The 226,268-nt window shown below is 72.9% G+C and carries 197 protein-coding genes, 3 tRNA genes, 2 pseudogenes and 1 riboswitch (1 of these 203 running past the window's edge); of the genes and pseudogenes, 88 read left to right on the forward strand and 114 right to left on the reverse strand.

Annotated elements, in window-relative coordinates:
• Positions 1–114 precede the first annotated feature (114 nt).
• The 10 genes from asnB to ACF07N_RS20630 all read right to left on the reverse strand — a co-directional run bounded on the left by asnB (position 115) and on the right by ACF07N_RS20630 (position 16,043).
• On the reverse strand, positions 115–1,968 hold the full coding sequence (gene asnB / locus ACF07N_RS20585; RefSeq protein WP_383339209.1) for an asparagine synthase (glutamine-hydrolyzing): 1,854 nt from the start codon (positions 1,966–1,968) through the stop codon (positions 115–117).
• A 56-nt stretch (positions 1,969–2,024) separates the two neighbouring features.
• Positions 2,025–3,590: a carboxylesterase/lipase family protein gene (locus tag ACF07N_RS20590; RefSeq protein ID WP_392114869.1), complete on the reverse strand. Its 1,566-nt coding sequence runs from the start codon at positions 3,588–3,590 to the stop codon at positions 2,025–2,027.
• A gap of 122 nt (positions 3,591–3,712) precedes the next feature.
• Complete coding sequence (locus ACF07N_RS20595; protein ID WP_392114872.1) at positions 3,713–4,972, reverse strand: FAD-dependent oxidoreductase; 1,260 nt, start codon at positions 4,970–4,972, stop codon at positions 3,713–3,715.
• Positions 4,969–6,360 carry an FAD-dependent oxidoreductase gene (locus ACF07N_RS20600; RefSeq protein ID WP_392114875.1) on the reverse strand — a complete coding sequence of 464 codons (1,392 nt, stop codon included), beginning with the start codon at positions 6,358–6,360 and terminating at the stop codon, positions 4,969–4,971. Before ACF07N_RS20600 ends, ACF07N_RS20595 begins: the two co-directional genes overlap by 4 nt.
• 8 nt (positions 6,361–6,368) lie before the next feature.
• Complete coding sequence (locus ACF07N_RS20605; RefSeq protein ID WP_392114878.1) at positions 6,369–8,465, reverse strand: molybdopterin oxidoreductase family protein; 2,097 nt, start codon at positions 8,463–8,465, stop codon at positions 6,369–6,371.
• Positions 8,458–9,861 carry a nitrate/nitrite transporter gene (locus ACF07N_RS20610; protein WP_392114881.1) on the reverse strand — a complete coding sequence of 468 codons (1,404 nt, stop codon included), beginning with the start codon at positions 9,859–9,861 and terminating at the stop codon, positions 8,458–8,460. The genes ACF07N_RS20605 and ACF07N_RS20610 overlap by 8 nt, the downstream gene beginning before the upstream one ends.
• A gap of 133 nt (positions 9,862–9,994) precedes the next feature.
• Positions 9,995–11,563: a class I adenylate-forming enzyme family protein gene (locus tag ACF07N_RS20615; protein ID WP_383336091.1), complete on the reverse strand. Its 1,569-nt coding sequence runs from the start codon at positions 11,561–11,563 to the stop codon at positions 9,995–9,997.
• Between the two features lie 89 nt (positions 11,564–11,652).
• Complete coding sequence (locus ACF07N_RS20620) at positions 11,653–12,195, reverse strand: SRPBCC family protein (protein ID WP_383336090.1); 543 nt, start codon at positions 12,193–12,195, stop codon at positions 11,653–11,655.
• 104 nt (positions 12,196–12,299) lie between these two features.
• Complete coding sequence (locus ACF07N_RS20625) at positions 12,300–13,283, reverse strand: NADPH:quinone reductase (RefSeq protein WP_392115826.1); 984 nt, start codon at positions 13,281–13,283, stop codon at positions 12,300–12,302.
• A 126-nt stretch (positions 13,284–13,409) separates the two neighbouring features.
• Positions 13,410–16,043 carry an ATP-binding protein gene (locus ACF07N_RS20630; RefSeq protein ID WP_392114886.1) on the reverse strand — a complete coding sequence of 878 codons (2,634 nt, stop codon included), beginning with the start codon at positions 16,041–16,043 and terminating at the stop codon, positions 13,410–13,412.
• 134 nt (positions 16,044–16,177) lie between these two features.
• On the opposite strand from ACF07N_RS20630, the gene ACF07N_RS20635 reads away from it, so the two are divergent.
• The 3 genes from ACF07N_RS20635 (at position 16,178) to ACF07N_RS20645 (ending at position 20,988) form a co-directional block, all read left to right on the forward strand.
• A complete protein-coding gene (locus ACF07N_RS20635; RefSeq protein WP_392114889.1) occupies positions 16,178–17,263 on the forward strand; it encodes an alkene reductase in 1,086 nt (361 codons plus the stop codon).
• Between the two features lie 172 nt (positions 17,264–17,435).
• Positions 17,436–18,686, forward strand: a complete 1,251-nt coding sequence (locus ACF07N_RS20640) for an MFS transporter (protein ID WP_383336087.1) — start codon at positions 17,436–17,438, stop codon at positions 18,684–18,686.
• Positions 18,687–19,026: 340 nt separating this feature from the next.
• Positions 19,027–20,988 (forward strand): helix-turn-helix domain-containing protein, encoded by a 1,962-nt coding sequence (locus ACF07N_RS20645; RefSeq protein WP_392114892.1) that lies wholly within the window; start codon positions 19,027–19,029, stop codon positions 20,986–20,988.
• On the opposite strand, the gene ACF07N_RS20650 is transcribed toward ACF07N_RS20645, so the two are convergent.
• Positions 20,976–22,190, reverse strand: a complete 1,215-nt coding sequence (locus ACF07N_RS20650; RefSeq protein ID WP_392114895.1) for an IS701 family transposase — start codon at positions 22,188–22,190, stop codon at positions 20,976–20,978. The two genes, ACF07N_RS20645 and ACF07N_RS20650, sit on opposite strands and share 13 nt — an antisense overlap.
• A gap of 355 nt (positions 22,191–22,545) precedes the next feature.
• On the opposite strand from ACF07N_RS20650, the gene ACF07N_RS20655 reads away from it, so the two are divergent.
• Entirely contained in the window at positions 22,546–23,253 is a 708-nt protein-coding gene (locus ACF07N_RS20655) for a DsbA family protein (protein WP_392114898.1), read from the forward strand.
• A gap of 280 nt (positions 23,254–23,533) precedes the next feature.
• Here the strand turns inward: ACF07N_RS20655 and ACF07N_RS20660 are convergent.
• The 3 genes from ACF07N_RS20660 to ACF07N_RS20670 all read right to left on the reverse strand — a co-directional run bounded on the left by ACF07N_RS20660 (position 23,534) and on the right by ACF07N_RS20670 (position 25,601).
• Positions 23,534–23,607 (reverse strand) — tRNA-Pro (locus ACF07N_RS20660).
• Positions 23,608–23,651: 44 nt separating this feature from the next.
• Positions 23,652–23,966 (reverse strand): hypothetical protein, encoded by a 315-nt coding sequence (locus tag ACF07N_RS20665; RefSeq protein ID WP_392114901.1) that lies wholly within the window; start codon positions 23,964–23,966, stop codon positions 23,652–23,654.
• A gap of 633 nt (positions 23,967–24,599) precedes the next feature.
• Entirely contained in the window at positions 24,600–25,601 is a 1,002-nt protein-coding gene (locus ACF07N_RS20670; RefSeq protein ID WP_392114904.1) for a LacI family DNA-binding transcriptional regulator, read from the reverse strand.
• A gap of 111 nt (positions 25,602–25,712) precedes the next feature.
• Here ACF07N_RS20670 and ACF07N_RS20675 point away from each other — a divergent pair, with 111 nt between their 5' ends.
• Positions 25,713–26,876 carry a Gfo/Idh/MocA family protein gene (locus tag ACF07N_RS20675; RefSeq protein WP_392114907.1) on the forward strand — a complete coding sequence of 388 codons (1,164 nt, stop codon included), beginning with the start codon at positions 25,713–25,715 and terminating at the stop codon, positions 26,874–26,876.
• A 253-nt stretch (positions 26,877–27,129) separates the two neighbouring features.
• On the opposite strand, the gene ACF07N_RS20680 is transcribed toward ACF07N_RS20675, so the two are convergent.
• On the reverse strand, positions 27,130–28,161 hold the full coding sequence (locus ACF07N_RS20680; protein ID WP_383336079.1) for a LacI family DNA-binding transcriptional regulator: 1,032 nt from the start codon (positions 28,159–28,161) through the stop codon (positions 27,130–27,132).
• Between the two features lie 110 nt (positions 28,162–28,271).
• Here ACF07N_RS20680 and ACF07N_RS20685 point away from each other — a divergent pair, with 110 nt between their 5' ends.
• Genes ACF07N_RS20685 through ACF07N_RS20700 form a run of 4 tightly spaced genes read left to right on the forward strand, consistent with a single transcriptional unit; the run spans position 28,272 to position 32,277 of the window.
• Positions 28,272–29,429: a phytanoyl-CoA dioxygenase family protein gene (locus ACF07N_RS20685; RefSeq protein WP_392114911.1), complete on the forward strand. Its 1,158-nt coding sequence runs from the start codon at positions 28,272–28,274 to the stop codon at positions 29,427–29,429.
• 7 nt (positions 29,430–29,436) lie between these two features.
• Entirely contained in the window at positions 29,437–30,213 is a 777-nt protein-coding gene (locus ACF07N_RS20690) for an SDR family oxidoreductase (RefSeq protein ID WP_392115829.1), read from the forward strand.
• 46 nt (positions 30,214–30,259) lie between these two features.
• Positions 30,260–31,264: a Gfo/Idh/MocA family oxidoreductase gene (locus ACF07N_RS20695; protein ID WP_392114914.1), complete on the forward strand. Its 1,005-nt coding sequence runs from the start codon at positions 30,260–30,262 to the stop codon at positions 31,262–31,264.
• Complete coding sequence (locus tag ACF07N_RS20700; protein WP_392114917.1) at positions 31,261–32,277, forward strand: Gfo/Idh/MocA family protein; 1,017 nt, start codon at positions 31,261–31,263, stop codon at positions 32,275–32,277. The genes ACF07N_RS20695 and ACF07N_RS20700 overlap by 4 nt, the downstream gene beginning before the upstream one ends.
• A gap of 46 nt (positions 32,278–32,323) precedes the next feature.
• On the opposite strand, the gene ACF07N_RS20705 is transcribed toward ACF07N_RS20700, so the two are convergent.
• The 5 genes from ACF07N_RS20705 to ACF07N_RS20725 are packed head-to-tail and all read right to left on the reverse strand — an operon-like array spanning position 32,324 to position 37,275.
• Entirely contained in the window at positions 32,324–33,343 is a 1,020-nt protein-coding gene (locus ACF07N_RS20705) for a Gfo/Idh/MocA family protein (RefSeq protein ID WP_392114920.1), read from the reverse strand.
• A gap of 18 nt (positions 33,344–33,361) precedes the next feature.
• Positions 33,362–34,264: a sugar phosphate isomerase/epimerase family protein gene (locus tag ACF07N_RS20710; protein WP_392114923.1), complete on the reverse strand. Its 903-nt coding sequence runs from the start codon at positions 34,262–34,264 to the stop codon at positions 33,362–33,364.
• A 1-nt stretch (position 34,265) separates the two neighbouring features.
• Positions 34,266–35,174: an ATP-binding cassette domain-containing protein gene (locus ACF07N_RS20715; protein ID WP_392114926.1), complete on the reverse strand. Its 909-nt coding sequence runs from the start codon at positions 35,172–35,174 to the stop codon at positions 34,266–34,268.
• Positions 35,175–35,179: 5 nt separating this feature from the next.
• Positions 35,180–36,256: an ABC transporter permease gene (locus tag ACF07N_RS20720; RefSeq protein ID WP_392114929.1), complete on the reverse strand. Its 1,077-nt coding sequence runs from the start codon at positions 36,254–36,256 to the stop codon at positions 35,180–35,182.
• Entirely contained in the window at positions 36,256–37,275 is a 1,020-nt protein-coding gene (locus ACF07N_RS20725) for a sugar ABC transporter substrate-binding protein (RefSeq protein WP_383336070.1), read from the reverse strand. The genes ACF07N_RS20720 and ACF07N_RS20725 overlap by 1 nt, the downstream gene beginning before the upstream one ends.
• A gap of 322 nt (positions 37,276–37,597) precedes the next feature.
• Here ACF07N_RS20725 and iolC point away from each other — a divergent pair, with 322 nt between their 5' ends.
• The 7 genes from iolC to galE (ACF07N_RS20760) all read left to right on the forward strand — a co-directional run bounded on the left by iolC (position 37,598) and on the right by galE (ACF07N_RS20760) (position 45,811).
• On the forward strand, positions 37,598–38,575 hold the full coding sequence (gene iolC, locus ACF07N_RS20730; RefSeq protein WP_392114932.1) for a 5-dehydro-2-deoxygluconokinase: 978 nt from the start codon (positions 37,598–37,600) through the stop codon (positions 38,573–38,575).
• Between the two features lie 13 nt (positions 38,576–38,588).
• Entirely contained in the window at positions 38,589–39,467 is an 879-nt protein-coding gene (locus ACF07N_RS20735) for a deoxyribose-phosphate aldolase (RefSeq protein ID WP_383339146.1), read from the forward strand.
• Positions 39,468–39,481: 14 nt separating this feature from the next.
• Entirely contained in the window at positions 39,482–40,375 is an 894-nt protein-coding gene (iolB, locus tag ACF07N_RS20740) for a 5-deoxy-glucuronate isomerase (RefSeq protein WP_392114935.1), read from the forward strand.
• A complete protein-coding gene (iolD, locus tag ACF07N_RS20745) occupies positions 40,372–42,243 on the forward strand; it encodes a 3D-(3,5/4)-trihydroxycyclohexane-1,2-dione acylhydrolase (decyclizing) (protein WP_392114938.1) in 1,872 nt (623 codons plus the stop codon). The genes iolB and iolD overlap by 4 nt, the downstream gene beginning before the upstream one ends.
• Before the next feature lie 58 nt (positions 42,244–42,301).
• Entirely contained in the window at positions 42,302–43,795 is a 1,494-nt protein-coding gene (locus ACF07N_RS20750) for a CoA-acylating methylmalonate-semialdehyde dehydrogenase (RefSeq protein ID WP_392114941.1), read from the forward strand.
• 21 nt (positions 43,796–43,816) lie between these two features.
• Positions 43,817–44,632 (forward strand): GntR family transcriptional regulator, encoded by an 816-nt coding sequence (locus ACF07N_RS20755; RefSeq protein ID WP_392114944.1) that lies wholly within the window; start codon positions 43,817–43,819, stop codon positions 44,630–44,632.
• A 78-nt stretch (positions 44,633–44,710) separates the two neighbouring features.
• A complete protein-coding gene (gene galE, locus ACF07N_RS20760; protein WP_392114947.1) occupies positions 44,711–45,811 on the forward strand; it encodes a UDP-glucose 4-epimerase GalE in 1,101 nt (366 codons plus the stop codon).
• Between the two features lie 85 nt (positions 45,812–45,896).
• On the opposite strand, the gene ACF07N_RS20765 is transcribed toward galE (ACF07N_RS20760), so the two are convergent.
• Positions 45,897–47,723 carry a glycoside hydrolase family 15 protein gene (locus ACF07N_RS20765; RefSeq protein ID WP_392114949.1) on the reverse strand — a complete coding sequence of 609 codons (1,827 nt, stop codon included), beginning with the start codon at positions 47,721–47,723 and terminating at the stop codon, positions 45,897–45,899.
• 408 nt (positions 47,724–48,131) lie between these two features.
• Here ACF07N_RS20765 and ACF07N_RS20770 point away from each other — a divergent pair, with 408 nt between their 5' ends.
• Genes ACF07N_RS20770 through ACF07N_RS20795 form a run of 6 tightly spaced genes read left to right on the forward strand, consistent with a single transcriptional unit; the run spans position 48,132 to position 54,107 of the window.
• Positions 48,132–48,824, forward strand: a complete 693-nt coding sequence (locus tag ACF07N_RS20770) for a glycosyltransferase family 2 protein (protein WP_392114952.1) — start codon at positions 48,132–48,134, stop codon at positions 48,822–48,824.
• Positions 48,821–50,074, forward strand: coding sequence for a glycosyltransferase (locus tag ACF07N_RS20775; protein WP_392114955.1), 1,254 nt, complete (start codon positions 48,821–48,823; stop codon positions 50,072–50,074). Before ACF07N_RS20770 ends, ACF07N_RS20775 begins: the two co-directional genes overlap by 4 nt.
• Positions 50,058–51,362: a lipopolysaccharide biosynthesis protein gene (locus ACF07N_RS20780; protein ID WP_392114958.1), complete on the forward strand. Its 1,305-nt coding sequence runs from the start codon at positions 50,058–50,060 to the stop codon at positions 51,360–51,362. The genes ACF07N_RS20775 and ACF07N_RS20780 overlap by 17 nt, the downstream gene beginning before the upstream one ends.
• Positions 51,359–52,489, forward strand: coding sequence for a glycosyltransferase family 2 protein (locus ACF07N_RS20785; RefSeq protein ID WP_392114961.1), 1,131 nt, complete (start codon positions 51,359–51,361; stop codon positions 52,487–52,489). Before ACF07N_RS20780 ends, ACF07N_RS20785 begins: the two co-directional genes overlap by 4 nt.
• Positions 52,467–53,252 carry a polysaccharide deacetylase family protein gene (locus tag ACF07N_RS20790; protein ID WP_392115832.1) on the forward strand — a complete coding sequence of 262 codons (786 nt, stop codon included), beginning with the start codon at positions 52,467–52,469 and terminating at the stop codon, positions 53,250–53,252. Before ACF07N_RS20785 ends, ACF07N_RS20790 begins: the two co-directional genes overlap by 23 nt.
• 36 nt (positions 53,253–53,288) lie before the next feature.
• On the forward strand, positions 53,289–54,107 hold the full coding sequence (locus tag ACF07N_RS20795; RefSeq protein WP_383582942.1) for a family 16 glycosylhydrolase: 819 nt from the start codon (positions 53,289–53,291) through the stop codon (positions 54,105–54,107).
• A gap of 377 nt (positions 54,108–54,484) precedes the next feature.
• Here ACF07N_RS20795 and ACF07N_RS20800 read toward each other — a convergent pair whose 3' ends face one another.
• From ACF07N_RS20800 to ACF07N_RS20810, 3 genes are all read right to left on the reverse strand, one after another.
• Positions 54,485–56,392, reverse strand: a complete 1,908-nt coding sequence (locus tag ACF07N_RS20800) for a glycosyltransferase (RefSeq protein WP_392114964.1) — start codon at positions 56,390–56,392, stop codon at positions 54,485–54,487.
• Between the two features lie 64 nt (positions 56,393–56,456).
• Positions 56,457–57,557, reverse strand: coding sequence for a GNAT family N-acetyltransferase (locus ACF07N_RS20805; protein ID WP_392114967.1), 1,101 nt, complete (start codon positions 57,555–57,557; stop codon positions 56,457–56,459).
• A complete protein-coding gene (locus ACF07N_RS20810) occupies positions 57,554–58,402 on the reverse strand; it encodes a polysaccharide deacetylase family protein (protein WP_392114970.1) in 849 nt (282 codons plus the stop codon). Before ACF07N_RS20810 ends, ACF07N_RS20805 begins: the two co-directional genes overlap by 4 nt.
• Positions 58,403–58,548: 146 nt before the next feature.
• Between ACF07N_RS20810 and ACF07N_RS20815 the strand changes: the two genes are divergently transcribed.
• A complete protein-coding gene (locus tag ACF07N_RS20815; protein ID WP_392114973.1) occupies positions 58,549–59,280 on the forward strand; it encodes a TetR/AcrR family transcriptional regulator in 732 nt (243 codons plus the stop codon).
• On the opposite strand, the gene ACF07N_RS20820 is transcribed toward ACF07N_RS20815, so the two are convergent.
• The 3 genes from ACF07N_RS20820 to ACF07N_RS20830 form a co-directional block, all read right to left on the reverse strand.
• Positions 59,243–60,070, reverse strand: a complete 828-nt coding sequence (locus ACF07N_RS20820) for a DUF427 domain-containing protein (protein ID WP_392114976.1) — start codon at positions 60,068–60,070, stop codon at positions 59,243–59,245. The genes ACF07N_RS20815 and ACF07N_RS20820 overlap by 38 nt on opposite strands.
• Before the next feature lie 122 nt (positions 60,071–60,192).
• On the reverse strand, positions 60,193–61,176 hold the full coding sequence (locus ACF07N_RS20825) for an aldo/keto reductase (protein WP_392114979.1): 984 nt from the start codon (positions 61,174–61,176) through the stop codon (positions 60,193–60,195).
• Between the two features lie 88 nt (positions 61,177–61,264).
• A complete protein-coding gene (locus ACF07N_RS20830) occupies positions 61,265–61,927 on the reverse strand; it encodes an NUDIX domain-containing protein (RefSeq protein ID WP_383339105.1) in 663 nt (220 codons plus the stop codon).
• A gap of 237 nt (positions 61,928–62,164) precedes the next feature.
• Here ACF07N_RS20830 and ACF07N_RS20835 point away from each other — a divergent pair, with 237 nt between their 5' ends.
• Positions 62,165–63,355: an FAD-dependent monooxygenase gene (locus ACF07N_RS20835; RefSeq protein ID WP_392114983.1), complete on the forward strand. Its 1,191-nt coding sequence runs from the start codon at positions 62,165–62,167 to the stop codon at positions 63,353–63,355.
• Positions 63,356–63,417: 62 nt separating this feature from the next.
• Here the strand turns inward: ACF07N_RS20835 and ACF07N_RS20840 are convergent.
• A tRNA-Pro gene (locus ACF07N_RS20840) sits at positions 63,418–63,491 on the reverse strand.
• A gap of 98 nt (positions 63,492–63,589) precedes the next feature.
• Between ACF07N_RS20840 and ACF07N_RS20845 the strand changes: the two genes are divergently transcribed.
• From ACF07N_RS20845 to ACF07N_RS20855, 3 genes are all read left to right on the forward strand, one after another.
• Positions 63,590–64,123, forward strand: a complete 534-nt coding sequence (locus ACF07N_RS20845; protein ID WP_392114986.1) for a DUF309 domain-containing protein — start codon at positions 63,590–63,592, stop codon at positions 64,121–64,123.
• Positions 64,124–64,276: 153 nt separating this feature from the next.
• Positions 64,277–65,047: a precorrin-6A synthase (deacetylating) gene (gene cobF, locus ACF07N_RS20850; RefSeq protein ID WP_392114989.1), complete on the forward strand. Its 771-nt coding sequence runs from the start codon at positions 64,277–64,279 to the stop codon at positions 65,045–65,047.
• 81 nt (positions 65,048–65,128) lie between these two features.
• Positions 65,129–67,204, forward strand: coding sequence for an MDR family MFS transporter (locus tag ACF07N_RS20855; RefSeq protein WP_392114992.1), 2,076 nt, complete (start codon positions 65,129–65,131; stop codon positions 67,202–67,204).
• Positions 67,205–67,274: 70 nt separating this feature from the next.
• On the opposite strand, the gene ACF07N_RS20860 is transcribed toward ACF07N_RS20855, so the two are convergent.
• On the reverse strand, positions 67,275–68,021 hold the full coding sequence (locus ACF07N_RS20860) for a cobalt-precorrin-6A reductase (RefSeq protein WP_392114995.1): 747 nt from the start codon (positions 68,019–68,021) through the stop codon (positions 67,275–67,277).
• 651 nt (positions 68,022–68,672) lie between these two features.
• On the opposite strand from ACF07N_RS20860, the gene ACF07N_RS20865 reads away from it, so the two are divergent.
• A complete protein-coding gene (locus tag ACF07N_RS20865; RefSeq protein WP_392114998.1) occupies positions 68,673–69,473 on the forward strand; it encodes an HAD-IIA family hydrolase in 801 nt (266 codons plus the stop codon).
• Here ACF07N_RS20865 and ACF07N_RS20870 read toward each other — a convergent pair.
• Together ACF07N_RS20870 and ACF07N_RS20875 are read right to left on the reverse strand one after the other, a co-directional pair.
• Entirely contained in the window at positions 69,459–70,232 is a 774-nt protein-coding gene (locus tag ACF07N_RS20870; RefSeq protein WP_383339091.1) for a sulfite exporter TauE/SafE family protein, read from the reverse strand. The genes ACF07N_RS20865 and ACF07N_RS20870 overlap by 15 nt on opposite strands.
• A 77-nt stretch (positions 70,233–70,309) precedes the next feature.
• Positions 70,310–71,497 (reverse strand): thiolase family protein, encoded by a 1,188-nt coding sequence (locus tag ACF07N_RS20875; protein ID WP_392115001.1) that lies wholly within the window; start codon positions 71,495–71,497, stop codon positions 70,310–70,312.
• A gap of 181 nt (positions 71,498–71,678) precedes the next feature.
• Between ACF07N_RS20875 and ACF07N_RS20880 the strand changes: the two genes are divergently transcribed.
• From ACF07N_RS20880 to ACF07N_RS20905, 6 genes are all read left to right on the forward strand, one after another.
• Entirely contained in the window at positions 71,679–71,936 is a 258-nt protein-coding gene (locus ACF07N_RS20880; RefSeq protein ID WP_383394512.1) for a WhiB family transcriptional regulator, read from the forward strand.
• Positions 71,933–72,415, forward strand: a complete 483-nt coding sequence (locus ACF07N_RS20885) for a Dps family protein (RefSeq protein WP_383336039.1) — start codon at positions 71,933–71,935, stop codon at positions 72,413–72,415. The genes ACF07N_RS20880 and ACF07N_RS20885 overlap by 4 nt, the downstream gene beginning before the upstream one ends.
• A gap of 53 nt (positions 72,416–72,468) precedes the next feature.
• Positions 72,469–72,813 carry a DUF3140 domain-containing protein gene (locus tag ACF07N_RS20890; protein ID WP_392115004.1) on the forward strand — a complete coding sequence of 115 codons (345 nt, stop codon included), beginning with the start codon at positions 72,469–72,471 and terminating at the stop codon, positions 72,811–72,813.
• Between the two features lie 145 nt (positions 72,814–72,958).
• Entirely contained in the window at positions 72,959–73,795 is an 837-nt protein-coding gene (locus tag ACF07N_RS20895) for a hypothetical protein (RefSeq protein ID WP_392115007.1), read from the forward strand.
• Positions 73,796–73,940: 145 nt separating this feature from the next.
• Positions 73,941–74,753: an SAM-dependent methyltransferase gene (locus ACF07N_RS20900; RefSeq protein ID WP_392115010.1), complete on the forward strand. Its 813-nt coding sequence runs from the start codon at positions 73,941–73,943 to the stop codon at positions 74,751–74,753.
• A gap of 104 nt (positions 74,754–74,857) precedes the next feature.
• Positions 74,858–75,394: an NUDIX hydrolase family protein gene (locus ACF07N_RS20905; RefSeq protein WP_365095499.1), complete on the forward strand. Its 537-nt coding sequence runs from the start codon at positions 74,858–74,860 to the stop codon at positions 75,392–75,394.
• A gap of 117 nt (positions 75,395–75,511) precedes the next feature.
• Here the strand turns inward: ACF07N_RS20905 and ACF07N_RS20910 are convergent.
• Positions 75,512–75,585 (reverse strand) — tRNA-Pro (locus ACF07N_RS20910).
• A gap of 136 nt (positions 75,586–75,721) precedes the next feature.
• Here ACF07N_RS20910 and ACF07N_RS20915 point away from each other — a divergent pair.
• Together ACF07N_RS20915 and ACF07N_RS20920 are read left to right on the forward strand one after the other, a co-directional pair.
• Entirely contained in the window at positions 75,722–76,420 is a 699-nt protein-coding gene (locus ACF07N_RS20915) for a transketolase (RefSeq protein WP_383339085.1), read from the forward strand.
• A 41-nt stretch (positions 76,421–76,461) separates the two neighbouring features.
• Entirely contained in the window at positions 76,462–77,373 is a 912-nt protein-coding gene (locus tag ACF07N_RS20920) for a transketolase family protein (RefSeq protein WP_392115013.1), read from the forward strand.
• A gap of 13 nt (positions 77,374–77,386) precedes the next feature.
• On the opposite strand, the gene ACF07N_RS20925 is transcribed toward ACF07N_RS20920, so the two are convergent.
• The 12 genes from ACF07N_RS20925 to ACF07N_RS20980 form a co-directional block, all read right to left on the reverse strand.
• A complete protein-coding gene (locus ACF07N_RS20925) occupies positions 77,387–77,743 on the reverse strand; it encodes an MmcQ/YjbR family DNA-binding protein (RefSeq protein WP_383336033.1) in 357 nt (118 codons plus the stop codon).
• Positions 77,744–77,773: 30 nt separating this feature from the next.
• Positions 77,774–78,301, reverse strand: coding sequence for a GNAT family N-acetyltransferase (locus ACF07N_RS20930; RefSeq protein ID WP_383339081.1), 528 nt, complete (start codon positions 78,299–78,301; stop codon positions 77,774–77,776).
• Entirely contained in the window at positions 78,298–78,870 is a 573-nt protein-coding gene (locus tag ACF07N_RS20935) for a helix-turn-helix domain-containing protein (protein ID WP_392115017.1), read from the reverse strand. Before ACF07N_RS20935 ends, ACF07N_RS20930 begins: the two co-directional genes overlap by 4 nt.
• A 46-nt stretch (positions 78,871–78,916) precedes the next feature.
• On the reverse strand, positions 78,917–79,819 hold the full coding sequence (locus tag ACF07N_RS20940) for a LysR family transcriptional regulator (protein ID WP_392115020.1): 903 nt from the start codon (positions 79,817–79,819) through the stop codon (positions 78,917–78,919).
• A gap of 31 nt (positions 79,820–79,850) precedes the next feature.
• The gene (locus tag ACF07N_RS20945; RefSeq protein WP_383587771.1) at positions 79,851–81,044 is read right to left on the reverse strand and encodes a glycine C-acetyltransferase; all 1,194 of its coding nucleotides are present in this window, start codon (positions 81,042–81,044) and stop codon (positions 79,851–79,853) included.
• Positions 81,045–81,079: 35 nt separating this feature from the next.
• Positions 81,080–82,108, reverse strand: coding sequence for an L-threonine 3-dehydrogenase (gene tdh / locus ACF07N_RS20950; RefSeq protein ID WP_383336028.1), 1,029 nt, complete (start codon positions 82,106–82,108; stop codon positions 81,080–81,082).
• 200 nt (positions 82,109–82,308) lie between these two features.
• Positions 82,309–82,881 carry a GAF domain-containing protein gene (locus tag ACF07N_RS20955; RefSeq protein ID WP_392115022.1) on the reverse strand — a complete coding sequence of 191 codons (573 nt, stop codon included), beginning with the start codon at positions 82,879–82,881 and terminating at the stop codon, positions 82,309–82,311.
• A 61-nt stretch (positions 82,882–82,942) separates the two neighbouring features.
• Positions 82,943–83,572, reverse strand: coding sequence for an ATP/GTP-binding protein (locus ACF07N_RS20960; protein WP_383336026.1), 630 nt, complete (start codon positions 83,570–83,572; stop codon positions 82,943–82,945).
• On the reverse strand, positions 83,550–83,921 hold the full coding sequence (locus tag ACF07N_RS20965) for a DUF742 domain-containing protein (RefSeq protein ID WP_309093447.1): 372 nt from the start codon (positions 83,919–83,921) through the stop codon (positions 83,550–83,552). The genes ACF07N_RS20960 and ACF07N_RS20965 overlap by 23 nt, the downstream gene beginning before the upstream one ends.
• Positions 83,922–83,923: 2 nt before the next feature.
• The gene (locus ACF07N_RS20970; RefSeq protein ID WP_383336025.1) at positions 83,924–84,358 is read right to left on the reverse strand and encodes a roadblock/LC7 domain-containing protein; all 435 of its coding nucleotides are present in this window, start codon (positions 84,356–84,358) and stop codon (positions 83,924–83,926) included.
• A 68-nt stretch (positions 84,359–84,426) separates the two neighbouring features.
• Entirely contained in the window at positions 84,427–86,586 is a 2,160-nt protein-coding gene (locus tag ACF07N_RS20975) for an ATP-binding protein (RefSeq protein WP_392115025.1), read from the reverse strand.
• A gap of 660 nt (positions 86,587–87,246) precedes the next feature.
• Positions 87,247–88,542 (reverse strand): MBL fold metallo-hydrolase, encoded by a 1,296-nt coding sequence (locus ACF07N_RS20980; protein WP_392115028.1) that lies wholly within the window; start codon positions 88,540–88,542, stop codon positions 87,247–87,249.
• Positions 88,543–88,679: 137 nt separating this feature from the next.
• On the opposite strand from ACF07N_RS20980, the gene ACF07N_RS20985 reads away from it, so the two are divergent.
• Together ACF07N_RS20985 and ACF07N_RS20990 are read left to right on the forward strand one after the other, a co-directional pair.
• Positions 88,680–89,858 (forward strand): Glu/Leu/Phe/Val dehydrogenase dimerization domain-containing protein, encoded by a 1,179-nt coding sequence (locus tag ACF07N_RS20985; RefSeq protein ID WP_392115030.1) that lies wholly within the window; start codon positions 88,680–88,682, stop codon positions 89,856–89,858.
• Positions 89,859–89,921: 63 nt separating this feature from the next.
• Positions 89,922–90,551 carry a TetR/AcrR family transcriptional regulator gene (locus tag ACF07N_RS20990; RefSeq protein ID WP_392115033.1) on the forward strand — a complete coding sequence of 210 codons (630 nt, stop codon included), beginning with the start codon at positions 89,922–89,924 and terminating at the stop codon, positions 90,549–90,551.
• A 70-nt stretch (positions 90,552–90,621) separates the two neighbouring features.
• Here ACF07N_RS20990 and ACF07N_RS20995 read toward each other — a convergent pair whose 3' ends face one another.
• The 3 genes from ACF07N_RS20995 to ACF07N_RS21005 all read right to left on the reverse strand — a co-directional run bounded on the left by ACF07N_RS20995 (position 90,622) and on the right by ACF07N_RS21005 (position 95,144).
• Entirely contained in the window at positions 90,622–91,407 is a 786-nt protein-coding gene (locus tag ACF07N_RS20995) for an SGNH/GDSL hydrolase family protein (protein WP_392115835.1), read from the reverse strand.
• 240 nt (positions 91,408–91,647) lie between these two features.
• Positions 91,648–92,589 carry a peptidoglycan DD-metalloendopeptidase family protein gene (locus ACF07N_RS21000; RefSeq protein ID WP_392115035.1) on the reverse strand — a complete coding sequence of 314 codons (942 nt, stop codon included), beginning with the start codon at positions 92,587–92,589 and terminating at the stop codon, positions 91,648–91,650.
• Positions 92,590–92,593: 4 nt separating this feature from the next.
• A riboswitch (cyclic di-AMP (ydaO/yuaA leader) is annotated at positions 92,594–92,751 on the reverse strand.
• Positions 92,752–93,068: 317 nt separating this feature from the next.
• Complete coding sequence (locus ACF07N_RS21005; RefSeq protein WP_392115038.1) at positions 93,069–95,144, reverse strand: alpha-galactosidase; 2,076 nt, start codon at positions 95,142–95,144, stop codon at positions 93,069–93,071.
• 180 nt (positions 95,145–95,324) lie between these two features.
• On the opposite strand from ACF07N_RS21005, the gene ACF07N_RS21010 reads away from it, so the two are divergent.
• Positions 95,325–96,122 carry a tyrosine-protein phosphatase gene (locus ACF07N_RS21010; protein ID WP_383320963.1) on the forward strand — a complete coding sequence of 266 codons (798 nt, stop codon included), beginning with the start codon at positions 95,325–95,327 and terminating at the stop codon, positions 96,120–96,122.
• Positions 96,123–96,137: 15 nt separating this feature from the next.
• Here the strand turns inward: ACF07N_RS21010 and ACF07N_RS21015 are convergent, their stop codons facing one another.
• From ACF07N_RS21015 to ACF07N_RS21110, 20 genes are all read right to left on the reverse strand, one after another.
• Positions 96,138–96,257, reverse strand: coding sequence for a DUF6126 family protein (locus ACF07N_RS21015; protein ID WP_383320966.1), 120 nt, complete (start codon positions 96,255–96,257; stop codon positions 96,138–96,140).
• Entirely contained in the window at positions 96,254–96,922 is a 669-nt protein-coding gene (locus ACF07N_RS21020) for a helix-turn-helix domain-containing protein (RefSeq protein WP_392115043.1), read from the reverse strand. Before ACF07N_RS21020 ends, ACF07N_RS21015 begins: the two co-directional genes overlap by 4 nt.
• 72 nt (positions 96,923–96,994) lie before the next feature.
• Complete coding sequence (locus ACF07N_RS21025) at positions 96,995–98,410, reverse strand: aspartate aminotransferase family protein (protein ID WP_392115046.1); 1,416 nt, start codon at positions 98,408–98,410, stop codon at positions 96,995–96,997.
• Positions 98,407–100,302 carry a 1-deoxy-D-xylulose-5-phosphate synthase gene (gene dxs / locus ACF07N_RS21030; RefSeq protein ID WP_392115049.1) on the reverse strand — a complete coding sequence of 632 codons (1,896 nt, stop codon included), beginning with the start codon at positions 100,300–100,302 and terminating at the stop codon, positions 98,407–98,409. Before dxs ends, ACF07N_RS21025 begins: the two co-directional genes overlap by 4 nt.
• 31 nt (positions 100,303–100,333) lie before the next feature.
• Entirely contained in the window at positions 100,334–101,491 is a 1,158-nt protein-coding gene (gene ispG / locus ACF07N_RS21035; RefSeq protein WP_392115052.1) for a flavodoxin-dependent (E)-4-hydroxy-3-methylbut-2-enyl-diphosphate synthase, read from the reverse strand.
• Positions 101,492–101,495: 4 nt separating this feature from the next.
• Positions 101,496–102,518, reverse strand: coding sequence for an adenosyl-hopene transferase HpnH (gene hpnH / locus ACF07N_RS21040; protein ID WP_383320981.1), 1,023 nt, complete (start codon positions 102,516–102,518; stop codon positions 101,496–101,498).
• A 5-nt stretch (positions 102,519–102,523) separates the two neighbouring features.
• Complete coding sequence (locus ACF07N_RS21045; protein WP_392115055.1) at positions 102,524–103,165, reverse strand: 1-hydroxy-2-methyl-2-butenyl 4-diphosphate reductase; 642 nt, start codon at positions 103,163–103,165, stop codon at positions 102,524–102,526.
• A complete protein-coding gene (gene shc, locus ACF07N_RS21050) occupies positions 103,165–105,156 on the reverse strand; it encodes a squalene--hopene cyclase (protein WP_392115058.1) in 1,992 nt (663 codons plus the stop codon). The genes ACF07N_RS21045 and shc overlap by 1 nt, the downstream gene beginning before the upstream one ends.
• A gap of 122 nt (positions 105,157–105,278) precedes the next feature.
• Positions 105,279–106,346, reverse strand: coding sequence for a polyprenyl synthetase family protein (locus ACF07N_RS21055; RefSeq protein WP_383320990.1), 1,068 nt, complete (start codon positions 106,344–106,346; stop codon positions 105,279–105,281).
• A gap of 65 nt (positions 106,347–106,411) precedes the next feature.
• On the reverse strand, positions 106,412–107,824 hold the full coding sequence (gene hpnE / locus ACF07N_RS21060; protein ID WP_392115061.1) for a hydroxysqualene dehydroxylase HpnE: 1,413 nt from the start codon (positions 107,822–107,824) through the stop codon (positions 106,412–106,414).
• Positions 107,821–107,955 carry a DUF6380 family protein gene (locus tag ACF07N_RS21065; protein ID WP_392115064.1) on the reverse strand — a complete coding sequence of 45 codons (135 nt, stop codon included), beginning with the start codon at positions 107,953–107,955 and terminating at the stop codon, positions 107,821–107,823. The genes hpnE and ACF07N_RS21065 overlap by 4 nt, the downstream gene beginning before the upstream one ends.
• Positions 107,952–108,902 carry a presqualene diphosphate synthase HpnD gene (hpnD, locus tag ACF07N_RS21070; protein ID WP_383339045.1) on the reverse strand — a complete coding sequence of 317 codons (951 nt, stop codon included), beginning with the start codon at positions 108,900–108,902 and terminating at the stop codon, positions 107,952–107,954. Before hpnD ends, ACF07N_RS21065 begins: the two co-directional genes overlap by 4 nt.
• Positions 108,899–109,801 carry a squalene synthase HpnC gene (gene hpnC / locus ACF07N_RS21075; RefSeq protein ID WP_383321002.1) on the reverse strand — a complete coding sequence of 301 codons (903 nt, stop codon included), beginning with the start codon at positions 109,799–109,801 and terminating at the stop codon, positions 108,899–108,901. The genes hpnD and hpnC overlap by 4 nt, the downstream gene beginning before the upstream one ends.
• A 359-nt stretch (positions 109,802–110,160) precedes the next feature.
• Positions 110,161–110,961 carry an ABC transporter ATP-binding protein gene (locus ACF07N_RS21080; RefSeq protein ID WP_383585104.1) on the reverse strand — a complete coding sequence of 267 codons (801 nt, stop codon included), beginning with the start codon at positions 110,959–110,961 and terminating at the stop codon, positions 110,161–110,163.
• Positions 110,954–111,883 (reverse strand): ABC transporter permease, encoded by a 930-nt coding sequence (locus ACF07N_RS21085; protein WP_383321008.1) that lies wholly within the window; start codon positions 111,881–111,883, stop codon positions 110,954–110,956. Before ACF07N_RS21085 ends, ACF07N_RS21080 begins: the two co-directional genes overlap by 8 nt.
• A 108-nt stretch (positions 111,884–111,991) precedes the next feature.
• Complete coding sequence (locus ACF07N_RS21090) at positions 111,992–112,864, reverse strand: glycosyltransferase family 2 protein (RefSeq protein WP_392115837.1); 873 nt, start codon at positions 112,862–112,864, stop codon at positions 111,992–111,994.
• A gap of 5 nt (positions 112,865–112,869) precedes the next feature.
• Positions 112,870–113,649, reverse strand: a complete 780-nt coding sequence (locus ACF07N_RS21095; RefSeq protein ID WP_365095410.1) for a CDP-alcohol phosphatidyltransferase family protein — start codon at positions 113,647–113,649, stop codon at positions 112,870–112,872.
• Entirely contained in the window at positions 113,627–114,688 is a 1,062-nt protein-coding gene (locus ACF07N_RS21100) for an iron-containing alcohol dehydrogenase family protein (RefSeq protein WP_094055255.1), read from the reverse strand. Before ACF07N_RS21100 ends, ACF07N_RS21095 begins: the two co-directional genes overlap by 23 nt.
• Positions 114,676–115,428 (reverse strand): sugar phosphate nucleotidyltransferase, encoded by a 753-nt coding sequence (locus ACF07N_RS21105; RefSeq protein WP_383321013.1) that lies wholly within the window; start codon positions 115,426–115,428, stop codon positions 114,676–114,678. The genes ACF07N_RS21100 and ACF07N_RS21105 overlap by 13 nt, the downstream gene beginning before the upstream one ends.
• On the reverse strand, positions 115,425–117,239 hold the full coding sequence (locus ACF07N_RS21110) for a DUF5941 domain-containing protein (protein ID WP_392115071.1): 1,815 nt from the start codon (positions 117,237–117,239) through the stop codon (positions 115,425–115,427). Before ACF07N_RS21110 ends, ACF07N_RS21105 begins: the two co-directional genes overlap by 4 nt.
• Before the next feature lie 276 nt (positions 117,240–117,515).
• Here ACF07N_RS21110 and galE (ACF07N_RS21115) point away from each other — a divergent pair, with 276 nt between their 5' ends.
• From galE (ACF07N_RS21115) to idi, 3 genes are all read left to right on the forward strand, one after another.
• On the forward strand, positions 117,516–118,514 hold the full coding sequence (gene galE, locus ACF07N_RS21115) for a UDP-glucose 4-epimerase GalE (RefSeq protein WP_392115074.1): 999 nt from the start codon (positions 117,516–117,518) through the stop codon (positions 118,512–118,514).
• 139 nt (positions 118,515–118,653) lie between these two features.
• The gene (locus tag ACF07N_RS21120; protein ID WP_383321021.1) at positions 118,654–119,592 is read left to right on the forward strand and encodes a cation diffusion facilitator family transporter; all 939 of its coding nucleotides are present in this window, start codon (positions 118,654–118,656) and stop codon (positions 119,590–119,592) included.
• A gap of 274 nt (positions 119,593–119,866) precedes the next feature.
• Complete coding sequence (idi, locus tag ACF07N_RS21125) at positions 119,867–120,460, forward strand: isopentenyl-diphosphate Delta-isomerase (RefSeq protein ID WP_383321024.1); 594 nt, start codon at positions 119,867–119,869, stop codon at positions 120,458–120,460.
• A 22-nt stretch (positions 120,461–120,482) separates the two neighbouring features.
• Here idi and ACF07N_RS21130 read toward each other — a convergent pair whose 3' ends face one another.
• Complete coding sequence (locus ACF07N_RS21130; RefSeq protein ID WP_392115840.1) at positions 120,483–120,989, reverse strand: ATP-binding protein; 507 nt, start codon at positions 120,987–120,989, stop codon at positions 120,483–120,485.
• Between the two features lie 218 nt (positions 120,990–121,207).
• Here ACF07N_RS21130 and ACF07N_RS21135 point away from each other — a divergent pair, with 218 nt between their 5' ends.
• Positions 121,208–121,963 carry an enoyl-CoA hydratase/isomerase family protein gene (locus ACF07N_RS21135; protein ID WP_392115078.1) on the forward strand — a complete coding sequence of 252 codons (756 nt, stop codon included), beginning with the start codon at positions 121,208–121,210 and terminating at the stop codon, positions 121,961–121,963.
• On the opposite strand, the gene ACF07N_RS21140 is transcribed toward ACF07N_RS21135, so the two are convergent.
• A complete protein-coding gene (locus tag ACF07N_RS21140) occupies positions 121,950–122,585 on the reverse strand; it encodes a DJ-1/PfpI family protein (protein WP_383321032.1) in 636 nt (211 codons plus the stop codon). The genes ACF07N_RS21135 and ACF07N_RS21140 overlap by 14 nt on opposite strands.
• A gap of 37 nt (positions 122,586–122,622) precedes the next feature.
• Positions 122,623–123,582, reverse strand: coding sequence for a GlxA family transcriptional regulator (locus ACF07N_RS21145; RefSeq protein ID WP_383321035.1), 960 nt, complete (start codon positions 123,580–123,582; stop codon positions 122,623–122,625).
• Between the two features lie 114 nt (positions 123,583–123,696).
• Between ACF07N_RS21145 and ACF07N_RS21150 the strand changes: the two genes are divergently transcribed.
• The 4 genes from ACF07N_RS21150 to ACF07N_RS21165 all read left to right on the forward strand — a co-directional run bounded on the left by ACF07N_RS21150 (position 123,697) and on the right by ACF07N_RS21165 (position 128,072).
• A complete protein-coding gene (locus tag ACF07N_RS21150; RefSeq protein WP_392115082.1) occupies positions 123,697–124,566 on the forward strand; it encodes a hypothetical protein in 870 nt (289 codons plus the stop codon).
• A 172-nt stretch (positions 124,567–124,738) separates the two neighbouring features.
• On the forward strand, positions 124,739–124,870 hold the full coding sequence (locus tag ACF07N_RS21155) for an LPFR motif small protein (RefSeq protein WP_252100478.1): 132 nt from the start codon (positions 124,739–124,741) through the stop codon (positions 124,868–124,870).
• 99 nt (positions 124,871–124,969) lie between these two features.
• On the forward strand, positions 124,970–127,396 hold the full coding sequence (locus tag ACF07N_RS21160; RefSeq protein WP_383321041.1) for a Tex family protein: 2,427 nt from the start codon (positions 124,970–124,972) through the stop codon (positions 127,394–127,396).
• A 118-nt stretch (positions 127,397–127,514) separates the two neighbouring features.
• Positions 127,515–128,072 (forward strand): putative glycolipid-binding domain-containing protein, encoded by a 558-nt coding sequence (locus ACF07N_RS21165; RefSeq protein WP_392115086.1) that lies wholly within the window; start codon positions 127,515–127,517, stop codon positions 128,070–128,072.
• On the opposite strand, the gene ACF07N_RS21170 is transcribed toward ACF07N_RS21165, so the two are convergent.
• Together ACF07N_RS21170 and ACF07N_RS21175 are read right to left on the reverse strand one after the other, a co-directional pair.
• Complete coding sequence (locus tag ACF07N_RS21170) at positions 128,069–129,709, reverse strand: ABC-F family ATP-binding cassette domain-containing protein (RefSeq protein WP_392115089.1); 1,641 nt, start codon at positions 129,707–129,709, stop codon at positions 128,069–128,071. The genes ACF07N_RS21165 and ACF07N_RS21170 overlap by 4 nt on opposite strands.
• Positions 129,710–129,722: 13 nt before the next feature.
• The gene (locus ACF07N_RS21175; RefSeq protein WP_392115092.1) at positions 129,723–130,754 is read right to left on the reverse strand and encodes an oxidoreductase; all 1,032 of its coding nucleotides are present in this window, start codon (positions 130,752–130,754) and stop codon (positions 129,723–129,725) included.
• 66 nt (positions 130,755–130,820) lie between these two features.
• Between ACF07N_RS21175 and ACF07N_RS21180 the strand changes: the two genes are divergently transcribed.
• Entirely contained in the window at positions 130,821–131,771 is a 951-nt protein-coding gene (locus ACF07N_RS21180; RefSeq protein WP_392115095.1) for an NAD(P)/FAD-dependent oxidoreductase, read from the forward strand.
• Positions 131,772–131,846: 75 nt separating this feature from the next.
• On the opposite strand, the gene ACF07N_RS21185 is transcribed toward ACF07N_RS21180, so the two are convergent.
• The 3 genes from ACF07N_RS21185 to ACF07N_RS21195 form a co-directional block, all read right to left on the reverse strand.
• Positions 131,847–133,571: a BCCT family transporter gene (locus tag ACF07N_RS21185; protein ID WP_392115097.1), complete on the reverse strand. Its 1,725-nt coding sequence runs from the start codon at positions 133,569–133,571 to the stop codon at positions 131,847–131,849.
• Positions 133,572–133,652: 81 nt separating this feature from the next.
• Positions 133,653–134,930 (reverse strand): M14 family metallocarboxypeptidase, encoded by a 1,278-nt coding sequence (locus ACF07N_RS21190; protein ID WP_392115100.1) that lies wholly within the window; start codon positions 134,928–134,930, stop codon positions 133,653–133,655.
• Positions 134,927–136,882 carry a Xaa-Pro dipeptidyl-peptidase gene (locus tag ACF07N_RS21195; protein ID WP_392115103.1) on the reverse strand — a complete coding sequence of 652 codons (1,956 nt, stop codon included), beginning with the start codon at positions 136,880–136,882 and terminating at the stop codon, positions 134,927–134,929. The genes ACF07N_RS21190 and ACF07N_RS21195 overlap by 4 nt, the downstream gene beginning before the upstream one ends.
• Before the next feature lie 200 nt (positions 136,883–137,082).
• Between ACF07N_RS21195 and ACF07N_RS21200 the strand changes: the two genes are divergently transcribed.
• Complete coding sequence (locus tag ACF07N_RS21200; RefSeq protein ID WP_392115106.1) at positions 137,083–138,609, forward strand: M1 family metallopeptidase; 1,527 nt, start codon at positions 137,083–137,085, stop codon at positions 138,607–138,609.
• A 98-nt stretch (positions 138,610–138,707) separates the two neighbouring features.
• On the forward strand, positions 138,708–139,595 hold the full coding sequence (locus tag ACF07N_RS21205) for an arginase family protein (RefSeq protein WP_392115108.1): 888 nt from the start codon (positions 138,708–138,710) through the stop codon (positions 139,593–139,595).
• A 31-nt stretch (positions 139,596–139,626) separates the two neighbouring features.
• Here the strand turns inward: ACF07N_RS21205 and ACF07N_RS21210 are convergent.
• Positions 139,627–139,788: pseudogene (locus ACF07N_RS21210) on the reverse strand (Appr-1-p processing protein); the annotation flags it as partial.
• Between the two features lie 56 nt (positions 139,789–139,844).
• Positions 139,845–141,311, reverse strand: coding sequence for an amino acid permease (locus tag ACF07N_RS21215; RefSeq protein WP_392115111.1), 1,467 nt, complete (start codon positions 141,309–141,311; stop codon positions 139,845–139,847).
• A gap of 218 nt (positions 141,312–141,529) precedes the next feature.
• On the opposite strand from ACF07N_RS21215, the gene ACF07N_RS21220 reads away from it, so the two are divergent.
• Entirely contained in the window at positions 141,530–142,246 is a 717-nt protein-coding gene (locus tag ACF07N_RS21220) for a MerR family transcriptional regulator (protein WP_383339009.1), read from the forward strand.
• Here the strand turns inward: ACF07N_RS21220 and ACF07N_RS21225 are convergent.
• The 3 genes from ACF07N_RS21225 to ACF07N_RS21235 are packed head-to-tail and all read right to left on the reverse strand — an operon-like array spanning position 142,243 to position 146,823.
• Positions 142,243–144,417, reverse strand: coding sequence for a 3-hydroxyacyl-CoA dehydrogenase NAD-binding domain-containing protein (locus tag ACF07N_RS21225; RefSeq protein WP_392115115.1), 2,175 nt, complete (start codon positions 144,415–144,417; stop codon positions 142,243–142,245). The genes ACF07N_RS21220 and ACF07N_RS21225 overlap by 4 nt on opposite strands.
• A gap of 34 nt (positions 144,418–144,451) precedes the next feature.
• Entirely contained in the window at positions 144,452–145,666 is a 1,215-nt protein-coding gene (locus ACF07N_RS21230; protein WP_392115117.1) for an acetyl-CoA C-acetyltransferase, read from the reverse strand.
• Positions 145,667–145,677: 11 nt separating this feature from the next.
• On the reverse strand, positions 145,678–146,823 hold the full coding sequence (locus tag ACF07N_RS21235; protein WP_392115119.1) for a CaiB/BaiF CoA transferase family protein: 1,146 nt from the start codon (positions 146,821–146,823) through the stop codon (positions 145,678–145,680).
• 233 nt (positions 146,824–147,056) lie between these two features.
• Between ACF07N_RS21235 and ACF07N_RS21240 the strand changes: the two genes are divergently transcribed.
• Entirely contained in the window at positions 147,057–148,229 is a 1,173-nt protein-coding gene (locus tag ACF07N_RS21240) for a saccharopine dehydrogenase family protein (protein WP_392115122.1), read from the forward strand.
• A 16-nt stretch (positions 148,230–148,245) separates the two neighbouring features.
• Here the strand turns inward: ACF07N_RS21240 and mmpA are convergent, their stop codons facing one another.
• The gene (gene mmpA / locus ACF07N_RS21245) at positions 148,246–148,392 is read right to left on the reverse strand and encodes a morphogenic membrane protein MmpA (RefSeq protein ID WP_392115125.1); all 147 of its coding nucleotides are present in this window, start codon (positions 148,390–148,392) and stop codon (positions 148,246–148,248) included.
• 211 nt (positions 148,393–148,603) lie between these two features.
• Between mmpA and ACF07N_RS21250 the strand changes: the two genes are divergently transcribed.
• A complete protein-coding gene (locus tag ACF07N_RS21250) occupies positions 148,604–148,798 on the forward strand; it encodes a hypothetical protein (RefSeq protein ID WP_383321091.1) in 195 nt (64 codons plus the stop codon).
• Here ACF07N_RS21250 and ACF07N_RS21255 read toward each other — a convergent pair.
• The 3 genes from ACF07N_RS21255 to ACF07N_RS21265 all read right to left on the reverse strand — a co-directional run bounded on the left by ACF07N_RS21255 (position 148,786) and on the right by ACF07N_RS21265 (position 151,044).
• Positions 148,786–149,478, reverse strand: a complete 693-nt coding sequence (locus ACF07N_RS21255; RefSeq protein WP_392115128.1) for an endonuclease V — start codon at positions 149,476–149,478, stop codon at positions 148,786–148,788. The two genes, ACF07N_RS21250 and ACF07N_RS21255, sit on opposite strands and share 13 nt — an antisense overlap.
• A 74-nt stretch (positions 149,479–149,552) precedes the next feature.
• Positions 149,553–149,876 carry a hypothetical protein gene (locus ACF07N_RS21260; RefSeq protein WP_062930312.1) on the reverse strand — a complete coding sequence of 108 codons (324 nt, stop codon included), beginning with the start codon at positions 149,874–149,876 and terminating at the stop codon, positions 149,553–149,555.
• 70 nt (positions 149,877–149,946) lie between these two features.
• On the reverse strand, positions 149,947–151,044 hold the full coding sequence (locus tag ACF07N_RS21265) for a WD40/YVTN/BNR-like repeat-containing protein (RefSeq protein WP_392115131.1): 1,098 nt from the start codon (positions 151,042–151,044) through the stop codon (positions 149,947–149,949).
• A gap of 257 nt (positions 151,045–151,301) precedes the next feature.
• On the opposite strand from ACF07N_RS21265, the gene ACF07N_RS21270 reads away from it, so the two are divergent.
• Positions 151,302–151,718 carry an SsgA family sporulation/cell division regulator gene (locus ACF07N_RS21270; RefSeq protein ID WP_383322306.1) on the forward strand — a complete coding sequence of 139 codons (417 nt, stop codon included), beginning with the start codon at positions 151,302–151,304 and terminating at the stop codon, positions 151,716–151,718.
• Between the two features lie 604 nt (positions 151,719–152,322).
• Here ACF07N_RS21270 and ACF07N_RS21275 read toward each other — a convergent pair.
• On the reverse strand, positions 152,323–152,967 hold the full coding sequence (locus ACF07N_RS21275; RefSeq protein ID WP_392115134.1) for a GPP34 family phosphoprotein: 645 nt from the start codon (positions 152,965–152,967) through the stop codon (positions 152,323–152,325).
• A 292-nt stretch (positions 152,968–153,259) separates the two neighbouring features.
• Between ACF07N_RS21275 and ACF07N_RS21280 the strand changes: the two genes are divergently transcribed.
• From ACF07N_RS21280 to ACF07N_RS21295, 4 genes are all read left to right on the forward strand, one after another.
• A complete protein-coding gene (locus ACF07N_RS21280) occupies positions 153,260–154,885 on the forward strand; it encodes an ABC-F family ATP-binding cassette domain-containing protein (RefSeq protein ID WP_392115139.1) in 1,626 nt (541 codons plus the stop codon).
• Positions 154,886–154,895: 10 nt separating this feature from the next.
• A complete protein-coding gene (locus ACF07N_RS21285; RefSeq protein WP_392115142.1) occupies positions 154,896–157,214 on the forward strand; it encodes an ATP-binding cassette domain-containing protein in 2,319 nt (772 codons plus the stop codon).
• Positions 157,215–157,567: 353 nt separating this feature from the next.
• Positions 157,568–158,344, forward strand: coding sequence for a dimethylargininase (gene ddaH, locus ACF07N_RS21290; protein ID WP_392115145.1), 777 nt, complete (start codon positions 157,568–157,570; stop codon positions 158,342–158,344).
• A 188-nt stretch (positions 158,345–158,532) separates the two neighbouring features.
• A complete protein-coding gene (locus ACF07N_RS21295; RefSeq protein ID WP_392115148.1) occupies positions 158,533–159,510 on the forward strand; it encodes an acyl-ACP desaturase in 978 nt (325 codons plus the stop codon).
• A 177-nt stretch (positions 159,511–159,687) separates the two neighbouring features.
• On the opposite strand, the gene ACF07N_RS21300 is transcribed toward ACF07N_RS21295, so the two are convergent.
• Positions 159,688–159,933, reverse strand: a complete 246-nt coding sequence (locus tag ACF07N_RS21300) for a WhiB family transcriptional regulator (protein ID WP_383321116.1) — start codon at positions 159,931–159,933, stop codon at positions 159,688–159,690.
• Between the two features lie 238 nt (positions 159,934–160,171).
• On the opposite strand from ACF07N_RS21300, the gene ACF07N_RS21305 reads away from it, so the two are divergent.
• Positions 160,172–160,987 carry a VOC family protein gene (locus ACF07N_RS21305; protein ID WP_392115152.1) on the forward strand — a complete coding sequence of 272 codons (816 nt, stop codon included), beginning with the start codon at positions 160,172–160,174 and terminating at the stop codon, positions 160,985–160,987.
• Between the two features lie 23 nt (positions 160,988–161,010).
• On the opposite strand, the gene ACF07N_RS21310 is transcribed toward ACF07N_RS21305, so the two are convergent.
• The gene (locus ACF07N_RS21310) at positions 161,011–162,048 is read right to left on the reverse strand and encodes a LacI family DNA-binding transcriptional regulator (RefSeq protein ID WP_392115155.1); all 1,038 of its coding nucleotides are present in this window, start codon (positions 162,046–162,048) and stop codon (positions 161,011–161,013) included.
• A gap of 98 nt (positions 162,049–162,146) precedes the next feature.
• Positions 162,147–163,142: a multicopper oxidase domain-containing protein gene (locus ACF07N_RS21315; RefSeq protein WP_392115158.1), complete on the reverse strand. Its 996-nt coding sequence runs from the start codon at positions 163,140–163,142 to the stop codon at positions 162,147–162,149.
• Positions 163,143–163,331: 189 nt separating this feature from the next.
• Here ACF07N_RS21315 and ACF07N_RS21320 point away from each other — a divergent pair, with 189 nt between their 5' ends.
• The gene (locus ACF07N_RS21320; protein WP_392115161.1) at positions 163,332–165,809 is read left to right on the forward strand and encodes a ThuA domain-containing protein; all 2,478 of its coding nucleotides are present in this window, start codon (positions 163,332–163,334) and stop codon (positions 165,807–165,809) included.
• Between the two features lie 56 nt (positions 165,810–165,865).
• Positions 165,866–168,007 carry an OmpL47-type beta-barrel domain-containing protein gene (locus tag ACF07N_RS21325; protein WP_392115843.1) on the forward strand — a complete coding sequence of 714 codons (2,142 nt, stop codon included), beginning with the start codon at positions 165,866–165,868 and terminating at the stop codon, positions 168,005–168,007.
• Here the strand turns inward: ACF07N_RS21325 and ligD are convergent.
• Positions 167,994–169,022, reverse strand: a complete 1,029-nt coding sequence (gene ligD, locus ACF07N_RS21330) for a non-homologous end-joining DNA ligase (protein WP_392115164.1) — start codon at positions 169,020–169,022, stop codon at positions 167,994–167,996. The two genes, ACF07N_RS21325 and ligD, sit on opposite strands and share 14 nt — an antisense overlap.
• 74 nt (positions 169,023–169,096) lie before the next feature.
• On the opposite strand from ligD, the gene ACF07N_RS21335 reads away from it, so the two are divergent.
• The gene (locus ACF07N_RS21335) at positions 169,097–170,161 is read left to right on the forward strand and encodes an ATP-dependent DNA ligase (RefSeq protein ID WP_392115167.1); all 1,065 of its coding nucleotides are present in this window, start codon (positions 169,097–169,099) and stop codon (positions 170,159–170,161) included.
• Positions 170,162–170,173: 12 nt separating this feature from the next.
• Here the strand turns inward: ACF07N_RS21335 and ACF07N_RS21340 are convergent, their stop codons facing one another.
• Complete coding sequence (locus ACF07N_RS21340) at positions 170,174–171,364, reverse strand: zinc-dependent alcohol dehydrogenase (protein ID WP_383321268.1); 1,191 nt, start codon at positions 171,362–171,364, stop codon at positions 170,174–170,176.
• 207 nt (positions 171,365–171,571) lie between these two features.
• Here ACF07N_RS21340 and ACF07N_RS21345 point away from each other — a divergent pair, with 207 nt between their 5' ends.
• Positions 171,572–172,549 (forward strand): DUF3048 domain-containing protein, encoded by a 978-nt coding sequence (locus ACF07N_RS21345; protein ID WP_392115170.1) that lies wholly within the window; start codon positions 171,572–171,574, stop codon positions 172,547–172,549.
• Positions 172,550–172,562: 13 nt separating this feature from the next.
• Here the strand turns inward: ACF07N_RS21345 and ACF07N_RS21350 are convergent, their stop codons facing one another.
• Positions 172,563–173,027: a MarR family winged helix-turn-helix transcriptional regulator gene (locus ACF07N_RS21350; RefSeq protein WP_383321273.1), complete on the reverse strand. Its 465-nt coding sequence runs from the start codon at positions 173,025–173,027 to the stop codon at positions 172,563–172,565.
• Between the two features lie 195 nt (positions 173,028–173,222).
• Here ACF07N_RS21350 and ACF07N_RS21355 point away from each other — a divergent pair, with 195 nt between their 5' ends.
• The 8 genes from ACF07N_RS21355 (at position 173,223) to ACF07N_RS21390 (ending at position 180,552) form a co-directional block, all read left to right on the forward strand.
• The gene (locus tag ACF07N_RS21355) at positions 173,223–173,978 is read left to right on the forward strand and encodes a CoA transferase subunit A (protein ID WP_383321276.1); all 756 of its coding nucleotides are present in this window, start codon (positions 173,223–173,225) and stop codon (positions 173,976–173,978) included.
• Positions 173,978–174,622 (forward strand): CoA transferase subunit B, encoded by a 645-nt coding sequence (locus ACF07N_RS21360; RefSeq protein WP_392115174.1) that lies wholly within the window; start codon positions 173,978–173,980, stop codon positions 174,620–174,622. Before ACF07N_RS21355 ends, ACF07N_RS21360 begins: the two co-directional genes overlap by 1 nt.
• Positions 174,619–175,821, forward strand: coding sequence for a thiolase family protein (locus tag ACF07N_RS21365; protein WP_392115177.1), 1,203 nt, complete (start codon positions 174,619–174,621; stop codon positions 175,819–175,821). Before ACF07N_RS21360 ends, ACF07N_RS21365 begins: the two co-directional genes overlap by 4 nt.
• A 79-nt stretch (positions 175,822–175,900) precedes the next feature.
• On the forward strand, positions 175,901–176,674 hold the full coding sequence (gene pcaH / locus ACF07N_RS21370; RefSeq protein WP_392115180.1) for a protocatechuate 3,4-dioxygenase subunit beta: 774 nt from the start codon (positions 175,901–175,903) through the stop codon (positions 176,672–176,674).
• 6 nt (positions 176,675–176,680) lie between these two features.
• Positions 176,681–177,286: a protocatechuate 3,4-dioxygenase subunit alpha gene (gene pcaG, locus ACF07N_RS21375; protein WP_392115182.1), complete on the forward strand. Its 606-nt coding sequence runs from the start codon at positions 176,681–176,683 to the stop codon at positions 177,284–177,286.
• Positions 177,283–178,578 (forward strand): 3-carboxy-cis,cis-muconate cycloisomerase, encoded by a 1,296-nt coding sequence (pcaB, locus tag ACF07N_RS21380; RefSeq protein ID WP_392115185.1) that lies wholly within the window; start codon positions 177,283–177,285, stop codon positions 178,576–178,578. Before pcaG ends, pcaB begins: the two co-directional genes overlap by 4 nt.
• The gene (gene pcaD / locus ACF07N_RS21385; RefSeq protein ID WP_392115188.1) at positions 178,575–179,696 is read left to right on the forward strand and encodes a 3-oxoadipate enol-lactonase; all 1,122 of its coding nucleotides are present in this window, start codon (positions 178,575–178,577) and stop codon (positions 179,694–179,696) included. Before pcaB ends, pcaD begins: the two co-directional genes overlap by 4 nt.
• Before the next feature lie 64 nt (positions 179,697–179,760).
• Complete coding sequence (locus tag ACF07N_RS21390) at positions 179,761–180,552, forward strand: SDR family NAD(P)-dependent oxidoreductase (RefSeq protein WP_392115191.1); 792 nt, start codon at positions 179,761–179,763, stop codon at positions 180,550–180,552.
• A gap of 17 nt (positions 180,553–180,569) precedes the next feature.
• Here ACF07N_RS21390 and ACF07N_RS21395 read toward each other — a convergent pair whose 3' ends face one another.
• Positions 180,570–183,254, reverse strand: coding sequence for an ATP-binding protein (locus ACF07N_RS21395; protein ID WP_392115193.1), 2,685 nt, complete (start codon positions 183,252–183,254; stop codon positions 180,570–180,572).
• A gap of 538 nt (positions 183,255–183,792) precedes the next feature.
• Here ACF07N_RS21395 and ACF07N_RS21400 point away from each other — a divergent pair.
• Together ACF07N_RS21400 and ACF07N_RS21405 are read left to right on the forward strand one after the other, a co-directional pair.
• A pseudogene (locus tag ACF07N_RS21400) lies at positions 183,793–183,870 on the forward strand (DUF2510 domain-containing protein); the annotation flags it as partial.
• A 678-nt stretch (positions 183,871–184,548) separates the two neighbouring features.
• Complete coding sequence (locus ACF07N_RS21405; RefSeq protein ID WP_392115846.1) at positions 184,549–185,646, forward strand: hypothetical protein; 1,098 nt, start codon at positions 184,549–184,551, stop codon at positions 185,644–185,646.
• Positions 185,647–185,805: 159 nt separating this feature from the next.
• On the opposite strand, the gene ACF07N_RS21410 is transcribed toward ACF07N_RS21405, so the two are convergent.
• Entirely contained in the window at positions 185,806–186,414 is a 609-nt protein-coding gene (locus ACF07N_RS21410) for a TetR/AcrR family transcriptional regulator (RefSeq protein ID WP_383339278.1), read from the reverse strand.
• 165 nt (positions 186,415–186,579) lie between these two features.
• On the opposite strand from ACF07N_RS21410, the gene ACF07N_RS21415 reads away from it, so the two are divergent.
• A complete protein-coding gene (locus ACF07N_RS21415) occupies positions 186,580–187,383 on the forward strand; it encodes a phosphatase PAP2 family protein (RefSeq protein WP_392115196.1) in 804 nt (267 codons plus the stop codon).
• A complete protein-coding gene (locus ACF07N_RS21420) occupies positions 187,380–188,327 on the forward strand; it encodes a hypothetical protein (protein ID WP_392115199.1) in 948 nt (315 codons plus the stop codon). The genes ACF07N_RS21415 and ACF07N_RS21420 overlap by 4 nt, the downstream gene beginning before the upstream one ends.
• Here ACF07N_RS21420 and ACF07N_RS21425 read toward each other — a convergent pair.
• A complete protein-coding gene (locus ACF07N_RS21425; protein WP_392115202.1) occupies positions 188,317–190,368 on the reverse strand; it encodes a phosphocholine-specific phospholipase C in 2,052 nt (683 codons plus the stop codon). The two genes, ACF07N_RS21420 and ACF07N_RS21425, sit on opposite strands and share 11 nt — an antisense overlap.
• 543 nt (positions 190,369–190,911) lie before the next feature.
• Positions 190,912–192,552, reverse strand: coding sequence for a glycoside hydrolase family 27 protein (locus tag ACF07N_RS21430; RefSeq protein ID WP_383321312.1), 1,641 nt, complete (start codon positions 192,550–192,552; stop codon positions 190,912–190,914).
• 241 nt (positions 192,553–192,793) lie between these two features.
• Here ACF07N_RS21430 and ACF07N_RS21435 point away from each other — a divergent pair, with 241 nt between their 5' ends.
• From ACF07N_RS21435 to ACF07N_RS21465, 7 genes are all read left to right on the forward strand, one after another.
• A complete protein-coding gene (locus ACF07N_RS21435) occupies positions 192,794–193,864 on the forward strand; it encodes a Rieske 2Fe-2S domain-containing protein (protein WP_383321315.1) in 1,071 nt (356 codons plus the stop codon).
• Entirely contained in the window at positions 193,861–194,040 is a 180-nt protein-coding gene (locus tag ACF07N_RS21440) for a hypothetical protein (RefSeq protein WP_383338965.1), read from the forward strand. The genes ACF07N_RS21435 and ACF07N_RS21440 overlap by 4 nt, the downstream gene beginning before the upstream one ends.
• Complete coding sequence (locus tag ACF07N_RS21445; protein ID WP_392115206.1) at positions 194,037–194,972, forward strand: PDR/VanB family oxidoreductase; 936 nt, start codon at positions 194,037–194,039, stop codon at positions 194,970–194,972. Before ACF07N_RS21440 ends, ACF07N_RS21445 begins: the two co-directional genes overlap by 4 nt.
• A 142-nt stretch (positions 194,973–195,114) precedes the next feature.
• Positions 195,115–196,080 carry an ABC transporter substrate-binding protein gene (locus tag ACF07N_RS21450; protein ID WP_392115209.1) on the forward strand — a complete coding sequence of 322 codons (966 nt, stop codon included), beginning with the start codon at positions 195,115–195,117 and terminating at the stop codon, positions 196,078–196,080.
• Positions 196,077–196,850 (forward strand): ABC transporter permease, encoded by a 774-nt coding sequence (locus tag ACF07N_RS21455; protein WP_383321328.1) that lies wholly within the window; start codon positions 196,077–196,079, stop codon positions 196,848–196,850. The genes ACF07N_RS21450 and ACF07N_RS21455 overlap by 4 nt, the downstream gene beginning before the upstream one ends.
• Before the next feature lie 14 nt (positions 196,851–196,864).
• Entirely contained in the window at positions 196,865–197,635 is a 771-nt protein-coding gene (locus ACF07N_RS21460; RefSeq protein ID WP_392115849.1) for an ABC transporter permease, read from the forward strand.
• A 19-nt stretch (positions 197,636–197,654) separates the two neighbouring features.
• Positions 197,655–198,461: an ABC transporter ATP-binding protein gene (locus tag ACF07N_RS21465; RefSeq protein ID WP_392115213.1), complete on the forward strand. Its 807-nt coding sequence runs from the start codon at positions 197,655–197,657 to the stop codon at positions 198,459–198,461.
• Here the strand turns inward: ACF07N_RS21465 and ACF07N_RS21470 are convergent.
• The 13 genes from ACF07N_RS21470 to ACF07N_RS21530 form a co-directional block, all read right to left on the reverse strand.
• Positions 198,433–200,577, reverse strand: coding sequence for a discoidin domain-containing protein (locus ACF07N_RS21470; protein ID WP_392115215.1), 2,145 nt, complete (start codon positions 200,575–200,577; stop codon positions 198,433–198,435). The genes ACF07N_RS21465 and ACF07N_RS21470 overlap by 29 nt on opposite strands.
• Before the next feature lie 72 nt (positions 200,578–200,649).
• Positions 200,650–202,248 (reverse strand): glycoside hydrolase family 13 protein, encoded by a 1,599-nt coding sequence (locus ACF07N_RS21475; RefSeq protein ID WP_392115218.1) that lies wholly within the window; start codon positions 202,246–202,248, stop codon positions 200,650–200,652.
• Positions 202,249–202,281: 33 nt separating this feature from the next.
• On the reverse strand, positions 202,282–203,145 hold the full coding sequence (locus ACF07N_RS21480) for a carbohydrate ABC transporter permease (RefSeq protein ID WP_392115221.1): 864 nt from the start codon (positions 203,143–203,145) through the stop codon (positions 202,282–202,284).
• Positions 203,142–204,119 (reverse strand): carbohydrate ABC transporter permease, encoded by a 978-nt coding sequence (locus ACF07N_RS21485; RefSeq protein WP_392115224.1) that lies wholly within the window; start codon positions 204,117–204,119, stop codon positions 203,142–203,144. The genes ACF07N_RS21480 and ACF07N_RS21485 overlap by 4 nt, the downstream gene beginning before the upstream one ends.
• Positions 204,120–204,124: 5 nt before the next feature.
• On the reverse strand, positions 204,125–205,468 hold the full coding sequence (locus ACF07N_RS21490) for an ABC transporter substrate-binding protein (protein ID WP_392115227.1): 1,344 nt from the start codon (positions 205,466–205,468) through the stop codon (positions 204,125–204,127).
• A 132-nt stretch (positions 205,469–205,600) separates the two neighbouring features.
• The gene (locus tag ACF07N_RS21495) at positions 205,601–206,596 is read right to left on the reverse strand and encodes a LacI family DNA-binding transcriptional regulator (RefSeq protein WP_392115230.1); all 996 of its coding nucleotides are present in this window, start codon (positions 206,594–206,596) and stop codon (positions 205,601–205,603) included.
• A 58-nt stretch (positions 206,597–206,654) separates the two neighbouring features.
• Positions 206,655–207,326: a GntR family transcriptional regulator gene (locus ACF07N_RS21500; protein ID WP_392115232.1), complete on the reverse strand. Its 672-nt coding sequence runs from the start codon at positions 207,324–207,326 to the stop codon at positions 206,655–206,657.
• 35 nt (positions 207,327–207,361) lie between these two features.
• A complete protein-coding gene (locus tag ACF07N_RS21505; protein ID WP_392115235.1) occupies positions 207,362–208,363 on the reverse strand; it encodes a proline racemase family protein in 1,002 nt (333 codons plus the stop codon).
• Between the two features lie 13 nt (positions 208,364–208,376).
• On the reverse strand, positions 208,377–209,267 hold the full coding sequence (locus tag ACF07N_RS21510; RefSeq protein ID WP_392115238.1) for a dihydrodipicolinate synthase family protein: 891 nt from the start codon (positions 209,265–209,267) through the stop codon (positions 208,377–208,379).
• Positions 209,264–210,628: an NAD(P)/FAD-dependent oxidoreductase gene (locus ACF07N_RS21515; RefSeq protein WP_392115241.1), complete on the reverse strand. Its 1,365-nt coding sequence runs from the start codon at positions 210,626–210,628 to the stop codon at positions 209,264–209,266. Before ACF07N_RS21515 ends, ACF07N_RS21510 begins: the two co-directional genes overlap by 4 nt.
• Positions 210,629–210,807: 179 nt before the next feature.
• A complete protein-coding gene (locus tag ACF07N_RS21520) occupies positions 210,808–211,122 on the reverse strand; it encodes a (2Fe-2S)-binding protein (protein ID WP_392115244.1) in 315 nt (104 codons plus the stop codon).
• Complete coding sequence (locus ACF07N_RS21525) at positions 211,119–212,273, reverse strand: NAD(P)/FAD-dependent oxidoreductase (RefSeq protein ID WP_392115247.1); 1,155 nt, start codon at positions 212,271–212,273, stop codon at positions 211,119–211,121. Before ACF07N_RS21525 ends, ACF07N_RS21520 begins: the two co-directional genes overlap by 4 nt.
• Before the next feature lie 72 nt (positions 212,274–212,345).
• Positions 212,346–213,005: a hypothetical protein gene (locus ACF07N_RS21530; protein WP_383321370.1), complete on the reverse strand. Its 660-nt coding sequence runs from the start codon at positions 213,003–213,005 to the stop codon at positions 212,346–212,348.
• A gap of 237 nt (positions 213,006–213,242) precedes the next feature.
• On the opposite strand from ACF07N_RS21530, the gene ACF07N_RS21535 reads away from it, so the two are divergent.
• From ACF07N_RS21535 to ACF07N_RS21545, 3 genes are all read left to right on the forward strand, one after another.
• Positions 213,243–213,902 (forward strand): helix-turn-helix domain-containing protein, encoded by a 660-nt coding sequence (locus tag ACF07N_RS21535; RefSeq protein ID WP_383321373.1) that lies wholly within the window; start codon positions 213,243–213,245, stop codon positions 213,900–213,902.
• Between the two features lie 32 nt (positions 213,903–213,934).
• A complete protein-coding gene (locus tag ACF07N_RS21540; protein WP_383322324.1) occupies positions 213,935–214,465 on the forward strand; it encodes a toxin-antitoxin system, toxin component in 531 nt (176 codons plus the stop codon).
• Positions 214,466–214,642: 177 nt separating this feature from the next.
• Positions 214,643–214,867, forward strand: coding sequence for a hypothetical protein (locus ACF07N_RS21545; RefSeq protein WP_392115250.1), 225 nt, complete (start codon positions 214,643–214,645; stop codon positions 214,865–214,867).
• 159 nt (positions 214,868–215,026) lie between these two features.
• Here ACF07N_RS21545 and ACF07N_RS21550 read toward each other — a convergent pair whose 3' ends face one another.
• Both ACF07N_RS21550 and ACF07N_RS21555 read right to left on the reverse strand, forming a co-directional pair.
• Positions 215,027–215,713: a 4'-phosphopantetheinyl transferase gene (locus ACF07N_RS21550; protein ID WP_392115253.1), complete on the reverse strand. Its 687-nt coding sequence runs from the start codon at positions 215,711–215,713 to the stop codon at positions 215,027–215,029.
• On the reverse strand, positions 215,710–216,570 hold the full coding sequence (locus ACF07N_RS21555) for a metallophosphoesterase family protein (RefSeq protein WP_383321382.1): 861 nt from the start codon (positions 216,568–216,570) through the stop codon (positions 215,710–215,712). The genes ACF07N_RS21550 and ACF07N_RS21555 overlap by 4 nt, the downstream gene beginning before the upstream one ends.
• A 256-nt stretch (positions 216,571–216,826) precedes the next feature.
• Between ACF07N_RS21555 and ACF07N_RS21560 the strand changes: the two genes are divergently transcribed.
• Complete coding sequence (locus ACF07N_RS21560; protein ID WP_392115258.1) at positions 216,827–217,978, forward strand: ATP-grasp domain-containing protein; 1,152 nt, start codon at positions 216,827–216,829, stop codon at positions 217,976–217,978.
• A 100-nt stretch (positions 217,979–218,078) separates the two neighbouring features.
• Here ACF07N_RS21560 and ACF07N_RS21565 read toward each other — a convergent pair whose 3' ends face one another.
• The 4 genes from ACF07N_RS21565 to ACF07N_RS21580 all read right to left on the reverse strand — a co-directional run bounded on the left by ACF07N_RS21565 (position 218,079) and on the right by ACF07N_RS21580 (position 224,719).
• Entirely contained in the window at positions 218,079–219,329 is a 1,251-nt protein-coding gene (locus tag ACF07N_RS21565) for an alpha-L-fucosidase (protein WP_392115261.1), read from the reverse strand.
• Between the two features lie 5 nt (positions 219,330–219,334).
• A complete protein-coding gene (locus ACF07N_RS21570; protein WP_392115264.1) occupies positions 219,335–222,376 on the reverse strand; it encodes an alpha-mannosidase in 3,042 nt (1,013 codons plus the stop codon).
• A 56-nt stretch (positions 222,377–222,432) separates the two neighbouring features.
• Positions 222,433–223,770: a 6-phospho-beta-glucosidase gene (locus tag ACF07N_RS21575; protein WP_392115267.1), complete on the reverse strand. Its 1,338-nt coding sequence runs from the start codon at positions 223,768–223,770 to the stop codon at positions 222,433–222,435.
• Positions 223,771–223,954: 184 nt separating this feature from the next.
• On the reverse strand, positions 223,955–224,719 hold the full coding sequence (locus ACF07N_RS21580; protein ID WP_383321397.1) for a DeoR/GlpR family DNA-binding transcription regulator: 765 nt from the start codon (positions 224,717–224,719) through the stop codon (positions 223,955–223,957).
• A gap of 98 nt (positions 224,720–224,817) precedes the next feature.
• Between ACF07N_RS21580 and ACF07N_RS21585 the strand changes: the two genes are divergently transcribed.
• Both ACF07N_RS21585 and ACF07N_RS21590 read left to right on the forward strand, forming a co-directional pair.
• Positions 224,818–225,891, forward strand: a complete 1,074-nt coding sequence (locus ACF07N_RS21585; RefSeq protein WP_383338932.1) for a carbohydrate kinase family protein — start codon at positions 224,818–224,820, stop codon at positions 225,889–225,891.
• 69 nt (positions 225,892–225,960) lie between these two features.
• Positions 225,961–226,268, forward strand: the beginning of a protein-coding gene (locus ACF07N_RS21590; protein ID WP_392115271.1) for an ABC transporter substrate-binding protein. The gene runs 979 nt beyond the window's last position; the window shows 308 of its 1,287 coding nt (coding positions 1–308); it begins with the start codon at positions 225,961–225,963; its stop codon lies off the right edge, out of view.

A 226,268-nucleotide genomic window follows, 5' to 3' on the forward strand; every position in this document is an offset into this window, starting at 1 on the left:
TGGGGTGTGTCCTTGTGCGCCGGGGGGGGGGGGCGGGGGGGGGGGGGGGGGGCGGGGGGGGGGGGCGGGGGCCGGGTGGGGCGCCGCGCCCCGCACGCCGCGCCGGTGGGCGTGTCACCACTCCACGCGGACGTCGTACTCCTTCACCCACGCGTCGAACTCGACCAGGCGCTCCATCACGGCCCGCATGCCCCACAGGCCGCCGAGGCCCGCGTAGGACTCGACGGGCTTGTCCAGCAGCTTGCGGATGCCCTCGGCCGGGACGAGGTCGAGGACGGGGGAACCGTCGAGCAGGGCCTCGACCTTGGCGCGCAGGGCCCGCACGTACTCCACGTCCTGGGTGGACGGGTAGGGGCTCTTCTTGCGCTCCAGCACCGACTCGGGCAGGACGTGGCTGGCGGCGGCCCGCAGCAGGCTCTTCTCCCGGCCGTCGAAGGTCTTCATGGCCCACGGCACGTTGAAGACGTACTCCACCAGCCGGTGGTCCGTGAACGGCACCCGGACCTCCAGGCTCGTGGCCATGCTGATGCGGTCCTTGCGGTCCAGCAGGAAGTTCTCCCAGCGGCTGATGTTCAGGTACGACAGCTCCCGCATACGTGCCTCGCCGGCGGACTCGCCCTCCAGGCGCGGCACTTCGGCGAGGGCCTCGGCGTACCGCTTGGCCACGTACTCGTCCAGGCCGAGCCGGTCCCAGAGGCCGATCTCCTTCATGGTGTCCAGGCCGCCGAGCCGGCGCCAGGCGTCGTACCAGGGGAAGGTGTCGCCCTCCACGGCCTCCTTGTCGAAGAACCAGTTGTAGCCGCCGAAGAGTTCGTCCGCCGTCTCGCCGGACAGGGCGACGGTCACCTGTTCCTTGAGGGCCTTGCACAGGTGGTAGAGGGAGTGCTCCATGTCGCCGGTGGAGATGGGCAGGTCCTGCGCGCGCAGCACCCGCGCGCGCACGTCCTCGTCCAGGACGTGGTGGTTCTCCAGCTCGACGATGACGTGCTCGGCGCCGGATTGCCGGGCGACGTCGACCGCGTACGGGGTGTCCGGGTCCATCCAGATGCCGTTGCCGCGGAAGTTCTCCTCGTTGTTCTTGAAGTCGACGGAGAAGGCCTTGATGCGTTCCTGCTTGCCCTGGTCGCGGAAGACCTTAGCGGCGAGCGCGGTGATGGCGCTGGAGTCGAGGCCGCCGGAGAGCAGGGTGCCGACCTTCACGTCGGCGATGAGCTGGCGTTCGACGATGTCCTCGAGGAGTTCGCGGATCCGCGTGACGGTGGTGTCGAGGTCGTCGGTGTGCGGGCGGGCCTCCAGCTGCCAGTAGGTGCGGGTGGTGTGGCCGCCGCGGTGGAAGCGCACGACGGTGCCGGGCACCACCTCGTGCATGCCCTTGAAGACAGCGTGGCCGGGGGTGTTGATGATGGCGAAGATCTCCGCCAGGCCCTCGCGGTCGACGACCGCCTCGGCGTCGGGGTGCGCCAGGATGGCCTTGGCCTCGGAGCCGAACAGGACGCCGTCGGGGGTCGGGTAGTAGAAGAGGGGCTTGACGCCCATGCGGTCGCGGACCAGGAGCAGTTCCTCGGTGCGCGGGTCCCACAGGGCGAGGGCGTACATGCCGTTGAGGCGTTCGGCGAAGTGCTCGCCCCACTCCAGGTAGGCGTGCAGCACGACCTCGGTGTCGCTGGAGGTGCGGAAGGCGTGGCCGAGGCCGGCGAGTTCCTCCTTCAGCTCGCGGTAGTTGTAGACCTCGCCGGTGTAGACGAGGACGGGGAGGCCGTCGCCCTCGCCGGTGACGTGCATGGGCTGGCGTCCGCCCTCCAGGTCGATGATGGAGAGCCGGCGGTGCCCGAGGATCGCGTGGGGCGAGATCCACACGCCGCGGTCGTCGGGTCCCCGGCACGCCAGCGTCTCGGTCATGGCCGACGCCGTCCCGCCGTGTGCCGACAGGTCGTGGTCGTAGGCGACCCAGCCTGCGAGTCCGCACATCGAAGTCCCAGTCCTTTCGTTGCTGTGGTGGTGGATGGCCGGGGAGGTAGGGGTGTTCAGGGCCGCGGCACCCAGCCGGCGCGGTCCCAGTACGCCAGGTGCGGCTGGGCGGACACCGTGCCGATCCGTGCCACCCGCTCGCCGCCGAGGACCATCACGGAGGGGCGGTCCGGGGTGAACACCGGCCATTCGGGGGTGTGTTCACTGCTCGGAGTCCCACCGCGGGCGAAGGACGCCACCAGGTCGATCAGCGCGTCGGAGATCCGCCGCTCCAGCGGCCCGTCCCCGTAGGCGGGCGCGTTGACCGGCAGCGTGAACGTGCCGAAGAGGAACTTCGCGACGGCCTCGTGCGGGGTGGTGCCCGCGTACGGCGGCCTGAGCGGGTGGGCGAACTCCATCAGGTACTGCGGCGAGGCGTCCGCGCCGCCCCGGCGGGCGTGCCGTTCGGCCAGCCGGACGATCTGGTAGCGGAACAGTCCGTCGCCCCAGACCTGCGTCCACACCGACACCGGGTCGACGGGCAGGCCCTCCGCCCCGGACGCCCGCCGGTAGTGGGCGATGCAGTCGTCCACCTGCTCGTCGGTGACCTTGGCCGCGCCCTTCTCGAGCACCTCCCGGACCGCCGCGCGCAGTCCGGCGTCGTCGGCCGGGTGGGGGCCCTGGTAGGGGTAGCCGGGGCCGGTGGTGAAGAAGGAGCCCTCGGTGCGGCAGTAGATCGGCATCATGGGGACGCGGGGTGTGGGCAGGGCGTGGTCGTAGCCGCGCATCCACCGCCCGTCGACGACCGGCCCCCGGTACTCCCGGCCGCCCTGGACGAAACGCTCGGTGGGGCTGCCCGCGTACACCTCGTCCCAGGCGTCCCGCAGTTCGGCGGCCGGTACGGCGCGCAGGCCGGGCACGGTCGTGCCGAAGCGGCGGGCGAGGTGCTCGTAGACCCGGCGGGACTCCTCGGGGGTGGTGGAACTGGCGGGCTCCCACACGTGCTTGACGCTGATGGGGACGATCCTGCGGATGGTGTCGCGCAGTTCGGGCAGCAGGGCCAGCTGCCAGGTGCTGGAGCCGCCAGCCGAGGTGCCGGCGACGGTGATGTTGCCCGGGTCGCCGCCGAACGCGGCGGCGTTGTCGCGGACCCAGCGCACGAGCGCGGCCTGGTCCTGCAGGCCCCAGTTGGCGCAGGAGCCGGTGCGCGGGTCGGCGAGCTCCTCGTGCAGCCCCCAGCCGAACGCGCCCAGACGGTAGTTGAAGGTGACGACGACCATCCGGCCGTGGACGGCGGTGCGGGCACCGTCGTAGTCGGGCTCGCTGCCCGCGCCGAGCAGCCAGCCGCCGCCGTGGATGTAGACGAGGACCGGCAGGCTGCCGTCCACGTCCGGGGTCCACACGTTGGCGTACAGGCTGTCCTCACTGCTGTCGGGCAGGTAGTCGCCCTGCAGGGAGGGGGCGGCGAAGGCGGTGGCGTCCCGCACGCCCTGCCACGGCTCGGGCGGCCGGGGTGAGGCGAACCGCAGCGGGCCGACGGGCGGAGCCGCGTAGGGCACGCCGCGGAAGACGGTGAGTCCGTCGGTCCGCTCCCCCGCCACTCGTCCCGCCGTCGTGCCGACGACCACTGTGCGACTGGGCATCTGGTGAACCTCACTTCCCGCCTCGGCGTTGTCGGAGGGCGGCGCGGCGCGCACCATGGAGCACAGTGATCGTCGCTCCGGTGCCGGGCCGGCCGCCAACCGCCGGTCACTACTCCGTCAAGTCAGGCCGCGTCCGCGCGAGGGCGGGGCGGCGCTCCGCCGGGGCCCGGCGCGGACAGCAACCGGTCGGGCGGGGCGGTCAGTTCCCGGCCGGTCAGGGCGCGCAGCGTGCGGTAGGCGGAGGTGTCGCCGGCGAGCACGCCGCCGCGCAGGATCCGCCCCTCCGGGTCGAGGACGAGCTTCGCGTACGTGCCGGCCGTGTCGTCGCGCAGGACGTACTCCAGGGCGCCCTCGGTCGCGGCGTGCGCGTCGCCGAAGCTGGCCACGTCGACGCCGAGGAGTTTGAGCTTGGTGGCGGTGTCGGGGTCGGCGAAGGGGGTCGTGGGGCGGCCCAGCAGCTGGTCGGCGACGAGTTCGGCCATCCGGTAGCCGGGGGCGACCAGACCGTAGGTGCGTCCCCTGACGGCCGCGCACTCGCCGACGGCCCACACGGCCGGGTCCGCGGTGCGGCACAGCTCGTCGACGAGGAAACCGCCGCGTTCCCCCGTCGCGAGCCCGGCGGGTCCGGCCAGTTCGTCACGGGGGCGCACGCCCGCCGAGAACACGACCAGCCGGGCGTCGAGCGCGCTGCCGTCGGTCAGGGTGACCCCGCCGACCCGGCCGTCGGCGGCGGCGCGGACCTCGCGGACGCCGGTGCCGCAGTGCACCCGCAGGCCCAGTCCGGTGACGAGCCGGGTGAGCACGCGTGCTCCCCCGTCGTCGAGCTGCACCGGCATCAGCCGGGGCGCGAGCTCCACGACGTGGGGGCGCACCCCGAGCAGCCGCAGCGCGTTGGCGGCCTCCAGGCCGAGCAGGCCGCCGCCCACCACGACACCGGGCCCTGTCTCGCGCGCCGCCTCGCGGAGCGCGTCGAGGTCGTCGAAGGTGCGGTAGACGAAGCAGCCGGGCAGGTCGTGGCCCGGGACGGGCGGCACGAACGGCCGTGACCCGGTGGCCAGCACCAGGGCGTCGTAGCGGGTGACGGTGCCGTCGGCCGTGGTGACCGCGCGGGCCCGGCGGTCGACGCCGGTCACCGGGGCGGCCGTGCGCAGTTCCACCAGGGGGTCGGTGAGGAAGGCGTGGCCGGCGAGGGTGAGGTCAGCGGCGGTCTTCCCCTCCAGGTAGGACGACAGGGCGACCCGGTTGTAGGCGGGGCGGGGTTCCTCGGCCAGGACGACGATCCGCCAGGTGCCGTGCCGGTCGTGGGCGCGCAGGTGCTCGATCAGGCGGTGGCCGGTCATGCCGTGTCCGACGACCACCAGGGTGCGCGGGGTGCGGGTCATGGGTCGCTGTTCCCTCCGGTCGCGGACGCGAGGACCAGGCGTACGTCGTCCGCGCAGCCGCCGCAGCCGGTGGTGGCCCGGGTCGCGGCGGCGATCCCCGTCAGGTCGCGGGCGCCGTCGTGCCAGGCGCGGAGCAGGTCGGCCTTGGTGACGTGGTTGCAGTGGCAGAGCACCGCCGCGTCCGGCAGTTCGACGCGGGCGGTGCCCTCCCCGGCCGCGCGGCCCAGCAGGAGCCCGAACCGGTCGGACGGCACCGGCAGGCCGCGGGCGTACAGCTGGGCGAGCGCGGCGGTGGCGCGCGGCAGGCCGATGAGGACCGCGCCCGCGACGCGCTCCCCGGACAGGGCGAGGGCGGCGTAGCGGCCCCGGGCGGGGTCGGACAGGGTGATGTGCCGGTCGGTGTGCGGCGGTCGGGGCGCGCCGAGGCAGGCCAGGCCGAGGCCGGGCGCCTTCAGCCGCAGCACGGGCCGGGCGGGGCGGTGGTGCGTGTCGTGGCCGGTGAGGATCCGGGCGAGGGTCTCGGCCTGTTCCCAGGCGGTCGTGACGAGTCCGGGGACCTCGCCGCCGAACTCGGCGCAGTCCCCGATGGCGTGGATGTGCGGGTCGCTGGTGCGCAGGTGCCGGTCGACGACCACCCCGGTGCGGACGGCCAGTCCGGCCCGCCGGGCGAGCGCGGTCTCGGGTGCGGCGCCGGTGCACAGCGCGAGCGCGTCGGCCCGCAGGACCTCGCCGTCGTCGAGGACCAGCTTGCCGGGCCGGTACTCCACGGCGGTGCGGCCCAGGAGCAGGCGGGCGCCGGCGGAGCGGAGGTGAGAGGCGAGCAGGGCGCCCGCCGTGCCGTCGAGCCGGTCGTCCATGGGGTGCGGCCCGCGGTGCACGAGCGTGACGTCGCGGCCGGCGCGCCGCAGCGCGAGGGTGGTCTCCGTGCCGAGGACACCGCCGCCGAGCACCACCACGGGCCCGTCCGCGAGCCGTTCGGCGTCGTCGGGGGTGCGCAGGGTGGTGGCGCCCTCGGTGCACCGGCCGTCCGCGGTGAGCAGGCCGGGCAGGCGCGGGACGCGGGGGCGGGCGCCGGTGGCCAGCACCAGCCGGTCGTAGCGGAACGTGGAGCCGGTGTCGGTGTGGACCAGGCGGCGGGCGCGGTCGACGGCGGTGGCGGTGACGCCGGTCCAGACGCGCACGCCGTCGGGCGGGTCGGGCAGGGTCAGGTCCCGGGCGGTGAGGGTGCCGTCGAGGACGGAGGTGAGCAGGACCCGGTGGTAGGCGGGCCGTGGCTCGGCGCCGAGGACGGTGACCGGGCCCGGGTGGCCGAGCCGGGACAGCCGTTCGGCGAACCGGTGGGCCGCGGGGCCGTGGCCGACGACGAGGACGTGGTGCGTGTCGGGCATGGCGGGCCTCACGTCGTGTCGGGGCCGGGTTCGATCCGCACGGCGCAGACCTTGAACTCGGGCATCCCGCTGCGGGGGTCGAGGGCGGTGCTGGTGATCAGGTTGGCCCGGCCGGGCCCGGGGTGGTGGAAGGGCAGGAACACCGTGTCGGTGCGCATGCTGCCGACCAGCCGCACCCGGGCGATCGTGGTGCCGCGGGCCGAGGTGACGCGGGCCGTGCCGCCCTCGCGCAGCCCGGCGCGCTCGGCGGTGTCGGGGTGGACCTCGACGAACGGCTCGGGGGCGGCGTCGTTGAGTGCGGGCACGCGGCGGGTCTGCGCGCCGGACTGGTAGTGGGCCAGCACGCGGCCGGTGGTGGCGTACAGGGGGTGGTCGTCGTCGGGTGTCTCGGCCGGGTCGCGGTGGTCGACCTCGGCGAACCGGGCGCGCCCGTCGGGGGTCGCGAAGCCGTCGAGGAAGAGGCGGGGCGTCCCGGGATGCGGTGGTCCGCCGGGGCGTTCGGGGCAGGGCCAGTGCAGGGCCTCCCCCGCGTCCAGGCGCGCGTAGCTGATGCCGGAGTAGTCGGCCTTGCCGCCCCGCGAGGCGCGGCGCAGTTCCTCGAAGACCTGGTGCGGCGCGGTCGGGTAGCGGTGGGCCGGTTCGCCGAGCCGGACCGCGAGGCCGTGCAGGACCTCCAGGTCGGTGCGCACGCCCGGCGGCGGATCCAGCAGCCGGCGGCGGCGCAGCACCCGGCCCTCCAGGTTGGTCAGGGTGCCCTCCTCCTCGGCCCACTGGGCGACGGGGAGGACCACGTCGGCCGTGCGCGCGGTCTCCGAGGGCACGAAGTCGGCCACCACCAGCAGGTCGAGGGCGGCCAGCCGGTCGGCGACGTGGGCCGAACGGGGCGCGGAGACGAGGGGATTGGAGCCGAAGAGCAGCAGGGCGCGGGGGCCGCCCTCGGTGCCGAGCGCGTCGAGCAGCTCGTAGGCGCTGCGGCCGGGGCCGGGCAGGGCGTCCGGGGTGGTGCCCCAGACCCGGGCGACGTGGGCGCGGGCCTCCGGGTCGGTGATCATGCGGTAGCCGGGGAGCTGGTCGGCCTTCTGCCCGTGTTCGCGGCCGCCCTGGCCGTTGCCCTGGCCGGTCAGGCAGCCGTAGCCGCTTCCGGCGACGCCGGGCAGGCCCAGGGCGAGGGCGAGGTTGATGAAGGCCGCGGCGGTGTCGGCGCCCTTGCTGTGCTGTTCGGCGCCCCGGCCGGTCAGCACGTAGGCCCGGCGCGCCTCGCCCAGCAGCTCGACGGCGGCGCGCTGTTCGGCGACGGGGACGCCGGTGACCTGTTCGACGCGCTCGGGCCACCAGGTGACCGCGCGCCGCCAGGCCGCGTCGAAGCCGGTGGTGCGCTCCTGGACGTACTCCTTGTCGCACCAGCCCTCGCTCACGGCGATGTGCAGCAGTCCCAGCGCCAGCGCGAGGTCGGTGCCGGGCACGGATTGCAGGTGCAGGGCGGCCCGTTCGGCGGTCTTGGTGCGGCGCGGGTCGATGACGATCAGGTCCGCGTCGCGCAGGTGCCGCATCAGCGGGGGCATGGTCTCGGCGGGGTTGGCGCCGGCGAGCAGGATCGTGTCCGCCGCGTCGAGGTCGGCGACGGGGAACGGCAGCCCGCGGTCCAGGCCGAAGGCGGCGTTGCCGGCCGCGGCGGCCGAGGACATGCAGAACCGGCCGTTGTAGTCGATCTGGCTGGTGCCGAGGGCGAGCCGGGCGAACTTGCCCAGCAGGTAGGCCTTTTCGTTGGTCAGGCCGCCCCCGCCGAACACCGCGAGGGCGTCCGGGCCGTGCTCGTCGCGGATCCGCCGCAGCCGCGCGGCGACCGTGTCCAGCGCGGTGTCCCAGCCGGCCGGGGCGAGGCGGCCGTCCGCGCCCCGCACCAGCGGCCGGCGCAGCCGGTCCGGGACGTCGAGCAGCGTGGGCGCGGTCCAGCCCTTCTGGCACAGGCTGCCGTCGTTGACGGGGAAGTCGGAGGGCTCCACCACGGTGGTGCCCCGGGCGTCGTGGCCGAGGCGGGTGCCGCACTGCAGGGCGCAGTACGGGCAGTGCGTGGCCACGCCGGCGGGCGGCGCGCTGTCAGGCACGGCTGACCTCCGACGGTTCGGCGGTCCCGCGCCCGGCCCGCCGCGCCTCCCGCCCGCCGTCCGGCGCGGTGCCGTGCGGGGAGCGCAGGTAGACCTGGCGGGTGACGGTCAGGCACACCGCGTAGAAGGCGAGGAAGAACCAGAAAGCGGGCTCACCCGTGCCCTGGCTGCCGTAGGACGCCCGGAAGGCCAGGTTGACGACGACGCCGCCGAGCGCGCCGACGGCTCCGGCGATGCCGATGACCGCGCCGGTCAGGCGCCGGGCGCGGGCGAAGGCCTCGGTCGCGTCGTGGCCGGCGGTGACGGCGGCCTCCGCCTGCCCGGCGAAGACCACCGGGATCAGCTTGTACGTGGACCCGTTGCCCAGGCCGCTGAGGACGAAGAGCACGGTGAACACGGCGACGAACAGGGCGAGGGAGTCGTGGGCCGAGGCCACCAGCAGCAGGAGGGTGCCGGCGCCCATGGCGAGGAAGTTCCAGCAGGTGACCCGCGCTCCGCCGAAGCGGTCGGCGAGCAGGCCGCCCAGCGGCCGGGACAGGGAGCCGAGCAGCGGCCCGAGGAAGGTGTAGCCGACGGCCTCCAGCGGTGTGGAGCCGAACTGGTTCTGCAGGACGAGCCCGAAGGCGAAGCCGTAGCCGATGAACGAGCCGAACGTGCCGAGGTACAGCAGTGAGATCCACCAGGTGTGCCGGTCGCCGACCGCCTCGCGCAGCACGCCGGACGTGGCCGGGCCGGTGTCGACGTTGTCCATGCCGAGCGCCGCGAGCAGCGCGGCCAGCGCGATCAGCGGCAGGTAGGCGGCGATCACGTAGGCGGGGTGGGTGTCGCCCGCGGTGGCGATGACCAGCAGCCCGACGAGCTGGATGACGGCGACGCCCAGGTTGCCGCCGCCGGCGTTGAGGCCGAGCGCCCAGCCCTGGTGCCGCCGCGGGAAGAAGTGGGCGATGTTGGTGGTCGAGGAGGCGAAGTTGCCGCCGCCGACGCCCGCGGTGGCGGCGATGAGCAGGAACACCCACAGGGGGGTGCCCGGCCGCTGGACGAAGTACAGCGCCAGCAGGGCCGGTACGAGCAGCAGGGCCGAGCTGAAGACGGTCCAGTCGCGCCCGCCGAACCGGGTCACGGCGTGGCTGTAGGGCAGGCGCAGCAGCGCGCCCACCAGGGTGGGGGTGACCACCAGCAGGAACTTCTCGCTCGGGGCGAAGCCCAGGCCGATGGCCGGGGACATGAACAGCACCAGGACCGACCACATGCTCCAGATCGAGAACCCGATGTGCTCGGAGAGGACGGACAGGACGAGGTTGCGTCGTGCGACGTGCTTGCCGGTGCGCTCCCAGAACTCCTCGTCCTCCGGATCCCAGTGCTCGATCCGGCGTCGGGAGGCGCGCAGTGCCGTCATCGGGGGCAACTCCTCGGCTGGGGACGGCGGCCCGGCGCATGACGCCGGGCCGCCGTGCGGGGGTGACGGGGGCGCGGGCCCACGGGGGGGATGAGCCCGCGCCCTGAAGGGCGGCGGCGCGGAGGCCGGGGCGTTACGCTCCCGCCCGCTCCGCCTTCAGCAGCCGGGCCAGCTCCAGCCGCTTGATCTTGGTGGTGGCGGTCTGCGGCAGGTCGTCGAGCTTCCACTGCACGGGCTCCGCCATCGCGGGCAGGCCGGCCACCGCGCGCTTCCAGGCCGCGAGGTCGAGCGGCTTGTCGTCGCGGGTGCACACCACGGGCAGGGGCTTGCCGTCCTCGTCGGGGACGATGATGACCTCGACGAGCTCCGGTATGCGGGCGAAGAGGGTGTCCTCGATCTCCAGGGTGCTGTCGATGCCCTCGATCTCGTCGACCTCACGGTCCAGCAGGTGCAGGCAGCCCCACTTGGTGCGGTAGCCCAGGTCGCCCATGCGCCACCACTCGCCGTCGGCCTGCTTCTCCCAGCGCGCGTGCTCGCCGAGATAGGTGACGATCCGCCCGTCGGAACGCACCTCGATGTAGCCGGGGTTGGACTTGGTGGGCCGCCTGCCGTCCCGGCTGACCACGCGGACGCCCGTCATGCCGGGGAACGGGGAGCCCACGCAGCGGCCGTCGGCGTCCGCGCCGCGCTTCTTCGAGTAGGTGCGCCCGGCGATCGGGCCGACCTCGCTCTGCCCGTACATCTGCACGAACTGCGGCGACTCGCGCCGTGACGCCTTGAGCATCAGGTGCACGGTGCGCGGGTGGATGGCGTCGAAGGTGCTGCTGAAGTACTTGACGTTGGCCAGCGGCCGGCGCGGATCGTCGACCAGCACCTCCCAGCGCAGGAACGTGTTCGGGTGCGCCTCGATCAGGCCCGGCGGGGCCTGCCGGAACACCTCGGCCACGACCTCCGGGTCGTCGTCCCGGAGGATGATCATGGGGTGTCCCTGGAGGATCGTGATGGGCATGGCCGTGAACATCCGCGAGTGCACGAACGACACGTGGATGGCCACCGGCTCGCTGCGGCCCACCAGCGAGGCCACCGTGCCCTGGGGGCGGTAACGCGCCTGGAAGGTGCGCCCGGTGTGCACCGCGAGCTTCGGCGTCCCGGTCGTGCCGGAGGTGTGGGTGACCAGCGTCGGGTGGTCCGGGGGCATGGTCACCGGCTCGACCCGGGCGGAGCCGGCCAGGGAGGCGAGTTCGACGGCCCCCTCGTGGCTGCCGGAGGCCAGGAGCACCTGCCGGGCCAGGCCGAAGATCTCGGCGGGCAGGTGGTGGTCCAGCTTGTCCTGGTCGGTCACCAGGTGCGGCCGGTCCACGCGGCGCACCAGCTCGCCCACGGTGGCACCGTCGAGCTTCGGGGACAGCAGGACCGGGACGGCGCCGATCCGCGCCGCCGAGCAGGCGAGCAGCGTGATGTCGAAGCCGTTGGTCTTGTGGACGACGACGCGCTCCCCGGGCCGGACGCCCGCCGCCCACAGCCGGGAGGCCAGGTCGTCGACGAGGTCGGCGACCTCCGTCAGCGTCATGCGGCGCCCGCGCTCCGGAGCCACGTCGAGATCATGGTCGAGTATCACGGAATTCGCCGGGTACCGGGCCGCTGCCCGGTCGAACAGCGTGCCCAGCCGAATTCCCTTGTTTCCGATGCGCTGGAGAAACATCTGCCCACCCTCTCATCCGCCGTGACTGTTCCTCAGCCGTGCGGCGGGCCGTGTGAATTCAGGCTCCCGTACGGATCACCGGGGAATTGTCACCGCTTTTCGATGACGTCCTTGATGCGCTTCAGCGTGGCGTCGAGGTCCTGCTCGAGCTTGGCCGTCCAGTCGGCGATGAACCGCTTGCGGTCGTCCTCGTCCAGGTCGGCGACGATCTTGTGGATGCCGGCGGTCGCCCGGCCCATGCGGAAGTGGTGGGTGAGCACGCTGCCGTCGTCCGCGGGCGCCATGTCGAAGCCCCAGATGCTCTCCTGGTCCTCGCGGGCGTGGCTGAGCATCATCCACCGGAAGGTGCGGCCGGGCTCGGCGGCGGTGATGCGGCACTCGGTGTGCCAGACGCCGCGCACCAGCGGGGCCCAGGCGACGACGTCCTCGCTGCGCAGGTTCTCGCCCCGGAAGACGGCGCCGACGGTGGAGGGTTCGCCGGAGATCCAGGTGCCGCCCCGGCATTCGGGGCTCCATTCGGCACTGCGCGGCAGATCACTGACGACGGAGTAGACCTCGAGCGGGGTCGCGGAAATGTGAATGTCGGCCCTGAGGTCGAACAGCGGCGAGGTGTCGATGATTGACTGAGTCATGTACAGAATTCTGTCGAGGGCGTCCGGCGCCGGTCAAAGAGCGGCTTTCTCATTTGTCAGGTCGGAATTCCCGCATTTCACCGGCGCCGTGCACCGCGGCGGGCTCAGCCCTCGTCGGCCACGCTCAGCACGAGTTTGCCGCGCACCTTGCCCTCCTCCAGCAGGCGGTGCGCCTCGGCGGCGTCGCTCAGGTGCATCCGCTCGATCGCCCGGGGCCGCAGCCTCCCGTCCGCGACCAGGCGGTTGATGGCGCTGGCTGCCTCGGCGAGCTCCCCGGCGGTGGCGTGCGAGATGGCGAAGCCGTGGATCGAACGGTCCCTCAGGTACAGCGGCCCCACCGGCAGTACGGGCCGGGAGCGCAGCCCGGCGAGCAGCACGATCCGTCCCCGTCCGGCGAGCAGGTCCACCGCCGTCTCCAGGTCGTTGGTGCCGGAGGCGTCGAGGTAGAGGTCGGCGCCGGCGGGGGCGGCGGCGCGGATGCGCCCGGGTACGTCGGGGTCCCGGTAGTCGATCACGTGGTCGGCGCCGAGGCCGCGGCAGTACTCGGCGTCCCGCGCGGAGGCCACGGCGACGACCCGGGCACCCGCGGCGGCGGCCATCACCACCAGGGCGCTGCCCACGTTCCCGCCCGCGCCGACCACGACGACGGTCTCGCCCGAGCGGAGCCGTCCGTGGGTGAACAGGCCGAGGTAGGCGGTCGCGGCCGGGTGGGCCAGCGCCACGGCCTCGTACGGGTCGGCGCCGTCCGGCAGGCGGTAGAGCCGGTCGACGGGCACCACCACGCGCTCGGCGGCGGCCCCTTGACGGCCGTCGTGGCCGAGGCTGTTGCACCACACCCGGTCTCCGGGCCGGAACCGGTGGACGCCGGCGCCGACCGCGGCGACGGTGCCGGTGAGGTCCCGGCCGATGACGAAGGGGAAGGTGAGCGGGGTCCGCCAGGCACCCGAGCGCACGAACGTGTCGACGTGGTTGACGGAGACGGCCGTGACGTCCACCAGGACGTCGGTGGGCCCCGGTTCCGGCGTGGGCTGATCACCGTAACGGATGACGTCCGGAGATCCGAGCTGTTCAATGTAGGCAGCACGCATCATGGTCACGGATTCTGGCAAATCGGCCCGGTGCGCGTCCGCGAGCCGCCCGTACGCCGTCGCGGATCTGTCAGATCGGATCGGGGTCTGTCAGATCGGATCGGGGTCTGTCGGATCCGCCCCGCTTCAGGCCAGGTCGAGACGGGCCAGCTCCCGCCGGGAGCCGACGCCCAGTTTGGGATAGGCCTTGTACAGGTGGTGCTCGACGGTCCTGCGGCTGAGGAACAGCTGCGCCGCGATCTCCCGGCTGCTGTTGCCGCCCGCCGCCAGCCGGACCACCTGCAGCTCCTGCGGGGTCAGCCGGTCGAGGACGTTCTCCGCGGTCGCCTTGGCGCCCGTCGTCGCGTCACCGGCCGCCCGGAGTTCCGCACGGGCCCGCTCCGCCCAGGGCGCGGCGCGGAGCCGTTCGAAGTCCTCCAGCGCCGAGCGCAGCGACGTACGGGCCTCGCTGCGCCGCCGGGCCCTGCGCAGCCACTCCCCGTACAGCAGCTCGGTGCGGGCCCGTTCGAAGGGACGCCGGGCCTGCGCGTGCAGCCGGACCGCCTCGCGGTAGTCCTCCTCGCGGCCGTCGACCAGGGCCCGGCAGCGGTGGGCCACCGCCCGCGCCCACGGCTGCCGGCCCGCCCGCGCCCAGGCCTCGAAGGCCCGCATCGGCGCCTCGGCCCGTTCCTGCTGCCCGAGCCTGACCGCGGCCTCCACCTGGTCGGCGACGGTGGCCATGGCCATGGCCGTGTGGCGCTGCGGCCCGGGGCCGACGGCACGCTCCAGCCGGCCGAGCGCGGCCTCGTGGTCGCCGCGCGCCAGGTCGAGCAGGCTCAGGGCGCTCTCGGCGGCCACCCGGCCGACGTCGGGCACGTCCCGCGTGAGGTCCCGGCAGCGCCGGTCGTCGCCCTCGATCGCCGCGATCCGCGCCGGGACGCCGTTGAGCCAGGCGACGCGCTCGCGCAGCCCGGTGTCCCGGGCGATCTCCACGGCCTCGGCCACCGACGCCTCCGCGTCCCGGTGCGCCCCGGCCAGCACCTGGCGTTCGGCCAGCAGGTGCAGGGCCTGCGGCAGGGCCCCGATGAGGCCCTGCGCGCGGCAGCGGGCCACCTCCGCGGCGGCCAGTTCCATGGCCGTGGCGTCGTCACCGAGCAGGATCGCGCTGTGCAGGGCGCGGGTCCGCGCCGCGTCCGAGCCGTCCCGGCCGGCGGCGACGGCCTCCTCCAGCAGGGGCAGCCCGCGGGCGTAGTCGTCGTCGACGAGGTACGCCATGCCCTCGACCATCGGGTCGGCCTCCCCGAGGGACGCCAGCCGGCGGGCGGCCTCGCGCACGGAGTCCGCGTCACCGGCGAACCAGCCGTAGGTGGCGCCGGTGCGCAGGAGGCCCGGACCCTGGCCGGCACCTGCCGCCCGGCTCCGTCCCAGCAGCAGGCCGGCGGCCTCCCGCCGGTCCCCCGACTCGAACATCACGGCGGCCCGCACGGGGGCCAGCCGGGCGAGGTCCTCCGGTTCACCGGCCGACTGCTCGGCCTGTTCGGCCAGCTCCCGCGCCTGGCCCGCGTGCCCGGCGTTCAGCGCGCAGGCCGCCGCGTCCGTGAGCCGGTGGACCTGGGTGCGGCGGTCGGGGGTGAGCCGGGCGGCCTGCTGGTGCAGGAGCGAGGCGGCGGCGTAGGCGCTGCGGTCGGCGGCCCGCTCGGCGGCGGCCACGAGTTCGGCCGCGACACCGTCGTCGGGTGACGTGGTGGCCAGCGGCAGGTGCCGGGCCCGGCAGTCGGGGTCCTCGGCGGCGTCGGCCAGCGCCTGGTGGACGGCGATCCGCCGGGCCAGCACGGCCCCCTGGTAGGCGGCGGTCCCGATCAGCGGGTGGCGGAAGACGACGGTGCTCTCGGTCACCTGGATCAGCCCGGCCCGCTCCGCGTCCTCCAGGTCCTCCAGGCCCACGCCCAGCGTCCGGGCCGCCTTCATCTGCAGCGGCAGGTCACCGCGTCCCTCGGCCGCCGCGAACAGCAGGGCGAGCCGCGTCCGCTCCGGGAGCCCGGCGATCTGGGCCCGGTACGACGACAGCACCCGGTCGGCGACCGTCACGGGCGTGAACCTGCCGGGGTCGTCGCGGCGAGCGGCCCCGAACTCGATGAGCGCCAGCGGGTTCCCCGCGGACTCGGCGATGACCTGGTCCCGCAGGGCGGGCGCCAGCCCCAGGTCGGCGAGGAGGCTCACCGCGTCGCCGGTGTCCAGCCGCGAGGGCCGCAGCTCGGTGAGCCCGGGCGCGGCGAACCCCTCGTCCCGGGTCGCGAAGACCATGGCCACCTGTTCGGCGGCGAGCCGGCGCGCGGCGAAGAGCAGCGCGTCGGCGGTGGCCTGGTCCAGCCACTGCGCGTCGTCCACCAGGCAGAGCAGCGGCCCCTGTTCGGCCAGGTCGGCCAGGAGGGTGAGCACGGCGAGCCCGGTCAGGAACCGGTCCTGTGTCCGGGTGCGGCCCGTGCCGAGCACCGCCCGTAACGCCTCCGCCTGCGGTTCGGGCAGGGCGTCCAGCCGGTCCTGCACCGGCCACAGCAGCTGCACCAGCCCGCCGAAGGCGAGGTCCGCCTCCGGCTCGACGCCGGTGACGCGCAGGACCCGCATGCCGGATCCCGACGCCGACTCGGCCGCCCGGTCGAGCAGGGCGGTCTTGCCGATGCCCGCCTCTCCCCGCAGCACCAGGGCACCGCTGCGTCCCGCGCGGGCTCCGGCGGCCAGCTCCTCAAGGGCGGCCAGCTCGGTGGACCTGCCGTACAGCACGTCGGTGCCCCCACTCCCCGTGACGCGGCCCACCGGTGGGCGGGCCGTGCCTAAGTACGTATCCGGTTTCAGAAATCTTACTGATTCGGTCCTGCCCTCCCCCTTCCTACGGTGGGGATCAAGCCGGTTCCCCGATGGAGGAGATCGTGAGCCACTTCTTCGAACCGCTGTCCCTGGGCAAGCTGACGCTGCCCAACCGGCTCGTCATGGCGCCGATGACGCGCAGCCGGGCCAGGGACGGCGTGCAGACCCCGCTGGCGGCGGAGTACTACGCACAGCGCGCCGGGGCGGGTCTCATCATCACCGAGGGCACGCAGCCCTGCGTGATCGGGCAGGGATACATCGACACCCCGGGCGTGCACACGCCCGAGCAGGTGGAGGCATGGCGCCGGGTCACCGACGCGGTGCACGAGAAGCAGGGCCGGATCTTCGTGCAGGTGATGCACTCCGGCCGCATCGGGCACCCCAGCCTCTACCCCGACGGCGCGCTGCCGCTGGCCCCCTCGGCGGTGGCCTCGGGCGGTTCGATGTACACGCCCGAGGGCATGCTGGAGCACCCGACGCCGCGGGCCATGGACCTGGAGGACATCGCCCGGGCGGTCGAGGACCACATCGCGGCCGCCAAGTACGCGATGGACGCCGGGTTCGACGGTGTCGAACTGCACGGCGCCAACGGTTACCTGATCCACCAGTTCCTCGCCGACAACACCAACCTGCGCACCGACGCCTACGGCGGCAGCATCGACAACCGCATCCGGTTCGCCGTCGAGGTCGCCCAGGCGGTCAGCGACGCGATCGGCCCCGAGCGGGTCGGCATCCGCCTCTCCCCCGCCAACACGACCAACGGCATCGAGGAGAGGGACCCGGCCGCTCTGTACGAGGCCCTGATCCGGGCCCTGGCGCCGCTCAACCTGGCCTACGTGCACCTGATGGAGTTCGGCGCCCGTGAGGTCACGCGGCTGATCCGCCGCGCGTGGCCGGGCGTGCTGATCCTGAACCCGCACGCCACCGGTGAGGAGGCCGCGGTGACGCCCGAGGCCGCCGAGGCGGTCCTGGAGGAGGGCCTGTGCGACGCGGTGAGCATCGGCTCGCTGTGGCTCGCCAACCCCGACCTGCCCGAACGGATCAAGGCCGGCGGCCCGTTCAACACGCCCGACCCGGAGACCTTCTACGGAGGCGACCACCGGGGCTACACCGACTACCCGACGCTGGACGGCTGACCGGCGGGCAGGTGGCGGCGGGGTGCGCGGTCGGCGCCCGGCCCGCCCGTCCCCGCCGTCTCCCGCCCCGATCCCCGACTCCCTGGCCCGGCCGGCGCCTTCTCCCCCGAAGGGCTGCACGCCGGACCGGGCCAGGGTGGTCCAGCCACGACCGACCGCTCAGGGAGCACAGATGAGCAACTCACTCGCCGAGTCCGGCGCCCCGGGTCCCGCCGCGCCGGGCAGGAATCCCCGACCTTCCGACGACCGCGGCCCGTTCCACGGACCCGCGGCCCTCTGGCTGGCCCTCATGGCCGGCCCGCTGTCCTTCGGCATCGCGGGCCCGGCCCTGGTCCTGGACGACGCCGCGCGGGACCTCGGCGTCTCGACCGGGGCCGCCACCTCGACGGTGACCGCGTTCGGCTGGGGCATAGCGGTCGGCACGCCCCTGCTGGCCGGGCTGCTGGACCGCCGGGGGGCGCGCGCCGCGCTCACCGCGTGCGGTCTGCTCGTCCTGCTGGGCGCGGGCCTGGTGGCCGGGATACCCGTCCTGCCGGTCCTCGTCCTGGGCACCGCGCTGATGGGCCTGGGCACGGCCGGCCTCACGGCGACGGCCATGAGCCTCGCCGGCTCGCCGCGTGCCATGGGACTGGTCACCGCCTCGCTCGCCGTGGTGGGTTCGACGGCCCCGCTGGCCGGTTCCCTCGTGAACGACGTGCTGTCCTGGCAGGCCACCCTCGCCCTGCCCGTGCTGAGCGCGGTGGCCGTGCCCTTCGCCGCGGCCCGGTGCGCACCCGGTGCCCCGGCCGCCCGCGAGCCCTTCGACCCGCTGGGGGCGGTGCTGTTGACCGCCCTGGTCACCGCCCTGGTCTTCGTGCCGCACCAGCCACTGCCGGCCGGGGTCTGCTCCGTCCTCGCGGCGGCGCTGCTGGCGGCCCGCGTGCGCGCCCGGCCGCGGGGTTTCGTCCCGGCCGTCCTGGTCCGCAACCCGGGCTTCCTGCTCTCGGCGGGCCTCGCGTTCTGCCTGGCAGTGGTCAACTTCGGCATGATGTACGCGATTCCGGAGCGGCTGGAGGACCACACCTCGTGGTCGGCCAGCGAGATCGGCGTCGCCATGGTGTGGCCGCTGCTGCTGGGCGGCACCCTGTCGTGGTTCGTCGTGGCCGTCTCGGCGCGGACGGGACGCCGGGTGGTGGTCACCGCGCTGACCGGTCTCGCGGTCCTGGGCGTCGTGCTGGCGGTCGCCGGCACCTCCGCCGCGGTGCTCCTGACCGCTCAGGCCCTCACGTCGATCGCGGCGGCGTCCGGCCAGGGAGCGTTCGCGGTGCACGCCACCTCGGCCGTACCCGACGACCAGCGCCCTCCGGCCATCGGCATGTTCAACCTGTCCTATCTCCTCGGAGCGGCCTTCGGGCCCGCCCTCGTCTCGCTCCTGGCGCTCTGACCCCGGTCGGCCGCGATCCCGGTGCGCCGTCACACCGCGTGCGTGTGACGGCGCACCCTGCGTTTTCCGGCCCTCTTGCCGCATACGTCAACTGGCATAATTGTCAGGGGGGTTAGTGAACGGGCTGTGCGCCTGCCCGGTACCGGGCCGGCACCGGTCCGGTCCGCAGGCCACCAGGTGACCATGTGGGGGAAGAGGCTGTGGCTCTCGGTTCGCGGGCACGGCTCGCGGTGTGCACACGGGGAGCCGCCCGTGGCGCCGGTGGAGCCGTGGTCCGTGCCACTCGGCCGTCGTGCACCGTCACTGCCGGCGGTTGGGGAACGAGACACCGGAGGGCCTCGTGTCGCAGAAGAAGGACGAAGCGGTGGCAGCCGTGCTGGCCCTGCTGGAGCTCCTGGCCGGCGAGGGGCCGGCGAGCCGCTTCGAAGCGGCGGTCGAGGAGGCCCGCAGACAGGGGGTGACCGGCGCCGATCTGCGCATGGTCGAGCAGATCAAGCGGCTGGCCCTGGGCATCCAGGCCCGGCTGGAGCGTCGTCAGCAGTGGAGCGCCGCGCTCGCCACGCTCGTCGACACGGCCTCCGACCTGGGCAGCCCGCACACCGTCGAGGACACCCTCAAGATCATCACCCGCCGGGCCCGGCTGCTGACCGGCACCGACGTCTCCTGGGTCACCCTGCCCGCCGAGGGTGACGACGGCTTCCGGCTGCACTCGCTGGACGGTCACGTGACGATGCTGAACGCGCGGCTGCGATTACCGGAGGGAGCCGGGCTCGCGGCCGCCGTGCTGGCGCACCGTGCGCCGCTGTGGACCCCCGACTATCTGACGGACGACAGCTTCCTGCACGCCGGCGAGCTGGACCAGTGGATCAGCGCCGAGGGCCTGCACGCCGTTCTCGCGGTGCCGTTGAGCCGGGCCGCCGGTACCGAGGGGACGCTGCACGTGGCGGACCGCAGCGTGCGCCACTTCTCCGCCGACGAGACGGCCCTGGTGAACATGCTCGCCGAGATCGGCGGTGTCGCCCTGGACCGGGCCCTGCACCTGGACGAGACCCGTGGCGAGATGTCGGAGCTGCGGGACCGGGTGCGGCTCGCGGAAGACGAACTGGCCGGCGCGCGCGGACTGTTCGCGGCGCAGGGGGCGCTGCTCGACCTGGCGCTCGGCGGCTGTGACCCGCAGCAGCTGGTGGAGGAGTGCCGTCTGAGACTGGATGCTCCCGTGTTGCTGTGCGGCCCGCACGGTGCGGTGATCGCCGCGGCCGGGGACCTGGCCGGGCGCAGCCGCGAGGAGTTCACGCGCGCGGCGAAGGAGGCCGGAACCCCCTGGGATCCCTCACCCGCCCTCCTCGGCGACGGCATCTGGGCCGTTCCGGTCCTCGCCGGCGGCCACCAGCTGGGCGCCCTGTACGTCCAGGCAGGTCACGTGCTCGGCGACGGCACGGCGGAACTGCTGCGGAGCGCCGCCCGGGCGGCCGCGGTGCTGCTGTCCGTCGAGGGCGGCGGAGCCACGGTCGTGGAGGGGCAGGTCCGCGACGAACTGCTCGCCGACCTGCTGATCAGCGTGCCCCGGCCCCGGGACCTGCTGGAGCGGCGCGCCCGCCGGCTGGGCATCGGCCTGGACCAGCCGCACGTCGTCGTGATCGCCCGCCCCGAGGGGGAGGCTCAGCCCCACGCGGTGACCCGGGCGTCGTCCTGCGCGCGCCGTATGAACGGACTCCAGACGACGCACGAGGGCGACATCGTGCTGCTGCTGCCGGGCACCGACCCGGGGGCCGCCGCCCGGACGGTGCACGACGAACTGTCGTCCCTGCCGGGCCGCCCGCCGACGGTCAGCGGCTCCGGACCCGTGTCGGACCCCGGTGCGGTCCTCCACGGGTACCGGGAGGCGGCCCGCTGCCTCGACGCGATGACCGCCCTGGGCGCCACCGGCACCTCGGCCTCGACCCACGACATGGGCTTCGTGGGGCTGCTGCTGTCGGACCAGGTGGACGCCGAAAGGTTCATTCAGAGCACCATCGGGGCCGTGCTGGACTACGACGAGCAGCGGCTGACGGAGCTGATCCGCACCCTGCACGCCTACTTCGACACCGGCGGGAGCCCCACCTACGCGGCCGAGAGACTCCACGTGCACCCCAACACCGTGGCCCGCCGGCTGGAACGGATCGGTGATCTGATCGGCTCCGACTGGCAGCGGCCCGAGCGTGCCCTGGAGATCCAGCTCGCGCTCCGGATGTCCCGGATACGGCGGGTCCTGCGGGAGCGCGAGGAGCCGGCGGGGGACACGGCCCGGGCTCAGGACGCGTAGTCGAGTTCCAGGTCGTCCGCGTCGCCCAGGGCCGCCAGGAGGTGCGCGGCCGAGGCGAGGGTGACGTGCCGGTGCCAGCCGCGGTAGGAGCGTCCGGCGAAGTCGCGGATCCCCACCCGGTCGGCGCCCCGGGCGAAATCCTCGTCGACTTGGCGGAGCATGCCGCGCAGCCGCATCAGGAAGGCGGGCGGCAACGATGTCAGGTCGGTCAGCCACACCTCCCGCGGCCTGCGCCGGTCGTGGTGGCCCACCCCGAACAGCAGCAGGTCGCACGGTCCGGTCCCCGTCGGCCGGCCCGGCGGTGCGGGCAGCGCCACCCGCACGGCGGTGACGAGCCCGGAGCGCCGGGCCGCCCCCGCGCCCTCGCCCGGCCACACCACCGGCCGCTGCAGGCCCCGGCTCGCGCCCATGATCTGGCGCACCGGCCGGGGGGTGGCGTCGAAGCCCCTCAACGCGGGGTCCGTCACCGACAACCGCAGGGAGTCGTCCACCCTGAGCATCATCGGCATGCCCCGGCCGAGGAGCCTCGGCACGGCCGAGGTCATGTCACCGCCACGGGCGTCCATCACCACCGGGCGGGACGGCAGCCGCCACGCGGCCGTCTCCAGGACGGCCTGGAGCGCGCATTCGCCGAGGGTCTCCGCCGACGCCTCGTCCGGTATCGACGCGCGGCGCCGGCGCTCCTCGGCGAGCCAGGAGGGCGAGAGCTGCAACCGCCAGTTGACCGGCACGCTCATCTCCTCGGCGACCGCCCAGACGCCCACCGCCTGCTGGGCGTTGAGCACCTGCCCGTGCTCCGGGAAGAAACGGCGCTCCACGCCGACGGAGTGCCGGCCCGCCTTGGGAATGACCATGGGCCGCACCACCCACGCCTGGGGCGGGGCGACACTCACCGCGTACCGGGCCAGGGCGCGGCGCACCGGTCCCCACTCCCAGCTGGAGTCGCTGATGAAGTGGTGCAGGCTCTGTTCCGTCGCCTGGCCCCCGACCAGTGCGGCGATGTTGCGTATCGATTTGCGTCCCCTCACCTCCAGTAGACCTCGTATGTACTCCATGCCCTTGCGGCGCTGGTCGCTGCGCGGCAGGGAGGCGAACAGCAGTGAGCACATCTCCGGCAGCGACACGGTGCCCGGAGGTGCGTACGGCGGCTCTTGCATGGTCGGGATCTGCGCTTGGTCAGGGCTCAGCGCGACCACACTCATGAACGGACCCTCCATCGGGAGTAGACGATGACGATCCGAAGGGCTGCCCGTCCACTGTGCGGCAGGCGCGGAACCGCTCCCAGGTACACGGAGCACAGGACTTGTGACGGGCTGCGGTGGCCGGGCCACCATCGCGTCCCTCCCGCCCCGCCGGCCCGTCCGGGAACGCGCTTTCACAACGGTGCCCGGACCACCGCCCGGCCCGCGGACCCCCCGTCCGGGGCCGCGCGGCGGGGACTTGACAGAGTGTCACCGGCGTCGGGCGCCGGGCCCCGCAGCCGCGTCACCATGGAGTTCCGCGCCGCGGCCGGGCCGACCTGGACCCCGGTGTGGTCCCGCTACCGAGGAGGACACCATGAGCGCTGCCCCGGACACACCGGCCGTCACCGTCTGGTCGGACCTGGGGTGTCCCTGGGCCACCCTCGCCCTGCACACACTGCGCACGACGGCCCGGGAGCGCGGGCAGGATCTCCTGATCGACCACCGGGCGTTCCCCCTGGAGCTGTTCAACCACCAGCCGACGCCCAAGTTCATCGTGGAGCCCGAGATCGTGGTGATCTCCGCCCACCGTCCCGATCTGGGCTGGCGCCTGTGGGCGGGGCGGGAGTACGACTATCCCTCGACGATGCTGCCCGCGATGGAGGCCGTCCAGGCCGCCAAGGATCCGTCCGTCGGCGGTCTGCGCGGCAGCGACGAACTGGACGCGGGCCTGCGGCACGCGTTCTATGTGGAGAGCCGGTGCGTCAGCATTCCCTCGGAGATCCTGGATGTCGCCGCGCGGTGCGAACACGTCGACGAACAGGCCCTGGCCCGCGCCCTGGAGCGCGGTGCCGGCCGCGCCGAGATCTACGAGCAGTTCCGCACCGCCCGGGGCCCCGGCGTCCAGGGCAGCCCGCACCTGTTCGCGCCCGGTGGGTACGCGGTGCACAACCCCGGCGCCCATGTCGCGTGGGCGAAGAGTCCCGACGAGGGCGGCGTGCCGCGCCTCGACCGCTACGACCCGTCGTGGGCCGGGGAACTGCTCGATCTCCTGGCGGAAGGAAGGCCGTCCACCGGTGACTGAGACCCGGCGGGTGGGCATCTCGGCTTCGGCCTACGACCGGTTGGCGGCGGCAGCCGCGGCCGAGGGGGTGTCCGTGCGCGTGTATCTGGAACGGATCGCGGAAGGGCTCGCGCCCGGGCGGGACGTCAGCGGCGCGCGACGGGCGCCGGCCGGAGCGGGACCTGACCCGCGGCTGGTGGCGCTGGGAGTCGCGGATCCGTGCGGGCCCGTGGACGGGACATAGCCGAAAGGCCGTGTCGGCGATCTCCGACACGGCCTTCGAACCTGCTGTCTCAGCAAGTCGGGACGACAGGATTTGAACCTGCGACCCCTTGACCCCCAGTCAAGTGCGCTACCAAGCTGCGCCACGTCCCGATGCGCCTCGCACGGGGTGAACCGCGTGATCGCGCAGGTCAACCCTACCGCATCCGGGACGGAGGCTTCAGCCGCTCGGGCCCGGGGACGGTGACGTGCTCCCAGGGGACGGTGCCGGACGCGGCGCGGCCGGGCTCACCGGGCGGCAGGGGTTCACTGCGGGGCCCGCGCCGGCCGCCCATCCGCGCGCCGGTCCAGCCGGCGAGCCCGGCCGTCGACACGGCGACCGCGAGGACGGCCCACCAGGGCAGTTCCGCCTTGGTGGCGTGTCCGGCACAGGCCGCCACGGCGAGCAGCGCCGTGACGGCACCCCCGGCCGCCTCGGCCCGCCGGACCCGCCGGTCCCCCACCTGGTCCACCCCGTGGCCCCCTTCGTGCTCGTCCGCCCGGGCAGCTGCTCCCCGGCATATGCCGCACACCTTAAGCGGGCTCCAGAGGCGCATCCGGCCAGGGCGTACGGCGGGTTGGGATACCGGCCGCGCGCTGTCACGCCGACCGGTGCCCATGCACGCCCCCTGCTGCGGCGCACACGATCAGTGCGCGCCGACGAGTGCGCGCTCCGCGCCGCCCGCGGTCGTCCGCCGCGCGCCGCGGACCGCGGCGAGGCCGACGAAGACCGCCGTCGGCCACGGCCTTGCTCATCGCGTGCCGACGGCGGTCGCTCCGATCGGTTGCCCGTCACTCGCCGCCACGGCCGCCTTCTCCACGCACGGCCCTTCGCGCACCACGCCCGGGGCCCTGGTCGAGCGGATCGGCAACCGCGGACCAGCCGCTGGGCCGGCGCCGTCCCGCCGTGCGGGATCGCCTGCCGCGGCTGGGGCGAGGTCCGACGGCAGTCCGGGCGGGGCGATGGTCATACGGGCCCTGCCGCCCGGCGCCTCGGGCATCCGCGCCGGGCCGCCCTGTCACACGTTGTGGTCAGGAAAGAGGATGGAAGAGGGCAGCGGCCGGCCGGGAAGCGCGAACGGGCGTTGCCCAGAAGCCGAGCCGGGTCACACCGGGGCCGGCCCCGTCGTCCCGCGGATCTCCAGCGTCGGCGGGGCCAGGTGGAGCCGCCCCTCTCCCCCGGGCCGTTCCAGGCGGTCGAGCAGGAACCGGGCGGCCCGGCGGCCGACCTCGTGCCCGGCGTTGTCGACGGTGGTGAGCCACAGGTGGCGCAGCCGGGACAGCCGCGTGTCGTCGTAGCCGACGAGGGAGAGGTCGCGCGGGACGCGCAGCCCGAGTTCCTCCGCCGCGGAGAGGGCGCCCACACAGGTGATGTCGTTGACGGCGAAGACGGCGGTGGGCCGGTCGGGGCGGCCGAGGAGCCGGACGGCCGCCCGGTAGCCGCCCTCCTCGGTCATGTCGCCTGCCTCGACGACGGCCCGGTCCGCCAGGCCGTGCGCCCGCATGGTCGCCTCGAAGCTGCGGCGGCGCAGTTCGCCGACGGCTCCGAAGCCGGCGATGTGGGCGATGCGGCGGTGGCCGAGCCCGATGAGGTGCTCGGTGGCCAGCCGGGCACCCCGCTCGTCGTCGCCGGCGGCCTGGTCCACGCCCGGCGGCACCGGCTCGCGGGCACCGGCCAGCACGACCGGCATGCGCTGGGCGACCCCGCCGAGGGCGGCCGGGTCCGGCAGGGTGCCGACCACGACCAGACCGTCCACGCGCAGGTCCAGCAGCGGATCGGCCGGATCCTGGCCGGTGCGGCGGTTCAGGCGGGCGTCGGCCAGCAGCATGTGCAGGCCGTGGGCGTGCAGGAGGGAGTTCAGGCCGTCGAGGAGCTCGACGAACCAGGGGTTGCGCAGGTCGTTCAGCAGGACGCCGACGGTGCGCGTGCGCCGTTCGCTGAGGCTACGCGCGGCGGCGTTGGGCCGGTAGCCGAGCTCGCGGGCGGCCAGGAGGACGGCTTCCCGCTTCTCCGGGCGCACCTGGTCGGAGCCGCGCAGCACCAGCGAGACCAGCGACTTGGAGACGCCGGCCCGCTCGGCGACGTCCCGGATGGTCGGTGGTCTCATGCCATGGACCGTTCCACGCGGGAGGCGGCCTTGTCAAAGGGTTGACACCGCCGGGAAACGGCGCCCAGGGTGGCCTCGACAGGTTCTGGAACGGTCCAAAGAGGGGCTCTCATGGTGGACACGCTCGGCGTCGCCGTCGTCGGATTCGGCTGGATGGGGCGGGTGCACACCCAGGCGTACGCGCGCGTGCGGCACCACTATCCGCACCTGCCCCTCGTCCCGGAGCTGGTGACGGTCGCCGAGGAGGTGCCGGGCCGGGCGGAGGAGGCCGCCGCGCAGTTCGGGTTCGCCTCCACCACCCGGGACTGGCGCGAGGTGGCCGCCGATCCCCGGGTGCGGGCGGTCAGCATCACCGCGCCGAACTTCCTGCACCGCGAGATCGGCGTCGCCATGGCCCGGGCGGGCAAGCACATCTGGATCGAGAAGCCGGTCGGTCTGACCGCCGAGGACGCCCGTGCGGTGGCGGACGCGGTGGCCGAGGCGGGCGTGCAGGGCGCGGTGGGCTTCAACTACCGCAACGCGCCCGCCGTCGAGACGGCCCGCGAGCTGATCGCCTCCGGGGAACTCGGCACGGTCACGCATGTCCGCTTCCGGCTGTTCAGCGACTACGCGGCCCATCCCGAGGGTGCGCTGACCTGGCGGTACGAGCGGGAGCGCGGCGGCAGCGGAGTGCTGGGCGACCTGGCCTCGCACGGGGCGGACCTGGCCCGGTTCCTGCTCGGAGACATCACGTCCCTCACGGCCGACACGGCGGTCTTCCTGCCGGAGCGGGCCCGTCCGGCAGGGGCGACGGCGGGCCACAGCCGCGCCGCGGGCGGTGAGCTGGGCCCGGTCGAGAACGAGGACTACGTCAGCTGCCTGCTGCGCTTCGCGTCCGGGGCGCGCGGGGTGCTGGAGGCGTGCCGGGTGTCGGTCGGCGAGCAGAACACCTATGGCTTCGAGGTGCACGGCACCAAGGGCGCGGTGTTCTGGGACTTCCGGCGCATGAACGAGCTGGGGGTCAGCCGCGGCACGACGTACCAGGACCAGCCCGTCAGCACGGTGTACGCCGGCCCGGGCGACGGCGAGTTCGCGGCGTTCCAGCCGGGCGCGGCGAACGCCATGGGGTACGACGACCTGAAGGTCATCGAGGCCTACCGCTTCCTGCGGTCGGTCGCCGAGGGCACCCCGCACGGGGCGACCCTGGAGGACGCGGTGCACAGTGCGGCCGCGCTGGACGCGATGGCGCGGTCGGCCGCGAGCGGCACCTGGGCGGAGGTGGGCGGTCCGGCGTGACACGGCGCCGGCCGTGGGCCCCGGGCCAGGAGCCGCCGTCCCCGGCTGGAAGCCATCAGCCCTCGGCCTGAGCCGTCAGGCCTGTCCCGGGCCCGACCGTCGGGCCCGGGACAGGAACCGCCGGCCCGGGTGGGCCCGCCGCGGGACGAGGATCAGCCGTTCCCAGGTCCGCCGTACGGTCGCGAGGTCCACATGGGCCCGACCGTAGGGGTCCGGGCGCCATAGCCCCGGACCCACGCCCGCCCCGGTCCGATCACACGGCCGCCTGGGGCGGCATGTTGTACGGCGTCACCACCTGGATCGCCGACGGCAGGGTGGGTCCGGCCGGGGGCAGGGCGCCGTGGGCCCGCATCACCGTGTGGCAGGCCTCGCGCACGTCCTGGCGCAGGTCGTGGTGGAGCACGGCCGACAGCCGGTGCTCGCGCAGCAGCCGGGTGTTGTCGTGGTCCAGGTCGTGCGCGACGAACACCGCGCAGTCGCGGCCCAGGTCGTCGAAGGCCCGCAGCGTGGCGATGTTGCCGCCGCCGATCGAGTACACGGCCCGGATGTCCGGATCGCGTTCCAGGGCGGCCCGGACCAGGTCGTACTGGGTGGCGTCCAGTCCCTGTCCCTCGGCGATCTCGACCAGCGTGCGCTCCGGGTGCCGGGCCCGCATGGCGCTGCGGAAGCCCATCTCGCGCTCCTCCTCGTTGCGGAAGAAGCCGCTGCTGAGACTGGTGAGGACGTTGCCGGGCCGCTCCCCCAGCCACTGCCCCATGAGGTACGCGGCCGTCGCTCCCGCCGCCCGGTCGTCGATGCCCACGTAGGCGAGGCGGGCACTGGACGGCAGGTCCGTGACCAGGGTGACGACCGGGATCCCGGCGGCGGCGAGCCGGCCGACCGCGGCGGTGACCTCGGGCACGTCCGGCGCCTTGAGGATCACGCCCTGCGAGCCGCGCCGGGCGATCCGGTCCAGGGTCCGCACCAGCTCCCCGACCGGGCCCGTCTCGCGGAAGTGGAAGCGGGAGCGCAGCACCGCCGGGTGCAGTGCCGGAAGCTCGGCCTCCAGGGCGGCGCGGATGGCGGTGGTGAACCGCTCGGGCGCCTGCATCACGAGGTCGACCATGAACGTCCGCCCGACCAGGCGGACCTGCGTGCGCTGCCGGTCCAGGTCGGCGATGGCCTGGTGGACCTCCCGCGCGGTGCTCTCGCGCACGCCGCCCCTGCCGTTCAGGACGCGGTCGACGGTGGCTTCGCTCAGACCCGCCTGACGTGCGATCTCCCGGATCGGGAAGGGATGTCCCACGCGTCGGCTCCTTGAGGGGTTTTTGATGGCTCGCTGCTGGTTGTTCGAGGGGTTTGTACTGACAAGAATGACAGGGCTGCGTCGCTCTGTGACCCCCGAAGGGGACGACGATGTCCTTCACCTCCGTACACCACCGCGCCTGGCTGTCCGAACAGGACTGCGACCTCGACGCGTTCCGCGCGCTGGTCGAGCAGGCGACCGATCCCGCCGACTACCCGCACGCCTCCGCCGTCGAGCGGAACGTGCCGGTCTACGACGCCGGCCTCCTCGAAGGCGACCGCGTGGTCCAGGCCGAGCTGGTGCGGGCCCTCGCCGACGGCCCGGGCATCGTCGTCTTCCGCGGCGCCTTCCCGGACCCGGGGGTCGTCGACCGGGCGACCGCCGTGTTCGAGGGGCTCATCGCCGAACAGCGTGCCTCCGGCGCGACGGCCGGCGACCACTTCGCCAAGCCGGGCGCCAACGACCGGGTGTGGAACGCGCTGGAGAAGGCGGCCCTCTACGACGCGGAGACGTTCGCCGACTACTACGCCAACGACCTCCTCGCCCTGGTCTGCACGGCCTGGCTGGGCCCCGGCTACCAGATCACCTCCCAGCTCAACGTGGTCAACCCGGGCGGCGCGGCGCAGACCGCGCACCGCGACTACCACCTGGGCTTCCTCTCGAACGAGACCGCGGCCGCCTACCCGGCGCACGTGCACCGCCTCTCCCCCGTGCTGACCCTCCAGGGCGCGGTCGCGCACTGCGACATGCCCGTGGAGTCGGGGCCGACGATGTACCTGCCGCACTCGCAGAAGTACCTGCCGGGCTACCTCGCCTGGCGGCTGCCGGAGTTCCGGGCGTACTTCGAGGCGCGGCACGTGCAGCTGCCGCTGGCCAAGGGCGACGCGGTGTTCTTCAACCCGGCGCTGTTCCACGCCGCCGGGACCAACCGCTCGGCGGACATCCGCCGCATGGCCAACCTGCTGCAGGTGTCGTCGGCGTTCGGGCGCGCGATGGAGACGGTGGACCGGCAGGCCGTGGCGAACGCCGTGTATCCCGTGCTGCTCAGGCGCAAGGCCGAGGGCGCCGACCGGGCGTGGCTGGACAACGTGGTCGCGGCGAGCGCGGAGGGCTACCCCTTCCCCACCAATCTGGACAGCGATCCGCCGGTCGACGGGCTGGCGCCGCCCTCGCAGGCGGACCTGATGCGGCGGGCGCTGCACGAGGAGTGGACGCCGGAGATGTTCCGGACGGAACTGCGAGCCGCCGCCGGGCGGCGGGAGAGCTGAGGACATGATGGGACTTCTCGACGACAAGGTCGTGCTGGTCAACGGCGGCAGCCAGGGCGTCGGCGCGGCCATCGCGCGGGCGGCGGTCCGCGAAGGGGCGGCCGTGGCCGTCACGGGACGGCGCCCCGAGCCGGGTGAGGCGCTGGTGGCGGAGCTGACCGCCGCGGGCGGCGAGGCCGTGTTCGTCCGGGCCGACCTGGCGGACGCGGACCAGGCCAAGGCCTCCGTGTCCCAGGCCGTGCGGACGTACGGCCGGGTCGACTGCCTGGTGAACTCGGCCGGGCTGACCTCCCGCGGGACGCTGCTCGACACCACGCCGGAGCTGTTCGACCAGCACATCGCGATCAATCTCAAGGCGCCGTTCTTCGCGATGCAGGCGGCCGTCGCGGACATGGTGGCGCGCGAGGCACCCGGCACGGTCGTCAACATCATCACGTCGTCGGCGCACGGGGGGCAGCCCTTCCTCGCGCCGTACGTCGCCGCCAAGGCGGGGCTGATCGGCCTGACGCGCAACGCCGCGCACGCCCACCGCTGGGACCGGGTCCGCATCAACGGCCTCAACATCGGCTGGACGGCGACCGAGGGCGAGGACGCCACCCAGAAGGCGTTCCACGGGGCCGGGGACGACTGGCGCGAGGAAGCCGCCGCGAAGCTGCCCATGGGCAAGCTGGGCCAGCCGGACGAGATCGCCGACTTCGTGGTCTTCCTGCTGTCGGACCGCTCCGGTGTGGTCACCGGGTCGGTGATCGACTGGGACCAGAACGTGCTCGGCGGACTCGACTGACCCCTCCCCCAGGAAACCCTCCCCCTCTTCTAGGAGCAACACCCTCATGCGTATCGGAATTCTCGGCCTCGGCCGCATCGGCGCCTTCCACGCCGAGACCCTCTCCGGCCTCGACGCGGTCGACTCCCTCGTGGTGACCGACCCGTTCGCGGAGGCCGCCAAGGCCGCCGCCGAGCGGTTCGGCGCCGAGGTCGTGGACTCGCCGGAGGCGCTGCTGGCCGCCGGGGTCGACGGGATCGTCGTCGCGGCCGCCACGGACGCCCACCCCGCGCTGATCCTGGCCGGCGTCGAGGCCGGGATCCCGGTCTTCTGCGAGAAGCCCGTGGCCCGGACCATGGCCGAGGGCGTCGAGGTGCTCAAGGCCGTCCGGGGCACGGACGTGCCCATCCAGATCGGCTACAACCGCCGCTTCGACACCGGCTTCGTCAACGCACGCGCCGCCGTGCGCAGCGGCGAACTGGGCACGCTGCACACGGTCCGCTCGACCACGCTGGACCCGGCGCCGCCGCCCGCCGCGTACATCGCCGCCTCCGGGGGCATCTTCCGCGACTGCTCGGTGCACGACTTCGACATCATCCGCTGGGTGACCGGCCGCGAGGTGACCGAGGTGTACGCCGTGGGCGGCAACCGCGGCGCCGCGTACATCAAGGAGGCGGGCGACGCCGACACCACCGGCGCGATCCTCACCCTCGACGACGGCACCCTCGCGGTGGTCTCCAACTCCCGCCACAACGCCCGCGGTTACGACGTCCGTATGGAGATCCACGGCTTCGAGGACTCCATCGCCGTCGGGCTGGAGGACAAGCTGCCGCTGCGCTCGGTCGAGCCGGGCGTGACCTTCCCGGCGGGCACCCCGCACGACTTCTTCATGGACCGCTTCACCGCGGCCTACCGTGCCGAACTGACCGCGTTCACCGAGGTCGTGGCCGGCACCCGCCCCTCCCCCTGCACGATCGAGGACGCCCTGGAGGCGGGCTGGATCGCCGACGCGTGCACCCTGTCCCTGCACGAGCACCGCCCCGTCACCATCGCGGAGGTACGGCAGGCATGAGCGAACAGGGCCGGGAACCGCTGCGCATCGGCGTGCTGGGCGCCGCCCGGATCACCGAGCGCTCCCTGATCGGCCCGGCCCGGGAGACCGGCCACCGCCTCGTCGCGGTGGCCGCCCGCGACCGCGCCCGGGCGGAGGCGTTCGCCGCCGCGCACGGCGTGGAGCGGGTGGTGGGCTCGTACGCCGAGCTGGTGGCCGACCCGGAGGTCGACGTCGTCTACAACCCGCTCGCCAACGGCCTGCACGGCCCGTGGAACCTCGCCGCCCTCGCGGCGGGCAAGCACGTGCTGTCGGAGAAGCCGTCGGCGAGCAACGCCGAGGAGGCGGCTGAGGTGCGGGCGGCCGCGGAGAGGGCCGGGACGGTCTTCATGGAGGCCTTCCACTACCTCTTCCACCCGGTCACCCGCCGTCTGCACGACCTGCTGGCCTCGGGCGAACTGGGCGAACTGCGGCACGTGGAGGCGAGGGTCGCGATCGCCGCGCCGCCGCAGAGCGACCCGCGCTGGTCGCTGCCGCTGGCCGGCGGCGCCCTGATGGACCTGGGCTGCTACGGCCTGCACGCCCTGCGCACGCTCGCGCCCTGGGCGGGCGGCGCGCCCCGCCCGGTGGCGGCCCGGGCCGGGGAACGGGCGGGCGCCCCCGGTGTCGACGAGTGGCTGGACGCCGAGCTGGAGTTCCCCGGCGGCGCGACCGGCACGGCCCGCTGCCACATGGCGTACGACGGACTCGACATGAGCATCCGGATCGTCGGCTCCCGGGGCGAGGCCACCGCCCCGAACTTCGTCCTGCCCCACCTCGACGACCGCGTCGTGGTCCGCACGGCCGCGGGCGAGCGCACCGGGCACCTGGGCACCCGCTCGTCGTACACGTACCAGCTGGAGGCGTTCGCCGCCCGGGTGCGCGACGGGGCGCCCCTGCCGCTGGACGCGGACGACGCGGTGGCGACGATGCGGCTCGTCGACGCCTGTTACCGGAAGGCCGGGCTGGAGCCCCGGCCGCGCACCGCCGTCTGAGACCGCGCACGTCACGGGGGCCCGGGGTCACGCCCCGGGCCCCCGTTCACGCGTACGGCGCCGGCCGGTCCACCAGGTCGATCTCCACCCGGCCGCCGTCCTGGAGCGCCCGCACCCCGGCCTCGCACACGGCCGCCGCCGCGTAGCCGTCCCAGACGCTCGGGCCGGTGACCTCGCCGCGGCGGGTGGCGTCGACCCAGGCCTGGACCTCGCGGTCGTAGGCCGCCTCGAAGCGTTCCGTCCAGTCCTGGGCGATGGTGCCGCCCCAGCGGCCGGCCATGTGGGTGACCAGGGCGTGGCCGTCGCCGATGCGGGCGGTGCCGCGTTCGCAGACCAGCTCGGCCTGCACCTGGTAGCCGAAGCCGCAGTTGACGAAGATCTCGACGTCGCTGAGGGCGCCGCCGCCGGTCTCGAAGACGACGAACTGCGGGTCCTGCAGACCGTCCGGGGCGTTGGCGGACGGGGCCGGGCGCAGCACCGTGACCGCCGTGATCTCGTGGCCCAGCAGCCAGCGCGTCACGTCGGCCTCGTGGGCGACGGAGTCGGTGACGAGCATGGAGCTGGTGAAGAAGGGCGGGCTGGCGACGTTGCGGTGCCGGTTGTGCAGCATCAGCGGACGGCCCAGCTGGCCGGTGGCCAGCAGGGCCTTCAGCTTGGCGTACTCGGGGTCGTAGCGGCGCATGAAGCCGACCTGGACGCGGCGGTGGCCGAGGCGCAGTTCGGCTTCGAGGACCCGCAGGGCGGAGGCCGCGTCGGGGGTGAGCGGCTTCTCGCACAGCACGGGCAGATCGCGCTCGAAGGCGGCGAGCAGGGTGGCCTCGTGGGCCGGGCCCGGGGAGGCGATCAGCACGGCGTCGACGCCGTCGGCCGCCAGGGCGGCGGCCGGGTCGGTGTGGGCGGTGCAGCCGTCGACGCGGGCGGCGACGGCCTTCGCGCGCTCCGCGTCGACGTCCGCGACGGCCACCACCCGGGCTCCGCTGGTGACTTCGTGGATGCGGCGCACATGGTCGGCGCCCATCCGTCCGGTACCGATGACCGCGACTCCCAGGGGGGCGCGCTCCGTCATGGCCGTCCTTTCGGGTCGTCAGGCGCCGCAGGACCTCAGGAACTTGCGGGTGCGGACCGCGATCGGCAGCGGCTTGTCCGGCTCGCAGGGGTACATGTCCTGCTCGACGATGGCGAACAGGTCCACGCCGAGCTTCTGCGCGGCCGTCAGGACCGGGCCCAGCTCGGGGACGCCGGCGGGCGGTTCGCACATCACGCCCCGCGCGACGGCCGGGCCGAACGGGATCTCGTTCTTGACGACGTCGGCGAGGATCTCCGGGTCGACCTGCTTCAGGTGCAGGTAGCCGATGCGCTCGCCGTAGGTCTCGATGAGCTTGACGCTGTCGCCGCCGCAGTAGGCGTAGTGCCCGGTGTCGAGGCAGAGGTTGACGTGTTCGGAGTCGGTCGAGTCGAGGAACCGCTCGACGTGCTCCTCGGTGTCGATGTGGGTGTCGGCGTGCGGGTGGACGACGATGTCCAGGCCGTAGCGGTCCTTCACCTCGCGGCCGAGGCGCTCCATGCCGGTGGTGAGGTGGCGCCACTGCTCGACGGTGAGCTCCGGCGGCTCCAGGATCTCGGCGGTCTTGTCGTCCCGCCAGAAGGACGGGATGACGACCAGGTGCCTGGCGTCCATGGCCTGGGTCAGGGCGGCGACCCGGCTGACCTGCTCCCAGGTGGAGTCCCACTCGGAGGGGCCGCGGTGCAGTCCGCAGAAGATCGTGCCGGCGGAGACCTTGAGGTTGCGCCGGGTCACCTCGTCGGTGAGCCGGGCCGGGTCGGTGGGCAGGTAGCCGTAGGGGCCGAGTTCTATCCAGGAGTAGCCGGCCTCGGCGACCTCGTCGAGGAAGCGTTCCCAGGGCACCTGCCGGGGGTCGTCGGGGAACCAGACGCCCCAGGAGTCGGGGGCGGAGCCGACCCGGATGCGGTCGAGCGCGAGGGCCATGTCAGGACTTTCCTTCCGAGGACGGTGCTACGGGAGCGGTGAGGTCCCCCTCCTCGGGGAGCTCTTCGACGTCGACGCCGCGGACCTGCGCCAACTCGTGCTTGAGGGAGGCGAGTTCGGCGCCGCCGGCCATGTGGTTGGTCAGCTCTTCGAGGGAGACGTCGCTGCGGGAGGCGGAGAGTTCCATGGTGCCGAGGCGCAGGACGCTGAAGTGGTCGCCGACCATGTAGGCGTGGTGCGGGTTGTGGGTGATGAAGATGACGCCGAGGCCCTTCTCGCGGGCGGCGGCGATGTACTTCAGCACCACACCGGACTGCTTGACGCCGAGGGCGGCGGTCGGCTCGTCCAGGATGAGCACGCGGGCGCCGAAGTAGACGGCGCGGGCGATCGCGACGCACTGGCGCTGGCCGCCGGAGAGCGTGCCGATGGGCTGCTCCAGGTCGTCCAGGACGATGCCCATGTTGCGCAGCTCCTCGTCGGCGGTCCTCTTCATCCGCTCGATGTCGAGACGGCGCACGGGCCAGGGGCCCTTGGTCATCTCGGAGCCGAGGAAGAAGTTGCGCCACACCGGCATCAGCGGGACGACCGCGAGGTCCTGGTAGACGGTGGCGATGCCCTTGTCGAGGGCCTCGCGCGGAGTGGAGAAGCGCACCGGTTCGCCGTCGACGAGGAACTCGCCCTCGGTGTGCTGGTGCAGCCCCGAGACGATCTTGATGAGGGTGGACTTGCCGGCGCCGTTGTCGCCGAGGACGCAGGTGACCTTGCCGGGGTACACCTCCAGGTCGACGCCGTGCAGGGCGCGGATGTTGCCGTAGGACTTGCCCGCGCCGCGCAGTTCGACGAGCGGGCGGCCGTCGGCCGGGGTGTCCTTCAGGACGGCACCGTGGGTGCCGGTTTCGTTGCTGGTCATCGCGGTCACCTCCGGGTCGCCGTGCGCTGGACCCACAGATTGATGAGGACGGCGCCGAGGAGCATCACGCCGAGGAAGGCCTTGAACCAGTCGGGGTTCCAGCCGGCGTAGACGATGCCCTGCTGCACCATGCCGAACATGAAGGCGCCGAAGACCGGGCCGATCGCGGAGCCGTAGCCACCGGTGAGCAGGCAGCCGCCGATGACGGCCGCGGCGATGTAGATGAGCTCCTGGCCCACGCCCTCGCCGGACTGCACGGTGTTGAAGGAGAACAGCTGGTGCATGCCGACGAACCAGGCGCCGAAGCCGACCAGCATGAACAGGGAGATCTTGGTGAAGGTCACCGGCACGCCGACGGCCCGCGCGGAGTCCTTGTTGCCGCCGACCGCGAAGATCCAGTTGCCGTACTTGGTGCGCAGCAGCACCCAGGTCGCCAGGGCCGCGAAGACCAGCCACCACACCACGGTGATCTTGACGTTGACGCCGCCGACCTCGAAGGTCGAGGCGAAGAGCTTCTGCGCCTGGGCGAAGCCGTCCATGTCGCTGATGTCGTCGGTGGCGACGTTGCCGGTGACCAGCTTGGTGATCGCCAGGTTGACGCCCTGGAGGATCAGGAAGGTGCCCAGGGTGACCAGGAAGCTCGGCAGTCCGGTCTTCACCAGCAGCCAGCCGTTGAAGGCGCCGATCGCCAGCGAGACGAGCAGGGCGACGATCACGCCGACCCAGACGTTCATGGTGAGCTGGTAGCTCAGCATCGACGCGGTCAGCGCCGAGGTGATGACGGCGACACCGGCCGACAGGTCGAACTCTCCGCCGATCATCAGCAGGGCCACGGGCAGCGCCATGATCCCGATGGTCGACGACTGGTACAGGATGTTCGCCATCGAGCTTCCGTCGCGCACCGGCGGCGCGGCGAACAGGAAGAACACGAGCACGGCGACGGCGCCGAGGAAGACGCCGACCTCGGGCCGGGCGAGCAGCCGCAGTGCCAGCGGGCGCTGCCGGGTCCGGCCGTCGGACTGCTTGGGGCCGGGGGCCGGCGGTGTGTCCACCGCCGGCGTGGCCTGCTGGGTCATGCTCATCACCGGGTGCCCTTCGCGGCGAACTCCCCGATCTTGTCGACGTTGGACTTGTCGACGAAGGCCGGGCCGGTCAGCACGGGCTGCTCGCCGCCGCCGCTGTAGTTGCCGTTGTTCTTGTAGAGCCACAGACCGTCGACGGCCAGGTAGCCCTGCAGGTAGGGCTGCTGGTCGACGGCGAACTGGATGTCGCCGGCCTTGATGGACTTGATCAGGTCCTTGTTGAGGTCGAAGGTGGCGATCTTCGCCTTGCTGCCGGCGTCGGCGACCGACTGCACCGCGGTCAGCGCGAAGGGGGCGCCGAGGGTGACGACGTAGTCGATCGACGGGTCCTGCTTGAGCTTGGCGGTGATCGTCGACTTCACGGACGGCATGTCGGTGCCGTTGACGTTCTGCGGGTCGACCTCGCCCTCGAAGGTCTTGGCCACGCCGTCGCAGCGCTGGGTCAGGCCGACGTTGCCCTGCTCCTGCATGACGCAGAGGACCTTCTTGGCGCCGACCTCGTTCAGCTTCTTGCCGAAGGCCTCGCCCGCGACGGACTCGTCCTGGCCGAAGAACTCCAGCAGGTTGAGGTCCTTCCAGTCGCTCAGGCCGGAGTTGAGGCCGACGACGGGTATGCCGGCCTTCTCGGCCTTGCCGACGACGCCCTTGAGCGCGTCCGGCTTGGCGAGCGTGACCGCGATGCCGTCGACCTTCTGGTCGATCGCGTTCTGGACCAGGTTGGCCTGGTTGCCCGCGTTCGGGTCGGCGGAGTAGATGAGCTTGATGTTGTCCTTGGCGGCCGCGGCCTCGGCGCCCTTGCGGACGGTGTCCCAGAAGGTGTCGCCGGGCGCCTGGTGGGTGACCAGGGCGACGGTCATGCGCGGCGTGGTGGCCTTGCCGGCCGAGGCGTTCGCGCCGCCTTCCTCGGACTTCTTGCCCCCGGAACTGCTGGAGCAGCCGGCGAGGGTCAGGGCCGCTGCCGCGGCGACGGCGACGACGGGCGCGAACCTGCGAGAGCGGGGGTGAGAAGAGCGGTCCATCTTTCCTGGCACCTCACTGTGCTACTGCGGGGGAAAGGAAGGGATCACGAAGGGATCCGTGGTCCCGGAGCCTTACGGAGTCCGGATCATGATGCCGCAAACCGACTGTTGCGATGGCACGGGATACAAGTCCCTGCCGCGCCCGCTGTCAATACTTTGTTAAGACATCATTTCACAAGCAGGTCCGAATGTAAGTACAAAGTATTGACAGCGCCGTCCTCCGGGACCTACACCTGGGAGGCGGCAGATCCCGTTCCGCCACGCCCCCACCGTGTCAGGGCGTCCCGGGACCCGCATCCCCAGCTTCCCCAGGAGGTCGTGCATGGCCGGGCCAGCCCAGTATTTCGATGTGATCACGATGGGCCGCATCGGGGTCGACCTGTATCCCCTGCAGACCGGCGTCCCCCTGGCCGACGTGGAGAGCTTCGGGAAGTTCCTGGGAGGTTCGGCGGCCAACGTCGCGGTCGCCGCCGCCCGGCTCGGACGCCGTACGGCGGTGATCACACGCACCGGCGACGACCCCTTCGGCACGTACCTGCACCAGGAGCTGAGGGCCTTCGGCGTCGACGACCGCTGGGTCACCCCGGTCGCCGCACACCCGACGCCCGTCACCTTCTGCGAGATCTTCCCGCCGGACGACTTCCCGCTGTACTTCTACCGCCGCCCCAAGGCCCCCGACCTGGAGATCCACACCGACGAGCTGGACTTCTTCGCCGTCCGCGGCGCCCGGATCTTCTGGATCACCGGCACCGGCCTGAGCGAGGAGCCCAGCCGCTCCGCCACGCTCGCCGCCCTCAAGGCCCGCGACAGGGCCGGCATCACCGTCTTCGACCTGGACTGGCGCCCCATGTTCTGGCGCGATCCCGAGCAGGCCCGCCCGTACTACCGCGAGGCCCTGCGCCACGCCACGGTCGCCGTCGGCAACCTCGACGAGTGCGAGATCGCCACCGGCGTGCGCGAGCCGCAGGCCTGCGCGGACGCCCTGCTGGAGGCGGGCGTGGAGCTGGCCGTGGTCAAGCAGGGCCCCAGGGGCGTGCTGGCCGTGCACCGGGACGGCACCCGGGCCGAGGTGCCGCCCGTGCCGGTCGAGGTGGTCAACGGCCTCGGGGCGGGCGACGCCTTCGGCGGCTCCCTGTGCCACGGCCTGCTCGCCGGCTGGGACCTGGAGCGCACCATGCGCCACGCCAACGCCGCCGGGGCCCTCGTCGCCTCCCGCCTCGCCTGCTCCTCGGCGATGCCCACCGCGTCCGAGGTCGAGCACCTCCTCGCCGGGGTGCCGTCGCCGAGCCCGAGCCACTGAAACGGAGCATTCCTTGAACATCGGCATCCCCGACCTCGCCACGGTGCGAGCCCGGCACCCCGAGGCCGTCGCCGAGGCGGCCGCCCGCCGGGCACGCCGCCCGCTGATCGGCGACAGCGGCCGGCTCATGATCGTGGCCGCCGACCACCCCGCGCGCGGCGCCCTGGGGGTCGGCGACCGGCGCCTGGCCATGGCCAACCGCGCGGACCTGCTGGAGCGCCTGTGCACCGCGCTGTCGCGGCCCGGTGTCGACGGGGTGCTCGCCACCGCCGACATTCTGGAGGACCTGCTCCTGCTCGGCGTGCTGGAGGACAAGGTCGTCATGGGCTCGATGAACCGCGGCGGCCTCGCCGGGGCGGCCTTCGAGATGGACGACCGCTTCACCGGCCACCGCGCCGAGGACATCGCCCGGCTCCGCTTCGACGCGGGCAAGCTGCTGCTCCGCATCGACTACGACGACCCCGGCTCGCTGACCACGCTGGAGTCCACCGCGCGGGCGATCGACGCCATGGCGGCCCTGCGCCTGCCGCTGTTCGTCGAGCCGTTCCTGTCCCGGCGCGTCGACGGCCGGGTCCGCAACGACCTGTCCGCCGAGGCCGTCACCAAGTCGATCGCGATCGCCTCGGGCCTGGGCGGCACCTCCGCCTACACCTGGCTGAAGCTCCCCGTCACCGAGGACCCGGACGACATGGCCGAGGTGCTGGAGACCTCCACGCTGCCCGTCGTCCTGCTCGGCGGCGAGGTCGGCGACGACCAGGAGGGCGCCTACGAACGCTGGCGCAAGGCCCTGCGCCTGCCCACCGTCCAGGGCATGGTCGTCGGACGGTCGCTGCTCTACCCGGCCGAGGGCAGCGTGGAGCAAGCGGTGGACACGGCCGTCGGCCTGCTGTGATCGCGGAGGACGCCATGAGGTACCACCTTCCCGCCGGCCAGGCGCTCGGCGGCCCCTACACCGTCGACGTCACGCCCGAGAAGGCCGGCTGGGGCCATTCCTCCCTGCGCGTGCTGGAGCTGCCGCCCGGCGGCTCCCACACCTTCGACACCGGCGACAGCGAATGGATCGTCGTCCCGCTCAGCGGCGCCTGCTCGGTCGCGTGCGCCGACGACTCCGGCCGGCAGACCTTCGACCTGCACGGCCGCCCGGACGTGTTCAGCGCGGTCAGTGACTTCGCCTACGTGCCGCGCGACGCCCGTGCCACCGTGACGTCCGCGGCCGGCGGCCGGTTCGCGCTCACCGGCGCCCGCTGCTCGCGCCGCCTGCCCGCCCGCTACGGCCCGGCCGCCGAGGTCCCCGTCGAGCTGCGCGGCACCGGCAACTGCTCGCGGCAGGTCAACAACTTCGGCGCCGCCGGGGTCTTCGAGTGCGACAAGCTCATCGCGGTCGAGGTGATCACCCCCGGCGGCAACTGGTCGTCGTTCCCGCCGCACAAGCACGACGAGCACCGGCCGGGCGAGGAGTCCGTGCTGGAGGAGATCTACTACTTCGAGTTCGCCGCCCACGACGGCGTCCCCGGCCTCGGCTACCAGCGCGTGACCCCCTCGGGCCCGGGCCGCGACACCGACGTGCTCGCCGAGGTCCGCGACGGCGACGTCGTCCTCATCCCGGACGGCTGGCACGGCCCGTCGATGGCCACGCCCGGCCACCACATGTACTACCTCAACGTCATGGCGGGCCCGGAGGACGAGCGCGCCTGGCTGATCTGCGACCACCCCGGCCACGCCTGGGTCCGCGACACCTGGCCGGACCAGCCGGCCGACCCCCGGCTCCCCCTCTACACCGCCCCGGAGGCCTCCGCATGAGCGCCCGCACCCGCCGCCTCACGACCGCCCAGGCCCTGGTGCGGTTCCTGTCCGTCCAGTACACCGAGCGGGACGGCGTGCGCCGCCGGCTGATCGCCGGGACCTGGGGCATCTTCGGCCACGGCAACGTCGCCGGGGTCGGCCAGGCGCTGGTCGAGTACGCCGACGTGATGCCGTTCCACCAGGGCCGCAACGAGCAGTCCATGGTGCACGCGGCGGTCGGCCACGCCCGCCAGCTCAACCGCCTGTCCGCGCAGGCGGTGACCACCTCCATCGGCCCCGGCGCCACCAACCTGGTCACCGGCGCCGCGCTCGCGACGATCAACCGCCTCCCGGTGCTGCTCCTGCCCGGCGACTACTTCGCCTCGCACGCGGCCGACCCGCTGCTGCAGCAGCTGGAGCACCCGGTCGAGGCTGACGTCTCGGTCAACGACACCCTCCGCCCGGTCTCCCGCTACTTCGACCGGATCACCCGCCCCGAGGCGCTGATCCCCTCCGCGCTCCAGGCGATGCGCGTCCTGGCCGACCCGGCCGAGACGGGAGCGGTGACGCTGGCCCTCCCCCAGGACGTGCAGGCGGAGGCGTACGACTGGCCTGAGGAGTTCTTCGCCGAGCGGGTATGGCACGTACGGCGTCCCGCGCCGGACCCGGTGGAACTGACCGCCGCCGTCGAGGCGATCCGGTCCGCCGCACGTCCCCTGATCGTGGCGGGCGGCGGCGTCCACCACAGCGAGGCGGAGGAGGCCCTGAGGGCGTTCGTGGAGACCACGGGGATCCCGGTCGCCTCCACCCAGGCGGGCAAGGGCGCGCTGCGTCACGACCACCCGGCCGACCTCGGCGGCATCGGCCACACCGGCACCGCCGTCAGCGACGAACTGGCCCGCACCGCCGACCTCGTGATCGGCGTCGGCACCCGCTACACCGACTTCACCACGGCCTCCGGCACCCTCTTCCGGAACCCGGACGTACGGTTCCTCAACCTCAACATCACCGGCTTCGACGCGCACAAGCTGGCGGCGCGCACGCTGGTCTGCGACGCGCGGACGGGCCTCGACCTGCTGCGGGAGGCGCTCGCCGACCACCGTGTGAGCGAGGAGTACGTCGCCGGGTACCGCGCGGGCAAGGCCCGCTGGGACGAAGTCGTCGAAGCCGCCTACCGCGCCGACGACGACAGCGCCGTCCCCACCCAGACGCAGGTGCTCGGCGCGCTGGACGCCGCCGTCGGCGACGACGACGTGGTGATCAACGCGGCCGGCTCGCTCCCCGGCGACCTGCACAAGCTGTGGCGCTCGCGCAGCCCGCGCCAGTACCACCTGGAGTACGGCTACTCCTGCATGGGCTACGAGATCCCGGCCGGAATCGGCGTCCAGCAGGCCGCACCGGGCACGCCGGTGTGGGCGCTGGTCGGCGACGGCACCTACCTGATGATGCCGACGGAGATCGTCACGGCCGTCCAGGAGGGCCTGCCGCTCAACGTCGTCCTCATCCAGAACCACGGCTACGCCTCCATCGGCGGCCTGTCGGAGGAGACCGGCGGTGAGCGCTTCGGCACCGCCTACCGCTTCCGGGCCGCCGACGGCACCTTCACCGGTGCCCCGCTCCCCGTCGACCTGGCCGCGAACGCCGCCAGCCTCGGCATGGACGTGCTGCGCGCCAAGACGGTGCGCGAGCTGCGCGAGGCCCTGGCGGCGGCCCGCGCCTCGGACCGTCCGACCTGCGTCTACGTCGAGACCGACCCCGCCCCGACCGCTCCCCCGGCCGAGGCCTGGTGGGACGTGCCGGTCGCCGAGACCGCCTCCCGCGAGGCAGCCGTCGCGGCGCGCGAGCGCTACGACCGCCAGGCGGCGGACCGCCGCCGCCACCTCTGACCCCCCTCCGTTCCTCCTCCCCGGCTCCCCCTGCCCCCCGGAAAGGCCCCTTCGCACCATGCAGACCATCACCCACTGGATCGACGGCAAGCCCGTCGAGTCCACCTCCGGCCGTTTCGGCCCCGTCTACAACCCGGCCACCGGCGCCCAGGAGAAGCAGGTCGCCTTCGCGACCGTCGAGGAGGTGGACGCCGCGGTCGCCTCCGCCAAGGCCGCCTTCGGCAGCTGGGGCCAGTCCTCGCTGGCCAGGCGCACGGCGATCCTGTTCAAGTACCGCGAGCTGCTGGACGCCCACCGCGACGAGATCGCCGCGCTGATCACCGCCGAGCACGGCAAGGTGCACTCCGACGCGCTCGGCGAGGTCGCGCGCGGCATGGAGATCGTGGAGCTGGCCTGCGGCATCTCGGTCCAGCTGAAGGGCGAGCTGTCCACCCAGGTGTCCTCCCGGGTCGACGTCGCCTCGATCCGCCAGCCGCTGGGCGTCGTCGCGGGCATCACGCCGTTCAACTTCCCGGCGATGGTGCCGATGTGGATGTTCCCGCTGGCGATCGCGTGCGGCAACACCTTCGTGCTGAAGCCGTCGGAGAAGGACCCGTCGGCCTCCTTCCGGCTCGCCGAACTGGCCACCGAGGCGGGCCTGCCCGAGGGCGTCCTGAACATCGTGCAGGGCGACAAGACGGCCGTGGACCGCATCCTGGAGCACCCGGACGTCGAGGCGGTCTCCTTCGTCGGCTCGACCCCGATCGCGAAGTACATCCAGCTCAAGGCCGTCGAGCACGGCAAGCGCGTCCAGGCGCTCGGCGGGGCCAAGAACCACATGCTGGTACTGCCCGACGCCGACCTCGACCTCGCGGCCGACCAGGCGATCAACGCGGCGTACGGCTCGGCGGGTGAGCGCTGCATGGCCGTGTCGGTGGTGGTGGCGGTCGGCGACACGGGTGACGAACTGGTGGCGAAGATCGCCGAACGGGCCAAGGCCCTGCGCATCGGCCCGGGCACCGACCCGGCCTCCGAGATGGGCCCGCTGATCACCCGGGAGCACCGCGACAAGGTGGCCTCGTACGTGGCGTCGGCCGCCGGGCAGGGCGCCGAGGTCGTCGTCGACGGCACGGGCCTGACGGTGGAGGGCCACGAGAACGGTTTCTTCCTCGGCGTCTCCCTGCTGGACCGGGTGCCGCTGACGTCGGACGCCTACCGGGACGAGATCTTCGGCCCGGTGCTGTGCGTGGTCCGCGCCGAGACCTACGACGAGGCGATCCGGCTGATCAACGCCTCCCGCTGGGGCAACGGCACGGCGATCTTCACCCGGGACGGCGGGGCGGCCCGCCGCTTCCAGCTGGAGGTCAAGGCCGGCATGGTCGGCGTCAACGTCCCGATCCCGGTCCCGGTCGGCTACCACTCCTTCGGCGGCTGGAAGGACTCCCTCTTCGGCGACCTGCACATCTACGGCAACGACGGCATCGCCTTCTACACCCAGGGCAAGGTCGTCACCACCCGCTGGCCGGACCCGTCCGACGGCGGCATCAACCTCGGTTTCCCGAGCAACTCCTGACGCCGGAAGAGGTCTGGTCCCATGGCGAAGACCGGTGACGGTGACCGTGACCACGAACGTGACGGGCCCCGGGCCCGCACGGCGCCCGCCCCGGCACTGACCGCACTGGACTTCGCCCTGGACCGGATCAGTCCTGTTCCGCTGTACCACCAGCTCGCCCAGCAGCTGGAGGCGGCGATCGAGGGCGGGGTCCTCACCCCCGGGAACCTCCTGGGCAACGAGGTCGACCTCTCCGTCCGCCTCGGCCTGTCCCGCCCGACCGTCCGCCAGGCCATCCAGTCCCTCGTCGACAAGGGGCTGCTGGTCCGGCGGCGCGGGGTGGGCACGCAGGTGGTGCACAGCAGGGTCCGGCGCCCCCTGGAACTGAGCAGCCTCTACGACGACCTGGAGGCGGCCGGGCAGGCACCGACCACGCAGCTCGTGCGCAACGAGGTCGTCCCGGCCCCCTGCGAGGTGGCGGCGGCGCTCGGCGTCCCCGAGGGCAGCGAGGTCGCCGCCGTGGAACGCCTGCGCCGCACGCACGGCCGCCCGGTGGCGCTGCTGCGCAACTACCTGCCCGTGTCCCTGCTGACCCTCGACGACGCCCGCCTGGAGTCGACGGGCCTGTACCGCATGCTGCGCACGGCGGGCATCACCCTGCACAGCGCCCGCCAGACGGTCGGCGCCCGCGCGGCGACGCGGGAGGAGGCGGCCCGCCTGGAGGAGACGGCGGGGGCGGCACTGCTCACGATGGAGCGGACGGCGTTCGACGACACGGGGCGGGCGGTGGAGTACGGGAGACACATCTACCCGGCCTCGCGGTACACGTTCGACTTCCAGTTGCTGGTGAGGGCTTGACCGCACCCCGACGGCGGTGCAAAGTCGTACATATACGCCGTAAACGTACGGTCCTCACCGCCCTTCGGGAGTCCTGGCATGGCGCGCAGGAACCAGTCGCCGACCGCTCGAGGAGCTGGATCCTCATGGGCGCCCTCGACCGTCCTCGTCACCGGCGGGGCCGGTTTCCTCGGCAGCCACACCTGCGTCGAACTGCTCGACCACGGCTACGAGGTGATCGTGGTCGACAACTACGCCAACAGCACCCCCCAGGTCTTCGCCCGGGTGGAACGGATCGCCGGCCGCTTCGTCGGCGCGGTGTACGAACTGGACATCCGTGATCGGCACGCCCTCTCCGCCGTCTTCGACCGACACTCCGTGGACGCCGTCGTGCACTTTGCCGCGCACAAGGCGGGGAGCAGGTCGACGCGGATGCCCGTCCCCTACTACGACACCAATGTCGGCGGTACCACCGCCCTGTTGCACACCATGCACGACCACGGGGTGCGCCGGCTGGTCTACGCCTCCTCGTGCTGGGTCTACGGCGACGCCGGCCGCGGCCCGCTGGACGAGACCACCCCCGCACGGCCGGGAACCCCTTACGCGTCCTCCAAGTGGATCTGCGAGCAGATCCTCGCGGACGTGTGCCACCGCGACCCGGCCTACGCGGTGGTGTGCCTGCGCTACCCGGTCCCGGCCGGGGCGCACCCCAGCGGGCTCCTCGGCGAGGATCCGCGCCACCCGCCCGAGAACCTGATGCCGCACCTCGCCCGGGTGGCCGTGGGACGGTCCGAGCGGCTCTCCGTGTTCGGCGACGACTATCCGACCGGTGACGGCACCGCGATCCGCGACTACCTGCACGTCATGGACGCCGTCGAGGCGCACCGCGCCGCGCTGGACCACCTGGGCGACGCGCCGGGCATGCACGTGTACAACCTGGGCGCGGGCGCGGGCAGTTCCGTCCTCGAGGTCGTGACCGCATTCTCCCGCGCCTGCGGCAGACCCATCCCTTACGACGTAGCGCCCCGCCGCCCCGGGGACGTGGCGGAACTGATCGCCGACGCCTCGGCCGTGGGACGCGCCTGGGGCTGGCGCCCGACCCGGGACCTCGCGGACGTGTGCCGGGACGCCTGGCGGTTCCAGCAGCTGAACCCGAGCGGATACGTGGACTCCGCGCGGCGGCCGGGAGGCAAGGAGTAGGCGGGCGCGCGGGGGCCCGAGCCTCACTCACGCGGCCGTGGACGGCCGGACCGGCTGGAGTGAGGGGCCACCTCCGGGCCGGCGGTCAGCAGCGGGCGCGGACCGCCGCACCACGGGAACGCCGCTCCGACGCAGCCGACAAGGCGAACGCCGTCTCGACCAACGCGATGTGGCTGAACGCCTTCGGTGCGTTGCCCAGTTGACGCCCCGCGTCCGGGTCCCACTGCTCGGCGAGCAGGCCCACGTCGTTACGGATGGCGAGAACCCGCTCGAAGGCCTGCCTGGCCTGCTGCAGATGCCCGGTCGCGGCGAGTGCGTCGGCGTACCAGAGCGAACAGGACACGAACGTACCCTCGGAACCCCGCAGACCGTCCACCCGGTGCACACCCTGTCCGCCTCGACCGTACCTGCGGACGAATCCGCCGTGTGTCAGCCGCCCCATGGCCTCCACCGTGCGACAGACCCGCTCGTCCTCGGCCGGCAGGAAGCCCAGTCTGGGAATCAGCAGTGCCGAGGCGTCCAGGGCCGATGAGCCGTAGGACTGTACGAAGCTCCCCTGCCGCGCGTCCCAGCCCTCTCGGCAGACTTCGCGGTGCACCTCGTCCCGCATGGCGCGCCACTTTCCCGAGGACCCGTTCCTGCCGAGCAGCCTCCCCATCCGCAGAGCACGGTCGGCAGCCACCCACGCCATGACCTTGGAGTGCACGAACTGCCGTCGCGGCCCTCGCACTTGCCACAAGCCCTGATCCGGCTGCCGCCAGTGCTGGTGAAGGTGCCCCATCAATGCCTCCGCCAGGCTCCACACGCGCGCAGGCAGGGGAATCCCCTCCTGCAACGACAGGCAGAGCGTGTCCAGGACTTCCCCGTACACGTCCAGCTGGAACTGGCTCACCGCCGAGTTCCCGAACCGGACCGGTCGTGAGGCTTCGTACCCCGGCAGCCACGGCGCCTCGGTCTCCGTCAGGAGCCGCTGGCCCCCGACTCCGTAGACCGTCTGGAGATCGGCGGGAGCTCCCGCGATGGCCCGCACCAGCCAGTCCAGCCACGCGATCGCCTCGTCGCGGTACCCGCTGCGCAGCAGACAGGACAGGGTCAGAGTGGAGTCCCGCAGCCAGCAGTAGCGATAGTCCCAGTTCCGCTCCCCTCCGATACTTCCCGGAAGCGAGGTGGTCGGCGCCGCGACGATGCCGCCGGTGGGGGCATAGGTGAGCGCCTTGAGCGTGATGAGGGAGCGCACCACGGCTTCCCTCCACTGCCCCCGGTAGCAGCACTGGGCGGTCCATCGCCGCCAGAAATCGCTGGTCTCCTTCAACGCCGTCTCCGCGGGAAGGAACAGCGGCGCGGGCGCCTCGGGCAGGTGCGATGGCGACCACACCAGCGTCAAGGCCAGCCGCTGCCCGGCCGAGACGGTCTGCTCGAGCACCGTGGAGCCCTGCCGGCCGGAGGTTCGGATCGGCCCGCAGGCACTGAGCCAGACGGAGTCCGGCCCGGCGACGGCCACCGTGCCGCACTCGGTGGCCCTGATCCACGGCACGACGCGCCCTTGGTGGAAGCGCAGCCGCAGTTCGCTGCGTATGGGTGTCGAGCCGCGCAGGCCTTCGATCAAGCGGAACACGCACGGCCACTGAGTGCGTGGTGGCATGAAATCCGTGACCCGCACGGCACCGGTGGCACTTTCCCATTCCGTGTCCAGGACGAGTGTGTCGGACCGGTAGGCGCGACGTGTGCAACGTCCCCCGGCGGCAGGAGCGACCCGCCAGAACCCGTGGTCCGGCGTGCCCAGCAGGGCGGCCAAGCAGGCGGGCGAGTCGAAACGGGGCAGGCACAGCCAGTCCACGGACCCGTCTTTGCCCACCATGGCGGCGGTCTCCAGGTCGCTGATCAGCGCGTAATCCTCGATGGGTGGACTCATGATCGGGAGTACGCCGTCATGCACTGTGCCGCCCCTCCACCGTACGGCCCTCGCGGCCGATGCGCAGCCGAGGTGCGGCAGCGCATCGCTCCTCCCGGTCCACTCGACGGTCGTCCTCGCCGCGTATCCCCGCACTTGACCAGACGACCCGAAACGGACGAACATGTACGTATACGAAGTAAACGTATGACGTCTCCACCCGCGAGGAGCATCACGGACGCCGCCGCATCGACTCCCGGAGACACAGGCACCATGAACTCCAGCCCCTCCCCTCAGCCCGACCCCGTTCTCGCTCCCATGCCCGGTTCCAGCGGCCCCGTTCCCTCGAGGGTCGCGCCCCGCCCGTCCTCCCAGCGCCCCGCTCACCCCCTGCGCCGGGCGGAGGATCGCCCCCCGCCACGTGCGACCGTGAGCCTCGTCGTACCCGCACGCGACGAGGCACGCAACATCCCTTGGGTCTTCGAGCAGATCCCGGACTGCGTCGACGAGGTCATTCTGGTCGACGGCGATTCCCGGGACGCCACCGTGCACATGGCGCGGCACTGCCTGCCCGCCGTCCGCCATGTCCGACAGAGCGGTCCCGGCAAGGGCAACGCGCTGCGTACGGGCTTCCGTGCAGCGACCTGCGACTACATCGTGATGCTGGACGCGGACGGCAGCATGACCCCGGCCGAAATCCCTCACTATGTGCACTTCCTGGACAACGGCTATGACTTCGTGAAGGGCTCGAGATTCATCGCCGGCGGGGGCTCTCTCGACATCACGCGCTTCCGGCGGTTGGGCAACCGCACTCTGCTGGCGGCCGCCAACCACCTCTATCACACGTCACTGACCGATCTGTGCTATGGCTTCTGCGCCTTCCGCCGAAGCTTCCTGGACGACCTCGACCTCCACTCCTCCGGTTTCGAGATCGAGACCGAGATGATCACCCACGCACTCCGCTCCGGACTGCGGATCGCAGAGGTCCCGAGTCTCGAGTCGCCTCGCCGCAGCGGCCGTTCCCACCTGCACGCCCTGTCCGACGGACGGCGTGTGCTGCGCGTACTCCTCTCGGAACGGCCCGGAGCACGGTCGGCTCCGCCCGGACGGAGCAGTCCATGACTGTGATCGGGCCCGCGCCGCTCCTCCCCGGTGACGGCCCGGCGACAGTCGTCGACATCGACCTGGCCGAGCCGGGCAGGTTCAGCCCTCCCGGCAGCCGGGCGCACATCCATCCCCGGGGCCGCGTCCTGGCACTCGTACGACGGCAGGGCCATCCTTTGGGCCTGGTGTCGAGCAGCGGCGCCGATCCGGCGGAACTGTGGCGCACCCTTGCCGAGTCGTCCCGCCACGAACTCGCTGCGCCCCCCGATCCGCCCGCAGGGGGCGGGACCGGTGACACGCCCGACATCAGCGTGGTCGTCCCCACCCACAATCGCTGCGGTCTGCTGCGCCAGTGCCTGGACTCCCTGCTGAGAGCGGAGTACCCGAGCTCGCGGTTCGAGATCATCGTGGTGGACAACGCCCCCGCGAACGCGGCGGCCGAGCATCTCGTCCACACGGCATACCGCGACCGGGTCCGGTACCTGAGAGAACCCGTCGTGGGCGGGGCCAGAGCGCGCAACCGCGGGCTGGCCGCTTCCCACGGCACTCTGGTGGCGTACGCGGATGACGACACCCTGGTCGACGCCCGATGGCTGTCAGCGCTCGCCCAGGCCTTTTCGGGAGACCGGCGGATCGGTTGCGTGACGGGCCTCATCGTGCCCGCCGAGCTGCAGACCGATGCTCAGGCCGCCCTGGAACGGCACGGCGCTTTCGGCAAGGGGTTCAGTCCCCGTTCCTGGTCGCTGCGGGATCCACCCGACGATCCTCTCTTCCCGTTCGCGGCGGGCCACTTCGGTTCCGGAGCCAACATGGCCTTCCGCACCGACGTGCTGAGGGCCCTCGGCGGATTCGACCCGGCCACCGGCCCGGGGACACCCGCGCACGGCGGGGAGGACCTGCTCGCCTTCTTCCAGGTGGTGGTCAGCGGCCGTACCCTCGTCTACCGGCCCGACGCGATCGTCTGGCACCGTCACCGACGCACCGCAGACGCCCTGCCCGCCCAGGCCTTCGGGTACGGCGCCGGCTTCGGGGCTTATCTGACCGCAGCGCTCGCCCACCATCCAGGCATGCTGCCCGCCCTGCTGCGCAGGCTCCCCGGCGGCATCCGGTACGCGGCCGCCAGGTCCCGCACACGTGCCCGCCGTGAGGACGCAGCTTGGTCGCGGCGGCTGGCCCTGCTCGAGATCGAAGGCCTGGCATACGGACCGGTGGGATATCTACGCGGTCGCCGTCACCTCGCCTGGAGCAGCCGTGCGTGCGCAACCTGAAGCGGGTGTCGCCGGACTGCGAGCCGGAATCTCCGCCGCCCTCCCTCGGGATCCACTGCTGCGCAACGGACACCTCCTGGCCGTCGCCTCCCTGGCGAACGCCGCACTGGGAGCCGTCTTCTGGATCTGCGCCTCACGCTGGTACGACGACCGGGCGGTGGGTCTCAGCTACTCCGCTCTCTCCGCCGTCACGCTGCTCGCCTGCGTCGGTCAACTGAACCTCTCCGACGTCCTCGTCCGGTTCGTACCGTCCGCGGGACGGCACACCCGCGGGCTGATCCTCACCTGTTATGCGGCGGGCACCGCCTGCAGCGTGCTGGCCGCGGTGGCCTTCCTGTTGCTGGTGCCCCACATCGCGCCCGACCTCGGTTTCCTGCTGACTCCCTGGACCGGCTTCTGCTTCGTGGCGGCCACGGTCGGCTATGCCATGTTCATCCTGCAGGACGGCGCTCTGACCGGAGTGAGGCGCCCTTCATGGGTCATGGCGGAGAACCTGATGTTCGCCGTGGTGCGCAACGTGCTGCTGGCCGTAGGCGCAGCCCTCGCCGTGTTCAGCGGCATCCTGCTGTCCTGGGCCGGCGCCTTCGCCGTCTCCTTCTTCGTGGTCAACGTCTACCTCATGCGGCGCGCGGTGCCCCGTCATGAGCAGGGCGCTCCGGAAACCGCCCGCCCGCCCCGCTTGGTCGGATACGCGGCCGCGGACTACGTCGGCTCGCTCTTCCGCATGGCGGCCTACACATTCGCGCCGCTACTGGTGCTCAACAGCCTGGGTGCGGAGCAGAGCGCCTACTTCTCGCTGGCATGGGTCGTCGGCTTCATGCTCTATCTGGTGACGACGAACATGGGCAGTTCGCTGATCGTGGAGGCCGTGCGCAACCCCGCGCGACTGCCCGCGCACGCTGACCGGATGCTGCGTCATTCGGGCGTGTTGCTGGCACTCGCCGCAGGCGGCACGATCGTCTTCGCGCCCGGGATCCTGTCGCTGTTCGGTCCGGAGTACAGCCTGCACGGAACGACACTGCTGCGGCTTGTGGCCCTCTCCGCGCTGCCGAACCTGGTGGTCAGCCTGGCGGTCGATGTGGCCCGCGCCCGTCGGAACATGCGCATGGTGGTGGGACTTCAGTTCGCCCTGTGCGTCGCGGTGATGGGCCTCGCCGCCTTGCTCCTGCCGGTGCTCGGCCTGAGTGGTGCGGGTGTCGCCTGGCTCACGTCCCAGTCCGTACTGGCGCTGTACCTGTTGATCTGGCGGTCGCATTGGCTGCCCCACCGCTCGGAGCCGCTGCCATGAGCACCGCGCCCGGCCGCAGCGAGACGCGGAGAGCGAACTCCGTCGACATCTCCGTGGTGATCTGCGTGTACACCGAGGAACGGTGGGAGGACATCCTGGCGGCGGTGTCCTCGGTACGGATCCAGTCGCTTCCGGCCTTGGAGACGCTACTGGTGGTCGACCACAACCCGGCCCTGCTCGATCGGTTGCTCCGGCGGTACGGTCAAGCCGGGGCAACGGTACGGGTGATGGCGAACGCTGGGCCACCCGGCCTGTCGGCGGGCCGCAACACCGGCATCGCCGCCGCCCGCGGCTCGGTCGTGGCGTTCCTCGACGACGACGCGGTGGCCGAAGAGGACTGGTTGTTGCACTTCGCCACGGCCTACACGGACTCGCGGGTCATGGCGGTCGGCGGACGCACGGTGCCGGCATGGAGTTCCGGGCACCGGCCGTCCTGGTTCCCGGCAGAGTTCGACTGGGTGGTCGGCTGTACGTACGTGGGCTTCCCGCGGGGCCGGGTCCCGGTGCGCAACGTGTTCGGAGGCAACGCCTCCTTCCGCCGCGCGGCCTTCGACCTCGTGGGTGGCTTCGCGACCGGTATCGGCAGAGACGGTGGCAAGCACCCGCTGGGATGCGAGGAGACAGAGCTCTGTATCCGCCTGACCCGCGCCGCCCCCCACGCGGTACTTCTGGTCGACGACCGAGCGGTGATCCACCACAAGGTCCCCGCCTCCCGGGAGCGCTTCGCCTACTTCCGCCGTCGCACCTATGCCGAGGGGCTGTCGAAGGCACGCGTGGCACGCAGCGTCGGTGCGGGCATGGGCCTGCAGTCCGAACGCCGCTACACCGCACGTGTCCTCTCCTCGGGGGCTGCGCGCCATCTGAGCCAGGCGCTGTCCGGGCAGCCGGGCGGCGTGGGCAGGGCCTGCGCCATCGTGGCCGGCCTGGCTTCGGCGGCGAGCGGATATCTCGTCGGCAGTCTGGCCGTCCGGCGTGCCGGACCAGTGTCGGTGGACTCGGAGCTGCCCACCCTCCCCGCAGGCCCGGTTCCGGGCGGCGCTTCGCCACTGCCGTCCGAACGCTTCATCGAGGGAGGTCGCGGTGACTCAGTCCGTTCCCATTCTCATGTACCACGCGGTGGCCCATGACCCCCGGCCCTCGACGCACGCTCTGTCCGTCTCACCGCGGGCGTTCACGGACCAGATGCGGCTCCTGGCCGACCGCGGCTGCGCTCCTGTGACCACGGCGCGGCTGGCAGCGGCATGGCGCGGCGGCCCGCCCCTTCCCCTCCATCCCGTACTGATCACGTTTGATGACGGCTACGAGGGTGTCCATCGCCATGCCCTTCCTCTGCTGGCCCGGCACGCATTCCCGGCGACTCTCTTCGTCTCGACCGGCTGGCTGCGGGGCCCCTACGACACGGCATGCGCCCTGGACACCATGCTCGACTGGCGGCAGGTACGCGAACTGGCGGCGGCCGGAACCGAGATCGGCGGTCACAGCCACACCCATCCCCAGCTGGACCAGCTCGCCGATGCGTACCTGTGGCTCGAGGTGCTGAGGTGCTGGGACATCATCGGCGAAGAGCTCGGCGCCGCACCCGTCTCGTTCGCTTACCCGTACGGCTATTCCAGCCATCGGGTCCGCAGGGTGGTGCGAGCCGCAGGCTTCGCGCAGTCACTCTCCGTGGGCAATGCGCTGGCTCGGCCATCCCAGGGACCTTACGCTCTGAAACGAGTCACGGTGCGACGCAGCACCTCTCTCCAGGAATTCGAACAACTCGTGGACGGACGGAGGGTCACTCGCCGTTACGCCGCAGACCGCGCGCTCACGAATGGGTACGCCTTGCTCCGCGGATCTCGACGGCTGATACGGACGGTGACCGCCGGTCTCCTTTCCTCCACCGCTTGAGGACCCCCGAACGACCCGCTGGAGAACGATGCCGCCATGCTCCGACCCTTCTCCCGGAAACGCCCCTCGCGACACACGTCTCTCGCGAACGTCCTGATCGGTATCGCCGCCACCTTCACCACCGCCAATTGCTCGGCCCCCGAGGAGGCGCCACGCCCCGAAGGAATGCCGGGCGACTGGCACCTCGTGTTCAGCGATGAGTTCGACGGCACCGGGCTGAACGAGGAGAAGTGGACAGTCGGAAGTCCCTACGGCAGCGGCGGTGTCGATGTGACCGAGCCCGTCAACAGCGATGAACTGCAGTGCTACGACTCCGCTCTGGTGGCGGTGTCCGACGGGGCGCTGAACATCCGGGCCGAGAGAAAGCGCGTCACCTGCGGAGGGAGGACGACGGATTACGCCTCCGGGATGGTGAATACGCGGGATCACTTCCAGCAGCGGTTCGGAGCCGTGGAGGCCCGTATTCACCTTCCGGCGGCGGCACCCGGAGTGATCGCGAACTGGCCGGCGTTCTGGCAGGTCGGGGCGGAGTGGCCACAAGACGGGGAGAACGACGTGATGGAGGGATTGCTGGGCCGTGCCTGCTTCCACTTTCGCTCGGCGCCGGGCGACGGGGGCGAAAAGGGTGGGTGCGCCAAGGGCGATTTCACGGGCTGGCACACCTACGGGGCGAACTGGCAGCCCGGGCGTGTGGAGTACTACTACGACGGCGAGCTCGTCGGTGCCGTCACGGAAGGAGTCACCGACGTCCCGCAGTGGTTCATGCTGAACTACTCGATTCAGCCAGAGGTCGGCGGGCCGACGAAACTCCCGGCGGACATGCGGGTGGACTACGTTCGCGCCTGGCAGGAATGATCATCCATCCCCCGGTCCGGAGTGGCCGGCGCGGCGCCAGGGCGGAGCCAGTGTCGCCACCGTCGACACCACCGCCACGATCACAAGAGCCCGCTGTGCCGTGAGGGCTCCGGTCAGCGTCAGGGTCATGGCGACAAGAAGAGCGCTGGACACGCTGACTGCTCCCGTCAGTACGGCCATGTGCTGCGCGGTCCTGCCAGGCACACCTCGGCCGGCATGTCGCTCGGACGGCAGTCGCAGTGCCAGCGGGAGGCCCGGGAACACCAACATCCCTCCCATCACGACGACCACACGCAGAGCGCTCCCGGCAGGCAGTTCGAGGGCGGCCGGCGCACACCACGCGGCAAGAATCAGAATCGCAGAGCGGGCCCAGAGGTTCATCGGTTCTCCTGGGTCTCCGCCGGAGTGAAGAGGTAGATCTTGGCGTCCTTGTTCTGGAACACCATGCGGAAAGCCGGATGGTCGGCGAGCATGCCGTCGACTTTCGACATGCTGGCAGGAATGAGTCCCGTTGCCCGGATCCTGCCTTCCTGCGCCCTGTTGAGCATCAGGTACACGGGGCCCTCCCGCCCGGCGACAAGCGATGCGAGTGTGCCTGCCGGATCGGTCGCGAATCGCTTCTTGTCGGGTTCTTCCTGCAGCTCGATCCACACGCTCGGATGCAGGTCGTAGTCGGTGTAACCGGCAGGAACGTCCTCGGTGACAGCGGTCACGACTGCACCGCGGGGCGCGTGATCGAACAACCAGCGGCTGGCCGCCACCTCGGAGCGTGTGAAGTAGAGAGCCGTCGCCCCGTCGGGGTTGCAGAAGTAGCAGATGGTGAAACCTGCGAAGAGCACGGGCAGTGCCACCGGCAGCACCAGTCGGCGTGCGACTCTCCGCGGGCGTGGCGCGGCGAGCATCGCGGTGGCGCCGAAGGCCATCGCCGGCAGGGAGAACATGTAGGCGCGAAACAGCATCTCGCCGTCGTAACTGTTGAGGGCGAGCAGCACCAACGGGGCGCCCGCGAGCAGTGGAAGCGGCGTGCGACGCAGCGACGGCCGGAGAAGCAGGGCCGCTGCCGCGAGCACCCACACCGTGCCCGACAGGGCGCGGTCCGTCCAGGCGACCAGTACCTGCGCATCGGTCGCGCCGGCGAGGTCGAGGAGACCGGCGCTGGCGTTCGACTCGGGTTGTGTGACGCCCTGGATCATCTCCTGGGCGTTGGCCGAGAAGAACGGCCTGGCCACCGTGAGACCCCAGGCCACGTTCAGGGCGACGGTCCCGACCAGGATCGGCAGTACTGTCGGCCGGTTCCGCCTCGGCAGGGCCAGGGCGGCCAGAGTGATGATCAGCATCACCGGCGTCAGGGGATGCGAGCACGTGATCGCCGCAACGATGCACAACACCAGCAGCATCCAGCGGATCGACGGGCGCCCACCAGCCGCTCCCCCAGCGCCACCCGGTGCCTGTCTCGAGTGGGGGAGGCGCCTCACGACGATGGCCAGAACGGTCACGTACAACAGGAACGTCAGTGTCTGGGGGGCGAAGTAATCCTGCGTCACCCAGAGGCAGGTGTAGAACACCCAGGCCGCCGCCCAGGACAGTCTCCTGCTGCGGGAAAATGATCGGTACAGGATGATGAGCGGGGCGAGCAGCAGAGCGTCGGCGACCGCGGAACCCCAGGCGGCATAGGAGAGTGCCGAATCGATACCGGTCGCCTCGACGACCACGGCGTTCAGGGCGAAGAAGCCCGGCCAATGGTGATAGAGATCGAGCCCGCGATCGTCGACGACAGGCAGCTCGCCGACGCGAAGCAATACGTCGATCATCGACACGTGCTTCCACGCCCAGTTGTCGCTCAGACGGCCGTAGGCGATGGGGGCTGTGGCATGGAGCATCGCGATGAGCGCCAGAACATATCCCGCGTAGAGCCTGTCCCGGGTACGCCGGTCTGAAAGGGCCGCGCAGAAACCGAAAGCCAGCAGGGCAGCCGCCACCCAAAAGGAGATCGGTAGCACCTCCACGAGGCCATAGACGCCCATCCCCTCCACATTCACATTGCGCAGAGAAAGTAGCCATGTGGCCACCGCGGCAAGGAGGGCGACGTAAGCGAACAGGCGCACGGAGCGGATTTCTCGCGACCCGTTCGACGCGGCCGGGGAGAAGGCGACCCCCCTCTGCCGGGGCGGCAAAATGCGCTGACGATCCTCAGGTTTCATATGCAGTCTGTCTATCACGGCGGGCCGCTTTCTCCCGGCGTTCAGCTCGTGCTGCGGCAGTAATAGGGTGAGTTCATTCGTCACACCATTCCTCCCGCCGCGCCCTCTGCCGGGACGCCGTCAGGAAGCGCGAGCAGGACGTCCTCGATCAGGTGACGGGGGACTCGGTCCATCGCGTCCGCAAGGCACCGACGCCGTTCAGCGTCCTGCGGGCCGCCTGGCGCAGGTACGGCCTCTCCAGCACGGCGTCGTAAGCGATCCCGACCGGTACCCGGCGCAGCCAGTGGGTCACGGCGCCGGCGGACGGCAGCGCCACCCACCCCTCCGCCACGGTCTGATCCCTGGTCTTCAGCGTGTCCTTGTACTGACTCGCGCCACGCGCCAGGTCCAGGTAGGCCACGCCCGCCCCAGCGGCCTCCTCCGCCATCCTCAGATAGAGCAGCATTCCCGGCGAGTACCTGGCGAAGTGTGTGTCATAAGCAGGAAACCACGTGGCGAAAACCCGTTCCGACCACAGCCCGAAATGCGTGGCGACGGGCTGCCCGCCGGCATAAAGGACCGACAGAACGCCAACCGGTGACGATTCGCAGCGGGCCGCGTGCAGTCGCCTCAACAACTCGGCTATCCAGGGTTTCGCGAAGCGGTCCCGACGCCCTGTTCTGCGGTACTGTGCGGACTTCCATCGCATCAGCGTACGCAACTGCTCCGGATCCCTCTCATCGAAGACGAAACGGATGTCCCCAACTTCTCGTGCCAGCTTGCGAGTGAATCGTCGCATGTCACCAAGAAACCGTTTGGAGTTCTGCGACACCCGAGCCTTGTACTGTTCGTATCCGTCACTCACATCCATGACGGCGGACGGGTGGAACCTGCGAGCGAAAGGAGAAAAAGGCGGTGCGTCACCGACGAGATTGTCGAATTCCCACACCGTGAGCCCACAGGCCCGCAGGAGAGGCTCGGCTTCACGTACGGCCCCGGGGCGCTGCACCACGGCCTGACAGTCGGAGACCCCCAGCCCCACAGCACAACCCACCCCCAGCGCCCCGTGCTCGAAGGGGAAGAACGCCACGGAATCCCCCGCCTGTTCCGCCACGGCGACGCGGACTCGCGGACGCACGGCAGAGACAGCTCGAGCGAAATCGGGGCCGAGGAACGGATTGGCGTACTGCGATGACTCCGATTGGATGTCGCGCCAAGCGGCCACCTCGGCGGGCCTCAAATCGGCCGGGGAAACGACCTTTATCCTCACGACCGTCCTCCTGCTTCGCTGAGGCTGCGGCGAGGCTCGGACGGTGGCCCCCCGACCGGGGTGCCCAGCCGGGACCGTGCACGGCGATACAGACGCCATGCCCTGGTCCGCGGGCGCTCACGGAAGGGTGCGGTCCGGGCGCCTCGGCCGTCGACCCAGTCCTGGAAGACACCGATCGGCGTGTCGGCGCGAACCGTCAAGCGGGAGATCCGGAACGGGTTGTCACGCGGTGAACTGAACGCGTTGCCGACCTCGCAGGCCGAGCCCCACCCGGCTGCGTGGACGTCGCGCCGGACTCGGGCGTCGGAGTAGCCGTGGGGATAGGCGAACGTGGAGACCCGGTGACCCAGTTCGTTCTCCAGCGTCTCTCGGCAGCCGACGATCTCGTCGACCAGCTTGCGCCGCGGAAACGTGTCCAGCTGCGGATGAGTGCGGGAATGGCCGCCGATTTCCACCCCTGCGACGTCCAGCGTTCTTATCTGCCGCCAGCTCAGCATGTCGGCGGGCGGCAACAGACTTTCTCCGGCGCTCCCGCCGGGAGTGCGCACCGCCCCGGTGGTGATGTAGAGGGTGGCGGGAAAACCACGGGTGGCGAGTTGGGGATACACCGAACGCCAGAAGTCTGCGAAGCCGTCGTCGAAGGTGAGGACTGCGGGACGCGACGGCAATGACGTCCCGTGACGCATGGCAGCGACCAGTTCCGCAAGTGGTATCACCGTACGCCCGGCGGCCGTCAGCCGGTCGAGCTGTGCCGCGAACCTCGCCGGCCGGACGGTGAACGGCGCTATCCAGGCCGGCGGATTGTCCGTGACGGCGTGGTACAGGAAGACGGGCACGGAAGTCATGGGAGTATGTTCCTCCGTCGTATATTTACGACGTTTACGTCCAGCCTGCTACGGGTGGTACAGCCCGTCAAGACGGAGGCGGACGGGCCGTGTTTACCTCCCATACGCGGTCACGGAGGACTCGGCAGCACCGTGAGGAGAGACGAATGGCGAACAGTTCGAGGAACGGCCCGGCGCGTCGCGCCAGCGACCGCGGCCGCTACGGCCGGCTGAACCGGGGCCGGGTGCTGGCCACCGCCCTGGACCTGGTCGACCGGGAAGGCCTCTCCGCCCTCAGCATGCGTCGCCTCGGCAGTGAGCTCGGCGTGGAGGCCATGGCGCTGTACCGGTACGCCTCGAACAAGGACGCCCTCCTCGACGGCCTCGTCGAGGCCCTGTACCTGGAGCTGGAGGACCGGCTGCCACCGGCCGGCGAGTCGGTCGCCGACTGGCGGGCCGGGCTGCACCAAATCGCCCGGGCGACCTACGACGTATGCCTGGCCCATCCCCAGGCCGTGCCCCTGCTCGCCACCCGTCTGCTCGCGGTCCCCCTGGCCCGCCGTCCCGCCGCCGTGCTGCGCGACCACGAGCGGGTGCTCGCGTTGCTGCGGGGAGCCGGGTTCGGCGAGACGACCGCCTCCGCCGTGTTCCGCGCCTTCACCGCCTGGCTGCTGGGCTACGTGACCGTGGAACTGCGCCCCATGGTCGACAACCCCGATGAGACGGATCCGGCCTTCCGGCTCGGGCTGCACCGGCTGTCCCCCAAGGAGCTGCCGACCCTGCGGGACACGGCCGCCTCGCTCGCCGAGCGGGGTGGGCCCGAGGGTCTCGCGGCCGGTCTCGACGCCCTGCTCGACGGCTTCAGCGGCGGCGGCCCGCCTTCCGCAGCATCCCGCTGAACGGCGTCTCCGGCCGCTCCAGCCGCTCCCCGTCCAGCGTGATGTCCACGACCTCGTTGAAGAAGGCGAGGCGTCCGCGGATCGCCGCCACCGCGGGCAGCGGGTCGGGGTAGGTCCACACCAGGTCCGGCGGCACGTCGCCCTCGCCGCGCCAGGTCCAGTAGGAGGCGGTGCCCTTGTAGGGGCACCCGGTGTGGTGGTCGGTGGGCTCGAAGAGGTCCAGGCGTACGTCCTCGCGCGGCAGGTAGTACCGGGTCGGCAGGGACGTCTCGAAGAGCAGGACCGGCGCGTGGGTGTCCGCGACGAGGTGCCCGTCGACCTCGATCCGCACGTGGCGGCTGCTGGGCAGCGCGTCCACGCGTTTGTGCGGGTCACGGGGGTGGATGAAGCTTTCCTCGTCCTCCTCGTACCAGTGGTCGAGGCCCGTGTCGGTGCGCCGGAACCATTCGAAGGCGATGTGGCCGGCCAGGTCGTCGGCGGGGAAGGTCCAGGCCGCGTTCGGGCGTGTCTCGCCGTCGGCGACCAGGTCGTAGAAGACCTGGGAGCCGGTGTGGGTGCCGGTGGGCGGGTCGGCCGCCGGGCGCAGGAGGTCGGTGCGGACGTCCGCGTGCGGGAAGGCGTACTGGGGCACGGGCAGGCCCGGTTCCCAGACGAGCACCGGGTGGCGGCTGTCGACGACGGTGACGTCGCCCTTGCGGCCGCGCACCCAGCGCTCGCTGGGCTCCCACAGGAGGCCTTCGGGGGTGGTGGTGATCGACCGGGCGGCGGGGTGGGCCGGGTGGGTGGTCATGGCCGGTGTCTCCTTCGCGCGCAGGCGGTTCGCGAGGGTCCGCGCCTCCCGGAGTGGACCGGTCCACACCTGTCGGGGTCCGGGAGGCCGGAGGACCGTACCCCTCCACCGTCCCACGGCTGTCAGTGCGCCGCGTCGAGCCGGGCCCGCTGCTCCTCGGTCAGTTCCAGGTCCACCGCGGCCAGGTTCTCCTCCAGCTGGGCCAGGGAGGAGACCCCGGCCAGCGGGACGATCGGCAGGTCGCCGCCGATCTGCCAGGCCAGCACCACCTGGTTTACGGTCGCCCCGGTCTCCCGGGCCACCTCGCGCAGTACCGCCAGTCGGGCCGGGGTGCCGGGGTGGTCGAAGTCGGCGGGGAGCCGCTCCGGGCGGCTGTAGGCACCCTTCAGCAGGGGTGAGTAGGCGACCAGTGTCAGGGCGGGTTCGGCCCTCAGGTAGCCGAGCAGGTCGGGGCCGGCGTGGCCGAGGCTGCCGTCCGGGAAGAGGTCGTCGGGCACGTCCGTGCGGGGCCGCAGGTGGGTGTGCGCGTACTGGAGCACCTCGTAGCCGGGCAGTCCGGCCGCGGCCGCCAGGGACCGGGCCCGCTCGACGCGCCAGGTGGCGTGGTTGCTGGCGCCGAGCAGTCCCACCGTGCCCTCGGCGACGAGCGCGCCGAAGGCCTCGACGGTCTCCTGGAGGGGGACGGTGCGGTCCTCGATGTGCGCGTACAGCAGGTCCAGCTTCTCCATGCCGAGGCGCTCGCGGCTGCGCTCCGCCGACTCGCGGATCACCTTCGCCGACAGGCCCTCGGGATTGTCGGTGTAGCTCGTGCCGGGGGCCAGGGGGCGGGCCCCGAGCTTGGTCGCGACGACGATCTCGTCGCCGACGCCGCGGCTGCGCCGCCAGCGCCCGAGCAGTTCCTCGCTCTGGCCGCCCTGGCCGCCGTCGACCCAGAAGGCGTAGTTGTCGGACGTGTCGATGAAGGTGCCGCCGGCCTCGACATAGCGGTCGAGCAGGGCGAAGGACGTCGCCTCGTCCGTCACCGAGCCGAACAGCATGGCGCCCAGTGCCAGCACGCTCACCTCGCGGCGCGTGCGCGGGTCCGTGCCGATCGTGCGGTACTTCATGGATGCTCCTCCCGTGCGCGCCCCGGGCCTCGGGGCACGCACGGGAGTCTTCCTGTTGAAGAGCGCTCGAAGTCAAGGACGCGGGGCGTCAGCGGGCGAACGGCCCCTCCAGCGCCGCCCACTGCAGCAGCATGATGGTCTTGGCGTCGGCGATCTCGCCGGTGCGGATCATCTCCAGGGCTCTGCGGAAGGGCAGTTCGAGGATCTCGATGTCCTCGCCCTCCTCGCCGAGGCCGCCTCCCTCGTGGGTGCGGGTCGACGGACCGTAGGCGGCGGCGTAGAAGCTGACCCGTTCGGTGACCGAGCCGGGGCTCATGTAGACGTCGAAGACGTGCCGCACCTCGCCGATGGTGTGGCCCGTCTCCTCCACGACCTCGCGCCGTACGGCGATCTCCGGGTGCTCGTCCTCGTCGTCGAGCAGGCCGCCCGGCGTCTCCACGAGCATGCCGTCGGGGTGCCCGTTGACGTACACCGGGAAGCGGAACTGGCGGGTGAGCAGGACGGTTTCGCGTTCGGCGTCGTAGAGCAGCATCGTGGCCCCGTTGCCGCGGTCGTGCGTCTCGCGTTCCTGGGTGCTCCAGGTGCCGTCGGCGTGCCGGTAGTCGAAGGTCGTGGTCCGCTCGACGTACCAGTGGCTGGACAGGAGCCTCACGTCGCGCACCCTGACGCGTGGGTTGCCGGTGAGGTCCCGGCCGGTGCGGTCGAGTCCGGTGCGGCCCCTGCGGTCGGGGGTGTCGATGCCGGCGGTCATCGGGCACCGGCCGGGCGGCGGTGGCGCGGGAAGATCGAAAAGGTCATGTCCGCTTCTACCATCCTCAGGCCGCCCGGGTGCGGCGTCCCGAGCGTGACGGGTCTGCGACTGCCCGCCGCCCGGTGCGGCGGAGGACAGTGGGAGCCTGCCCTCCACGGGCCCCCGGCGACGGGCCGCGGGGTGGGGACGGCGGGCAGCGGACGGCGACGGTCCGCTGCGTCTCACGGGGGAGGGCTCATGGAAGCGGACCGGGACGCGCGGCACGCGCTCGTGGTGGGGGCCGGGATCGGCGGACTGGCCGCCGCGCTCGCCCTCGGCCGTGCCGGCTGGCGGGTGACGGTGCTGGAGCGTGCGGCGGCCGTCGGGGAGATCGGCGCGGGCATCCAGCTCAGCCCGAACGGGGTGCGGGTGCTGAGTTCCCTCGGCGTGCTGGAACAGCTGCTGCCCACGACGTTCCGGCCCGAGGCGGTCGAGATGCGGCTCGGCCGCTCCGGCCGGCGCGTCTTCCGCGTCGAACTCGCCGAGACCGCGGTACGGCGGTGGGGAGCCCCCTACCTGCACGTCCACCGCTCCGACCTGCTCGACGCCCTGCTCGCCGGGACGGCCGGCGGCGGTCCGGACATCACGCTGCTGACGGGGTCGGCCGTGCGCGGCTACGAGCAGGGGCCGCGGAGCGTGACGGCGGTCCTCGACTCGGGCAAGCGGATCGGCGGGAGCCTGCTCGTCGGGGCGGACGGCATCCATTCGGCGATCCGCGAGCGGATGCTGGGGGCCGGCGCACCCCGGTTCACCGGCCATGTCGCCTGGCGGGTCACCGTCCCGGTCGAGCGCCTGGGCCGGGACGCGCCGCCGCCCACCGCGTGCCTCTGGGTGGGTGAGCGGCGGCATGCCATCACCTACCGGCTGCGCGGCGGGACCCTGGCCAACCTGGTGGCGGTGGTGGAGCGCGACGCGTGGCGGGGCGAGTCCTGGACCGAGCGGGGCACCCGGCAGGACGCGCTGGCCGACTTCGCGGGCTGGCACCCCACGGTGACCACCGCGCTGCGGGAGGCGGAGACCCACTTCCGCTGGGCGCTGTTCGACCGCGATCCGCTGGAGACGTGGGTGGACGGGCGGGTCGCGCTCCTCGGTGACGCGTGCCATCCGATGCTGCCCTACCTGGCGCAGGGCGCCACCATGGCCCTGGAGGACGCGCGGGTCCTGGCCGACCGGCTCGAACACATCGACGACGTACCGGGGGCACTGCGGTCGTACGCCGCCGCAAGGCGTCCGCGCACCGCACGCGTGCAGGCCGGTTCCCGGCAGAACGGGCAGCGCTTCCACCGGGAGGGCCGCTTCGCCCACGTGCCCCTGTGGCTGCTCGGGAAGCTGGCGCCGCGCGTGTACCACCGCCGGCTGGACTGGCTCTACGGGCATCGCGTGCCGTGAGCGCCCGTCGCCTGACGGAAAAGGTCCCCGCAGGCATCCGCCTGCGGGGACCTCTCGCACCGTCGGGACGACAGGATTTGAACCTGCGACCCCTTGACCCCCAGTCAAGTGCGCTACCAAGCTGCGCCACGTCCCGGTGCGCGCCACCCGCGGTGAACCGCGTGATCGCGCGAACAGCACTTTACCCCACACCCCTGGCCGTGCCGAAAGCGGCCCGGGCGGGACAATCGGCGTATGGGCAGCACAGGAGAGACCTACTCGGACCGGCCCGGCGGCGCGCGGGACCGCGACGCGGAGGGCCGGGCTCGCAACGCCCGGCCGCGGGACGGGCTCGGCCGTCCCCTGCCGTACGGCGCGGACGGCGTGCCGCGCCAGCCGGAGGGCGTGGTCCGTACGCCGGAGGAGACCGTCGCCGAGGCGCAGCGACTGCTCGACGAGGGGAAACCGTTCCACGCGCACGAGGTGTTCGAGGACGCGTGGAAGTCGGGCCCCGATGAGGAACGCGAGCTGTGGCGAGGGCTCGCCCAGCTCGCCGTGGGCCTCACGCACGCCGCCCGCGGCAACCTCACGGGCGGTGCCCGGCTGCTGCGGCGGGGCGCGAGCGCGGCGGAGACGTGGGTGTCGGGCTCCGGGCGCGTCCGGCCGCACGGCATCGACGTCGATACCGTCGCCGCCTGGGCCCGGGAGCTGGCCCGCGAGGTCGAGCGGGAGGGCCGGGCCGTGGACGCGGGAGCGCGGGCACCCCGGTTGCGCGGGCCGTCCACCTGAGCCGACCTGACCCGGCCCCACCCCGGCACCGACCCACCCGGCACCGGCAACGGCCGTCCAAGCCGGGCTCACCCGGCATCGGCACCGGCACCGGCACCGGCCCACCCGGGACGCGGTGCAGGGCCGCCTCCGCGCGTGCGGCAGACTCGGGGCGTGCGAAAGATTCATGTCATCGGTATCGGCGCGGGCGACCCCGACCAGCTCACGCTCCAGGCGGTCAGGGCACTGCGGAGCACGGACGTGTTCTTCATCCTGGACAAGGGCGAGGTGAAGTCGGACCTCACCGCGCTGCGGCGGGACATGCTCGGCACGCACGTCGAGGAGGGCACCTACCGGGTCGTCGAAGCCCGTGACCCGGAGCGGGACCGGCGGGCCGGCGGCGCGGCCTACTCCCCCGCCGTCGGGGACTGGCGCAGCGCCCGGGCCGACATCTACGAGCGGCTGATCACCGAGGAGCTCGGCGCGGAGCAGACCGGCGCGTTCCTGGTGTGGGGCGACCCCGCGCTGTACGACAGCACCCTGGCGATCCTGGAGGAGGTGCTGGAGCGCGGCACCGTGGCGTTCGAGTACGACGTCGTGCCCGGCATCAGCAGCGTCTCCGCGCTGGTCGCCCGGCACCGCACGGGCCTCAACCGCGTCGCCCGGCCGGTGCAGATCACCACGGGCCGGCGGCTCGCGGAGGGCTTCCCGGAGGGCGTGGACGACGTGGTCGTGATGCTCGACGCGCACCAGGCGTTCCGGCGGTACGCGGACGAGGACGTCGACATCTACTGGGGCGCCTACATCGGCACGCCGGACGAGATCCTGGTCTCCGGCCCGATCGCCGAGGCCGCCCCGCGCATCGAGCGGCTGCGCGCCGAGGCGCGTGAGCGCAAGGGCTGGATCATGGACACGTATCTGCTGCGGCGCAACCCGCGCGACTGACACGACTGGGGCGCACGACACCGGGCACCCGTGCGGACGTTCTGGCATGCGCACGTAGCCCACAGGTGTGAAGGTGACGACGTGACCGTCGTGGAGGAAACCGCCCCGCCCGCCTCCCAGCCGCCGGTGCTGGACACCCGCCGCCGCAACGTCGTCTTTGTGACGATCATGCTCGGCATGCTGCTCGCGGCGCTCGACCAGACGATCGTCGGGACCGCCCTGCCGACCATCGTCTCGGACCTGGGGGGCGCCGAGCACATGTCGTGGGTGGTCACCTCGTACCTGCTCGCGGAGACCGTCGCGACCGTGCTGGTGGGCAAGTTCGGCGATCTGTTCGGCCGCAAGCTGGTCTTCCAGGTGTCGGCGATCGTGTTCATCACGGGGTCGTTCCTGTGCGGTCTGGCCACGAACATGCCGCTGCTGATCGCCTGGCGGGCGATGCAGGGCATCGGCGCGGGCGGGCTCATGGTCACGTCCATGGCGCTGATCGCGGACGTGATCCCGCTGCGGGAGCGCGGCAAGTACCAGGGCGCGATCGGGGCGGTGTTCGGCGTGGCCACCGTCGTCGGGCCGCTGCTGGGCGGGCTGTTCACCGACCACCTGACCTGGCGCTGGGCGTTCTACGTCAACGTGCCCATCGCCATCGTGGTGGTCGTGGCGGCCGCCCGGACCATCCCCGTGGTGAAGTCGGCGGTCCGGCCCGTCATCGACTACCTGGGCATCGCGCTCGTCGCCGTCGGCGCCAGCGCGCTGATCCTCGCCACGAGCTGGGGCGGCAACGAGTACGCCTGGGGCTCGGGGGTGATCATCGGCTTGTTCGTGGGCGGTGTGGTCGCGCTCGGGGTGTTCTGCCGGGTGGAGTCGCGGGCGCGCGAACCGATGCTGCCCATGCGGCTGTTCGCCAACCCGGTGTTCACGGTCTGTTCGGTGCTGAGCTTCATCGTCGGTTTCGCGATGCTCGGCGCGCTGACCTACCTGCCGACGTATCTGCAGTACGTCGACGGCGACTCGGCCACGGTGTCCGGCGTGCGGACGCTGCCGATGGTGGCGGGGCTGCTCATCGCGTCGGTGTTCAGCGGCACGGTGGTCAGCAGGACCGGCCGCTACCGGCTGTTCCCGATCGTCGGTTCGCTGGTGATGGGCGTGGGCCTGTACCTGATGTCCCTGATGGGGCCGGGCACGGGCGCGGGGCTGGAGTCCCTGTACATGTTCGTGCTGGGGACCGGCATCGGGCTGAGCATGCAGGTGCTGACGATCGCGGTGCAGAACACCGTCGACTACGCCGACCTCGGCACCGCGACCTCCGGCGTCACCTTCTTCCGTACGCTGGGCAGTTCGTTCGGCACGGCCGTGTTCGGCACGATCTACACCAACGCGCTGGCGCCCAACCTGCGCGAGGGAGTCGCCGAGGCGGCGCGGGCCGGTGAGGTGGACCCGGCCGGCCTCGGCAGGGCCGCGACCAGCCCGGAGGGCGTGCACGAGCTGCCGTCGGCCACGGCGGCCCCGGTCATCGACGCCTACGCGGACACGCTGCAGACGGTGTTCCTGTGGACCGTTCCGGTCGCGGTCCTGGGCTTCCTCGTCGCCCTGTTCCTCAAGCAGGTGCGGTTGCGCGACACCGCGCGGACCGGGTCGACCGACCTCGGCGAGGGGTTCGCCTCGCCGCACGGCGCGGATTCCCAGCGGGTGCTGGAAGCCGCCGTAGGGAAGATCATCGGCCGGACGGACCTGGACACCGCCCGCCGGATCGTGCAGGAGTCCGACACCCGGCTGGACGTGGCCGGGGCGTGGGCCGTGATGCAGGTCGAGTTGTTCACACGGCTGGTCGGGCACGCCAGCCTCGGGCTGATCGCCGCGCGGCGCCGGATGCCGCCGGAGGTGCTGCTGCCGGTCTTCGAGCGGATGGTCGAGGAGGGGTTCCTGACCCGCCACGGGTCGGTGCTGTCCCACACGGAGGCCGGTGCCCGGGAGGCCGCGGTCATCAGCAGGGCGTGGGCGGCGTGGCTGGAGGACCGGCTGGGGCAGGACATCGGGCGCCCCTCGGACGCCGACCTGCGCATCGCGGTCGACGCGATCGCGAAACGGCTGCTGGTGGAGGACCTGAGCCACGGACTGCCGACCGGGCCGGCGAGGACGCCGGTGACGAGCGGGGCGTGACGCGCCCGGCTCAGGTCCTGTCCCCGAGTGCCGAGTCCCCGGGTCCTCCGGGACGGCGGGCGCGGGGCACTCAGAGCGCGGCGGGGCCCAGCCGCTCCAGCACCCCCGCCACGTCGGGAACCGCCGGCACGCCCTCCGGCAGCGGCGGCCGCCCGACCACCACGACCGGCAGCGCGAGGTCCCGCGCGGCGGTCAGCTTGGCCGCCGTGGCCGCTCCCCCGCTGTCCTTGGTCACCAGCACGTCGACGCGGTGCTCGCGCAGCAGGGCCGTCTCGCCGGGCACCGTGAAGGGGCCCCGGGCCAGCAGCACGTGCGTGTCGGGCGGCAGCGGCGGCTCGGGGGGATCCACCGACCGCACCACGAAGTGGAGGTCGGCCAGGTGTGCGAACGAGGCGAGTCCCAGGCGTCCCGTGGTGAGGAACACGCGGCGGCCGAGACGGGGCAGCAGGTCCGCCGCCGCGTCCAGGGAACGGACCGGGTGCCAGCGGTCCCCGGGCCCCGGCCGCCACCCCGGTCGGCGCAGCACCATCGCCGGCACGCCGGTCGCCGCCGCGGCCCGTGCCGCGTTGGCCGTGATCGACTCGGCGAAGGGGTGCGTGGCGTCGACGAGCGCGGTCACGCCTTCCCGCCGCAACCACGCGGCCAGCCCCTCGGCGCCGCCGAAGCCTCCGACGCGCACGTCCCCGTCGACCGCGCCCGGCCGTGCCACCCGCCCCGCGAGGGACGTGGTGACCCGGACACCGGGGCGTGCGCACAGCGCGGTGGCCAGAACACGGGCCTCGGCCGTGCCGCCGAGGATCAGGACATGAGGGGACACGGCGTCGAGCGTACGAGGTCCCCTACGGCGCTCGGCGACGCGGGTACGGGCCGGCGGGCACGGCCCGGGGGGGGGCTGGGGCTGTGGGCACGGCCCGGGGGGCTGGACCTGCGGGGCTCGGCCCGGGAGGCCTGAACCTGCGGGCACAGCCCGGGGGGGCTGGATCGGCAGGCGCGGCCAGGGGTACCGGCCCGGCGGGCACAGGCCGGGGCGACGGGCCCGGCTCGCACGGCCCCGGACAGCTGGACCAGCGGCCACGGCCCAGGATGGCCGGACCGGCAGGCGCAGCCAGGTGGCCGGCCCGGCGGACACAGGCCGGGGCGACGGGCCCGGCTCGCACGGCCCCGGACAGCTGGACCAGCGCGCACGGCCCAGGGCAGCTGGACCGACGGCCACGGCCCAGGATGGCCGGACCGGCAGGCGCAGCCCAGGGTGCTGGACCGGCAGGCACAACCCAGGCGGCTGGCCCGGCCTGCAGAGCCCCGGGCCGCGGACCAGCAAGCAAACCCCCGAGCGGCCGGACCGGCAGGCACAGCCCTCGCGGCCAGCCCCGCGCACACAGCCCAGGCGGCCGGCCCGGCAGGCACAGCCCCGACACAGCCCCGGGCCGCTGGACCGGCAGGCGCGGCCCGGGATGGTTATGGTCCTGGCATGAGGTCCGTGCGTGCCGTGCTCGTGGACATCGACGGGGTGCTGACCGTCTCCTGGCGGCCGCTGCCCGGTGCCGTGGAGGCGTTGCGGGAGATCCGGGCGGCCGGGCTCGCGGTCCTGCTGGTCACCAACACGACCTCCCGGACGCGGGCGTCGATCGCCGGCACCCTGGCGGACGCGGGATTCCCGGTGTCCGCCGAGGACATCCTCACCGCGCCCGCGGCCACCGCCGCCCACCTCGCCGAGCACTCCCCCGGTGCCCGGTGCGCCCTGCTGAACAGCGGCGACATCGCGGCGGACCTGGAAGGGGTGACGCTGGCCGACCCGGCGGACGGCCACGCCGTGCCGGATGTGGTCCTGGTCGGCGGGGCCGGCCCCGAGTTCGGCTACGAGGCGCTCGACCGGGCCTTCGCGCATCTGCAGCGCGGGGCACGGCTGGTGGCGATGCACCGCAACCTGTACTGGCGTACGGCCGAGGGGCTGAGGCTGGACTCGGGCGCGTTCCTGGCGGGTCTGGAGCGGGCGGCGCGCGTGGAGGCCGAGATCACGGGCAAGCCGGCCCGGGCGTTCTTCGAGGCGGCCCTGACCCGGCTCGGTGTCGGCGCGGGCGAGGCCGTGATGGTCGGGGACGACGTCGAGTCCGACGTCCTGGCGGCGCAACGGGCCGGGATCACCGGCGTGCTGGTGCGGACCGGCAAGTTCCAGCAGGAGACGCTCGACGCCGCCGACGGCACGCCCCACCACGTGATCGACGCGTTCGCGGACCTTCCCGTCCTGCTGCGGGGTTCAGCGCAGCAGTAGCTGAAGCCCGCCCACGACGGTCGCGGCGATGACGAGTTGCTCGAACAGCCGCTGGTTGATCCTGTCGACCGCCCACTTGCCGAGCAGCGCGCCGGGCACGACGAACCCGACGAGCGCCAGGTCGAGCAGGAGGGAGCGGCCGTCGATCAGGCCGAGGCCGGCGCTGAAGGGCAGCTTGGACACATTGACGATCAGGAAGAAGAACGCCGAGGTGCCGAGGAAGCCGAGCTTGCGGAAACCGGCCGACAGCAGGTACATCGACATCACGGGGCCGCCGGCGTTGGCGACCATGGTGGTGAAGCCGCCCAGCACGCCGTAGGAACGGGCCTTCAGGCGGCCCGAGCGGGTGGTGACCGACTCCGGTTCCTCCTCCGTGTCCGCCGTACGCCGGCGCCACACCGTCACGGCCGCCATGAGCAGCAGGATCGCGCCGATGGAGGTCCGTACGACCCCGTCGTCCGCCCACAGCAGGAACACCGTGCCGACGACGACGCCCGCGGCGACCGCCGGGAACAGCCGCCACAGCGTGGGCCAGTGCGCGTGCCGCCGGTAGGTGGCGACGGCGAGCAGGTCCCCGGCGATGAGGATGGGCAGCAGCACGCCGGTGGAGGCGCGGGCGGGCAGCACCGCGGCGAAGACGGCGAGGCTGACCGTGTTGGCCCCGCTCACGGCGGTCTTGGAGAAGCCGACGAGCAGGGCCGCGAAGGCGAGGGCGGCGAACTCCCAGCCGGTGATGTGCCAGAGCGTCATGGTGTTCATGCGAACACCGATGCTATGTGCAACGAACCGGTGCGGTCAGCGCCGTCTCGCCTGCCGGGCGTCCTGGCCGGTCCGGTTCAGGGCCGTTCGACCAGCACCGCGCTGCCCTGCCCGACCCCGACGCACATCGTCGCCAGCCCCTTGGCGGCCCCGGTGCGCCGCATGCGGTGCAGCAGCGTCGTGAGGATGCGGGCGCCGGAGCAGCCGAGCGGGTGGCCGAGGGCGATGGCGCCACCGCTCGGGTTGACCAGCTCGGGGTCGATGCCGAGCTGGTCGACGCAGGCGAGCGCCTGGGCCGCGAACGCCTCGTTGAACTCGGCTTCCTGGAGGTCCCCGACGTCCCATCCGACCCGGGCAAGGACCTTGCGGGTGGCCGGGACCGGGCCGATGCCCATGACGTCGGGGTGGACGCCGGCGGACCCGCCGGCGACGTAACGGCCGAGGGACTCCAGGCCCAGGTCGTTCAGGGCGTCCTCGCTGACCAGGAGGAGTCCGGCGGCGCCGTCGTTCATCGGGGAGGCGTTGCCCGCGGTGACCGTGCCGCCCTGCCGGAAGACCGGCTTGAGCCGGGCCAGCTTCTCGTAGGAGGTGTCCTCGCGGACGCACTCGTCGGTGTCGACGACCACGCCGTCGGGGCGTTCGACGGGCAGCAGTTCGTCGTCGAAGTGGCCGTTCTTGCGGGCGTCGGCGGCACGTTGGTGGCTGCGCAGGGCGAACTCGTCCTGGCGCTCGCGCGGGATGCCGTACCGGGCGGCGACCTCCTCGGCCGTCTCGCCCATGGACAGCAGGCCGTGCAGCTCCTTCATCGCCGGGTTGACCAGACGCCAGCCGAGGCGGGTGTCGACGGTCTCGATGCGGTGCGGCAGGGCCTCGTCGGGGCGGGGCAGCACGAAGGGGGCGCGGCTCATCGACTCGGAGCCGCCCGCGACGACGATGTCCGCCTCGCCGGCGGCGATGGTGCGGGCGGCGGTGGTCACGGCCTCCAGGCCGGACGCGCACAGCCGGTTCACGGTGGCGCCGGGCACGGTCTCGGGCAGGCCGGCCAGGAGGGCGGCCATGCGGGCGACGTTGCGGTTGTCCTCGCCGGCCTGGTTGGCGGCGCCCCAGTAGACGTCGTCGACGCGGGCGGGGTCCAGCGCGGGCACGTCGCCGACGAGGGCGCGGACGACGGTCGCGGCGAGGTCGTCGGGCCGTACCGAGGAGAGGGATCCCCGCAGTTTGCCGATGGGGGTGCGGCGGGCGGCCGCGAAGTGGACGGGACGCACGAGAGGCTCCTCACACCGCTTAATTAGCACTGCTAGTTTCGAATGATAGACCCTCACCCCGCCCCTGGGAAGGTTTCGGTGGCGCCACGGCCCGCTGGATGATGTTCTCGCAGGCCGGGACAGTGACCGGGCGGGTGTGGCGGCGCGTTTGCCCGCAGGTGCGGTGGGCACCCGCGCGGTCATGGAGTGGTTGCGGAGCGCCGCCTGCGTGGACGAGGACCCCGAGCTGTTCTTTCCCGTGGGCACCGCGGGTCCCGCCCTGCGGGACGTGACGGCCGCCAAGCGGATCTGCGCGCGCTGCCCGGTGACCGACGACTGCCTGAGCTTCGCGCTCGGCAGTGGTCAGGCCGCGGGCGTGTGGGGCGGCACCTGCGAGGAGGAACGCGACGCGCTGCTCCGGACCACGAGAGACGACGCGAGAAGGAGAAGCGCCCTATGACGGCTGTGAGGAGCACACTGCCCGACGACGCCCGCAAGGTCGCCTGCGAGGCACTCCAGGACACCCTGGTGGATCTGCTCGGACTCTCGCTGACCGCGAAGCAGGCGCACTGGAACATCGTCGGCCCGCGCTTCCGGTCCATCCACCTGCAGCTGGACGAGGTGGTGACGGCCGCGCGGAACTTCGCCGACACGGTCGCGGAGCGGTCCGCGGCGCTCGGTGTGCCGCCGGACGGCCGCCCGGAGACGGTCGCCAAGGCCTTCACGCTGCCCGCCCCGAAGGAGGGCTGGGTGCGCGACGAGGACGCCGTGCAGGTGATGGTGGAGTCGCTGCAGGAGGCGATCGGCCGGCTGCGCGAGCGCATCGAGGCGACCGAGACGGCCGACCCGGTCACCCAGGACCTGCTGATCGCCGTCACGGCGGAACTGGAGAAGCAGCGCTGGATGTTCGACGCCGAGAACTTCCCCCGCGGCACCTGACCCCGCGCGGATCCGGCACCGAGCACGCGACGTACGCACGGAAGGGGCAGACGATGACCGACGCCCTCGAACTCGACGCGCTGTGGGAGGACTTCCACCGCGTGGTGAACATGACCTCGCAGGAACTCGCGGCCTGGCTGCGCGTGCGGGACGCCGACGAGGCGGCCGAACCCCTGCCGGAGCAGGCGGGCACGCCCACGGGGCAGCACGTCCTGGCGATCCTCCAGAAGCGGCGGACGGACCTGACCGGCGACGATCTGCGCGTGATGCGGAAGGTCGTCGACACGGTCATGGACCAGGCCGACCTGGAGAACGAGCCCGAGCCGGAGACGACGGCCGAGGACACCCGCCGCCGGCACCGGCTGATGACGCTGGGGCACGACCCGCTGAAGGGCTAGGCGCGGACCGCCGGAACCCCACCGGCCCGGACGTCCCTCCACCGGCCCGGCACCGGCCTCACCCGAACAGTCCGGTGCCGGTGGTGGCCCGTCCGGGCCGGTGGTGCGCTGGGGGCATGCGTCACGCTCCCAGGAGGCACCCCTGATGACCGGTCGTCCGTCCCCCCTCGTCCGAGCCCTCTCCACCACCGTGGCGGCAGGCGCGCTGCTGGCCACCGCCGCCTGCTCGGACGACGGCGGCACGGACGGTTCGCGCGTCCCCGGCGTCGCCGCCTCCCAGGTCGCCGGGAAGAAGCAGCCGGCGCGCCAGACCCCCTCCCCCACCGCCACCCTCTCCACCGACGGCGCCCGGGCCGCGCTGATCACCGAGGCGGACATCGAGGACGACTGGACCCAGGTCAAGGACACCGAGGCCGGGAACTGGCACGACAGCCTGCTCATCGGCACGGTCGACGTCTCCGGTTTCCTCACCGCCAAGGCCCAGGCCGCCGACTGCCAGCGGCTGCTCGACTCCCTCTTCGACGACGACCTGCTGGGCAGGCCGTCGGGCTCCTCGGAACTGCGCGGCTTCGAGCAGGGCGACTCGCGCCTGCTGTACCAGGTGGCCTCCTACGACCGGACCGACCCGCAGGACTCCCTCAACTGGATGGCGGCCCTGCCGGAGAAGTGCGACCAGTTCACGGCGACCGACGACGGCGAGCAGCGCACCGTCCAGGTCGTCGACGCCTCGCTGCCCGCCGTGGGCGACGCCCGCGAGGCCGTGCGGGTGACGGTCCGGGGCACGACCGGGGGCACGGCCGCCACGCTGACCCTGGACGTCGCCGCCGTGCGCGTCGGCGACGACGCCGTCACCGTCACGGCGGGCGGGCTCGACGGCGGCGAGGACGACTCCGTCAGGCAGGCGGCGAAGCTCGGCACCCAGCGCCTGAAGGACGTACTGGCCGGCAAGACACCCGCGGCGAACCCGAGCGAGATCGAGTAGGGTACGCCCGGGCCTCCGTCCCCGCCGGGCCTCTCCCCGCCGGACCCCGCCCCGCCCTGCCGATTCCCGGGACAACGTGATCATCGGGGCGGCACAATGACGGCGGCGGCCGGTCGCGGCCGCACGGGCGAGGAGAGGAAGAGACGTGAGTGAGAGCCACACCCCGCCGAGCGGCTCGGCGAGGCTGAACACCGGTGTGGCGCACAACGCGCGCGTGTGGAACTACTGGATCGGCGGCAAGGACAACTACGAGGTCGACCAGCAGGTCGGCGAGCACGTCGCCGGCATGTTCCCGATCATCCGGGACATCGCCCGGGCGGACCGGGACTTCCTGGGCCGGGCCGTGTCCTTCCTGGCCGGCGAGCGCGGAGTGCGGCAGTTCCTCGACATCGGAACGGGCCTGCCCACGGCCGACAACACCCATGAGATCGCCCAGCGGATCGCGCCCGACTCCCGCATCGTCTACGTCGACAACGACCCCATCGTGCTGGTGCACGCCCGCACCCTGCTGACCGGCACCCAGGACGGCGTCACCGCCTACATCGACGCCGACGTGCACGACCCGGACGCCATCCTGGAGCGGGCCGCGGGCACCCTGGACTTCACCGAGCCGGTCGCGGTGATGATGCTGGGCATCCTCAACTTCGTCCTGGACACCGCCAAGGCCCGGGAGATCGCGCACCGCGTGATGGCCGCGGTCCCGTCCGGCAGCCACCTGGTGCTCACCCACCCGACCTTCGACGACGCGCTGGGCGGCGCGGGCCAGATCCCCGCGATGAAGTTCTGGAACGAGAACGCCACTCCCCCGATCACCGCCCGCAGCGGCGCGGACATCGCGGCGTTCTTCGAAGGGCTCGACCTGCTCGAACCGGGCCTGGTCTCGTGCGGTCAATGGCGCGCCGAGCCCGGCGCGTCGGTCCTGGTGCCGCAGTACGGCGCGGTGGCCGTGAAGCCCTGACGAGCGCCGATCGCGCGAGGACGGTTGAACGGGCGTGCGGCCGGTCACAGTTCTTCTGGAGCGGCTACCCAGGAAGTCCGAACGGCTGAAAGTATGATCAAGCGATGTCTGACATGACCGAAACCACGCCCGGCTGGCTGTCCTCCGACGAACTGGAGTCGACGCGCGCCCGCATGCCGATCCTGTACGTCGAGGCGGTCCCGGTCCGCGTCGACGACAGCGGCGAAGTCACCAGTGTCGGCCTGCTGCTGCGCATCGGGCCCGACGGTACGGTCAGCCGGACGCTGGTCTCCGGCCGCGTGCTGCACCACGAACGCGTCCGGGACGCACTGCTGCGCCACCTGGAGAAGGACCTGGGCCCGGTCGCGCTGCCCCGCGTGCCGGCGTCGCTGCAGCCGTTCACGGTCGCGGAGTACTTCCCGACGCAGGGCATCACGCCGTACCACGACCCGCGCCAGCACGCGGTGTCCCTCGCCTACATCGTGCCGGTGACGGGCGACTGCCGGCCCCGGCAGGACGCGCTCGACCTCGTGTGGTTCAGCCCGCAGGAGGCCGTCTCGGCGGCGGTGCAGAGCGAGATGCCGGGCGGCCACGGGGTGCTGCTGAAGCAGGCGCTGGCCCATGCGGGGTGTGCGATCTGACGCGCGGAGGGGCGCGGGCGGCGGGGTTCCTCGCCGCCCGCGGTCTCCGTCACGCCGCCACGACGACGAAAAGCGGGTCCGCCGATGCCGGTGGACCCGCTTTCGCGTTCCGTACTGTCGGGACGACAGGATTTGAACCTGCGACCCCTTGACCCCCAGTCAAGTGCGCTACCAAGCTGCGCCACGTCCCGTTACCCGTCTGACCTGGGGGTTTCCCCCGGCCGAACGCGCAGGGAAACAATACCGCACTCGCGCTGGTGATCGCGCATCCGTTTCCCGGGCGCACCGCTTGACCTCAACATTGCTTGAGGTTGCACGCTCGTGTCCATGACCAACACGACACTCACGTACACGTACGCCGACCTGCCGGAACTCATGGGCCTGATGACCGGGGACGAGAAGCACGGCCCGGCCGCGACGTCCACGCTGGACGTGCTGTGGGTGCTCTACGACCGGGTGCTGCGGGTCGGCCCGGAGCGGATGACCGACCCGGAGCGGGACCGCTTCCTGCTGTCCAAGGGGCACGGGCCGATGGCGTACTACGCCGTCCTGGCCGCCAAGGGCTTCCTGCCGGTGGAGTGGCTGCCCGGCTTCGGCTCCTACGACTCCCCGCTCGGCCACCACCCCGACCGCACACTCGTGCCCGGGGCGGAGATCGGCAGCGGGTCCCTGGGGCACGGACTGCCCATCGCCGTCGGCACGGCACTGGGACTGCGCGCCCAGGGGCTCGACGAGCCGCGGGTGTGGACGCTGATCGGGGACGCCGAGCTGGACGAGGGCAGCAACCACGAGGCGATCGCCTTCGCCGGGCCCGCCGGGCTGGAGCGGCTGCACACCGTCGTCGTCGACAACTCCTCCGCGAGCCACGCGCGGCCGGGCGGGATCACCGCCCGCTTCGAGGCGGCCGGCTGGTCCGCGCTCACCGTCGACGGCCGTGACCACGAGGCGCTGTACGCCGCCTTCACCGCACCGCATCCGGGCCGCCCGCACGTGGTGGTGGCGCGCGTCGAGCCGAAGTCCGCCTGACCTTCCCACCGACCGGAAACCGGAAAGGAATCCTCACTCCCATGGACACCATGCGTGACCGTTTCGCCCCCGTCGTGACCCGGCTGCTCGACGAGGATCCCCGGGTGGCGGTGGTCCTCGCCGAGATCGGCGTGGACGGCTTCGCCCAGGCGGCCCGCCGGCACCCCGGGCGGGTCGTCAACGTCGGTATCCGCGAGCAGCTCCTGGTCGGGGCGGCGGCGGGACTGGCGCTGACCGGGCTGCGGCCCGTCGTGCACACCTTCGCCAGCTTCCTCGTCGAGCGGCCCTTCGAGCAGGTCAAGCTGGACCTCGGGCACCAGGACGCAGGCGCCGTGCTGGTGAGCGCGGCGGCCTCCTTCGACTGGCCGGCGGGCGGCTACACCCACATGGCGCCCGGCGACGTGGCGCTGCTCGACACCCTGGACGGCTGGACCGTCCACGTCCCGGGCCATCCGGACGAGGCCGAGACCCTGCTGCGGCACGCGATCGCCGCGGGCGACGACAAGGTGTACGTCCGGCTCTCCGTGCAGTCCAACCAGCAGGGGCTGCCCGTGGACGGTGAGCGGTTCCGCACCGTCCGCGAGGGGCGCTCCGGTGTCGTGGTCGCCGTCGGGCCGCTGCTGGACGCCGCGCTCGCCGCGACCGAGGGCCTGGACGTCACCGTGCTCTACGCGACCACCGTCCGCCCCTTCGACGGGGCCGCCCTGCGCCGGGCCACCGAGACGGCCGGGTCGGACGTCGTCCTGGTGGAGCCCTATCTGGCGGGCACGTCGACGGCGGCGGCGAACAACGCCCTGGCCGATGTGCCGCACCGGGTCCTGGGCCTGGGCGTGGGGCGCCGGGAGCTGCGCCGCTACGGGCAGGTGGAGGAGCACGCCGCCGCCCACGGCCTGGACGCCCGGTCGCTGCGGGAGCGGATCGGGGGGTTCCTCGGGGCGGCGACGTCCGGGTGAGACCCGCCGGGTGTCACTCCGGCGGGAGGCCGAGCCGCGGATGCGCCTCCAGCAGCCGGGCCGGGGCCGCCTGGCGCCACGAATCGGCCAGGATGTCGCGCAGCTCGGCCTCGTCCTCCAGCGCGTCGAGCCGGGCCCGGACCCAGGCGAACTGCGCCTCGTGGCCGGCGATCCAGAACTTGCCCGGCTCGGCGAGCACCAGTTCGTCGCGCTCTTCCTTGGGGCAGCGCACGGCGAGGGAGGTCTCGTCCTCGGGCAGCGTGGCGAACATCTTTCCCGCGACCCGGAACGTGGGCATGCTCCAGGCGGTCTTCTCCGTCGTGTCCGGCAGGGACAGGGCGATACGGCGTACGTCTTCGGCGTCCGGCATGGCAGGAACCGTAGCGGCCGCCACTGACAATCACCTGGTGGGAGCCGTTTGCGGTACGCGCTTGTAGTAGATGGTCGTCGCAGCCGGCGCGCCGTCGGGGCGGGCCGCGTAGTCGGGTATCACGCCGACGGGCGTCCAGCCGGCGGACCGGTACAGCCGCTCGGCGGGGCTGCCCGTCTCGGTGTCCAGGTGCAGCAGGGTGATGCCGGCCGCCGCGGCGGCGTTCTCGGCGGTGGCCAGGAGCCGGCGGCCGAGACCGCGCCCGCGGGCGTCCGGGTGCACCATGAGCTTGACCAGCTCGGCGCGGTGGCGGCTGTTGGGCTTCGCGGGGAACGCCAGGCTGACGGTGCCCAGGACCCGGTCGCCGTCGGGTGCGGCCCAGACGGCCAGCCGGCCCGCGGCCACCTCGCGGGCCCGCTCCCGCCACCACGCCAGGGCCTCGGCACGGCCGAGCGGGGCGAGGAAGCCGACCGAGGCGCCGCCGTTCACGGTGGCGGCCAGCAGGTCCGCCAGCGCCCCGGCGTGGCCCGGCAGCCGGGTCTCGTCGAGGCGGATCACGGCCGCACCACCGCCAGCAGGTACCGGACGCCCTCGGGGGCCGCGCACCGGAAGCGGGTCGGTCCCCACACCCGCATGCGCAGGCAGTCGCCGGTGCCGAGGTGGTGCTCGGCGTCCTGGACGGTCACCCGGAGCGCCCCCTCCAGGATCCAGACGTGCTGCTCGAGACCGGCCACGGGCGGGCGGTCGTAGGCGATGTCGGCGCCGGCCGTGAGGTGTCCCTCGACGAGTTCGCCGCGCAGGGCGGGGTGCGGCGGGGAGAGCGACCGGCGGAGGAAGCCGGAGGCCCGGTCCTGCCACACGGGCTGGTCCGCCGCGCGCACGACGGCGTCCGGCGCGGCCTCGACCTCGCTGAGCAGCTGGGACATGGTGCGCCCGTAGACGGCGCACAGACGGTTCAGGAGGGAGGCCGTGGGGCTGGTCTCGGCGCGTTCGGCCCGCGAGAGGGTCGACCTGCTCACGCCGCTCCGCTCGGCCAGCTCCTCCAGGGACCAGCCGTGTTCGGTGCGCAGCTCGGCCAGGCGGGCGCCCAGCCTGGTGTCGACGGGGTCCATTTCGTCGCTTCTCATATCCGGGACGCTATCCCGGATATGAGACAACCGGGTTACGGAGTGCTCACACGCGGGCCGCGGCGGCGAGCGCGTCCAGCACCGGGCGGATCAGGGGATGTTCCTCCGCGCCCCGGCGCACGGCGGCGAAGACCCGGCGCGTGGGGGCGGTGCCGTCGACGGGGCGGACCACCACACCGGCCAGCTCCATGCCGCGCAGCGCCGACCGCGGCACGAGCGCCACCCCGGCGTCGGCCGAGGCGAGCGCAACGACCGCCCGGAAGTCGTCCGAGGAGTGCTCCATACGGGGCTGGAAGCCGGCGCTCTCGCAGGCCAGCACCACCACGTCATGACACGGGTTGTTGGGGTACGGGCCGATCCAGGGGTCCTTGGCCAGTTCGGCGAGCGGCACCTCGGCAGCGTCGGCCAGCCGGTGGCTGACGGGCACGACCGCGTCGAAGGGCTCGGCGTACAGCGGGACGTGGGCCAGGCGCGGATCGTCGGCGGGCGGAGCGCCCCGGTACTCGACGGCCACGGCGACGTCGACCTGCCGGTCCAGGACCATCGGCAGGCTGGCGTCGCCCTCGGCGTCCTGGACGCGGATGCGGATACCGGGCGCCGACGCGGCGAGGCGGGCCACCGCGGGGGCCACCACCAGGGCGATGCCGGTGGCGAAGGACGCGACCGTGACCGTGCCGGCCGCGCCCGAGCTGTAGGCAGCGAGTTCCGCCTCGGCCCGCTCCAGCTGGGCGAGGACCGCGTTGGTGTGGTTCAGCAGGATCTCGCCCGCCGGGGTCAGGCGCACGCCCTTGGCGCCGCGCTCGACGAGCCGGTGGCCGGTCTCCTGTTCCAGCGCGGCGAGCTGCTGGGAGACGGCCGACGGGGTGAGGTACAGCGCGGCGGCAGCCGCCGTCACCGTGCGGTGGTCGGCCACCGCACGGAGGATGTGGAGCCGCCGCGCCTCGATCATGTGACCGATTCTCTCAGGTCACCGGCGGTTTTCAGCCCTCCAGCTCCGCGCGGGCGGCGACGAAGGCGTCCACCGCGCGGTGCACGTCGTCCGTGGAGTGCGCGGCCGACAGCTGGACGCGGATGCGCGCCTGTCCCTGCGGCACGACCGGGTAGGAGAAGCCGATCACGTACACGCCGCGCTCCAGCAGGAGTTCGGCCATGCGGCCGGCCCGCGCCGCGTCGCCGATCATCACCGGGGCGATGGCGTGGTCGCCGGGCAGGACGTCGAAGCCCTCCTCGGTCATGCGGCGGCGGAACAGGGCCGTGTTCTCGGCGAGCCGGACGCGCAGGTCGTCGGCGGACTCCAGCAGGTCGAGGACCTTCAGGGACGCCGCGGCGATCACGGGGGCGAGCGTGTTGGAGAACAGGTACGGCCGGGAGCGCTGGCGCAGCAGGGCGACGATCTCGGCGCGAGCGGCGACGTAGCCGCCGGAGGCGCCGCCGAGGGCCTTGCCCAGGGTGCCGGTGATGATGTCGACCCGGTCCATGACGCCGTGCAGCTCGGGGGTGCCGCGGCCGCCGGGGCCGACGAAGCCGACGGCGTGCGAGTCGTCGACCATGACCATCGCGCCGTGGCGGTCGGCGAGGTCGCAGATCTCGCGCAGCGGGGCGACGTAGCCGTCCATGGAGAAGACGCCGTCGGTGACGATCAGCTTGCGCCGGGCGTCGCCGGCGGCCTTGAGCTGCGCCTCCAGGTCGGCCATGTCGCGGTTGGCGTAGCGGAAGCGCTTCGCCTTGCTCAGGCGGATGCCGTCGATGATGGACGCGTGGTTGAGCGCGTCGGAGATCACCGCGTCCTCGGGGCCGAGCAGCGTCTCGAAGACGCCGCCGTTGGCGTCGAAGCAGGAGGAGTACAGGATCGTGTCCTCCTGGCCGAGGAACGCCGAGAGCCGCGCCTCCAGTTCCTTGTGCACCTCCTGGGTGCCGCAGATGAAGCGCACCGAGGCCATGCCGTAGCCCCAGCGGTCCAGGGCCTCGTGGGCGGCGGCGATCACCTCGGGGTGGTCGGCGAGGCCGAGGTAGTTGTTGGCGCAGAAGTTGAGGACCTCACCGGGGCGGCCGCCCGCGGTGACGTTCACGGTGGCGGACTGCGGGGTGCCGATGACGCGCTCGGGCTTGTGCAGTCCGGCGGCGCGGATCTCGTCGAGGGTGGCGCGCAGGTCGTCGCGCACGGAGTCGAACATCAGGAAGCTCCTAAGGTGCTTGCGGAGAAGGGGAGTTACGCCGTCCAGTCGATGATGACCTTGCCGCCGCGGCCGCTCGCCGCATCGGCGAACGCCGCGTCGAAGTCGCGGAAGCCGTACCGGCCGGTGATCACCGGCGCGAGGTCGAGGCCGCCTTCCAGCAGCACGGACATCGCGTACCAGGTCTCGAACATCTCGCGGCCGTAGATGCCCTTGACAGTGATCATCGAGGTGACGATCCGGGCCCAGTCGACGGGGAACTCCTGCGCGGGCAGGCCGAGCATGGCGATGCGGCCGCCGTGCGTCATGTTGGCGATCATGTCCCGCAGCGCCTCGGGGCGGCCGGACATCTCCAGGCCGATGTCGAAGCCCTCGCGCAGTCCGAGCATGCGCTGGCCGTCGGCGATGCCGGCTTCGGCGACGTTGAGCGCGAGGCTGACGCCGATCTTGCGGGCCAGTTCCAGCCGCTCCTCGCTGACGTCGGTGATCATCACGTTGCGGGCGCCCGCGTGCCGGGCCACCGCCGCGGCCATCAGGCCGATCGGGCCGGCGCCGGTGATCAGCACGTCCTCGCCGACGAGCGGGAAGGACAGCGCGGTGTGCACGGCGTTGCCGAACGGGTCGAAGATGGCGGCCACGTCCAGGTCGACGGGGACCCGGTGCACCCACACGTTGCCCGCGGGCAGCGCGACGTACTCGGCGAACGCGCCGTCGCGGCCCACGCCCAGCCCGACGGTGGCCCGGCACAGGTGCCGGCGGCCCGCCTGGCAGTTGCGGCACTTGCCGCACACCAGGTGACCCTCGCCGCTGACGCGGTCACCGACGGAGACGTCCGTGACGTCCCGCCCGGTCTCGACGACCTCGCCGACGAACTCGTGTCCGACCACGAGCGGGGTGCTGATCGCCTGCTGGGCCCAGCCGTCCCAGGCCCTGATGTGCAGGTCCGTGCCGCAGATGCCGGTGCGCAGCACCTTGATCAGGACGTCGCCGGGACCGATCACCGGCTCGGGGACGTCCGCGAGCCACAGGCCGGGCTCCGCCTTCTGCTTGACCAGCGCCTTCACCGCTACGGCTCCTGGGGGGTGAGTCCCGGCTGCGGGCATGCCGAAGGGGCCCCTGGGCCGGGAGAGGAGTGGAATCGCACAGCAATCTGCCGTACGACGGCGCACCGGTCCATCGAGGATTTCTTAAGCGCCGCCTCAGCTTTCCTTCACGCCCTCGGCGCGAGCGGCCGGAGCCGCGGTGGTGAAAGGCCCGGTGCGACTCACCAGGGCAGCAGGCCGCCTCCGCCCTCCAGGTGCACGACCAGTTCGGCGGCGTGTTGCTTGATGGCCGTCAGGCCCGCCTTCCCCCAGGGCCGCGGCTGGACGTCGGCCACGCTCACCGTGCCGAGCACCAGGCCGGTGCCGTCGATGAGCGGAGCCCCGAGGTAGGAGCGGATGCCGAACTCGTCGACCACCGGATTGCCGGCGAAACGGGGATAGTCGCCGACGTCCTCCAGGACCAGGGCCTTGCGGCGCGCCACCACATGGGGGCAGAAGCCGTGGTCGCGCGGCAGGACGCGGCCGAGGCGCGGACCGGTGCCGTCGCCGCGCACCACCGGCGTGACGGCCGGCACGTGCAGGCCCGCGTAGAACTGCCCTTGCTCGCAAGGGAAGTTGACCATGGCGTACGGCGCCCCGGTGAGCTGGGCGAGGCGCTGGGCGAAGGCGTCGAGGGCGGGTTCGGGGCGCTCTCCCAGGCCCATCCCGCGCAGTCGGCGAGCGCGGGCGGGGGCCTCCTTGTCCTCGGGTGTGAGCAGCAGACGACCGGCCGGGCGCGGCGGGTCGTAGCTCATGGGCGTGCTCCCGGGGTGTGGGCTGGTGTCATACAGGGTCTCCCTGGCGGGTGGTGGGATGTCACATGTGGGCGCCGTACCCGGTCGGGGTGGCCGGCGTGTGGGCGATGAGGTGACGCACCAGGGTCAGCAGGGTCTGCACCCCGGAGCTGGAGATCCGGGCGTCGCAGCACACCACCGGCACGTCGTCGGACAGGTCGAGGGCGCCGCGCACCTCCTCGGGGTCGTAGCGGTAGGCGCCGTCGAACTCGTTGACGGCGACGATGAAGTCGAGGCCTCGTTGCTCGAAGAAGTCGACGGCGGCGAAACACTCCTGCAGCCGGCGGGTGTCGGCGAGGATGACCGCTCCGAGCGCCCCCTCGCACAACTCGTCCCACATGAACCAGAACCGCTCCTGGCCGGGGGTGCCGAACAGATACAGCACGTGTTCCCGGTCGAGGGTGATGCGGCCGAAGTCCATGGCCACGGTCGTCTCGACCTTGTTCTCGATGCCGTCGAGGTTGTCGGTCGCGGCGCTGACGGTGGTGAGCAGCTCCTCCGTGCTGAGCGGCGCGATCTCGCTGACCGCGCCGACGAAGGTCGTCTTGCCCACGCCGAACCCGCCCGCCACCAGGATCTTCAGCGCGGTCGGGAACGGGTCGGCGCCGCGGTCGGTGCCGCCGGCGTAGTCAGAGCTGTCGTCGTAGTCCATCGAGCACTGCCTCCAGAAGAGCCCGGTCCGTCGGGTTGTGGTGGAACGCGGGGGGCTTGGTCGTCAACGCCCCGCAGTCGACGAGGTCCGCCAGCAGCACCTTGGTGACGGCCACCGGCAGTTTCAGATGGGCGGCGACCTCGGCGACCGCGACGGGCACGCGGCACCGTTCGAGCGCCTGCGCGTGTTCGGGGCCGAGATAGCCGAGGGGGGTCGCCCCGGTGGCCATCACCTGCGACATGAGGTCGAGCGCGACGGTGGGACGGGTGCGGCCGTTGCTGACGGTGAACGGCCGCACCAGCCGCCCGGCCGCGTCGTCGAGCCAGGGCCCGTCGCCGGCCGCCGTCACGCTCAAGCCCTCATCGCCGGGGATTCGACGGACTGCTGGCGGGGAGCGGTGACCAGGTACGGGCGGACGCTCTTGACCAGCATCGCCATCTCGTAGCCGAGCACGGCCGCGTCGGCCTCGCGTCCGGCGAGCACGGCCAGGCAGGTGCCGGAACCGGCGGTGGTGACGAAGAGCAGGGTCGAGGCGAGTTCGACGACGACCTGCCGTACGTCGCCGCCGTCGCCGAAGCGGACCCCGGCGCTGCGGCCGAGGGAGTAGAGCCCGGAGGCCAGGGCGGCCATGTGGTCGGCGCTGTCCGGGTCGAGGCCGTGCATGGACTTCACGAGCCCGTCGCAGGACAGCAGCACGGCGGCGGTCGTGTGCGGTACGCGCTGCACGAGGCCGCTCATCAGCCAGTCGAGATCGGAAACGTGGGCGGTCGGCGCATCGCTCGCCATGGTGGATCGACTCCTTGGGTTACGAAGGTCTGCGGGAGCGCTGGGGGTGGGGGTGGAAACGGGGGTGGTCATCCGGCGGGTGCGCTCCCGTCGTGCCGGGTGGTGGTGCGGTCGGGGCGGGACGCGTCCCCGCGGGCCGGGACGGCCGAGGAGGTCAGCTCGGTGGGGAGCGCCTCCGGGTGGGCTGGCGGCACGCGGGTCGGGTCCCGGTGGGCGGACTCCGTGGGGGCGGACTGCCTGGAGGAGGCGGCCGTGTGCGCGGAGTCCATGGACGAGCCGTCCGGGTCGGCGGCGCCCATGGACTCCGCCTCCATGTGCTGCTGGGCCTCGGCGAGGCTGATGCCGCGCTGGAAGGCGGCCATCAGACCCGGATCGTGACCGACGAGGACCTCGGAGTCCTGACGGGGCACCGGGCCGTCGCGCAACTGGGGGACGATGTGCTCCTGGGCGCGGCGGCGGGGCAGTTGAGGCTTGCCCATGGTGCCCCGCACGGCGCCGTTGCGGGGGGTGGGCACCGCGGCCACGTTCTCCGCGAGGACGCGCCGGTCGTCGTCGCTGATGCCGGGCCGCGCCTCGGCCGGGGTGGGCCGCTCCCGGTGGGCGCCGCGCACGGGCAGCGGCGCGGGGCGGCCCGGGGCCCGGCCCCCGTCCGGGGCCGGTTCGGGCGCGTGATGGCGTCCCCGGGGCGCGGGGCCCGGGGGCACGGGCCACGCGTCGGACTGGGCCCGGTCCGCCGACGACCCCGTACCGGACGGGCCGGCGGTGACGGACCCGGGGGTGTACGCCGAGGCGGACACGGTTCCGGACATGCCCTGGCCTGCGGCCCGTGCCGCGGACGTGCCGGGCTCCACGGACGTGTCGCGCCCTCCGGCTCCGGAGTCCGTACCCGCCCCGCCGCCGGAACCGGCACCGCCCACGGCAGCGGAACGGCTCCCGCCCTCCACCCCCGTGCCACCGGCCGGTGCCCGCCCGTCCTGCCCCACTCCCGCGGCCGGGGAAGCGGGCGTCCCGGCCTCGGCCCCCAGCAATGCCTGGGGCACGACGAGCACCGCCTGCACGCCGCCGTAGATGTTGCTCTGCAGGCGGACGGTGATGCCGTGCCGCCGGGCGAGCTGCGACACCACGAACAGCCCGATACGGCCGTCCGCGAGGAGCCGGGCGACGTTCACCTGGTCGGGATCGGCGAGCAGCGCGTTCATCCGCGTCTGCTCCTCCAGCGGCATGCCCAGCCCGCGGTCCTCCACCTCGACGGCGAGCCCGGAGGTGACGAGGTTGGCGCGCAGCAGCACCTGGGTGTGCGGGGCGGAGAACACCGTGGCGTTCTCGACGAGTTCGGCCAGCAGATGGATGACGTCGGCGACGGCGTGGCCGCGCAGGGTGCCGTCGATCGGCGGGACGAGTTTGACCCGCGAGTACTGCTCGACCTCGGCGATGGCCGAGCGCAGCACCTCGGTCATGGAGACCGGGTTGCTCCACTGGCGGCGGGAGACGGCTCCGCCCAGCACGGCGAGGTTCTCGGCGTGGCGGCGGATGCGCGTCGCGAGGTGGTCGACGTGGAAGAGCCCCTTGAGCAGGTCGGGGTCCTCCATCTCGTTCTCCAGCTCGTCGAGGATGGAGATCTCGCGGTGCACCAGCGACTGCAGACGCCGGGCGAGGTTGACGAACACTTCGAGCTTCTGTTCGCTGCCCGCCTGGCTGGAGAGCTGCGAGGCCTGGACGACGGCGGTGACGGCACCGTCGTGCGCCCGGGCGAGGTCGCCCGCGAGGAGATCGAAGTCGTCGGCGTCCTCTCCGGGTCCGCCCCGCCGGCTGTCCGGAGCGAGCTGCGGGGGCCCGTCACCCCGGCGGAGCGTCTCGACCAGGGCGCGCAGATCGGCCTCGCGGCGTGCGGTGGCCCGGCGCAGCACGCCGATGCGGTCGTGCACGGAGCGGGCGGCGCGGCCCGCGGCCACGGCGGCGACGGCGATGCCCACGAGGGTCACGAAGACGGCGCCGCCGAGCACGGCCCACAGGGTCGCTCCCGGCCGGGCTCCGGTGGAGCGGACCGTGAAGAGGACGGCGGCGCAGCCGCTGAGGGCGACGGCGACGGGCGGCAGGACGGCGAGCCGCATCAGCTGGGGCCGTATGTGGGTCTCGGGCAGCGCGGGGGCGGGGCGGGCGGCGGGCCGCCCGTGCCGCGCGCCCTCACGGCGGTCCGCTCGTGCGGCCGGGGCGCGGAGGTGAGACATCGGTGTCCTCGTACTGGTCCGTCGGGCCTGGGTGCCAGGGGGGCTCGCCGGGACGCGGCCGGGTTCCCGCGGCCGCCTGCGCGCGCCGCGGGCCGTCCGTCCGGCCTCCCCACGCTGCCGCCCGGTGCCCGTCCGGCCCGGAGGAGTGGACCGCTCGGAACCGGGCCGGCCCCCGTCGGTGAGCCGCTCGGCACCCGGCCGGCCCCCAGCCGTGGACCGCTCGCCACCCGGCCGGCCCTCAGCCGTGGACCGGTCTGCACCCGGCCGGACCGGGTCGGCGGGCCGCCCGGAACCGGGTGCCGGTGCGGCGCCCGGGCCGGCGTCGGTGGTACGCGGGCAGCGGGGATCGCCCTCGCGTCGGCTCCCTCGTCCGCCTTGCGCCTGCACGTACCGGCCCCCACTCCCTGTCCGTCCTGTTCTCCGACGGCCACTGACAGTAGTCGCCAGCGCATCATGTGCGGTGGGCAGTTGACAAACTCATACGGTGAGCGTCCCGCTCTGGTATGAGGCCTCGTACGACAGACCGATAACCCCGCCGCCGAACCGGCCATCGACGAAGAGAACTGATCTCACCTGGTCAGGAACGGTCACACGCAGACGGCGAGGGCCGGGGAGCCTCTCGCTCCCCGGCCCTCGCCGTCGCTTCGCCCGCGCCTCGGATCAGCCCGCCGGAAGCGCCTCGGAGTCCTCCGTACCCTTGGCCGCCCTCCCGTGACCGTCACTCACCGTGTCGGCCTGGGCCATGGCTGCCGCGTCGGAGGCGGACTTGATCGCGACGCCGCCAACGGCGTCACCGGCCGGGGAACCACTCGCCGCCGAACCGCCCGCCGCCGAACCGCCCGCCGGATCGAGCGCCACCCCGCGCCACCACGGCGCGGACGGGACGGTTCCGGCCGTGGGCTCGAAGGGCTCGCCCGGGCGGGGCAGGGCGATCCGGGCGCCCACGGCACCGGCGGCCGAGCGGGTCCCCTCCCCCGGTTCCGCCCAGGGGTGCGTGGCCAGGTTGAAGGTGGCCCAGTGGATCGGCAGCATCAGGCCGTGCTCCGGCCCGCCCTGCAGGTCGAGGTGGGCCCGCACGCCCTCCTGGGGGGTCATGTGGATGTCGGGCCAGAAGTCGGAGTACGCGCCGATCTGGATCATCGTGGCGTCGAACGGCCCGTGCTCGGCGCCGATCTCCTTGAAGCCCTCGAAGTAGCCGGTGTCCCCGCTGTGGTAGATCCGGTGCTCGTCTCCGGCGACGACCCAGGAGGCCCACAGGGTGTGCTGGGTGTTGCGCAGGCCCCGGCCGCAGAAGTGCCGGGCCGGGGTCGCGGTGAGGGTGAGACCGGCGATCTTCGTCGACTCGTGCCAGTCCAGCTCGCGCAGCCGGTCGGCCGGCACGCCCCACCGTTCCAGGTGCGCCCCGACGCCGAGCGGCACGGCGAACAGCGTGTCCGTGCCGGCCAGGGCCTTGATGCTGGGCAGGTCGAGGTGGTCGTAGTGGTCGTGCGAGATGACGACGACGTCGACCGGGCCGAGCGCGGCGAGCGGCACGGGCACGGGGTGCAGCCGCTTGGGCCCGGCGAAGGGGAACGGGGAGCAGCGCTCGCCCCACACCGGGTCGAAGAGCACGCGCCGCCCGTCGATCTCCGCGAGCACGCTGGAGTGCCCCATCCACGTCAGCCGCAGGCCGGTCGCCGGGGGCCGGGCGATGTCGGCGAGGGTGGTGGAGTGCACCGGCACCGTGCCCCCGGGGGCACGGCGTGGCCGGGTGTCCTTGTCGAAGAAGACCTTCGCGAAGTCCAGGGCCGAGCCCGAGGGCCGGGTCCGCGCGGGGCCGCCGGGGTTCTGGAAGACCCCGTCCTTGAAGTGGGGCGATCTGCGGATGCGCGCCATGCGCTCACCGCGTGGGTCCGCGCCGAACGCCTCGGGCCGCAGTGCGCGGAGCCCGGAGCTGAGGGAACGGAAACCGGCCACGGTACCTCCAGGTGGAGTCGGTCAGGCTTTCCATTATGGTCGGCGCCTCCGCGACCGCCGGTGCGCGGGCCGTCCCACGGGCGCGATACTGACCGGCGATTCAGTACACGCTTCGGCGACCCGGCGAAGGAGCCCTCATGCCCAGCCCCCTGCTGTCCCTCACCTGGACCGACCACGTCACCGGCCGGCAGGGCTTCCTGGTGGTGGACCGGCTGGTGCGCGGGGTCGCCAGCGGCGGCCTGCGGATGCGTCCCGGCTGCACCCTGGACGAGGTCACCGGCCTGGCGCGCGGCATGACCATGAAGGAGGCCCTGCACTACGACCCGGCGAACCGTTACGTCCCGCTCGGCGGCGCCAAGGGCGGCATCGACTGCGACCCGCGCGACCCGGAGGCCTACCCGCTCCTGGTGCGCTACCTGCGCGCGATGCGGCCCTACGTCGAGAGCCAGTGGACGACGGGCGAGGACCTCGGTCTGTCCCAGGACCTGGTGGACCGGGCCGCGGCCGAGGCGGGGCTGGTCTCCACCGTCCAGGCCGTGTATCCGCTGCTGGACGACGAGGCCGGGGCACGCCGCCGGCTCGCGGACGCGTTCGCGGTCGAGGTGGACGGCATCGGGCTCGACCAGCTGGTCGGCGGCTGCGGCGTCGCCGAGGCGGCCCTCACGGCCCTGGACCGGGCCGGTGTCCCGCGCGGGGGGACCCGGGTATCGCTCCAGGGGCTGGGCACCATGGGCGGTGCCACCGCGCGCTTCCTCTCCCGCGCCGGGCTCACGATCGTCGCGGCCGCCGACCTCAAGGGCACGATCGCCAACCCGGCCGGACTCGACGTCGAGCGGCTGCTCACCGCGCGGGACGCCCACGGCACGGTGGACCGCTCGGCGTTGCGCCCGGACGACCTCGAACTCCCGGGCGAGGCGTGGCTGTCGGCCGACGCGGAGGTGCTGGTGCCGGCGGCGGTGTCGTACGCCGTCGACGCCTCCAACCAGGCTCACGTCACGGCCCGCTGGATCGTCGAGGCGGCCAACATGCCGGTCCGTCCGGAGGCGGAGGCGCTGCTGGCCGCGCGCGGGGTGACCGTACTGCCGGACGTGGTGGTGAACTCCGCGACCAACGCCTGGTGGTGGTGGACGCTGTTCGGGGACGTCGGCGCCGACGCGGAGGAGGCGTTCGCGTACACGCGCCGCTCGATGCGGGCCCTGGTCGAGCTGATGCTCACCCGGGCGCGCACCGACGGGACGACTCCTCGCGCGGCCGCCCACGCGATCGCCGCCGACCGGCTGCCGCTGATCGCCCGGCGGTACGGCTGGTACCGCTGAGGCACGCCGGACCGGCCGGATCCGCACGTCGGGAGGGGACCGCCGCGTGGGTAGGGTGACGGCGTGGCGAGAGTCCGGTTGAGCGTGGCTGAGCGGCGTGAGGAACTGCTGCGCGCCGCCGTGCAGCAGATCGAGGCCCGGGGCGTGGCGGCGGTCAGGATCGCCGACGTGGCCTCGGCGCTGGGGGTGAGCAACGCGCTGGTGCTCTACCACTTCGCGTCGAAGGAGCAGTTGGTCGCGGCAGCGTTCCGGCACGCGGCCGAGGCGGACCTCGCACACCTGCGCAAGCTGCTCGGCCGCCGGACGTCGGCGCTGCGGCGCCTGCGCTCGGCCGTGCGCTGGTACGCCCCGACCGGCCAGGCCAAGGGCTGGCGGCTGTGGATCGAGGGCTGGGCGGCGGCCCTGCGCGAGCCGGCGCTGCGGGAGGTCACGCAGGACCTCGACCGCCAGTGGAAGGCGGCTCTCGCCGAGGTGATCGCGGAGGGGGTCGCGGCGGGTGAGTTCCCCTGCCCCGACCCCCGGGCCACGGCCCTCCGCCTCACCGCGTTCCTCGACGGCCTGGCCGTCCAGCTGACGTCCTACCCCGGGGCGCTGCCGCGCGCCCGGGCCCAGCAGTGGACGGAGGAGACCCTGACGCGCGAACTGGGCCTGGCCGCCGCCCCCTTGCCCCCGCCGATGAGCAACTCGGCGTAACGGCCCGGGGCGTGGCGCGGCTCGGCGGGGGCGACGGGCGAAGGCCCCACCCCCACCGAGTGCGGGCGTCTCACGCCACGGCGGCGATCCGCATCCGGATGTCGTCCGGCGACAACGCCCCCTTGGCCGTCACATGGTCGCCCGAGGACTCCCCCCGCAGCCGGCGCCCGATCCACGGCACCAGGAACTCCCGCGCCCAGTGCACGTCGTCCCGCCGGACCTCCAGCGTGCCCCGCGGCGGCAGCGGCGGCCACGGCTGCTCGGGGTCGGCCGGCACGTCGAGCCCGAGCACCTGCCCCGCCCGGAGCGCGACCCGCGTGTGCCCCTCGGGAGACAGGTGCAGCCGGTCGGCGTCCCAGGCCCTGCGGTCCTGCACGCTGCGCAGCGACCACAGATCGAGCACCGGGCAGCCGTACCGGTCGGCGATGGCGCGGACGTGCCCGTTGTACGTGGCGATCTTGCCGCGCAGATGCTTCAGCACGGGCATGCCACGGGTGTCGAACCCGGTCGTCACCATCACCGTCCCGGCCACCGCGGTGAGCCGCGCGAGCGCCCGCTCGAAGCGCTCGGCCACCTCGTCCGGATCGGTGCCGGGCCGCAGGATGTCGTTGCCCCCGGCGCAGAAGGACACGAGGTCGGGGGCCATCTCGACGGCTCGCGGCACCTGGTCCGCCACGATCTGGTCGAGGAGTTTCCCGCGCACGGCGAGGTTGGTGTACCGGAAGTCGCCCTCGGGCCGGAGGTCGGCGAGCAGGACGGCGAGCCGGTCGGCCCAGCCGACGAACGCCCCGTCGGGGCCGGGATCACCGACGCCCTCGGTGAAGCTGTCCCCCACCGCCACGTACGACCCGATCACTGCTCTGCTGTCACTCTTCGAATCGTCTGCCACAGCCGCTCATGATTCACCCTCGAATGTGACCTACGCGACCGTAGGAAGGGGTTGACGGGCGGTGAGATAAGCCACTGCCAAAGTGTTCGCCAACTGTGGAATAGCCGACCGGACGGGAGTGTTGCCGCCGTCCCGCGCCGAAGGCCGGACCCGGGGTGCCGGGTCCGGCCTTCGGTGGCGTGTCAGGCGGGTGGCCGTGCGATCGGGTCAGCCGACGGAGACGCCGTGGGAGCGCAGGAAGGCGACCGGGTCGATGTCGGAGCCGTAGCCGGCCGCGGTGCGGATCTCGAAGTGCAGGTGCGGTCCGGTGACGTTGCCGGTGGCGCCGGACAGGCCGACCTGCTGTCCGGCGGTCACGGTCTGGCCGGCCGAGACCGAGAGCTGCGACAGGTGGGCGTACTGGGCGTAGTGACCGTCGTTCAGCCTGACGACGACCTGGTTGCCGTACGCGCCGCCCCAGCCGGCGGAGACGACCGTGCCCGCGCCGACGGCCTTGAGGGAGGTGCCGGTCGGGACGACGAAGTCGACACCGGTGTGGTAACCGCTGGACCACATGCTGCCGGACATGCGGTACGGGGTGCCGACGGTGGCACCGTCCACCGGGGAGCTGTAGCCACTGGCGTTGCTCTGCGCGGCGGGCTGGGCGGCGGCCGGCTCGGCGGCGGTCTCCGCCTTCGCCGGTGCGGACGAGGACTTCTTCGCGGGCTTCTTCGCGGTGCCCTTCGCCGGCTCCTCGGCGGAGGCCTTCGGCGCGGACGGCGCCTCGGGCGCGCTCGCCGCGGCCTTCTTGCCCAGGGAGAGCTTCAGGCCCGGGTGGATCAGGGACGGGTCGTCGCCGACGGCGTCGCGGTTGTCCGAGTAGAGCTTCTTCCAGCCGCCGCTGACGTTCTGGTCGTCGGCGATCTTCGCCAGATAGTCGCCCGCCCTCACGGTGTAGGTACGCGCGCCGGTCGCCTTTCCGGCGGCCTTCTTCCCGGCGGCCGGAGCCGCCTGGACGGCCTTTTCCGGAGCCGACTGGGCGGGGGCGGCGTGGGCGCCGGCGGCACCCATGAGGGGAAGGGCGAGAGCGGCTCCGCCGGTTCCGGCGACGGCGATGGAGCGGGTGAAACGCTGAGTCTTGGGACGGCGGTGCTTACCCTTCGCGGGCATGGCGCATTCCTCTCCGTCGCCTGCGAGGTGAGCTGTCGGGTGCGGGCTGGAGATGCCCGGCCGCGCCGAGGCGCGGCTCAACCCCAAGCCCGTTCCGGGAACCGGAACAGGCGTCTTACCTGTGGGTCCCCCGCTCCTGCCGTACGTCGGGTCAGTGGGTGTGCGGGCTCCGGGCGGCGGCAGGATTAGGCGTCCGTCCGGAGTGGACTGGAACGTAAGCGACCAGGACGCGGCGGGACAAGCTTGCGGTTGCCCGTGCGGCCTTTTTCCTCGACGCGTCGACACATTTCCCGTCACCGAGCGTGGATTTCCGATCTTGCCTTTTCCTCAATGGCCTCGCGAAACACCCTGATTACGTGCACATGGCGACAACACATCGTCACCGGTATGACGATGGTCACGCACCTTGCCCCCATCTCCTGTACGACCAGGGCACGTTATGGCGAACCGGCCTAAGCGCCTTATTCGGACAAGAAGCACTACTTCCGCTTAAGGCGGACCACGGCGGCGTCCAGGTCGCCACGCAGACCGACCCGCAGTCCGTGATGCAGCAGCACGCCCCCTCGGTGAAGTTCGCCCGTTTCGAGGCATTCGTACGTCGCCGCCGGATCGATGCCGCGGAGCCGGAGTGCCGGACCGGGCTCGCCGTAGCGTTGCGCCGGGAGCCAGGCGAGGACGACCGTCTCGTCGCCGAGGACGTACTGCACGGCGCTCAGGCCGCTCCCCGGGGGTCGCAGCCGGTACAGGTCGCCACGCTGCACCACGGGCCGGATCTCCTTGTAGAGCCGCACCCACTCCCGCGCCTCGGCCAGTTCCTCCTGCGTCCACCGCGTGAGGTCGCCGCCGACCCCGAGCACCCCGGCCATGGCGCTGACGAACCGGAAACGCAGGGAACTGGCCCGGTGGTTGAGCATGGCGTTGGGGCTGTCGGTGACCCAGGCGGCCATCACGCGCGCGGGGTGGATCTGACTGAAGCCGTGCTGGACGGCGAGCCGGTCCAGGGGGTCGGTGTTGTCGGACGTCCACACCTGGTCCGTGCGGCTCAGCACGCCCAGGTCGATCCGGCCGCCGCCGCCCGAGCAGGACTCGAAGGCCACACCCGGGTGTGCGGCCCGCAGCCGGTCCAGCAGGGCGTACAGGGCGCGGACGTGGTCCACCCAGAGCCGCTGCGGATACGGATCCTCCGGCCAGCCGGCGTCGGTGAAGCAGCGGTTGAAGTCCCACTTGACGTAGTCGATCGGGGCGCTGGAGAGGAGCCCGTCCAGCTGTCCCCACAGATACTCCTGGACATCCCGCCGGGCGAGGTTGAGCACGAGCTGATTGCGGAACTCCGTCCGCTTTCGTCCCGGTTGGTACTGCACCCAGTCCGGGTGGGCGCGGTACAGGTCGCTGTCGGGGTTCACCATCTCGGGCTCGACCCAGATGCCGAACCGCATGCCGAGGCCGTGCACGTGGTCGGCGAGGGGTTTCAGCCCGCCGGGGAAGCGGTCGGGGTTGGGCGTCCAGTCCCCGAGCCCCGCCCGGTCGCTGGTGCGCGCCCCGAACCAGCCGTCGTCGACCACGAACAGCTCGACGCCGAGGGCCGCGGCCCGCTCGGCGAGCGCCCGCTGCTGCTCCTCGGAGATGTCGAACTCGGTGGCCTCCCAGGAGTTGAACAGCACCGGCCGGTCCCGCCCGGCGTCCGGGATCACGTACTTCCGTTGCCAGGCGTGCCAGGCGCGGCTCACCCCGCCGAAGCCGCCGTCGCTCCACAGCCCGGCGAAGACGGGGGTCGTGTACGACTCCCCGGCGCCCAGAGTCAGCAGACCCGAGTCGTCGTGGCCGGCGCCGCCGGTGATCTGCACGCGCGCGTCGGGGAGCTGGGCCACACAGATCCGCCACGAGCCGGACCAGCCCAGGGCGCAGCCGTAGACCTCGCCGTGCTCCTCGGTCGCGTCGGTGTCGAGGGCGACCCAGGGCAGATGCTGGTGGCCGGTGTGGCCGCGGCGGCTGCCGATCACCTTCTCGCCGTAGGTGAGCTCGGAGCGCACCAGCCGGGACTCGGCCGCCCAGCGGCCGTGCAGCTGGGACAGCCGCCAGGTGCCGCGGTCGGGCAGGGTCCAGGCGGCGGAGTCGGCGCGCAGCACCTCGGTCTCGGGCCCGCGGTTGTCCAGGGTCACCCAGCGCTCGACGACGTCGGCGCCGGGGCGCATCCGGTAGTGCAGGGTGATCGTCAGGCCGCCGTCCCGGAAGCGCAGGCGCAGTTCGCCGTCCGGCGTGTCGTGCCCCTCGAAGACCCACTCGGTGCCGCGCCGCCCGGCGGTGCGCACGGACAGGGCCGGGCGGACGAACCGGGGGCCGCCCTCGACGGGGTACTCCTCGCGGCCGTCGAGCGGGGACTCGAAGGGCCGGTACTCCGGCAGCGGACGGGCGGCGAGGGCCTCGGCGTCGGCGAGCGTGATGCGCGGGCCCCAGTGCAGATGCAGCAGTTCGTGCCGGTCGGTGACGTGGACGGCGTAGCTGCCGGCCGGCCCGGACAGCACCCAGGTGCGGCCGTCCTCGGAGATGTCGATCATCGAGCCCCCACAGGTTCGAACAACCGCGAACAGGTGCGATCACGCGGCAACATCATCGGGGGCGGCGGGCGCTCCGGGCAACGCCTGTGGACACTTCATTGCCCCTGGCACCCATGTCGTATGGTCGAGTGGTGCCCGCCGGCGAGCCCGCGCCGGCGGCGCCGATGGGGAGGAGCCCACGTGACACAGCAGGTCCCGTCGACCGAGCCCGAGCTGGCCGGAGTGCGCAACTTCCGCGACGTGGGCGGACTGCCGACCGTGGACGGGCGGCGGGTGCGGCAGGGCGTGCTGTTCCGCAGCGGCCACCTGGCGCACGCGACCGGGGAGGACGCCGCCTTCCTGGCCACACTGGGCCTGCACACGGTCTTCGACTTCCGCAACGCCGCCGACCAGAAGCTCGAGGGACCGGACATCGAGCTGCCGGGCGTGCGCAATGTGAACCTGCCGCTGAGCGACCCGGCCGACGGCGCCGAGTTCTGGCGGATGGTCCGCGACGGGGACCTGGACCAGCTGCGCTCGATCCTCGCGGACGGCAAGGGCGCCGACCGGATGATCGCCTCGTACCGCATGATCATCAAGGACCGCACCGCCGAGCACTCCCGGGTGCTGCACGCGCTCGCGGAGGACAGCGTCCCCGCGCTGATGCACTGCGCGGCGGGCAAGGACCGCGCGGGCCTGTCCATCGCGGTGACGCTGCTCGCCCTCGGCGTCGAGCGTGACGCCATCGTCGAGGACTACCTGAAGTCGAACGCCAAGCACCGCCGCTACAAGGTCCACCGCAGCAGCTCCTCCGCCTCGGCCTACTCCCCCGAGGTGATGGAGCTGCTCAGCCCGCTGTTCGACGCCCGCGCCGAGTACCTGACGGCCGCGTTCGAGACGATCGAGGAGACCTGGGGCGGCGTCGACCCCTACCTGGAGCAGGGGCTGAAGCTCTCCCCGCGGACCCGGGAGCAGCTGCGCGAGCGGCTCCTCGACTGAGCCGCGGGGCGGCGCCTACTTGGCCCCGACCTCGAACAGCAGGTAGACGAAGGCCGCGAAGACGTGGCCCAGGACGAGGTAGATGAACAGCCGCACCCACAGGGCGCGGGGGAACTTCTCCTCCATGTCTCTCATGACGCGTCTCCGGGGGTCGGGCCCAGGCACAGTGCGGCCGTGGGGCTCTGCAGCAGGGTGTGGACGAAGAGCAGGTCGACGCCGTCGTGATCCTCGGCGGCGATGCGGTGCGGGGTGAGCGAGTCGAAGTGCGCGCTGTCGCCGGCCGCCAGCCGGTGGGTGGCGTCCCCGAGGCGCAGCCGCAGCCGCCCGCGCAGCACGTGCAGCCACTCCTCGCCGGGGTGGACGCGCACGATGTCGCCCTGGGAGCCGTAGGGGACGTGGACCCGCAGGGCCTGCATCCCGCGGCCGGAGGCGCCGGCCTGCCAGTACGTCCAGCCGCCCGCCGCGGTAGGTTCCATGTCGGCGGCGCGCACGACGGCGTCCCGGCCCGCGACCGTCTCGCCGAGCAGCTCGGAGACGGTCGTACCGTAGACACGGGCGAGCGTGAGCAGCATCGGCAGCGAGGGCTGGCGCTGCCCGGTCTCCAGCCGGGAGAGGTGGGCGGGCGACAGTCCGGCGGCCCGGGCCGCGGTCTCCAGGGTCAGGGAGGCCTGGCGGCGCAGGGCCCGCAGCTGCGGCGCGACCGCCGGCAGCGCACCGGCCGGATCGGCCGGATCGGCCGGATCGGCCGGATCGGCCGGCGAGCCGGCCCCGGAGGGCCGCTCGGTCTCGGAGGAGCTCATGCCTCCATTCAGCCGAAGTCTTGCCTCAGCGGCAAATTTTTTGCCTCACAGGCAAACCCTGGCCGCCCGCTCTCACCGCTGGGCGACGGCCTGCTTGACGAGCGTCTTGCCGAAGTCCCACACCAGTCCGCCGTCGTGGGCGTCGTCCATCACGGCCGTGAACGCGTCGACGAACCGGTCCACCTCCCGCTCCCCGATGATCAGCGGCGGGATCAGCTTGATCACCTCCATGTGGTCGCCTGAGACCTGGGTGAGGATCCGGTGGCGCTGCAGCAGCGGCACCACCACCATCTGCGCGAACAGTCCCTTGCGCGCGGCCTGGAGCATCGCCCACCGGCTCCGCAGCTTCAGCGATTTCGGGCGGCCGAACTCGATGCCGATCATCAGGCCCCGCCCGCGGACGTCCGCGAGCATCTCGTACCGGTCCGTCAGCGCCGCGAGCCGCGACCTCAGCCGCTCCCCGGTGGCCCGGACGTTGGCCACGATCTGCTCGTTCTCCATCACCGACAGCACCGCGAGGCCCGCCGCCATGGCCTGCGCGTTGGACCCGAAGCTCGCCGAGTGGACCAGCACCCGGTCCATGGACGAGTAGACCTTCTTGAAGATCCAGTCCTTGCCGAGGGTGGCGCCGACCGGCACATAGCCGCCGGACAGCGCCTTGGCCACGCACACCAGGTCGGGTTCCACCCCGTCCTCGTGCTGGTAGCCGTAGAAGTCGCCGGTGCGGCCGAGGCCCGTCTGCACCTCGTCGGCGATCAGCAGCGCCTTGTGCCGGCGCAGCAGTTCCTGGGCGGCGAGCAGGTAGCCCGGCGGGGCCTGGAGCACGCCCTTGCCCTGGATGGGCTCCACGATCAGGGCGGCGACGTCGCCCTTCCGCAGCTCCCGCTCCAGCGCGTCGAGGTCGCCGAGCGGCACGGCCGTGTCGGGCAGCAGCGGGGCGAAGCCGTCCCGGAAGGCGGACTCGCCGTTGACGGAGAGGGAGCCGGTGGTCAGGCCGTGGAAGGCGTGCGCGCAGTACAGCACCCTGGGACGGCCGGTGACGAACCGGGCGAACTTCAGGGCGCCCTCGACGGCCTCGGAGCCGCTGTTGCCGAAGAACACCCGGTCCAGGTGCGGACTGTGTGCCAGCAGCTTCTCGGCCAGCAGACCGGGCAGCGGCTGGCAGTCGAACCGGGTCAGGTCGGCCAGCTGCGCGTCCAGGACGTCGTGCAGCGCCTTGCGGATCACGGGGTGGTGGCGGCCGAGGCCCATCACCCCGAACCCGGCGAGCATGTCCAGGTAGTCGTTGCCGTCCGCGTCCCAGAAGTAGGCGCCCTCGGCCCGCTCGTAGACCTTGTCGAAGCCGATGGTGTGCAGCATGCGCGGGAGCTGGTGGTTGAGGTACCGGGTGTGCAGCTCGTAGCGCTCGGCCCCGCGCTCGGCCAGCAGCTTGCCGAGGTCGAACTCCCCGGCCTGCGACGACTCCGGCGCGGACTCGGCGGTTGTCATTCCTGTGACTCCTTGCACAGCTCTTCCCTGACGGTCAGGCTCGCGCTGATCCGTCCGGCGATCTCGACGGGGGTCAGGCCGATGTCGGCGAGCACCTCCGCGCGCTTGGCGTGCGCGAGGAACTGCTCAGGGATGCCGAACCGCCGCACGGGTACGTCGACGTCGGCGTCGCCGAGGGCCAGCGCCACGGCCGAGCCGACCCCGGCGGCCCGGCTGTTGTCCTCGACGACCGCGACCATGCGGTGCCCGGCGGCGAGGCCCGGCAGCGCCGGGTCGACGGGTTTGACCCAGCGCGGGTCGACGACGGTGCAGCCGATGCCGCGTGCTTCGAGCAGCTCGGCGGCCTGGAGGCAGACGGGCGCCATCACGCCCACGGCCACCAGCAGTACCCGCGGCTCGGGAGCCCGGTGCAGCACGTCCAGTCCGCCCACGCGGCCGACGGCGGGGATCTCCGGCCCCACCGACTCCTTCGGGAAGCGCACCAGGGTCGGCGCGTCGTCGACGGCGACCGCCTCGCGCAGCTGGGCGCGCAGCTGGTCCGCGTCCCGTGGCGCGGCGATGCGCAGCCCCGGGACGACCTGCAGCACGGACAGGTCCCACATGCCGTTGTGGGAGGCCCCGTCGACACCGGTGACCCCGGCCCGGTCCAGCACGAAGGTCACCCCGCAGCGGTGCAGGGCCACGTCCATCAGGAGCTGGTCGAAGGCGCGGTTGAGGAAGGTGGCGTAGACGGCGACGACCGGGTGCAGGCCGCCCGTCGCCAGCCCCGCCGCGGAGACGGCCGCGTGCTGCTCGGCGATCCCGACGTCCCACACCCGGTCCGGGAACCGCTCGGCGAAGGCGCCGAGCCCCACCGGGTGCAGCATGGCGGCGGTTATCGCCACCACGTCCTCGCGCTCCTCGCCGATGCGGACGATCTCCTCCCCGAACACGGAGGTCCAGGACGGGCCGCCGGCGGGCGAGAGGGGCGCGCAGGTCAGCGGGTCCATCACACCGACGGTGTGGAAGTGGTCCTCCTCGTGCGCGAGGGCCGGTTCGTAGCCGCGGCCCTTCTCGGTGAGGCAGTGCACGAGGACCGGCCCGTGGAAGCGCTTGGCGCGCCGCAGCGCGGACTCCACGGCCCCGATGTCGTGCCCGTCGATCGGCCCGACGTACTTCAGCCCCAGGTCCTCGAAGAGGCCCTGCGGGGCGAACGCGTCCTTGAAGCCCTTCTTCGCGCCGTGCAGGGCCTCGTAGAGGGGGGTGCCGATCAGGGGCGTGCCCTGGAGGACGTCCTTGCCCCAGGCCAGGACCCGCTCGTAACCGTCGGTGGTGCGCAGCGTCGCGAGGTGGTTGGCGAGGCCGCCGATGGTCGGGGCGTAGGAGCGTTCGTTGTCGTTGACGACGATGATGAGCGGGCGGTTCTTGGCGGCCGCGATGTTGTTCAGGGCCTCCCAGGCCATGCCGCCGGTGAGGGCGCCGTCGCCGATGACCGCGACGACGTGCCCCTTCTCGCCCTGCACCTGGCGGGCCTTGGCGAGCCCGTCGGCCCAGCCGAGGGCCGTGGAGGCGTGGCTGTTCTCGATGACGTCGTGCTCGGACTCCTCGCGTGAGGGGTATCCGGACAGGCCGCCCTTGCCGCGCAGCTTGGAGAAGTCCTGGCGCCCGGTGAGCAGCTTGTGGACGTAGGACTGGTGGCCGGTGTCCCACAGGATGCGGTCGGCCGGCGACTCGAAGACCCGGTGCAGGGCGACGGTCAGTTCGACCACGCCCAGGTTGGGTCCCAGGTGGCCGCCGGTTCTGGCGACCGCGTGCACCAGGAACTCCCTGATCTCGCCTGACAGTTCCCCCAGTTCGGCCTCGGACAGCGCCTTCAGGTCGCGTGGTTGCCGGATGGTCTCCAGAATCGTCACGCTCGGACCCCCTTCGCATTCCGTGCTGTGGTCAGCTCACGGTGACGGCCGGCTCCCCCGGCCCCACGCCGTCCTGCTCCATCCGCGCGGCGAGCTTCATCGCCTCGTCGATGAGCGTCTCGACGATCCTCGATTCGGGGACGGTCTTGATGACCTCGCCCTTGACGAAGATCTGCCCCTTGCCGTTGCCGGAGGCCACCCCCAGATCGGCCTCCCGCGCCTCGCCGGGGCCGTTGACCACGCACCCCATGACGGCGACGCGCAGCGGCACCTCCATGCCCTCCAGACCGGCCGTGACCTCCTCGGCCAGCTTGTACACGTCGACCTGGGCGCGGCCGCAGGAGGGACAGGAGACGATCTCCAGGCGGCGCTGCCGCAGCCCCAGGGACTCCAGGATCTGGATGCCGACCTTGACCTCCTCGGCCGGCGGCGCCGACAGCGACACCCGGATCGTGTCGCCGATGCCCTGGGAGAGCAGCGCCCCGAAGGCCACCGCCGACTTGATGGTGCCCTGGAACGCCGGGCCGGCCTCCGTGACGCCGAGGTGCAGCGGGTAGTCGCACTGCTCGGCCAGTTGCCGGTAGGCCTCGATCATCACGACCGGGTCGTTGTGCTTGACGGAGATCTTGATGTCGCGGAAGTCGTGCTCCTCGAACAGGGACGCCTCCCACAGGGCGCTCTCCACGAGCGCCTCCGGGGTGGCCCTGCCGTACTTCCGCAGCAGCCGCCGGTCCAGCGATCCGGCGTTCACACCGATCCGGATCGGCGTGCCGTGGTCACGGGCCGCCCGGGCGATCTCCTTGACCCGGTCGTCGAACTGCTTGATGTTGCCCGGGTTGACGCGCACGGCCGCGCAGCCCGCCTCGATGGCCGCGAAGACGTACTTGGGCTGGAAGTGGATGTCCGCGATCACCGGGATCTGCGACTTGCGGGCGATGGTCGCCAGCGCGTCCGCGTCGTCCTGCGTGGGGCAGGCGACCCGGACGATCTGGCAGCCGGACGCGGTGAGTTCGGCGATCTGCTGCAGCGTGGCGCCTACGTCCGAGGTGCGGGTCGTGGTCATGGACTGCACCGACACCGGGGCCCCGCCCCCGACCGGCACCGGGCCGACCTGGATCCGCCGCGAGGCGCGCCGGGCGGCGACCGGCCGGACGGGCACCTCGGGGACGCCCAGTTCGATGGCGGTCATGACATCACTCCCGGTTCCCCGAGACCGTCTCGCGCATCGCGCGCAGGGACTCCTTCAGCGACCCCATGGTGGCGAGCACGGCGGTCGGCTCGTAGCCGCAGTGCGCCATGCAGTTGGCGCAGCGCGGGTCCTTGCCGCGGCCGTACTTGTCCCAGTCGGTCTCCTCGACCAGCTCCCGGTACGTCGGCACGTACCCGTCGCTCATCAGGTAGCAGGGGCGCTGCCAGCCGAAGAGCGAGTAGTTGGGGATCGCCCACGCCGTGCACGGGAAGTCGACCTTGCCCTCCAGGAAGTCCAGGAAGAGCGGGGAGTGGTTGAGCCGCCAGCGCCGCCGGTTGCCGCCCGCGAAGGCCTTCCTGAACAGCTCGCGGGTCTGCTCCACGCCGAGGAAGTGCTCCTGGTCGGGAGCCTTCTCGTAGGCGTAGGCGGGCGAGATCATCATCTCGTCGACCTGGAGGTCGTCGTTGAGGAAGTTCAGCACCTCGATGATGGTCTGCGGGGTGTCGGTGTTGAAGAAGGTCGAGTTGGTGGTGACCCGGAAGCCGCGCCGCTTGGCCTCCTTGATCGCCTCCACCGCCTCGTCGAACACGCCCTCCTTGGCCACGGACTCGTCGTGCCGCTCGCGCAGTCCGTCGATGTGCACCGCGAAGGCGAAGTAGGGCGAGGGCGTGAACTTGTCCATCTTCTTGCGCAGCAGCATGGCGTTGGTGCAGAGGAAGACGTACTTCCGCTTGGCCACGAGCTGGCGCACGATCTCGTCGATCTGTGGGTGCATCAGCGGCTCGCCGCCGGCGATGGACACCATCGGGGCACCGGACTCCATGACGGCGCCCACGGCCTGGGCGACCGGCATTCGCTGTTTGAGCACCCCGGCCGGATGCTGGATCTTGCCGCACCCCTCGCACTTGAGGTTGCAGGCGAACAGCGGCTCCAGCTCGACGATCAGGGGGAACTTGTCCCGCCGCCTGAGCTTCTGTTCAGCCAAGTACGTAGCGACCTTGATGGACTGTCGGAGCGGCATGGCCATCTGGCTCACCTCCTGGGGAGCAGCAAGGAACGGTGCCATTCGAAGAAAGCGGGAAGGACCGAACGAAGAACACGGAAAGCTGATATTCCACCGCGCACCGTGCCGATCCGGACGAGTTCATGTTCAGGAGCGTCCACGACCACCCGGACGGCCGCAACCGGGCGCTCGCCCGCGCGCACGGCGCTCAGGAGCGTGGCCGCCGACTCCATGTCGGCGGCGATCGCGCCGGTCGCGAGCAGATCGGCCCGCTCGGGTCCGCGCACGACGTGGTCGGAGCCGGTCAGCGGCCCGGTGTGCACGGTCCGCCCGGGCACCGCCCGCCCCAGCGCCTCGACCAGCAGCTCCGTCCCGACGCAGGGGGTCGTGGAGCGCGGGTCGCGGGTCTCCTCGGCGACGACCAGGTCGCCGGGGTGCATGCCGGGGGCGAGGCCCGCGCAGAAGCCGGTGGCCAGCACGGCGGCGTCCCGCAGGGCCGGGTCGGCCAGCATCCGCGTGACGGACCGCCCGGCCGCGGCCGGCCCCATGCCGGTGCGCAGCACGGTGACCGGGCCGTCGGCGCCGCCCCGGGCGCCCGCGCGCAGGGCCACCTGCTCGATGCCGAGCGCGCAGGCGATCAGCAGCGGGACGGAAGCGGGATGCGGGCTCATCAGCTCCCCTCGCGCCGGTCGGCGAAGGGCTCCCCGTGGAGGTAGCGGCCGAGCGCCGTGAGCGGGAACACCTGGCGGTAGAGGTGGTAGTTGATCGAGAAGTCCCAGGGGAAGCCGGTGCCGGTGAAGTACGGCTCGTCCCAGGAGCCGTCCGCCCGCTGGGTGGCGGCGAGCCACTCGACGCCGCGTTCGACGGCCCTGGAGTGCCGCTCCCCGGCCGCGAGCAGCGCCATCAGCGCCCACGCCGTCTGGGAGGCGGTCGAGACGCCCCGGCCGCTCCACTCGGCGGCGTACCGGTAGGAGCGCAGGTCCTCGCCCCAGCCGCCGTCGTCGTTCTGCACCGACTCCAGCCAGGCCACCGCCCGCCGGATCGCCGGGTGCGCGGCGGGGAGGCCGGCGGCGACCAGGGCGGGGACGACGGAGCCGGTGCCGTAGACGTAGTTGACGCCCCAGCGTCCGAACCACGAGCCGTCCGGCTCCTGTTCGGCCAGCAGCCAGTCGATGCCGCGCCGGGTGCGCGGGTCGTGGGCGAGGCCCTCGACGGCGAGCATCTCGACGACGTGCGCGGTGACGTCCGCCGACGGCGGGTCGATGACCTCGCCGAAGTCGCAGAACGGCAGCCGGTTCGGGAAGGGGCTGGTGTTGTCGACGTCGAAGGCGGCCCACGCGCCGTTCTTCGACTGCATCCCGAGGGTCCAGCGCACGCCGCGCCCGATGGCCCGGTCGACCCGCTCCGGGTCGTGGTGGGCGATGCGGCGCAGCGCGAGGACCACCTCGGCGGTGTCGTCGATGTCCGGGTAGTTGTCGTTGTGGAACTCGAACGCCCAGCCGCCGGGCGGCAGTCCGGGCCGCCGTACCGACCAGTCGCCGGGCCGGACGATCTCCTCGCCCAGCATCCAGTCGGCCGCCTTGACCAACTGCGGGTGATCGGCGGGCAGTCCGGCGTCGACGAGCGCGATCGCGGCCAGGCAGGTGTCCCACACCGGCGACTGGCAGGCCTCGATCATCCGGGCCCCGTCCTCGCGCCAGACGGCGAACCGGTCCAGGGAGGCGAGCCCTTCGCGCATCACCGGGTGCTGGAGGTCGTAGCCCAGCAGGTGCAGGGCGATGATCGAGTACACGGCCGGGGGCTGGATGCCGCCCCAGCAGCCGTCGTTCTCCTGCCGTTCGATGATCCAGCGGGCGGCGCTGTTCACGGCGGCCCTGCGGAGTCCGCGCGGGGCGATCTTCCGCAGGGCGTGCAGGGCCTTGTCCATGCGCTGGAAGGCGCCGTCCCAACTGAGCGGCGGGGCCAGGGGCCTGACCGGGTTCGGGTGCGCCGGGTCGGTGTGCAGCTCGTCCAGCGGGAAGGGCGCGGGGCGTACCGGGCGCTTCGCGGAGACGATCGTCAGCGGGACGATGGTCTGCCGGGCCCAGCAGCCGAAGTCGTAGATGTTGAGCGGCACCCACTTCGGGAAGAAAATGAGTTCCGGCGGGAGTTCGGGCAGGTCCTCCCACTTCCACCAGCCGAACAGGGCCAGCCAGATGCGGGTGAAGACCCGGGCGGCGGCGATGCCGCCCTGCGCGCGGATCCAGGCGGAGGCCTTCGCCATGTGCGGGGCGTCGGGCGCGTCCCCGGCCAGGCGGAGGGCGACGTAGGCCTCTACGGTGGTGGAGAGTTCGCCGGGGCCGCCGTAGAACGTGGCCCACGTGCCGTCCTCGCGCTGCTCGCCGCGGATGAACAACGCGGCGGCGTGCGCGGTCTTCTCGTCGAGGATGCCGAGGAACTGGCGGAGCAGCAGGTCCTCGGCGTCCATCGTGACGTTGGTCTCGAGGTCGCCCTTCCACCAGCCCTGGGCGTCCTGGCGGGACAGCAGGAAGTCGGTGGCGCGCCGGGCGGCGCGGGCGGCGGTTTCGGTTACCCCGGCCGCCCCGGGGGTCTGGATGTCGCTGGCCGCGGCGGCGCGGGGCGGCAGAGTGGCCCCGGTGCTTCCGTCGGTCGTCGCTGTCATGGCTTCCCCTTCGTGCAGTGGTGCAAGGTGTGCAGCTGCTGTGGGTCCGCCGTCGGCCGGTGCTCCGTGCTGGCTCGCGGCACCGGCCGGCGACTACGCGAGGGTTATTCGGCCGATAGTGATCATCTCTTCCGTACGACGACGAAGTCCGCGAGCGCCGTGAACTGCTCCCGCACCCGGTCGGGCATGTCCACGGCGTCGAGGGCCTCGATGGCGATGGTGTGCTGACGGCGTGCCTCGTCGGCGGTCCACGCGCGACCGCCGGCCTCCTCGATCAGGGCGGCGCGGGCCGCGAACTCCTCCTCGGAGAAGTTCTCGACGTCGCCGGCCTTGGCGTCGGCGGCGAGGATCTCGCCGAGCCGCTCCGAGGCGGGGCCGCCGGCCGCGAGCGCGGCGACGACCGGCAGGGACTTCTTGCGCTGGCGCAGGTCGCTCCAGGTCTGCTTGCCGGTGGAGACGGGGTCGCCCCAGATGCCGAGGAGGTCGTCGACGGCCTGGAAGGCGAGGCCCAGGTGGTATCCGTACTTCTCCAGCGTGTCGGCGGTGCGGTCGTCCGCACCGCCGAGGACCGCGCCGATGGAGCTGGCGCAGGCGAGCAGGGCCCCGGTCTTGTTGCCCTCCATCTCCAGGCACTCCTCGACGCTGACGCGGTCGCGGTGCTCGTAGGAGATGTCCTGGGCCTGGCCGTCGATCAGGGCGCGGGTGGCGGTGGTCAGACGGCGGGTGGCGCGGCCGGCCTCGACGGTGCCGAGTTCCAGCAGCACCTCGTTGGCCAGGGCGAACAGGGCGTCGCCGACCAGGATGGCCTGGGCGGGGCCGTGCACCTTCCAGACGGTGTCGCGGTGGCGGCGCTGTTCGTCGCCGTCCATGAGGTCGTCGTGGAGGAGGGAGAAGTTGTGGACCAGTTCCACGGCGACGGCGCCGGGGACACCGGTCTCGGGGGCGGCGGACATGACCTCGGCGGACATGACCGCGAGGGCGGGGCGCACGGCCTTGCCGCCGTCGCCCTCGGCGGGCCTGCCCTGGGCGTCGATCCAGCCGAAGTGGTAGGCGGCGACCGTGTCCATGGGGGGCGCCAGGCGGTCGACGGCCGCCCGCAGCACCGGAGTGGCCAGGGTCCGGCCGCGCTCCAGCAGCGCGGTCACGTCCACCGCCTCGGCAGTCGTCGAGGCCGGGGGCACAGTGGGCACAGTCTCTCCTCTTGTTGCGGTACCGGAGGTGCGGGGGCCGCCCGCCGCGCCGGCCGGGGCCGGCGTCACGCCGCCTCCTCGAACTCGAAGAGGTGGCGGGGGCGGGGCCGGCCCAGGGCGGCCAGCACGGCGTCCGCCGCGCTCACACCACTGCGGACCGCACTCTCCATGGTCGCGGGCCACCCGGTGGCGGTCCACGCTCCGGCCAGGTACAGGCCGGACGCCTTGGTGCGGGCACCGGGCCTGAGGCGCCCGACGCCGGGGGCGGGAGCGAACGTCGCGGTGCGCTCCCGGGTGACGAAGAAGTCCCTCACCCCGGCGCCCCGCGTCAGCGGCAGCAGCCGTTCCAGCTCGGGCAGGTAGCGCTCGCGCAGCGCGGCGACGGGCGCGTCGATGTCGTCCTGCGCCGCCGACTGGGACAGGGCCAGGTACTGCCCCGAGCGCAGTCCGGACGCCTCGGTCCGGTCGAACACCCACTGGATCGGGGTGCCGAGGGCGGTGAGGAAGGGCCGGGCGAGGACCTTGCGGTCGTAGATCACATGGACGTTGAGGATCGGCGCGGTGCCGATCTCCAGGAGCCGCTCGGGCGCGTCGAGGGCATCCCGGGGCAGCAGGCCGTGCGCCTCGCGCTGCGGTACGGCGAGCACGACGGCGTCGGCTTCGATCGTCTCGCCGGGCACCTCGACGCTCCAGCCGCCGTTCCCGTTCCGGGAGACGGAGGTGACGCGGGCGCGGACCTCGGTGCGCACGCCCGCGGAGTCGAGCGCCTTGCGGGCCAGCCGGTCGTGCAGGTCGCCCAGCGGCACGCGCGCCCAGCCGATGTCGGCCGCTCCCGGGTCGGACAGCAGGCCGGTCTTGAACACCATCGCGGCGAGCCCCAGGGAGGCCTCGGAGGCGACGGCGTTGAGGGTGGCGACGCCGACCAGGTCCCACAGGGCCTCGACGGCGCGCGGCGACTGGCCGTGCGCGGCCAGCCAGCTGCCGAAGTCCCGGGTGTCCAGCGCGGGGTCGGCGAGGTCGAGCCCCTTGAGCGCGAGCGCGGCCCGGCCCACCCGGGCACGGTCGGCGAGCGACAGGTGCGGGTAGGTGGCGAGGCTGCGGCCCAGGTGCAGGGGCACGGGCAGCGCGTCGCGCCGCAGCCGGCCCAGCCGCTTGCCCGCGGGCCGCGCGAGGTCCACGACGGGGACGTCGAGCCGGTCCTGCAGCGGGGCCAGTTCCGCGCCGTCGACGCGGTCGAGGAACCAGCGGTAGGCGGTGCAGCAGCGCAGGTACACGTGCTGGCCGTTGTCGACGGTGAGGTCGCCGCGCTGGAAGGAGAAGGCCAGGCCGCCGAGCCGGGGCCGGCCCTCCAGCAGGGTGACGCGCACACCGGCGTCGGCGAGCGCGAGCGCGGTGGTGACACCGGCGAGCCCGCCGCCCACCACGACGGTGTGCCGCCCGTCCGCGACCGGTCCGTGCGACCGCGTGCCGTGGGTCATCGCGTACCCTCCCCTGCGCGGCGGCCGTGCTGTCCGGACCGCGCACGGCCGGCCGTCTCCGTCAGGGACGCGGGGGCCGGCCGGAGGGTTGCCCGCCGGTTCTCGCCCGGAGCGGCCGGTCGCCCGGTCATGCGCGCCTCCTGACGGCCCGTCGGGTGACGTGCCGGGCGTCCAGGCCGGACAGCCCGCGCACGGCGACGTACGCCTTCTCGCGGCCGGGCAGCGAGACCCGGCCGCGCAGCACGGCCTCGGGGTCGCGCTCGATGCGGTCCAGCAGCCGGCGGTAGATGCCTGCCATGGCGGCGACGCAGGCGCCGCTGCGCCGGTCGAGCATGGGCAGCAGCCGGTAGCCCTCGGCGAAAAGAGCGCGGGCCCGTCGCACTTCGAAGTGCACGAGGCCCGCGAAGTCGGAGCCCTCCGGTGGCTTCGGCCCGCTGAAGCCGGCCGAGCAGCCGAACTTCGCGAGGTCGTCGGCGGGCAGATAGGTGCGCCCGCCCTCGGCGTCCTCGCGGACGTCCCGGAGGATGTTGGTGAGTTGGAGCGCGAGGCCGAGCGTGTCGGCGTACTCCGGCGCGCGCTCGACGCCGCGCGCCCCCGGTTCCGTGCCGAACACGCCGAGCGAGAGCCGCCCGATGGCGCCCGCCACGCAGCGGCAGTAGACCTTCAGGTCGTCCCAGGTCTCGTAGGTCTCGCCCCGGACGTCCATGAGGACGCCGTCGATGAGTTCGTCCAGGCCGCCCAGCGGGATCGGGAACTGCCCGGCCGCGTGCGTGAGGGCGACCGCGACCGGGTCCGTGTCGTCCTCGTCGACGCCGCCCTCGCGGATCCGGGTGAGCAGCGCCCGGGTCTCCTCCAGGCGGGCGACCTTGACGTCGCCGGCGAGCGCGCCGTCGCCGATGTCGTCGACGCGCCGCGAGAACGCGTACAGCGCCGACATCGCCCGGCGCTGGGCCGTCGGCAGCAGCCGGATGCCGTAGGCGAAGTTACGGGCCTGCCGCCCGGTGACGGCCTCGCAGTAGCTGTAGGCGGCGAGTACCGGTGGGGACGCGTGTGGTTCCGACTCCACGGTCCGGATCACCCCTCTCCTCGCAGGGTCACGCCCACCTCACGCAGCAGCCGGACCTTGCCGGGCTTGGGCGGGCCGGGAAGTACGTCGTAGTCGGCGGCGGCGATCGCGTGCAGAGCCGCCCTTCCTCCCGCCACGAACCCGGCGAGCAGCAGCTTCAGCCTGCCGTGGACGCTACCCACCAGGGGGGCGCCTTCATTCAGGAGATTCCGGGCCCTTTGCGCCTCGTGCGCGATCAGCGCACGGACCGGCGCTCCGGCCGTCTTCGCGGCGAGATCCGCCTCCTCGACGTGAAAACGCTTCATGTCGGCGGCGGGCAGGTACACGCGGTCGCGGCCGAGGTCCTCGGCCACGTCCTGGAGGTGCTCGACGATCTGCAGGGCGGTGCAGATCATGTCGGAGCGGCGGATCCGCTCGGGTGTCGAGGTGCCGGTCACGGCGAGGACCAGACGGCCCACCGGGTTGGCGGAGAGCTCGCAGTAGGCGAGCAGGTCGTCGTAGGTCTCGTAGCGGCCGACCAGCTGGTCCTGGCGGTTGGCGGCGATCAGCCCGAGGAACGGCTCGGGGGTCAGCGAGCACCGGCGCACGGTCGGCTGGAGGCGGCGCAGCAGCGGATGGCGGGGCGTGGCGCCGAAGACCCTGCGCAGGTCCGCCTCGAAGGCGTCGAGCAGGACGAGCCGGTCGCCGGCCTCCCGCGGGGAGACGCCGAGCAGCCGGGCGTCGGCCCCGCCGGGGGCCAGGTCGCCGTCGCCGATGTCGTCGACGAGGCGGGCGAAGCCGTAGACGGCCATGAGATCGGTGCGCCAGGCCCGGGGCAGGAAGAACGGGGCCACCGGGAAGTTCTCGCCGGCGGCCTTGTCGAGGGTGCCGCGCTCGGGGTCGAGGGCGCGCGCCGTGCCGGTTCCCGTCACCGCCGGCTGCCCCGCGCGGGGACGGCACGTGCTGCGAGGAGCTGGGGAGTTTCCGTAGCCATCGCCGTCACATCTCCCGTTCTACACTGCCGACCCAATACACACTATTTCGGACACGCCGCCCGGCCGTCCGCACGGCGGGCCGACGAGCGGTGTCGCGCATTATCGCCCTGATTGCCGTGTTTCGGGACCGGTCCAGCTTACGTTGTACAGCGCATCGGGGTTCGCCAGGGTGTCCTGCACATCACGAGAACACACCGATCGGCCCCAAGCTTCCTGGAAAGGCCCGGAGTTGACGTTTCCTTTGCAGACGCCGGGCCCCGCCGGAACAGTTCCGCCGGGGCCCTGGCCGCGCCGGGCTACTTGCCGGTGAACTTCTCGTACTCCTTGAGCACCTCGTCGGTCGGGCCGTCCATGCGCAGCTCGCCGCGCTCCAGCCACAGGACGCGGTTGCAGGTGTCGCGGATGGACTTGTTGTTGTGGCTGACCAGGAACACCGTGCCGGCTTCCTTGCGCAGCTCCCGGATGCGGTCCTCGGAGCGCTTCTGGAACTTGCGGTCGCCGGTGGCCAGCGCCTCGTCGATCATCAGGACGTCGTGGTCCTTGGCCGCGGCGATGGAGAACCGGAGCCGGGCCGCCATGCCGGAGGAGTAGGTGCGCATCGGCAGGGTGATGAAGTCGCCCTTCTCGTTGATGCCGGAGAAGTCGACGATGTCCTGGTAGCGCTCCTTGATCTCCTCGCGGGACATGCCCATGGCGAGCCCGCCCAATATGACGTTGCGCTCGCCGGTGAGGTCGTTCATCAGGGCCGCGTTGACGCCGAGCAGCGAGGGCTGGCCGTCGGTGTAGACCTTGCCCCGCTCGGCGGGCAGCAGGCCCGCGATGGCGCGCAGCAGCGTCGACTTGCCGGAGCCGTTGGAGCCGATCAGGCCGATGGCCTCGCCCCGGTAGGCGACGAAGGAGACCCCGCGCACGGCGTGCACCTTGCGCACCCCGCGGGCGGCGTCGTCGGAGCCGCGCTTGAGGATGCGGCTGAGGGCGGCGGTGGCGCTGCCCTTGCCGGTCTTGGCGCCGTTGACGCGGTAGACGATGTGCAGGTCGTCCGCGATGACGGTGGGGATCCGCGCGTCGTCCGTCCGCTCGGCGTGCTGCTCAGCCACGGCCGTACCTCTCCTCCGCCTTCCAGAAGTACACGAAGCCGCCGAGGGCGAACAGCACGGCCCAGCCGCCCGCGACCGCCCAGACGTGGTCGGGCAGGTACTGCGAGCCGTAGTCGTCGATGAGGGCGAAGCGCATCAGGTCCATGTAGATCGCGGCCGGGTTCCACTGCAGGACGTTGGCGATCCAGGCCGGCTTGTCCTGGAGGAAGATCGGGATGGAGAACATCACGCCGGACGCGTACATCCAGGTCCGCATCACGAACGGCATCAGCTGCGCGAGGTCGGGGGTCTTGGCGCCCGCCCGGGCCATGATCAGCGCGAGGCCGGTGTTGAAGCAGAACTGCAGGACGAGCACCGGCACGATCAGCACCCAGGACAGGTCCGGGTAGTGCCCGAAGCCGATCGCGACGGCGAACAGCACGATCATGGAGAACAGCAGCTGCTGGAGCTGCTGCAGCGCGAAGGAGACCGGCAGGGAGGCGCGCGGGAAGTGCAGGGCGCGGACCAGGCCGAGGTTCCCGGAGATCGCGCGCACGCCCGCCATCACCGAGCTCTGGGTGAAGGTGAACACGAAGACGCCCGTCACGAGGAACGGGATGTACACCTCGCGGGACATGCCCCGGTCGGCCTCCAGCAGCAGGCCGAAGATGAAGAAGTACACGGCCGCGTTGAGCAGCGGCGTGGCCACCTGCCACAGCTGGCCGAGCTTGGCCTGGCTGTACTGGGCGGTCAGCTTCGCCTGGGAGAAGGCGAGGATGAAGTGCCGCCGTCCCCACAACTGACGGACGTACTCGATGAGGGACGGCCGGGCGCCGCTCACGCTCAGCCCGTACTTGGCGGCGAGCTCCCTCGCCGTGAGGCCCTCGTCGGGCGCCGCGGGCGCGCTCACCGCGACCGTGGCGTCGTGCGTTGTCTCACTCACTAGTGGAAACTTTCGTCTTCGAGATGCGCGGCCTGTGCGGGCCTGGCATGAGCCGGGGGCCAGGGTACGGCCCCTCCGGTACTCCCGGATTCTCGCGGTACGAGCTTGTCAGATGACGGGGGGCCGGCCCAGTCGGGTCAGCCGCCACACCGTACGCCACTTCATGGGGCGGCGGGGCCCGCACGGAGTGGTCCAGCCCTCGCGGAATCCGCCGAACCAGGCCCGCAGGGCGGGGCGGGAGGGGCGGCGCAGCAGGGTGAGCAGCAGCCACACGCCGAGGTAGACGGGGACGAGGAGCGCGGGGAGGTTGCGGCGGGCCAGCCAGACGCGGTTGCGGGCGACCATGCGGTGGTAGACGGCGTGCCGCGAGGGGGCGGTGGTCGGGTGGTGGAGCACCATGTCGGACCGGTAGTCGATCATCCAGCCGGCGTCGAGGGCCCGCCAGGCCAGGTCGGTCTCCTCATGGGCGTAGAAGAACGCGTCCGGGAGTCCTCCGACATCGGCGAAGACGCGGGTGCGGACGGCGTTGGCGCCGCCCAGGAAGGTGGTGACCCGGGAGGAGCGCATCGGGTCGGCGGCGCGCAGCCGGGGGACGTGGCGGCGCTGGGTGACGCCGGTGTCCGGGTCGGCTATGCGGAAGCTGATGATGCCGAGCTTCGGGTCGGCCTCGAACGCCTCGCGGCACAGCTCGGCGGTGTCGTGGCTCGCGAGGAGCCCGTCGTCGTCGAGGAAGAGCAGCACGTCGACGTCCCGGCCGGACGGGCCGAAGGCCTCGATGCCGACGTTGCGGCCGCCGGGGATGCCGAGGTTCTCGGGCAGCTCGATCGTGCGGACGCCCTCGGGGACGTCCGGGACGGGCGAGCCGTTGCCGACGACGACCACCTCGACGGGGTCGCCGTCCTGCTTGGCGACCGAGTCGAGGAGGGCGCGCAGCTCGTCGGGGCGGTTGCCCATCGTGATGATGACCGCGCCGACCTTCATGCCGCTCACTTCAGCCTGCTCGAAGCGAGGATGGAGACCAGGTGCAGCAGCGTCTGCACCAGGGCGATGCCGGCCAGCACGGCCACGCCGAGCCGGGAGAAGAACAGGTCGCCGCGGGCCTGGTCGACGATGGCCAGGACCAGGATCAGCAGGGACGCCTCGATGCCCAGGATGAGGCGGTGGAACTTCAGGAAGGCGGCGGCCTTGCGGGCCAGGGCCATGCCGGAGGAGCGCATCTCGGCCGCGGCCTCCTTGACCGGCGGCTTGCCGGCCTGGTGGCGGGCGACGCCGACGAGGTCGGTCTCGGCCTTGATGAGGATGGCGCCGAGGGCGGCCAGGGTGCCGAGGAAGGCCCACAGCCAGTCGATGCGGCCGGTGCCCCACAGGTCGGCCGCGCGCAGGCCGAAGCCGGTGAGCACGGCAGCGTCGGTGAGGTAGGCGCCGACGCGGTCCAGGTAGACGCCGTTGAGCGAGTACTGCTTCTTCCAGCGCGCGATCTCGCCGTCGACGCAGTCCAGCAGCAGGTACATCTGCACGCAGACGACGCCGAGGACGGCGCCCGGGATCCCCGGCACGAGCAGTGCCGGGGCCGCGAGCACACCGAAGACGGTCATCAGGTACGTGAGCTGGTTGGGTGTGACCCTGGTGTTGACCAGGTAGCGGTCGACCCGCAGGGACACCTCGCGCATGTAGAGGCGTCCCATCCAGTGCTCACCGCTGCGCCGGTCCTTCACCCCTGCGGGGTGAACGACGGGGCGTAGTTCAGCTACCGATGGCCTTGACATAGTCGGTGTAGGTGTCCTTGATCTGTTCGGGGTTCAGGTCGAGGTGTTCGAGGATGGTGTAGCGGCCGGGCCGGGTCTCCGGGGCGAACTCGACGGCCTTGACGAACTCGTCCGTCGTGAAGCCGATCTCGTCCGGCAGCACGGGCAGGCCGTGGCGGCGCAGTACCTCCGCCATGTACGCCGACTCCTCGTGCGCCCCGCGCAGCCACATCGCGAAGGCCGCGCCGAGACCGCACTGCTCGCCGTGGGCGGCGGCCCGCTTCGGGTAGAGCAGGTCGAAGGCGTGGTTGATCTCGTGGCACGCCCCGGAGGACGGCCGCGAGTCGCCCGACACCGACATGGCGATGCCGCTGAGGACGAGCGCCTCGGCCAGCACCTGGAGGAAGTCGTTGTCCCCGATGCCGCCCGGGTGCCGCAGGACGGCCTCCCCGGCCTGGCGGGCCATGGCCGCGGCCAGGCCGTCGATCCGCTCGCCCTTGACCCGGTTGGCCAGCTCCCAGTCGGCGATCGCCGAGATGTTGGAGACGGCGTCGCCGATGCCGGCGCGGACGAAGCGGACCGGGGCCTCGCGGATGACGTCCAGGTCGATGACGACCGCGATCGGGTTGGGCACGCCGTAGGAGCCGCGGCCGGCGTCGTTGTCGAGGGTGGCGACCGGCGAGCACAGGCCGTCGTGCGCCAGGTTCGTCGGCACGGCGACCAGGGGCAGGCCGACGCGTGCCGCGGCGAACTTGGCGCAGTCGATGATCTTGCCGCCGCCGAGGCCGACGACGGCGTCGTAGTGGCCGGCCTTTATGTCGCTCGCCAGCCGGACCGCGTCGTCCAGGGTGCCGCCGCCGACCTCGTACCAGGTGGCGCCGGGCATGCTCGGCGAGATGCGCTCGCGCAGCTTGGCGCCGGAGCCGCCGCTGACGGCGACGGCGAGGCGGCCGGAGTGGGAGATGCGTTCGTCGGCGAGGACGCACGCCAGGTCGTCGAGGGCACCCGGGCGGATGTCCACGACGAGCGGCGAGGGGATCAGCCGGGTCAGTACTGGCATGCGATCTCCCGTCCACGGGCGAGATCGTCGTGGTTGTCGATCTCCACCCAGTCGACGTCGCCGATCGGCGCCACGTCGATCCGGAAGCCGCGGTTCACCAGCTCCTGGTAGCCGTGCTCGTAGAACTGCTGCGGGTCGGTCTCCCACACGGTCTTCAGCGCGTCGGCCAGCTCGGGGGCGGCGTCGCCCTCGATGAGGGTGACGCCGATGTACTCGCCGGTGGCCTCGGCGGGGTCCATCAGCTTGGTGATCTTCGTCATGCCCCGGGCGGGGTCGACGACGACCTTCATCTCCTCGTCGGCGAGCTGCTTCACCGTGTCGAGGGCGAGGATGATCTTCTTGCCGTCACCGCGGGCGGCGAGCAGCGTCTTCTCGACGGAGACCGGGTGGACGGTGTCGCCGTTGGCGAGGATGACGCCGTCCTTGAGGGCGTCACGCCCGCACCACAGGGAGTAGGCGTTGTTCCACTCCTCGGCCTTGTCGTTGTCGATGAGGGTGAGCTTGAGGCCGTACGTCGCCTCCAGCGCCTCCTTGCGCGCGTAGACGGCCTCCTTGCGGTAGCCGACGATGATCGCGGCCTCCGTCAGGCCGACCTCGGCGAAGTTGGCGAGGGTCAGGTCGAGAACCGTCGGTTCGCCCTCTATGCCCGCGGGCCCCACCGGCACCAGCGCCTTGGGAAGGCTGTCGGTGTAGGGGCGAAGACGCCGTCCGGCGCCGGCCGCCAGCACGAGGCCGATCATGCGGGTTCTCCTTCATCGTGTACGGCGGGTGCGCCGCCCTGGTGGGCGGCGACCCAGAAGCGGATGCTCTCGACGAGCACCACCAGGGCCACGGCCACGGCGAGGACCGTGAGCGCGACCGTGAACTGCGAGGCGGTGAGCAGCGCGGCGAGGACGGTGACGAGCAGCGTCCGTCCCTCGTGCCCCCCGATGGAACGCACCAGCCAGGCGGGGGGCGCTCCGGCGTCGCCGCGGATGCGGTACACCGTGTCGTAGTGATGGTAGGCGACCGCGGCCACCAGCCCGAAAGCCGCAGGAAGGGCCCCGTTCACATCCGCTTTCGCCGCCAGGACGAGGACGGTGCCGTACTCGGCGGCGCGCAGGAACGGCGGGACGAGCCAGTCGAGGGCGCCCTTGAGGGGGCGGGCGACGGCGAGGCCCGAGGTCAGGGCGTAGGCGAGCGCGGCGACGACCGGCCAGGGTCCGCCGAAGCCGGTCAGCGCGGAGGTGAGGACGACGGCGAGACCGCCGAGGAGGGCGACGGCGGGCGCCGTGAAGCCCGGCAGAGCGCGGGCGGGCTTCTTGAGCGCCTCGGCGAAGCCCTGGGCCAGCGGCCCGCTGTCCGCCAGGTCGGCCAGCGCGGCGGCGGCACGGTCGGTGCGCCGGGCCTTGCGGGTCAGGGAGCGCAGCACCCGTCCCGCCGTCGTGTACGTCGCCGCGAACGCGCAGCCGATGAGCAGCGCGTAGAAGGTGACGCGGGGCGTGGTGACGGCCGTGAGGACGGCGATCATGGCCCAGCGCTCGCCGATGGGCAGGACGATCATGCGCCGGACCCAGACCGTCCAGCCGACGCTGTCGAGCTTGTCGGAGAGGGCGGCGGTGGGGCTGGTGTTGGCGGTGGCGTCGTGGTTGGCCTCGTTGAAGGAGAAGTCCACGACGTGCCGGCAGGTCTGCAGGACCATGGCGCCGAGGGCGAGGGCCCAGACGTCGTCGCCGCCGCGGGCGGCGCCGAGGGCGAGGCCGGCGTAGTAGGCGTACTCCTTGGCCCGGTCGAAGGTGGCGTCGAGCCAGGCGCCGAGCGTGGAGTACTGCAGGGAGTAACGGGCGAGCTGGCCGTCGGTGCAGTCCAGCACGAAGGACGCGATCAGCAGGACGCCGGCCGCGACGAAGCCGCCGCGGGTGCCGGTGGCCGCGCAGGCCGCCGCTATGAGGGCGGTGAGCAGCGAGGCCGTGGTCACCTGGTTGGGGGTGAGGCCGCGGCGGGCGCACCAGCGGGCGATGTAGCGGGAGTACGGGCTGATGCAGAAGGTGGTGAAGAAGCCGTCGCGGGCCTTCACGGCCGACTTCAGGCGTACGGCCTCGTCGTCGACGTCCGCGACCGCCTGCCGCGCCTCGTTGCGGGCCTGCGGGTCGGCGGGGACGGCGGCGACCAGGGTGCCCAGCTCGGGGCGGTGCACCTCGGCGCCGTCGGCGTCCAGGGCGGTGAGGACGCGGTCGGCGAGGCTGACGGCCACGGTGGTGGTGCCGCCCGCGGAGTTCTCGCGGGCCACGGCCCGGGTGAGGGCCTGGCGGCCGGCCGGGCGGGCGGTGACGACGCCGGGGATCGCGGCCAGCGGGAAGCGGGGGTCGGTGAGGCCGAGGCGCAGCGCGTGCACGTGCCCCACGAACCGGGCGTCGACCAGCGCGACCCGCTCGTCGCCCGGCACCTCGGCGAGCAGCGTCTCGGCCTCGGCGGCGTCGGCCGCGACCCGGACGTCGAAGCCGAGGGACCGCAGGTCGCCCTCGATCGACGATCCGGGGACCGGCTGACCGGTGAGGATGGCGGTCGACAACCGAATTCACTCCCTGGTACCGGCGTGTCCGCGCCGGTGATGTGCACGATGGGGGCGCCCGCGCCGGTGGCTCCCGGGCGGCTGTCGGCAGAGGCTATCGGATGCCGGGAAGGGCGTGTTCACCACCCGTTCGGCAGGCGGATCGACGCAGTTCGCCCAAGCCCTTGCCGCGATCATCATCGGGGATCCGGGGGTCGCCCCACAAACTCCGCCTCCCGTACCGGACATCGGGGACATTGCGCCGTGCGCGGCGGTGGCGGCATAGGGTGGGCGACCATGACTTGGCTGATCACCGGCGGGGCCGGCTACATCGGGGCCCATGTGGCCAGGGCCATGACGGAGGCCGGGGAGCGCGTCCTCGCCCTGGACGACCTCTCGGCCGGGGTGCCCGCGCGGCTGCCGTCCGGCGTCCCGCTCGTGCGGGGCTCCTCCCTCGACGGGGCGCTGCTGGAGCGGGTGTTCGCGGAGCACGGCGTGACGGGTGTGGTGCATCTCGCGGCGCGCAAGCAGGTCGCCGAGTCCGTCGCGCAGCCGACGCGGTACTACCGGGAGAACGTGGGCGGCCTGGCGACGCTGCTGGACGCGGTGGCCGGGGCGGGCATCCGGCGGTTCGTGTTCTCGTCGTCGGCGGCGGTGTACGGCGACCCGGGGGTGGACCTCATCACGGAGGACGCGCCCTGCGCCCCGGTGAACCCGTACGGCGAGACCAAGCTCGCCGGGGAGTGGCTGGTGCGGGCGGCGGGCCGGGCGCACGGGATCTCCACCGTGTGCCTGCGCTACTTCAACGTGGCCGGGGCGGCCGCACCCGAACTGGCGGACACCGGGGTGTTCAACATCGTCCCGATGGTCTTCGACCGGCTGACCCGCGGCGAGGCGCCCCGGATCTTCGGCGACGACTACCCGACCCCGGACGGCACCTGCGTCCGTGACTACATCCACGTGGCCGACCTGGCCGAGGCGCACCTCGCGGCGGCACGGCGGCTCTCCGGGGACGGTGTCACGGGTGACCTGACCGTCAACATCGGCCGCGGTGAGGGGGTTTCGGTGCGCGAACTCATCACGGTGATCGGCGAGGTCACCGGCGACCGGCGGCCCCCGGTGGTCGAGGGGCGCCGTCCCGGGGACGCGCCCCGGGCGGTGGCCTCCGCGTCCCTGGCGGCCGCGGAACTCGGCTGGACGGCCCGGCGCGGCGTGCGGGAGATGGCCGAGTCGGCGTGGCGGGGCTGGCTGCTGCACCACGGCTCCCGGCCCACCGAGAGCGCTCCGGCCCATTGAGAGCACCCTGACCTGCGCATCGTTTCCGCAGGTCAGGGCACATGACAACGGTGTTCAGTGCCGCGTTGCGCATACCCCCTCCCCGTAGTTCACTGGGGGGCCCGAGCACGATCGGACGGATGCTGGAGGGTGGCTTTTCATGGGGGCTGGGCACGATCACGGGCACGCGCACGGCGGGCCGGGCGGCGGTACGGCCACCTCGGCCTACCGGGGCCGGCTGCGGGTCGCGCTGGCGATCACGCTCGGCGTCGTGGCGGTCCAGATCGTCGGCGGTGTCCTCGCCGACTCGCTGGCGCTGGTCGCGGACTCGGCACACATGGCGACGGACGCGCTGGGCCTGGCCATGGCCCTGCTCGCGATCCACTTCGCGAACCGCCCGCCGAGCGCGCGGGCCACGTTCGGCTACGCGCGCGCCGAGATCCTCGCCGCCCTGGCCAACTGCCTGCTGCTGCTGGGAGCAGGCGGGTACGTCGTCTACGAGTCGGTGCAGCGCTTCCTCACCCCGGCGCAGACCGAGGGCCGGCTGGCGCTGCTGTTCGGTGCGATCGGCCTGGTCGCGAACCTGGTGTCACTGGCGCTGCTGATGCGCGGCCAGAAGGAGAGCCTGAACGTGCGCGGCGCGTTCCTGGAGGTGGCGGCGGACGCGCTGGGGTCGGTCACGGTGATCGTCTCCGCCGGGGTGATCATGCTCACGGGCTGGCAGGCGGCCGACCCGATCGCCTCCCTGGTCATCGCGCTGATGATCGTGCCGCGGACCCTGAAGCTGCTGCGCGAGACCCTCGACGTGCTGCTGGAGGCGGCCCCCAAGGGCGTCGACATGGCGGAGGTGCGGGCGCACATCCTGGCCACGGACGGGGTGCAGGACGTCCACGACCTGCACGCCTGGACGATCACCTCGGGCATGCCGGTGCTGTCGGCGCACGTGGTGGTCGACTCGGAGGCGCTGAGCGCCACGGGCCACGAGAAGATGCTGCACGAGCTGCAGAACTGCCTGGGCGACCACTTCGACGTGGAGCACTGCACCTTCCAGCTGGAGCCGGGCGGGCACGCGGAGCACGAGGCGCACCTGTGCCACTGACGGGACCGGTGGGGCGCGCGGCCACCGGTGTGCGCCGGGGTACACAGCCCTCCGGCGCGCGCCCGCGCCCGGGCTCTCACCGGGCCGGCGAGGACGATTTTCGGCCCATCGGGCCGGGCACGATCCCCTACCTGGGTCCCTGTCCCGGCGTCCCAGCGGCGCCGGCCGCGCTCCCCCGCGCCGCCGCGCGGGACATGCGGGCGGCAGCGAAGTGCCGGGAGTGCCGGATTCGTACGGCAGACTTGGGGCGCGAAGACCGATGTGAAGGATGGGTATGCCGATCACACCTGCCACCGCGACGCACAGCCCGTCGAGCGGCACCGCAGAGGCGATTTTGCTGGAACTGGTCGACGAGGACGGCGTGACGATCGGCACCGCGGAGAAGCTCGCCGCCCACCAGCCGCCCGGACAGCTGCACCGCGCGTTCTCCGTGTTCCTCTTCGACGAGTACGGGCGGCTGCTGCTCCAGCAGCGCGCGCTGGGCAAGTACCACTCCCCCGGCGTGTGGTCGAACACCTGCTGCGGCCATCCGTATCCGGGTGAGGCGCCCTTCGCGGCGGCGGCGCGACGCACCTTCGAGGAGCTCGGCGCCTCGCCCTCCCTGCTGGCCGAGGCGGGCACGGTCCGCTACAACCACCCGGACCCGGAGTCGGGGCTGGTGGAGCAGGAGTACAACCACCTCTTCGTCGGCATGGTGCAGGCCGTGCTGCGGCCGGACCCCCAGGAGGTGGCGTCGACGGCGTTCGTGACGCCGCCCGAGCTGGCGGAGCGGCACGCCAGGGACACCTTCTCGTCCTGGTTCATGACGGTCTTGGACGCGGCCCGCCCGGCGATCAGGGAGCTGACGGGCGCCTCGGCGGGCTGGTGAGACCAGGGCGCGCCGGCGGGGTCTAGAAGGGACGGGCGGGCTGGAGCGGCAGGGCGGCCCAGATCACCTTGCCGCCGCTCGCGGTGTGCTCGACCTCGCACACACCGCCCGCCTCGCGCGTGATCTCGCGGACCAGGAGCAGGCCGCGGCCGCCGGTCCGGCCGTGGTCCGTCTCCAGCGCCGTGGGCCGGTACGGATGGTTGTCCTCGACGGACACGCGCAGCCACTCGGCGCCGACGGCCAGTTCGACCGTGATCGTCGGTGACAGCACGGCCGCGTGTTTGACGGCGTTCGTCACCAGTTCCGAGACGATCAGCAGCAGGCCCTGGGCCAGGTCGTCCGGGACCGGTACCCGCTGGCGCCGCAGCAGGTCCCGCACGGCGTGCCGCGCCTGCGGGACCGAGGCGTCGACGGCCGGTGCGGTGAACCGCCAGACCCCTTCGTACGGCAGCGGATCCGCGGGCCCGGCACCGAGGGGCGCCGCGCCGCCCTCTGGGCGTGGGCCGAACCCACGCCCGTCGTCGTCCATCGTCCGGTCGCCACCCTCGCGCTCGATTGTCGCCACACGTCGAGTGTTGGTAACGATGCGCTCCCGCCCCCGGGGCTGAACAGAAGTCAGCAGGTATCGAGCACTTCTGACCGTTGGCGTATGACACGGTCAGTTGTGGGACTGGTCCTGTCCTTGTTGTGCCGTCTCGGCGAACTATTCGGGTTGTACGGGTTTGCGCTGCGGATAGCATCCGGCGCATGATCCCGCAGCTGCAGCACCGTGTGGCCGAGTCGGTCGCGACGGTCGTCATCCGCCGCCCGGAGAAGCGCAACGCCATGACGGCCGAGATGTGGCGCGCCCTGCCGCCGCTGCTCGCCCGGCTGGCGGACGACCCCGCCGTGCGGGTCCTGGTGCTCACCGGAGAGGGCGGGACGTTCTGCGCCGGGGCCGACATCTCCACGCTGCGGGGCTCGCCGCAGGAGGCGCAGGGGCTGGCCGTGGACGCCGAGGAGGCGCTCGCGGCGTTCCCCAAGCCGACGCTCGCGGCGATCCGCGGGCACTGCGTGGGCGGCGGCGCCCAGCTGGCGGCGGCCTGCGATCTGCGGTTCGCCGAGGAGGGCGCGCTGTTCGGGGTGACGCCCGCGAAGCTCGGCATCGTGTACCCCTCGTCCTCGACCCGGCGGCTGGTGTCCCTGGTGGGGCCGGCCACGGCCAAGTACCTGCTGTTCTCCGGGGAGCTGATCGACGCGGAGCGGGCGCTGCGCACCGGCCTCGTCGACGAGGTCCTGCCCGAGGGCGGACTCGGCGAGCGGGTCGCCGGGTTCGCCCGGGTCCTGGTGTCCCGTTCGCAGCTGACGCAGGCGGCGGCCAAGGAGTTCGCGGACGGTCGCACCGACCGGGACGCACACTGGGCGGGGCAGGCCCGCGGGAGCGGCGACACCGCCGAGGGGGTCGCCGCGTTCCTGGAGCGCCGGCAGCCGCGGTTCGGCTGGAGGGTGCCTACGTCAGGATGAGCCCGGCGTGGCTGCGCACCAGGTCGACGAGGTGCGCGGGGGCCTTCTCCGGCGAACCGGCGTCGTAGGGCGGCTGCGGGTCGTACTCGGTGGCGAGCTGGACGATGCGGGCGTGGTCGTCGCCCGCGATCCGGCCGAGCAGGGTCAGTCCCATGTCGATGCCGGCGGAGACGCCCGCGGCGGTGACGTACTTGCCGTCGGTGACCACCCGCTCCCCCGTCGGTTCGGCGCCGAGGCGTGCCAGCTCCTCCAGGGCCAGCCAGTGGGAGGTCGCGCGGCGGCCCCGCAGGAGCCCGGCGGCGGCGAGCAGCAGGGAGCCGGTGCACACGGACGTCGTCCAGGTGCTGGTGGCGTCGGCGGAGCGCAGCCAGGACAGCACAGGGCCGTCCGCCGCCAGCGGGAGCGGGCCGGGGCCGCCGGGCACGACGACGATGTCGGGGTCCGGCACGTCGGCCAGGGCGCGGTCGGCGGTGAGGGCGAGGCTGCCGGTGTCGCTGCGCACCGGACCGGCCTGCTCGGCGACGAAGACGGTCTGCGCGCCCGGGAGCCGCCCGAGGGTCTCGTACGGGCCGACGGCGTCGAGGGCGGTGAAGCGGTCGTAGAGGACGATGGCGATCTGCATGGGGCCCTTTCGTGTCGGTGTCGGGCTCGCCCCGGGTTCAGGGCGCGGTCGCCGGGCGGAAGCGGCGGCGGTACTCCGCCGGGGGTGTGCCCAGGGCCTTGACGAAGGCGCGGCGCATGGCCTCAGGGGTGCCGTAGCCGCTGGCGCGGGAGATCTCCTCCACGCCGTCGGCCGTGTCCTCCAGCAGGCGCCGGGCGTGTTCGAGGCGGACCCGGTCCACGTAGCGGCCGGGCGTCATGCCGGTCTCGGCGCGGAAGGCACGGGCGAAGTGACGGGGCGAGAGGCGGGCCCGGGCGGCGAGGGACGTGACGGAGAGGTCGGCGTCGGGGCGGTCGGCGATGTGCCGCTGCACCTCGCGCAGGGGCTCCCGCCGGGCGGTCTGGGCCGCGAGCTGGGCGCTGAACTGGGCCTGGTTGCCCGGCCGGCGCAGGAAGACCACGAGGTGCCGGGCGATGGTGAGGGCCACCTCGCGGCCCAGGTCCTCCTCGACCAGCGCCAGGGCGAGGTCGATGCCGGCGGTGACCCCGGCCGAGGTGGCGACGGGCCCGTCGCGCACGTAGACCGGGTCGGGGTCGATCTCGACGGCCGGATGGTCCCGGGCGAGCCGGTCGCAGTACGCCCAGTGGGTCGTGGCGCGCCGGCCGTCCAGCAGCCCGGCCGCCGCCAGCACCGTCGCGCCGGTGCACACGGAGACCAGCCGCCCCGCCCGCGGTCCGTGCTCGCGCACCCAGCCGACCAGCCGCGGGTCCGGCCGCAGCCCGCCCGTCCCGCCGGGGACCAGCAGGACGTCCGGGTCCGGCGCGGCGGCCAGGGGCGTGTCGGGCACCAGGGTCAGGCCGCTGGTGGTCCGCACGGGCGCGCCGTCCAGGGACGCCGTGCGGATCCGGTAGGTCCCGGGGGCGAGCAGCTCCGCGCCCGCGAAGACCTCCACCGGTCCGGAGACGTCGAGACTCTGCACGCCGTCGTAGAGGACGGCGAGAACCGTGCGCTGGGCCATGCCGTCGATGGTGCGCGGGTGCGAGGGGTGGCCGCAATGACGAGTCCCCCACCTTTCCTGCCATGGCCGGCGCAGCCATGGAGGTCATACCAAGCGGTTGGTAACCTGCGCGGCATGACGACTGCCGCTCTGGAGCCGCGCGCCGGCCGGCGCTGCCACAACGTGCTCAACTCCCTGCACGCGACGCACTACTTCTCGCCGGACCTGGGCCGGGAAGCCGGCACCGTCGGGATCACCGACCCCAGGGCCGTGAACTTCGCCGTGCGCGCCGCCGCCTTCGGGCCGGTCGGCGCCGGAGCCGTCGCGGCGGCCTTCTACAACTACAAGTACGAGCTGGTGGCCCGGCACGTGCCCGCGGTGTGGCAGACCGCGGCGCCCGGCCGGGTGCTGGCCGCACGCGCGCGTGCCGTGGACGCGACCCTGCGCCGGCTGCTCGGGCCCGAGGCGCTGGCGTCGGCCGAGATGGCCGAGGCCGCCGGGCTCGCCCTGCGGGCCGCCGAGGCCTGTACGCGCGAGGCCCGGCCGCTGTACGCGGCCCACGCCGACCTGCCCGTCCCCGAGGAGCCGCACCTCGCGTACTGGCACGCGGCGACCCTGCTGCGCGAGCACCGGGGCGACGGGCATCTGGCCGCCCTGATGTCCGCCGGACTGGACGGCCTCGAGGCGCTGGTGACGCACACGGCCACGGGCAAGGGCATGACGCCGAAGTGGGTGTTCACCACCCGGGGCTGGAGCCGGGAGGACTGGGACGCGGCCTCGGACCGGCTGCGCGAGCGCGGCCTGCTGGACGGCAGCGGCGAACTCACCGAGCGGGGCGCCGCCCTGCGCAACGAGATCGAGCAGGAGACGGACCGGCTCGACCGGGCCCCGTACGAGCACCTCGGGCCCGAGGGCGTGGCCCGGCTGACCGAGCTGGGCGGAGGGTTCGCGCGGGCCGCGGTCCTGGCGGGGGCGTTCCCGGCGGACCTGATCGGCAAGGGCTGACGGGACGTTCCGGCAGGTCTCCCCTCTCCCCCGGGGCGTGACCGGCAGGCCCCTCCCCCTCACCCGGGACCCGGCCGGGCACGTGTGTCCGGCCGTCACGCATGGTGAGGCGTCTGCGCGGTACCCGTTCCGTACCGGCCGTCGCGGCCGGGAGCGGAGAAAGGGGATTTTCGTGTTCCGTGCTATCGCAGACGTGCTGCGCCAGATCGGCGGGGCCATCGCCACCGTCGTGACGCTGCCCTTCCGGGCCCTGGCCCGGCTGTTCGGCGGGGCCTCGTCCTCCACCCGCAGCCGCAGGGCCTGACCGGACCGGCGGCCCGCCGCGTGCCGCCCTGATCCCCGGGTGCCGGTGTCACCTGCCACAATTGCCGCGCAACCTCAGTGGAGAAGGCGGTACGGGATCGTGACGACACCCGGGTCCAACGGGTCCATCCAGGCAGGGTCCATCGAAGGCAGGATCGCCGAGGAGCTCGGCGTACGGGAGCGGCAGGTCAGGGCCGCCGTGGAACTGCTCGACGGCGGTTCCACGGTGCCCTTCATCGCCCGTTACCGCAAGGAAGCGACCGAGATGCTCGACGACGCGCAGCTGCGCACGATCGAGGAGCGGCTGCGCTACCTGCGGGAGCTGGAGGAGCGGCGGGCCGCAATCCTGGACTCGGTGCGCGAGCAGGGCAAGCTCACCGAGGAGCTGGAGGCCCGGATCCGGGGCGCGGAGACCAAGGCGCGCCTGGAGGACATCTACCTCCCGTTCAAGCCCAAGCGGCGCACCAAGGCACAGATCGCGCGCGAGGCGGGCCTGGAGCCGCTGGCGGAAGGGCTGCTCGGCGATCCGGCCGTCGAACCCCTCGCCGCGGCCGGCGCGTTCGTCGACGCGGACAAGGGCGTGGCCGATCCGCAGGCCGCCCTCGACGGCGCCCGGGCGATCCTCACCGAGCGGTTCGCCGAGGACGCCGACCTGATCGGCGAACTGCGCGAACGCATGTGGGTGCGCGGACGGCTGGTCGCCAAGGTGCGCGAGGGCAAGGAGGAGGCGGGCGCCAAGTTCGCCGACTACTTCGACTTCGCCGAGCCGTTCACCGAGCTGCCCTCGCACCGCGTGCTGGCGATGCTGCGCGGCGAGAAGGAGGAGGTCCTCGACCTCGTCCTGGAACCCGAGGAGCCGACCGACGGCCCGTCCTCGTACGAGGGGATCGTCGCGCACCGGTTCGGCATCGCCGACCGGGGCCGCCCCGCCGACAAGTGGCTGACCGACACGGTCCGCTGGGCCTGGCGCACCCGCATCCTCGTCCACCTCGGCATCGACCTCAGGCTGCGCCTGCGCACGGCCGCCGAGGACGAGGCCGTGCGGGTCTTCGCGGCGAACCTGCGCGACCTGCTGCTCGCCGCCCCGGCCGGCACGCGCGCGACGCTCGGCCTGGACCCCGGCTTCCGTACCGGTGTGAAGGTCGCCGTGGTCGACGCGACCGGCAAGGTCGTCGCCACGGACGTCATCCACCCGCACGTCCCGGCCAACCGGTGGGACGAGGCCATCGCCAAGCTGGCCCGGCTGGCGAAGGAGCACGCGGTCGAGCTGATCGCCATCGGCAACGGCACGGCCTCGCGCGAGACGGACAAGCTCGCCGGGGAACTCATCGCCAGGCACCCCGAGCTGAACCTGACGAAGGTGATGGTCTCCGAGGCCGGCGCGTCGGTGTACTCGGCGTCCGCGTTCGCCTCCCAGGAGCTCCCGGACATGGACGTGTCGCTGCGCGGCGCCGTGTCGATCGCCCGTCGGCTGCAGGACCCGCTCGCCGAACTGGTCAAGATCGACCCGAAGTCGATCGGCGTCGGCCAGTACCAGCACGACCTGTCCGAGGTGAAGCTGTCGCGCTCGCTGGACGCTGTCGTGGAGGACTGTGTGAACGGCGTGGGCGTGGACGTCAACACGGCCTCGGCGCCGCTGCTCGCCCGGGTCTCCGGCATCACCTCCGGCCTCGCCGAGAACATCGTGGCGCACCGCGACCAGAACGGGCCGTTCAGGTCCCGCGGTGAGCTGAAGAAGGTGGCGCGGCTCGGCCCCAAGGCCTATGAGCAGTGCGCGGGCTTCCTGCGGATCCGCGGCGGCGACGACCCGCTGGACGCCTCCAGCGTGCACCCGGAGGCCTACCCGGTGGTCCGGCGCATGGTGAAGACGGCCGGGCAGGAAGTCGCCGCGCTCATCGGCAACACGGCGGTGCTGCGCTCGCTCAGGCCGCAGGACTTCGTCGACGAGTCGTTCGGTCTGCCGACGGTGACCGACATCCTCAAGGAGCTGGAGAAGCCGGGCCGCGACCCGCGTCCGGCGTTCAGGACGGCCGCGTTCAAGGAAGGCGTCGAGAAGATCTCCGACCTGGCGCCCGGGATGATCCTGGAAGGCGTGGTGACGAACGTCGCCGCCTTCGGGGCGTTCGTCGACGTCGGCGTCCACCAGGACGGTCTGGTGCACGTCTCCGCGATGTCCAGGACGTTCGTCAAGGACCCGCGGGACGTGGTCAAGCCCGGCGACATCGTCAAGGTGAAGGTCCTCGACGTCGACATCCCGCGCAAGCGGATCTCGCTGACGCTGCGCCTGGACGACGAGGCGGCCCCGCAGGACGGGCCGAACGGCGGCTCCGGCGAGCGCGAGCGCGGCCGGCGGGGCGGGCGCCCGCCGCAGCAGCGGCAGGGCGGTGGCGGCGGCCGCGGCGGTCAGGGCGGTGGCCGCGGGGGCCAGGGCGGCGGGTCGCGTCAGGCGGCGGCGCCGGGGAACAGTGCGATGGCCGACGCGCTGCGCAGGGCCGGTCTGGTCGATCCCAAGAACGGCCGTCGCTGAGTTTTCCGCCGGGGCCGCCGCGGGGGCGCGTCCGTTGTGGCTGGTCGCGCCCCCGCGGCGGCAGCCGCACCTCGGCCACGGCCCCGCGCCCTCGCAGGGGCGGATCTAGACTGGCGTCATGGCTGCCGCACGCGTCCTCACCTGGGAAGTGTCCGCGAGCCGGGGCGTCGAGACCGCCTGGGTCCAGGTGCGGGACGGCATGCTGCGGGCGCGTGGGCGGGCCGTCGGCACCGACCCGGAGCCCTACTGGGTCACGTACGACCTGGACACCGCCGACGGGTTCGTCACCCGGCGGCTGCGGGTGACGGTCGACTCCGCCGGCGGCAGCCGCACGCTCGATCTGCTCCACGACGGCGGGGGCGGCTGGACTGCGGACGGCGAGCGGCTCCCGCACGTGGACGGAGCCCTCGACTGCGATCTCGGGCTGTGCCCGCTGACCAACACCATGCCCGTGCTGCGGCACGGGCTGCACCGGGGTCCGGGCGAGCTGGAGTTCCTGATGGCCTGGGTGTCGGTGCCGGACCTGGCGGTGCGGCCGTCGCGGCAGACGTACACGTATCTCGCACCCGGGCGGGTCCGGTACGCCTCCGGTGACTTCCGCAGCGACCTGGAGGTCGACGAGGAGGGGTTCGTCGTCGACTACCCCTCCCTCGCGCGGCGGCTGGCGGCCGTCTAGCGCTCGGTCACCTTGCCGTCCGCCACCTCCAGGCGGCGGGTGACGCGCACGGCGTCCAGCATGCGGCGGTCATGGGTGACCAGCAGGAGAGTGCCCTCGTAGGCGTCGAGGGCCGACTCCAATTGCTCGATGGCCGGCAGGTCCAGGTGGTTGGTCGGCTCGTCGAGGACCAGCAGGTTGACGCCCCGGCCCTGGAGCAGGGCCAGGGCGGCCCGGGTGCGCTCGCCCGGGGAGAGGGTCGCCGCGGGGCGCAGGACGTGGTGCGTCGTGAGGCCGAACTTGGCCAGGAGGGTGCGGACCTCGACCGGTTCGGTGTCCGGGACGGCCGCGCGGAACGCGTCGAGCAGGGTCTCCTCGCCGTGGAACAGCTTGCGGGCCTGGTCGACCTCGCCGAGCAGGACGCCCGAGCCGAGCGCGGCGTGTCCGGCGTCCAGCGGGACGCGGCCGAGCAGGGCGGCGAGCAGCGTGGACTTGCCCGCGCCGTTCGCGCCGGTCACCGCGACCCGGTCCGCCCAGTCGATCTGGAGGGACACCGGGCCGAGGACGAAGCCGCCGCGGCGCACCTCGGCGTCCCGCAGGGTCGCGACGACGGCGCCCGACCGGGGCGCCGACGCGATCTCCATGCGCAGCTCCCACTCCTTGCGGGGCTCCTCGACGACGTCCAGGCGCTCGATCATGCGCTGGGTCTGGCGGGCCTTCGCGGCCTGTTTCTCGCTGGCCTCGCTGCGGAACTTGCGGCCGATCTTGTCGTTGTCGTTGCCCGCCTTGCGGCGCGCGTTCTTCACGCCCTTGTCCATCCAGGAGCGCTGCATCTGCGCGCGGCCCTGGAGGGCCGCCTTCTTGTCGGCGTACTCCTCGTACTCCTCGCGGGCGTGCCGGCGGGCGACGTCCCGCTCCTCCAGGTAGCCCTCGTAGCCACCGCCGTAGAGGTTGATCTCGCCCTGGGCGAGGTCGAGTTCGAGGACCTTGGTGACCGTGCGGGTGAGGAACTCGCGGTCGTGGCTGACCACCACCGTGCCGGCGCGCAGACCGCCGACGAAGCGTTCGAGGCGCTCCAGGCCGTCCAGGTCGAGGTCGTTGGTCGGCTCGTCGAGGAGGAAGACGTCGTAGCGGGACAGCAGGAGGGAGGCGAGTGAGGCGCGGGCGGCCTGGCCGCCGGACAGGGAGGTCATCGGCTGGTCCAGGTCGACGGCGAGACCGAGGGAGCCGGCGACCTCCTCGGCGCGTTCGTCGAGGTCGGCGCCGCCGAGGCCGAGCCAGCGCTCCAGGCTCGTGGCGTAGGCGTCGTCTGCGCCGGGTGCCCCGTCGACCAGGGCCTGCGTCGCCTCGTCCATGCGCCGCTGCGCCTCGGCGACGCCGGTGCGGCGGGCCAGGAAGGCCCGTACGGTCTCGCCGGGGCGGCGGTCGGGCTCCTGCGGCAGGTGGCCGACGGTGGCGGCCGGCGGGGACAGGCGCAGTTCGCCCTGCTCGGGAGCGGTGAGGCCGGCGAGCATCCGGAGCAGGGTGGACTTGCCCGCACCGTTGGCGCCGACCAGGCCGATGACGTCGCCGGGCGCGACGACGAGGTCGAGCCCGGTGAACAGGGCGCGGTCGCCGTGGCCGGCGGCGAGGTTCTTGGCGACGAGGGTGGCAGTCATCAGAGCGCCGATCCTAGTGGGCCGTCCCGTGGGCCACGGCCGTGGCCAGGACGCTGCCGGTGGTGCGGGCGACGAGGTAGGACCGCCCCTTCACGGCCTTCGGGTCCAGGGCGAGGCGGTGGCGGCCCGGTTCCAGGACGCCGTCGAACAGGTCGTGGGTGTGGGTCCGGGAGAGCCGGTCGAGGCGGTACGCGGTGAGGGTGACCCGGCAGGTGGAGGTGACCTCGACGTCCGCTCCGCCGCCGTCGGCGGTCAGGCCGGTGAGACGGCGCTGCCCGGCGGGGCTGCGGTCCAGGGCGTGTTCGACCTGGGCGACGAGGAGCGGGACGATCGGGGCGAGGCCGTCGACGTGCGCGACCGGCACGCGGGCCTGCTCGAACGCGCGGCGCACCGCGGCGCGTTCCCGTTCGCCCGTGCCGGGGGCGACGGCGACGGCGCCGTAGCGGCGCAGTTCGTCGGCGGGCACACCGGCGGCGCCGGGGGCGATGTCGGCTCCGACCCCGATGGTGCGCAGCGCGGCGGCGAGCCGGGGCAGGACGGCGGCGCGGTCGCCGATCAGCAGGACGCGGCGGCGGGGATCGGCGGCGGAACCGCCGAGCAGGGCGGTCAGGGCCGTGCGGTACTCGCCGCCGCGGAAGCGGAACGGCCCGATGCCGTGGTAGCCGTTGCGTTCGAGGTCGGCGTGCTCCTCGGTCTGCCAGGCGAAGTCGCGCCAGATGACGTCCTCGCCGTCGCGGCGGATGACCGCGGTGACGGCGCCGCAGGCCAGGTCCTCGCACTCCGGACAGCCGTAGACGACGTACCGGCCGCCGGGCAGCGGGGCCGGGTTCTCCAGGAGCAGGCTGCGCACCTGGGCGGTGAAGATCGCGGGTGGGACGTCGGAGGCGAGCGGGGAGACCGCGTCGAGGTCGGAGAGCTGGAACAGCAGCGGGCGTCCGTCGACGATGAAGTCCAGGAAGTCCCGGTGGACCTGGTAGCCACCGTTGAGGACTCCGCCGGCCCGCGTCGCGGGTGCCAGGCCGAAGGTCGTGTACTCGGCACACATGGAGTGAGTATCCCCACACCGGGCGTGATGTGAGCACGGCATGACGGATTCCGCTACCGTCCGGCCATGGCAGGCGGAGCGAGCGACGAGATCGTGGTGGTCGGTGGCGGGGTCGTCGGGCTGACGACCGGGGTGGTGCTCGCCGAGGGCGGGCGCCGGGTGCGGCTGTGGACACGGGACGCCCCCGGGGCCACCACCTCCGCCGTCGCCGGTGCGCTGTGGTGGCCGTACCGGATCGAGCCGGCCGGTGCGGCGCGGGCGTGGGCCCTGCGGTCGCTGGAGGTGTACGCGGAACTGGCCGGACGGCCGGGATCCACCGGCGTACGCATGGTCGAAGGGGTACTGGGCGAGACCCGGCTCGACGAGGTGGCCGGGTGGCTTGCCGGGCGGGTGCCGGGGCTGCGGGCGAGCACGGCCGGCGAGTACGCGGGGACGGGGGTGCGGGCGCGGCTGCCGCTGATCGACATGCCGGCCCATCTGGCGTGGCTGCGGGAGCGGTTCGAAGCGGCGGGTGGGGTGGTCGAGGCGCGTGCGGTGTCCTCGTTCGCCGAGGCCGACGCGCCAGTGGTGGTCAACTGCACGGGTCTCGCGGCGCGGGAGCTGGTGCCGGACCCGTCGGTGCGGCCGGTGCGCGGGCAGCTGGTCGTCGTGGAGAACCCCGGGATCGACACATGGCTGGTCTCCGTCGACGCGGCCGGGCGGTACGCGTACCTGTTCCCGCAGCCCGGCGGTCTCGTCCTGGGCGGCACGGCGGAGGAGGACGACTGGTCGCTGGAGCCCGACCCCGCGACGGCCGAGGCGATCGTCGCGCGCTGCGCGGCGCTGCGGCCGGAGGTCGCCGGGGCGAAGGTGCTGGCGCACCGGGTCGGTCTGCGGCCCGCCCGCCCGGCGGTCCGCCTGGAGCGCGACGCCCTGCCGGACGGCCGGCTGCTGGTGCACCACTACGGCCACGGCGGCGCGGGCGTCACGGTGGCGTGGGGGTGTGCGCGGGAGGCGGCGCGCCTGGTCACCGGCTGAACCGGGCGTGCGACGGCAGGGCGCCCCGGGCGGGAGGCCCGGGGCGCCCTGGTTCCTTCGGCCGGCGCCGATCCGTCAGTGCTTGCCGATCGGGTCTCCCTCGACGTCCGGGCCGCGGCCCGGGCCGACGCGGAGTTCGAACTCGCCGTCGTACTTCTTGTGGCCCTCGATGACGGCCAGTTCGACGGCCTCGGAGCCCATCTGCTCCCGCACGATGACCGGGTCGCGGCGCAGGTCGCGCATGAGGGCGACGCACATGAACGTCATGACGACGACGAACGGTGCCGCCGCGAGGATCGTGAGGTTCTGCAGGCCGGTCAGGGCGTCGCCCTGGCCGCTGCCCACCATGAGCATGATCGCGGCGACGGCGCCGGTGACCACGCCCCAGAACACCACGACCAGCCGGCCCGGTTCGAGCGCGCCCTTCTGCGACAGGGTGCCCATGACGATCGAGGCGGCGTCGGCGCCCGAGACGAAGAAGATGCCGACCAGGATCATCACGAGCAGGCTCGTCACGGTGGCGATCGGGAACTGCTGGAGCACGCCGAAGAGCTGGCCCTCCGGGGTCGTCTCCTTGCCCAGCTGCCCCTGCTCCTGCATCTTCATCGCTGAGCCGCCGAAGATCGCGAACCAGATCAGGCTGACCGTGCTGGGCACGAGGATGACGCCGCCGACGAACTGCCGGATGGTGCGGCCCCGGCTGATGCGGGCGATGAACATGCCGACGAAGGGCGTCCAGGAGATCCACCAGGCCCAGTAGAAGACGGTCCAGCTGCCCAGCCAGTCCGCCACGCCCTCGCCGCCGCTGGCCTCGGTGCGTCCGGCCAGCTGGGGCAGGTCGCCGAGGTAGGCGAAGACCGAGGTGGGCAGCAGGTCCAGGACGATGATGGTCGGCCCGGCCACGAACACGAACAGGGCCAGCACCAGCGCCAGCACCATGTTGGTGTTGGACAGCCACTGGATGCCCTTCTCCACGCCCGACACCGCGGACGCGACGAAGGCCAGAGTCAGCACCGCGATGATCGTGACGAGCAGCCCGGTGCTCACCTCGTCCATCCAGTCCAGCTCCTGCACACCGGAGCCGATCTGCAGCGCGCCGAGCCCCAGGGAGGCGGCGGAGCCGAAGACGGTCGCGACGATCGCGAGGATGTCGATGACCCGGCCGGCGGCGCCGTTGGCGTTCTTCGAACCGATGAGCGGGGTGAACACGGCGCTGATGGTCTGCCGGCGGCGCCTGCGGAAGGTGCTGTAGGCGATGGCGAGGCCCACCACGGCGTAGATCGCCCAGGGGTGGAGCGTCCAGTGGAAGAGGGTGGTCGCCATGGCCGTCTCCATGCGTTCGCCGGAGTCGGCCGGGTCGGACCCCGGCGGGGGCGTCCCGTAGTGCGACAGCGGCTCGCTCACGCCGTAGAACATCAGGCCGATGCCCATGCCGGCGCTGAACATCATGGCGACCCAGGAGACCGTGCGGAACTCCGGCTCCTCACCCTCGGCGCCCAGGTGGATCCGGCCGTAGCGGCTGATCGCCAGCCAGAGCGCGAAGACGACGAAGCCGGAGGCGGCCAGCATGAACGCCCAGCCGCCGTTGTGCATCAGGCCGCTGAGCATGCTGGTGGAGACGTCCTCGAGCGAGTCGGTCGCCGCGGCGCCCCAGACCACGAAGGCGAGGGTGAGCACCGCTGTGACGCCGAAGACGATGCGGTCGGTGCGCGGCCGGTCCTGGCCGGGCAGGCCCGCTTCCGACCCCGGCAGCGCGGCTCCTTCGTGGGAGTCCTTGTCGCTTGGTCGTTCTTGCGTCACAGGCGGCACCTTTCATCGAAACAGCGGGGAGAATCGGTTCCTCCGTAACGCTGCTACCACGTGTGGCGGATTTTCACCCCCTCAGCACGCGGTTTCGCGTGAACCTTCTGTGAGGTGGTACTCGGCCCGGTCGTCCAGCAGCAGCGGGACGAGGGCCCGCAGGGTCTGGCGCACGGGGACGAGCACGCCTTCCGCGTCCCGGTGCACGCGCACCCCGTGCAGGGCGAGCTCGTCGCCGACCTCGGCGTACTGGGCGGCGGTGAGCCGGTAGCCGCAGGGCGGGTCCGCGATGACGTCGGCCGGCTCGGGCGGGTCGTTGTCGGCGCCGCCCACGTAGACCGGGCCGGTGGCGGCGTGACCCGCGAGACGGGCCCGGCCCGTGGCCGCCTCGATCCGGCCACGACGCTCCTCGGTGTAGGCGAACAGGCCCTCCAACGCGGCCAGTTGCGAGGTCACCCGGCGCCGGTTGTTCAGCGCCTCGTCCGCCTTCTCGGCGTCGGTGAGCGGGTCGACGCGGCTCTCGATGAGCAGGCCGACGGAGTGTTTCACCCCGGACATGTTGCGCAGGATGCGCTCCTGCCCGTCCCCGGCGACCTGCCGGATCGGCTCGCCCGTGTCCGGGTCGGTCCAGATGCCGTAGGTGCCGGTCGAGTGGCCGGCCCGTTGTGCGGCGGGCCGGACGTACGCCTCGGACAGGGTCCGGGCCTCCTCGTGGACCGCGTCGTGCGTGTTGAGGTTGCGCGGCCAGAGGTCGAACAGGGCCTTGTCGTAGTACGGGGGTGTGGCGCCGTACTCGTGCAGGTCGTAGACGAGGTCGGGGCGCTGGTCGCGCAGGACGCCGGCGAGGGCGCGGCCCTCGGCGGTCCTCAGCGCGAGGTGGTCCCGGTTGATGTCGACGCCGTCGCCGTTGCCGCGGGTGTTCGCGGCCCGGCCGTCGGGGTTGGCGGTGGGCACGACGAGGACCGTGGTGCGGTCCAGGAAGCGCCGGGTGCGGCTGTCCCGGGCGTAGGCGAGGTCGCGGATCGTGGTGAGGCAGGCCTCGCGGCCGGAGGGCTCGTCGCCGTGCTGGCTGCACACGAGCAGCACCTTGTTCGGACCGGGCCGGTTGCCGATCCGGACGAGCTGGAGCGGGCGGCCCTGCCCGGTCGTGCCGAAGCGGGACACGGAGACACGGCTGCTCCCCCGGTCGACGGCCCGCAGGAAGTCCTGCTCCTCGGGCTGGGTGGTCCAGCGGGCGCCGTGCGTCAGCTCGAAGCCGGTGCGCGGCGGCGGGTCCGAGGCCGCCGCCTCGGCCGGGACGGCGATCAGGGAGGCGGTGAGCGCCGCGGCGGTCAGGGTCAGGGCGTGGACGCGGCTCACCGGGCTTCCCCCGGGACGCGGTGGGCGGTGCGCGGCTCCCGGACGCCGTCCAGGAGCGAGGCGCCGGGCGCGGCGGACGCGGCACCCGCGGTGGCGCGGGCGAAGGCGGTGGCTCCGCCGGCGAACGGCACGCGTGCCGAGGTGCGGGCGAGGTCGAGCTTCAGCGTCGGCCGGTCGGCGGGAGGGTCGATGAGGTCCTTGTCGGTGCCCGCGACGATCAGCGCGAGGCGGTGGCCCTTCGGTACGACGTGGTCGGTGGCGGCCAGGTCGAGGGTGATCGTGTACCGCTTGCCCGGGGTGAGCGGTTCGCCCTCGGCCTCGGAGGCGTGGTTGCCGAGGTCGGCCCAGCCGCGGCTGACGATGGTGTAGCCGACGTCGGCGGTCTTCGCCTTCGTCTCCTTGAAGCAGGCGCTGTCGCCGGCGGTGCTCGCGCCCCAGCAGGTGCGGTCGGCGAGGGTGGTGATGCCCTCTCCGGCGTCGGCGTAGTCGCGGATGGTGGCGGGTCCGACGTCCACCAGGACGGCGGAGAGGTGGGCCGTCGGGGTGGAGGGCGTCGCGGTGACGGTGACCTCGGAGGAGCCGGACAGGCGCAGGTCGCGGGTGAGCGGCCCGGTGACGAAGCCGGCCTTCTCCGGTGTCGGCTTGTCGATGCTCGCGGCCCAGTCGGTCTCGCTCAGCGCGGGGTCGTCGGTGACGGTCCCGGTGCCGTGGCGGCGGTGCAGGCCGAGGGTGCCGACGCCGTCCTGGGTGCCCGGGCCGGGGCGCAGGGTGGCGGCGCGGGTGCCGCTCGGCGGCCAGGTCGCGGAGGTGGCCCACCGGTCGGGCGCGCGCTCGATGTCGGCCATGGGCTCGCGGTCGATGCCGTTGTCGTAGCCCATGAGTTCGTGGTCGAACCAGCGGTGCAGGGTGTCGACCCACGCCGCGCGCCGGAAGTCGAAGGGGTCGACGTGGCCGGTCTGCGAGAGCCAGATCTTCCGGTCGACGCCGTTCTTCGCGAGGGCGTCCCACCACTGGCCGACGTGCTTCATGCGGACGTTGAGGTCTTGCAGGCCGTGGACCAGGAAGACGCTGGCCTTGACCTTGCGCGCGGCCTTCACGTAGTCGCGCTCGGCCCACAGCGGGGTCAGGTCGCCGCTGCGCGGGGCGCCGTCGGCGAGCTTGCGCTGCACGGCTCCGCACTTGGCACGGGCGTCGGGGCTGTTGACGTAGTTGGAGAGCCAGTCGGGGCCCGAGTCGTACAGCGGGGCGCCCTGCTGGAAGTAGTAGTCGTACCAGGAGGAGATGGCGCTGATCGGGACGATGGTCTCCAGGCCCTCGACGCCGGTGGCGGCGACGCCGTTGGCGATGGTGCCGTCCCAGCTCTTGCCGATCATGCCGGTGCGGCCGTTGGTCCAGCCGGCCGTGGCCCGGGTCGTGCCGGTGCGGGTGGTGTAGGCCTTGGCGCGGCCGTTGAGCCAGTCGACGACGGCCTTGGCCGACTGGACGTCGGAGCGGCCGCCGACGTCGACACAGCCGTCGGAGCGATTGGTTCCGGCCAGGTCGACACCGACGACGGCGTAGCCGCGCGGGACGAAGTAGTTGTCGTAGAACAGCGGCATCTGCGTGACGTCGCCGTGTCCGTCGTAGGTCTTCTTCTGGCTCTCGTTGCCGCGCCCGCAGCAGGAGTAGTACGGGCTGGCGTCCATGATGACGGGGACCTTGCGGCCCCGGGCGGCGGGTTCGCGGGGGCGGACGATGTCGACGGCGACCCGGTCGCTCCTTCCGTCGCCGTCGCCGTCGAGTCCGGTGTCCACCCAGACGGCCTCGCGGATGGCGTTCTCGTAGGAGTGGACGGGCTCGCTCCCGCGGGGGGCGGCCTGGGCTGCAGCCGGGGTGAGCAAGGTGGCCATCAGGGCGGCCGTGGCCGCCGTCGCGAGCGGTCTCCAGGTCGTGAAGCGCGTGCGTTTCGGCATGCGCCGGACGGTACATCGGTGAACTCCTGTTCAGAAGAGGGCAGCTGACGGACCGGCGTGTTGGCGGACGGCCCGCGGGACGGGCGTCCCATGTCGGCCGAATGGCGATCGTGTGACAAGGGAGGCCATGGACATGACCAGTGGCACAGGGAGTCAATAGGCTCCGGACAGACTTCGGCACCTACGACTTGGAGCCTTGCGTGCACCGCAGAATCATCGCGCCGGGAGCCCTGGCAGCGGCCGTCCTCCTGCTGGCGATCCCGGCATCGGCCGCTCCCCACTCCCCCGGCGCGCCGGGCATCGGCGACCCCTACTACCCGGCCTACGGCAACGGCGGATACGACGTCTCCCACTACGACCTCCGGCTGAAGTACCAGCCGGCCACGGACGAACTGGAGGGCACGGCCACCCTCCTGGCCCGCACCACGCAGGACCTGTCGCGCTTCAACCTCGACTTCCTGCTGGACGTCGACGAGGTGCGCGTCAACGGGGCCAAGGCGTCGTTCACCACCTCCGGCGAGCACGAGCTGGAGATCACGCCGAAGACCCCGCTGGCCAAGGGCGCGGCCGTGACGGTGGTCGTGCGCTACCACGGCGTGCCGTCGTCGAAGCGGGCCTACGGCTTCACCAGCTGGCACCGCACCCCGGACGGCGGTGTCGCGGCCAACGAGCCGGAGGCGGCCGCCTGGTGGTTCCCGAGCAACGACCACCCGCTGGACAAGGCCACCTACGACGTGTCCGTGCTGGTCCCGGACGGCACCCAGGCCATCTCCAACGGCACGCTGCAGTCGACCAGTTCACGGCTGGGCTGGACGCGTTGGAACTGGCGTTCCAACAAGCCGCAGGCCACGTACCTCGCGACGCTCGCCGTCGGGAAGTTCGACCTCACCACCGGCACGACCGAGAGCGGCATCCCGGTCGTCAACGCCTACAGCAAGGATCTGGGCGACCACGCGGGCGCCGCCCGCGCGAGCATCGAGCGCAGCGGCGAGATCGCGGACTGGCTGAGCGGATACTTCGGCCCCTACCCGTACAACGCGCTCGGCGGGTACGTCCCGAACACGAACACCGGCTACGCGCTGGAGACCCAGACCCGGCCGTTCTACAGCCCACGGAACTTCGCGAACGGATCGAACGTGTCCGTCGTCGTCCACGAGCTGGCCCACCAGTGGTACGGGGACGTGGTGTCCCTCAAGGGCTGGAAGGACATCTGGATCAACGAGGGCTTCGCCCGGTACGCGCAGTGGCTGTGGTCGGAGCACGAGGGCGAGGGCACGACGCAGGAACTCGCCGACTACGTCTACGCCTCCCACCCCGCGGACGACCCGTTCTGGACGGTGCGGCCCGGCGACCCCGGCCCGGACGAGCAGTTCGACATCGCGGTCTACGACCGGGGCGCGCTCGCCGTGCAGGCGCTGCGCAACGCGATCGGTGACGAGGCGTTCTTCACGATCCTCAAGGGCTGGCCGCAGAAGTACGCCCACGGCAACGCGTCCGTCGCCGACTTCCAGCGCTACGCCGAGGAGGTGTCCGGCAAGCCGCTGGCCGCCCTGTTCGACACGTGGCTGTTCCAGCCGTCCAAGCCGGGCGTGCCGGCCGCCCGGGCCGCGGCGGTCGCCAAGGCGGCCAAGACGGTGCCGCAGCCGAAGTCGTGGAAGCGGATCGCGGCGACCAACGGGGTGCACGAGCACGGCGGAGGCACGGAGGGCACCGGGCACCGGCACTGACGCGCCGCCTCCCGCCCCGCGGTCTACGGTGGGCCCATACGCGACGGGCGTATGGGCCCGGCGGCGTGACGCGGAGACTGCCGACGGAGGTGCCTGGCGTGCGGAACGTGGCGATCATCGAGGCACCGTCCGTGCTCGGCCTGCGCCCGACGGGGGTCGAGGACCTGCCGTCGGCGCTGCTCGGCGCCGGTCTCGCCGAGGCGCTCGGCGCGCGGACCGCGGGCCGGGTCGAGCCGCCGCCGTACGCCCCGGAGCGGGACACGGCGACCGGGGTGCTGAACCCGGACGGCATCGCGGCGTACTCGGCTGCGCTGGCCGACGCCGTGGGCGGCGTCCTCGACGGCGGCCGGTTCCCGCTCGTGCTCGGCGGCGACTGCAGTGTGCTGCTCGGCAACCTGCTCGCGCTGCGCCGCCGGGACCGGCACGGGCTGCTGTTCCTCGACGGGCACACGGACTTCTACCAGCCGGAGGCCGAGCCGGCCGGCGAGGTGGCCTCGATGGAACTCGCCCTGGCCACCGGGCGCGGCCCGCGCGTCCTGGCCGACCTGGAGGGCCGGGGCCCGCTGGTGCGGGACGAGGACGTCGTCGCCCTGGGGTTCCGGGACGCGGAGGAGTCCGCGGCGTCCGGGATGCAGCCGCTGCCGGACGCGCTGCACGCGATGGAGCTGGACACCGTGCGCGCCCTGGGGGCGGCCGAGGCGGCCCGGCGGGCGGTCGGGCTGCTGAACGGCGCCGGGGCGGGCGCCGGGTACTGGGTGCACCTCGACGTCGACGTGCTGGACGACGCGCTGATGCCCGCCGTCGACTACCGCCAGCCGGACGGCCTGAGCTGGCAGGAACTGGAGACGATCCTGCGCACGGCCCTCGCCTCCGGGGCGGCGGTGGGCCTCGACGTGGCGATCTTCAACCCCCGGCTGGACCCCGACGGCACCCTCACCCGGCGCCTCGCGGACTGCCTGGCCGGGGCTTTCGGCGGCGAGGACTGAGCCCGCCCCGCACGTCCCCGCGTTCTCCCTGTCCGTGGTCGTACACGGTCACCGGTGTGCCGTGGCGCACCAGCCGCTCCTCGACCAGCGGCTCGATCCGGGACCATCTGCCACCGAGCGCCTCGTACCGCACGGGCACGCCCTTGCTGCCGGTCCTGGTCCCGTGCTGGCCGATCATGTTGGCCACCCACACTCGATCTCCGACATGACGCCACCGTGGACGGGGCCACCGACAGTGGCCCCGCGCCGCTACTTCGTCAGCCGGGACAGCTCCTGGTCGGCCGTCCGGGACACCCGGCGGCGGACGCCGTACCAGCCCGCCACCAGCATCAGCGCGATCAGCGGGATGAGCAGGAGGGTCTTGCGGCCGACCTCCGGGTCGTTCCACATCATGCCCAGGCAGGCCAGCAGGAAGGCGATCGTGGCGATCTCCGTGACCGGGCTGCCGAAGAGACGGAAGGTGGGGCGGGCGACCAGGCCCGCCTTGGCGCGGCGGACGAAGACCAGGTGGCAGATCATGATGATCACCCAGGTGCTGATGATGCCGAGGGAGGCGACGTTCAGCACGATCTCGAAGGCCTGGGCCGGGACGAGGAAGTTCAGGCCGACGCCGAGCACGCAGACTCCGCAGGTCAGCAGGATGCCGCCGTAGGGGACCTGGCTGCGGTTCATGCGGGCGGTGAACTTCGGCGCGGAGCCCGCCATCGCCATGGAGCGCAGGATGCGGCCGGTGGAGTACAGGCCCGAGTTGAGCGAGGACATGGCGGCCGTGAGGACCACCAGGTTCATCACGTCGCCCGCGGCCGGGACGCCGATCTTCGACAGGACCGTGACGAAGGGGCTCTGGTCGGCCGAGTAGACCGAGCCGGGCAGCAGCAGGGCCAGCAGGACGACCGAGCCGACGTAGAACAGGCCGACGCGCCACATGATCGAGTTGACCGCGCGCGGGACGACCTTCTCCGGCTCGGCGGTCTCGCCCGCGGCGACACCGACCAGTTCCAGCGCGGCGTACGCGAAGATCACGCCCTGCATCACGAGGACGACCGGCATCATGCCGTGCGGGAAGACGCCGCCGTTGTCCGTGATGACGCTCAGGCCCGGGGTCCGGCCGCCGACCTCGTGCTGGGTGGCGAGCAGGAAGATGCCGATGAGCATGAAGCCGACCAGCGTCGCGACCTTGATGATCGCGAACCAGAACTCCATCTCGCCGAAGATCTTCACCGAGATCAGGTTCACGGCCAGCACCACCGCGAGGGCGATCAGCGCGAGCACCCACTGCGGGATGTCGGTGAACAGGCTCCAGTAGTGCGTGTAGAGCGCGATCGCGGTGATGTCGGCGATGCCGGTGGTCGACCAGTTCAGGAAGTACATCCAGCCGGCGACGTAGGCGCCCTTCTCGCCGAGGAACTCGCGCGCGTACGACACGAACGAGCCGGAGGAGGGCCGGTACAGGACCAGCTCGCCGAGGGCCCGCACGACGAAGAAGGCGAAGATGCCGCAGACCAGGTAGGCGATCGCCAGCGCCGGGCCCGCGTTGTGCAGACGGCCGCCCGCACCCAGGAAGAGTCCGGTGCCGATCGCCCCGCCGATGGCGATCATGTTGACGTGGCGGGCCTTGAGGTCCTTGCTGTAGCCGGCGTCGCCCGCGTCCGCGGGCGCCTGGGCCGCATCGGTACGCGGCGTGGCCGCAGCCGTGTTCACGGCGTCCTTGCTCACGGTGGATCCACTCTCTGGTGCGCCCGAGCGGGTCACGCTCGGCTTGCGGACGTGCACAAGGCCTGCGCCCTCTGTCAGGGCACAGACCAAGGGGCCACCTTCCCCCACGCCGCGCGGCTCACGCGATGGCACACGTCACACGGCGCTGCTTCTCACACTGCCTTCACGATCGATGCCGCGGGTTTCACAGCACTGGTGGGACAGCGATACTGCTGCACATGACGACCGACGCCGAGGAGCCGACCCTCACCATCGACGAGCTGGCGGCCCGGGCCGGTGTCACGGTGCGCACGGTCCGCTTCTACGGCACGAAGGGGCTGCTGCCGCCGCCGGTGCTCGGTCCCCGGCGCGTGGGCCACTACGGACGGGAGCACGTGGCCCGGCTGGCGCTGATCGACGAGCTGCAGCGGCAGGGCATGACGCTGGCCGGCATCGAGCGGTACCTGCGGCAGTTGCCGCCGGACGTGAGCGCGCACGACCTGGCCGTCCACCGGGCGGTGGTGGCGTCCTGGGCACCGGACACCGTGGAGACGGTCACCCGGGAGGAGCTGGCGCGGCGGGCCGGGCGGCCCCTGGGCGAGGAGGACGTCGAGCGGCTCGTCGCGATGGGCGTGGTCCGGCCCGCGCCGGGCGGCTACGAGGCCGATCTCGGCCTGCTCCGGCTGGGCGCCGGGCTGCTGGACGTGCCGCTCTCCCCCGAGGCGATCTTCGCGGCGCGCAAGGTCCTCCTGGAGCACGCGCGCGCCGCTGCCCGGGAACTCTCCCAGCTCTTCCGCGGCGAGGTCGCCGAGCGCGACGCGCGGGACGTGCGGTCCCTGTCGGCGCACATGCACCCCTTGGTGGTGCAGGCGCTGCTCACCGCGTTCCAGCGCTCGCTCAAGGAAGAGCTGGGCGAGTGGCTGACCCGCCCGGCCGGCGGGCCGGCCGCGGACTAGTCGCCGAAGCGTTCCCCCTTCTCCGCCTTCTCGACGAGCAGGGCGGGCGGGGTGAACCGGTCGCCGTAGCGCTCGGCGAGTTCCCGGGCGCGGGCCACGAACCCGGGCAGGCTTCCCTCGTAGCCGTTGATGTACTGCAGCACGCCGCCGGTCCAGCCGGGGAAGCCGATGCCGAAGATGGAGCCGATGTTGGCGTCGGCGACGGAGGTCAGCACGCCCTCCTCCAGCAGCCGGACGGTGTCCAGCGCCTCGGAGAACAGCATGCGTTCCTGCATGTCCTCGAACGGGATCCGGTGACCGGGCCGGGTGAAGTGCTCGCGCAGTCCCGGCCAGAGGCGCTCGCGCCTGCCGTCCTCGTCGTAGTCGTAGAAGCCGGCGCCGCCGCTGCGGCCGGTGCGGCCGAACTCGTCGACCATGCGGTCGATGACGGCCTCGGCGGGATGGGGCGTCCAGGTGCCGCCGGCCTCCTCGACCGCGCGCTTCGTCTCGGCCCGGATCTTGCGGGGCAGGGTCAGCGTCAGCTCGTCCATGAGGGACAGGACCTTGGCCGGGTAGCCGGCCTGGGCGGCGGCCTGTTCCACCGACGCGGGCTCGATGCCCTCGCCGACCATGGCCACGCCTTCGTTGATGAAGTGGCCGATGACGCGGGAGGTGAAGAAGCCGCGCGAGTCGTTGACGACGATCGGCGTCTTGCTGATCTGCCGCACCAGGTCGAAGGCGCGGGCCAGCGCCTCCTCACCGGTGCGCTCGCCCTTGATGATCTCGACGAGCGGCATCCTGTCGACCGGCGAGAAGAAGTGCAGCCCGATGAAGTCGGCCTGCCGCTCGACGCCTTCGGCGAGGGCGGTGATGGGCAGGGTGGAGGTGTTGGAGCACAGCAGCGCGTCGGGGGCGACGACGTGCTGGATCTCCTGGAACACCTTGTGCTTGAGGGAGGTGTCCTCGAAGACGGCCTCGATGACCGCGTCGCAGCCGGCCAGGTCCTGGACCTCGGCGGTGGGCGTGATGCGGGCGAGCAGCGCGTCGGCCTTCTCCTGGGTCGTCCGGCCCTTGGCGACGGCCTTGGCGCACAGCTTCTCGGAGTAGGCCTTGCCCTTGAGGGCCGCCTCCAGGGACACGTCCTTCAGCACGACGTCGATGCCGGCGCGGGCACAGGAGTAGGCGATGCCGGCGCCCATCATGCCGGCGCCGAGGACGGCGACCCTGCCGGCCTTGCGGGGCTCGACGCCCTTGGGGCGGTTGGCGCCGGAGTTGACGGCCTGGAGGTCGAAGAAGAACGCCTGGATCATGTTCTTCGAGGTCTGTCCCGCGGCCAGTTCGACGAAGTAGCGGGCCTCGATGACCTGTGCGGTCTCGAAGTCGACCTGGGCGCCCTCGACGGCCGCGGCGAGGATGTTGCGCGGGGCGGGGTAGGGGGCTCCGTTGGTCTGCTTGCGCAGGGTGGCCGGGAAGGCGGGCAGGTTCGCGGCGAACTTGGGGTGGGCCGGGGTGCCGCCCGGGATGCGGTAGCCCGGCTTGTCCCAGGGCTGCTGCGACTCGGGGTGGGCGTCGATGAAGGCCCTGGCCCTGGCGAGCATGTCCTCCTGGCTGTCGGCGACCTCGTCGACGAGGCCGTTGTCCAGGGCGCGGCGCGGGCTGTACTGGGTGCCCTGGAGGAGGACCTTCAGCAGGGCGTCGGCGATGCCCAGCAGACGGACGGTGCGGACGACGCCGCCGCCCCCGGGCAGCAGGCCGAGCGTCACCTCGGGGCAGCCGATCTTCGAGCCGGGCGCGTCCAGGGCGATCCGGTGGTGGCAGGCCAGGGCGATCTCGTAACCGCCGCCCAGGGCCGCGCCGTTGAGCGCGGCCACGACGGGCTTGCCGAGGGTCTCGATGCGGCGCAGGTTCCGCTTGATGGCCATGCCGCCGTCGAACAGCTCCTGGGCGGTCTCCGGCGTGACGCGGATGAGGTCGCGCAGGTCGCCGCCGGCGAAGAAGGTCTTCTTGGCCGAGGTGATGATGACGCCGCGGATGGAGTCCTTCTCGGCCTCCAGCCGGTCGGTGACCGCGGCGAGGGAGTCGCGGAACGCCTGGTTCATGGTGTTCGCGGACTGGTTCGGGTCGTCGAGGACCAGGGTGACGAGGCCGGTACGGTCCTGCTCCCAGCGGATGGTGGTGGGCTCAGTGCTCATGTGGAGGTGCTCCGTGTGATCCGTCGGGAGGGGGTCAGATGCGCTCGACGATGGTGGCGACGCCCATGCCGCCGCCGACGCACAGCGTGGCGAGGCCGTAGCGCTTGTCCTGGCGCTCCAGTTCGTCGACGAGGGTGCCGAGGATCATCGCGCCGGTGGCGCCGAGGGGGTGGCCGAGCGCGATCGCGCCGCCGTTGACGTTGACCTTGTCCAGGGACAGGCCCATGTCCTTCACGAAGCGCAGCACGACCGCCGCGAACGCCTCGTTGATCTCGACGAGGTCGATGTCGTCGATGGTCAGCCCGGCCTTGGCGAGGGCCTTGCGGGTGGCGGGGGCGGGGCCGGTGAGCATGATGGTGGGCTCGGAGCCGGAGACGGCGGCGGAGACGATCCGCGCGCGGGGCGTGAGGCCGTAGCGCTCGCCGACCTCCTGGGAGCCGATCGCGACGAGCGAGGCGCCGTCGACGATGCCGGAGGAGTTGCCCGCGTGGTGGACGTGGTCGATCTTCTCCACCCAGTGGTACTGCTGGAGCGCGACGGCGTCGAAGCCGCCGAGTTCGCCGATGTCCGCGAAGGACGGCTTCAGCCTGGCGAGGGAGTCGGCGGTGGTGCCGGGGCGCGGGAACTCGTCGCGGTCGAGGACGACGAGCCCGTTGCGGTCCTTCACGGGGACGACGGAACGGTCGAAGCGGCCGTCCTTCATGGCGGTGGCGGCCCGCTCCTGGGAGAGCGCGGCGTACTCGTCGACGTCCCGGCGGGAGAAGCCCTCGATGGTGGCGATGAGGTCGGCGCCGATGCCCTGCGGCACGAAGTTGACCTGGAGGTTGGTCATCGGGTCGTTGAACCAGGCGCCGCCGTCGGAGGCCATCGGCACGCGGGACATCGACTCGACGCCCCCGGCGAGGATCAGGTCCTCCCAGCCGGAGCGGACCTTGGCGGCGGCCAGGTTGACGGCCTCCAGGCCCGAGGCACAGAAGCGGTTCTCCTGCACGCCCGCGACGGTGTCGGGCAGGCCCGCGGCGATGGCCGCGATCCGCGCGATGTCGGAGCCCTGGTCGCCGACCGGGCCGACGACGCCGAGCACGATGTCGTCGACGGCGGCCGGATCGAGGTCCGGGAACCGGGCGCGGATCTCGTGGATGAGTCCGACGACCAGGTCGATGGGCTTGGTGCCGTGCAAGGAGCCGTTGGCCTTGCCGCGCCCGCGCGGGGTGCGGATCGCGTCGTACACGTACGCTTCGGTGCTCACGGGGAGGCCTTTCACTGAGGGTTTCGGGACGCTGGGAGCAGCCCGGGAACGTCCCACTCCCGGGCGACGTCCGCCGTGGCGGCGCCCGGCCGGGCCGGGCCGCCGCGGACGGAGGTCGGGGTCGCGGAGAAGCGGGGGGCCGGGGCGGGCTGGGTGATGCCGTCGTGGTCGGTGAAGGTGCCGCGGGCGGCCAGGTGCGGGTGGCACGGGGCCTCGCGCAGGGACAGTACGGGCGCCACGCACGCGTCGGTGCCGTCGAAGACGGCCGTCCATTCGTCCCGGGTGCGGCTCTTGAAGCGGGCGGCGACCTCCTCGCGCAGTTCACCCCAGCGGGTGACGTCCCTGCGGGCGGCGCCCCGGTCCTCGATCCCGAGGAGGGCGAGGAACTCGTCGTAGAACTGCGGCTCCAGGGCGCCGACGGCCATGTACCGGCCGTCGGCGGTCTCGTACGTGCCGTAGTAGGGGCAGCCGCCGTCCAGCAGGTTGGCGCCGCGGCGGTCCTGCCAGCCGCCGGCCGCGAGCATGCCGTGGATCATCGTAGTCAGGTGGGCGGTGCCGTCGACGACGGCGGCGTCCACGACCTGCCCGGTGCCGGTGGCCCGCGCGTGGTGGAGGGCGGCGAGGACGCCGACGACGAGGTAGAGGGAGCCGCCCGCGTAGTCGCCGAGCAGGTTGGCGGGGACCGGCGGCGGCTCCTCGGGGCGGCCGATCATGCCGAGGGCGCCGGTGGGCGCGAGGTAGGCGATGTCGTGCCCGGCGCGCGGCGCGAGCGGGCCGTCCTGGCCCCAGCCGGTCATCCGCCCGTACACCAGGCGCGGGTTGCGGGCGTGGCACTCACCGGGTCCGACGCCGAGGCGTTCGGCGACGCCGGGGCGGTAGCCCTCGATCAGGATGTCGGCGCGCGCGGCCAGGCCGAGCACCGTGGCCGGGCCGTCCGGGGCCTTCAGGTCGACGACCACCGAGCGCTTGTTGCGGTTGGTGACGTCGTACGCCGGGTCGATGCCGAGGCCGGGTCCGCCGGGCCGGTCCACGCGCACGACGTCGGCGCCGAGGTCGGCCAGGAGCATGGCGGCGAACGGGCCGGGCCCGATGCCGGCCAGCTCGACGACGCGCACACCGGTGAGCGGGCCGTGTCCGGGCGTGCTTGCCGTGGTCATCCAGCCCCCAGTGCTGTGACACAAGTGATGTAACACCAGCGATGCTAAGAACACGTTCCACTCCGCACAAGAGCAGAACGAGCAAGCGCTTAGCAATGTGCCGTACGGGCCGGCCCGCGTCCAGCTCCGCCGCCCGGCGGTGCCGTGGCGGCGGGCTCGCCGTCAGGGCTCCGCACCGTTCACGCTAGCCTCGGCCACCGACCGCGGCACGGGCTGCACGACCGAGGGGTGTCATGAACAGGCAAAACAGGACGGACCGTCCGTACGACATCGTGCTCTTCGGAGCCACCAGTTTCGCCGGCGTGCTCACCGCCGAGTACCTGGCCGCCCACGCTCCCGAGGGACTGCGCTGGGCCGTCGCCGGCCGCAGCGAGGAGAAGCTGGCACGGCTGCGCGAGCGGCTGCCCGGGGAGCCAGGGGTGCTGCGGGCGGACGCGTCCGACCCGGCCTCCCTGCGCGCCCTCGCCGGACAGGCGCGTGTGGTGGCCACGACGGTCGGACCGTACGTCACGTACGGGGAGGAGCTGGTCGCCGCCTGCGCGGACGCCGGGACGGACTACCTGGACCTGTGCGGCGAGCCGGAGTTCGTGGACCTGATGTACGTCCGGCACGACGCCCGCGCGCGGGAGACCGGGGCACGGCTGGTGCACGCCGCCGGGTTCGACTCCGTCCCGCACGACCTGGGCGTGTACTTCACCGTGCGGCAGCTTCCCGAGGACGTGCCCCTGAGCGTCGAGGGGTTCGTGACCGCGGACGCGACCTTCTCGGGCGGGACGTTCGCCTCCGCGCTCAACCAGATCGCGCGCCGGCGGGAGATGGCGGCGGCCGCGCGGGACCGGCGGCGCCACGAGCCGCGGCTGGTGGGCCGGCGGGCCTCCGCGCCGCTGGGCGGGCCGCGGTTCGCCACCGAGGTCGGGGCGTGGGCGCTGCCCATGCCGACCATCGACCCGCAGATCGTGCGGCGTTCGGCCGCGGCGCTGGACCGGTACGGGCCCGACTTCCGCTACCGGCAGTACGCGGCGGTCCGCCGGCTTCCGGTCGCGGTGGGCGGGGTCGCGGCGGTGGGCGCGCTGGTGGCGGCGGCTCAGGTGCCGCCCGCGCGGCGCTGGCTGTCGGGCCGGCTGAAGCCCGGGGACGGGCCGGGCCCGGAGAAGCGGGCCAGGAGCTGGTTCTCCGTGCGCTTCGTGGGCGAGGGCGGCGGCCGGCGGGTGTACACGGAGGTCTCGGGCGGCGACCCCGGCTACGGCGAGACGGCGAAGATGCTGGCCGAGTCGGCGCTCTGCCTGGCCTTCGACGAACTGCCGGAGACGGCCGGTCAGGTCACCACGGCGGTCGCCATGGGCGACGCACTCGTCGACCGGCTGCGGGCGGCGGGCATCCGCTTCCGCGTGGCGTCGGTCCGCTGAGCGGTCGCCGGGTGGCCTACAGCGGCCACTCGGCGATGGTGTAGATCATCCCGGCTATCCAGCCGAGCCCCGCCAGCACGGCGAGGATCAGTCCGATGGTGACGGCCCGCTCGACGTGCTGGGTCGGGCCGGCCGCTGGCTTGGGGGCGCGGTGCGTCGTCATGCGCCCCAGCCTGCCGAGGGGGCGGCGGGCGGACATCCGTACGCGTACTCAGAGGCGGTACTCAGATCCGGTTTCGTTCTCCCCTCACGCGGCGCCCGGACCCGCCCCCGCCCGCTCCGCCCCTCTCCCCCGCCTTGAGACTTTCTCCGTCTCCAGCCTGCGTGGCCGCGGTGAAAGTCCCAACAAGGACTGCAATGAAATCCTTGAAGGCATGAGATTCCTTCTGGAAGTTTCCCTGGACGACGCGGCGTTGGCGAAGGACCCGGCGGGCGAACTCGGCCGGATCCTCAGGTACTGGGGCGGCAATCTGCGCCACTACGCGCTCGCCCCCGGTGACGGGTCGGCGGTGCACGACTCGGAGTACCGCGAGGTGGGCCGCTGGTGGGTGGAGGATCAGGCCGGGTAGGCCGCCCGGAGCGCCGCGCGGCACAGTGCGTCAGCCCTGCGGGTCGTCTCCGGGAGGCGGTACGCGGGGGTGAGCGCGAGGGTGTGGGCACAGGCGCCGGCCAGGGACACGCGGTGCCCCACGGAGACGAAGACCGGCTTGACGCCCTCCCGGGTGCGCAGGGCGCGGCCGACTTCCTCGGAGCCGGCCAGCAGCGGCGAGGTGCTGCCGCGCGGGGTGTCCGGGTCGTCGTAGGTGAAGGCGAACGGGTTCTTGGCGACGCCGATGGTGGGCAGGCCGGTGAGGACGCCGAGGTGGCTCGCGAGGCCGAAGCGGCGGGGGTGGGCCAGGCCGTAGCCGTCGCAGACGACCAGGCCGGGGTCGCACGGCAGGGCGTCGAGGGCGGCCAGGACCGTGGGGATCTCCCGGAAGGCGAGCAGCCCGGGCACGTAGGGGAAGGAGATGCGGCCCACCGCGGTGGCCTCGGCGACCACGTCGAGGCTCGCCGCGTCCAGGACGACCGCGGCCGCCGCGACGACGTCCCGCTCGTCGTCGTAGGCGACGTCGACGCCCGTCACACGGCCGGTTCCGGGCGGCGGGCCCGCCTCGTCGAGGATCACCCGCGCGCGCAGGGCGTCCTGGACGGCGCGGGCCTGCTCCTCGGTGGCGGGCCAGTCCTCGGGGATGCGTACGGTCGTCATGGTGTTGCGAGCCTACGGGCAGCGCCGAGGCCGGCGGGACCAGGGTGTCCCGCCGGCCTCGCCGGGTGTGCGCCTCACTTGCCCAGTGCGCGCTGCAACTGGCTCTTGTTCATGCTGGAACGGCCCTCGACGCCCTTGCGCTTGGCCTCCTGGTACAGCTGGTCGTAGGTGGGGCCCTGGGAGCCCTGCCCCGACCGCTGGCCGCCGCGCTTGCCGGACGACATGTCCTTCGTGGAGGTGCGGCTGGCCGTCTTCGACTCGCCGGAGCGGGCGCGTTCCTTGTTCACCGTCCGTGCGGCGATCTCCTTGGCGCGGCCGGTGCTCTCGCCCCGGTCCTTCGCGCTCTCCTTGATGTGCTCGTACTGACGCTCCCGCTTGGAGCTCGAACCGCGTGGCATTCTCGCTCACTTCCTTTCACGTCCAGTGAACGGGTACCCACACTGCCGACCCTCACCGCACCCCGCTCGCTCACTGCTCCAGGCGGGCCACCCGCCCCTTCTCACCGGCGGCCCAGCAGCCGTGGTCCGGGGCGCAGTCGACGGTGTCGTAGGAGCCGGTGTCGACCGTGCGCCAGGTGCGGCCGGCGTCGGTGGTGAGGTCGGTTCCGGTGGGGCCGACGGCGAGGGCGGCGGTCCGGCTGTGCGGAAGCCAGGCGACGCCGGAGCGGTAGGCGGTGGGAGGGGCGGCCGCGGGGCGCCAGGTGCGGCCGCCGTCGGAAGTGCGCGCCGCGGCGCGGGGCGACGGCTCGCCGGGGCGGAAGTCGCCGCCGACGGCGAGGCCGTGCGCCCGGTCGCGGAAGGCCAGCGCGAAGACCCCTCGGGCCGGATCGCCCGCCGGCAGGGGCGTGCCGGCGGACGTCCAGGTGTGTCCCCGGTCGGCGGAGTGGAGCACACGCGCGTGCGCGGCCCCGCCGGTGGCGAGCCAGACGTCCTTCGGGCCGGACGTGACCAGGCACTGGCCGCTCGCGGCGAACCCGGCCTCGCCGTCCTGCGCGGGTGGCATGCCGCGGTCCGGCAGCACCGTCCAGGTGCGGCCGCCGTCAGCGGTCGACAGGATGCGGAACTTCCCGTCCACGGGGTCGCTCAGGGCGAGGCCGTGACGGTGGTCGAAGAAGGCCAGGCAGTCGTAGAAGGCTTTCGGGTCGGTGTTGCGGAAGGACTCCGTCCAGGTGGCTCCGCCGTCGTCGGTCCGGTAGACGCGGGAGGCCTCGCCCTCGCCGATGGCGAGCACCACGGCCCGGCGCGCGTCGAAGGCCTCGACGTCCCGGAACTGCAACTCCCCCGCGCCCGGCGGCGATACGTTCCGCCAGCTCCTCCCGCCGTCCGTGGTCCGCAGCACGGTGCCGGCGGTTCCGGCGGCCCAGGCGGTGGCGCGGCCGACGGCGGCCAGGCCGCGGAACCGCACGTCCGGGGTACCGGTGTCCTTGAGTTCCCAGTGCGGCGTCCGGCGCTCCTGCGGTTCCCGCGCCCCCGCCGGCCCGGCGGTCAGGGCGGCCAGGGCCGCCGCGCACGCCGCCGCCGCGATCACGCCGCGCCGTGTCCGTCCCGTCCGTCGCGTGCTCCCCATGCGCCTCATGGCCGGGGAAGCTAGCCCACCGCCCGGGTGCCGTCCAGAGGGCCTCGCGGGCGGGCGTGGGGCCCGGGCGCGCGTCACACGAGCCCTTCGGGGCACACGGGGAGAGCCATGTCACTCCGGTGCATGAACGCGGTGACAGAGGTCACTCGCAGTGCGTGTGCACGGATGGGCCGATTCCGTCGTCTCTTCCCATGCCCGGCCTCATCCGCCCGGACGTGTCCGTCCAGCCGTCACAAGGGAGCAAGGCGTTGTCCATCGTCATCGAGCAGCCCGTGGAGGCCCGCCTCGTCGCCGCCGCGCCGCGTATGCCGAGCATTCCCGCGACGCTGCGCTACGACCGGCGCGATCCGTTCGCCGTCCGCATGACCTTTCCCGCCCCGGCCACGCTGGAGGGCGTCGAGGTGTGCTGGACCTTCTCCCGCGAACTGCTCGCCGCGGGGATGAAGGAGCCCGAGGGGCACGGCGACGTGCGGGTGCGGCCCTACGGGTACGACCGCACGGTGCTGGAGTTCCACGCCCCCGAGGGCACCGCCGTGGTGCATGTCCGGTCGAGCGAGATCCGCACGTTCCTGGAGGCGACGAGCGAACTCGTGCCCGTCGGCCTCGAACACCTCCAGCTGGATCTGGACCACGACCTGGCGGAGCTGATGCGGGACGCCTGCTGAGCCGTCAGCGCTCCGGACCCGGCGGGGCGTTCACCTGCCTCGCCGTGATCGAGCGCGCCGGTCGGCGACGGGTACGGGCCCGCCCCCGGCAGCTCCCGCGCGGCGCGGCGGGCCGGCGGCGGACCAGGGCGGGCGCGGCCCGGGGGCAGTCCTGGGCTGAGGTGGACGCGGGCGACGGCTGGGGCGGCCGGTACGGGCAGCGGTGGCGCGCCGGGACCGCCGGACGTTGAGCGACCTGGCGGCGTCGGCGACGGACTCCGCGAGGATTTCCGGGTCGACGGCCCCGGGGACGACGACCCCGTCGGCGCCGACGGCACGGAAGGCCGCGGCCCGCCCGCTCCCGGGTGACGTCCCCTCCCCCGGCGCCGTGGCCCACGTCCTCGACGTCCGCGCCCACCGCCCCGACGGCGACCACGTCACGGACGGTACGGGCAACGGCCCCTGCTCTCCGGCCGGGCGTCGGGCAGGACCAGCGGGGCGCCGGGAGGGGCAGGGCGCGGAAGGCAGGGGCGCGGGTGGTGGTCCGTCAGGGCGGCGACCCGGGCGGCCGCCCAGGCCCGCCCGTCGGCGGGAACGCGCCAGGGACGTGAGGGGGGCCGGACGGTCAGAGAGGCGCCGGCACCGGCACGGTCGCGGCCACGGCCGCGCGCACCTCGTGGACGATCCTCGCGAGCCCGGGCACCGGCGCCCCGGCGCGCTCGGCCAGTTCCTCCACGCGCCGGCGGTCCGTGCGCGCTCCGAGCAGGTCCGCCGCGTCGGCCAGGACGGCGACCGCCGCGTCCCGCTCCGCGACCGCCGCGGCCGGCAGCGGACCGAGGAGGACCTCCCGGGTCTCCTCCCGCAGCACCTTCGCCGCCGCGGCGCGCTCCAGGGCGTACTCCACGGAGGGGAACACACCGAGGACGCGTCTCTTCTCCGCCCGCAGGTAGCCGCCGGCCACGAGTTGCTCCCGCACGGCGTCGGCGGTCACCCGGGCCCGCAGCGTCACCCAGGTGCGCCAGGAGTGCGGGCACGACTCGTGGACGAGTTCCAGCAGTCCGTCGAGGACCGCGTCACCGGCCCGGGAGTCCATGTCGGCCGGTGTGGCGATGCCGTCCCGGTCGGTGAGCAGGCCGCGCCGGGCCAGGTCGACCAGGGCACCGGCCCGCGCGGGACCGGGCGGGTGGGGCCTGCCGCCGGACGGGGGCCCGGCGGTGTCCCAGGCCAGCAGCGACAGCCGGGCCGGCAGCGTGAGCGGATCGTGGGACACGGGGCCTCCTGGACGGGACGATCGGCTTCGGTTAATGCGTTGACAGGCCCCCTACCCCCTCCTACGGTGTACAGCGGTCCTGTTGCCGTCGATTGGAGAAGGACGTTGCTCGTCTGAGGTCCTGAGACACCGCGCCGCACCCGTGAGGTGTGTGCGCTGCGTGCGACCTCGGCGTTCGAGCCGTCCCCCGGTGCAGGGCTCTTCTCATGCCCGTGGAGTCTCCTCCCTGGTCGCAGGTGTCTCGACACGCGTTTGCCCCTGTCTGCTCCGAGCAACCGCGAGTGAGGCCACCATGTCCACTTCCATCACTGTCACCTCCCTGTCGTTCACCTGGCCCGACGGCACGCCCGTCTTCGAAGGGCTGGACGTCGCGTTCGGCCCCGGCCGGACCGGTCTGGTCGGTGTCAACGGGTCGGGCAAATCGACCCTGCTGAAGCTGATCGCCGGTGAACTCGCACCGGCCGACGGCACCGTCCGCGTCGCGGGCGAGGTCGGCTACCTGCCGCAGAACGTCACGCTCGACACCACCCTGCGGGTCGACGAGGCGCTCGGCATCGCCGCGCGGCGTGCGGCACTGCACGCCATCGAGGCGGGCGACGTGGCCGAGGAGCACTTCGGGACCGTCGGCGACGACTGGGACGTCGAGGAACGCGCCCTGGCCACGCTCGGTGAGCTCGGCCTCGGCCACATCGGTCTGGACCGCACCATCGGCGAGGTGTCGGGCGGCGAGTCCGTGCTGCTGCGGCTGGCCGCGCTGCTGCTGCGCCGGCCCGACGTGCTGCTGCTGGACGAGCCGACCAACAACCTCGACCTGTACGCCCGGCGGCGGCTGTACGAGGCCGTGCGGTCCTGGCCCGGCGTCATGGTCGTGGTCAGCCACGACCGGGAACTGCTGGACCTGGCCGACCAGATCGCCGACCTGCGTTCCGGCGCGATCACCTGGTACGGCGGGAACTACTCCGCCTACGAGGAGGCCCTGGAGATCGAGCAGGAGGCGGCCGAGCGCATGGTGCGCGTCGCCGAGGCCGACTTCCGCAAGCAGAAGCGCGAACTGACCGACGCTCAGGTGAAACTGGCCCGCCGCAAGCGGTACGGGCAGAAGATGTGGGACCAGAAGCGCGAGCCGAAGATCGTCATGGGGGCGCGCAAACGGGCGGCGCAGGAGTCGGCGGGCAAGCACCGGATCATGCACGAGGAGAAGCTCGCCGAGGCCAGGGAGCGGCTCGACGAGGCGGTGGAGGCCGTGCGGGACGACGACGAGATCCGCGTCGACCTGCCGTACACGGCCGTGCCGCCGGGGCGTACCGTGCTGACCCTCCAGGACCTCGTGCTGCGGTACGGCGCCCGGGTGACGGGCGGGCTCGACCTGCGCGGTCCCGAGCGGGTCGCGCTGATCGGGCGCAACGGCGCGGGCAAGACCACGCTGCTGCGCACGATCACCGGGGAGCTGCCCGCGGAGTCGGGCGAGGTGACGGCGCACGTCCCGCTGCGGTTCCTGCCGCAGCGGCTCGACGTCCTGGACGGGGAGCGGACGGTCGCCGAGAACGTGGCCCGGTTCGCGCCGGACGCCACCAACAACCGGGTCCGGGCGCGGCTGGCCCGCTTCCTGTTCCGGGGCGCCCGGGCCGACCAGAAGGCGGCGACGCTGTCGGGCGGCGAACGCTTCCGGGCGGCTCTCGCCGCCCTGATGCTCGCCGAGCCGGCGCCGCAGCTGCTCCTGCTGGACGAGCCGACCAACAACCTGGACATGGCCAGCGTGCGGCAGCTGACCTCGGCCCTGGAGTCGTACGAGGGGGCGTTGATCGTGGCCAGTCACGATCTGCCGTTCCTGGAGTCGGTGGGCATCACGCGCTGGCTGCTGCTGGAGGACGGAGAACTGAAGGAAATCACGCCAGAAGCTGTCGGGTTTACCGCCTAGCGTCGGGTGCATGCCCGCATTCATCACCCTGACCGGAGCCCGTGAGAACAACCTCAAGGACGTCACCCTCCGCATCCCGAAAGGCCGGCTGACCGTGTTCACCGGCGTTTCGGGATCGGGGAAGTCGTCGGTCGTCTTCGACACGATCGCGGTGGAGTCCCAGCGCCAGATGAACGAGACGTATCCGTGGTTCGTGCGCAACCGGCTGCCCAAGTTCGAGCGGCCGCACGCGGACACCCTGGAGGACCTGACCCCCGCGATCGTCGTCGACCAGCGGCCGGTCGGCGGTCACTCCCGGTCGACGGTGGGCACCATGACGGACGTCTACTCGGTGATCCGCGTCCTGTTCTCCCGGCACGGCACGCCGAGCGCCGGACCGGCCACCGCGTACTCGTTCAACGACCCGTCGGGCATGTGCCCCACGTGCGACGGACTGGGCCGTACGGTACGGCCCGACTGGGACCGCATCCTCGACCCGGACCGCTCGCTCGCGGACGGCGCGGTCCGCTTCCCGCCCTTCGCGGCGGGAACCTGGCAGGGCCAGACCTACACCAACAGCGACGACCTGGACCCGGACAAGCCCGTGGGACAATTCACCGCCGCCGAGCGGGAGTTCCTGCTGCGCGGGCGGCCCGGCAGCAAGGTCACCGTCAGCGGCAGCGGCGGCACCTGGGTCACCGACTACGAGGGCCTCGCCGACCGTTTCGAGCGGCTGTACCTGAAGCGGGACCTGTCGGCCATGAGCCAGAAGACCCGTGACCTGGTGCGGGAGTTCCTGGTGGAGGGGGTCTGCCCGGCCTGCCGGGGAGCACGGCTCAACGCGGCGGCGCTCGCGACGCGGATCGGCGGCCGGTCGATCGCCGACTGCACGCGCATGCAGGTCACGGATCTGATCACGGTGCTGAAGGAGATCGACGACCCGGTGGCCCGGCCCGTCGCCGGGGCGGCCGTGGCCGCGCTGGAGCGGATCGAGGCGATCGGCCTCGGCTATCTCAGCCTCGACCGGGAGACCGCCACGCTCAGCGGCGGGGAGGGGCAGCGGCTGAAGACCGTGCGGCACCTGGGCTCCAGCCTGACCGGGATGACGTACATCTTCGACGAGCCGAGCGTGGGGCTGCATCCGCGGGACGTGGGCCGCCTCGGCGATCTGCTGCTGCGGCTGCGCGACAAGGGCAACACCGTGCTGGTCGTCGAACACGACCCGGACGTCATCGCGCTGGCCGACCACGTGGTGGACATGGGACCGGGCGCCGGGACCGGGGGCGGCACGGTGGTGTTCGAGGGGACGCCGCGGGAGCTGGCGGCGTCGGACACGCTCACCGGGCGCTGCCTGCGCCGGCGCACGGCGGTCAAGGAGGAGGTGCGGCGGCCCAGCGGCGAGTTGTGGGTCAAGGGCGCCGGCCGGCACAACCTGCGGGACGTGACCGTGCGGTTCCCCACCGGGGTGCTCACGGCGGTGACCGGGGTCGCCGGGTCGGGCAAGAGCAGCCTGGTCGGGGAGTTCACCGCCGCGCACGAGGAGGCCGTGGTGGTCGACCAGTCGTCGATCGGCATCTCGGGCCGCTCCACGCCGGCCACGTATCTGGGGATCATGGACACGGTCCGCAAGATCTTCGCCCGCGAGACGGGTGCGGAGGCGGGCCTGTTCAGCTTCAACTCCACCGGCGCCTGCCCCGGTTGCGAGGGCCGGGGGCTGATCTGCACCGACCTCGCCTTCATGGACCCGGTGACGCAGACCTGCCAGGACTGCGAGGGGCGGCGCTTCAAGGACGACGTGCTGCGGCTGACCGTGCGGGGCAACTCCATCGCCGACGTCCTGGAGATGACGGCCGAGCAGGCCCTCGGCTTCTTCGAGGACGAGGCGGTACGGCGCCGGCTGCGCGCGCTGCGGGACGTCGGGCTGACGTATCTGACACTCGGCCAGCCCCTGTCCACGCTGTCGGGGGGTGAGCGGCAGCGCATCAAGCTGGCGACACGGCTGCACCGGACGGGCGCGGTCTACGTGCTGGACGAACCGACGACCGGCCTGCACATGGCGGACGTGACGGGTCTGATCGCCCTGCTGGACCGGCTGGTCGACGCGGGCAACACGGTCGTCGTGGTCGAGCACAACCTGGACGTGGTCGCCCGGGCCGACTGGGTGATCGACCTCGGCCCGGACGGCGGCCGGGACGGTGGCCTGGTCGTCTTCGAGGGGACGCCGCGGCAGCTCCTGGAGGCGCCCGGATCGTTCACCGGGGAGCACCTGCGGCGGGTCACGCGGCCGGGGGCCGGTGTGCGTCCGGTCGGCGGAGAAGCGGCCGGCCTGCCGGCCCGCCGGGGAAGATGATCGGAACGCCTCGGGCACAGCGGTTCCATGTCGGTGACCGGACATCGCAGCGCACGGCTGCTCCGGTGTCGCGCGCACCCCCAGGCGTCCGGGGCGTGCCGTTCGAGGGCCGGCGTCGGGGTTGCGGATGGAGCACGTGCACCGGCTCTGCGACGTTGCTGTCGAAGCCCACCCGGGGCGCGCAGGGCTGCGGTCGTCCGGGGCCCGGCCCGGTTCCGCGGCTGCCGTCCGGGGGTGTTCTCTCCCCCCTTCGCCCTGCATGATGGTCGGCCGACGCCCGATCGGTTCCGGTCGATCCCGGGAACCCGGTCGGTGTGGTCCAGACACGTCCCGTCCGATACGGAGTCACCCTCGTGCCCAGCAAGAAGGCCCTCGTCCGCCGCCCCAGCCCGCGCCTCGCCGAAGGGCTGGTGACGCACATCGAGCGGGAGCGGATCGACGTGGACCTCGCGGGCGAGCAGTGGGAGGCGTACGTGCGGGCCCTGCGGGCGCACGGCTGGGAGACCATCGAGGTGGAGCCCGCCGACGACTGCCCGGACTCGGTGTTCGTCGAGGACACGGTCGTGATGTACCGGAACGTGGCGCTGATCGCCCGCCCGGGCGCCGGCTCCCGGCGCGAGGAGACCGCCGGGGTCGAGGAGGCCGTGGCCGGTCTGGGCTGCTCGGTGAACTGGATCTGGGAGCCGGGCACGCTGGACGGCGGGGACGTGCTGAAGGTCGGCGACACCGTCTACGTGGGCCGCGGCGGGCGCACCAACGCCGCCGGCGTCCAGCAGCTGCGCGCCGCGTTCGAGCCGCTCGGCGCCCGGGTCGTCGCCGTGCCCGTGAGCAAGGTGCTGCACCTGAAGTCGGCGGTCACGGCCCTGCCCGACGGGACGGTCATCGGCCACATCCCGAAGATGGACACGCCGTCGCTGTTCGCCCGCTTCCTGCCCGTACCCGAGGAGGCGGGAGCCCACGTCGTCCTGCTCGGCGGGGACAAACTGCTGATGGCGGCGAGCGCCCCGAAGACCGCGGAGCTCTTCTCGGACCTCGGGTACGAACCGGTCGTCGTGGACATCAGCGAGTTCGAGAAGCTCGAAGGCTGTGTGACATGCCTCTCGGTCCGGCTGCGGGAGCTGTACGTCTGAGCGGAGACGGAGCCGGCCGCCCCGCCACCGACCTGCGCGTCCGCGGCCCGGGCACCCAGCCGGACGACATCGCTGACCAGCGGCCTTTACAGCGTCCTTAACCTACGGCTTCGTAACCTACGGACACGTAGCCTACGATGCCGTAGGTTACTGCTCACCGCTCGTACGCATGTCCCCCTGGAGAGTCCATGACGATCACCACTCCCCACCTCGGCAGCCCCGCCGGCGCCTGGAGCGACGCTCAGCTGCTGTACGCCCTGGAGGAAGTGGTCGAGAAGGAGCTCAACCGGCATCTGCAGGTCGCGAAGGACTGGATGCCGCACGAGTACGTGCCGTGGAGCGACGGGCGCAACTTCCCCGGCCTCTTCGAGGACGGCGAGGCCTGGGAGAAGGAGCAGTCCAAGGTCACCGAGATCGGCCGCATCGCGCTGGTCGTGAACCTCCTGACCGAGGACAACCTGCCCAGCTACCATCACGAGATCGCCTCCCTCTTCGGCCGTGACGGCGCCTGGGGCACCTGGGTGCACCGCTGGACGGCGGAGGAGGGCCGGCACGGCATCGTGATGCGCGACTACCTGCTCACCTCGCGCGCCGTCGACCCGGACAAGCTGGAGCAGTTCCGGATGTCCCACATGAGCGAGGGCTTCGAGTCGGACAACCGCCACTCGATGCTGCACTCGATCGCCTACGTGGCGTTCCAGGAGCTGGCCACCCGCATCTCGCACCGGAACACCGGCCACCAGTCCGGCGACCCGGTCTGCGACCGCATGCTCGCCCGCATCGCGACCGACGAGAACCTGCACATGGTCTTCTACCGGAACCTGCTGCGCGCGGCGTTCGACCTCGCCCCCGACCTGACCATGCAGGCCGTCCGCGACGTGGTCGTCGACTTCCGGATGCCCGGGCACGGCATCCCCGGCTTCGAGCGCGCCGCCGCGCAGATGGCGATCGGCGAGGTCTACAACCTGCGCATCCACCACGACGACGTGCTGCAGCCCGTGCTGCGCTTCCTGAAGGTCATGGAGATCGACGGCCTGGGCCCCGAGGGCCGCAAGGCGCAGGAGGAGCTCGGCCTGTTCATGGGCGGCCTGGACGCGGAGGCCGCCAAGTTCGACGAGAAGCTGGCCGCGCGCAAGGCCCGCATGGCGGCCCGGGCCGGCGCCTGACGGCTGCCCCACCCCGCTGACCGAGGCCCCCGGCCGCCCCGCGCGGCCGGGGGCCTCGCGCCTGCCGGTACGAAACCGCCGCGCCGGCCGGCACGGCGGTACGGGCGCCGCCGACACGGCAGTACGGGCGCCGCCTGTACGGCGGTACCGGCGCCCGGCGCGGCGGCACCGGCACGGCTACCGCGAGGCCCGGCGCAGCTCCAGCCGCTCCTTCTCCGACAGGCCGCCCCAGACGCCGAAGCGCTCGTCGTGGGCGAGCGCGTACTCCAGGCAGGCCGTGCGGATCGGGCACATACCGCAGATCCGCTTCGCCTCCCGCACCGAACTGCCGGGCTCGGGGAAGAAGAACTCCGCCCCGGTCTGCGCGCACAACGCTTCCTGCTGCCAGGCGAGCTCGGGCGAGGTGATCGTGTCGATGTGCATGACCTGAAGCGTTCCGGCCGGTGCAAAACGTTCGATCAACGCGGGATCAACGCCGCGTTCACGGGCCTCCGGCCGGGGGAGATCGTCGCCCGCCGGAAGGTCCCGGCGCACGGCGGCGCGCGGGACGGGAAGCGGTCCGGCGGAATCGGCCGGGCCGCGCGGCGCCCCGGCGTGCGCGCGCCGGTGGTGCGAGACTCGGCAGAGCAGGCGGACGGGCCCCTGTGCGAGGAGGGCGAGGATGCTCACCACCCGTTATGTCACCGGCGCTCCCAACTGGATCGATCTCGGCACCCCCGACATCGACGGCGCGGCGGCCTTCTACGCGGCTCTGTTCGGCTGGCGGTTCCGGCCGGGCGGACCCGAGGCCGGCGGGTACGGCCTGTTCCAGCTCGACGGCCGCACCGTGGCCGGCGGCATGCGGACCACGCCGGAGCAGGGGCCGCCGTCCTGGACGGTGTACTTCCGGGTGCCGGACGCGGACGCCACCGCCGAGGCGGCCCGGCAGGCGCGCGGCTCGGTGCTGCTGCAGCCCCTGGACGTCCAGGGCCAGGGCCGGACGGCGATCCTCGCCGACCGGGCCGGGGTGCCCTTCGGGCTGTGGCAGCCGGGACGGACCGAGGGCCTGGACGTCGTCGGGGAACCCGGCTCGCTGTGCTGGGCCGAGCTGTACACGGCGGACGTGCCGGCCGCGGCCGCGTTCTACCACTCCGTGCTCGGCCTGGAGACCTACGGCGTCGACACGCCCGGCGGCGTCTACACGACGTTCGGCCCCGCCGGGGAGGGCGAGGAGGCCATGTTCGGCGGTGTCGTGGCGCTCGCCGACGACCCGGCCGAGCACGAGCCCCACTGGCTGCCGTACTTCGAGGCCGCCGACCCGGACGCCGTCGCCGCCGTCGCCGAGGAGCACGGCGGCACCGTCCGCGTGCCCGCCACGGACCTGCCGGACGTCGGCCGTGTCGCCCGGCTCACCGACCCCTGCGGTGCCCGCTTCGCGGTGATCCGGACGGAGCCGGCGCAGGGGCAGGGCGGCCCTGCGGACCGGCCCGCGACCTGACGCGCACGACGCGCGGACCCGGCCTACGCCGACCCGCGCCGCACCAGCGTCGTCGGAAGGACCACGCCCGCCGGGGTGGCGGCGTCGTCCTCGTCGGGGGTGCCGCGGTCGAGGCCGCGCAGCAGCAGGCGGGCCATCAGCCGGCCCATCTCCTCGATGTCCTGGCGGACCGTCGTCAGGGGCGGGTCGGTCTGCTCGGCGACGGGCTGCATGTCGTCGAAGCCGATGACGGCGACGTCGTCGGGGACGCGGCGGCCGGACTCGCGCAGTACGCGCAGGGCGCCGGAGGCCATGAGGTCGTTCGCGGCGAACACGGCGTCCAGGCCGGGGCAGCGGTCGAGGAGTTCGCGCATGGCCCGCTCGCCCCCGCCGGGGGTGAAATCGGCCTCGGCGATCAGCCGCGGGTCGGCGCCGGCCATGACGTCCCGGTAGCCGTCCAGCCGGTCCACCGCGGACGTCTGGTCCAGGGCACCGGTGATGTGCGCGATCCGGGTCCGGCCGAGGCCCGCCAGATGACGGACGGCGTCGCGGGCGCCGCCGCGGTTGTCGCTGTCGACGTACACCACGTCCCGCCGGTCACCGCTCCAGCCGGGCCGCCCGCCGAAGACGGTGGGGACACCGGCCCGCTGGATCAGCTCCGGCAGCGGGTCGTCGAGGTGCAGGGAGAAGACGAGCGCCCCGTCGACATGCCCGCCGGCGAGGTACCGGGCGACCCGGGCGTGGTCGTCGCGGCCCTCCGTCAGGAGCAGCACGAGCTGGTTGTCGTGGGCCGTGAGCTCCTTGCTGATGCCGCGCAGCTGGAGCGCGAAGAACGGGTCGGCGAAGACGCGGCTCTCCGGTTCGGCGACGACGACCGCGACCGCGTCGTGCCGCCGGGTCACCAGGGAGCGGGCCGCCTGGTTGGGCACGTAGCCGAGTTCGTCCACGGCCTGGCGGACCCGTTCGACGAGCGTGGCGCGCACGCCGTCGCCGCCGTTGACCACGCGGGAGACGGTGGCCCGTGAGACACCGGCCCGGGCGGCCACGGCCTCCAGGGTGGGACGCGGCGCTGTGTCGGTCACTTCGGGGCTCCTCACCTGCGGCTGCGGATCAGGATAGCCCTGGGCGCACCGCCGGGTGAGAGCGCTCTCGCCCCTGGGGTGAAGTCGTCGCGCGCCCGTCAGTGGTCGTGTCCGCCGTCCGCCGGCGCCTCCTCGTGCCCCTCGTGCCCCTCGTGCTCGTGCGGGTCGTAGCCGGGGATGGTCCCGTCCGGCTTCTTCACGAGGAACAGCCCCACCATGCCCATGTCGGAGTGGCTCTGCACGTGGCAGTGGTACATCCAGGCGCCGGCGCCGACCCCCTCCCCCGCGATGACCTGGAAGCCGAAGGAGTCGGCCGGGCCGGTGATCTTGTTGTCGATGACCTGGCTGGGGTCGTCGGGGCCGGTCAGCATGCCGGTGCGGTTGTCCGCCCAGCGGTGACCGTGCATGTGGAACGTGTGGTAGAACTCGCCGTGCGTGATCACGATGAACTCGACCCGGTCACCCACCGTGGCCTCGAAGTTCGGCCCGGAGTGCGGCGCCTTGTTGTTGATGCGCATGTCGTTGAAGACGACCGTGTGGGTGCGGTCCGGCAGCACGTCGCCCTTGCGGCGGACGATGACCGGCCCGAACAGGCCCTTCTGCAGCCCGACGGTGCCGTGGTCGGTGCCGACGACGTGGTCGTGGTAGTGCCAGTAGCCGGCGCTGCCCGCCCGCCAGGTGCCGTCCTTGCGGCGGCCCGGGGCGTGGGTGCGCCAGGTGTAGGTGCGAGTGCCGCCCGGCTCGACGTGACTGCGGTTCATCTTCGTGCCGTCGCTGGTGATCTCGTAGTCCAGGCCGTGCACGTGCAGGCTGACGGGCACATCCATGGTGTTCTCGAACTCGACGTGCAGGGTGTCCCCTTCGTTGAGTTCGATCAGCGGGCCGGGGACGGTGGCCTTGCCCTTCTCCAGGCCGTAGCCCATCTGACCGTCCGCCAGCTTCTCGGCGTACATCCTGATGCGCCTCACCTCGCCGCCGGCCGGTGCCGTCTTCGCCGGCCCGTCGGCGCTGATGGCCTCCGGCGCCACGGACAACGATGTCGCGACGGCCGCGCCGCCCAGCAGCACACTCCGGTTGAAGCTGCGTCTGTCCATGCGGAACTCCCCACCCTGGTAAGGCTTTTACGGAGGCGTACCTGTGATGAACCGGTGAGACGGTACCGGCCACGCTCCCGTTTATCCACACTCAAGACAAAGTTGGTGCCATCACGGTCATAGGTATTGGCGGGACGGGCAAAGGGGTTTAGCTTCCTTGGCGGTGTTGCCGTGACCGAGGAGGTGCCCATGCACTTACGAGGGCTGAGCAAGAGAAGACGCGTCTGGGCGGCCTCCGTGGCCGCCGGTGTCGTGACCGCGGGGCTGCTGACGGGCCCCGCCGCGAGTGCGCGGCCGTATCCGGAACCACCTCTGACAACGATGTCGATCAAGTCGCCGCCGGGCGGCGCGAACGTACGGGTGCTGATCTTCCACGGTTCGGCCGCCGGGGAGGAGTCCCCGGTCGTGAACGCCGCGATCGAGGCCGTCGAGGACATCGGGCTGACCGGTCCCACGAACCGCCGCTTCAAGGTGCAGGCGACGGGCGACGCCTCGGTGTTCACCGACGAGACGAGGCTCGGCCGCTTCAACGCGGTCGTGTTCCTGACCGGCGGGGGCGACGTCCTGGACCCGGAGCAGGAGGCGGGTCTGGAGGCGTACATGGAGGCCGGCGGCGGGTTCCTCGGCATCCATGACGCCGCGCGGGCAGAGCCGTACTCGGACTGGTTCACCGGTCTGGTCGGTGCCCGCCCGGCCGCGTCGAGCCCGGCGGCCGTGCAGCGGGCGACCGTGGAGGTCGGCGACCGCCGGCACCCGGCGACCAAGGATCTGCCGGTGCAGTGGAAACGGCCGGACAAGTGGCTGAACTGGGTGAAGAACCCGTCGGGCGAGGTCCACACCGTGGCCCGGGTGCGGGAGTCGACGTACCAGCCGGGCACGGGTGCCAACGGCTCGGACCACCCGGTCAGCTGGTGCCGGGACTACGACGGCGGACGCTCCTTCTACACGGGCATGGGCGGCACGGTGTCGTCGTACGACGAGGCCGACTTCCGGGCCCACCTGCGCGGCGCGCTGCTGTGGACGACCCGGCTGGAGCAGGCCGACTGCAAGGCGGCCATCAACGCCAACTACGCGGCGGAGCGGCTGACCAAGCCCAACCAGCCGGGGCAGAACGACCAGATCGGCGAGCCGCACGGGCTGGTCACCGCGCCCGACGGCCGGGTCTTCTACATCGGCCGTGGCGGGGCCGACTCCTCGCAGCCGGTGATCACCGACTGGAACGACCCCGACATCGGCAAGGGCAAGGGCGAGATCCACGTCTACGACCCGAAGACCAAGCAGGTCACCCTGGCCGGCGCGCTGACCGTCTTCGGCAACAAGGGCGGAGGCGACGAACTGGTCAAGGTCGAGGAGGGCCTGCTCGGCATCGAACTCGACCCGGAGTTCACGCAGAACGGGTGGGTGTACCTGCACTACACGCCGCACGAGCGGATCAACCGCGAGACGCGCATGGCGGAGCGGCGGGTCTCCCGGTTCACGCTCGACCAGGCCACGAACAAGCTGGACCTCGCCAGTGAGAAGGTCCTGCTGAAGTGGCCGGTGCAGATCCACAGTTGCTGCCACGCGGGCGGCGGGATGGCCTGGGACTCCAAGGGCAACCTGTACATCGCCACCGGTGACAACAACTCCAGCGGTTTCAGCGGCGGTTACTCCGGCAACAACCCGGAGCCGAACTACAAGGGCGTCTCCTTCGCGGACGCGCGCCGCACCGCCGGCAACACCAACAACCTCAACGGCAAGATCCTGCGCATCCACCCGGAGCCGGACGGCACGTACACGCTGCCCGAGGGCAACCTCTTCACCGGGAAGGAGACCGCCGAGGGCGGCGGCAAGACGCGCGGCGAGATCTATGTGATGGGCGTGCGCAACCCGGCGCGCATCTTCGTCGACAAGTCGACCGACGTGCTCTACGCGGGCTGGGTCGGCCCGGACGCGGGTTCGCCCTCGACGACCTGGGGTCCGGCCAAGTACGACACGTTCGCCGCCATCACGAAGGCGGGCAACCGCGGCTGGCCGTACTGCATGGGCAACAAGCAGCCCTACCGGGACCGCAACCTGCCGGACCCGTCCAAGCCGCTGGGCTGGTACGACTGCGACCATCCGAAGAACGAGTCGCCGAACAACGACGGCCTGGTCAACCTGCCGCCGGTGACCGGCAACAACATCTGGTACTCGCCCTCGGGCGGCGCGCCGGACTACCCGCGGGACGCGAACGGGGTCCCGTCGTACAAGCCGGAGGAGGCCACGTACCGGCTGCCCTGGCTCAAGGGCGGCGGACAGGCGGCCATGAACGGGCCGGTGTACCGGTCCGACGCGGTCGCGGCCGACAGCACCGTCAAGTGGCCGGCCTACTGGGACGGCAAGTGGTTCGTCGGCGACTTCTACGACGCCGACCAGCCGCGCCACGCGGTGCTGATGGAACCGAAGACGCAAGGAGACGGCGGTCTGCCGGTGCACGCGGAGTCGCTGAAGAAGATCGTGCCGATCGGCAACGACGGCATCAAGAACCTGATGGACTGGAAGTTCGGTCCGGATGGCGCGCTGTACGTCCTCGACTACGGCCGCGGCTTCTTCACCTCCGACTCCAAGTCGGCCCTGTGGCGGGTCGTCTACAAGGGCGGCGGGCCGACCCCGGCCGCCGGTCAGCTGGCGAGGGGGACCGAGTGATCCGGCATCTGGCGCACCGAAGAATCTGGGCCGCCCTGCTGGCCGCCCTGCTCGTGATGCTCGGCCTGCAGGCGATGCCCGCGGCCGGGCAGGCACAGGCGCCGGCCGCCGAACAGGTACTCACCTGGACGGCCGGCAACGACATCGACAAGTACCTGTCGGCGCCGAAGACGGCGGTCGCCGGCCAGGCCACGATCGTCTTCGAGAACAGCGCGGCCACCGGCAACACCACCGGCATGCCGCACACGCTGACGTTCGTGACCAGCGATCCCGAGTTCAACAGCGATGTGCAGCTGAACCTCCTGGCCAACCCGAACGACGCCCAGGGCGGCAAGCACACCGCCCAGGTCACGCTCACGCCGGGCCGGTACTTCTACCACTGCACCATCCCCGGCCACGGCCAGATGCAGGGCATCCTCACGGTGACCGAGGGCACGGGTGAGGACACCACCGCGCCCGAGGCCTCGGCGCACGTGAGCGGCACGCAGAACACACAGGGCCAGTACGTCGGCTCCGCGAGCGTGGCGCTGCACGCCACCGACGAGGGCGGTTCGGGTCTGGACCGGATCGAGTACGCGCTCGGCGGCACGGGTGCCTGGCAGCCGTACACCACGCCGGTCGTGGTCGACCAGGTCGGTGATCACACGGTCCGCTACCGGGCGTTCGACAAGGCGGGCAACGTCTCCGCCGAGAAGAGCACCGCGTTCACGGTGGTGGCACCGCAGTCGGACGACACCACCGCGCCGGAGACCTCGGCGACGGTGACCGGCGAGCGGAACGCGGACGGGGCGTACATCGACATGGCGACGGTCACCGTCTCCGCGTCCGACACCGGCTCCGGGGTCAACTCGATCGAGTACGCGATCGGCTCCGGCGCCTGGCAGCCGTACACCGCTCCCGTGATGGTGCACCAGGTGGGCGAGCACACCGTCCGCTACCGCGCCACCGACAAGGCGGGCAACGTGGCGGCCGAGAAGAACGTGCGGTTCACGGTGGTCGCGGCGCCGCCGCAGGACACGACCCCGCCGGTGACGGGCGTGACCGTGGAGGGCACGAAGAACTCCGACGGGGCGTACGTCAACAGCGCGCGGGTGACCGTCACGGCGACCGACGCGCACGGTTCGGGCGTCGAGCGGATCGAGTACTCGCTGGACGGCGGGCCGTATCTGGCGTACTCGGCGCCGGTGGTGGTGGACCGGGCCGGTGCGCACACCGTGGCGTACCGGGCGACCGACAAGGCCGGCAACACCTCGGCGGCCCGCACGGTGACCTTCACGGTCGTCTCCGGCGGGGTGCCGGCGCCCGACTGCCCGGAGTACGACGAGCGGCTGACGGTGTTCGTCGGCACGGTGGACTCCGGGGTGCGCAACCGGGTGACCGACAACCGGTGCCGGATCGGCGAGCTGATCGAGGACGAGAAGGAGTGGACGTCCCACGCGCTGTTCCTCAAGCACGTCACGTCCGTCCTGGACGCGCTGCTGAAGGAAGGCGTGATCGACCAGCGGGAGTACAACGCCATCCGCAAGGCCGCCCGCCAGTCGGGCATCGGCAAGCCGGGACAGACCGAGGGCTACCGGGCGATCTTCGACGGCAGCGCGGAGTCCCTGGCCAAGTGGCAGCACGTGGGCGGCGGTTCGTTCGGGCTGAACCCGGACGGGACGATCACCTCCAGCACCACCACGCCGGGCATGGGCATGCTGTGGTTCCCGCAGCGCAAGTACGGCGACTTCTCGCTGAAGCTGCAGTGGCGTGACGACGCGCCCGGCACCGGCAACACCAACTCGGGTGTCTTCGTCCGCTTCCCCTGGGTCCACGACCACCCGGAGGAGTCGCGCCCGGAGTGGGTCGCCATCAAGTACGGCCACGAGGTGCAGGTGTTCGACCGGCCCGACGGCGACATGTACAAGACGGGCTCGATCTACGGTTTCGACCGCGTGGGCCTGGCCGGCGCGGGCGTGACGCAGAAGGGCACCTGGAACGACTACGAGATCCGGGTGGAGGGCCAGCACTACTCGGTCTTCCGCAACGGCGTGCTGATCAACGAGTTCGACAACACCGGCGGCCAGGAGTTCACTCCCCCGCGCTCGGACGACCCGGGCACGGACGGGCGGCGCTTCGCCTCCGGCTACATCGGGCTCCAGGTCCACGGCACCACGGACGTGGTCTCGTTCCGCGACGTCCGGATCAAGGAGTTGTAGGAGGCGCCTGCTTGCGGGCCCTGCTCGGCTGTACCCGTCTGGGCTCCCCCGGCATCTTCGGATACTCGGGCGGGTACGGCAGGTCGCCCAGACCGTGGTCGTGCTCGTCACGGCGGGCGAGGTCGAGCAGGGCCTCCAGTGAGTAGCGATGGTCGTCCATGTCCGCGTGCACATCGCCGAGTTCGGCGAAGCGCGCGGGCATGGTCGCGAGGTCGAAGTCCCGCGGGTGCGCGACGCCGACCTCCTCCCAGCGCAGGGGCGCGGAGACGGGGGCGTGCGGGCGGGGGCGTACCGAGTAGGCGGAGGCGATCGTGCGGTCGCGGGCCGTCTGGTTGTAGTCGAGGAAGATGCGCTCGCCGCGCTCCTCCTTCCACCACTTGATGGTGACCTGCTCCGGCATCCGCCGTTCCATCTCCCGGCCGACGGCGATGGCGGCGCGCCGGACCTGGGTGAAGGTCCAGCGCGGCTCGATGGGCACGAACACGTGCAGTCCCCGGCCGCCGGAGGTCTTGGGGAAGCCCCGCAGTCCGCCGAACTCGTCCAGCACGGCCCGTAGTTCGTGGGCGGCGCGGGCGGCGTCGTCGTAGTCGGTGCCGGGCTGCGGGTCGAGGTCGATGCGCAGTTCGTCGGGGCGGTCGACGTCGCCGCGGCGGACCGGCCAGGGGTGGAAGGTGAGCGTGCCGAACTGGGCGGCCCACACCACCGCGCCGACCTCGGTGGGGCACATCTCGTCGGCGCTGCGGCCGCTGGGGAAGGTGATGTGCGCGGTCGGGATCCAGTCGGGCATGTTCTTCGGGGCCCGCTTCTGGAAGAAGTTCTCGCCGGCGACGCCCTCGGGGTAGCGCTCCAGGGTGGTGGGCCGGTCGCGCAGGGCGCGCAGGATGCCCGGGCCGACGGCGATGTAGTAGCGGGCGAGGTCGAGCTTGGTGAAACCGCGCTCGGGGAAGAAGATCTTGTCCGGGCTGGACAGCCGTACGGTCCGGCCGTCCACCTCCAGTTCCACCGCGTCACCCATGTCCGTCACGGTAGGCGTAGCCCGCATACCTCGCACATCGGGCGTATCGCTGCGGGCGCGCGCAGAATCGAGCCATGGATCTGCCGGTGATGCCCCCTGTCCTGCCGATGCTCGCCAAGTCCGTGGCGGCGATCCCCGCGAACATGCACTACGAGGCGAAGTGGGACGGGTTCCGGGCGATCGTGTTCCGCGACGGGGACGAGGTCGAGTTCGGCAGCCGTACCGGGAAGCCTCTGACCAGGTACTTCCCGGAGCTGGTGGCGGCCGTGCGGGAGCGGTTGCCCGAGCGGTGCGTGGTGGACGGGGAGATCGTGATCGCGCGCGAGGGGCACCTGGACTTCGACGCGCTGTCGGAGCGGATCCATCCGGCGGACTCGCGGGTGCGGACCCTGGCCGAGCGGACGCCGGCCTCGCTCGTGGCGTTCGACCTGCTGGCGCTCGGGGACGAGTCGCTGATGAGCGCCCCGCTGACCGAGCGGCGGGAGCGGCTGGCCGAGGCGCTGTCCGGGGTGACGGCGCCGGTGCACCTGGCTCCGGCGACCACGGACATCGAGGTGGCGCGGCAGTGGTTCGAGCAGTACGAGGGCGCGGGGCTGGACGGTGTCGTCGCGAAGCCGCCGGCCGGGCGCTACCGCCCCGACGAGCGGGCCATGTTCAAGATCAAGCACGAGCGGACGGCGGACGTCGTGGTCGCCGGGTACCGGCTGCACAAGAGCGGCCCGGTCGTGGGCTCGCTGCTGCTCGGCCTGTACGACGACCGGGGCACGCTCCAGCACGTGGGCGTGTCCGCGGCCTTCACGATGAAGCGGCGGGCGGAGCTGGTCGGGGAGCTGGAGCCGCTGCGCATGGACGACGTCTCCGGGCACCCGTGGGCGGCCTGGTCCGAGGAGGCCGCGCACGAGTCGGCGCGGCTGCCGGGGGCGCCGAGCCGCTGGTCGGGCCGGAAGGACCTGTCGTGGGTGCCGCTCAGGCCGGAGCGGGTGGCCGAGGTGGCGTACGACCACATGGAGAACGGGCAGCGCTTCCGGCACACCGCCCGTTTCCGCCGCTGGCGCCCGGACCGGACCCCCGAGAGCTGCACCTACGCCCAGCTGGAGGAGCCGGTCCGCTACGACCTGGCGGAGATCCTCGGCCCGTGAGGCCGGAGCCGCTCAGGGCTGCATCAGGATCTTGACCGCGCCGTCCTGCTTGCGCTGGAACATCTCGTACGCGTGCGGCGCCTCCGACAGGGGCACGCGGTGGGTCGCGAAGTCGTCCACGCCGAGCGGGTCCTCGTCGGTCAGGTAGGGGATGATCTCGTCGCTCCAGCGGCGCACGTTGGCCTGGCCCATCCGCATCTGGACCTGCTTGTCGAACAGGGTGAGCATCGGCATCGGGTCGGCCATGCCGCCGTAGACGCCGGAGAGCGAGATGGTGCCGCCCCGGCGCACCAGGTCGATGGCCGTGTAGAGGGCGGCGAGGCGGTCGACGCTGAACCGCTCGGACATCGGGCCGCTCAGCTTGCGCGGGAGCAGCGCGGCGGTGTTCTGCACCAGGCGGGCCACCGCGCTGCCGTGGGCCTCGGTGCCGACCGCGTCGATCACGGCGTCCGGGCCGCGGCCGTCGGTCTCGTCACGGATCGCGGCGACGAGTTCCTTCTCGTCGTCGAAGGACCTCAGGTCGAAGGTCTCCACCCCGCGCGCCTTGGCCCGGGCCAGCCGCTCCGGGACCAGGTCGATGCCGAACACCCGCCCGGCGCCCTTGACCTGGGCGACCCGGCAGGCCATGTCGCCGATGGGGCCGAGGCCCAGTACGGCGATGCTGCCGCCCTGCGGCACGTCGGCGTAGGCGACGGCCTGCCAGGCGGTGGGCAGCACGTCGGAGAGGTAGACGAAACGGTCGTCGGGCGGGCCCTCGGGCACCTTGATCGGGCCGTACTGGGCCTGCGGGACGCGCAGGTACTCGGCCTGGGCACCGGGTACGGCGCCGTACAGGCGGGTGTAGCCGAACAGGGCGGCGCCCATGCCCTCGCCGGTGACCTGCGTGGTCTCGCACTGGGTGGGCAGGCCGGTCAGGCACATCCAGCAGTTGCCGCAGGCGATCTGGAAGGGGACGACGACCCGGTCGCCCACCTGGAGGTCCGGGACGCCCGCACCGACCTCCTCGACGATGCCCATGGGTTCATGGCCGAGGATGTCGCCCGGGGTCATGAACGGGGTGAGCACCTCGTACAGGTGCAGGTCGGATCCGCACAGGCCGCTCGAGGTGATGCGGATGATCGCGTCCGTGGGTTCCTGGATGCCCGGATCGGGCACGTTCTCCACTCGCACGTCCCGCTTGCCCTGCCAGGTCACTGCCCTCATCGCTGCGCGCTCCCTCCGTCGGCGTGCGCGTCGGTCGGTCGGCGGGGTCCGGGTACCCGGGCGGCCCGCGCTGAACCTTTGCGCCGATCGACGGACACGGCCGGGACACCGCACCGCCAGAAAAGACCGGGCCTGGCCGTAGATGGTCAGATAAGTGCACAATCAAGACACATCGACGACTGGGGCGCGGTGGCGACGGTGGGCAGGGTGCGAAGGGCGCGCGGACGGCGCGCCACGACGACGGCGGCACTGCTGGCCGTCACGGTGACGGCGGCCCTGGCGGCGGGGTGCGGCGCCGGGGGCGGCACGCCCGACGACGGACGGGGCTCGTCCAGCGCCTCGGAGCGCGGGGCCTCGCCGTCGGCGAACGGCCCCTCCGCGCTGGCCGTCAAACTCGACAACGCGAGCGCCGCACGTCCGCACACGGGCGTCGACGCCGCGGACGTGGTGTACGTGGAACAGGTCGAGGGCGGGCTGAGCCGGCTGATGGCGGTGTACGCCACGCGGGTGCCGAAGACCGTGGGCCCGGTGCGCAGCGCCCGCGAGTCCGACCTGGAGCTGCTGCGCCAGTTCCACCGGCCGACGCTGGTGTTCTCCGGGGCGCAGAGGAAACTTTTGCCGCTGATCGACGAGGCGCCCCTGCGGGCGGTGACCCCGTCCGACGCGCCCGGCGCCTTCTACCGCGGCGGCGACCGGGCTGCCCCGCACAACCTTTTCCTGCGCGCCCGGGACATCGCACCCGAGGCGCCGGGGCGGGCGGCCCTGACCACCGGTTTCCGCTACGGCTCCGCCCCGGCCGGCGGTACGGAGACGGCCTCGCGGACCGTGCGCTACCCGGCGGCCCGCTTCACCTTCACCTGGTCCGGTGCCCGTGACCGCTGGCTGGTCGGCATGGACGGTGCCCCCGCCACGACGTCCGGCGGCACACGGATGGCGGCGGCGACCGTCGTCGTGCAGTACGTGCGGATCCGCGAGTCCGGCTTCCGGGACTTCCTCGGCAACAACTCGCCGTACACGGAGACGGTGGGCTCGGGCAGGGCGACCGTGCTGCGCGACGGCCGGGCCTGGGACGTGAAGTGGAAGCGCCCGAAGGCCACGGACGGTACCGCGTTCACCACCGGCGACGGCTCCCCCGTGCGCTTCGCGGAGGGCCAGGTGTGGGTGGTGTACGCCAGGGCCTCCTGACCCGGCGGCGGGGTCAGCGGGGCGCCGCCAGGGGCTCCTCGGGATGGCGCAGCCCCTCGGCCGCGTCGGCCACCCGCCGGATGAGGTCGAAGAACACCGTCCGCTCGCCGGCGGACAGCGGGGCGAGGAAGACCTGGTTCATCCGGGCCGTGCGCACGGTCAGCCTGCGGTGCGTGCGCGTGCCCTCCTCCGTCAGGCGCAGCAGCGAGCGGCGGCCGTCCTGCGGGTCGCGGACCTTGTCGAGCAGCCCGCGCCGGCTGAGCCGGCTGATCACCTCGGCGATGGTGGACCGGTCGAGGCCCACCCGCTCCCCCACCGTGCGCTGGTCCAGGCCGGGTTCGTCGACGAGCGTGTTGAGGACCGCGTACTGCGGCGAGGTGATCTCCTCGGAGACCATCGCGTTCCACAGCAGGTAGTGCGCCTGCTGGAGTCTCCGGGCCAGGTGCCCGGGGTGGGTGGTGAGGTCCGCCGCCGCCATGTGCACCCCTCGGTCGATTTCATCGGTGCACTGACGATAGTCGAACCGGGGCGAGACTGTCTGCCGCCCCGAAGGCGTATCTGACAGGGTCTTGACGCTCCAGAGGCACGATGGCAGCGTGAGATCCGGCTCGCCAAAATACTCAGTGCCCTGACTAATTCGGTCGGGTCGCGCGGCAGAGATGGGGCTTCTCGGATGGACAAGGTGGTCGCCACGGCCCTGGAGGCCGTGGCCGACGTGCCGGACGGCGCGTCGCTCGCGGTGGGCGGTTTCGGGCTCAGCGGGGTGCCGAACGTGTTGATCCAGGCGCTGCACGAGCGCGGCGTGTCCGGTCTCTCGGTGGTCTCCAACAACTGCGGGGCCATGGAGTCGGGGCTCGCCGTCCTCCTGGCCGCCGGCCGGATCGCCCGGGTCACGGGTTCCTACATCGGCGCCAACAAGGAGTTCGCCCGGCAGTACCTCGCCGGGGAGCTGGAGGTCGAGCTGATCCCGCAGGGCACGCTGGCCGAGCGGCTGCGGGCCGGCGGCGCGGGGATCCCCGCCTTCTACACGCCCGCCGGGGTGGGCACCCAGGTCGCCGACGGCGGTCTGCCGTGGCGCTACGACGGGCAGGGAGGGGTCGCGCTGGCGTCTCCGCCCAAGGAGGTCAGGGAGTTCGACGGCACGGAGTACGTGCTGGAGCGGGGCATCCGCACCGACTTCGCCCTGGTCCGGGCCGCCCGGGGCGACCGGCACGGGAACCTGGTCTTCAACAAGTCCGCCCGGAACTTCAACCCGCTGGCCGCGATGGCCGGCCGGGTCACGATCGCCGAGGTGGAGGAACTGGTGGAGCCCGGCGCGATCGACCCGGACGCGGTGCACCTGCCCGGCATCTTCGTGCAGCGGGTCCTGGCACTCACCCCGGAGCAGGCGGCGGACAAGCGGATCGAGCAGCGGACGGTGAGTTCCTGATGGCCTGGACACGCCAGGAGATGGCCGCGCGGGCGGCGCGTGAACTGCGGGACGGGCAGTACGTCAACCTCGGCATCGGCCTGCCCACGCTGATCCCCAACCACCTGCCCGAGGGCGTCGAGGTCGTCCTCGAATCGGAGAACGGCATCCTCGGCACCGGGCCCTACCCCACCGAGGACGCCGTCGACCCGGACCTCATCAACGCCGGGAAGGAGACCGTCACCGTGCTGCCGGGCGCCTCCTTCTTCGACTCGGCGCTGTCCTTCTCGATGATCCGCGGCGGGCACATCGACGTGGCCGTGCTCGGTGCCATGCAGGTCTCCGAGAAGGGCGACCTCGCCAACTGGGCCGTCCCCGGCAAGCTGGTCACCGGCATCGGCGGGGCGATGGACCTGGTGCACGGCGCCCGCACGGTCGTCGTCGTCATGACCCACACCGCGAAGGACGGCTCGCCCAAGATCCTCTCCGAGTGCACGCTGCCGCTGACGGGCAGGGCCTGCGTGAACCGCGTCATCACCGACCTCGGCGTCCTCGACGTCACCGGCGGCGGGCTCGTCCTGGTCGAGACCGCGCCGGGCGTGAGCGCCGACGAGGTCGTCGCCGGGACCGGCGCCGCTCTCACCGTGCCGGAGGCTCTGAAGTGAGGGACGTCTACCTCGTCGACGCGGTCCGCACGCCGATCGGACGCTACAACGGCGGTCTGGCGGGCGTGCGCCCGGACGACCTGGCCGCCCACGCCATCCGCGAACTCCTCGCGCGGACGCCGGAGCTGGACCCGGCGCGGATCGAGGACGTGTACGTCGGCAACGCCAACGGCGCCGGTGAGGAGAACCGCAACGTCGCCCGCATGGCCGCCCTGCTCGCGGGCCTGCCGACCTCCGTGCCGGGCGTGACCGTGAACCGGCTGTGCGCCTCCGGCCTGGAGGCCGTGGTCCAGGCGGCCCGCGCCATCGCCGTCGGCGACGCCTCGATCGCGCTCGCGGGCGGGGTCGAGTCGATGACCCGGGCGCCGTACGTGCTGCCGAAGAGCGACAAGCCCTTCCCCGCCGGGCACACCGAGCTGTACTCCACGACCCTCGGCTGGCGGATGGTGAACCCGCGCATGGAGCCGCAGTGGACCGTTCCGCTGGGCGAGAGCGCCGAACTCATCGCGGACAAGCACGAGATCAGTCGCGAGCAGCAGGACGCGTTCGCGCTGCGCAGTCACGAGAAGGCCGCGGCGGCCCGGCGGCAGGGCCTGTTCGAGGACGAGATCGCGCCCGTCGACGTGCCGCAGCGCAAGGGCGAGCCCGTGCGGTTCGCCGCCGACGAGTGCGTGCGCCCGGACGCCTCCCCGGCGGCGATGGCCGGGCTCAGGCCGTCGTTCCGGGCGGAGGGCGGCACGGTGACGGCGGGCAACGCCTCGCCGCTGAACGACGGTGCGGCGGCGCTGCTGCTCGTCGACGAGGAGGGGCTGCGGGCCACGGGGCGCGAGCCGCTCGCCCGGATCCGGGCGACGGGTGTCTCCGCGACCGACCCGCACTGGTTCGGGCTGGCGCCCGTCGAGGCCGTGAACCGGGCGCTGGCGAAGGCGGGCCGGGGATTCGGCGACCTGTCCGTGCTGGAACTGAACGAGGCGTTCGCGGCGCAGGTGCTGGGGTGTGTGGCCGAATGGCCCGAGTTCGATCCGGCGATCCTCAATCCGCAGGGGGGTGCGATCGCCCTCGGTCATCCCCTGGGCGCGTCCGGGGCCCGGCTGGCCGGCACGGTCGCCCATCAACTGGCCCGGCGCGGCGGCGGGGTGGGGGTCGCCGCCCTCTGCATCGGGGTGGGCCAGGGACTCGCCCTCGTACTGGAACGCTAGGCGTTCGGCTGCGGGCCGCGTGCGGCTGATCGCGCGTGCCCCTTCCCGCACCATACGGAAGAACCTTCCAGGGGACCTGATGACTCTCACACAGCACGACATCGACCAGGAGATCGCGGCCGAACGCGCCGCGTACGAGAAGCGGCTCGCCGACGGAGGCCCCGTCGAGCACCAGCCGCGCCGCGACTACGCGCCGTACCGCTCCTCGGTGCTCCGGCACCCCAAGCAGCCGCCGGTCACCATCGACGTGAGCAAGGACCCGGAGCTGGTGGAGCTGACCTCCCCCGCCTTCGGGGAACGGGACATCACCGAGATCGACAACGATCTGACCCGGCAGCACCCCGGCGAGCCGATCGGCGAGCGCATCACCGTCTCCGGCCGGGTCCTGGACCGGGACGGCCGCCCCGTGCGCGGCCAGCTCGTGGAGATCTGGCAGGCCAACGCGGCGGGCCGCTACGCCCATCAGCGCGAGCAGCACGACGCCCCGCTGGACCCGAACTTCACCGGTGTCGGCCGCACCCTCACCGACGACCGGGGCCGCTACCACTTCACCACCGTCCAGCCCGGCCCCTACCCCTGGCGCCAGCACCTCAACGCCTGGCGTCCGGCGCACATCCACTTCTCGCTCTTCGGCACGGCGTTCACCCAGCGGCTGGTGACGCAGATGTACTTCCCGAGCGACCCGCTGTTCCCGTACGACCCGATCATCCAGTCGGTGACGGACGACGCGGCCCGGCAGCGGCTGGTCGCCACCTACGACCACAGCCTGTCGGTGCCGGAGTTCTCGATGGGCTACCACTGGGACATCGTGCTGGACGGACCGCGGGCCACCTGGCTCGAAGAAGGGCGCTGAGCTGCCATGACGAGGATCGACACGAGCCGTCCGGAGAGCGTGCTGCCCACGCCCTCGCACACCGTCGGGCCGTTCTACGGCCACGCCCTGCCGTTCCGCGGCGGGGAGGAGATCGCACCCGCCGGGCACCCGGACACGATCACCGTGCACGGGTACGTCACCGACGGCGCGGTCGCGCCGCTGCCCGACGCGCTGATCGAGGTGTGGGGCCCGGACCCGCGGGGCCGGGTGCCCACCGCGGACGGCTCGATGCGGCGCGACCCGGCCTCGGGCGGCTTCCTGGGGCGCAACGGCGTGGAGTTCACCGGATGGGGGCGCAGCCAGACCGACGCGAACGGCCACTGGTACACCCGGACGCTGCGGCCCGGGGCGCGCGGACGGCACGCCCCGTACCTCAGCGTGTGCGTCTTCGCGCGCGGGCTCCTGGTGCACCTGTACACGCGGATCTACCTGCCGGGCGACGACGCCGTCCTCGCGGCCGATCCGCTGCTGTCGCGCCTGGCGGACGAGCGGTGCGACACGCTGATCGCCACCGGGGAGCCGGACGGCACGTACCGTTTCGACATCCGCCTTCAGGGCGAAGGCGAGACGGTCTTCCTGGAGTTCCAGTGACATCTCCGCTCGGCGACACCGGCCTGCTCGCCCCCGGTTGGGCCGGCTCGGCGGCCGCGGCCGCGACCGGCGACGACGCGTATCTGCGGGCCCTGCTCGACGCGGAGGCCGCGCTGACCCGGGCCCAGGCGGCCCTGGGCCTGGTCCCGGCCGAGGCGGCCGCGGCGGTGAGCGAAGCGGCCCGCTCCGGCGCCTTCGACGTGCGGTCGCTGGCCGCGCGGGCACGGGCCGGCGGCAACCCGGTCATCCCGCTGGTCGCCGATCTGACGAAGGCCGTCGGCGACCCGTACGGCCCCTGCGTCCACCGGGGCGCGACCAGCCAGGACATCCTGGACACCGCGGCCATGCTGGTCGCCGCACGCACCCTGGAGCTCGTCCTCGCCGACCTGGGCCGCACCGAGGGGGCCCTCGGCCGGCTGGCCGCCGAGCACCGTGACACGGCGCTGCCCGGGCGGACGCTCACGCAGCACGCCGTGCCCACGACGTTCGGCCTGAAGGCCGCGGGCTGGCGGTCGCTGGTGCTCGACGCGCGGGACCGCGTGCGGGCGGTGCGCGAGACACTGCCCGTGCAACTCGGCGGCGCGGCGGGGACGCTGGCGGCCTTCGGCGCGTACGGCGCGGCCGATCCGCTCGCGCTGCCGGCGGCGTACGCCCGGGAACTCGGCCTGCGGGCGCCGGAGCTGCCCTGGCACACCCTGCGCACGCCCGTCGCCGATCTCGCCGGATGCCTGGCCTTCGCCACGGGCGCTCTCGGCAAGATCGCGGCGGACGTCCTGACCCTGTCGCGCACCGAGATCGCCGAGGTCGCCGAGGGCAGCGGCGGCAGCTCGTCCGCCATGCCGCACAAGGCCAATCCGGTACGGTCCACGCTGATCGCCGCCGCCGCGCGGCGGGCACCGCACCTCGCGGCGACGCTGTACGGGGCGATGGCGGCGGAGGACGAACGCCCGGCCGGCGCCTGGCACGCCGAGTGGGAGCCGCTGCGGGACCTGCTGCGGCTGGCCGGCGGCGCCGCCCGGGACGTCGCCGAGCTGGCGGAGGGCCTGCGGGTCAGGCCCGAGGCCATGCGGGCCCATCTGGACCTGACCGGCGGGGCGATCGTCTCCGAGCGGCTGGCGGCGGAGCTGGCCGAGGTGCTGGGCCGCGCCCGGGCCAAGGAGCTGCTCACCCGGCTGGCGGCGGACGGGCGTCCGCTCGCCGAGGCGCCGGAGCTCGCGGACGCCGACCTCGACCCCACGCACTACACCGGCTCCGCCGGAACCCTCACCGACCGTGCCCTGGAGCGACGTTGACCCTGCTGCATCACCTCGCCGAAGGACCCGCCTGCGCTCCCCCGCTGCTGCTCGGGCCCTCCCTCGGCACCTCGTACGCCCTGTGGGACAAGGTGGCACCCGAGCTGTCGGTCACCCATCGCGTGATTCGCTGGGACCTGCCGGGGCACGGCGGTTCGGCGGCCGGCCTGCTGACGGCGGGCGCCACGGTCGGCGACCTGGCCGGGCTGGTGCTGGCGCTCGCCGACTCGCTCGGCGTGGAACGGTTCGCCTACGCGGGGGTGTCGCTGGGCGGCGCCGTGGGGCTGCACCTCGCGGTGCACCACCCCGAGCGGCTGTCGTCGCTGGCCGTGATCTGCTCGTCGGCGCACTTCAACGGGGCCGCGCCGTGGGAGGAACGGTCCGCGCGGGTGCGGCGGGAGGGGCTGGACGAACTGGCGGGGAACGCCGACGCGCGCTGGTTCACGCCCGGCTTCACCGTGCCGGAGCTGGTGGCGGACCACCGCCGGGCCGACCCGGAGGCGTACGCGGCCTGCTGTGACGCGCTCGCCGCGTTCGACCTGCGGGACCGGCTGCCGGAGATCGCCGTGCCCACGCTGCTGGTCGCCGGCCGGGAGGATCCGGCGACACCGCCCGCGCACCTGCGGGAGATCGCCGACGCGGTACCGGGCGCGGCACTGGTGGAGATCCCGGGCGCCTCGCACCTGGCGCCCGCGCAGTGCCCGGAGGCGGTGCTGGCCGCGCTGCGGTCCCACTTCGGCCGGCCCGCCGGGCGGGGGATGCACGTGCGGCGCGAGGTCCTCGGCGACGCCCACGTGGACCGGGCGCAGGCGCGGCAGACACCCTTCACGGCACGGTTCCAGGACTTCATCTCCCGCTACGCGTGGGGCGAGATCTGGACCGACCCGACGCTGTCGCGCCGCGAGCGCAGCATGATCACCCTCACCGCGCTGGTCGCGCACGGCCACCTCGACGAGCTGGCCCTGCACGTCCGGGCGGCCCGCCGCAACGGGCTCACCCCCGAGGAGATCGGTGCGGTGCTGCTGCAGACGGCGGTGTACTGCGGGGTGCCGGCGGCGAACGCGGCGTTCGCGACGGCCCAGCGGGTGCTCGCCGAGGAGGACGGCTCGCGAGGGTGACCCTGCCGTTCGTACGCACGGCAGCAGCTCGCCCGGCCCCGGACGGCGTGCCTACGGTGGGGGCATGTCCACCATCCTGATCACCGGCGCCACCTCGGGGCTCGGCCGGTACGCCGCCGTCGAGCTGGTCCGCGCCGGGCACGTCGTCCTCGTCCACGGCCGGGACCCCGGGCGCACCGAACGGCTCGCCGGGGAGCTGCGCGCCGAGGGGGACGCCGAGGCGTTCGTCGCGGACCTGGCCTCGCTGGCACAGGTGCGCGAGCTGGCCGGGCATGTCGCCGCCGCGCATCCGGAACTCGACGTGCTGGTCAACAACGCGGGGGTGGGCTCCGGTACGCCGGGTGCGGGCCGTGAGCTGAGCGCCGACGGGCACGAGCTGCGGCTCGCGGTCAACTACCTTGCGCCGGTCGTGCTGACCCGGGCCCTGCTGCCCGTGCTGCGCGCGAACGCCCCGGCCCGGATCGTCAACGTCGGCTCGGCCGGGCAGGAACCGCTCGTCTTCGAGGATCCCGAGTCGGGCCGCGGCTACGACGGGACGGCGGCCTACCGCCGCAGCAAGTTCGCGCTCGCCGCGCACACCTTCGCCCTCGCGGAGGAGTTGGCGGGCACCGGTGTCGCGGTGAACGTGCTGCACCCGGCGACGTTCATGGACACCGCGATGGTCCGCGAGGCGGGCGTCACGCCCTGGAGCACGGTCGCCGACGGGGCGGCCGCCGTGCTGGCCCTGGCCACGCGGGACGCGGGCAGCGGCCGGTACTTCGACGGGAAGCGCCCGGCACGGGCCCACGAGGCGGCGTACGACCCGGCGGTGCGGGCCCGGCTGGCGGCGGTGACGGACCAGCTGATCCGCGCCTGAGCCGCGCGGGCCCGGCTTCAGGCCGGGCCGGCGCCCGAGGCCAGTTCCTCGCGTGCCCGGGCCGCCAGGCCGTCCGCACCGCACGACAGGGCCAGGTCCAGGCCGCGCCGGAGGTCGGCCGCCGAGCGGGCGGCGACGCCGTACTCGATGCGGGCCGCCGCGTGCTCGTACTGGCAGGGCGAGGCCTCGAGGTAGGTGACGGCCCGGGCGAGGAGGCGGACGGCGCGCTGGCCGGTCTCCAGGGCGGCGGCGCAGCGCAGGGCCTCCCCTATGGCGGTGTCCGTGCCGAAGCGCTCGGCCTGGCGGCGGACGTCCACGGCGAGCCGGGCGGCGCGCGCCGGGTCCTCGGTGCTGAGGGCGCGGGCGAGGTCCGTCGCCCAGGGCACGAGCACCGGGTTGTGGTGGCCGCGGGCCGCCGCGGCCTTCTCGGCGGCCTCCAGTTCGTTGATGCCGTCCTTGGTGCGGCCGACGGCCAGCAGCAGCCGGCCGCGCACCGACCGCGGGTCGGGCAGGACGATCGTGGACGGGTAGGGCGGGGCGAAGCCGTACCGTTCGGCGACGTCCCAGGCCTCCTCGACCCGGCCGCGGGCGAGCAGCGTGTCGACGAGGTTGCAGGTCGCCGACCAGTACAGGGGCAGGCCCCGGCCGACGCGTTCGGCGACGCGCAGCGACTCGCGCAGGGACGCCTCGGCCTCCTTCAGACGGCCGCGCCTGCGGTGGCCGAGCCCGACGTAGGCGTGAGCCAGGGCGAGGTGGCCGCCGCTCCAGCCGGCCGTCTCGTAGGCGCGCAGGGCCTCGTTGTAGAGGGCCTCGGCGCGGTCGAGGCGGTCGGTGAAGGCGTACGCGTTGGCCAGCATCAGCAGCAGCTCGATGCCCCACTCGGTGTCGGTCCAGCCGAGGCCGGGAGCCAGGCGGCCGTTGACGAGGGCGCGGTCGCACAGTTCGGCGACCTCCTCGGCGTTCTCGCCGTGCATGAGGGCGTCGAAGCCGCGCAGGATGAGCAGCGCGCGTTCGGAGTTGTCCCGGCCGGTGCAGGTGCGCGCCAGGTCGGCGAGGCGCTGGGAGCGGCCCGGTGAGGTGGCCTCGCCGGCGTGGATGCCCTCCCACATGAAGTGGACGGCCTGGAGCCGCATCCGGGCGGGCCCGGGTCCGAGCCGGGCGGCCTCGGCCTCGACCGTGCGGACCGCCTCCTCCAGCTGGTCGTTGTGCAGGAGCGCCTGGGAGAGCCGGAAGACGGCGTCCACGCGCTGGTCGCCGTCGAGGCCTGGCATGGACAGCGCGGTGCGCAGATGGCCGATCGTGCGGGCGGGCGCGGTGAGGAACGTGGCCTGGGCCAGCTCGTAGAGCACGTGCGGGTGGGACTCGGGCCGGGGCGGTTCCCTCAGGGCGCGCTCCAGGCAGCGGCGGGCGGCGTCCGGGGCGCCGACGGCCAGGTGCTCGCGGGCCGCTTCGCGCAGCTGCCCGACGAGTTCCTCGTCGTCGTCCGGGTGGACCTCCAGCAGGTGCCGGGCGGCGGCCGCGGCACCGTGTCCCTCGTCGGTGACGATGCGGGCGGCGATGCCGTGCATCGCGGTGCGCAGGGCGTCGGGGATGGAGTTGTAGACGGCGGTGGCGATGAGCGGGTGGACGAACTCCAGGTCGCCCTCGGCACCGCGGCCGGTGGCGGGGTCCGGCTCGGTCAGGATGCGGGCGGTGCGCAGCAGTTCGGCGCAGCGGCGGGCGTCCTCGGGCCTGAGCGTGGCGAGTTTGGCGACCAGGCCGACGGAGATGCCGGTGCCGAGGATGGCGGCGGCCCAGGCGAACCGGGTGGCGTCGATGCCGAGTTCCTCCAGGCGGGCGACGAGCCCGCCGCCGCGGGCCGAGCGGTTCAGCTCGCGCAGCTCCCCGGCCCGGGCCTCGACCGGGTCGAGTTCGCTGTCCTGCACCCGGGCGAGGAGTTCGACGGCCTCGTAGGGGTTGCCGGCGGTGACGGCCCAGACCTCGCGGCAGAACGCGGCGTCCGCGTGCCGGCCGAGGGTGGCGCGGGTGAGGCCGGCCGTCGCGTCCGGGGTGAGGGCGCTCAGGGTGGTGACGGCGCCGTCGGCGGCGGCCGCGACGGCGTCGAGGTGACGGGCGCTCGCGCCGGACAGGCCGCCCGGGCGGCGGGCGACCACCACCAGGACGGACATCTCGTCCAGGCGCCCGGCCAGCCCCGCGAGCCAGTGCAGGGTCTCCTGGTCGGCCCAGTGGGCGTCGTCGATCAGCAGCACCAGCGGCCAGTCCCGGCGGGAGAGCCGCCGCACGGCCGCGACCAGGCCGTCGCACACGCCCTGCGGGTCGGCCTGCCGGTCGCCGGGGTCCGCTATGCCGAGGGCGGGTCCGGCGATGTCGTACCAGTCGCCGAGGTACTCGCGGGCCTCCTCCGGCAGCATCGACACCAGGGCCGGCTGCAGCAACTGCCGTACCACGTTGAAGGGGACCGACCTGAGGGTCTCGCCGCCGCGGGCCGACCAGACGGTGCAGCCGCGCGTCTCGGCGATGCGGCGGGTTTCGGCCAGCAGCGCGGTCTTGCCGAGTCCGGCGTCGCCGTGGAAGACCAGCAGTCCGCCGGTCGAGGAGCGGTCCGCGCACAGGCGGTCGACCGCCCGCGTGACGGCGGCGACTTCCTCGTCGCGCTCCCACAGGGAAGCCGAGGCGGCGGCCGTGGGCCGTACCTCCGTCATCCCGTTACCTCCCCAAGTCGCCCGAACGACGTACAGACGTCGAGCGTAGCCGTCCGATTGCCCGAGTGGAGGACGGTCGCGGCACCTGTTGCCGTGACGGGTGACACGGGGTACGGCCGGACGACGCGCCCGGGCCGTCACCAGCCGCCTTCCGGTCAACGACGTGCAATTGCAAGGGAGCTGACGTTCCCTCACCGAGCCGGGCGGACGCGGCGGGGGCCGGCGGGCGCCGCTCGCCCGGCCCGTGGGCGACCTCGCCGCGTGGTAGGACTCCGGCGGCCGCGGCCACTCCGCGACGATCATCGCCGCGCGGTTCCCCAACACCGGAGCGCGGCGGTGCGATCGAGGGACCGGTGAAGGCGTACGCCTCATGCGTGCCCGCGCTGTCCTCCCACCCCGCCGGAGCGGCGTTTTTCGGCCGTCTCGGCGACCGGCCCGGGCACGGAGACTCCCGGCGAGGCAGCCGCGGCCTGTCACCGGAACAGCTGACTCCGGGTCCTCTCATGCCTCTTTCACCGACGCCTCATACGGTGGGGGCATGACGCGCGAGACTCCCGCCGGGTGGTACCCGGACCCCGGACAGACGGACGGCCCCGCCACGGAGCGCTGGTGGGACGGCAAGGCCTGGACGCCGTACATCCGGCCGAAGGAGCGCCCCGGGGCCGGTACGCCCGGGGCGGGAACGGCGGCCGAGGCGCCCGGCGCGGGTGGCTCCGGTGGCCCGGCGGACCTCATGTCCCCCGGGGACCCGGCCCCGGCCGGGACCGGGGCCGGGCCGGTGGAGGGCATACCCGGCGACGAGGCGGGCGATGGCGGGGCACCCGGCGGCGCGGCGGACTCGTCCCCGGCCGCCAGGCAGGCCGCTCCGGCGGGCCCGGGTGCCGCCGCGGAAGCGGCGCGAGACGCCGGCGCCTCCGGCACGACCGAGCGGGGCCCCGGGGCGGACGCACCCGCCCCCGGGAGCCAGGCCGTCCCGGCGGCAGCGGCGGGCGGCGGGAACGCCCCGCGCGCCGGGGCATCCGAGACCGACCGAGCACGCGCCGGGGAAGTCCCGGCCCACGGGACCGCGACACCGGCCGCGGAAGCCACGATCGACGGGAACGCGGCACACGCCGGCGAAGCCGAAGCCGACGCGAACGCAACGCAATCCGGGGAAGCCGAAGCCGACCGGAGCGCGGCGCGCGCTGGGGAAGCCGAGGCCGTCGCGGACTCGTCCCCGGCCGGGACGCGGGCCGCGCCGGACGGTCCGAGCGCTGACGCGAACCCGGCCGCCACCGGCGGAACCACCGGCCCGATCGGCTCAAGCCCGTCCGGCGCCGGCGGAACGACGGGCCCCGCCGATCCGGCCCCGGGCGGGGCCACCGGCCCCGGCCCGGTCGGGCCTCCGGGCGCCGGGGGGAGTGCCGGTGTCGCGGGTGCCGGCGGAAGCCCTGCCGGGGACGGTCACTCCGCCCCGGCGGGCCATCCGGCCGCCGGGGCCTTCCCCGGTGCCGCCGGGGCCTTCGGGCCGCCCGGCGCAGCCGGTCACCCGGGCGGGTACCCCGGTCAGTCCGCCGGTGCGGGGTACTTCGCCGCCGGCGGCCACCCGGGCATGCCCGGGTACCCCGCCGCTCCCCCGCCCGCTGCTCCCCGCTCCCGGCGGCTGCGGACGGCTGTGGCCGTCGGGGCGGCCGTCGCCGTGCTCGCCGGTGTCGGCGTCGGGGTCTACGCGCTGACGGACGACAGCGGCGGCAGTTCGGCCACCTCGCAGGCGCCGGGTGGGCCCGGCGCACCCCGTGACCAGGAGAGCCCCCGCGGTGACGGCGGGTCCGGTGGATCCGACGGGCAGAGTCCGGGGCCCCGGCAGCCCGAGCCGCCGAAGATCAGGAGCGGCTCTGTGACCGACCGGGTCGGCGGGATCAGCCTGCCGATCCCGGAGGGGTGGTACGGGCAGGAGGGCCAGGCCGGTGCGCAGGTGACGTCCGAGGAGTCCTACAAGTGCCCCGGCGACACCGCTTCCACCTGCACCAAGGGCGGCGCCTACTCCGCACCGGCCATCGCCCTCGGCACCAAGGGCGACACCCCCGAGGAGATCGCCAAGGCCGACATCGCGGCGAACGCCGAGGAGTCGTACGGCGGCAAGGCCTACGGCGGCATCACCTCCCACGACGTGCTGGCCTCCGAGGCCGTGACCGTGGCCGGTCAGAAGGGCTACCTGGTCCGCTGGAAGGCCGTCACGAGCAAGGGCGCCGACGGCATCGTGGAGTCGCTGGCGTTCCCGTCGCCCGCGAACGCCGAGTTGATGGTCGTCGTCCGGTTCGGCGTCGATGCCGACCAGAAGGAGTCCGTCCTGGACGAGATCACCCGCGGCATCAAGGTGTCGACGGGCCGGGGCAACGGCCAGGACGTCTGACACCCGGCGCCCCGCCGCCGGGACACCGGTCGGCCGAGTGGGGCGCCCCCGCCGCTCACAGGGGCACCCCACCCGGCCGGGGGGTGCGCGCCGCCCCCGTCCCCACGGGTCGGCGCGGTCGGGTCGCCGTCCGGTCATCCGTGGACGGCGGCCCGGGTCTCAGGTCAGGCCCAGGGCCGGCAGCACCGCGGCCTCCACGAACCGTACGAGGTAGTCCGGGTCGGCGGGCCGGCCCTCCAGGACGGGCCGCAGCCGCAGCACGCCCAGCATCTGGGCCGGCAGGTAGGGCAGCGCCGGGTGGCCGGCCGGCACCTCGCCCCGCTCCACCGCGCGCCGGACGATCTCCTTCAGCGCGGCGATCTCCGGTTCCACCACCGCCTCGCGCAGCGCGCACTGCAGCTCCGGGTCCTGCGTGGCGGCGTGGGCGAGCGCGTGCAGCAGCTTGGTGTCGCGGCCCGACAGGTCGCCGAGCGCGCGGGCGGCCTCCCGCAGGTCCCCGGCGAGGGAGCCGGTGTCGACGCAGCGCGTGCGCCGGTGGGACCGCAGCGCCGCCGCGACGAACTGCGGCTTGGTCTTCCACTGGCGGTAGAGCGTGGACTTGCTGCAGCGGGTGCTGGCGGCGATGCCCTCCATGGTCAGGGCGTCGTACCCGCACTCGCGGAGCTGTTCCAGCACGGCGTCGAAGAACTCCTGCTCACGCTCCGGCGTGATCTTGGAGCGGCGCGAGGTGCCGACCTGCTCGGGTCGGTCCGCAGCCTGCGACGTCATGGGCGTGTGCTCCCGGCTCTCGTCGGCGGCCGGTGTGTCCCGGCCGGTGCTGTGTCGAACGTCCATCGATACGCCAGTCTACCGGTACACGACCGTATCGGTACACTGGCGTATCGGTACGCACTCGTACCGATAACGCACCACCGTCACCGAAGGGGCCGGGGGATGAATGCCCGCACCGAGCCTGCGCCGGCGGGGTCCGACGCGATAGCGCGACCGCCGCTCGTCCGGGAGCTCCTGCTCGTCGCAGGGCTCTTCCTCGTCTACAAGCTGGGCCGGCAGCTGGCCACGGGTCACACCGGTGAGGCCTTCCGCAACGCGCACCGCGTGTGGGACCTCGAACGGGCGGCCCACCTGCCCGGCGAGACGGCGGTGCAGTCCCTGCTGCTGCACGGTGACGGGCTCGCACAGCTCGCGAACACGTACTACGCGGCCGTCCACTTCCCGGCCACCGCCGCCTTCCTGATCTGGCTGTACCTGCGCCGCCCCGCCCACTACGTGTGGGCCCGCCGGGTCCTCGCCGCCGTGACCGCCGCCGCCCTGGCGCTGCACCTGCTGGTCCCGCTCGCCCCGCCGCGCATGCTGGCCGCGACCGGGCTCGTGGATACCGCGCGGGTGTACGGGCCGTCGGTGTACGGCGATCCGGCGACCGACTCCGTGTCGAACCAGTTCGCGGCGATGCCCTCGCTGCACTTCGGCTGGGCGCTGATGGTGGCGGCCGGCCTGATCGCCGCGACCCGCTCGCGGTGGCGGTGGCTGTGGCTGCTGCACCCCCTGCTGACGCTGCTGGTGATCGTCGGCACCGCGAACCACTACTGGCTCGACGCGATCGTGGCTGCGGCCCTGCTGGGCCTGGTGCTCGCGGCCCTCCACCTGCCGCACCGCACGGTGACCACGGCCGGACGCGCACCGGGCGGCTCGGTGCCCGCGCGGCGGGACGAGCACGCACTGGCCGGAGCGGGCCGGTGAACGCCGTGCTCGTCGCCGTCGCCCTGTCCCTCGTCTCCGCCGTCGCCTACGCGGCCGCGGCCGTCGCCCAGGAGCGGCTCGCCGCCCGCTCCCCCGGCGCGGGCGCGCTGCGGCTGCTCGCCAGGGGCGCCTGGTGGTGGTCGGTCGGGCTGAACGCGGCGGCCGCGCTGCTGCACGTGGTGGCGCTGCGGTACGGGCCGCTGACGCTGGTGCAGCCGCTCGGCGCGCTCACCCTGGTCGCGGCCGTTCCGCTGGGGGCGCGGATGGCGGGACGGCGGGTGACCGCGGTCGAGTGGAAGGGCACCGGCCTGACCCTGCTGGGCCTCGGCGCGATCCTGGTCACGGCCTCGGGACCGGCGCCCGGCGACGTGCTGAGCGTGCCCGAGGCGCTGGTGGTGGCGGGAGCCACGGCCGCCCTCATCGGGGTGCTGTCCCGGCCGGGCACCCGCCCCGGCCTGCGGCACGCCACAGCGTCGGGCGTCGCCTCCGGGGTCGCCTCGGCCCTCACGCAGACCGTGACGGTGGCCGCGACGGACCGGTCGGGTCCGGTACTGAGCCTCCAGGTGGCCGGTGTGGCGCTGCTCGTGGCGGCGTTCGCGGCCGGTGGGCTGCTGCTGTCGCAGACGGCCTACCGGGGCGGCCTGGGCGGGCCGCTGGCCATGGTGACCCTGGCCAATCCGCTGGCCGCCGCGGTGATCGGCCTGTCGCTGCTCGGCGAGCGCCTCCAGGGCGGCCCGGCGGGTGTGCTGCTGGCGCTCGCGGGGGCCGGTCTGGCCTCCTGGGGCGTGGTCCTGCTCAGCAGGCCGGCCCTCCGGGAGGAACCGGCGGACGACGACCGTCCGGTGGCCGCCGTCCTGGCGCTGGAGCCGGAACCGGCCGCGGCCGGAGCGGCGTGGGTGCCCCGGCCGCACGATCCGGGGCACCTCAGCACGGCTACGCGGTGATGATCGCCGGGTCGCTCACGCCCGGCTGCCCGTTCTCGACGTGTCCCGCGAACCGCCGCAGGAAGGCCTGGTCGCCCTCGGCGGTGACGGTCAGGTCGTACCAGCGGCGGCTCCTGGTGAGGTCGACGGTCCGCCGCACGGTCGCGCCGGGGCGGACGGTGACGGACGAGGGCCTGCCGCCGTAGCCGTCGGTGACGCGCAGCCGCGCCGTGCCGGAGCCCCTGTTGGTGAAGGTCAGCTCGATGTCGTCGCCCCGGTGACGGGCGGTGACCTCGCAGCCGGCCGCCTTGTTCGAGCCCTTGAAGACGCGCACGAAGCCGTTCGGGCCGTGCACGGTCAGGTCGTAGGAGCCCGCGGAGTACGCCGAGTTCCAGGTGTCCTCCAGCGTCTTGCCGGCCTCGGTGGTGTACATCCAGGGGCCGTCGGCGCGGTTGCCGGAGGTGACGTGGAAGGCGCCGCCCGCCTTCGGTCCGGAGGCGAAGGTGAGCGTGAGCTTCCCGGCGGCCGCGTCGACGGAGGCGTCGACGTGCGGGGCGTACTTCAGCGGCCGGGAGCGGCGCAGTCCGCGCTCCTGCCGGGGCATGCGCGGGTCGGCGGGCGGGGTGGGCTTGTAGTCGGGGTGACGCTCGCGGTCCTGTGGTTCGTACGCGTCGGTGCCGGGCAGCGGTGCGGGGCGGGTGTCCTTGCGGGAGAAGTCGAACGCGGCCGTCAGGTCACCGCAGATCGCCCGGCGCCACGGCGAGATGTTCGGCTCGCGCACCCCGAAGCGGCGCTCCATGAACTGCAGGATCGAGGTGTGGTCGAGGGTCTCGGAGCAGACGTAGCCGCCCTTGCTCCAGGGGGAGACGACCAGCATCGGCACACGCGGGCCCAGGCCGTAGGGGCCGGCCGTCCTGCGGCCGTCGCCGGGGAAGAGGTCGGGGGTGACGTCGACGGTGGACAGGCCGCGGGAGGCGTCCTTCGGCGGCAGCGGCGGCACGACGTGGTCGAAGAAGCCGTCGTTCTCGTCGTAGGTGATGAACAGGGCCGTCTTCGACCAGACCTCGGGGTTGGAGGTGAGGGCGTCGAGGACCTGGGCGATGTACCAGGCGCCGTAGTTGGAGGGCCAGTTGGAGTGCTCGGAGAAGGCCTCGGGGGCGGCTATCCAGGAGATCTGGGGCAGCTTGCCCGCCTTGACGTCGGCCTTCAGCCGGTCGAAGTAGCCGTCGCCGTTCTTGACGTCGGTGCCGGTGCGGGCCTTGTCGTACCAGGGGTCGCCGGGCTGGGCGTTGCGGTACTTGTCGAAGTACAGCAGGGAGTTGTCGCCGTAGTTGCCGCGGTAGGCGTCCTGGATCCAGCCCCAGGAGCCGGCCGCGTCCAGGCCGTCGCCGATGTCCTGGTAGATCTTCCAGCTGACGCCGGCCTGCTCCAGGCGTTCGGGGTAGGTCGTCCAGCCGTAGCCGAGTTCGGCGTTGTCCAGGACGGGGCCGCCGCCGCTGCCGTCGTTGCCCGTGTAGCCGGACCACATGTAGTAGCGGTTGGGGTCGGTGGAGCCGATGAACGAGCAGTGGTAGGCGTCGCAGACGGTGAAGGCGTCGGCGAGGGCGTAGTGGAAGGGGATGTCCTCGCGGGTCAGGTACGCCATGGTCGTGGTGCCCTTGGCGGGCACCCACCGGTCGTACCTGCCGCCGTTGTAGGCCTGCTGGCCGTCGGGCCAGGAGTGCGGCAGGCCCTCCAGGAACTGCATGCCGAGGTCGTCGGCGTCCGGGTGGAACGGAAGGATCTCCTTGCCGTCCTTCTCCTGGTGCCAGACCGGTTTGCCGTTGCCGAGGGTGACCGGGCGGGGGTCGCCGAAGCCGCGGACGCCTCTGAGGGTGCCGAAGTAGTGGTCGAAGGAGCGGTTCTCCTGCATGAGGACGACGATGTGCTCGACGTCCTGGATCGACCCGGTGCGGTGGTTGGCCGGCAGCGCGGCGGCACGCTGGATGCTGGCGGACAGGGCGCTGAAGGCCGTGGTGGCACCCGCGAGTTGGAGAAAGCGGCGCCGATTGACTTCGGACATGTAGGACAGACCTCTCATCCTGAGGTGCGGGATGGCCGGAACGTGACGGATTCTGCGCGGAAGGAGTGTTTCAGGGACACCAAACGACAAGGAAGGGGCGCGTGACGGGGGTGTGAAAGTCGCCGGTACGTGAGGTGTGCCGGTGCGCGTGCCGGGGTGCCTTCCCGCGCCCGCCGGGGGCTGCTCATGGGCGGCGACAGCCTGCCGGCCGGGCTGATCCCGGGCCCGCACGGCGGCGGGTGGGCCGGCCCCCGGTCGTCCTCGTCCTCGCGCGGCCGCCGCAACGCCCGTCCACGGACCGCGAGTTCGCGGCCCCGACGTCGGCTTCTCGCTCCGGCGGGGCGCGGGAGGCCCGCGGCGCCGAGCAGCGCAGCACCCCGGGCCGGACCTGCCCGAGGCGCTGCGCGTCTCCTGTACGCGTTGCTCTTCGTCTACGGCATCATCCTGTGGCGGGTCCCGCTGTTCCCCTGGTGCGTGGCAGCGTCCGCCGGGTGCCGTGGTGGTGCACCTGCGGGCGCCTCACCGGCTCCCGCTCAGCGCACCTCACGCACGGGCCCATTTCTGGCTCGCTTGCCCGTTGCAGGTCCACAGCACCAGCCGGGTCCCGTTGGCGGTGCCGGCCCCGTCCGTGTCGAGGCACAGCCCGGCATGGACGTTCCGCAGGGAACCGTCCGGGCCGGTGGTCCATTTCTGGTTGTTCTGGCCGTTGCAGGGCCAGGTGATGACCCGGGTTCCGTTCGTGGTGCCCTGCTCGTAGGCGTCCAGGCACTTGTCGCCGAAGACCCGGACCTCGCCGCCGGCCCAGGTGGTCCACAGCTGGTTGGCGGCTGTGTGGCAGTCCCAGAGCAGGACGGTGGCCCCGGCCGCCGTGGAGCCGTTGTCCACGTCCACGCAGCGGCCGGACGCGGTGCCGCGCAGCCGCGAGGTGGTGGCGGCCACGGGGCTGCCCCCACTGACCCGGAAGACGGCCGTCCCGTGCGCGGGGACGCTCGCCGAGATCGCCCCGGACGTGCTCGACGCGGCTCCGGTCCACAGGTCGGTGAGCGTGAACGGCCCGCCGGTCAGGCCGACTTGCGCGGCCGTGGTGGTGACCGTCGCGGTGCTGCTCCCCCGGTTGAGCAGGCCCACGGCGACCGACCCGTCGGACAGGGGCTTGGCGAACACCTCGGTGGCGCCGTCGTCGCGCACCCGGCGCCCGCCCGCCCCCAGTGGGTCCTGGTTCACCGCCAGCAGGCGCGGATTGCGCAAGATGGCGCTGACGTCGGCGGACATGGTGCGGATGTCGTTGCCGGCCATGAGCGGGGCACCCAGCAGCGCCCACAGGGCGAAGTGGGAGCGCGATTCGGTCAGTGACAGGCCGGGGCGTCCGACGACCAGCATGTCGGGGTCGTTCCAGTGGCCCGGGCCGGACTGCGCGGCCAGCGGAGCGGTGACGTCCAGGACGTTGCCGACGCCCATGGGGTAGCTGTTGACGTTGCCGTTCTGCCAGATGTCGAGCAGGTCCTCGGTCGTGCGCCACAGGTCGGCGACCTGGCCCCAGTCGTACTTGTCACCGGTGGGGGCGTGGAAGCTGTTCGGATTGATGCTGTAGACGATGGGGCGGCCGGTGGCGCGCAGGGCGTCCCGCATGAGCGTGAACCGCGCGACCTGCTCACTGAGGGTGCCGCTGCCGGAGCACCAGTCGTACTTGAGGTAGTCCACCCCCCAGGAGGCGAACGTGGCGGCGTCCTGGGCCTCGTGGCCCTTGCTGCCGGTGGCGCCGGGGTAGGTGCCCACGCCCTGGGCGCAGGTCTTCTCGTTGGGTGCCTGGTAGATGCCGAACTTCAGGCCCTTGCTGTGGATGTAGTCCCCGAGCGCCTTCATGCCGCTGGGGAACTTGGTCGGGTTGGCCCGCAGGTTGCCCGCCGCGTCGCGCTGGGGGTCGAACCAGCAGTCGTCGACGACGACGTACTGGTAGCCCGCGGCCTTCATCCCCGAGGACACCATCGCGTCGGCGGCCTGCCGTACCTGCGCCTCGGTGATCCCGCAGCCGAAGCTGTTCCAGCTGTTCCAGCCGAGCGGCGGGGTGAGCGCCGGACTGCCGGGCGCGGCTGCGGTGGAGTGGGTGGAGGCCGTCACGGCGGTGACCGTCAACGCGGCGGCCGTGAGGGCGTGGAGCAGTCGTCTGCCTGGACGTCCGAGCACCGGGACTCCTTATCAGGTTCATGACAGGACCGGGATCGCCCGGTTCCTGTTCGTGATGTCGAACCGCATTCGAGAAGTCGTGCGTCACGGATGGTAGAGAGGCGGGCGGACATGTCAACACCGTCCCCCTCGCTTCCGCCCGGCGGAAGACTCCTTGCGCGCCGGCCGCCGTCGTCCCGACCCTGGTTCCGACCACGGCACGCGGGGCGACGGCGCCCCGCCGACAGGGACGGGAAGCCTCATGCCGCACATGACCGCCTTCGCCAGGAACCAGTGGTACGTCGCCGCCTACAGTCACGAAGTGGGCCGGGAGTTGCTCGGACGGACCGTCCTCGGTGAGACGCTCGTGCTCTACCGCACCGAGGACGACGGCACGCCCGTGGTGCTGCACGACCGGTGCGTGCACCGCCGTTACCCGCTGTCGGAGGCGCCGACGCGGCTGGACGGGGACCGGATCGTGTGCGGGTACCACGGCTTCACGTACGACACGACCGGCACGTGCGTGTACGTGCCGGGCCAGAAACGGGTGCCGCGCACCGCCCGGATCGCCTCCTACCCGGTCGTCGAGCAGGACTCGCTCGTCTGGGTGTGGATCGGCGACCCGGCGCTCGCCGACCCGCACGCCGTCCCCCGGGCCCGGCACCTGGACTCCCCCGGCTGGGTCACCGTGCGCGGCATGGAGCCCATCGACTGCGACTACGGCCTGCTCGTCGACAACCTGCTCGACCTGTCGCACGAGACGTACCTGCACGGCGGATACATCGGCACCCCGGAGGTCGCCGAGACGCCCATCACCACCGAGGTCGACGAGGGCGCCGGGATCGTCCGGGTGAGCCGGCACATGGACGACGCCGAGTGCCCGCCGTTCTACGCCCGGTCCACGGGTATCGAGGGCCGGATCACCCGCTGGCAGGACATCGAGTACCACGCGCCGTGCCTGTACCTGCTGCACAGCCGCATCGCCCCCGTCGGCGTGCTGCCCGAGGCCGACGGCAGCGACCCGCACGGCTTCCACACCGAGATCACGTACGCCATCACCCCCTCCGGTGAGGGCACGGTGTACGACTTCTGGGCCGTCTCGCGCGACTGGGCCACGGACGACGCCGAGGTCAGCGAGTTCCTGCGCGGCAACAACCACACCGTCGTCATGCAGGACGTCACCGCGCTCAACCTGCTGCAGAAGTCGCTCGGCACCGAGCGCACCGGCTACCAGGAGCTGAGCATCAACATCGACACCGGCGGCCTGGCCGCCCGCCGCATCCTCGCCCGGCTGGTCGAGGAGGGCGCCAAGCCCGTGGAGCGGGTGCGGTGAGCGGATCCACGGGCGAGATCTACCGCGTCGACTGGCTGCCGGGCACCGACCTGCTGCACGGCACCTGCCACTGCGGACGCGAGCACACCGCGCAGGACCCGGTCGAGATGTGGGAATGGATGCTCGCCCATCCCCGGGGACACACGACCGGCGACGCGCGGGAGGACCGTCCATGAGCGAGTACACAGGCGAACTCGTCGTGCGGCGGCGGGAGTCCGCAGCCGACGGCGTGCTCGCCCTCACCCTGCGCCATCCGCTGGGCGAGCCGCTGCCGGCCTGGGAGCCGGGCGCGCACCTCGATGTCGTGCTCGGTCCCGGCCTGGAGCGGCAGTACTCGCTGTGCGGCGATCCCGCGGACCGGTCGGCCTGGCGGATCGCGGTGCTGCGCGAGCCCGCCGGGCGGGGCGGCTCGGCCCACGTGCACGATCACCTGGGCGAAGGCGACAAGGTGCGGGTGCGCGGTCCCCGCAACTCCTTCCGTCTGGAGCCCGCTCCCCGCTACCGCTTCGTCGCGGGCGGCATCGGCATCACCCCGATCCTGCCGATGCTGGCGGCGGCCGAGGCCGCGGGCGCCGAGTGGACGCTGCTGTACGGCGGACGCACGCGCGGCTCAATGGCCTTCACCGGCGAACTGGCCCGCTACGGGGACCGGGTGACGATCGCACCCGAGGACGAGACGGGCCTGCTGGACCTGCCGTCGGTGCTGGACGGCCTGCCCGCCGACACGCTCGTCTACTGCTGCGGTCCCGGGCCGCTGCTGGACGCGGCCGAGGCCCGCTGCCCGTCCGGAGTGCTGCGCGTCGAGCGGTTCCGGCCCAGGGAGCGGGAGACCGGCGGCGACACCGCTTTCGAGGTGGAGCTGGCGCGCAGCGGCAGGACGCTCACCGTCACGCCGGACGTGTCCGTGCTGGACGCCGTGCGCGCCGCCGGGGTGGAGGTGCTGTACTCCTGCACCGAGGGCACGTGCGGCACCTGCGAGACGGACGTGCTGGAAGGCGAGCCGGACCACCGGGACTCGGTCCTGACCGACGCCGAGCGCGCGGCGGGCGAGACCATGCTGATCTGTGTCTCCCGCTGCCGCGGCGGGCGGCTCGTGCTCGACCTCTGACCCGAACGTGCCGCTTTCAACGAGCCTTCACCGCATGTGCATTGACCATGGCTCCGGGCGGGCTCTAGGTTCCCGCTGAGCACCACCGCACTGCCTGCGCACAGCCTGTCGGAGCACCTCAGCCGGTCCCACAGGGGGAGCCATGCGTCGTCTGCTCGTCGGCCTCACGGCCCTGTCCGTCCTGGCCGCCGTCACGGCCTGCGGCTCGTCCGGCTCCGGTGGGCAGGACGGGGCCGGCCCGTCCGGCACCACCACCGTCAAGGTCGGGATCGTGCCCGTGCTGGACGTCGCCCCCATCTACCTGGGCGAGAAGAAGGGCTTCTACGCGGACCGCGGCATCGAGCTGGAGTTGTCACCCGCGCAGGGCGGGGCGGCGATCGTGCCGGGGGTCGTTTCCGGCCAGTTCCAGTTCGGCTTCAGCAACACCACCTCGCTGCTGGTCGCGCGCTCCAAGAACGTGCCGGTCAAGGCCGTGGTGAATGGCGCCGCGTCCACGGGCGAGGACGGTGCCGACTTCGCCGCCATCACCGTGCGCAAAGGCTCACCCCTGACCTCCGCGAAGCAGCTGGAGGGCAAGAAGGCGGCGGTCAACACCCTCAACAACATCTGCGACACCTCGATCAAGGAGTCCGTCCGCAAGGACGGCGGCGACCCGTCCCGGGTCGAGTTCGTCGAGATGCCCTTCGACCAGATGCCCGCCGCACTGGACGGCGGACGGGTCGACGCGGCCTGCACCCCGGAGCCTGCCCTGGCCACCGTCAAGGCCGCGGGCGGCAAGGAGATCGCGTCGAACTTCCACGACGTCTCCCCCGACCTCACCGTGGCCATGTACTTCACCTCGCAGCAGTACGCCGCGAAGAACCCCGGCGTGGTGAAGAGGTTCCGGGAGGCGACGGTCGCCTCGCTGAAGTACGCCGACAGCCATCCGGAGGAGGTCCGGCAGATCCTCACCACCTACACGAAGATCCCCACCACCCTGCTGGAGCAGCTGACCCTGCCCCGCTACCCGGCCGAGCCGGACCGGCCGTCGATCGAGCGGCTGGCCGAACTCGGGGAGCGGGACGGCCTGTTCGACAAGGCACCGGACCTGGACGAGCTGCTGCCGTGAGGGGCGGCGACGCGGCCCTCGGCGCGGCCGGGCTCGCGGTGTTCCTCCTCCTCGGGGAGGCGGTGCCGCGGCTCGGCCTGGTCGACGAGGACTACTTCCCGCCGGCCGCCCGCATCGCCGGGGCGCTCGGCCGGGAGCTGGCCGACAGCGCCTTCTGGTCGGCGCTCGGCGACACCCTCACCGGCTGGGCGCTGGGTCTGGCGATCGCGGTGGGCGCGGGTGTCGTCGCGGGCGTGGTGATCTCCGTGGTGCCGTACCTGCGCGAGGCGACGGCCTCGACGATCGAGTTCCTGCGGCCGATCCCGTCGGTCGCGCTGATCCCGCTGGCAGTGCTGCTGTACGGCACGCAGCTGCGCTCGGTGCTGCTGCTCGTCGTGTACGCCTCGTTCTGGCAGGTGCTCGTCCAGGTCCTGTACGGCGTGCGGGACGTCGATCCGGTCGCGGAGGAGACGGCCCGCTCGTACGGCCTGGGCACCTGGGCGCGGGTCCGGCACGTGCTGTGGCCGACCGCACTGCCGTACGTGATGACCGGGGTGCGGCTGGCCGCGGCGGTGGCGCTGATCCTCGCCGTCACCGCCGAACTGGTCATCGGCGCGCCGGGGCTCGGCGCCCGCATCGCGGTGGCGCAGACCTCGCAGGCCGTGCCGGAGATGTACGCGCTCGTGGTGGTGACCGGTGTGCTCGGGCTGCTGATCAACGCGGGTGCGAGGACGGTGGAGCGGCGGGCCCTGGCCTGGCACCAGTCGGTGCGCGGGGAGGTGGCGGTGTGAGGCGCACGCGCGCGATGCTGCGGCGGCTGGTGCTCGCGCTCGCGCTGCCCGCGGTGCTGGTGGCGGTCTGGTGGGCGGCGTCCGAGGGCAGCACGAACGTCTACTGGCCGCCGCTGCGCACGATCGTCGCGGCGTTCCCGGACGTGTGGACGGCCGAGCGGCTGCGCGGGGACCTGCTGCCCAGCCTGCTGCGGCTCACCGCGGGGTACGGCGTGGCGGCCGTCGTCGGGGTGGCGCTCGGCACGCTCGTCGGCTCCCGCCGGCGGGTGCGGGCGCTGTGCGAGCCGGTCCTGGAGTTCCTGCGCGCGGTGCCGCCTCCCGTGCTGGTGCCGGTCATCATGCTGTTCGCCGGCATCGGCGACACGATGAAGATCGCGGTGATCGCCGGCGGCTGCGTCTGGCCGGTCCTGCTCAACACGGCCGAGGGTGTCCGGGCGGTCGACCCGGTGCTGGCGGAGACGGCCCGCTCCTACGGCATCACGGGCCTCACGCGGTTGCGTGAGGTGGTGCTGCGTTCGGCGAGCCCGCAGATCTTCGCGGGTCTGCGCCAGGCCCTGTCGATCGGGATCATCCTCATGGTGATCAGTGAGATGTTCGCGGCCAGCAACGGCCTCGGCTTCACCATCGTGCAGTTCCAGCGCGGCTTCGCCCTCCCGGACATGTGGACGGGGATCCTGCTCCTGGGTCTGCTCGGCTTCCTCCTGTCGCTCCTGTTCCGGCTGGCCGAGCGGCGGGTGCTCGGCTGGTACCACGGCCTGCGCGAGGCCGGACGGCGGTCCCCGTGAGATCCGGAAAGGGCGGTTCATGCTCGACGTACGCGGCCTGCGCAAGGTCTACGAGGGGTCCGGGCGGCGGACCGAGGCGGTACGGGACCTGACCTTCTCGGTGCAGGCGGGGGAACTGGTCTGTGTCGTCGGCCCGTCGGGCTGCGGCAAGACGACCCTGCTGAAGTGCGTCGGCGGTCTGCTGGCCCCGACCGCGGGTGAGGTGCGGCTCGCGGGCCGCCCGGTGGACGGGCCGCCGCCCGGCATGGCGTTCGTGTTCCAGGAGTACGGCCGCAGCCTGTTTCCGTGGATGCGGGTCGGGCAGAACGTCGAACTGCCGCTGAGGCAGAAGAGGCTGGGCAGGCAGCGGCGCCGCGCGCTGGTCGCGGACGCGCTGGAGTCGGTGGGGCTCGCCGACGCCGCCGGGGCGTATCCGTGGCAGCTGTCGGGCGGGATGCAGCAGCGGGTGGCCATCGCCCGGGCGCTCGCCTACGAGCCCGAGGTGCTGCTGATGGACGAGCCGTTCGCGGCGGTGGACGCCCAGACCCGGGCCGACCTGGAGGACCTGGTGCGGCGGCTGTGGCGGGAGCGCGGGATCACGATCCTGTTCGTCACCCACGACATCGACGAGGCCGTGTACCTGGGTGAGCGGGTGATCGTGCTGTCCGCCTCCCCCACCGTCGTGCTCGAGCAGCTGAAGGTCGATCTGCCGGCCGAGCGGGACCAGGTGCACACGCGCGTGGCCCCGCGCTTCGCCGAGCTGCGGACCCGCGTGTACGAGCAGGTCCGGGCGGCCAAGCGCGGGGCGTCCGGGGCGGTCAGGACAGATAAGCCTCCACTTCGCTGAACTGGGCGGCAGGCCAGCCGGTGTTGGCCGTCACCTGGAGCCGCAGGTGGCGCACGCTCGTGCCGTCGGGCAGGGCGACCGTGACCGTGTTGCCGCCGGCCGGGTCGAAGCGGTAGTCCTTCGCCGCGACCAGCGTCGACCACGCCGATCCGTCCGCGCTGCCCTGCACGGACAGGGTCTGGGTCCGGGCCTGCCAGGCGCTCTGCGGCGGCAGCTTCAGCACCAGCCGGCGGACCGCCTCCCGGGCGCCGAGGTCGACCGTCAGCGCCTGCGGGAAGGCGTGGTTGGCGGATTCCCAGTAGGTGTGCGCGTCGCCGTCGACCGCTTTGGCGGGTGTGTAGACGTCCTGGGAGCCGGTGGCCGTGGCCGGGCGGCCCTCGGCGAGGTTGCGGCCCGGGTCCGGGCCGGGGTTGCCCTGGCCCGGCTGCGGCCAGGTCGAGCAGTCGGACCAGATGCTGCTCCAGCCGGAGTTGCCGCCGCCGTCGGTGAGGGTGAAGGTGCCGGAGCCGCTGGGGTAGGGGCAGTTGTAGACGCCCGCGGCGCCGACGCCGGTCGCGGTGACGCCGCGGAAGACGGCGGCACCCTGGGTCTCGGCCTGGACCACGACCGTGCCGGTGCCGCGCACGGTCGCGCCGTCGACGGTGATGTTCTTCGCCGCGTACCCGCGTCCGCCGCCGGAGACGAACTCGAAGGCGCTGTACGGGCTGTCGGTGATCGTCGTGTCGGTGATCCGCACCTGGGCCTCGATGGCGCTGTCGTAGGAGTCGACGCGCAGGGCGCCCATCGGGTGGTTCCAGTTGGGGTTCATCGCGCCGGTGCGCACGAGGGTGTTGCCGTCGACGGTGATCGTGCCGGCGAGCGGGTGGAACGGGTCGAGGAACTTCTGGTTGGAGATCGCGATGCCGCTGCCGAGGGCGTTGGTGTCGGAGACCAGGTTGTTCCGCACGGCGATGTCCGTGCCGCCGTAGATGGCGATGCCGTTGGCGAGGTTCGGCTGGGTGACGGTGTTGTTCTCGAAGCTGCTGTCGACGTCGGGCGCGTTCAGCGACCACATGGCGAGCGCGTCGTCGCCCTGGTTGCGCAGGAAGTTGTGGCGGACGCGGACGCCGCGGGCGTGGCCGTTGAGGTTGAGGCCGTCGGCGGTCATGTCGAGGAACCGGTTGTTCTCCACGACCAGGTTGTCGTTGGTGCCCGTGAGCCACAGGCCGACCTTGAGGTGCTGCAGCCACATGCCGGAGACGGAACTGTTCGGCCCCAGCGAGCCGTTGACGAAGTTGTCCGGGCTGGAGTCGACCCGCTCGGTGACCTCGCCGATCACCGCGAAGTCCCGGATGTGGACGTTGCCCGAGGAGCTCGACTGGTCGATGAAGCGGGAGGTGCGCACGACGGAGTGCCAGTGTCCCGCGCCCCGGAGGGTGACGTCCTGCACGCCGTTGAGCGACGAGGTGAGCCGGTACTCGCCCGGCGGGATCCACACCACCCCGCCTCGCGCGGCGGCGATGGCCTCGCGGAAGGCCTGGGTGGAGTCGCCCTGACCGCTCGGGTCGGCGCCCTTGGAGGTCACGGAGACCGACCCGGCCGGCTGGGAGGCAGGCCCGGCCGCCTGCTCGAAGTCGGCGACGTCCACGGTGACCTGGACGTTGGTGGCCTGGACGGCGACCTTGTCACCGGCCTGGACGTTCTCCCCGAGCAGCAGGCGGGCGTTGTCGTAGAAGTGGTGGGTCCTGGCGCCGGGGATCCAGGGCGTCTCGACGTAGGAGTACTTCGAGGTCACCGGGATCGTCTTCGCGAGCCTGCGGCCGTTGACGTGGACGTCGAGCGAGCCGGACTGGCCGTCCGGGACGCTGTAGGCGACGTTCACCGCGTTGGCCGCCCGGGGCACGGTGAACTCCACGCGCTGCCCGGGCGAGAGCCGCACGGCCTGGCGTCCGGAGGCCTCGGAGGCGAGGGTGCCCTGAGTGTGGTCGGGGCCGATCCGGGTGCCGGTGCCGCTCGCCGACTCGGCTTCGACCGAGGTGAAGGGGACGGTGGCACCGGCGGCGGCGTGCGCCGGGGCGGGAGCCAGGGCGACCAGGGTGCCGGCGGCCATGACGACGGCCGCGGCCACTGCTGTCATGCTCCTGACAGATCTGCGGGTGTGCATGTGCTGATCCCTTCGTGGTGGGGGTACGGGGACAGCGGTGCGGTCTCAGGCGCGCAGCCAGACCGCGGTGTCCTTCGGCAGCCGCCCGTCGGCGTCCAGCGGGCCGCCGGCGAGGAGGAGCCCGGAGTGGGCGGGCAGGGCGGCGGGGGTGTCGGCGAGGTTCACCAGGCAGATTCCGCCGGTCCGGCGGAACGCGAGGACACCGTCCGGGGCGGGCAGCCAGGTGAGCGGGCCGTCGCCGAGGGCCGGGCGGAGCCGGATCGCCTCCCGGTACAGGCTCAGCATCGACCCGGGGTCCCGGGCCTGCCGGTCGGCGGCGTAATCGGGCCAGTCCCGGGGCTGGGGCAGCCACGGCTCGCCGCCGAAGCCCGCGTGCGGGGCTTCCGCCGTCCACGGCAGCGGGACCCGGCAGCCGTCCCGGCCGGGGTCGGTGCCGCCGGAGCGGAAGTGCATCGGGTCCTGGATGCGGTCCCGGGGGATCTCGGCCTCGGGCAGGCCCAGTTCCTCGCCCTGGTAGACGTAGACCGCGCCGGGCAGGGCCAGGGACAGCAGGGCGGCGGCGCGCGCCCGGCGGGTGCCGAGGGCCAGGTCGGTGGGGGTGCCGAAGGCCTTGGTCGCGAAGTCGAAGCCGGTGTCCTCGCGGCCGTAGCGGGTGACCGTGCGGGTCACGTCGTGATTGCACAGCACCCAGGTGGCGGGGGCGCCCACCGGGGCGTGCTCGGCGAGCGTCTCGTCGATGGCGCGGCGCAGCCGCCCCGCGTTCCAGGGGCAGGTCAGGAACGAGAAGTTGAAGGCGGTGTGCAGTTCGTCGGGGCGCAGGTAGCGCGCGAAGCGCTCGGAGTCGGGGAGCCAGACCTCGCCGACGAAGACGGCGCCGTACTCGTCGGCGACCGCCCGCCAGGAGCGGTAGACGTCGTGGAGTTCGTCGCGGTCGACGTAGGGGTGGGGGCCTCGGCCCTCGGTCATGTCGGGCAGGGCGGGGTCCTTCACCAGCAGGGCGGCCGAGTCGATGCGGACGCCGGCGACGCCCCGCTCCAGCCAGAACCGCAGGATGTCCTCGTGTTCCTGCCGCACCGCCGGGTGGGCCCAGTTGAGGTCGGGCTGTTCGGGGGCGAACAGGTGGAGGTACCAGGAGCCGTCGGCCAGCCGGGTCCAGGCGGGGCCGCCGAACTCGGAACGCCAGTTGTTCGGGGGGAGTTCACCGTCGGCGCCGCGCCCCGGACGGAAGTGGAACAGCTCCCGTTCCGGGCCTCCCCGCAGTGCCGCCCGGAACCACGGGTGCTGGTCGGAGACGTGGTTGGGCACGATGTCGACGATGGTGCGGATGCCGAGCTGGAGTGCCTCGGCGATGAGTTTCTCGGCCTCCGCCAGGGTGCCGAACGCCGGGTCGATCGCACGGTAGTCGGCGACGTCGTAGCCGCCGTCCTTCATCGGGGACAGGTACCAGGGCGTGAACCACAGGGCGTCCACGCCTAGGTCGGCGAGGTAGGGCAGCCGGGCGCGGACGCCCGCGAGGTCGCCGGTGCCGTCGCCGTCGCCGTCGGCGAAGCTGCGGACGTACACCTGGTAGATGACGGCGTCGCGCCACCAGTCGTCGCGCGCGGGGTGCGCTGAGGTCGGGGAGGCGGGGGTGGGCTGTCCCACGGTCGGTGCCTTTCGTCGGAGGGGGTCGGCGGGTCAGCCCTTCGTGCTGCCCGCGCTGATCCCGGCGATGATGTGCCGCTGGAACACGAGGAACAGCGCGACCATGGGGATGCTGGCGATCACCATGGCGGCGATGAGCACGGTCAGCGGGATGTTCTGCGACAGCTGGACGAGCGCCACGCTGATGGGCTGCTTGCCGGTGTCGGAGAAGACCATCAGCGGCCACAGGAAGTCCTGCCAGACGGCGACCAGCGCGAAGATCGAGACGACGCCGAGGACGGGCCGGGACATCGGCAGCACGATCGACCACAGCACCCGCAGCCGTCCGGCGCCGTCCATCCCGGCGGCCTCCAGCACATCGCGCGGGATCTGGTCGAAGAACCGCTTGAGCAGGTAGAGGTTGAAGGCGTTGGCGACGGCCGGGAGCCAGATGGCGAGCGGGTCGTTGAGCAGGCCGAGGTCGGCGACGGTCAGGTACTTGGGTACGACGAGGGCCTGCGCCGGGACCATCAGGGTGGCCAGGATGCCGCCCAGGATCACGTGGCCGAAGGCGGGCTTCAGCTTGGACAGCGCGTAGGCGGCGGCCGTGCAGAACACCAGCTGGCACAGCCAGGCGCCGGCCGCCTGGACCACCGTGTTCCACAGATGGGTCGGCAGCTGCATGAGGTCCCAGGCGTCCGTGTAGCCGCTGAGGCGCCAGTCCTCCGGGACCAGCGTGGGCGGCGTCCGGGTCACCTCGTCGGGGGCCTTCAGCGCGCCGGTGACCATCCAGTAGACGGGGAAGAGGAAGGCGAGCGCGAAGAGCAGGACGACGGCGGTGAAGACGCTCCAGTAGACGGCCCGGCCGCGCGGGCGGGCCAGGACGGCCGGGGAGACCAGGGTGCGGGTGCTGCTCACGCTGCCTCCCCGTCGGTCCGGGTGAGCCGGAGGTAGCCGGCGGAGAACGCGCCGAGCAGCAGCAGGAGCATCACGCTCAGCGCGCAGGCGCCGCCGAAGTCGTTGTAGAGGAAGGCGTACTTGTAGATCAGGTACAGGACGGTGACCGTGGCGTTCTCCGGGCCGCCGCCGGTGATGACGAACGGTTCGGTGAACACCTGCATGGTGGCGATGATCTGCAGCAGCATCAGCATGAGGATGACGAACCGGGTCTGCGGGATCGTGACGTGCCGGACGCGTTGCAGCAGACTCGCCCCGTCCAGTTCCGCCGCCTCGTACAGCTCGCCGGGGACGGACTGCAGGGCGGCGAGGTAGATCAGGACGGTGCCGCCCATGTTGGCCCAGGTGGCGACGATGACGAGGGAGACCAGGGCGGTGTCGGCGCCGTTGGACCAGTTCGAGGTGGGCAGGTGCAGGAACCGCAGCGCCTCGTTGGCGAGTCCGGCGCCGGGGTCGTAGAACCACTTCCACAGCAGGGCGCTGACCACGGGCGGGATCATCACCGGCAGATAGACCACGACCCGGAAGAAGGCCTTGGCGTGCCGGAGTTCGTTCAGGACGAGGGCCAGCACGAACGGGATCGCGAAGCCGATCAGCAGGGCGAGCAGCGTGAAGGTGAGGGTGTTGCGCCAGGCGGCGGCGAACTCGGGGTCCTGCACGACACGGGTGAAGTTGGCGGTGCCGACCCACTCGGCGTCCGTGCCCGGCGTGTACTTCTGGAAGGCGATCACGACCGCGCGGATCGCCGGGTACCAGGAGAACAGGGCGAAGCAGACCAGCCCGCCCAGCAGGAAGGCGTAGGCGCGGCCCTGGTCGGCGAGGCGGCGCCGCCTCCGGTCCCCTGCCGGGGGCGGCGCCTGCACCGGGCGGACCTCGATCGCCGGGCGGGGCCGGCGATCGGCGGTCTTCGTCGGGATCGGCCCCGGGAGCTTCATCGGGCTCAGCCCCGGGCCAGGATGCCGTCGATCTTGCCGGACGCGTCCTTCAGCAGCCGGTCGATGTCCGCGTCCTCCTTGGTCAGGACGGCGGAGACGACCCCGTCGAGGACGGAGTAGATCTGCTGGGCGTGCGGCGGCTCGATCTTCATCTCCAGACGCTGGTTGCCGTCGAGGAAGGGCTGGTAGTTCTCCACCGGGACGTTGGCGTTGGCCTGCTTGACCCGCTGGTCCTCGGCGTCGGCGGCGCCGGTGAACAGGCGCGGTTCGGGCAGGCCGACCGGGGCGTCGTGCTTCTTGGCGCGGGCGTAGTCGCCGAGGAAGCCGTCGCCGGGGGTGAGGAACATGTGGTCCAGCCACTTGAGCGCGGCGCGGATCTGTTCGGGGCTCGCCTTCTTGCTGACCATGTAGCCGTCGCCGCCGACGAGCGTGGCCTTGCCGCCCGGCATCGGGGCGATGGCGATGTCCTCGTAGTCGGCGCCCTTCTCCTTGACGAGGATCGGGATGTTGTCGGGGGCGGCGAGGTACATGCCGAGCTTGCCCGAACCCATCATCTGCTGGGCGTCGTTGATGACGAGGAGCTGCTTGCTGCCCATCGAGTCGTCGGTCCAGCGCATGTCGTGCAGGGTCCTCAGGACGGCCCGGCCCTCGGGGGTGTCGACGGTGGCCTTCTTGCCGTCGGGGCTGACGACCTCGCCGCCCTGGGAGTACAGCTCGGCGGTGAAGTGCCACCCGCCCTGGTTCTGGGCGCTGTAGTCGGCGTATCCGACGGTGCCGCCGCCCAGGCCGGCGATCTTCTTGGCGGCGGTGCGGACCTCGGCCCAGGTCGCCGGCGGCTTGCCGGGGTCGAGCCCTGCCTTCTCGAAGAGCGCCTTGTTGTAGATCAGGCCCATCGAGTAGCCGGTGCGCGGGATGCCGTGGACCTTGCCGTCGACGGTGTAGATGTCGCGCAGTTGTTTCTGCAGGGTGCCGTAGCTCTTCAGCTCCTTGACGTAGGGGGTGAGATCGGCGGCCTGGTTGATGTCGACGACGTGCCGGGCGTCGGTGAAGTACGTGTAGAAGACGTCCTCCATCTGGCCGCCGGCGAGTTTCGCGTCGAAGGTCTTCGGGTCCTGGCAGGGGAACGCGTCGTGCGGGACGACGTCGATGTCCGGGTTCTGCTTCTCGAAGGCGGCGACGTCCTCCTCGAAGAACGCGCGGTCGGTCTTGGCGCTCTTGGGCGGCATGCAGTTGACCGTGATGCGGGTCTTGCCGTCTGCGGACTCGTCGGCGTCGCCGCCGCAGGCGGTGAGTGCGAGGACGCCGGCGCCGAGCGCGGCGACGGTACGGCGGATCCCGGTGCTTCTCATCGGTGGACCCCTTAGGGCTGGAGCGAGTGGACGCCTCACGAAGGAGCGGGGGCGCCGCACACTCAAGCACCGGCGACATCGGTCCGCAAGATGTCGCGCAGAATCTGTAATTATTCGACAGCAGGGAGGATCTCAGCTGCGGGGTGCCTGCGCGGTCGACCCCCGCACCACAAGCTCCGGCTCGAACAGCAGCTCCTCGGCCGCCACCGCGCTGCCGCTGATCTGCGCGTTGAGCAGTTCCACGACGGCCTTGCCCATGGCCTCGATGGGCTGGCGGACCGTGGTCAGCGGGGGCTCGGTGCAGTTCATCAGCGCGGAGTCGTCGTAGCCGACGACCGAGATCCGCGAGGGCACGTCGAGTCCCTTGCGGCGGGCGGCCCGCACGACGCCGAGGGCGAGCGGGTCACTGGCGCAGATGAAGCCGGTGACGCCCCGGTCGATGAGCCGGGCCGCCGCCGCGTGGCCGCCCTCGATGGAGAACATGGCGCGCGCGACGAACTCGTCCGGGACGTGCCCGACGGCCCGTGCGGCGGCCAGCTTGCGCGCGGAGGGGACGTGGTCACCGGGGCCGAGCACCAGCCCGATCCGCTCGTGCCCGAGCGAGGCCAGGTGCCGCCAGGACTGCTCGACGGCGACCGCGTCGTCGCAGGAGACCCCCGGGAACCCCAGGTCCTCGATGGGCGCGTTGACCAGCACGACCGGGATGTTCCGCTCCGCGAGCTGCCGGTAGTGGTCGTGCGGCGCGTCGGCCTGGGCGTAGAGCCCGCCGGCGAAGACGACGCCGGAGACCTGCTGCTGGAGCAGCAGCGTCACGTAGTCCGCCTCCGAGACACCGCCCCGGGTCTGGGTGCACAGCACCGGCGTCAGCCCGAGCTGGGCCAGGGCACCGCCGATGACCTCGGCGAACGCCGGGAAGATGGGGTTCTGCAGCTCGGGCAGGACCAGGCCGACCAGCCGGGCGCGCTCGCCGCGCAGCTGGGTGGGCCGCTCGTAGCCCAGCACGTCCAGGGCGGAGAGCACCGCCTGCCGGGTCGGCTCGGAGACACCCGGCTTGCCGTTGAGCACCCGGCTGACGGTGGCCTCGCTGACCCCGACCTTCTTCGCCACCTCGGCAAGTCGTCGCGTCATGCCCGCAAGCGTAGCGCAAGTTACGCAAGCAGCTTGCGTAATCGCGCAAAGAGTTTGGTCAGGGCGCTGCCCACAGACCCCGGACGTGCCCGAGGTGCCGCGTCATCACCGCCCGTACGGCGTCCTCGTCCCGGGCGAGCAGCGCGTCCAGGATCTCCAGGTGCTCCTCCGCCGAGGCCTCGAGACGCCTCTGCTCCACCAGCGCGGTCAGCCCGTAGAGCCGGGAACGGCGCCTGAGGTCGCGGACGACGTCGACGAGGTGGTCGTTGCCGGCGAGGGCCAGCAGGCCGAGGTGGAAGCGCAGGTCGGCCTCGACGTAGGCGATGAGGTCGCCGGCCGCCGCCGAGGAGACGATCTCCCGGGCCACCGGCCGGAGGGCCTCCAGGGCGACCGGGTCGGCCGTGGCCGCGAGGCCGGCCGTGGTGGGGATCTCGATGAGCGCGCGGATGTGGGTGTACTCGTCGAGCTGCTTGTCGGAGACGGCCGTGACCCGGAAGCCCTTGTTGGGCACGGTGTCGACCAGGCCCTCCTTGGCGAGGTCGAGCATCGCCTCGCGCACGGGGGTGGCCGAGACACCGAAGCGGGCGGCGAGGCCGGGTGCCGAGTAGACCTCGCCGGGGCGCAGTTCGCCGGCGATCAGGGCGGCCCGCAGCGCGTCGGCGACCCGCTCCCGGTGGCTGGGCTTCCTGCTGCCGAGCACGGGCAGGGCGGGGGTGTGCTGCGGGGCCATGACGGTCGGGGTTTCCTTTCCTGGTGGACGTGCGGCTACAGGACGAACCCGGCCGGGAACGGGTCGTCGGGGTCGAGCAGGTACTGGGCCGTGCCGGTGATCCAGGCGCGCCCGGTGAAGCTGGGCAGGACGGCCGGGCGCCCGGCGACCTCGGTGGTGCCGAGCAGCCGGCCGGTGAACCGGGTGCCGATGAAGGACTCGTTCACGAACTCGGTGTGCAGCGGGAGTTCGCCGCGCGCGTGCAGCTGCGCCATGCGGGCGCTGGTGCCGGTGCCGCAGGGCGAGCGGTCGAACCAGCCGGGGTGGATGGCCATGGCGTGCCGTGAGTGCCGGGCGGTGGAACCGGGCGCGGCCAGGTAGACGTGGTGCAGGCCGTGGATGGACGGGTCCTCCGGGTGGACCGGCGGGTCCTCGGCGTTGACGGCGGCCATGAGGGACAGGCCGGCGGCGAGGATCTCGTCCTTGCGGGACCGGTCGAAGGGCAGGCCGAACCGCTCCAGCGGCAGGATGGCGTAGAAGTTGCCGCCGAAGGCCAGGTCGTAGGTGACCGTCCGCCCGTCGGCGAGGGTGGCCTCGCGGTCCAGAGCGACCGCGAACGAGGGCACGTTGCGCAGGGTGACCGCCTTGGCGGCGCCGTCCTCGACGGCCACCTCGGCGACGACCGGGCCCGCCGGGGTGTCGAGCCGGATGGTGGTGACGGGTTCGACGGCCTCGACCATGCCGGTCTCGACGAGCACGGTGGCCACGCCGACGGTGCCGTGGCCGCACATCGGCAGATAGCCGGAGACCTCGATGTAGAGCACGCCCCAGTCGCAGTCGGGCCGGGTGGGCGGCTGGAGGATCGCGCCGCTCATGGCGGAGTGGCCGCGCGGTTCGTTCATCAGCAACTGCTTGACGTCGTCGCGGTGTTCGCGGAACCACAGCCGCCGTTCGTTCATCGTGGCGCCGGGGACGGTGCCGATGCCGCCGGTGATCACGCGGGTCGGCATGCCCTCGGTGTGCGAGTCGACGGCGTGCAGGACGAGTTGGCTGCGCATGATCGGTCCTTCGCTAGGAGAGTCCGGCGGCGACGGCCTTCTCGGTGGCGGCCCGGACGGCGGCCTCCTGCCCGGGCAGCAGCGGCACCCGGGGCGGGCGGCAGGGGCCGCCGTGACGGCCGACGAGGTCCATGGACAGCTTGATGGCCTGGACGAACTCCACCCGCGAGTCCCAGCGCAGCAGCGGGTGGAGCTGCCGGTACAGGGGCAGCGCGGTGCCGAGGTCGCCGCCGACGGCCGCCCGGTAGAGCTCGGCCGAGGCCCGGGGCAGCGCGTTCGGATACCCCGCCACCCAGCCCTTGGCACCGGCCACGGCCAGCTCCAGCAGGACGTCGTCCGCCCCGATCAACAGGTCCAGGCCGGGAGCGAGTTCGGCGATCCGGTAGGCACGCCGGACGTCGCCGGAGAACTCCTTGACCCCCTGGATCAGCCCCTCGCCGTGCAGCCGGGCGAGCAGTTCGGGCACGAGGTCGACCTTGGTGTCGACCGGGTTGTTGTACGCGACGACCGGCAGGCCGGTCTTCGCCACCTCGGCGTAGTGGGCGAGGACGGCGCGTTCGTCGGCGCGGTAGGCGTTGGGCGGCAGCAGCATCACTGCCCGGCAGCCGGCCTCCGCGGCCTGCTCGGCCCAGCGCCGCGCCTCGGCGGAGCCGTAGGCGGCGACGCCGGGCATGACGCGCTCCCCGCCGATCGCGGCCACCGCCGTCTCGACGACCCGGGCCCGTTCCCCGGGGGTGAGCACCTGGTACTCGCCGAGGGAGCCGTTCGGCACGACGCCGTCGCAGCCGTTCCCGACCAGCCAGGCGCAGTGCTCGGCGTACCGGTCGAAATCCACGGACAGGTCGTCGTGCAGCGGGAGCGCGGTGGCGACGAGGACGCCGCGCCAGGGGCGGTGGTCGGTCATGACAGTCCCTCCTGGGGGTGGTGCCGGGCGAGGACGCCGAGCGGTACGGGAAGGGCGAGCGGCCGCCGGGCCGGGGTGGGGGCGTGTCCGGCGAGGCCGGCGACCGCGGTGGCGCACATCCGGCCCTGGCACCAGCCCATTCCGGCCCGGGTCAGCAGTTTCACCGTGCGCTCGTCGCCCGCCCCGAGGTCCAGGGCCTCGCGCACGGCTCCGGCGGTGACCTCCTCGCAGCGGCAGACCACGGTGTCGTCGGTGAGCTGCCCGGCCCAGTGCGGGGGCGGTGCGCAGGCGGACGCGAGGGCGGCGGCGGATCCGCGGAGCCGCGTACGGGCCTTCAGGGCGGCGGGTGCCGGGTCGGCGGCGGTGCCGCGCAGGCGGGCGGCGGCGGAGCAGCCGGCGATGTGCCCCTCGGCGAGGGCGAGGGCGGCGCCGCCGACGCCGGTGGCCTCGCCGGCCGCCCACACGCCGGGCACGTCGGTGCGCTGCTCGTCGTCGACGGCCACGGCGAGCCCGTCGAGGCGGCAGCCGAGGCTCTCCGCCAGGTCGGTGTGCGGGAGCATGCCGTGCCCGACGGCGAGGGTGTCGCAGGCCAGGTGCCGTTCGGTGCCCGGCCGGAGGCGGCCGTCGGCGTCGAGGGCGGCGACCGTCACCCCGGTCAGCCGGTCGTCGCCGTGGGCGCGTACGACGGTGTGGCGGGCCAGCACCGGTACGCGGTGGCGCAGCAGCCGGACGGCGTACCCGGCGCCCTCCGGGAGGTGGCCGGCCAGGGCCCGTCCGTGGCGGACCAGGCGCCCGGGGGCGGTGGACTCCACCAGCGCGGCGACCTCGGCCCCGGCGGCCGCGAGCCCGGTCGCCACGGGCAGCAGCAGCGGCCCCGACCCGGCGACGACGGCCCGGCGCCCCGGCACCACGAGGCTGCCCTTGAGCATGGCCTGCGCTCCCCCGGCGGTGACCACGCCCGGGAGCGTCCAGCCGGGGAAGGGCAGCACCGTCTCGTAGCCGCCGGTGGCCAGGAGCACGGCCGGGGCGCGCACTTCGGCCGGCTCCTCCTGGCCGGGCCCGGTCAGCGCGTGCACGGTGAAACCGTCCGGTGTGCGCTCCACGCACCACACGTGGTGGTCCGTCAGCGTGCGCACGGAACCGGCGGCGAGTCCGTCGCGCAGCCGCTGCCAGGTCCGCCACCGGTGGTGCAGCGCCTCGGGCCGCCCTGCCCCGAGCCCGGCGGCGGGCTGCCGGTAGAACTGACCGCCCGGCGCGGGCGCCGCGTCGACGAGCACGACCCGCACGCCGCGCGCGGAGGCGGCCAGCGCGGCGGCGAGCCCGGCCGGCCCTGCCCCGATCACGGCGAGTTCAGTCCGCACGGCCCCGCCTTCCCTGTCCCCGGCGGGTTCCGGCCGAGGAGGTCCGCGCGGCCGGCGCCGCCCGCCGCGTGCCCGTCCCGCGGAGGTCACGCACGCCCGGCCCTCCGTGTCCGCCGCCGGTCCCGGCGCGTCCCGCCCGCAGGGGCGCCCCCGCAGGTCCGGCGCCGGTCATGTGGTGGTCAGTGCCCACGGCCCACCTCCTCGTGCCCCGTGCCGCGCTGCGTGCCGATCGCGTCCCCGGGCCGCACCGGCACCAGGCAAGCACGCTGGTTGGGCCGTCCGTTGACGGTCACCAGGCAGTCGAAGCAGACGCCGATGCCGCAGAACACCCCGCGTGGCCGCTCCTCGCCGCGCGTGGTGCGCCAGGAGGTGATGCCCGCCGCCCACAGCACCGCGGCGACCGTCTGCCCGGGCAGTGCCTCGACCGGCCGCCCGTCGAAGGTGACCGTGAAGGCGGGTCCGGGCCGCGCCGCCGCCAGGTCCAGGGGGTTCACACGGCCTCCTCGGCGAAGCGGCCCGGCCGGAACGGCGCGGGGTCCAGGGCGGGCGTCCGCCCGGTCAGCAGTGCCGCGATCAGCTGCCCCGTGCCGGGGGCCAGGCCGATGCCCGCGCCCTCGTGGCCGCAGGCGTGGTACAGCCCCGGCACCCGGGGGTCGGGACCGATCGCGGGCAGATGGTCCGGCAGGTAGGGCCGGAACCCGGCGTACGCGCGCAGGGCCCGCACCCCGGTGAGGAAGGGGAAGAGCCGGGTCGCACCCGCCGCGAGCGCGCGCAGCGCCGGGAGCGAGACCGAGCGGTCGAAGCCGACCCGTTCGCGGCTGGCGCCGATGAGGACCGGTCCGGCGGGCGTCCCCTCCACCACCGGGGAGGTCTGCAACCGCGCCGCGTCGCTCGCGACGTCGGCCACGTAGCCGGCGGCGTACACCTTGTGCCGGATGCGCGGCGGCAGCGGCTCGGTGACCAGGACGAAGCCGCGCCGGGGCAGCACGGGCAGCGACACGCCGGCCCGGGCCGCCACCTCGCCGCCCCAGGTGCCGGCCGCGTTGACGACCGCGGGCGCGTGCAGATCGCCCCGGTCGGTACGCACCCCGCACACCGTCCCGCCCGGGCCGCGCAGCACCCCGGTCACCTCACGGCCGGTGCACAGCCGGGCGCCCGAGGCGCGCAGCAGGTGTGCCGCCGCGAGGGCGGGCATCACCTGGGCGTCCTGCGGGTAGTGCACGCCGCCGGCCAGGCCGGGAGCGAGGTGGGGCTCCAGATCGGTGAGCCGGTCGGCGGGCACGGCCACCGCCTCGACCCCGGCCGCGCGCTGCCCGGCGGCGAGTTCCTCGAGACCGGCCCGGGCCGCGTCCGTGCCGGCGACGACGACTCCGCCCTTGGCCTCGTACTCGACGGCCCGGCCCAGTCCCTCCGCGGCGAGGCCGGCCCACAGGCGGGCGGAGAGCAGGGCCAGGTCGAGCTCGGGTCCGGGTTCCTTGTCGGAGACGAGGAGGTTCCCCTCCCCCGCGCCGGTCGTCCCGCCGGCCACCGGGCCCCGGTCCACCACGACGGTGTCCAGACCCGCCCGGGCCGCGTACAGGGCGCAGGCGGCGCCCACCGCTCCGGCGCCGATCACCACGACGTCGCAGGTCAGCGGCATGCTCACGCCAGTACTATGTCACACAGCACACGGTCCGGGAAGAGCGCGGCGCCGACGGGCCGGCCGGCCGCGCGGCGGTCAGCCGGCCGCCGGTACGACCCTCAGATGGGAGTTGGCGCGGCGCGTCCTGCGTTCCCGGGAAGGGGCGCGGCGGGCCTCGCGCAGGACGAACGTGAGCCGGGTGCAGCCCAGTTCCTCCAGCGTCCGGGACGTCTCGACGACGACCCGGCAGTCGGTGGCCCCCCAGCGCGGGTCGGGGTGCAGCACCGGCCGGACGGCGCCGTCGATCTCGGCGGCCTCCTCGCCGACCACACGGATCCAGTGCGGCAGCCCGTGCCGGTAGGCGGCCTCCATGATCGGGTCCTGGGCGATCTCACGGCGGATGGCCTGCAGGCCGTGGTCGGGGCCGTGGCTCTCCACCGCGCGCGCGAAGTGCGCGAGCATCGGCAGGCACCAGCTCGCCTCGTGCTCGCCGAGCACCGTGGGCGCGTCGGGGTGGAAGAGCACGAACCGCAGGAAGTTGCCGTCCGGCATGGCCGTGGGGTGCGGGCCGACGCCGCGGAAAAGTGACCGGAAGGCGCTGTTGGCGAGGACGACGTCCCAGCAGTGGTCGACGACGAGCGAGGGGAAGGACACGGCCTCCAGAAGCCCGGCGCAGTCTTCCAGGTAGGCCTGGGCCTCTGGAGTCTCGGGGACGGGCCGCGGTGCCGGCCGCTGCCCTCCTGCCTGAAATGCCATCGGGAGGTCACCCCTCTTGCCTGTGCGGCCTTGACGCGGCGCCCCGATCCTGGTGCCCCGGGCTGAGGCGTGTCAACTATCGTGGCATTTCGTGCCTGTTGACGGCTGAAATTGGCCACAGTTGTGGCGAGACCTGGATGTGAGTTCGAGGCACCGGCTACGCTCCGGGAAGTTCACGCCGGGTAGGTCACGGCATCCGCTTGTGAGAAGCCTGTGAGAGACGTAGGAGAATCGTCGGTGACGGGTGGCTTCGTCGAGGGTCCGGGCGCCACGCGGACGGTCGTGCTGCCGGCCGTCGTCTCCCGCGTCACCGCGCTCGCCGACCGGCTCGGCGTGCCGCACGCGGAGGTCTTCGACACCGGCCGGCTGTCCGTCGCGTCGGGGGTCCCGGAGCCGGTGGTCAAGGCCCTGCTCAGCGGCCGGCCCGCGGGCGAGCCCGATGTGCAGGCCCGCTTCCTGCAGCGACTGGACCTGCTGCGCCGGACCCGGCTCAAACCCAACGGCCGCAAGTACACCCAGCAGGAGATCGCCGACGGCGCGGGCATGTCCCGGCAGCAGGCCGGCGCCCTGATCAACGGCGACCGCCGTCCGACCATGGAGCACTGCGACGCCCTGCAGCGGTTCTTCCGGGTGCACGCCGGTTTCCTCACGGCCGAGGACCCCGAGGCGCTGGTCAGTGCCCTCCAGCACACCGAGCAGGAGCTGTTGCAGCGGCTCGCCGACCGGGAGCGGGAGGCGGCCGCCGCGGCCGACGACCCGCTGGAGCGGCTGCTGCAGGACCACGGCGTGCGCGGCATCGCCTGGCGGGCCGCGCAGCTGCCCACCGACCAGCACCGCGACAAGGTCGCCGAGTGGCTGGACATGCTCCTGGAGAGCGTCAAGCGGCCCGAGTCGTGACCGTGGGGAGAACTGTGGGCATCGGTAAGGAAATGCGCCGCCTGTGCGGCGAGCTGGTCGCGGAGCTGACCCTCCCCGCGCCGGCACGGCCCGACCAGCTGTACGCCGCCCTGTGCGACGCCATGAGCAGACGCCGGGGCCGTCCCGTCCTTTTCCGTACCGCCGCCTTCCCACCCGGCACCGCCAGCGGGCTCTGGCTCGACATGGCCGAGCAGGACCTCGTCGTGATCGAGGAACGCACCGCCCCGGAGCACCAGTTGGTCATCCTCGGCCATGAGCTGTGGCACATGAAGGCGGGGCACTGCTCCCACCACGTCGAGGGCGCGGCCGTCGCGGCCCGGCTGCTCGACGAGGGCGCCGATCTGGAGGCGACCGTGCTGAAGGTCGCCGCCCGCACGGGCTTCGACCTCGACGACGAGAAGGAGGCCGAGAGTTTCGGTCTGCTGCTCGCCAGCAAGTGCCGGGCGTGGCTGTCGGGTTCGGCGGCCAGGGGGCCGGTGCAGCGCGACCACCTGGCCGGGCGGATCGAGGCGTCGCTGGGCTACCGGGGGCCGCAGAGCTGAACTCCATCGTCCCCGGGGCACCGGAGCGGTCCGGCCTGCGCCGGGCGGGCGAACCGGCGGGCGACGGGGCCGGATTGTCAGTGGTGGGCGGCAAGCTGGAGGGGCGTCCCGGCTGTGCGGGGCGTGCGCGCCGCGAGGCGCGGGGAGCGACGACGCCGACACGGGGAGAGCCGACCGATGCCCACCGCCGTACTGACCGACCGCGAGCGCACCGCCGTCCAGGCCTATCTGCGGCTGCTGCACACCGTCCGCGCCGCCTTCGACCGGGAGGCCGGTCCGCCGGTCGTCCCGCCCGCCGTCCTGGCCGACGCGGAACAGGCCCTGGAGCGGGCGGGTCTTGCGGGCAACGAGGAGGCGTTCTTCCGCCTGCTGGAGAGCTGGTGCCCGGAACCGGGGCCCTGAGCGGGGTCCGGGGGGCAGGCCGAGCCATGCCCCCTCCCGGCGCGCCGGACGGCTGAGCCGGGCCCGGCTCGCCGGCCCGTGCGCGGGCCGGGCCGCCGGCCGCCGTTCAGGAGGCGTGACGCCGGCCGCCGTTGAGGGAGGCGTGACGCCGGCCGGCGTTCAGGAAGGCGTGACGCCGGCCGCGGGCTCGGAATGCGGCACGACGACCGCCGTCGCGACGAGCCCGCGGGCCGTGGTCCAGCGGCCCTCGAAGCGGTCGAGGCGGTGGCCGCCCACCAGCGGTCCGGGGACGAGGAGCCGGGCCTGGAAGCCGCCGTGGGGGCCGATCTCGATGTCGGCCTCCATGAAGTCCAGCCACTTCCCGGTCAGCGGGAACCACGCCTTGTAGACGGCCTCCTTCGCGCTGAACAGCAGCCGGTCCCAGCAGACGCCGGGGTGTTCGGCCACGAGCCGCCGCAGCCGTTCCACCTCGCCCGGCAGGGCCACCGACGCCAGGACGCCGTCGGGCAGCGGCGCGTGGACCTCCGCGTCGATCCCGAGGGAGGCCAGGTCGCCCGCGCGGACCAGCGCGGCAGCGCAGAAGCCGTCGCAGTGGGTCATGCTGCCGGCCAGCCCGGCCGGCCAGCCGGGGGCGCCGCGCTCCCCGGGCAGGATCGGCCGCGGCGGCACGCCGAGCTTCTCCATGGCGCGCCGCGCGCAGGAGCGGACGACGGCGAACTCCCGCTGCCGCTTGGGGACCGCCCGTGCCACGAGGGCGGCCTCCTCGGGGTACAGCGGCGTGTCCGGTTCGTCGTACCCGTACGCCTCGACGGTGACCACCGTCTCCGGCAGCAGTTCCTCGATCACCGCTGTTCGTCCTCCCTCGGCAGGATGCGCCGCAGCCGCCCCGGCGGCCCGGGCCGTTTGCGCCACTCGCGCGGATAGCCCACCGAGACCTCCTCGAACCGCACGCCGTCGTGGAAGGTGGTCCGGGGGATGTGCAGATGGCCGTAGACCATCGTGTGGACCGGGAACCTGCGGTGCCAGTCCGCGGTCAGGGCGGTTCCGCACCACATGGCGAACTCGGGGTGCCACAGGACGTCCATCGGATGCCGGTGCAGCGGATAGTGGTTGACGGGGACGACCGGCAGGTCCGCGGGCAGTCCGGCGAGCCTGCGCTCGGTCTCCTCGACCCGGGCCCGGCACCAGGCCTCCCGGCTCGGGTAGGGGTCGGGGTGCAGCAGGTACTCGTCGGTGCAGACGATCCCGGTGCCGTGGGCGTACTCCAGGCCCTGTTCCTTGGTGGCGCACCCGGACGGCAGGAACGAGTAGTCGTAGAGCAGGAACAGCGGGGCGACGGCCACGGGGCCGCCCGGGCCCTGCCACACGGGGTACGGGTCCTCCGGGGTCGTCACGCCCAGTTCCCGGCACAGCTCGACCAGGTGCGTGTACCGGGCGACGCCGCGCAGGGTGACCGGGTCGCTCGGGTGGGTCCACAGCTCGTGGTTCCCGGGCACCCAGACGACCTTGCGGAAGCGGGCCGCGAGCGTCTTCAGGGCCCAGCGGATGTCGGCGACCGTCTCCGCGACGTCCCCGGCGACGAGCAGCCAGTCGTCGTCCGTGCCGGGCCGCATCTCCTCGACCAGGGCGCGGTTCTCCGGGTAGCCGATGTGCAGATCGCTGATGGCCAGCAGTTGTGCGGCTCCCCCGGCCGTCGACGTCACCTCTCGCCCCCTCCGCGCTCGCGCACGCCTCCCCCAAGAGATCACATACCCGCGCCGGGGACAAGGGCGGCCCGGGGCGGCCCCGGGAATCCGTAACACGCGCGTTGCACGCGACGGCCCGCCGAAGCCGTATGATCTGCCCCAACACCACCGCTACGAAACTTCCCTTTCACAGGGGCGGTTTGGTGTCCCTCCATTCATCCTGCCCGGGCACGGGCTGCTGCGCCCTGCCCGCGAACCGTGAAAGGCGGCCTGCATGGTCTCTCGCGTACGCGTCTGGCTCAACCGCACGTACGCGGAGAACGTGTTCTTCATGGATCAGCTGCGGAGAAATCCCAGCGACCGGGCCGTCGAGATCCATGCCACCCACGGCGACCCCGACTCCCCCGTGCTGGCCGCCGCCGACACGGCCGAGCTGGAGCCCGAGGGCCTGTCCCCGGCCGGGTACGTCGAGTACGCGCTGGACCAGTGCGCGCGGCGCGGGATCGACGTGTTCGTGCCCCGGCTGCACCAGTCGGCGATCGTGGCGCACCGCGCCGAGTTCGAGGCGGCCGGTACGGCGGTGCTGGCGCCGCCGCCCGAGGCGGTGGCGGTCTTCCACGACAAGGTGATCGCGTACGAGGCGGTCCAGGCGATCGGGGTGCCGGTGCCGCCGTGGTGGCGGGTCCGCTCGGCCGAGGAACTGATCGCCGCCGTCGAGGAGCTGGAGGCCGCCGGGCACAAGGCGTGCTTCAAGCCGGCGTCGGGGGCGGGCGGGGTCGGCTTCCGCGTGATCACCCGCTCGCCCTTCTCGATGGTGCACCTGAACGGGTTCCCGAGCCCGTACGTGCCCCTCGACCTGGTACTGGAGGCGCTGCGGCAGGCCGAGGAGCCGGTCGACTGGCTGGTGATGCCGCGTCTGGAGCAGCCCGAGGTGTCGGTGGACTGCCTGACCGGCACGGACAACCGGATCCGGCTGGCCGTCGGCCGCACGAAGAACGGCCGCCGCCGCGGCTTCACGCTGGACGAGCAGTGGCTGGACCCGGCACGGCGGATCGCCGAGGGCTTCGGTCTGCACTACCTGTCGAACATCCAGTTCCGGATGTTCGGCGACCGGCCGGTCCTGATGGACGTCAACACGCGTCCGGCCGGTGGGCTGCACCAGCTGTCCCTGTGCGGTGTGAACGCCCCGTGGGCCGCCGTGCAGTTGGCGCTGGGCGAGGACCCGGGCGAGGTGGTCCCGCCGTTCCTCGGGCAGGACTACACGGTGGTGTCGGGGCCGCGTCCGCTGCGGCCGGTGTCGCTGCCGCAGCAGCGTCCCGAGGCGCAGGCACAGGCACAGGCGGAGCCGCTGCCGGCGGTGCCGGTCGACCCGGTCGGCCCCGTGGCGCCCGCACCGGCCACCGCCGCTCAGGCTCTGCCTCTCTGACCGCTCCACGCGGCATCCCCACGCCTGTGCCGGTCTCCTCGGGCGTGGGGGCGGTGCCAGGTCCGGACCGGCCCTGCGGGCGGTCCTGCCTGCATCTGCGTCAGAACCGGCCGGCGCCGCGGTACAGCTCCAGTTCCCCTTCCAGTTCGAGGGCCAGCACGGTGGCGTGCGGGTCGAGGTCGGCCGCGGCGGGGGGCTGGATCCACAGGACGCCGGGGGTCTCGTGGAGGCCTCCGGTGACCTCGTGGGCGAGTTCCCTGCCGCTGCCCAGGACCGAGACCCGGCGGACCCCGTTGAGCAGGCCCCGGACGTTGAGCGCGGCGCGCGGGGCGTCGAAGAGGATCAGGTAGAGGGTGCGGCGGTCCTGGGAGAGGGTGCTCGGCCCGTAGTGGTGGCCGGGCGGCAGCCCGCGTTCGGTGCCGTACACGGCCTGCTCGTGCCGGGCGATCCAGTCGCCGAGACCCTCCAGCCGCTCCCGCTGCTCGGGCGTGATCGTGCCGTCCTCGCGCGGGCCGACGCTGAGGAGCAGGTTGCCCCCGCCGCCGATGGTCTCGGTGAAGTAGCGGATCAGCTGGTCGACCGACTTGTGGTGGCGGTCGTGGTGCTGGTGGCCCCAGGAGTCGTTGATCGTCAGGCACAGCTCCCACGGCCCGTCCGGCGGGACGACCGGAGCGCCCTGTTCGGGGGTGGCGTAGTCGCCCTCGCCGAGCATGCGGGCGTTGAAGACGACGTCCGGCACCTCCGAGCGGATGAGAGCGGCCAGTTCGCGGATGCGCCACTGCTCCTCGCTGCGGTCCCACTCGCCGTCGAACCACATCAGGTCGGGCCGGTAGCGGCTGGTGAGTTCCCGTATCTGGCCGTCGCGGTAGGCCAGATACCGCTCCCAGGCGGCGAGGTCCTCGTCCTCGGCGGCGACCTCCGAGTAGCGGTTGTCCGCCAGCTCCGGCGGGCGGCCCGGCTTGCGGGTGGAGGCGTAGTCGGGGTGGCTCCAGTCGGAGTGGGAGTAGTAGAGGCCGACCTTGAGGCCCTGCTCGCGCAGGGCGTCGGCGTAGCCGCCGATCAGGTCGCGGCCCACGTTCAGGTCGCCGTGGGCGGTGTCCCACAGGGCGATCCCGTCGTGGTGGCGGCTGGTCAGCACGGCGTACTTCGCCCCGGCCCTGGCGAACAGCCTCGCCCAGTCGCGCGGGTCGTAGCGCGCGGCCGTGAACCGGTCGAGCTGGGACATGTACCGGTCGTAGGGGACGAGGTCGTCGTAGAACGACCAGGACTCCTGGACGCCGTCGACGGCGTAGACGCCCCAGTGGACGAAGATGCCGAGCTTGGCGTCGGTGAACCACGGTTGCACGGCCATGCCGGTCAGCTCCTGCGCAGGCGGAGGGTCAGGATCTGGAACGGCCGCAGCGCGACGGCGACCCCGTCGCCGGTGAGGTCCGCGTCCTGCAGCGGGCGCTCCAGCAGGTCGGTGATCTGCGCCCCGGCCAGCGGGAACCCGGTGCGCAGGACGCCGGTGGCGCGGCCGCCGCGGGACTCGTAGAGCCGGACGACGACGTCGCCCGAGGTGTCGTCGGCGAGCTTGACCGCCTCCACGGTGACGCCCTCGCCCTCGACGGACACGACAGGTTCCGGGGCGCCCGCCGCGTCGGCCACGCGGAGCGGGAGGTTCAGGGCGTAGCCCTCGGCGACGGCGTCCTCGATGCGCGCGCCGGGCAGCAGCGCGTAGGTGAAGCGGTGGCGGCCCTGGTCGGCCTCGGGGTCCGGGATGCGCGGGGCGCGGACCAGGCTGAGGCGGACGGTGGTGGTGGTTCCGCCGTCCTCGCGGACGGTGCGGGAGACGTCGTGCCCGTAGGTGGAGTCGTTGACGACGGCGACGCCGTAGCCGGGTTCGCCGATGTGCACCCAGCGGTGGCCGGAGACCTCGAAACGGGCCGCCTCCCAGCTGGTGTTGGTGTGGGTGGGGCGCTGGACGTGGCCGAACTGGATCTCGGCGGAGGAGTGCGCGGCGCGGATGTCGACCGGGAAGGCCGCCTTGAGGATCTTCTCGGTCTCGTGCCAGTCGAGGTCGGTCTCGATGTCGATGCGGGGACTGCCGGCGCGCAGGGTGATCGTCTGGGTGATCTTCGACCCCTGGCCGAAGTCCCGTTCGACGCGGATGGCGCCGAGCAGCGGGTCCTGTTCGACGACGGTGACGGCGGAGGCGTCGAGGAGGTCGGTGTAGCGGTTCTTGTAGTGCTTGTCGATGTCCCAGGCGTCCCAGTGGTTGGGCAGGTCGGTGTGCAGGCGCAGCAGGTTGCCCGGCTCGGCGAGGACCTCGCGGCCGGCGCGCAGGTCGTACACCGACGCGAGGGTGCCGTCCTCGGCGACCTCGACACGGACCAGTCCGTTGGCGAGGGTGAGGCCGTCCACCGTCACGGGGTGGGGCGGCTGGGCCGCGGTGAGGGGCGCGGAGCCGTTCGCGGGCACGTCCACGTACACCGGTGCGCCGTCGGCGGTGCGGATCACTTCGGCGCGGTCGCAGGGTCCGGCGTTGAACACGCGCGGTCCGCCCGCGCCGAGCGCGGCCACCGCCTCGGCGGTCAGCGCGTGCAGTTCCCCGGCCACGCGCGCGTACTCGGCCTCCGCCTCGCGGTGCACCCAGGCGATGGAGGAGCCGGGCAGGATGTCGTGGAACTGGTGCAGCAGCACCGTCTTCCACAGCCGGTCCAGCTTCTCGTACGGGTAGGCGTAGCCCGGCGCGTGCAGCGCGGCCGTGGTCGCCCACAGCTCGGCCTCGCGCAGCAGGTGTTCGGAGCGGCGGTTGCCCTGCTTGGTGCGGGCCTGGGAGGTGTAGGTGGCGCGGTGCAGCTCCAGGTAGAGCTCGCCGACCCACACGGGCGCGTCCGGGTACTCCGCGCGGGCCTTGGCGAAGAAGTCGTCGGGGTGTTCGACGACGACCTTGGGGGAGCCCTCCAGGTCGGCCAGCCGGCGGGCGCGTTCCATGATCTCGCGGGTGGGGCCGCCGCCGCCGTCGCCCCAGCCGAAGGGGGCCAGGGAGCGGGAGGCGCCGCCCTTCTCCCGGTAGTTGCGGACCGCGCGGGACATCTCCTCGCCGCTGAAGCGGGCGTTGTAGGTGTCGACCGGCGGGAAGTGCGTGAAGATGCGGGTGCCGTCGATGCCCTCCCACCAGAAGGTGTGGTGGGGGAACGTGTTGGTCTGGTTCCAGGAGATCTTCTGGGTGAGGAACCACTCGTTGCCGGCGAGCCTGGCGATCTGCGGGTAGGCCGCGTTGTAGCCGAAGGAGTCCGGCAGCCAGACGCCCTTGGTCTCGATGCCGAAGTGGTCCATGAAGAACCGCTTGCCGTGCACGAACTGGCGGGCGACCGCCTCGCCGCCGGGCAGGTTGCCGTCGGACTCGACCCACATGCCGCCGACCGGCACCCACTGTCCCTTCTTCACCGACTCCTGGATGCGGGCCCAGACCTTGGGGTAGTGGTCGCGCACCCACTCGTACTGCTGGGCCTGGGAGCAGGCGAAGACGAAGTCCTCGTACTCGTCGGCCAGCGACGTCACGTTGGAGAAGGTGCGGGACGTCTTGCGCTTGGTCTCGCGGATCGGCCAGAGCCAGGCGGAGTCGATGTGGGCGTGGCCGACGCCGGAGACGGTGTGGGCGCTGGCGTGCGCGGGCTTGGACAGCACCGGCTTCAGTGCCTCGCGCACGGCGGCGGCCGAGCCGGAGACGTCGTCGAGGTCGAGCAGGTCCATCGCCCGGTCGAGGGCGTGCGCGATCTCGTGCCGGCGCGGGTCGTGCGCGCCGAGTTCCAGCATCAGCTCCCGCAGGACCTGGACGTCGAGGTCGAGGTGCCAGACCTGCTCGTCCAGGACGGCGATGTCGGCGCTGCGGAAGGTGTAGAGGGGCCGGTCGCCCGCGGTGCGCTTGTCGCCCAGGGGGGTGGGCCTGGCGAAGTCGTCGGCGAGGATGTCCGGGTTGGAGGCGGCCTCGACGAGGTAGTCGACCGTCTCACCGCCCCGCGCGGGGTTGGCGATCGCCACGTACTGGTTGAGCGGGTTGACGGCCTTCAGCGGGGTGCCGTCGGTGCGGTGGACCAGGGCTTCGGCCTGGTTGCCGGGCCAGTCGCCGGTGAAGCCGAGGTCGATGACGGCCTCGACGCGCTTGCCCGCCCACTCCTCGGGCACCCGCCCGCGCATGCGGAACCAGGTGGTGCCCCAGGGCGGGCCCCACGGGGTGCCCATGGTGAACGGCTCGTAGGACGCCGCGGCCGCCTCCTCGAAGGGCACCGGTTCGCCCGGGGCCTGCCAGGCCTCCACCTGGAAGGGGACGGTGGCCGAGTGGATCGCGGTCTTGATGCGCTGGTCGTGGAGGCGCTGGACGCGCTCTTCGATCCGGCGGCTTTCGTCGTGCATGGGCGGGTCTCCAGGGGGCGGGAGGAGCAGGCGGGAAAGCGCTTACTGGGCGGCGCTCACCTAAGGTACGCGAGCCCGGGATGCACCTCGGTGTAGCCCTCGACCAGCCGGCGGGCCACGGCCACGGAGTCGACGAGCGGGTGCAGCGCGAAGGCCTTCACGGCGGTGGCGCGGGAGCCGGAGCCGGCCGCGGCCAGGACCTCGCGCTCGACGGCCTTGACGGAGCAGACCAGCCCGGTGGCGTGCCCGGGCAGCGGGTCGACGGCGACGGGGTGGGCGCCGTTGGCGTCGACGAGGCAGGGCACCTCGATGACGGCGTCCGTGTCGAGGACGGACAGGGTGTGCCGGTTGCGGACGTTGAGGATGAGGGTGGTGCGCTCGTCCCGGGCGATGGCCCGCATGAGCGCCAGGGCCACCTTCTCGTAGCCGCCGGACAGGTCGTCCTCGTCGCGTTCGCCGGCGCCCGCCGTCTCGCGGTTCTCGGCCATGTAGGTGGCCTCGCGCTCGGCGCGGGTGTCGTCCCAGACCTTCCACGCGGGGGCGTCGGGGTCGCGCATCTCGGCGTAGAAACGGGCCTGCTGCTCGCGCAGGAAGGCGCCGCGGGTCTTCTCGGCCTGCTGGTAGGCGCGGACGGCCTCGCGGTTGAAGTAGTAGTAGTGCAGGTACTCGTTGGGGACCGCGCCCAGGGAGCGCAGCCAGTCGGCGCCGAAGAGCCTGCCCTCCTCGAAGGAGCCGAGCAGGGCGGGGTCGGCGAGCAGGCGCGGGAGTTCGTCCCGGCCGGCGACGCGCAGGCCGCGCACCCAGCCGAGGTGGTTGAGGCCGACGTAGTCGATCCACGCCTCCTTGGGGTTCGCGCCGAGCACACGGGCGATGCGGCGGCCGAGGCCGACCGGGGAGTCGCAGATGCCGATGACGCGGTCGCCGAGGTGGCGGGACATGGCCTCGGTGACCAGGCCGGCCGGGTTGGTGAAGTTGATGACCCACGCCTCGGGCGCGAGCCGGGCCACCCGCCGGGCGATGTCGACGGCGACCGGCACCGTGCGCAGCCCGTAGGCGATGCCGCCCGCGCCGACCGTCTCCTGGCCGAGGACGCCCTCGGCCAGGGCCACGCGCTCGTCGGCGGCGCGGCCCTCCAGGCCGCCGACGCGGATCGCGGAGAACACGAAGTCGGCGCCGCGCAGCGCCTCGTCGAGATCGGTGGTGGCGCTCACCCCGGGCGCGTCGGGGACGCCGGCCGCCTGCTCGGCGAGGACCCGGGTCACCGCCGACAGCCGTCCGGCGTCCAGATCGTGCAGGACGACGTGCGTCACCCGGCCCTCGGCGTGGTCGTCGAGGAGCGCCCCGTACACCAGGGGGACGCGGAAACCTCCGCCGCCCAGAATCGTCAGTTTCACCGGGTTCCTCCGACTCCGTAGGCTGCGCGCGGCGCGCCGGGGGCACCGGGCACACGCCGCCTCGTTCGCTTCGTTCCGTGCCGGGCCCGCTCGGGCCCGGCGGCCCAGGGCGTGCGACCCCGCCGCGCGCCGGGGGGCCGGGCGGCCCGGGTGGGCGGCCCTCCCGCCTCGGCCGGGGAGGGGTTCACTCCTGGACCCTTCCCACCACGACGACCTCGACGCCCGCCTCCTCCAGGGAGGCACGCGTCGCCGCGTCCGGCGGCTCGTTCGTCACCACCACGTCCAGGTCCTCGGGACCGCAGACCTTCGCCATGCCGTGCCCGGGGAACTTCGCCGCGTCGGCGAGTAGCACGACCTTCTCCCCGGCCCGGATCATGGCCCGCTTGACCGGCACCTCCACGACCGTGGTGTCCATGACCTGGCCGCCGGGCCGCACTCCGCTGGTGCCGAGGAACAGCCAGTCGGCGTGCAGCTGGCGCAGGTTGTCCTCGGTGAGGAAGCCGACCAGGGAGCGGTACTCGCGCCGGACCATGCCGCCGAGCAGGACCAGCTCGATGCCCTCGTCGTCGGCGAGTTCCTCGTAGACGACCAGGTTGCTGGTGATGACGGTGAGCCGGCGGCCGTGCAGCTGCCGGGCCAGGCGGTAGGCGGTCGTCCCGATGTCCAGCAGCACCGACTGGCCGTCGCCGATCATGGCCGCGGCGCGCTCGGCTATGGCGTCCTTCTCGGCGACGCGCACCTCGGCGACCTCGGCGAAGGGCTGGTCGCCCTCCTCGACCACGGCGCCGCCGTGGACTCGGGTCAGCAGGCCGTCCTCCTCCAGTTTCACCAGGTCGCGCCTGATGGTGGCCGGGCTCACGCCCAGCTGCTCGGAGAGGTCGGTCACGGCTGCGGGGCCGCCCGAGCGCAGGGCCCGCAGGATGAGTTGGTGTCGTCGTTCTGCCAGCACGTCGTGCACATTACTCGTCATCTCCAATCATCGCCATGCTCATTTCTGCGCAGGTATTGACCAATCTCGTGGAGCGGCGCACGATTCCGCTCACGGAAATGAAGGGTTTTGACGATCTCCGTCGAGACCCCCAGCGAGAGGACGCCTCCGTGGAGGACGACGACCGGCCCGATGTGCTGCTGACCGGGCTGCTCTTCTACGACCTCGTGCTCACGGGCCTGGACAAGCCGCCGACCCCGGGCGAGGAGCTCTGGACGAAGGGCATGGGCTGCGGCCCGGGCGGCATCGCGAACCTCGCCGTGGCCGCCGCCCGCTTCGGCCTGCGCACCTCGCTCGCCACGGCGTTCGGCGACGACTTCTACGGCGCGTACTGCCGGGACGTCCTCGCCGGCCAGGAGGGCGTCGACCTCTCGCTCTCCCGCACGGCGGACGGCTGGCCGACCCCGGTCACCGTCTCCGTCGCGTACGGCGGCGACCGGGCCCTGCTCACCCACGGCCAGGAACCGCCGTTCTCGCAGGACGCGCTGATGGGCGACCCGCCCCCGGCGCGCACCGCCCTGGTCCACCTGGAGGCCGAGCCGCGCGCGTGGACGGCCAAGGCCGCGGCGAACGGCACCCGCATCTACGCCGACGTCGGCTGGGACCCCACCCAGGAGTGGTCACGGGACCTGCTGGACCAGCTCGCCCTGTGCCACGCCTTCCTGCCCAACGAGACCGAGGCGATGGCCTACACCCGCACCGGCACCCCGGCGGCGGCGCTCGGCGTCCTGTCCGAGCGGGTGCCGGTGGCGGTGGTGACCCGCGGCCGGGACGGCGCGCTCGCCGTCGACCAGCTCACCGGCGAGTACGCGGAGGTCCCCGCCCTCGGCGTCGACGCCCTGGACGCGACCGGCGCCGGTGACGTCTTCGGCGCGTCTTTCGTCGCGGCCTCGCTCGGCGGCTGGCCGCTGGAGGAGCGGCTGCGCTTCGCGGTCCTCGCCGCCGGGCTGTCGGTCCGCCACCACGGCGGGGCGCTGGCCGCCCCGGGCTGGTACGGCGTCGACCGCTGGTGGCGCTCGCTGACGGACCCCGCGCTCAGGCGGACGTACGGCTTCCTCGCGGACCGGCTCCCCGAGGACCCCGGGCCGCCGGTCGCGTACGCCCCCGTCACGCCTCCCGCACGGCGGCACTGACTCCCCCCACGCCCTTGTGTGTCCCTTCTCAAGCGAAGTCACGAACAGATCCGAAAGGCGGTGGGAGCTGTGCGGCTCTCACGAAGAGGCCTGCTGCGCGCGGGCCTGGCCGGTACGGCCGCCACGGCGCTGGGCGGCCTGGCGACCGGGTGCGCCGTTCCGGCCGGCTCGACGGGCCGGACCATGGTCCTGTGGTACTGGAGCGGCGGGCTGAGCGACACCGTCGTCAAGAACGCCAAGGCCCGCTACGGCGAGGACGTCGACCTCAAGGCCCAGCAGATCGGCGGCTACTACCGCTCCAAGCTGATCACCACCCTGGCCGGCCGGGCCCACATCCCCGACATCGCGGGACTCAAGGGCGAGGACATGGCCTCCTA

It is taken from the genome of Streptomyces sp. NPDC015242, from assembly GCF_043079125.1.
GTDB lineage: Bacteria > Actinomycetota > Actinomycetes > Streptomycetales > Streptomycetaceae > Streptomyces.

Excerpts from the sequence above, each read along its gene's own strand:
- ACF07N_RS20705 (WP_392114920.1), bottom strand. The coding sequence starts at position 33,343 with ATGACGGAGCGCGCCCCCCTGGGAGTCGCGGTCATCGGTACCGGACGG.
- ACF07N_RS21090 (WP_392115837.1), bottom strand. The coding sequence starts at position 112,864 with ATGAAGGTCGGCGCGGTCATCATCACGATGGGCAACCGCCCCGACGAG.
- ACF07N_RS21045 (WP_392115055.1), bottom strand. The coding sequence starts at position 103,165 with ATGAGCCCGCATCCCGCTTCCGTCCCGCTGCTGATCGCCTGCGCGCTC.
- ACF07N_RS20620 (WP_383336090.1), bottom strand. The coding sequence starts at position 12,195 with ATGACTCAGTCAATCATCGACACCTCGCCGCTGTTCGACCTCAGGGCC.
- ACF07N_RS21390 (WP_392115191.1), top strand. The coding sequence starts at position 179,761 with ATGTCCACCATCCTGATCACCGGCGCCACCTCGGGGCTCGGCCGGTAC.
- ACF07N_RS21280 (WP_392115139.1), top strand. The coding sequence starts at position 153,260 with ATGTCCACTTCCATCACTGTCACCTCCCTGTCGTTCACCTGGCCCGAC.
- iolB (WP_392114935.1), top strand. The coding sequence starts at position 39,482 with ATGAGGTACCACCTTCCCGCCGGCCAGGCGCTCGGCGGCCCCTACACC.
- ACF07N_RS20635 (WP_392114889.1), top strand. The coding sequence starts at position 16,178 with ATGGAGGAGATCGTGAGCCACTTCTTCGAACCGCTGTCCCTGGGCAAG.
- ACF07N_RS21020 (WP_392115043.1), bottom strand. The coding sequence starts at position 96,922 with ATGAGCTCCTCCGAGACCGAGCGGCCCTCCGGGGCCGGCTCGCCGGCC.
- ACF07N_RS21415 (WP_392115196.1), top strand. The coding sequence starts at position 186,580 with ATGAATGCCCGCACCGAGCCTGCGCCGGCGGGGTCCGACGCGATAGCG.
- ACF07N_RS21015 (WP_383320966.1), bottom strand. The coding sequence starts at position 96,257 with ATGAGAGACATGGAGGAGAAGTTCCCCCGCGCCCTGTGGGTGCGGCTG.
- ACF07N_RS21325 (WP_392115843.1), top strand. The coding sequence starts at position 165,866 with ATGCTCGGCCTGCAGGCGATGCCCGCGGCCGGGCAGGCACAGGCGCCG.
- ACF07N_RS20710 (WP_392114923.1), bottom strand. The coding sequence starts at position 34,264 with ATGGCCCTCGCGCTCGACCGCATCCGGGTCGGCTCCGCCCCCGACTCC.
- ACF07N_RS21100 (WP_094055255.1), bottom strand. The coding sequence starts at position 114,688 with ATGCCAGTACTGACCCGGCTGATCCCCTCGCCGCTCGTCGTGGACATC.
- ACF07N_RS21120 (WP_383321021.1), top strand. The coding sequence starts at position 118,654 with ATGGGGGCTGGGCACGATCACGGGCACGCGCACGGCGGGCCGGGCGGC.
- mmpA (WP_392115125.1), bottom strand. The coding sequence starts at position 148,392 with ATGACGACGCACCGCGCCCCCAAGCCAGCGGCCGGCCCGACCCAGCAC.
- ACF07N_RS20590 (WP_392114869.1), bottom strand. The coding sequence starts at position 3,590 with ATGCCCAGTCGCACAGTGGTCGTCGGCACGACGGCGGGACGAGTGGCG.
- ACF07N_RS20920 (WP_392115013.1), top strand. The coding sequence starts at position 76,462 with ATGGACACCATGCGTGACCGTTTCGCCCCCGTCGTGACCCGGCTGCTC.
- ACF07N_RS21225 (WP_392115115.1), bottom strand. The coding sequence starts at position 144,417 with ATGAGCACTGAGCCCACCACCATCCGCTGGGAGCAGGACCGTACCGGC.
- ACF07N_RS21140 (WP_383321032.1), bottom strand. The coding sequence starts at position 122,585 with ATGCAGATCGCCATCGTCCTCTACGACCGCTTCACCGCCCTCGACGCC.
- ACF07N_RS21320 (WP_392115161.1), top strand. The coding sequence starts at position 163,332 with ATGCACTTACGAGGGCTGAGCAAGAGAAGACGCGTCTGGGCGGCCTCC.
- iolC (WP_392114932.1), top strand. The coding sequence starts at position 37,598 with ATGGCCGGGCCAGCCCAGTATTTCGATGTGATCACGATGGGCCGCATC.
- ACF07N_RS21145 (WP_383321035.1), bottom strand. The coding sequence starts at position 123,582 with ATGGCCCAGCGCACGGTTCTCGCCGTCCTCTACGACGGCGTGCAGAGT.
- ACF07N_RS21465 (WP_392115213.1), top strand. The coding sequence starts at position 197,655 with ATGCTCGACGTACGCGGCCTGCGCAAGGTCTACGAGGGGTCCGGGCGG.
- ACF07N_RS20790 (WP_392115832.1), top strand. The coding sequence starts at position 52,467 with ATGTACCACGCGGTGGCCCATGACCCCCGGCCCTCGACGCACGCTCTG.
- ACF07N_RS21425 (WP_392115202.1), bottom strand. The coding sequence starts at position 190,368 with ATGTCCGAAGTCAATCGGCGCCGCTTTCTCCAACTCGCGGGTGCCACC.
- ACF07N_RS21510 (WP_392115238.1), bottom strand. The coding sequence starts at position 209,267 with ATGACCGACCACCGCCCCTGGCGCGGCGTCCTCGTCGCCACCGCGCTC.
- ACF07N_RS20670 (WP_392114904.1), bottom strand. The coding sequence starts at position 25,601 with ATGAGACCACCGACCATCCGGGACGTCGCCGAGCGGGCCGGCGTCTCC.
- ACF07N_RS21335 (WP_392115167.1), top strand. The coding sequence starts at position 169,097 with ATGGATCTGCCGGTGATGCCCCCTGTCCTGCCGATGCTCGCCAAGTCC.
- ACF07N_RS21265 (WP_392115131.1), bottom strand. The coding sequence starts at position 151,044 with ATGGGGAGCACGCGACGGACGGGACGGACACGGCGCGGCGTGATCGCG.
- ACF07N_RS21470 (WP_392115215.1), bottom strand. The coding sequence starts at position 200,577 with ATGACAGCAGTGGCCGCGGCCGTCGTCATGGCCGCCGGCACCCTGGTC.
- ACF07N_RS20715 (WP_392114926.1), bottom strand. The coding sequence starts at position 35,174 with ATGACCAGCAACGAAACCGGCACCCACGGTGCCGTCCTGAAGGACACC.
- ACF07N_RS21340 (WP_383321268.1), bottom strand. The coding sequence starts at position 171,364 with ATGAGGGCAGTGACCTGGCAGGGCAAGCGGGACGTGCGAGTGGAGAAC.
- ACF07N_RS20690 (WP_392115829.1), top strand. The coding sequence starts at position 29,437 with ATGGGACTTCTCGACGACAAGGTCGTGCTGGTCAACGGCGGCAGCCAG.
- ACF07N_RS20655 (WP_392114898.1), top strand. The coding sequence starts at position 22,546 with ATGAGCGCTGCCCCGGACACACCGGCCGTCACCGTCTGGTCGGACCTG.
- ACF07N_RS21410 (WP_383339278.1), bottom strand. The coding sequence starts at position 186,414 with ATGACGTCGCAGGCTGCGGACCGACCCGAGCAGGTCGGCACCTCGCGC.
- ACF07N_RS21135 (WP_392115078.1), top strand. The coding sequence starts at position 121,208 with ATGATCCCGCAGCTGCAGCACCGTGTGGCCGAGTCGGTCGCGACGGTC.
- ACF07N_RS21295 (WP_392115148.1), top strand. The coding sequence starts at position 158,533 with ATGACGATCACCACTCCCCACCTCGGCAGCCCCGCCGGCGCCTGGAGC.
- ACF07N_RS21220 (WP_383339009.1), top strand. The coding sequence starts at position 141,530 with ATGACGACCGACGCCGAGGAGCCGACCCTCACCATCGACGAGCTGGCG.
- ACF07N_RS21560 (WP_392115258.1), top strand. The coding sequence starts at position 216,827 with ATGGTCTCTCGCGTACGCGTCTGGCTCAACCGCACGTACGCGGAGAAC.
- ispG (WP_392115052.1), bottom strand. The coding sequence starts at position 101,491 with ATGACCGCCATCGAACTGGGCGTCCCCGAGGTGCCCGTCCGGCCGGTC.
- ACF07N_RS20600 (WP_392114875.1), bottom strand. The coding sequence starts at position 6,360 with ATGCCCGACACGCACCACGTCCTCGTCGTCGGCCACGGCCCCGCGGCC.
- ACF07N_RS21445 (WP_392115206.1), top strand. The coding sequence starts at position 194,037 with ATGAGCGAGTACACAGGCGAACTCGTCGTGCGGCGGCGGGAGTCCGCA.
- ACF07N_RS20845 (WP_392114986.1), top strand. The coding sequence starts at position 63,590 with ATGGGCAGCACAGGAGAGACCTACTCGGACCGGCCCGGCGGCGCGCGG.
- ACF07N_RS20820 (WP_392114976.1), bottom strand. The coding sequence starts at position 60,070 with ATGACCACCCACCCGGCCCACCCCGCCGCCCGGTCGATCACCACCACC.
- ACF07N_RS20985 (WP_392115030.1), top strand. The coding sequence starts at position 88,680 with ATGCCCAGCCCCCTGCTGTCCCTCACCTGGACCGACCACGTCACCGGC.
- ACF07N_RS21585 (WP_383338932.1), top strand. The coding sequence starts at position 224,818 with ATGAAGGGTTTTGACGATCTCCGTCGAGACCCCCAGCGAGAGGACGCC.
- ACF07N_RS20725 (WP_383336070.1), bottom strand. The coding sequence starts at position 37,275 with ATGGACCGCTCTTCTCACCCCCGCTCTCGCAGGTTCGCGCCCGTCGTC.
- ACF07N_RS20880 (WP_383394512.1), top strand. The coding sequence starts at position 71,679 with ATGGAGTGGTTGCGGAGCGCCGCCTGCGTGGACGAGGACCCCGAGCTG.
- ACF07N_RS20905 (WP_365095499.1), top strand. The coding sequence starts at position 74,858 with ATGTCTGACATGACCGAAACCACGCCCGGCTGGCTGTCCTCCGACGAA.
- ACF07N_RS21500 (WP_392115232.1), bottom strand. The coding sequence starts at position 207,326 with ATGGCCCCGCAGCACACCCCCGCCCTGCCCGTGCTCGGCAGCAGGAAG.
- shc (WP_392115058.1), bottom strand. The coding sequence starts at position 105,156 with ATGACAGCGACGACCGACGGAAGCACCGGGGCCACTCTGCCGCCCCGC.
- ACF07N_RS20640 (WP_383336087.1), top strand. The coding sequence starts at position 17,436 with ATGAGCAACTCACTCGCCGAGTCCGGCGCCCCGGGTCCCGCCGCGCCG.
- ACF07N_RS20890 (WP_392115004.1), top strand. The coding sequence starts at position 72,469 with ATGACCGACGCCCTCGAACTCGACGCGCTGTGGGAGGACTTCCACCGC.
- ACF07N_RS21005 (WP_392115038.1), bottom strand. The coding sequence starts at position 95,144 with ATGATCGACATCTCCGAGGACGGCCGCACCTGGGTGCTGTCCGGGCCG.
- galE (WP_392114947.1), top strand. The coding sequence starts at position 44,711 with ATGGCGCGCAGGAACCAGTCGCCGACCGCTCGAGGAGCTGGATCCTCA.
- ACF07N_RS21065 (WP_392115064.1), bottom strand. The coding sequence starts at position 107,955 with ATGACCGGGCGACCGGCCGCTCCGGGCGAGAACCGGCGGGCAACCCTC.
- ACF07N_RS20615 (WP_383336091.1), bottom strand. The coding sequence starts at position 11,563 with ATGTTTCTCCAGCGCATCGGAAACAAGGGAATTCGGCTGGGCACGCTG.
- ACF07N_RS20695 (WP_392114914.1), top strand. The coding sequence starts at position 30,260 with ATGCGTATCGGAATTCTCGGCCTCGGCCGCATCGGCGCCTTCCACGCC.
- ACF07N_RS20685 (WP_392114911.1), top strand. The coding sequence starts at position 28,272 with ATGTCCTTCACCTCCGTACACCACCGCGCCTGGCTGTCCGAACAGGAC.
- ACF07N_RS21435 (WP_383321315.1), top strand. The coding sequence starts at position 192,794 with ATGCCGCACATGACCGCCTTCGCCAGGAACCAGTGGTACGTCGCCGCC.
- ACF07N_RS21460 (WP_392115849.1), top strand. The coding sequence starts at position 196,865 with ATGCTGCGGCGGCTGGTGCTCGCGCTCGCGCTGCCCGCGGTGCTGGTG.
- ACF07N_RS21235 (WP_392115119.1), bottom strand. The coding sequence starts at position 146,823 with ATGACCACGGCAAGCACGCCCGGACACGGCCCGCTCACCGGTGTGCGC.
- ACF07N_RS20975 (WP_392115025.1), bottom strand. The coding sequence starts at position 86,586 with ATGTCTCACCTCCGCGCCCCGGCCGCACGAGCGGACCGCCGTGAGGGC.
- ACF07N_RS21025 (WP_392115046.1), bottom strand. The coding sequence starts at position 98,410 with ATGACAACCGCCGAGTCCGCGCCGGAGTCGTCGCAGGCCGGGGAGTTC.
- ACF07N_RS21000 (WP_392115035.1), bottom strand. The coding sequence starts at position 92,589 with ATGCCCGCGAAGGGTAAGCACCGCCGTCCCAAGACTCAGCGTTTCACC.
- ACF07N_RS20885 (WP_383336039.1), top strand. The coding sequence starts at position 71,933 with ATGACGGCTGTGAGGAGCACACTGCCCGACGACGCCCGCAAGGTCGCC.
- ACF07N_RS21315 (WP_392115158.1), bottom strand. The coding sequence starts at position 163,142 with ATGGACAGACGCAGCTTCAACCGGAGTGTGCTGCTGGGCGGCGCGGCC.
- ACF07N_RS20750 (WP_392114941.1), top strand. The coding sequence starts at position 42,302 with ATGCAGACCATCACCCACTGGATCGACGGCAAGCCCGTCGAGTCCACC.
- ACF07N_RS20675 (WP_392114907.1), top strand. The coding sequence starts at position 25,713 with ATGGTGGACACGCTCGGCGTCGCCGTCGTCGGATTCGGCTGGATGGGG.
- ACF07N_RS20595 (WP_392114872.1), bottom strand. The coding sequence starts at position 4,972 with ATGACCCGCACCCCGCGCACCCTGGTGGTCGTCGGACACGGCATGACC.
- ACF07N_RS20765 (WP_392114949.1), bottom strand. The coding sequence starts at position 47,723 with ATGAGTCCACCCATCGAGGATTACGCGCTGATCAGCGACCTGGAGACC.
- ACF07N_RS21490 (WP_392115227.1), bottom strand. The coding sequence starts at position 205,468 with ATGAGAAGCACCGGGATCCGCCGTACCGTCGCCGCGCTCGGCGCCGGC.
- idi (WP_383321024.1), top strand. The coding sequence starts at position 119,867 with ATGCCGATCACACCTGCCACCGCGACGCACAGCCCGTCGAGCGGCACC.
- ACF07N_RS21195 (WP_392115103.1), bottom strand. The coding sequence starts at position 136,882 with ATGCCGAAACGCACGCGCTTCACGACCTGGAGACCGCTCGCGACGGCG.
- pcaH (WP_392115180.1), top strand. The coding sequence starts at position 175,901 with ATGACTCTCACACAGCACGACATCGACCAGGAGATCGCGGCCGAACGC.
- ACF07N_RS21360 (WP_392115174.1), top strand. The coding sequence starts at position 173,978 with ATGGCCTGGACACGCCAGGAGATGGCCGCGCGGGCGGCGCGTGAACTG.
- ligD (WP_392115164.1), bottom strand. The coding sequence starts at position 169,022 with ATGGGTGACGCGGTGGAACTGGAGGTGGACGGCCGGACCGTACGGCTG.
- ACF07N_RS21505 (WP_392115235.1), bottom strand. The coding sequence starts at position 208,363 with ATGCGCAGCCAACTCGTCCTGCACGCCGTCGACTCGCACACCGAGGGC.
- ACF07N_RS21545 (WP_392115250.1), top strand. The coding sequence starts at position 214,643 with ATGCCCACCGCCGTACTGACCGACCGCGAGCGCACCGCCGTCCAGGCC.
- ACF07N_RS20945 (WP_383587771.1), bottom strand. The coding sequence starts at position 81,044 with ATGTTCGACTCCGTGCGCGACGACCTGCGCGCCACCCTCGACGAGATC.
- ACF07N_RS20935 (WP_392115017.1), bottom strand. The coding sequence starts at position 78,870 with ATGAGAAGCGACGAAATGGACCCCGTCGACACCAGGCTGGGCGCCCGC.
- ACF07N_RS21285 (WP_392115142.1), top strand. The coding sequence starts at position 154,896 with ATGCCCGCATTCATCACCCTGACCGGAGCCCGTGAGAACAACCTCAAG.
- ACF07N_RS21180 (WP_392115095.1), top strand. The coding sequence starts at position 130,821 with ATGGCAGGCGGAGCGAGCGACGAGATCGTGGTGGTCGGTGGCGGGGTC.
- ACF07N_RS21175 (WP_392115092.1), bottom strand. The coding sequence starts at position 130,754 with ATGTGTGCCGAGTACACGACCTTCGGCCTGGCACCCGCGACGCGGGCC.
- asnB (WP_383339209.1), bottom strand. The coding sequence starts at position 1,968 with ATGTGCGGACTCGCAGGCTGGGTCGCCTACGACCACGACCTGTCGGCA.
- ACF07N_RS20700 (WP_392114917.1), top strand. The coding sequence starts at position 31,261 with ATGAGCGAACAGGGCCGGGAACCGCTGCGCATCGGCGTGCTGGGCGCC.
- ACF07N_RS21305 (WP_392115152.1), top strand. The coding sequence starts at position 160,172 with ATGCTCACCACCCGTTATGTCACCGGCGCTCCCAACTGGATCGATCTC.
- ACF07N_RS21495 (WP_392115230.1), bottom strand. The coding sequence starts at position 206,596 with ATGACGCGACGACTTGCCGAGGTGGCGAAGAAGGTCGGGGTCAGCGAG.
- ACF07N_RS21105 (WP_383321013.1), bottom strand. The coding sequence starts at position 115,428 with ATGATCGGCCTCGTGCTGGCGGCCGGCGCCGGACGGCGTCTTCGCCCC.
- ACF07N_RS20795 (WP_383582942.1), top strand. The coding sequence starts at position 53,289 with ATGCTCCGACCCTTCTCCCGGAAACGCCCCTCGCGACACACGTCTCTC.
- ACF07N_RS21095 (WP_365095410.1), bottom strand. The coding sequence starts at position 113,649 with ATGTCAAGGCCATCGGTAGCTGAACTACGCCCCGTCGTTCACCCCGCA.
- ACF07N_RS20720 (WP_392114929.1), bottom strand. The coding sequence starts at position 36,256 with ATGAGCATGACCCAGCAGGCCACGCCGGCGGTGGACACACCGCCGGCC.
- ACF07N_RS21565 (WP_392115261.1), bottom strand. The coding sequence starts at position 219,329 with ATGGCCGTGCAACCGTGGTTCACCGACGCCAAGCTCGGCATCTTCGTC.
- ACF07N_RS21165 (WP_392115086.1), top strand. The coding sequence starts at position 127,515 with ATGGCTGCCGCACGCGTCCTCACCTGGGAAGTGTCCGCGAGCCGGGGC.
- ACF07N_RS21130 (WP_392115840.1), bottom strand. The coding sequence starts at position 120,989 with ATGGACGACGACGGGCGTGGGTTCGGCCCACGCCCAGAGGGCGGCGCG.
- ACF07N_RS21300 (WP_383321116.1), bottom strand. The coding sequence starts at position 159,933 with ATGCACATCGACACGATCACCTCGCCCGAGCTCGCCTGGCAGCAGGAA.
- ACF07N_RS20940 (WP_392115020.1), bottom strand. The coding sequence starts at position 79,819 with ATGATCGAGGCGCGGCGGCTCCACATCCTCCGTGCGGTGGCCGACCAC.
- ACF07N_RS20870 (WP_383339091.1), bottom strand. The coding sequence starts at position 70,232 with ATGAACACCATGACGCTCTGGCACATCACCGGCTGGGAGTTCGCCGCC.
- ACF07N_RS21170 (WP_392115089.1), bottom strand. The coding sequence starts at position 129,709 with ATGACTGCCACCCTCGTCGCCAAGAACCTCGCCGCCGGCCACGGCGAC.
- ACF07N_RS21260 (WP_062930312.1), bottom strand. The coding sequence starts at position 149,876 with ATGCCACGCGGTTCGAGCTCCAAGCGGGAGCGTCAGTACGAGCACATC.
- ACF07N_RS21485 (WP_392115224.1), bottom strand. The coding sequence starts at position 204,119 with ATGAAGCTCCCGGGGCCGATCCCGACGAAGACCGCCGATCGCCGGCCC.
- ACF07N_RS21355 (WP_383321276.1), top strand. The coding sequence starts at position 173,223 with ATGGACAAGGTGGTCGCCACGGCCCTGGAGGCCGTGGCCGACGTGCCG.
- ACF07N_RS20610 (WP_392114881.1), bottom strand. The coding sequence starts at position 9,861 with ATGACGGCACTGCGCGCCTCCCGACGCCGGATCGAGCACTGGGATCCG.
- ACF07N_RS21530 (WP_383321370.1), bottom strand. The coding sequence starts at position 213,005 with ATGGCATTTCAGGCAGGAGGGCAGCGGCCGGCACCGCGGCCCGTCCCC.
- hpnE (WP_392115061.1), bottom strand. The coding sequence starts at position 107,824 with ATGACCCACGGCACGCGGTCGCACGGACCGGTCGCGGACGGGCGGCAC.
- ACF07N_RS20785 (WP_392114961.1), top strand. The coding sequence starts at position 51,359 with ATGAGCACCGCGCCCGGCCGCAGCGAGACGCGGAGAGCGAACTCCGTC.
- ACF07N_RS20810 (WP_392114970.1), bottom strand. The coding sequence starts at position 58,402 with ATGACTTCCGTGCCCGTCTTCCTGTACCACGCCGTCACGGACAATCCG.
- ACF07N_RS20895 (WP_392115007.1), top strand. The coding sequence starts at position 72,959 with ATGACCGGTCGTCCGTCCCCCCTCGTCCGAGCCCTCTCCACCACCGTG.
- ACF07N_RS20625 (WP_392115826.1), bottom strand. The coding sequence starts at position 13,283 with ATGCGTGCTGCCTACATTGAACAGCTCGGATCTCCGGACGTCATCCGT.
- ACF07N_RS20970 (WP_383336025.1), bottom strand. The coding sequence starts at position 84,358 with ATGGCGAGCGATGCGCCGACCGCCCACGTTTCCGATCTCGACTGGCTG.
- iolD (WP_392114938.1), top strand. The coding sequence starts at position 40,372 with ATGAGCGCCCGCACCCGCCGCCTCACGACCGCCCAGGCCCTGGTGCGG.
- galE (WP_392115074.1), top strand. The coding sequence starts at position 117,516 with ATGACTTGGCTGATCACCGGCGGGGCCGGCTACATCGGGGCCCATGTG.
- ACF07N_RS21255 (WP_392115128.1), bottom strand. The coding sequence starts at position 149,478 with ATGACGACCGTACGCATCCCCGAGGACTGGCCCGCCACCGAGGAGCAG.
- ACF07N_RS21395 (WP_392115193.1), bottom strand. The coding sequence starts at position 183,254 with ATGACGGAGGTACGGCCCACGGCCGCCGCCTCGGCTTCCCTGTGGGAG.
- ACF07N_RS20755 (WP_392114944.1), top strand. The coding sequence starts at position 43,817 with ATGGCGAAGACCGGTGACGGTGACCGTGACCACGAACGTGACGGGCCC.
- ACF07N_RS20815 (WP_392114973.1), top strand. The coding sequence starts at position 58,549 with ATGGCGAACAGTTCGAGGAACGGCCCGGCGCGTCGCGCCAGCGACCGC.
- pcaG (WP_392115182.1), top strand. The coding sequence starts at position 176,681 with ATGACGAGGATCGACACGAGCCGTCCGGAGAGCGTGCTGCCCACGCCC.
- ACF07N_RS21150 (WP_392115082.1), top strand. The coding sequence starts at position 123,697 with ATGACGACTGCCGCTCTGGAGCCGCGCGCCGGCCGGCGCTGCCACAAC.
- ACF07N_RS20835 (WP_392114983.1), top strand. The coding sequence starts at position 62,165 with ATGGAAGCGGACCGGGACGCGCGGCACGCGCTCGTGGTGGGGGCCGGG.
- ACF07N_RS20650 (WP_392114895.1), bottom strand. The coding sequence starts at position 22,190 with ATGAGTGTGGTCGCGCTGAGCCCTGACCAAGCGCAGATCCCGACCATG.
- ACF07N_RS20925 (WP_383336033.1), bottom strand. The coding sequence starts at position 77,743 with ATGCCGGACGCCGAAGACGTACGCCGTATCGCCCTGTCCCTGCCGGAC.
- hpnH (WP_383320981.1), bottom strand. The coding sequence starts at position 102,518 with ATGGCCATGCCGCTCCGACAGTCCATCAAGGTCGCTACGTACTTGGCT.
- ACF07N_RS20955 (WP_392115022.1), bottom strand. The coding sequence starts at position 82,881 with ATGAGCTACGACCCGCCGCGCCCGGCCGGTCGTCTGCTGCTCACACCC.
- ACF07N_RS20960 (WP_383336026.1), bottom strand. The coding sequence starts at position 83,572 with ATGGACTACGACGACAGCTCTGACTACGCCGGCGGCACCGACCGCGGC.
- ACF07N_RS21570 (WP_392115264.1), bottom strand. The coding sequence starts at position 222,376 with ATGCACGACGAAAGCCGCCGGATCGAAGAGCGCGTCCAGCGCCTCCAC.
- ACF07N_RS20915 (WP_383339085.1), top strand. The coding sequence starts at position 75,722 with ATGACCAACACGACACTCACGTACACGTACGCCGACCTGCCGGAACTC.
- ACF07N_RS20865 (WP_392114998.1), top strand. The coding sequence starts at position 68,673 with ATGAGGTCCGTGCGTGCCGTGCTCGTGGACATCGACGGGGTGCTGACC.
- ACF07N_RS20775 (WP_392114955.1), top strand. The coding sequence starts at position 48,821 with ATGACTGTGATCGGGCCCGCGCCGCTCCTCCCCGGTGACGGCCCGGCG.
- ACF07N_RS20825 (WP_392114979.1), bottom strand. The coding sequence starts at position 61,176 with ATGAAGTACCGCACGATCGGCACGGACCCGCGCACGCGCCGCGAGGTG.
- ACF07N_RS21350 (WP_383321273.1), bottom strand. The coding sequence starts at position 173,027 with ATGGCGGCGGCGGACCTCACCACCCACCCCGGGCACCTGGCCCGGAGA.
- ACF07N_RS21240 (WP_392115122.1), top strand. The coding sequence starts at position 147,057 with ATGAACAGGCAAAACAGGACGGACCGTCCGTACGACATCGTGCTCTTC.
- ACF07N_RS21540 (WP_383322324.1), top strand. The coding sequence starts at position 213,935 with ATGCGCCGCCTGTGCGGCGAGCTGGTCGCGGAGCTGACCCTCCCCGCG.
- ACF07N_RS20830 (WP_383339105.1), bottom strand. The coding sequence starts at position 61,927 with ATGACCGCCGGCATCGACACCCCCGACCGCAGGGGCCGCACCGGACTC.
- ACF07N_RS21250 (WP_383321091.1), top strand. The coding sequence starts at position 148,604 with ATGAGATTCCTTCTGGAAGTTTCCCTGGACGACGCGGCGTTGGCGAAG.
- ACF07N_RS21450 (WP_392115209.1), top strand. The coding sequence starts at position 195,115 with ATGCGTCGTCTGCTCGTCGGCCTCACGGCCCTGTCCGTCCTGGCCGCC.